We start from the raw sequence: 222,459 nt of genomic DNA, 5'->3' as shown, positions 1-222,459 counted from the left end.
TGGACGGCACTCAACTGGACGCCGCCGTACGGGCCTTGAGCGCGGCCGGGCTGCGCAGCCTGGTCAGCCACCCGCCCACGCTGGAGGAGCTGATGCTGCGCCACTACGGCGACGAGCTGGCCTCCAACGGGCACCACGCCGAAGGCGAGGCCGCCCGATGACCGCCACCGCCGCCGAACCGGCCCCCGACCGCACCGGCGCGCCCCGCCGCCCGCGGAGCGACAGCACCCCGGCCGGCCGCACCCTGGCCGGCACCGCCGCGCTGCTGCGCTTCGCCCTGCGCCGCGACCGGCTTCGGCTGAGCGCCTGGGTGCTCGGCCTCGGACTGGCCACCCTGGCCGCCGCCAACAGCGTCCACACCGTCTACCCGACGGCCGCCGACCGCGCCGCCATCGCCCACGGCTCCGGCAGCCCGGCGCTGCTCGCCATGAGCGGCCCAGCCCACTACCTGGCCGACTACACCTGGGGCGCCATGCTCGGCCACCGGATGCTCGGCCTGCTGGCCGTCCTGGCCGGGCTGCTGAGCATCCTGACCGTCACCCGGCACACCCGGGCCGAGGAGGAGAGCGGCCGCGCCGAGCTGCTCCGCTCCGCCGCCGTGGGCCGGCACGCCCCGCTCGCCGCCGCCCTGGCCACCGCCGCGGTCGCCGACCTCGCCCTCGGCCTGCTGCTCGCGGCCGGCCTGCCCGCGCTGGGCATCCCCGGCCTCGGCGCGGCCGGCGCGGCCCTGTTCGGCGCGGCGACCGCCCTCGCCGGGCTGCTGTTCGCCGCGGTGGCCGCCGTCACCGTGCAGCTCAGCGCCCACGCCCGGACCGCCTCCGGGCTGGCCCTCACCGCGCTGGGCGCCGCCTACGCGCTGCGCGCCGCCGGGGACGCCGGGTCGGGCACGCTCTCCTGGGCCTCCCCGATCGGCTGGCTGCAACGCGGCTACCCCTTCGTGGACGACCGCTGGTGGCCGCTGCTGCCCGCCCTCGCCCTGACCGCCGCCACCGGCGCCGCCGGGTTCGCGCTGAGCAGCCGCCGCGACCACGGCTCCGGACTGCGCGCCGCCCGCCCCGGCCCGGCCACCGGCAGCCCGGCCCTGGGCACCCCGCTCGGCCTGGCGCTGCGTCTGCACCGCGGCCTGCTCGGCGGCTTCGCGGCCGCGCTGCTGGTGGTGGGCGCGATGTACGGCTCGCTGCTCGGCGAGGCCGACTCGATGCTGGGCGACGTCGACCGGATCCGGGAGGCGCTGGAGCGGCTCGGCGGGCACACCCTGGCCGACTCCTACGCCGCGCTGACCATGCTGGTGGTGGCGGTGGTCGGCGGCGTCCACGCGGTACTGGCCACCCTGCGCCCGCGTGCCGAGGAGAGCGCCGGACGGGCGGTGCCGGTGCTGGCCACCGGCGTGTCGCGGTCCGCCTGGCTGGGCGGGCACCTGGCGGCGGCCCTGCTGGGCTCCACCGCCGTGCTGCTCGCGGCGGGCGTGGGCTTCGGCCTGGCCGGGGCGCTGTCCAGCGGCGACGGGGGCGCGTTCCTACGGCTGACCGGCGCGGCCCTGGCCTTCGCGCCCGCCCAGTGGGTGACGGTGGGTTTCGCCGCGGCCGTGTACGGCTGGCTGCCCCGGGCGACGCCGCTGGCCTGGCTGATGCCCGGGTACGCCTTCGTGATCGGCTACCTGGGCCCGCTGCTCGACCTCCCGAAGGGCCTGGAGCGGCTCTCCCCGTACGGGCAGGTGCCCCGGCTCCCGGCGGCCCCGATGGACTGGACCCCGCTCGCCCTGCTCACCCTGGTGGCGGCGGCCCTGATCGCCCTGGCGCTGGCCGGGTTCCGGCGCCGCGACGTCGACTGACGCCCGGCACCGGTGCCCGCTGGGCCCTGGGCTCAGAGGTGCCTGACCAGCTCCGGCATCAGGTCCTGGAAGGTCCGCCCGCTGGCCGGCTGCCCGATCGCCGTCATCTGCCAACCCGTGGCCGTGCGCTGCACCTTGGCCATGATCTGCGCGGTGTACGGGCCGCCGCCGGTGAGCGTGTAGCGGGCCAGCTCGGTGCCGGTGGTCTCGTCCACGAGCCGGCAGAACGCGGCCTCGACCTCCTGGAAGGTCTGCCCGGTGAAGGAGTTGACGGTGAAGAGGATCTGGTCGACCTCGGCGGCGACGGTGGTCAGGTCGACCGTGATCGATTCGTCGTCGGTCGCGTCGCCCGCGCCGCCGACCAGGTTGTCCCCGCTGTGCCGCACCGAGCCGTCATTGCTGTTGAGGTGCTGGAAGAACACCACGTCCACCGGCCGTCCCTGGGCGAACAGCACCGCCGAGGCGTCCAGGTCGATCTCCCGGCCGGCGGCCAGCAGCTTGGCGAGGAAGCCCTTGCGCTCGGCCGCCTTCCAGCCGAGGCCCATCCGGACCAGGCTCAGCTGCCCGCCGCCCGGCTTCTCCAGGCTGATCTTCTGCCCCTTGGCCAGCGAAACGCTCATCGCGTCCTCCTCGTTCTGCCACCGCCCGTGCCGCGAATCTACAGCACTGTAGAGAATTTATGATCATCAACGGTGTCCTGCGAACACCCCTACCCCGTACTCCCCCGGACCGCACCCCGACGACGCTCCGCACCCTGACGGAACCGGCGGTCCGACGTCTGGCGTAGCCGCGGACCGGGACCGGACGGCCGGGGCGGCGGAGCGTCTAGGGTCGGCCGGAGCCACGAGGCTCCGAAGCCCTGAGGCTCCGAGGCCGCGCCGACCCGCGCCGGCCGCTCACGCTGGGGGGACCACCATGCCCGAACAGCACGAAGGAACCGAACAGCACGCAACGCCGGAGCGGCCGGGCGGATCCCGTCCCGGCCGCCGCCGCCTGCTCCGGGCCGGCCTCGGCGCGGGCGGCGCGCTGGCCACCGTGCGGCTGCTGCCCGGCGGCACGGCCTGGGCCGACGCGGCGCCCGGCACCGACCACGGCACCGCGCAGTACGACGGCCTCTGGCCGTCCTCGCACAACGTCGCCCCGCGCACCGCCACCACCACGACCGCCGCGCAGACCTGGCCGGACTGGGCCCGCTACGCCCGCATCGCCGACGGCACCTTCAACGAGCCCGCCGACATGCAGAGCTACATCGACGCCCTCAAGGCGCAGGAGGTGAGCGTCATCGAGCTGGACACGCTGCTCTCCGACTGGCTCACCGACGCCCAGTTCGCCGCCCACATGGCCGAGGTCAAGCAGTTCACCGGCCTGGCCCACGCGACCGGCCTCAAGGTCGTCATGTACTACCCGTCGCTGGAGCTGATCTCCCCCGGCGGCGAGAAGGGCCGCTCCTTCTACAAGAACGACCAGGGCAAGAACTGGGTGCAGCGCGACCTCACCGGCAAGCCCAACGTCTTCTACGGCAGCGTGGTGGTCTGGGTCGACCCGGGCGACGAGAGCGTCTGGCTCAGCCCCAACTCGCCCTGGCGGGACTACTACCTCAACCGGATCAAGGGCGTCGCCGCGACCGGTGTGGACGGCATCTGGCCGGACGTCCCGATCTACTTCGACGGCGTGCTCTCCTGGTGCGACGCCTCCACCTGGGGCGCGGCCGCGTTCAAGGCCGACACCGGCCTGGACCTGCCCAAGGCCGCGAACTTCGCCGACCCGGTCTTCCGCCGCTACGTCGAGTGGCGCCACCGCAATCTGCTCCGGTTCCAGCTGGACATCGCCGAGGCGGGCCGCTCGGTCAACCCCGACCTGGTCACCTTCGTCGAGACCGTCTCGATGGACTACCGCTACGCCACCTCGATCGGCCTGGACGGCGGCTACCTGCGCCAGGCCCCCGGCGCCGTCAGCCAGGTGTGGGAGGTGGACATCCTCGGCAACTACGACGGCATGCGGCACGCCACCGCCTCCGACTGGGTCTGCCTGGTCTCCATGTACAAGTACGCCCGCGCCGCCAGCGGCACCAAGCCCGCCTGGGCGTTCTCCTACGGCTGGCAGGCCGACGACGCCTCGCTGGTGATGTCCCAGCTGATCGCGGCCGGCTGCAACCCGTACGAGGTGAAGACCCCGTTCAAGAACGACACCGCGGACGCCGCGATGCGCACCCGGATGTACCGCTTCGTACGGATCAACCAGGCCAAGCTCTACGACCCGGTCTCGATCGCCCAGGTCGGCGTCTACCACTCGGCGCCGTCCAGGGACTACGTGGCCCCGGGCGAGGGCAACGGGATGTACGTCAACGCCACGGCCCCGGCCGGGATCGCCGACTGGTGGGGCGGCGACGACCCGCAGATGAGCTGCGCCTCGCTGTCCTGGCTGGGCGAGTTCCGGGGCGCCGTGAAGGCGCTGGTCTACGCCCACGTCCCGTTCGACACGGTGCCCAGCCCCGGGCTGACCGCCGAGGACCTCGCCCGCTTCAAGGTCCTGCTGCTGCCCAACCTCCAGGCGGTCTCGGACACCGAGGCGGCGCTGCTGCGCGGCTTCGTCTCGGCCGGCGGAACCATCGTGATCACCGGCCCTGCACCCACCGCCCTGGACGAACTCGGCGGCCAGCGCAGCGAGTTCGCCCTCTCCGACGTGCTCGGCCTGCGCAAGGCCGACCCGCTGCCCGCCACCAAGCAGAACTCCTACGGCAGCGGCAGCTGTTGGTACGTCAAGGCGCTGCCCGGACTGAGCTACCTGACCAAGACCGACCAGGCCTCGGCAGACCAACTGCTCACCGCCGTACGGCAGTCCGCCCCGCCGGCCGTCACCCTGGCCGGGGACCGGCGGATCTTCCTGGACGCCCGGCGGCTCGGCACCGACACCGTCGTCCACCTGGTGAACTTCACCAACTTCGGGGACACCCCCGCGGCGTTCCACAGCAGCCCCGCCAACTGCACGCTCTCCTACGCGCTCCCGGCCGGGGCGAGCGTCACCGCCGTCACCGTCGCGAGCCCCGACGGTACCGACCCGGCGCCCAAGGCCGCCCCGTACACCGTCACCGGTGCCACGGTCAGCGTGCCGCTGACCGTGGCGCAGTACTCGGTGGTGACGATCACCGTCGGTTAGGGCGTGTCCGGCGCAGGGATGCGCCAGAGGGCGGCGGGGTCGGCCTCGCCGCCCGGGGCGGACTCGAAGGCGATCCACTTCCCGTCCGGGGACCAGCTCGGCGCGCCGTCGTAGGCGGCGTCCTCGCGGGTGACCCGGACAGGGGTGCCGCCGTCCGCCGCCACCGCGAAGAGCTGGGCGTTCGGCAGGCCGCCCAGGTTGGAGGAGAAGACCAGGAAGCGGCCGTCCGGGGACCAGCTCGGGTCGGTGTGCTCCCCCGGCGCGTCGGTGACCTGCCGCAGCCCGCCGCCGTCCGCGCCGACCGTCCACAGTGACCAGTCCTCGCGGCCCGCGCCGCGCCGTTGGAAGACGATCCGGTCGCCCCTCGGGGACCAGTTGGGCTGCCGGTTGTCCGTGCCGGTGGCCGGGCCGTCCACCAGTAGGACGGGTGCGCCGCCGCTTCGGCGGACCTTCCAGAGCGAGTCCCGCTCGGCCGCGTCGCCCTGCCCGGCGGCCCGTTCCGCCCCCCGGCTCCGCTGGAAGACGATCCACTCGCCGTCCGGGGAGAAGCTCGGTTCGCTGTAGCCGCTGCCGTCGGCGTGCCTGGTCACCCGCTCGGGGGCGCCGCCCGGCTTCATCAGCCAGACCTCGTCGTGGTCGGACTCCCGGTCGGTGGCGAAGGCGAAGGCATCGGCGGCGGCGTTCCAGCTGCTGCCGGGAAGGTTGACGGCCGCCCTGTCCGGGTCCTCCAGCACCTTGTGCGGCGCGCCGCCGTCCAGCGGCAGGACGCTGAGGGCGGCGGCGCCCCTGTTGTAGCCCTCGCCGAACTCGGTCAGCAGCACCGAGCGGCCGTCCGGGGCGAAGGCCGGGTTCTGGGCGCTGCGGCCGCCCTCGGCGCGGTAGAGCAGCCGGGCACCGTCGGCGCGGCGCTCGCCGGCGGAGGCGACGGCGCTCGCCGGCCCGGGCCCCGGCCGCTCCTCGCCGGCGGAGCCGGAGTCCGGGCCGCCGCATCCGGCCAGCAGCAGGACGGCGGCGGCCGCGACCGACCTTGGCAAGCGATTCCTCATGCCCACAAGCTAGTTGACGTTGCGTCACCCCTCGTCCGCCGCCAGGCGGATCGCGCCCCGCCGACCGGCCGGGGCTGTCACCCGGCGCCGCGCTCCAGCCGCACCAGGGCGTCCACCGCGACCCGGGCGCCCGTCGCCGCGCCGCCGGCCTCGCCGGCCCGGTGCCCGGACTCGCCGCCGACCGTACGGTGCACCCGCTCGGCGCGGACGGTGCGCAGCTTGTGGTCGGCGAGGTCGGCCAGCACGTCCTCCGGGGTGAAGAGCACGGCCGGGTCCTGCGGGCCGCCGACGCCCTCGGTGAGGTTGCTCAGGTCGTGCCCGATGACCAGCAGGGTGCCACCGGGGGCGAGCGCGTCGGCGGCGCGGCGCAGCGCGTCCCGGCGGTCCGCGGCGGGCAGCTGGAGGTAGGCGACCAGGACGAGGTCGTACCCGGCGGCGGGGGCCTCGACGGTGCGGGCGTCGCCGTGGCGCCAGGTGAGCCGGTCAGCGACCTCGTCGGGCAGTTCGGCGGTGAGCCGTTCGGCGCGTTCCAGGGCGACGGCGGAGAAGTCCAGGCCGGTGACCTCCCAGCCCTGGGCGGCCAGCCAGATGGCGTTGCGGCCCTCCCCGGCGGCCAGGTCGAGGGCGTGTCCGGGGGTGTGGCCGGCCATTTCCCGGACCACCCACCGGTTGGGCTCGACGCCCCACACCAGCTCGCTCGCGGCGTAGCGGTCGTCCCAGTCCTGGCTGTCCATCGCGCCTCCTCCGTTCGACGGGCCTGCTCGTACGGCCAACCTACCGGGCCGACGCGGACCCGGCCGGGAACGGTCCAGCGGGCGGACACCCTTGACGGCGAATATTGGTCCAGTCCAATCTGTTCAGTCGTGACGCGCACGGGCAGACCACCCGTCGTGTCCGCGCACCGCCCGTCCCACACGTCACCAGTCCGCGCGCCCCCACCGCACGCGGACCGGCTCCCCAGGCCCACCCGGGCCGCCGCACCGCCGGAACCCCCCCCCACACATCCGGAGGACCCACCGCATGCACGACCGCGTCCTGCCCGCACAGTCCGCGCACCCCGCCGGGGAGCGAACCGGCCGCCGGGCCGCCCACCGCAGAAGAGCCACCGCGCTGGCCCTGGCCGCCACCCTGACCACCAGCGGCGCCGCGATCGCCCTGAGCTTCGGCTCCGCCTCGGCCGCCCCGGTCAACCTGCTGGCCAACGGCGACTTCGAGACCGGCACCCTGGCCGGCTGGAGCTGCTCCAACGGCTCGGTCGTCACCACCCCGGTGCACGGTGGGACCCACGCGCTCAGCGGCGCCGTCTCGGCCTCCGACACCGCGCAGTGCCAGCAGACCGTCGCCGTCCAGCCGAACACCACGTACACCCTGGCCGGCTGGGTCCAGGGCAGCTACGTCTACCTGGGCGCCACCGGCACCGGCGTCAACTCCTCGGCGTGGACGCCGGGCGGGACCGGCTGGAACCAGCTGAGCACCACCTTCACCACCGGCGCCACCACGAACTCCGTCACAGTCTTCACCCACGGCTGGTACGGCACCGGCGCGTACTACGCGGACGACCTCACGCTGACCGGCCCGGCCGGTCCCACCCCGACGGCAAGCCCGACGGCCACGGCCAGCCCCACCCCGACCGCGAGCCCGACGCCCACCGCGAGCCCCACCCCCACCAACAGCCCGACGCCGACCGGCACCCCGACCACCCCGACCCCGACGGGCACCGCGAGCGGCCCGGCCGGCGACGGCAAGGTCACCACCCCGGCCGGCTTCAAGGTCACCAAGGCCACCTCCAACGCGGTGGTGCTCAGCTGGCAGCCCTCCACGCTGACCACCGGTGACGGCTTCGTCGGCTACAAGGTGTGGTCCAACGGCCAGCTGGTCGCCACCTCGATGGGCACCTCGGTCACGGTCAGCTCGCTGCTGCCGGGCCAGAACTACACCTTCAGCGTGCAGGGCTACTCCGGCGGCCACGCCTCCGCCCAGTCGGCGCCGGTGTCCACCACGACCGCCGCCGCCCCCGCGCAGCAGCCGGTCCGCTCGGCCTACTTCGACCAGTGGGGCGTCTACGAGAACGCGTACAACGCGAAGAACGTCGACACCAGCGGCGCGGCCGGCAAGCTGGACGTCATCCACTACGCGTTCGCCAACATCGACCCCACCAAGTTCACCTGCTTCCAGGCGGTGAAGGCCTCCGACTCGGCCAATGAGTCCAACCCCAACGCCGGTGACGGCGCGGGCGACGCCTACGCCGACTACCAGGCCGACTACGGCTCCGGCACCAGCGTGGACGGCACCACCGACGACTGGCAGCAGCCGCTCAAGGGCAACTTCAACCAGCTGCGCCAGCTGAAGGCGAAGTACCCGAACCTGCGCTTCACCATCTCGCTCGGCGGCTGGACATACTCCAAGTACTTCTCCGACGCGGCCGCCACCGACGCCTCCCGGAAGACCTTCGTCTCCTCCTGCGTCGACATGTTCCTCAAGGGGAACCTGCCGACCGGGGTGGCCGGTGACGCCTCCGGCGGCCAGGCCTCGGCGGCCGGCCTGTTCGACGGCATCGACATCGACTGGGAGTACCCGGGCTCGGCCGGCGGCCACACCGGCAACCACTACTCCGCGGCCGACAAGCAGAACTACACCCTGCTGCTCAAGGAGTTCCGCACCCAGCTGGACGCCCTCGGCGCCGCCCAGGGCAAGCGCTACATCCTGAGCGCCGCGCTGCCCAGCGGCCAGGACAAGGTCGCCCAGCTGGAGACCGACAAGATCGGCGCCTACCTGGACTACGCCGACGTGATGTCCTACGACATGCACGGCGCGTGGGACGCCACCGGCCCGACCAACCACCAGGACCCGCTGCACGACAGCGCGGCCGACCCGACCACGCCGATCACCCCGGGCACCCGCAAGTACAACGTGGACACCACGCTCGCCGCGTACACCACCGGCCTGCCCGAGTACGGCATCCCCGGCGGCTTCCCGGCCAACAAGATCGTGCTGGGCATCCCGTTCTACTGGCGCGGTTGGACCGGCGTCCCGGCCGGCTCCAACTACGGCCTGTACCAGAGCGCGACCGGCCCGACGGCGAAGAAGCCGCTGAGCCAGGAGGCCGGCCTGGCCGCCTGGAAGGAGCTCAACCCGACCGCGGCGCAGACCCACTGGGACCCGGTCACCGAGAGCAGCTGGGTCTACGACGGCACCAACTTCTGGACCGGTGACACCCCGCAGGCCGTCCAGGCGCGCGGGGCCTACGCCAAGAGCAAGGGCCTGGGCGGGCTGTTCGCCTTCTCCCTGGAGAACGACGACGCCTCCAGCACGATGCTCAACGCGATGGACAGCAGCCTTCGCTGACGAGACGTCATGAATCAAGGCGGCCCGCGCGGAACCTCCGCGCGGGCCGTCCGCGTTCAGTTCAGCGCGGCGGCACCGGGTCCGCCCCGCCCGCCCCCGGGCGGCAGCGCAGCAACCGCCCGACCGTCAGCCGGGCCCCGCGCAGCGCGCCGTGCCGGTGCAGCGCCCGCACCGCGTACGTCGAGCAGGACGGCGTGTACGGGCAGCAGGCCGGGCGGCGCGGACTGACCTCGGTGCGGTAGTGGCGCACCGCGCCGTACAGCACCCCGGCCGCGAAGCCGCTCGGCACGGGGGCGGACGGGTCGGCCGTGCGGCGCCCGCGCACCCCGGCGAGGGCGAAGCGCAGGCCGGAGGCCATCATCACCGGGATCAGCGCGATCAGGCAGGGGTCGGCGAACTCGCAGCAGCCGTCGGCGCAGCACTCCGCGCCATCGTTCCGCAGGTGCTTGCGCCGCCGGGACTTGGCGTGTTCGTCCTTGCGGTAGCCCTCCCAGACCTGGCGCTGCTTCCTGCGCCGGAGCCGCTCCGAGGCGGGCAGCCACCACCAGGCGCGCTCGGGGCGGATCGGCGGGACGTTGGCGCCGAGATCCGGCGTCGGGTCGGACACTGCTGGTGGTCCCCTCGATCCTTCCGTCGGGGCCGACCCCGACGATCCGGGCAAGATTATCCGAAGACCATCCGCCCGGATCCGCCCGCGATCCGCCCGGCCGACGCGGCATACTCAGCCGGCTCAGCCGTCACCGAGGTTGAGCGAGGGGAAGAGGTCCTGGAACGGCTGGGTGGTCACCGAGACGCTCCGGGAGAACGGGTTGTCGAAGTCCCAGATGATGAACAGCAGGAAGGCGATCAGCACGCTGAAGCACAGCGCCAGGATCAACTCCCGTGGCGTGCGCCGAATCTGGAGCGCGAACAGCATGCCGACGGTCACCACCGCGCCGCCGATCAGGCCGAGCCAGACCACCCCGGGCATCGTCGGCCCGGCGTTCTGCCCGCGCGCGTTGCGGGACTCGGAGGCCTGGCTGATCCGGTCCATGATCGGCTGGTAGCCCTGGGACTCCAGGTCGGAGGCGGGCGACCGGGTGGCGACGTCGTTCTGGAGCTTCTGGAACAGCTCGTCGCCCTTGCCGGTGATGCCGCCGGTCTTCTGCATGTAGGACCACTCGGTGTTCACCACGTACGAGACGTAGGCGTCCACATCGGCCCGGACCTGGTCGCGGAACTCCGCCGGGTAGATCACCGCGCGGTCGCTCACCTCGCGCAGCGACTGCGCCTCGTGGAACAGGTCGTCCTGCGCGGAGCTGCGCGCGTCCCAGACGCCCGCGATGGCGAGGCCCAGGACGATCGCGTAGACCACCCCGATCATCATCGTGATGTACTCGATGACGTCCGGGGTCTCGTCGGCGCTCTCCGCCGGGATCGGCCGGCGCTTCCTCAGTACCACCACCGCCACCACGACGGCACAGGCCGACGCCATGGCGACGATCAACGCCACCCACTCGGACATGGCAACTCCCCTCTTTGGCTTGACTTCTGACAAAACGTGAGTCGGAGGACCCTCGGCGGACGGTCAGGACGAGTCCGAACGGCCACCGCGTCCTCGGCCGCCGCGGCCCGGGCGCAGGGCTGCCGCCGCGAGCACGCCGGGAAGCATGATCACCAGCAGCTTGGTGGTCAGAGAGGTGCCCCGGTGATGCTGGGCCATCGCCTGGGGCTTCGGCCTGGGGGCTTGGAACGTCGGATGCGCCGCCGCGGTCGGCCACAGCGGGCTCGGACGCGCCGGGCTCGGCGAGACCCCCGGGCTGGGGGCCACCGGACTGGGGACCACCGTGCTGGGCACGGCCACGTGCGGGGCAGCCGGTGCGGGGGCGGCCGGGACCGGAACGGGCACCGCGGGTACGGGCGCGGGCGCCGCAGGGGCCGGTGCGGGTTGCGCCGGCGCAGGGGCGGGGGCGGGTGCGGGAGACGCGGGCGGTGCGGGAGACGCCGGCGGTGCGGGAGAGGCGGGCGGTGCGGGAGACGCCGGCGGTGCGGGAGACGCCGGGGGCGCGGGTGACACGGGCGGCGGGGTGGGTGCCGGCGTCGGGCTGGGTGACGGCGGGCTCGGCGACGGCGTCGGCGTCGGCGTCGGCGTGGGAGTCGCACTGGGGCTCGGGCTTGGCGACGGCGACGGACTCGGGCTCGGGCTCGGGCTCGGCGACGGGCTGGGACTCGGGCTCGGCGACGGCGTGGGCGTCGGGCTCGGGGTGGGTGACGGCGTGGGCGTGGGCGTGGGAGTCGGTGAGAGTGTGGGCGTCGGAGTCGGGGTTGGCGTGGGCGTCGGTGACGGGCTGGGTGTGTGCGACGGAGGCGGCGAATGCGTGGCGGTGGGAGTCGGCGTCGGGCTCGGGCTGGGGCTCGGACTGGTGCAGGGGTACGGGTGGTGATGGTGATGGTGGTGGTGGTGCCAACCGTGGTCACCGTGCTCGTCGCCCTCGTGACCGTCACCACCGTGCCCGGAACTGCCCTGCCCGGGGCCGGCTGTCCCCGCGGTCGGCCGGCCGGACGCGCTCTGCGCCCCCGGCTTCTTCGGGCGCGTGGGCGACGGGAAGTGCGGGATGGACGAAGGAAGGTGCACCGTCGGCGAGGGCAGGTGCGGGGTGACCGAGGGGAAGTGCGGGGTTGGCCACGCGGTGGCCGTGGGCGAGTGGCAGGGGTGGTGCCAGTGCGGGGGCTTGGGCAGGTGGTGCCCCGAGCCGAAGCTCGGCGCGATGCTCACCCCGACCTGGACGTCCACCCCGACGCCCACGCTCACCTGACCGTCCGGCCGCACCGCCACCGACACATCGGTGTCGGTGCACACGCAGGTGTCCGCGATCGGGCCGTGCGGGTATCCGACGAGGTGCTGCCCGACGCCGGACGCGGACGCTCTGCCGACCAGCACGCAGATCGCGACCACGCCGACCGACGCGCCGATCAGCCGCACCCGCCGCCCGGGGGCCGCGCCCCCGCCGCCGGGCGGTATCCGGCGGATCTGCCGACGCTGGGGCATGGTTCCACACACCTCTCGGGAAGGACGGGCAGATCAGGCAGGAGGGTCAATCTCGATCGAATCCCCGACAGAAAGTCCATCGCGTACGACCAGAAGTGATCAAAGACGCTCAGGCGGACGGCCCGCCCTCGGGGGCAGGCCGTCCGTCATCAGGTCGAACGATCTTCGCGCCGACCGGTTACGGCCCGCGCCCGCTGTTTTGCGCGCTCAGTTGCGGCGGTGCGCGATCTCCACGTTCTCCAGCACGCCGACCGCGTCCGGCACCAGGATGGCGGCCGAGTAGTAGGCGCTGACCAGGTACGAGATGATCGCCTTCTCGTCGATGCCCATGAAGCGGACCGACAGCGACGGCTGGTACTCGTCCGGGATTCCGGTCTGGTGCAGGCCGATGACGCCCTGGTTGTCCTCGCCGGTACGGATCACGATGATCGAGCTCGTGTTCTCCTTGGTGACCGGGATCTTGTTGCAGGGCAGGATCGGTACCCCGCGCCAGGCCGGCACCTGCTGCCCGCCGAGGTCGACGTGGGTGGGGTACAGCCCACGGGCGTTGAACTCCCGGCCGATCGCGGCGATGGTCCGCGGGTGGGCGAGCAGGTAGTCGGGGTCACGGCGGCGGTTGAGCAGCTCGTCCAGGTCGTCCGGGGTGGGCGGGCCGGAGTGGGTCTGGATGCGCTGGTCGAAGTCGGCGTTGTTGAGCAGGCCGAACTCCGGGTTGTTGACGATCTCGTGCTCCTGGCGCTCGCGCAGCGCCTCGATGGTCAGCCGCAGCTGGTGCTCGGTCTGGTTCATCGGCTGGTTGTAGAGGTCCGCGACGCGGGTGTGGACCTTCAGAACGGTCTGCGCGACGCTCAGCTCGTACTCGCGCGGCCTGAGCTCGTAGTCCACGAAGGCGCCGGGCAGCTCGTACTCGCCGTGGTGGCCGGCCGACATGGCGATCTCGGCCTCGCCGCGCTCGTTCTGCGCCTGGAGCGGCAGCGCCAGGAAGCTCTGGAGGTGCTCCTGGAGGCTGGGGGCGTTGTCCCGGATGGCGGCGAAGTCCGACCGGGTCAGCGTCAGGGCGACCCCGGAGGTGGCGGTCTTGGCGGTGAACTCCCAGGTGGCGTCGGGGTTCAGCAGCGCGTCGTCGCCGAACCGGTCGCCGTCGCCGGCCACGCCGACCACGGTCTCGTCGCCGTACTTGCCGGTGCCGATCTTGTTGATCTTGCCGTGGGCGATCAGGAAGATCCGGTCGGCGGGCTCGCCCTGGGTGGTGAGCACCTCGCCGGGGCCGAAGTCCCGCTGCTGGCAGCGGTCGGCCAGCGCGGTGAGGACGTCCTCGTCCTCGTAGCCGCGCAGCAGGGCCAGCTCGCCCAGCTCGTCCGGGATCACCCGGACCTGGGAGCCGGTCTTGATGAACTCCACCACGCCGTTGCCGACGGTGTAGGTGAGCCGGCGGTTGACTCGGTAGGCGCCACCGGCCGCCTGGACCCAGGGCAGCACCTTGAGCAGCCAGCGGGAGGTGATCTCCTGCATCTGCGGTGCGGACTTGGTCGTGGTGGCAAGGTTCCGTGCGGCGGCCGTCGCAAGGCTCTGCTGCTTGGCCTGCACTGCCTCCGGGCTCGTGTCCACGGTCATCGGCAGTGGTCTCCATTCCTGTGGTCGGGTCACGCGCCCAGGGGCATACCGGCCCGCCCGGGCGCATGCCATGACGGATCATCAGATCCGCGTGATGGTGGGGGCGTTGGCGATGTGCGCGAAGTGCGGCCGCCGTCTCCCGGCGGCCCATCCGGAACCCTAGATCACCAAGGCCCGGCCGGGCCCGCACGGCGGCCGACTACCCCCCGATAGGGTGAATCTCGCCCGGTCCGCCCGCATCACCTCAGGGACTGGAGGAACATCCGTTCGCCCCCGCGACCCCCGTACCCCCCAAGGCCTTCCGGCCCCGGCCGCGGTCCGCCGAGCGGCCCCGACGGCCGCCGCCCGGCGTCAACCCGGCACACCGTCCCGGCGACACGATCCGCATGGCGCACCCCACGCGGACGGCAACGCGAACGGCCCGTCAGATGCCGGCACGGGGGACGCCGGCATCTGACGGGTGAACGGGGGTGCGCAGTGGGGAGCCGCACCGGGGAGGGGACGCGGACGGCACCTACCGTGCCGCCGGATCAGGCACAGGCGACCTGGGTGCCGGGGACGTTGACGATGCCCGAGTTGTTGGACTCGCCGCCGCTGTACTCGTAGTACAGGTAGGAGTAGAAGTCGATCCGGGTGGCGGGGCCGCAGGCCGAGTCGGGCGCGACGGCGTACGTCACCGTGAAGGCGCTGCTGGCGCCGGGGGCGAGCGGCACGTTGTAGCGGGCGATGCCGCCGTGGACGTTGTCGCTGCACCCGTTGGTCTGGGTGCCGCAGGCGGTCGCGGCGAACTTGAGGCCGCTCTGCAAACTGGTGCCGTAGGTCTCCTGGACGCTCTGGTAGACGAACTGGATCGGGGTGTCGTACGGATTGGTGAGCGTCAGCGTGAGCGTGAACTCGCCGCCCCGGACGGTCGTCTGCTTGTCGGAGACGGCCGTGAGGGGCAGCGGGGTGTCGGCCCGGGCGGCGGGGGCGGCGGACAGGAGCAGACCGACGACGAGGGCCGGGCACGCGGCGAACGCGGCGCGGCTCAAAGGTGTTCTGCGCATGACCAAGGAGCGTAGGCGCCGCCATCGCCGAGGTTGCCCTCCTCGGCCCGGGTCCGTACCGACGCAGCAGCGGCGGGCGGACACCGTGAACCGGCCGCTCTCGTTCCGCCCCCGCCGGCCCGCCCGGGGGCCTATGCTTCGCCGCCGCCCGCCTGAGGACGCCCCCGGGCCCCGGGGATCCCCCTCAGGCGGATGGCGGCAGGATGTCGCAGAGCGCGCCGAGCGCCGCCGGGTAGGCGTGGTCCGGTGGCGTGGCATAGCCGACCACCAGGCCGTCGACGGCCGGCATCGCCGCCTCGTCGATCGCCGGGTGCCGGTAGTCGGCGAGCCCCTCGACGGCCAGGCCCCGGTAGGCGGCGGCCTTGAGCACCGAGCGTTCGGTGCCCGGCTCCAGGCGCAGCACCGCGTGCAGGCCGGCCGCGATGCCGGACACCGCCACGTGCGGGGCGCGGTCGGCGAGCGCGGCCACCAGCTGGTCACGGCGGTCCCGGTAGCGGCGGCGCATCCGGCGCACGTGCCGGTCGTAGCCGCCGGAGTCGATGAACTCGGCGAGGGTCAGCTGCTCCAGGGCGCTGGCCCAGCCCTCGCGTTCGCCCTTGGCGGCGAGCACCCGGTCCACCAGGTGGTCGGGCAGCACCATCCAGCCGAGCCGCAGCGCGGGGGTCAGGCTCTTGCTGGCGCTGCCGAGGTAGACCACCCGTTCCGGGTCGAGCCCCTGGACGGCGCCGACCGGCTGGCGGTCGTAGCGGAACTCGCCGTCGTAGTCGTCCTCCAGCACCAGCCCGCCGCGTCCGCGCGCCCAGTCGACCACGGCGGCGCGCCGGCCCGGGTGCAGCGGACCGCCGGTGGGGAACTGGTGGGCGGGGGTGAGCAGTGCGGTACGGACCTCCGGGTGCCGCGCCAACTCGCCCGCTCGGGCGCCGTGTTCGTCGATCGGCAGTGGCACGGTGGCGACTCCGGCGGCGGCCAGCAGCTCCCGGTGGAAGCCCAGCCCGTACGCCTCGACGGCCAGCGGGCCGTGCTCGGCGGGCGGCAGGGCGGGCAGGGCGCCATCGAAGAGCAGCCGCAGCGCGTGGGCGAAGCCGGAGCAGATGACGATCCGGTCGGGGTCGGTGCGCACCCCTCGGGCGCGGGCGAGGTAGTCGGCGAGGACGGTGCGCAGTTCGCGCCGGCCGTGCGGATCGCCGGGCCCGAAGGCCTCGTTGGGGGCGGCGGTGAGGGCCCGGCGGGCGGCGGCGAGCCAGGCGGTGCGCGGGAAGGAGGCGGCGTCCGGCCGGCCCTGGCGCAGGTCGTGGGCGGGCCCCGGCCGGCGCGAGGGGCGGCGGGCCCGGGTGGACGGGGCGGGGTCGGCCCGTTCGGCGACGGTGGTGCCGGAGCCCTGCCGGGCGGTGAGCCAGCCCTCGGCGACGAGTTCGGCGTAGGCCTCGGCGGCGGTGTTGCGGGCCAGGCCGAGGTCGGCGGCGAGGGCGCGGTAGGGCGGCAGTCGGGTGCCGGGGGCGAGTCTGCCGCTGCGGATCGCCTCGCGCAGGGCCGCCATCAGGGCGGCTCTGCGGCCACCGGTGGCGGGGAGGTCGAGGTGCAGGTCGTGGCCGGTCGGGTGGGCGGGCCCGGAGGGGTGCGTGCCCCGCGTGTCCGTCATGGTCACGCACCCTACCCGCCGCCCCGAGCGGGCCCGCCCGCGCCTCCTTATAGGGGGACGGGTCCTCGGGTCCAGCGGGAGAGGGGCCCTACGGAACGACGGTGACCGGCCAGCGGCCCGCCTTCACCAGCCGGACCGCCACCGAGCCGATCACCTTGTGCCCGGCCTGCTCGGAGACGCCGACCACCACGGCGTCGGCGCGCAGCTCGTCCGCGAGCTTGGCGAGCCCGGTGTACGGGTCGCCGCGCATGGTCAGGAACTGCCAGTCCACCCGCCACACCTCGCGCACCCGGTGCTCGGCCTCGCGCAGCGCCGCCAGCAGTTCCTCGGCGATCTCCTGGGTGGTCTCCTCCACCGCGGCCCCGGCCAGGGCGGTCGCGGCGCCGAGGATCGGCTGGATGTACGCCACGGCGAGGACGGCGCCCTGCCGGCGGGCCAGGCCGGCGGCGTAGGCGGTGGCGCGCCAGGAGGAGTCGGAGCCGTCCAGGCCGGCCAGCACCACCTTGGGGCCGTCGGTGCCCAGCTCGAACCCCGTGGGCGCGGGCGCGGCCTCGTGCCGCCCGGCGCCGATCGGCGCCCCGGCGGTGGCCGCCCGCCCCGAGCCGGCGTCCGCCGCCCCGCCCGTACCGGCGTCGACCTCTCCCTGGTCCGCCGTGTCCGCCGCATCGTTCTCGTTGCTCATGGGGCCGAGGCTATGCCCACCCGACACCGGGAGTGACGGCAGGGGGCACTCCGGGTGAGCGCTGTGGTGCGGACCACCCGGGCGGGCGGCCGGGGCGACGGAACCGGTACCGGCGGCGGGCCGATCGTCACGCTCCGTCGACCGTGTGGGCGGCCTCACAGGGGTTCCTGGGCGGCCTCGCAGTGGCGCGGGCCACTTCCGGGGCTATTTTGATCTTGGAAATGGGTGCAAATCGGGCGAAAACAGCACATTTCCTTGATTCTTACCATCGGTAACAGCCCTCTGACGTGGCTAAACCTTCGAATCCTTGAAACCGCCACGACCACCCCCGTAACTTCGAACCCGTTGCACCGAGCGATTCGCTCCGGCCGGGCCCCAGGCCCCCGAGCGCAACGGTGCCGGACCACGCGAGTGACGTGTCCCCGAAACCGACGGCCTTCCGAGGGCCTGGTTCCGCGCGCTCGCAGACTCCTCCGAAAGGAAACCCATGACCTTCCGTAACGAGACTGCCGCTGCCACCACCACTGCCACCCCGAAGCGTCGCAACCGCGTCCGGATGGCTCTGATGGCCGGGGCGCTCACCGCCCTGCCGGTCGCCGGCCTCGTCACGGCCACCGGCGCGTCCGCCGCGCCGGCTTCGGTCTGGGACAAGGTCGCCGCCTGCGAGGCGACCGGCAACTGGGCCGTCAACTCCGGCAACGGCTTCTACGGCGGCCTCCAGTTCACCTCCAGCACCTGGGCCGCCTTCGGTGGCACCGCGTACGCCCCGCAGGCCCACCAGGCCACCAAGGACCAGCAGATCGCCATCGGTGAGAAGGTCCTCGCCGCCCAGGGCCCCGGCGCCTGGCCGGTCTGCTCCGTCAAGGCCGGTCTGACCAAGTAAGGCCGCGCGCCACGAGGCCGCCGCACCCCACCCGGGGTGCGGCGGCCTCGTCGCGTTCCGGCGACGGCCGTTCGTCAGGACGACCGGGCCGGGAGCGGCAGCGGGATCGCGGGCAGGCCGTCGATGCTGGTGCCGACCAGCGGCTTGCGCGCGCAGTAGGCGCCGAACTCCTCCTCGTCCTTGCGGTCGAAGTACTGGGCGTGCAGGTCCCGGTCGGCGCGGTACTCCATGAACGGCACCGCGTACCCGCAGGAGTCGCTGACCCTCTCGGCCTTGACCAGCACGATCGCCCGCAGCCCGGAACCGTCGGCGGTCGGGTCGAAGTGGCCGAGCAGCTCGGCGAACCGCGGGTCGTCGCGGAAGACCGGCTCACCGTGCCCGTGCACCCGCACCACGGTCGGCGGGCCTTCGAAGGCGCAGAACATCAGGGTGATCCGGCCGTTCTCCCGCAGGTGGGCGACGGTCTCGGCCTGCGAGCCGCCGAAGTCCAGGTAGGCGAGGGTGAGCTCGTCGATCACCACGAGGGTCCCCGACCGTCCCTTGGGAGAGAGGTTGACGTGCCCGTCGGCGGCCAGCGGGGCGGTGGCCACGAAGTAGACCGGCTGGCGTTCGATGAACTGGCGCAGCCTGCCATCGATGCTTTCGTACTGCTTTCCCATGGGCGCGATTCTGCCAAGCTCCCCGTCCGACGGGAAGGAGGGCCCGGATCCCGGGACGGGCCCGGCCGGAACACGGGGACCGGCCGGTGGGAGGGACCGGCCGGTCATGGGCGGGGACGGGCACCGGCGGCGCCGACCGGTCAGTGCTTCATGTAGACGCTGTCCATGAACTCGATGATCTGCTGATCGGTCAGCCGCTGGCCGTCCCGGTGGCCCATCGCCAGGTCGGCCTCGCTGATCATGCCGACCAGCCGCTCCCCGTCGATCACCGGGATCCGCCGGATCTGGTGCTGCTCCATCTTGCGCAGCACCATCTCCATGGTGTCGTCGGCCCGCACGCAGTGCAGGTGGCCGGACAGCTCCATGGCCGTCATCTTGGCCGGGTCCTTGCCCTCCGCGATACATCGCAGCACGATGTCTCGGTCGGTGATGATGCCCTTGAGCTTCTGGTCGTCGCCGCAGATCGGCAGCGCGCCCACGTGCTTGTCGCGCATCATCCGCGCGGCCTCCTCCAGCGTCTGGTGGGCGCCGATGCACTGGGCACCGGTGTGCATGATGTCTCGGGCAGTGGTCACGGGGACTCCTTCGTCGGTGGTTCCCCCCGGCTGTCCCCCCGCATCCCCCCGGCGGTGCTCCCGGCTCCCGCCGTCAGGGGCGGGGAGGGGTGTGTGACCGCGCCCTCACCATAAGCAACCCCGCCGCCGCCCGCGACCGCTGCGCCCGCGCCCTGCGGGCGGTCGGCGGGCGGTCAGCGGCGGACGCAGAGTGGGAGGTAGCGCAACCGGCACAGCGACCCGCCTCCCGAGGAGTGAGTGAGCCATGGACGCCACCGAGACCCCCGCCCCGCAGGTCTGGCCCACCCTGCGCGCCACCGACGCCCCCGCCCTGATCCGCTTCCTGGTCGACGCCTTCGGCTTCCGGGAGGTCGTCCGCTACACCGAGGGCGAGCTCGTCACCCACGCCGAACTCGCCTGGCCCGAGGGCGGCGGCGTGATGCTCGGCTCCGACCGAGAGAGCCCCGAGGGCGCCGAACCCTGGCCGGGCCGACCGGGCTGCTTCACCGCGTACGTGGTCACCGCCGACCCGGACACCGTGCACGCCCGGGCGGTGGCCGCCGGGGCCCGGATCACCACCGGGCCGTACGAGACCGACTACGGCTCGCGCGACTTCGCCGCCGCCGACCCGGAGGGCAACCGCTGGTACTTCGGCACCTACCCGGGCACCCCCAGGCCGGCCACCCGCCCGCAGGAGTGAGGCCGTGCCCCAGATGACGGTGGACGGGCGCGCCCTCGCCCTCTCCCACCTCGACAAGGTCTACTACCCGCGCACCGGCACCCCCAAGGGCGAGGTGCTGCGCTACTACGCCGCCGTGCACACCGCGCTGCTCCCCCACCTGCGCGACCGCCCGGTCTCCTTCCTGCGCTGCCCGGACGGCGTCGAGGCGGAGGTGTTCGTCGCCAAGAACCCGCCGCCCGGCACCCCGGACTGGGTGCGCACCGTCGACGTGCCGAGCAACACCGGCGAGCTGCGCCAGGTGGTGCTGGAGGACGGCGCGGCCCTGCTGGCGCTCGCCAACCTGGGCTGCCTGGAGCTGCACGTCCCGCAGTGGCACGCGGCCGCGCCCGCCCTCGCCGACCGGCTGGTGCTGGACCTCGACCCCGGCGAGGGAGCGGACCTGCTCACCTGCCGCACGGTCGCGCTGCTGCTGCGCGAGCGCCTCGCCGCGGACGGCCTGGCGGCCTGGGTGAAGACCTCCGGGTCCAAGGGCCTGCACCTGCTGGTCCCGATCGAGCCCACGCCCAGCACCCGGGTCTCCGGGTACGCGAAGGCGCTGGCCGCCGCGCTGGAGGCCGAGCACCCCGACCTGGTGGTGCACACCATGGCCAAGGCCCGGCGCCGGGGCCGGGTGCTGGTCGACTGGTCGCAGAACAACGCCAAGAAGACCACCGCCGCGCCGTACACCCTGCGGGCCCGCCCGCTGCCGACCGTCTCCACCCCGCTGGCCTGGGCCGAGCTGGAGCGGGCCGGCGCCGAACCGGACCTGGTGTTCACGCTCGCCGAGGTCCCCGACCGGCTGGCCGCGCACGGCGACCTGCTCGCCCCGCTGCTGGACCCCGAGCGGGCCCGGCCGCTGCCCGGCGCGCCCTCGGCTGCGGGCCAGGCCGGTGCGCCGGCGGCGACGAGGCCGGCACCCGCGGCGCGGCAGGTGCTCCACCCGCCCGTCGAGGTGATGCGCCCGGCCGCCGCCACCGCCGTGCCGCCCGCCGACGGCCTGGGCGGCGGGGGCGTGCAGTACGAACTGAAACTGGACGGCTTCCGCTGCGTCGCCTTCGCCCGGGGCTCCCGGCCCGCGTACCTCCAGTCCCGCAGCGGCCGCGACCTGGCCCCCGAGTTCCCGCCGATCGCCGCCGCCGTCGCCCGGCTGCCCGAGGGGCTGGTGCTGGACGCCGAGCTGGTCGCCTGGCGGGACGGCCGGTTCGCCTTCGGCGAGCTGCTGCACACCCGCCAGGCCCGCGCCGCCGCCCCGGAGGTGGCGCTCGGGCTGATCGCCTTCGACCTGCTGGCGCTGCCCGGCCGGGACGTCCGGCGGCTGCCGCTCACCGACCGCCGACGGCTGCTGCTCGCCGCCCTGGCCGATGTCCCGCCGCCGATCCAGCCGGTGCTGGCCACCACGGACCGGGCCGAGGCGCTGGAGTGGATGGAGCGGCTCGCCGACACCGGGGTGGAGGGCCTGGTCTGCAAGGCCGCCGCCGCCCCGTACCGGCCGCGCGGCGCGGGCCGGGTCTGGGTCAAGTACCGGCGCGGCGACACCCTCGACGCCACCGTGCGGGCCGTCACCGGCCCGGCCGCCCACCCGCACGCGCTGATCCTCCAGCTCGACGACGGGCGGGTGTTCCTGACCACCCCGCGGCTCACCCCGGTCCAGTCCCGCGAGGTCGCCGAGGTGGCCCGCCCACTGCTCGGCCCGCCGAGCACGGACCCGGACCACGGCCCGGTCCACCCGCTGACCGCCCCGCTGCGCGCCGAACTCACCCTCACCGGCCGCCCACCCGCCGCCACCTTCGTCCGGCTGCGCGGCGACTGACGGCCTCCGTCACCGCCGGCGCTGCCCCGCGTGGGCGAACTCCGTCACGAAGGCGTCGTCGAACAGCGACAGATCGGCCGGCTTGCGGCTGGTCACCAGCGGCCCGGGGCCGTCGTGGCAGACGTGGACCGGCTCGTCCACCCAGTGGGCGCCGGCGTTGACCAGGTCGGTGCGCAGGCTGGGCCAGGAGGTGAGGGTGCGGCCGCGCACCGCGTCGGCCTCGATCAGCGTCCAGGCCGCGTGGCAGATCGCCGCGACCGGGCGGCCGGAGGCGCAGCAGGCGTGCACGAAGGCGACCGCCGAGCGGTCCAGGCGCAGCCGGTCGGGGTTGGCGACGCCGCCGGGCAGGACCAGCCCGTCGTAGTCGGCCGGATCGGCGTCGGCGACCAGGGCGTCCACGGCGAAGGTGTCACCCGGGGCGCGGTGCCGGACGGCCTGGACCCGGCCCTCGGCGGTGGACAGCAGCCGCGGGGTGCCGCCGGACTCGGCGACCGCCTGCCAGGGGTCGGTCAGTTCGATCTGCTCGGCCCCGTACGGCGCGACCAGGAAGGCAATCGTCCGGCCGGTGAGCGTGGTGGACGGCCAGCCCATGGCGCGGGCCCTCAGCGCGGGTGCGGGGAGGTCAGGTCGACGGCCGCGGGCGGGGCGGTGCTGAGCCTGGCGCGCGGGCAGTCGAGGTGGAGGGCGCGGTCGAGGTGGTCGAGCCGGGCGACCAGACCGGCCGGGACGAGCACCCGGGCGCCCGGCACCCAGGGCTGGGCGTCGACCAGCAGGTGGTCCCCGGCGTCCTGTTCGACCCGGCCGACCGGGCCGTCGGTGGCGTGCACCTCGTACCCGACCAGGGTGACGTCGGCAGCGGAGTGGGAGCCCGGGCGGTGCTCCCACAGGTCGGTGGTCATCGCTTCACGCCTCCGGTCTGTCCCAGGGCCGCCGTTCGCGGCGCTCCCGACGCTCCTGGTCCCGATCCCGGGTCTCCGTCGGGTCCACGGGTTCGGGGTGGCCGCCGTGGGCCGCGCCGCGGCGGCGCAGCAGTTCGGAGGTGGCGACCGCGGCCGCCACCGTGGCCGCCCAGACCACGCCGAGCGCGACCAGGACGGAGGTGACCGGGGTCCGTACGCCCACGCCGAGGCAGATCGCCGTCATCACCAGGGCGGTCACCACCACCCCCGCCGAGAGCCGCTTCCCGACGGCTCGCAACACGCTCCGGACCTTGCCAGGCGGCTTGGCGCCCATCGTGCTCAACTTCCGGTCGAGCCGTGTGTCCTGGCGCAGATCGGACTCGATCTCCTCAAGGAGCCGCCGCTCCCGTCCGCTCAACGCGGGTCCGTCCATCTCGGTCACCTCCGACACTTCCGGTGACGTGTTCGCACCGGGGCGGTTTCCCGGTACGGGCAGGCGCTAACCGTTCCCGGTACCGCCCGTTGCGGCGCCGACGGGCCCGAAGGCCCGGGGGCGGGCGAGCAGGCTGTCGTCCAGGACGCTCAGCAGCGCGGCGGCATCGCGGTGGACCTCGGCCGCACCCGCCGCCCGCAGCTCCGGACCGGTGTCCCGGCCCGCCACCAGGGCGACGCACGGCACCCCGGCCCGCCGCGCCGCCCGTACCTCGCGCACGCTCCCGGCGACGGCGACGGCGTGGGAGGGCCTGCCGTCCACCAGGTCCAGCGCGGCCCGCACCGGGTCGCCCCCGGGGTCCGCCACGCTCAGCGCCGGTGCCCCGGCCGGGCCCGGCCCGGTCAGCACGACCGTCCACCCCCGGGCGGCGCACTCGCGCAGCAGCTCGGCACCACCGGGCAGCGCCGGCTGCCACCAGTCGGTACCGAAGAGAGCCGCCGAGATCACCGTCATGGCCACCGTTCCCGTTCACGGGCGACGCACCGAAACGCGCCCTTCCAGGTTAGGCCGCTCCCCCGCCCGCGCGCAGCGCGCGGAACCCGCCGGGGCCTGCCGCCGGGCCCGGGGACGGGGGCCGGTCCGGACATCGCGCTGGTGCCCCGCCACCCCCGGACGGGCGCCGGGTGGCAGCCGTCCGGGGGCGCCGTGCCCGTCCCGCCGGCCGCCGAGGTGTGGACGTACCTGGCCCTGCCGGAGCTGCGGGCCGTCGGCCGGCTGCCCGCGGGCGTCGAGCGGGACGACCCCCTGCCGCTGCGGCCGCCGCACCTGTTCGAGCCGGACCGGCGGCTGCTGCTCCACCGGCTGGCCCGGCTGCCCGCCGTCCGGGAGCCGTGGCTGCGCGCGATCCACGACCGGCCGGCCCGCCGGCTTCCGCACTGAGGCACCCGGACGCCTTGGCGGCACCGCACGGTGCGGGTCCGAATCACGAACTGGTCAGGCCCGGCCCGCCGGCCCTAGGGTGGCGCTCCATCACATTGGTATCAGTCCAGGAGCACCTCCCCGATGTCCCATCCCGCTGTCTACTGCTCGCCCAGATCGAGCGCCATCGCCGCCACCGTTCTGCTCGGCGTGTGCGCCGCCATGAGCCTGGTCTCGCTCGGGACGGGATTCCTCGCGTACGCGGAGGCCGGCAGGCTCGGTGACACCGAACTGTCCGACGCCTCCGCGCTGTTGGACGTGACCGACCTCTACGGCAACATCGGCGTGGTCCACCTGCTGGTCCTGCTGGTCTCGATGGTCACCTTCATCTCCTGGTTCCACCGGGTCCGGGTGAACGCCGAGGTCTTCGACCCGCGTGGGCACCGATTCAAGCGCGGCTGGGCGATCTGGGGCTGGATCATCCCCATCGTCGCCCTCTGGTTCCCCTGGCAGATCACGGCCGACATCTGGCGGGCCTCCGCCCGGCCGGACGAGTCCGGCGTGCGCTTGCCGCACGCCCAGCCGCTGCTCAACCTCTGGTGGGCCTCCTTCGTGCTCACCAACCTGATCGGCCGCCTCGGCAGCGAGTACGAGAGTTCGGCGGAGTATGCGGACACCTATCAGGAGGCCGTCGTCTGGCTGATCGTCTCCGACCTGGTGGAGCTGGTGTCGGCGGGCCTCGCCATCGTCCTCGTCCACCGGCTGACCGCGATGCAGGAGAAGCGGTTCACCGAGAACGCCGGCCGGGCGTACGCGGTCCACGGCGCGACCGTCTGGGGCTGACGGCGGGCGCTCAGTCGGTGAAGGGGTCCGAGGCCAGCCGGGCGTGCAGGTGCTCGTCCACGTAGACGCTCCCGTCGTAGGTGTAGGAGCCGCGCAGGGTGCCCTCGTACGGGAAGCCTGCCCGCTCGGCGACCCGACAGGAGTCCCCGTTGGCGACGGCGTGGTACAGCTCGAAACGGCGGACGCCTGCGTGCTCCGCCGCCCAGCGGGTGACGGCGGTCGTGGCCCGGGTGGCCAGGCCCCGGCCTCGGGCGGCGGCGAGCAGCCAGTAGCCGATCATGGCGATGCCGTCGTCCCGGTTGGTCCACCCCAGGTACGTGTTGCCGCACAGGCTGCCGTCGGCGGCGTCGATGATCGCGAAGGTGGCCGCGGTGCCCTCGGCCCACCACTTGTCGCTGCGGGCGAGGTAGGTCTCGGGCACCACCGGGCCGTCGGCGCCGAGCGGGCTCCAGCGGGCGACGGCCGGATCGGCCGAGGCGGCGAGCAGGGCGGGCCCGATGCCGCCAGCGACGTCGAGGTCGGGCCCGAACGGGCGCAGCAGGGCGTCGCCGAGGTCGAGGACGGTGCGGCGGAAGAGGCGTCGGTCGGTGTCCGTGGTGGTCATCCGGCCTTCCTATCCCCCGGGCCCCCGCACCCGCCAGCGAATTCCGGTGCGGGGGCCGCCACTTCCGTACGTCAGATCCGGGCCAGGTACCCGTTCTCCACCAGCCAGAGCACGTTCGGCTTGGCCGGGCCGCCGGGCAGCAGGGTGCCGTCGAGCTGGTACTGGAGGCCCCAGCCGGGCTGGTTGAACCACGGCGCGATCGGGCCGGCGTGCACCGTGAAGGCCTTGACCACCTTGTAGTCGTGGTAGTTGCAGGCGGCCGGCGGGGTGCTGTCCAGGCTCTGCGGCGGGAGCGCGCGGTTGGCGTAGGGCAGTCCTTCGGGGGCGAGGTAGGCGCCGTACTCGCTGCCGTAGCGGTCGATGTTCTGGTTGGGGTACAGCGTGAGCTCGAACTCGATCGGGCTGCCGTCGGGCAGGGTCGCGTAGCCGTCGGACGGCGGGTATATCCAGCCGCCGTTGCCACCGTTGCCGGCCGGGTCGTAGTACTTCGCCAGGAAGGCCTGGTCGCTCGCACCGCCGGTGCGCTGGTAGCCGGCGAGCTGGCGGCCGACCGGGCCGGTGGTCGGGAGGTCGGCGGGGCCGAGGCGGGCGTCGTCGTGGCGGAAGGCGGCGGAGCACTGGTCGGAGGGGGTGGCCGCCGGGGCCGCGACGGCGGCGGGCACGGTCACGGCGGTGAGGGCGGCGGCCGCGGCGAGCGGCGCGACGAGCAGGCGAAGGCGAAGGCGCACGGTGTCTCCGTCGAACGGGTCAGCGGTCGAAAGGGGCGAAGAGGCAGCCGTGGAGGGGCGTTGCGTTCACCCTCCGTGGCTGGTTCGACACCAGGCAATCGGATCATCTGATCATTCGTCAACATGATCAGTCCGACCGCTCGTTCGACTCAACGGAATGAGCCGAACCCGGGACACCGGAACCGCCCACCCGCGAGGATGGACGGTCCGGCGCCGCCGGGTCACGGGTCACCTCCCGGGGGCGACCCGCCCGAGCAGGTGGAGCAGCCGGTCCAGGGCGTCCTTGGAGTTCGGCTCGGTCAGGTTGACCATCAGCCGGAACGCCACCTTCAGCAGCGCCGGGTTGCCGAGCCCGGCGGCCCCGGCCGCGCCGAGCAGCCTGGGGCGGCCCATCAGGTCGGCGGCGAGGCGGCCGAGCGCGAAGTAGCCCGCGTAGGCGGAGCGCAGCGCCTGCGGGTAGGCGCGCAGGGCGATCTCACGGCCGCGGTCGGTGCGGCGGGCGAGGGCCTGGACGATGGTCTCGGCGGCGTAGCGGCCGGACTCCATCGCGTAGGCGATGCCCTCACCGGTACCCGGACTGACCGTGCCGCCCGCGTCACCGACCAGCAACAGGCCGTCCGCGTAGTGGGGTTGGCGGTTGAGGCCCATCGGCAGGGCGGCGCCGCGGATCGGCTCGGTGACCGCGTCGGGGGTGTACTTGTACTCCGGCGGCAGGCCCTCGCACCAGCGGCGCAGCAGTTCCCGCCAGTCCACCTCGGTCTTGGCGGTGTCGAGGACCCCGAGGCCGACGTTGGCGGTGCCGTCGCCCATCCCGAACACCCAGGCGTAGCCGGGCAGCAGGCGCCGGGCCGGGTCGTGGGGGTCGCGCAGGTCGAGCCAGGCCTCCAGATAGCGGTCGTCGTGGCGCGGGGTGGTGAAGTACGTCCGGTAGGCGACGCCCATCGCCCGGTCGGTGCGGCGGTAGCGCCTCATCGCCACCGACAGGCGGGTGGAGTTGCCGTCGGCGGCGACCACGATCGGGGCCCGGTAGCGCACCGGCCGGCGCTCCTCGCCCAGCTTGGCGGTGACGCCGGTGATCCGGCCGGTCCGCTCGTCCAGCAACGGGCCCGTCACATTGGCGTGTTCGACGACCCGGGCACCGTACGAGGCGGCCTTGCGGGCGAGCAGCTCGTCGAAGTCGGCGCGGCGCCGGACCAGTCCGTACCCGGGGTAGGCGGAGAGCTCGGGCCAGTCGAACTCCAGCGAGCGGTGCCCGGCGATCAGTCGCAGACCCCGGTTGTGCAGCCAGCCGGCCTCCTCGGAGACGTCGACGCCGAGGTCGGTCAGCTGCTTGACGGCACGCGGGGTGAGGCCGTCCCCGCAGACCTTCTCCCGGGGGAAGACGGACTTCTCCAGCAGCAGGACGTCCAGTCCGGTCCGGGCCAGGTGGGCCGCGGCGGTGGAGCCGGCCGGACCGGCGCCGACCACGATGACGTCGGCGCTCTCCTCGGCCCGGGCGGCCTCCTCGCTCCGGGCGGCCTCTTCAGGCTGGACGGTCTGCTCGGGCCGGACGGTCTGCTCTGGGCCGGGCATCGCACTCTCCCACGGGTCGGATCGGCTGCACGTACGGCGGAGTCCACGGACTCGGCGGCTCCGGACGGACGATAGAGAACCCCGCCCCCGGCCCGCCGCCCCGACACGCAGGCCGGCCCGCTGAGCGGTCAATACCGGCCACCGTGGGCTCGCGGGGCCACCCACCGGGCCGGGGGTCGGAGCCCGGCCGTCCCACCAGCCCCCCTCCAGGCCAAACGTCCCTAATCAGGTAATCAGATCGTTGCAATGAACTAGTCGGACCAATCGCCGTTAGCGATGCATTTCGGCCAAACCTCCCTTGCGTCGCGATTCCCACTGCGGGAACTGTTGTGCCGCCCCCGTCGCGCAACACCGGCTCCCGTCGAACAGCGGCCGGAGGCTCCCTCCCCGCCGCCCAGGCCCGTCCCGGCCTGCCGTACCCGATGGACAACCGATGCACCTGCGCTCCACCGCCGCGCGCTCCCTGGTGGCCGTCCCCACCGCCGCCGCGCTCCTGCTGCTCGCCCCCGCCGCACACGCCGTCGCGGGCGGCAAGGGCGGCGCCCCCGGCAACAACGGCACCGTCAAGATCCACGATGCCGCCACCGGCCAGGAGGACGTGCGCAACGAGCCCAAGGTGTGCACCTTCTACCTGGACTCCTTCGGCTTCGACGCCAACCAGGACGTGATCTGGGCGATCGCCACCGTCGGCCCCAAGGGCGAGACCCTCGCCGCGTACGGCGACATCCCGGTCGACCCGCACGGCCACGTCCGGACCGAGGACATCCACCTGCCGGACGGGCACTACAAGCTCTACTGGCAGTCGGTCGAGCTGGTGAACGGCCAGCTACCGAAGGACGCCGAGCTCAACAACCCCAAGCACAAGGTGTTCAAGGTCGACTGCGGCGGGCAGACCCCGACCCCGACCGGCAAGCCCTCGGCGTCCGTGTCGCCGACCCCGGTGAAGACGCCGTCGACCAGCCCGTCCACGGTGCCGTCCCACAGCCCGTCGACCCCGGCGACCACTCCCGCGACCACCCCGGCGACCACTCCGGCCACGCCGAGCGCCAGCGCGAGCCCGACCGGCAGCCCGAGCCCGCAGCCGACCGAGGCGCCCACCGAGACGCCGACCACCACCCCGAAGCCGCTGCCGCCGACCACCACCCCGACCACCCCGGCGACCACCGCTCCGACGACGGCCCCGCCGACGGCTCCGGCCAGCGAGGAGCCCACCGTCCCGGCGACCACTCCGGCGACCACCCCGGCCACCACCGCCCCCAGCGGCGCCCCGAGCCCGGCCCCGTCCGACGCGCCGACCGGCACCGTGCCGGTACACAAGCCCTCCACCGAGACCCCGGTCAACCCGGAGCAGCCGCTGATCAAGCCCGACAAGGTCAGCGTCCCCACCCCGATCCCGGGCTCGGACGGCAAGAAGCTGGCCACCACCGGTAGCGACGGCACCCTGCTCTACGCGGGCGCCGGCACCGTGCTGCTGGTCGGCGGCGCGGGCGCGGTGGTCTACGCCCGCCGTCGCCGCACCTCCTGACACACCGACACACCGACACGCTGACGCACCCGCCCCGGCAGGGTTCCGCCCCCACGCGGACCCCTGCCGGGGCGAGGCGCTACACCCCGGCCCGCGAGCGGCTGCGGTACCGGGGGCTTTCACCGTCACCCCGGCGCGCACCCCTCGAAGGGTTCGTCGGCGCTCGCGCCGGGAACGGCGAGGGGCCCTGGCCACGGGGGTGGGCCAGGGCCCCTCACCCGGTATCACGGCCGGCGCCGCGTCCCGGGTTCACCATCCGCATCACCAGTCCCACAGGAACCATCAGCACCACCCGCCCGGGCCCGGGAACGCCGGAAGCCCCTGGCTCGCGGGGGCGACGGGCCAGGGGCTTCCACCTGCGACTACGGCCGGCGGGCCCTCACGGGTTCAGTGCCAGCACCACATACCCCGCCAGCACCGCCAGGTGCACCGCGCCCTGGAGCGGGGTCGCCCGGCGCGGGATGACGGTGAGGGTGAGCAGCACGATGGTCAGGCTCAGCAGCACCATGTGCGCCGGGTCGAGCCCGAGGACGAGCGGGCCGGAGAGCCAGCTGGAGGCGATCGCGACCGCCGGGATGGTCAGGCCGATGCTGGCGAGCGCCGAGCCGAGGGCCAGGTTGAGGCTGGTCTGCACCCGGTTGCGGACGGCCGCGCGCAGCGCCGCGATGGTCTCCGGCAGCAGCACCATCATGGCGATCACCACGCCGACCACGGCGTGCGGCAGACCGGCGTTGTCCACCGCGGTCTCGATCGTCGGCGACACGCCCTTGGCGAGGCCGACCACCGACACCAGGGCGACGGCGAGCATCAGCAGGCTTACCCCGGCGGCCCGCAGGGTGGGCGGGGAGGCGTGCTCCTCCTCGGCCAGCACCCGGCCCTCGGGGGTGACGGGCAGGAAGTAGTCCCGGTGCCGGACGGTCTGGGTGGCGACGAACAGCCCGTAGACGACGAGCGAGGCGGTGGCCGCGAAGGTGAGCTGGGTGGTCGAGAACTGGGGGCCCGGCGAGCTGGTGGTGAAGGTCGGCAGCACCAGGCTGAGGGTCGCGAGGGTGGCGATGCAGGCCAGCGCGGCGCCGGTGCCCTCGGCGTTGAAGACGGCGGTCCGGTACTTGACCGCCGCGACCAGGATGGACAGTCCGAGGATGCCGTTGCAGGTGATCATCACCGCGGCGAAGACGGTGTCCCTGGCCAGGGTGGAGGACTTCGCCCCGCCGTCGGCCATCAGCGTCACGATCAGCGCGACCTCGATCACGGTGACCGCCACCGCGAGGACCAGGGACCCGAAGGGCTCCCCCGACCAGTGCGCAATGACCTCGGCGTGGTGCACGGCGGCCAGCACGGCGCCCACCAGGAAGCAGGCCACCACGGCCACCACCCAGCCGGGCAGGTCTTTGTGCCAGGTCACGGCGAGGACGAGGAACGACACCACCGGAACGACGACGGTCCATTGCGCGATGTTCGCGCGGAACTTCGTGATCATGCCGCCGAGGATCCCAGACCGGAGGCCCGTCACCCGGGTGCCCGCGCCGGGATACGTAGGGATGTGGCATAACTCATCCCATTTCGGCAGTCACCCACCGTAGTCACGAAGGTACTGAAGCACTTTGTCGACATGTTGCTGAACCCGCTCCGGGACGCCCCCGGCGGCCGCCACGGTCTTGTCGCTGGTCCGGTAGGCCGCCGCGACCAGACCGGGCAGGCCGTGGGTGAGACCGCGGTGCTTGAGCTGCTGGTCGAGCCAGCAGGCGTAGTTGCCCATCGCCGCGATCGCGTCGCCCGGGTCCCAGTACGACGTGGGGCCGGGGTGGGTGGCGGCCTTGCCCCAGGCCTCGAAGACGGAGGGCGTCCACAGGGCGATGCCGTACTCGCCGGTCTCCGGGCGGGCGGCGTTCGGATCGAAGCCGCTCTCCGCCTTCAGCATCGCGGCCAGCAGCACCGGGGTGACCTCCGGCTCGGGACAGCGCCGCGCCGCGGTCTCGATCATGCCCCGGTAATTCGCCGGGACGTCCGAGTCGGCCGGGATCGCGCCGGGCAGCGGGGGCACCGCGCGGTGGGCGGCGCCCTGGCCGGCGGGCTCGGGCCCGCCGGCCAGGGCGAGCACGGCGAGCCCCCCGGCCAGCAGGCCGGCCCCGGTCCGGACGGCGGCGCGACGGCGCCGGGCCGGGCGGGCGGCGGCCCGGGCGACCAGCACGGCCAGCGCGGTGCGGGTCCGCTCCTGCTGCCCGGGGGCGAGGCAGGCGGTGACCACGGCCCGCCAGCGCGCGGGCAGCGCCTCGTCCAGCCGCAGCGGCGCGGCGCCGCGCGCGTACGCCTGGGCGGCCAGCGAGCGGGCCCGGGCGGTGGCGCCGAGGAAGGGGTGCAGGCCGCCGGTGAGCAGCTGGTGGGCGATCACGCCGAAGGCCCAGACGTCGGCGCTGGGGCGCACCGCGACCCCGCGCGCGCCGGTGCGCTGGGACCACCACTCGGGCGGGACGTGGTCGGGCGAGCCGAGCGGCGGGGCGTAGGCGTGGGTGCCCTCCAGCTCGGCGGTGAGGCCGAAGTCGGCGATCTTGGCGGTGCCGTCGGGCATCAGCAGGATATTGGCCGGTTTCAGGTCCCCGTGCACCCAACCGGCCCGGTGCATGTGGGTCAGTCCGGCGCAGACCTCGGTGAGGATGCGCTCGGCGCCGGGCACCGCCGCGCCGGGGCGGGCCTCGGCCAGCAGGTCCTGGAGGCTGCGGGCGGCGCGTTCCATCACCAGGGCGACGGCGCCGTCCAGGGCCGGGTGGTCCGGGTCCTCGACGGTGGCCACGGCGAGGGTGCGGATCAGGTGGGGGTGGTCGGCGCGGCGGCTGAAGCGCTGTTCGCTGCGGGCCATCCGGGCCACGGTGCGGCGCTGGCCGGGGCTGAACCGGGCCGAACCGAGGATCTTGACGGCGGCCGGGGAGCCGTCCGGGCCCTCGGCGGCGTGCACGCTGCCCCAGGCGCCCGCGCCGAGGAAGGCGCCGAGCCGGTAGCCGGCGATCGGGTAGCCCGGCGGGACGGCGAAGGGCGGGCCGGCGGACGGCTCCGGTCCGGGTCGGGCGCCGGGCGTCACGGCCGGGCGGCCGCGCGCCGGGGCGGGAGCAGCGCCAGGTGCTCCTCCCGGACGAGGTCGAACCTGAGCGCCAGCGCGACCAGCTCCTCGCGCTTGCCGCCGCCGGGCCCCTCCTCGTAGGGCTCGCGCAGCCGCAGTTTGGTCTCCACCAGGTAGTCGATGTGGTAGTTCACCGCCGACCGGCTCAGCTCGCGGCAGCCGGGCAGGGCGCGCAGCCGGGCGAGCACCTCGGTCACCCCGGGGACGGCGGCGGCGGAGGGCGAGCGCAGCCGGGGCTCGCAGAGCGCGAGCAGGACCAGGAAGTACTTGGCGGTCGGGTCCAGGGCGAACGGGCTGACGGTGTGCTCGCCGTCGGCGCCGCCGGGCCCGCCGTCGAGGTAGGCGTGCTGCGGGGCGAAGACCTTGAAGGCGGCGGATCCGGCGAGGGCGGGCAGCAGCACCCGGGAGAGCTCGAACGGGACGGGCGCGCCGAGCCGACCGGGCGCCACCTTGATGTGCTCCCCCGCGCCCTCCAGGTTCTCCACCACATAGGTGGCCGAGGTGCTGAAGTTGGACAGCCGCCAGTAGTCCTCGGCCGCGACGACCTCCCCCGCGCGCCGGGAGACGCCCTGGTCGGGCAGCGGGATGGGGGCCGGCCGGCCCGGCTCCCCGCGTCCGAACACCGCGGTCTCGCCGGGGCCCATCCGCAGCAGGTGGGGGGTTTCACCGGGCGCCATCTCGGGCCCTGGGGTGGGAAGTTGCACGATGACCGTGTCCACGCGGCACCTCCGTGGGATCGGATCGATGGTATCCGTCCGATTCGCCCCTCGGGCGAACCGCCACCCGGACGAGTGACGGGGCGCCGCCAACCCCTCTCAGGCGTCCCGGAGTTGCCGCCACGCCCGTCGCGCCCCACCGGTTGATCCTCCGTCAGGACGGAAGTTGTCCGCGCGCTGAACACTCGGCGAACGGTCGCAGCAGGTAGTTGAACGGTCACCATGAGTGTGACGCAGCGCACACGCACGAAGTCCACGATGTGTGCAACACTCATCTCAAGGAGTGAGATTCCCTTACTTTCCAAGGAGGTTCGGCATTATGCGCACTCGGATCGCAGCTGTGGCGATGGTGGCGGCAGGGATAACTGGCCTGGTGGCGGCCCCGGCTGTGGCCGCGACGGCGACGTCCGGGACGGACACCGCGGTCTGCGCCACGGTGCTCAACCAGCCCTGCGTCTCGCACCAGATCGACGGCCAGGGCATCGTGGGCATCGCCCAGGTCAGCGCCGACCCGGGTCAGTTGACGATGGTTCGGGTCGAGATCCGCTCCCAGGCCGCCTGGGGCAGCCCGTGGGAGACGGTCACCTCCGCGACCACCGTCCAGTTCGGCTCCGCCAAGGCCACCACTGCGCGAGTGGCCGTCAGCGGTCCCCGGATGATCTGCGCCACCGCCGGCCCGGCGATGGACGTCAGCAAGCAGACCACCACCTGTACCAACCCGTTCTGAGCGCGGCGCCGCTGAGGCATCGCGCCCGCCACACCCCCACCGTCCGAACGACCGGGCAGCCGTCCGGACGGCCGGGGAGCGGGAAGCAGTAGGCACGGCCGGCATCGGGGCCGACCGCCGGGACACCCCCGTCCCGACGGCCGGCCCCGATCGCCGTCCCCACCAGGCACAAGAGCGTGAGGCGGAAGATCGTCCGGGGACCGGACCCGGGTGGACCTGGGGCACACCTACACGGCAAACTGGTCTAGACCTCGGAGGTCTAGACCTCAGACTCGCCTCAGAACGGTGGACCCAGTATGGAAATCGTGATCGTCCCTGACGCCCGAGCGGCCGGCGAACTCATCGCCGCGGCGATCACCGATCTGCTGACCGACAAGCCCGACGCCCTGCTCGGCGTGGCGACCGGTTCGACCCCGCTGCCGATCTACCAGGCCCTGGCCGAGCGGGTCCGCGACGGCCGGCTGAACGCCACCAAGGCGCGCATCTGCCAGCTGGACGAGTACGTCGGCCTGCCCGCCGGCCACCCGGAGTCCTACCGTTCCGTGGTGCTGCGCGAGGTCGTGGAGCCGCTCGGCCTGACCGAGGACTCCTTCCTGGGCCCGGACGGCAACGCGGCCGACATCGCCGCGGCCGCCACCGCCTACGACCTCGCGCTGGCCGAGGCCGGCGGTGTGGACCTCCAGCTGCTCGGCATCGGCACGGACGGCCACATCGGCTTCAACGAGCCCTGCTCCTCGCTCTCCTCCCGGACCCGGATCAAGACCCTGACCCGGCAGACCCGGGTGGACAACGCCCGCTTCTTCGACAGCATCGACCAGGTCCCGCACCACGTCATCACCCAGGGCATCGGCACCATCCTGGAGGCCCGCCACCTGGTCCTGCTCGCCACCGGCGAGGCCAAGGCCGAGGCCGTCGCGCTGGCCGTCGAGGGCCCGCTGGCCGCGGCCGTCCCGGCCTCGGCGCTCCAGCTGCACCCGCACGCCACCGTGGTGGTGGACGAGGCGGCCGCCTCCCGCCTCAAGCTCGCCGACTACTTCCGCGACACCTACGCGGCCAAGCCGGCCTGGCAGAAGCTCTGAGCACTCCCGGGCGACAGCCCTGACGGCCGGGGCGCCGACCACCGAATCCCTCGGTGGCCGGCGCCCCGGCCGCTTCCGTCCGTGGTCTCAGCGCTTGCGGAGCCAGTCGGCGAAGGCCTCCAGGCCCGGGGCCGGGTCGCGCCGCCCGACGCCGATCCGGAAGCGGTCGGCCGGGGTCCCGGTCAGCTCCGAGCGGAAGATCTCGGCGGGCAACAGCAGCACGCCCGCCTGCTCGACCAGCGCGGTGCAGAACTCCCCCACGCCGTCCGGGCCCAGGTAGCGCGGGAAGGCGACGCAGCCGCCGTCCGGCGCGCGCCACTCGAAGAGGTCGGCGAACTCGGCGAAGAACGCGTCGAACAGCGGCAGGTTCTCCGCGATGATCGCGCGGTTGCGGGCCAGGATGCCGTCCCTGGCGGTGATCGCGATCCGGGCCAGCACCTCGCTCGGCGCCGAGTTGCAGATCGTGGTGTAGTGCTTGGCCCGCTCCAGGCGGGTGCGCAGCTCCCGGTCCCGGCAGGCGATCCAGCCGATCCGCAGGCCGGGCAGGCCGAGCGACTTGGAGGTGACGTTGAGCGACAGGGCCCGCTCGGAGAGGTCGGCGGCCTGAGGCAGCGCGCGGGCCGGGTCGCGCTCCAGGCCGCGGTAGACCTCGTCGGAGAAGAGCCGGATGCCGCGCTCGTCGCAGAGTTCGGCCAGCCGCACGAAGTCGGCGGCGTCGATCACCGCGCCGGTCGGGTTGTTCGGGAAGTTGACCGACACCACCTTGGTGTTCGGCCGCAGCGCCGCCTCGACCGCGTCCAGGTCCAGCGCCCAGTCGCGCTCGGCGTCCAGCGCGACGCCGGTGACCTCGCACAGCGACAGCGGGACGGTCTCCGCGGACTGGTAGTTGGGGGTCAGCACCACCGCGTGGTCCCCCGGTTCGAGGAGCACCTGCATGGCGAGGTTGAGCCCCTCCTGGGCGCCGCCGAAGCAGATCACGTCGTCCTCGTCGACCCGCTCGTACATCCCGGCGATGGCGCGGCGCAGCCCGGGGTCGCCGAAGGTCTCGGTGTAGCCGAGGGCCAGGGTGTCCCAGGCCTCGCGGTCCTCGGGGCCGGCCAGGGCGAGCAGTTCGGCCATCGTCATGGTCTGGGCGTCGGACGCGGTGAGGTGGTACCGGGCGGTGAACTCCCAGCGGGAGAAGTGGGTTTCGAGCCGGAAGTCGGGCAGCTGGGTCACGGGTGGTGCTCCTTCGTGGGGCCTGCGGGGTGCTGCTTGAGCTCGGCGAGCAGGCTGTAGGCGGTGGAACGGGAGATCCGCAGCGCGGTGGCGACGACGGGGACGGCCCGGCGGACGGCGAACACCCCGGCCCGGTCGAGTTCGGCCAGGACGGCGAGCCGGTCCTCGCGGGTGAGGCGCTCCGGCGGGCGCCCCCGGTCGCGGACGTAGCCGCCGACCACGTCGTTGATCCGCTCCGTCCAGTCGCGCTCGAAGAGCGGTTCGGGGCGCGGGGCGGTGGGGGCCGCGAAGCCGGCCAGCAGGGCGGCGGCCTGCTCCAGCGGGCCCCGGTCGAGGTTGACGCAGAGCACCGCGGCGGGCTTCCCGGCGTCGTCGCGCAGCACGGCGCTGACCGAGGAGAGCCGGCGGCCGTCGGGCAGCAGCTTCTCGTACGGGCCGTAGACGTCGGGGGCGGAGGGGTCGATCCCGTCGAGTTCGCCGAGCAGCGACGGGTCTCCGGGGGCTCGGGGGGTCATCGGGTTCCAGATGGCGAGGACCCGGTCGGTCCCGGGGTCGTGCAGCACCACCTCGGCGTACGGGCCGAGCAGCAGGGCCACCGCTCGGCAGACCGGGGACCAGGTCCGCACGCGCGGGTCGGGGTTTTCTGCGGGCATGGCTGGACTGTACGTCCGGATCGGACGGTTCGTCCAGGGGTGGAAGTGGGCCGGGCCCCGCCGAAGGGTTTCGGCGGGGCCCTGGCCGGGTCGGAACGGGCGTCAGGTGCAGGTGATCAGCAGCCCGAGGACGGCGGAGCAGCTGCGGGTGTCCCGGCTGGTGGCGGGCGAGGGGTCGGCGGGCGCTCCGGCGGTGCGGGCCACCGTGACGTCCCAGCTGCGGAGCAGCGAGAGCAGGCCGACGGCGATCGAGAAGTGCCGGGTGGTGCTCGCGCCCTTGGCCAGCGGTGCGGTCAGCGCGCAGCTGAGCTTCCCGGCGGCGACGGTGCAGTCGCCGGAGGTCGCGGTCAGCCCGGTGGGCAGGTCGGCGGTGACGGTGGCCGAGGTCAGCGGGTCGGGGCCCTGGCCGGTGAGGGTGACGGTGTAGTCGACCCGGCTGGAGAGCAGGCCGGTCACCGGGGTCGCGGTGAGCGCGACGGCCAGGTGGGCGGCGGGGGCGGTGTAGGTGAAGCGGTCGGCGGCGACGGCCGCGCTGGTGCCGCCGGGCCCGGTGACCCGCACGTCCACGGGCCCGGTGACGGTGGTGGCGGGGGCGGTCGCGGTGCAGCTGGTCCTGGTGCAGCTGAAGGAGGTGGCCGGGCCGGCCGCGCCGAAGGTCACCGCGGTGGCGCCGGCCAGGTCGGTGCCGGTGATGGTCACCGTGGTGCCGCCCGTCCCGGAGCCGCCGTTCGGGGTGATCGCGGTGACGTCCGGCAGCGGCAGCGGGAAGTCCAGCACGTCGACGGCGTTGCCGGTGAAGTCGGCGAGGTAGCCGCGCCGCCCGTCGGCGGTCAGCGCCAGGCTGTACGGACTGGCGCCCACCGGGACGGTCGCGGCGACCGTCCGGCTCGCGGTGTCCAGCACGCTCAGGGCGTTGTCGGCGTAGTCGGACACGTAGGCGCGCGTGCCGTCCGGGGAGAGGGTGACGGCATAGGGGCCGGAGCCGACCGCGACGGTGCCGAGGACGGTTCCGGCCGCGGTGTCGATCACGGCGGCGGTGCCGTCGTCCCCGTCGGCGGTCCACAGCCGGCTGCCGTCCCGGCTGAGCGCGAGGCCGAAGACGCCGTGGCCGACCGGGACGGTGGCGCTCACCGTGTTGCTCGCGGTGTCGACCACCGTCACCGCCTTGCCGCCGGAGGCGGCGACGTACAGCCGTTTGCCGTCCGGCGAGACGGCCAGTCCGTGCGGCTCGGCGCCGACCGGCACGGTCGCGGTGACGGTGTCGGTGGCGGTGTCCAGCACGCTCACGGTGTTCGCGTCCGCGTTGCTCACGTAGGCTCGCGAGCCGTCCGGCGCCAGGGCGAGACCCCAGGGCTGGGCGCCGACCGGGACGGTCGCGGTGACGGTGTTCGTCGCGGTGTCCACGACGCTGACGGTGCCGTCCAGGTGGTGCGTCAGATAGGCCCGGTGCCCGTCGGGCGAGAGGGCCACGGCGTAGGAGCCGCTCCCGGCGGTGAAGCTGCCGGTCACGGTGTTGCTCGCGGTGTCCAGCACGCTCACGGTGCCGCTGCTCTGGCTGGTCACGTAGGCGTGGCCGCCGTCCGGCGCCAGCGCGACGCCCGCCGGGTACGGCGCGACGGCCAGGTGCGCGGCGAGGGCCGGCGGCGGGGTGACGGCGCCGGCGGGCGTCGCGGGCAGCGACAGCAGTGCGGCCGTGGTCGCGGCTATCGCGACCACGGCCGTCCGGGTGCGGCGGGACGGGCGGGGTGTTCTCACGGTCTCTCCAGCTGCTCTGCGGTGCGAACGGTGCGGGTGTGGTGATGTTCGGAGCCGGGGGAAGCGTAAGAGCCGCCCTGACTTTCCGTCAGGGCGTGACTACTAATGTCGCCAACTGTTCAGTTTCGATCGCTACTCGAAGCCATGTGACGAGCGTCTCGGTCGAAGTCGTGCAAGAAATTGGAGTCGAAGAGTCGAGTTATGTAACGTTCCCAACGTGAGGCTGACCAAGAGCACCGACATCGCCCTACGGATCGCCATGCGACTGGCCGTCCAGGGCGAGGGCGACAACCCGACCACCCGCGAGGTGGCCGAGTCGGTCGGCGTGCCGTACACCCACGCGGCGAAAGTGGTCAGCCGGCTTCAGCACCTGGGGGTGGTGGAGGCCCGGCGCGGGCGCGGCGGCGGGCTGATGATCACCTTCGCCGGGCGGACCGGTTCCCTCGGACTGCTGCTGCGGGAGCTGGAGGGAGTCAACGACGTGGTCGGCTGTGAGGACGACCCGCCGTGTCCGCTGCGGGCCGCCTGCCGGCTGCGCGGTGCGCTGCGAACCGCCCAGGAGGCGTTCTTCGCCGCGCTCGACCACCTCTCCATCGACGACCTGGTGGCCTCCCCCACGGGCCCGGTCCTGCTCAGCCTCACTGCCCGACCCATCGATACCACCGACTGATCCGCCCATCCGGGGCCGCGTGGCACCGCGCGACCTTTAATGCGAATCTGAGATACCAGTTAGGGGCTCATCTGATGCTGTCCGCGAAGTCCGCCGAGGTCGTCGAGGCCACCCTGCCCGTCGTGGGCGCCGCCATCGGGGACATCACCCCGGTCTTCTACGACCGGCTGTTCGCCGCGCACCCCGAGCTGCTGCGCGACCTCTTCAACCGGGGCAACCAGGCCAACGGCACCCAGCGCGAGGCGCTGGCCGGCTCCATAGCCGCCTTCGCCACCGCGCTGCTCGCCAACCCGGACCAGCGGCCGGACGCGATGCTCGCCCGCATCGCCCACAAGCACGTCTCGGTCGGCATCAACAGCGACCAGTACAAGGTCGTCCACGAGCACCTGTTCGCCGCCATCGTGGAGGTGCTCGGCGCGGCCGTCACCCCCGAGGTCGCCGCCGCCTGGGACGAGGTCTACTGGCTGATGGCCAACGCGCTGATCGCCATCGAGGACCGGCTGCGCGCCGAGGTCGCCGCCGGCGGCGACCCGGCCGACCTGTGGCGCACCTACACCGTGGTCGCCCGCCACCAGGAGACCGAGGCCGTCACCACCTACCTGGTCCGCCCGGCCGACGGCGGCACCGTGCCGGCCTTCCGCCCCGGCCAGTACGTCTCGGTGCGCACCGAGCTGGCCGACGGCGCCCACCAGATCCGCCAGTACAGCCTCTCCGGCAACGCCGACGGCGCGCTGCGCTTCAGCGTCAAGCGCGAGAACGGCGGCGAGGTCTCCGGCCACCTGCACGACCACCTGAAGGCCGGCGACACCGTCGAGCTGGCGCCCCCGCTGGGCGACATCGCCCTGGCCGACGGCGACGGCCCGGTGCTGCTCGCCTCCGCCGGCATCGGCAACACCCCGATGACCGCCATGCTCGACCACCTGGCCGCCACCGGCTCCACCCGGCAGATCGTCTCGGTGCACGGCGACCGCGACCAGCTGAGCCACGCCTTCCGCGCCGACCTGGCCCAGCTGACCGGCACCCTGGCGAACGCCACCTCGCACGTCTTCTACGAGCAGCCGCTCGGCGAGTGGCCGGCCGAGCGCACCGGCCGGGTCGACCTCTCCACCGTCGAGGTCCCGGCGGGCACCACCGCCTACCTCTGCGGCCCGCTCCCCTTCCTGCGCGCCGTCCGCGAGCAGCTGCTGACCGCGGGCGTCCCGGCGGCGGACATCCACTACGAGGTGTTCGGCCCGGACCTGTGGCTCGGCGCCTGAGCATCCACGCCTCCGACGCCTGACGGCTGAGGTCCCACCGCGGCACCGGTCCGCTCGGTACGATCACGAGCGGTCCGGTGCCGTTGGGCGTGCGTACGTCCGTACGCCCCGTGCCCACGGCGGGAGTTCGTCAGGAGGGAGCCCGGATGCGGGTCGCACTGTTCGCCACCTGCGTCAACGACGCGCTGTTCCCCGGCACGGCGGTGGCCACCGTCCGGCTGCTGGAGCGCCTCGGCGTGACGGTGGACTTCCCCGCCGGGCAGACCTGTTGCGGGCAGCCGCAGTACAACACCGGCTACCGCGGGGCCTGCGAGCCGCTGGTGCGGCGCACGGCCGAGGCCTTCGCCGGGTACGACCACGTGGTGACGCCCTCCGGCTCCTGTGTCGCGATGGTCCGGGACAACTACCCCCGGATCGGCGCCCGGGCCGCCGCCGAGGGCCGGGGCACCCAACTGGCCGACCTGGCCACCGAACTGGCGCCCCGGGTGGTCGAGCTGACCGAGTTCCTGATCGACGTGCTCGGCGTCGAGGACGTCGGCGCGCACTTCCCGCACACCGTCACCTACCACCCCTCCTGCCACGGCCTGCGCCTGCTCGGCCTGGGCGATCGCCCGCGCCGGCTGCTGAGCGCCGTCAAGGGGCTGGAGCTGGTCGAGCTGCCCGGGGCCGAGGAGTGCTGCGGCTTCGGCGGCACCTTCGCGGTCAAGAACGCGGCCGTCTCGGCGGCGATGGCCGAGGACAAGATCGCCAACGCCCTCGGCACCGGCGCCCGGGTACTGTGCGGCGCCGACAACTCCTGCCTGCTGCACCTCGGCGCCACCCTGCGCCGCCGGCGCGCGCCGCTGCGGCCGCTGCACCTGGCGGAGATCCTGGCCAGCACCGAGGCCCACCCGTGGAGGCCCTCCCGATGACCGGCACCTTCCTCGGCATGCCCGCGTTCCCCCAGGCCGCCGCCCGGGCGGTACGCGACGGGCAGCTGCGCGCCAATCTGCGGCACGCCACCCACACCATCCGCGACAAGCGGGCCAGGGCCGTCGCCGAACTCGACGACTGGGCGCAGCTGCGCGCCGCCGGGAAGGCCATCAAGGACCACACGCTGCGCCATCTCGACCGCTACCTGGTCCAGTTGGAGGAGACCGTCACGGCGGCCGGCGGCACCGTGCACTGGGCGGCCGACGCCGAGGAGGCCAACCGGATCGTCGCCGGGCTGGTCAAGGCCACCGGCCAGTCGGAGATCGTCAAGGTCAAGTCGATGGCCACCCAGGAGATCGAGCTCAACGAGGCGCTGGCGGCCGAGGGCATCACCGCCTACGAGACCGATCTCGCCGAGCTGATCGTGCAGTTGGGCGACGACCGGCCCTCGCACATCCTGGTACCGGCGATCCATCGCAACCGCGCCGAGATCCGGGAGATCTTCGCCGAGCGGATGGCCGCCTGGGGCCGCCCGGCGCCCAGAGGCCTGACCGACTCCCCCGCCGAACTCGCCGAGGCCGCCCGACTGCACCTGCGGGAGAAGTTCCTGCGCGCCGAAGTCGCCGTCTCCGGCGCCAACTTCATGGTCGCCGAGACCGGCACCCTGGTGGTGGTCGAGTCCGAGGGCAACGGCCGGATGTGCCTCACCCTGCCGCGCACCCTGATCTCGGTGGTCGGGATCGAGAAGGTCGTGCCGACCTGGCGGGACCTGGAGGTGTTCCTCCAACTGCTCCCGCACTCCTCCACCGCCGAGCGGATGAACCCGTACACCTCGCTCTGGACCGGGACGGCGGCGGGCGACGGCCCGTCCGAGTTCCACCTGGTGCTGCTGGACAACGGCCGCACCACCGCGCTCGCCGACCGGATCGGCCGGCAGGCGCTGCGCTGCATCCGCTGCTCGGCCTGCCTCAACGTCTGCCCGGTGTACGAGCGGGCCGGCGGGCACGCCTACGGCTCGGTCTATCCGGGGCCGATCGGCGCCATCCTGACACCCCAACTGCGCGGTACCGCAAGCCCGGTGGATGCCTCGCTGCCGTACGCCTCCTCGCTCTGCGGGGCCTGCTACGAGGTGTGCCCGGTGGCGATCGACATCCCCGAGGTGCTGGTGCACCTGCGCGAGCGGGTCGCCGAGCAGGGCGGGCACCCGCTGGAGCGGGCCGCGATGGCGGCCGCCGGGTTCGTACTGGACCACCCGGCTGCGCTCACCGTCGCCGAGCGGCTGGCCGGGCGCACCCGGGCACTGCACCCGCGCCGACTCCCCGGCCCCGGGCGGGCCTGGACCGACACCCGGGACCTCCCGGAGGTGCCCGCCGAACCGTTCCGCGACTGGTGGCGGAGGAACCGCACATGAGCCATCCATTCCCACAAAGCCACCGGAACTCCCGGGAGTTGATCCTCGGGCGGATCAGGGCCGCGCTCGGCGACACCGCCGCCGTGGCCGAACAGCCGCTGCCCCGCGACTACCTGGCGGCGCACGTGCCGACGGACGACCCGGCCGCGCTGCTCGACCTGCTGCACCGCAACCTGGCCGACTACCGGGCCCTGGTACACCGTTGCCAGGAGGGCGAACTGCCAGGCCGGATCGCCGGGTTGCTGCTCGACCGGGGCAGCCGGACGGTCGTGGTGCCCGCCGGGCTGCCGGCCGGCTGGCTCGCCGAAGCCGCGACCCAGGGCATCGAACTCCTCCCCGACGACGGGACGTTGACCGCGGCCCGGCTGGACGCGGTGGACAGCGTGGTGACCGACTGCGCGCTGGCCGTCGCCGAGACCGGGACGATCGTGCTGGACGCCGGTCCGGGCCAGGGACGGCGGCTGCTCTCCCTCGTCCCCGACCATCACGTCTGCGTGGTGCGGGCGCCGGAACAGGTCGTCGCCTCGGTGCCGCTCGCACTGCCCCGGCTCGATCCGGTACGGCCCCAGACCTGGATCTCCGGGCCGTCCGCGACCAGCGACATCGAGCTGGACCGGGTGGAGGGGGTGCACGGGCCGCGCACCCTGGAGGTGCTGCTGGTCACGGCGGCGGGCGGCCTCACTCCGGCCTGAGCTCCAGCGTGCAGCACTTCGCTCCGCCGCCGCCCTTCAGCAGTTCCGAGACGTCCACCGGGACCGGCTGGTAGCCGTGCTCGACCAGGCGGCCGGCCAGGTGCTTGGCGGCCTCCGGCAGCACCACCCGGCGGCCGTCCGAGACCGCGTTGAGCCCGAACACCTCGGCGTCGGCCCGGTCGGCGAGGATCGCGTCCGGGTAGAGCGCGCGCAGCACGGAACGGCTGTCGGCGTCGAAGGCCTCCGGGTAGTACATGACGTGGTCGTCGGCGAGCACCGTCAGCGCGGTGTCCAGGTGGTAGAAGCGCGGATCCACCAGGGTCAGGCTGACCACCGGGACGCCGAACAGCTCGCCGGCCTCGGCGTGCGCGGCGCGCGAGGTGCGAAAGCCCGTCCCGGCGAGCAGTCGGCCGCCCACCACCAGGAGGTCGCCCTCGCCCTCGTTGACGTGGCCGGCGCGGCGCACCTCACGGTAGCCGCGCTCGCGGAACCAGGCCTGGTAGGCCTCCGACTCGGCGGCGCGCTCCGGGTAGCGGAAGGTGGCGACCAGGGCCCGGCCGTCCAGCACGGTGGCGCCGTTGGCGGCGTACACCATGTCGGGCAGGCCGGGCACCGGGTCGATCAGCTCGACGGTGTGGCCGAGCCGGCGGTGCGTCCAGTAGAGCCGCTCCCACTGGCGCAGGGCGAGCGCGGTGTCGGTGGGCTGGGTGGGGTCCATCCACGGGTTGATCGCGTAGTCCACGGTGAAGTGCGTCGGCCGACACATCAGATAGCGCCGCGGCCGGGCGTGGCGCTCCGGGGTCTGCGTGAGCATGACTCAACCATCCTTGGATCGCGGGGAGTTCGCCGTACGGAGTTCGGGGTTCACAGGGCCGGACACCTTCGCTCCCAAGGCGGCTGCCCCGGGGGCACCGTTCGCACACCCGGGTGGGCGCCCTGGGCAGTCGCACGCCCCCGCGCACCCGACGCAGGCACCGGCGCACTGGCACTGACGGCGGCTCGCTACCAGCGGACCGCGGTGAAGTCCACCGGCCTCGGCCGCAGCTCCCGGCAGCGCTCGGCCAGCGCCCGCAGCCGTCGGTCCGCCTCCTGGGCGGTCATCCGGCGCCGGTCGCCGTGGCCGGGCAGCAGCCACTCGAAGCGCAGCGCGCCGAGGCCGCGGCGCAGCGAGGCGGCCAGCTCCTCGATCGAGTACCAGGTCACCGACTCCACCACCGCCAGGTCCCCGGCTGTACGGGACCAGTACAGGCTGTCGCCGCTGAAGCAGTACCGCTCGTCCGCGAGGAAGAGCACGCTGCCCCGGGTGTGGCCGGGGAACGGGTGGGCGACCAGACCGGGCGAGACCTCCGTCGGCCCGGTGCCGCGCAGCACCCGGTCGGCGTCGGGTGCGGCCTCCAGATCGCCCTCGTGGATCCAGAGCCGGGCGCCCAGCCGGTCGGCGTACGCCCGGCCGTGCGCGGCGTGGTCGCGGTGGGTGAGCAGGACGTCGTTGACCGGGCCGAGCGCGGCGTACCGGGCCGCGAGGGCCTCGCTGTACCGCGGGGTGTCGACCATCACCCAACCGGTGGGACGGCGGCACAGGTAGGAGTTGGCGCCCGCGGTGCGGCGGGAGTTGTGGCCGAGCAGCAGCAGGCCGTCGTCGAGTGCCAGCGGGAACGGGTCCTCGGCCGGGTCGAGCCGTCCGGCGCCCGGGCGGATGGAACGGGTCGGGCAGGCGTGGGCGGCGGCGAGCAGCTGCCGGCGCTCGGCCGCGCCGTGCGGCTGGCGGACCAGCTCGGAGCGGCCCGCGTGCTCGCGCACCAGGCCGGGCGCGAGCTGCCGGGCGACGTCGCAGTTGGTGCACCGGTCGTCGATGGACCAGTGCTCGGGCGGGTCGGGGCGCGGGTCGGTGGTCATGGCTGCCTTCCCCCAGCAGGACGGCGGCCGGGTCGGCCGCTCCCTTCGAGCATCCGCCGGGCGGGCCGGGAAGCGGAAGGGGCACGGATCTTGTGCTGTCCGGGGGCGGGCTCTCTGCGGGCCGGTGACGCCGCGCAGGGGCACGTGGCCCATCTCACGTGCCGCCGAGGTCACCTACGGTGGCGTAGGTCACTTGATTGGGTGAACTATCTCCTTCATGCCGAATCTCCAGGAGACCCTTGACCTCGATTCGTATGCCGCCCTCGGGGACAGCTTCACCGAGGGTCTGAACGACCCCGGCGTCGACGGCAGGTTCGCCGGCTGGGCCGACCGGCTCGCCGGACTGCTGGCCGGCGGCCGCCCGCCGGGCGAGTTCCGCTACGCCAACCTCGCCGTGCGCGGCCGGCTGCTGGACCAGATCGCCGCCGAGCAGGTGCCGCAGGTCCAGCGCCTCCAGCCCGACCTGGTCACCTTCTGCGCGGGCGGCAACGACATCCTCCGGCCGGGCGCCGATCCGGACGAGGTGGCCGAGCGCTTCGAGGCCGCCGTCGTCCGACTCGCCGAGAACGCCGGGACGGTGCTGATCTGCACCGGCTTCGACACCAAGGACGTGCCGCTGCTGAAGCACCTGCGCGGCAAGATCGCCACCTACAACGGGCACATGCGCGCCGTCGCCGACCGCAACGGCTGCAAGGTGGCCGATCTGTGGTCGCTGCGCGCGGTGCAGGACCGCCGGGCGTGGAGCGAGGACCGCCTCCACCTGTCCCCCGAGGGACACCAGCGGGTCGCCCTGCTGGCCGCCCGCTCGCTGGGCCTGCGCACCGAGCAGGACCCGGAGGCCCCGTGGCCGGACGCCCGCATGCTCACCCCCGCCGACCAGCGGCGGGAGAACATCCAGTGGGCCCGCGAGCACCTGCTGCCCTGGGTCGGCCGGCGCCTGCGCGGCGAGTCCTCGGGCGACAACCTTGAGCCCAAGCGGCCGGAGCTGCTGCCGCTCTGACGAATCGTCAGGCTTCGTCGGCTGCCGCGGCTCGCACGGTCCGCGGCAGCCGGTGGGTCAGCCCGGCGCAGCCCGCGCCGACCAGGTACCAGAAGAGGTCCGGCGGGTTGAAGGTCGAGCCCAGCACCAGCCGGGCCAGGGCGCTCTGCCGGCCCCAGGCGTCCGGCAGGCCGGTGAGCTGGAACAGCTCGACCGCCCAACTGAGCGCGGCGGCCAGAGCGGCGGCGCGGACGGGGCGGACCCGTGGCGCGGCCAGCACGACCAGGGTGTACAGCAGGACGGTGTAGAGCGCGTCCCCGGCGTACTTGGCGAAGTCGCCGGGGAGCACCGCCCGCACCCCGAGTCCGGCCGTCACGGTCAACACGGCCGCCAACGCGGCCGGCACACGGGCTTGCAGGCTCCCCCGGAGATCATCCACCCGCCTCACGCTACCGCGCGCCCCATGCGCCCCGCGCCGCCTCCGCGCTCCACAACCGGACCCCCGCCCGCCGGAACCACCGCGCGGCGCCGTACGTCACTCCCCCCGACGAACGTCCGCGCAGGTCGTGGGCGGGGTGAGCACCGGAGGGACGGGGAGCAGTGGCGCACGTGGGTGGGGCCGAAACAGCCGAAGCGGCCGAGACGGAGCGGGAGGAGCGGACCCGGCGCGGGTTCGCCGTGGGCGGGTTCGCCTCGACACAGGACGGGCGGGCGCGGGAGCGGGGCAAGGCGCTACGGGAGCTGGTGCCCCGGGAGCGGCACGCGGAGTTCGCACCCGCGCCCTGCCGTCCGACGGCCGTGTCGGCGTTGGAGGCCTCCAACACCGGTCGAATAGCCGGGCTGGTACCGATCCGGGTCGGCCGGATGGCCGCCACCCCGTTCGCGTTCCTGCGCGGGTCGGCCGGCCTGATGGGCGCCGACCTCGCGGCCACGCCGGTGACCGGGGTGGGCGCGCAGCTGTGCGGGGACGCGCACGCCGCGAACTTCGGCCTGTACGGCGATGCGCGCGGCCAACTCGTCCTGGACATCAACGACTTCGACGAGACCGTGCCCGGCCCCTGGGAGTGGGACCTCAAGCGGCTCGCCGCCAGCCTGGTGCTGGCCGCCCGGGAGACCGGGGCGAGCGAGGACACCGCGCGCGAGGCCGCCCGGCACGCGGCCGGCTCCTACCGCCGCACCGTGCGCACGCTCGCCAAGCTGCCCGCGCTGGACGCCTGGAACGCCATCGCGGACGAGCAGTTGGTCTCCTTCGCCGAGGCGCACGACCTCGCCGAGGTGCTGCGGAAGGTCGGCGCGAAGGCCCTGGGCAACACCAGCGCACGGTTCGCCGCCCGCAACACCACCCGTACCGCGGACGGTGGTTGGCGCTTCACCGCCGCTCCCCCGGTGCTCACCGAGGTGACCGACGCGACCGCCCGCGCCGTCGCGCACGCGCTCGGCCCGTACGTCGAGACGGTGGCGCCCGAGGTGCGCATGCTGCTGTCCCGCTACCGGGTGCAGGACGTGGCGTTCCGGGTGGTGGGCACCGGCAGCGTGGGCACCCGCTCGTACGTGGTGCTGCTCACCGACCACCGGGACCAGCCGCTGGTGCTCCAGGTGAAGGAGGCCCGCCCGTCCGCCCTGCTGCCGTATCTGCCGGGCGGGGCGCGGACGGCGCCGGACGGGCACGAGGGCCGTCGGGTGGTGCTCGGCCAGAAGCACATGCAGGTGGTCAGCGACACCCTGCTCGGCTGGACCACGGTCGACGGACTGCCGTACCAGGTACGGCAGTTCCGCAACCGCAAGGGCAGCGTCGACCCGGCCGCGCTGCTGCCGGGCCAGCTGGACGACTACGCCCGGATCACCGGCGCCCTGCTGGCCCGGGCGCACTCGCACACCGCCGACCCAGGCTTGTTGGCCGGGTACTGCGGCAAGAGCGAGGCGCTGGACGAGGCGGTCGCCGCCTTCGCCGTGGCCTACGCGGACCGCACCGAGGCCGACCACGCCGACCTGCTGACGGCGGTGCGCAGCGGCCGGCTGCCCGTCGAGCACGGCGTCTGAGCCGGTCGCAGGGGCGGCTCAGCGGGCCAGGAACGGCGCCACCGCGGCGACGAATTCGGCGGGCCGGGCACCGTGCACCAGGTGCCCGGCCTCGATGGTGACCAGTCGGCAGTCCGGGATCAGCCGGGCGAGTTCGGCGATCCGTTCCTGCGGGATGTGGCTGGCCGCGCCGCCGGCGACCGCCAGGGTGCGGGCGGTGATCCGCGCCAGGCCCTCCCGCCAGGCCGGGTCCGGGTCGTCGAGCTGGGCCCTGACCGCCCGGACCATCGCCCAGTCGAAGTGCACGCCCGGGTCCGGGTCCTCGGGCAGCGCGCTCCCCGGGCGCGGGTACAGCGCGGGGACGTCCTCCAGGACCAGCCGGTCGATCCGCTGCGGCGCGGCCTGGGCGAGCAGGTAGGCGACGGCGCCGCCCATCGAGTGGCCGACCAGGTCGACCCGGGCGAGGCCGAGGGCGTCGAGGAAGGCCAGCACGTCGTCCCGCATGGCCTCCAGCGAGTAGCCGGCGGTACGGGCGCTGTCGCCGTGGCCGCGCAGGTCGAGGGCGTACACCCGGTGGGCGGGGGCGAGGTCGGGCAGGACGGTGTCCCAGTCGGCGGCGCGTTCGCCGAGGGCGTGCAGCAGCACCAGTGGCGGCCCGCCGGGCCGTCCGCTCTCGCGGTAGGCGAGTGTCACCCCGGGCAGGTCCACCGTGCGGTTCCGTACGTCGGTCATGCCCGTCACGCTACGCGCCGCGGCACCGCTACCGGGTCGGCGTTCGCCCTCGGCTCATCGCGACCGGTTCGCCCTCGCCCTGTTCCCGGGCCGTGGCGCGGCCCGCCAACACCGAGGCCAGGACGGCGAGTCCGGCCACCGCGGCGCAGACCACGCTCGCCGTCAGATAGGCGCAGCGGTGCCCGCCGCCCCTGGCGGTCTCCCGCAGGTAGACCCCGGACAGCGCCGAGACCGAGACGGCCGCGGCGATCCGCTGCGCCATCTGGAGGATCGCCCCGCTCACTCCGGCTGCCTCGGCGGGCGCGTGGCGCAGCACGTACGCCTGGTTGGTGGGCCCCATCAGGCCGATCGAGGCGCCGCCGAGCAGTTGCAGCAGCGCCAGCAGCCAGGGCAGCAGGGCGGCGGGCGTGCCGTGGGCGAGCAGTCCGCTGAGCAGCATGGCGAGGGCGGAGCCGGCCATGGCGAAGGTGACGGTGCGCCGGCCGTAGCGCTGGACGACCCGCCAGGCGAGCGCGGAGGCCACGCCCATGGCCACGGCGGAGGGCAGCGCGACGAGTGCGGCGCCCATCGGGCTCAGGCCCAGGCCGTCCTGGAGGAACATGGTCAGGACCAGCGAGGCGGCCAGCGAGGCACCGAACTGGGCCATCGCCGTCGCCGTTCCGAGCGCGTAGGGCGCGGAACGGGTGAGCGCCGGGTGGATCAGCGGGTGGCCGCCGCGCCGGGCGTAGCGGCGCTGCCATCGGGCGAGCGCGCCGAGCAGCAGCAGGGCCGCGGCGGCGAAGGCGAGCCAGCCGGTCCAGCCGGGCGGGCGGACGAAGGGCAGCATCAGGGCCAGGGTGAGGGCGGCGACCAGCAGCAGGCCGAGCACGTCGAGGTCGGCGTGCCGGGTGCTGGGGCGGGGCTTGGGCAGGTGGCGGGCCGCCAGGGCGACGGTGGCCAGACCGAACGGGACGTTCAGCAGGAAGGTCAGCCGCCAGCCGTGCTCGGGGCCGGCCAGGGCCAGCACCGCGCCGCCGATCGGCGGGCCGAGCGCGAAGGCGAGGCCGCCGGTGACGGCGTACATGCCGAGGGCGCGGGCCCGGAGCTGGCCGTCGAAGACGTCCTGGAGGGTGCCGATCATCTGGGAGTTGACCAGGCCGGCGCCCGCGCCCTGGAGCAGCCGCGCGGCGATCAGCACCCCGGGCTCGGTGGCGGTCGCGGAGACCAGGCTGACCAGGGTGAACAGGGCGAGGCCGCTGACGAAGAACCACTTGCGGCCCTTGACGTCGCCGAGCCGCCCGCCGGGGATCAGCGCGAGGCCGAACGCGAGCGAGTAGCCGGCGACGATCCACTGGAGGTCGGCGGGCCCGGCGTGCAGGGTCTCGCGCAGCGCGGGGATGGAGGTGTTGAGGACGGACTGGTCGAGCAGCGTGGTGAAGCCGCCCGCGACGCAGACCAGCAGGACCCGGCGCCCGGTGGCGTCGAAGCGCTCCTTGGATTCCTTCGACGGTCCGGACCGTTCGGGCCCCCTGGCTATCGGGCCGGTGGCGGCGCTCATGGCTCGACCACCACCAGCGCGTAGCGGGCCTCGCCCGGGCCGAGGCTGCGGAAGCGGCTGGTGCCGGCGGTGTAGCGCAGGCAGTCGCCGGGGCCGAGCGGCTGCGCCTCGCCGTCCACGGTCAGTTCCAGGTGCCCCTCGAACAGCCAGAGGTGGTGCTCCCGGCCGGGGGTGCAGGGGCGGTCGTAGGCGATGTCCGCGCCGGCCGGCAGCCGGCCCTCGATGACCTCTGCCCGCAGCGAGCCGTGCGGCGGCGAGACCGAGCGGCGGACGAACCCGGTCGCCTCGTCCCGCCACACCTGCTGGTCCTCGGCCCGCACCAGCCGGGAGGGGCCGGACTCCACCTCGGCGAGCAGGCGCGACATGGTCCGCCCGTACACGGCGCACAGCCGCCCGAGCAGCGCCGCCGTCGGGCTGACCTCCGCCCGCTCCACCCGGGACAGGGTCGACCGGCTGATGTCCGCCTGCCGGGCCAACTCCTCCAAGGTCCACCCGCGTTCGAGCCTGAGCTCGGCGAGCCGTTCCGCCAGCCGCTCGTCCGCGGCCATGTCGATTCCCATATTCGCGATGCTATCCCGGATCTGAGATCGACTCGCGAGGGTCCGGCGCACGGCCGCTCACCGGTTCACGACCCCGGCCCGAAAGGGCCGCCAATCATATGATGTTCGGCGAATCGGGGCCGGTCGGCGGCCCACGAAGCGAGGGGGACCAGCGTGTTCGGCATCATCAGACCGTGCAGGCATCGACTGTCCGAGCGCTTGCAGACCTCCTGGATGGCGCACCTGTGCGGGCTCTGTCTGGCACTTCGGGACGACCACGGGCAGCTCGCCAGGACGGCGACCAACTACGACGGTCTGATCATCTCCGTGCTGGTGGAGGCTCAGGCCGCCCGGGAGGACTCCTCCTGGCGGCGCACCGCCGGTCCCTGTCCGCTGCGCGGCATGCGCACCGCCTCCGTCGCCAAGGGCGAGGGCGCCCGGCTCGCCGCCGCCGTCTCGCTGACGCTCGCCTCGGTGAAGATCCGCGACCACGTCGAGGACCGCGACGGCGTCTTCGCCCGCCGCCCGGTCGCCGCCGGGGCCCGGGCCGTCACCCGGCGCTGGGACCGACAGAGTGCGGGCAGCGCCTCGACCATCGGTTTCGACACCGCCGTGCTGCTCGACGCGGCCTCCCGGCAGAGCGAGTTGGAGCGGTCACTGCGGCCCGGCGGGTCCGTCCTGCTGGTCACCGAGCCCACCGAGACGGCCACCTCGGCCGCCTTCGCGCACACCGCCGTGATCGCCGGGCGCCCCGGCAACACGGCCCCGCTCGCCGAGGCCGGGCGGCTGTTCGGCCGGCTCGCCCACCTCCTGGACGCCGCCGAGGACCAGGCCGCCGACGCGGCCTCGGGCGCCTGGAACCCGCTGACCGCCACCGGCACCGACCGCGCCGAGGCCGAGCGCCTCTGCCGGGACGCCGTCCACGGCATCCGGCTCGCGCTGCGCGAGGTCGAGCTGACGGACCGCACGCTCGTGCGCGTACTGCTCGCGCACGAGACCGAGCGCGCGGTGGAGCGGGTCTTCGGGTCGGCCCGGCACGGGGCGAGCTGCCGCCGCCCTGGCACCGCGGGCCACGCGGCGGCCGACACCGCGGACGTCATCACGGGCAAGACCATGGGCGACACCGCGGGCGGCACGGCGGGCGGCGCCTTGGGCGAGCACCCGCACCAGGCGCCGCCGCAGGAGACGCCGCCGGGCCAGGCGCCCGTCCCGCCGTGGGTGCCGCAGGGCCCCGGCTTCACCCCGCCCGGCGAGAAGCCGCCGAACCCGCGCAACCTGCTCGCCGGGTGCGCGGCGTGGGCGCTGATGGCCTGCACCTGCCAGCTGCTCTGCTGCGACCACGACGATCCGTTCAGCCGCAAGCGCCGCGAGGGCTTCTGCGAACGGAACGACTGCTGCGACTGCGACTGCGGCTCCTGCGACCCCAACTGCTGCACCGGCTGCGACTGCGACTGCGACGGCTGCGATTGCTGTGACGGCTGCTGTTGCGACGGCTGCAACTGAGCGGTCAGCCCTTCCGGACGGCGCCGGCCTCCCGCGCCTGACCGGCCGGCACCGGCCCGGGGTGCCCCCGCAGCACCCCGGGCCGGTCCGCGTTCCGTTCCTGCCCGGCCTCGCCGCGCCGCCAGAGCGGCAGGACCGCCACCGGCCGCGGCTCGGCGCACTCAGGCATCGCGCCCCGCCAGTCTCCGGTCCCCCGCCAGCGACTCCTCCAGCCGCGCCAGCAGCTGCCGGAACCGCTCGGTGTCCTGCTCCGTCATCCGTCCCTCGGGCAATGCCCCCGGCCGCTCGGCCGTCCTCTCGTCCATGGGCCCGAGGCTAGACGGAGACGATCAATGGGCGATAAACGCGCGTTCGGGCGATAAGCACTTGCCCGGTCCGGTTCGACCCGGAACGATCCCGGTCCATGACGCACCATCAGCACCACCGCGCGCCCGAACACCACCCGGCGCCCCGACTCCCCCGCCCGGTGGCCCTGGTGACCGGGGTGGGCCGGACGGTCGGCATCGGCGCCGGGATCGCCGGGCGGCTCGCGGCCTCCGGGTGGGACCTCGCCTTCACCCACTGGACGGCCTACGACCGGCGGATGCCCTGGGGCGCCGAGGAGTCCGCGACGGCGGACATCGTCCGCGGCCTGCGCGAGCACGGCGCCCGCGCCGTCCCGATCGAGGCCGACCTCGCCGACCCGCAGGCACCCGGGCGGGTGTTCGCGGAGGCCGAGCGGCGGCTCGGACCGGTCACCGCCCTGGTGCTCTGCCACTGCGAATCCGTCGACTCCGGCCTGCTGGACACCACGGTCGAGAGCTTCGACCGGCACGTCGCGGTCAACGCCCGCGCCACCTGGCTGCTGGTCCGGGAGTTCGGCCGCCGCTTCACCGGCACCCCGGGCAGCGGCCGGATCGTCGCGCTGACCAGCGACCACACCGTGGGCAACCTCCCGTACGGCGCCAGCAAGGGCGCGCTGGACCGCATCGTGCTCGCCGCCGCCCAGGAGTTCGCCCACCTCGGGGTGAGCGCCAACGTCGTCAACCCGGGCCCGGTGGACACCGGTTGGATGGACGAGCGCACCCGGGAGGAGCTGCGCGGGCGCACACCCCTCGGCCGGCTCGGCACCCCGCAGGACGCCGCGCACCTGGTGGACTTCCTCTGCTCACCGCGGGGGCGGTGGGTCAACGGGCAGCTGCTGACGAGCAACGGGGGCCTGGCGTAAGGACGCTGCCGGGCGGGCTACCGGGCCGGCACCGCCGCGTCCAGCAGCAGCCGGGCGGCCTCCTGGGCATCGGCGGCCGCCGTCGGATCGCCGTGCACGGCGGCGCTGGTGATCGCCCCCTCGGCCAGCAGGGACAGGTGGACGGCCGTGGCGGGCGGGGCTCCGGCGGCCTCGGCCAGGCCCGCGAGGTAGGCGTTGAACTCCGTCTTGTGGTGCCGGGCGGCGGCCACCACGCCGGGGCTGGCGGCGCCCAGCTCGCCGAGCGCGTTGACGAAGGCGCACCCCCGGAAGCCGGGTTCGGCGAACCATTCGCCGAGCCAGTCGAAGACCGCGAGCAGCTGTTCCCGGGGAGATCCGCCGGCCCGGGAGACGTACAGGGCGAGGCTCGCCCGCCAGCGGCCGTCGCGGCGTCGCAGGTAGGCCTCGACGAGGTCGCCCTTGGACGGGAAGTGCTGGTAGACGCGGCGCATGGTCATGCCGGAGGCGGCCCGGACGGCGTCCATGCCGACCGCCTGGACGCCCTGGCCGTAGAACAGCTCCTCGGCGGCGTCGAGGATCCGGGTCCGCGGGTCTTCCTGCTCCATCTGCCATGCCCTTTGCGTGAGAACGATGGTTCTCCTATCGTAGCCAGCACGGCGAGAACGATCGTTCTCGCCGACGGAACGACCATTCCGAGGAGCGACACCATGCCCGAGAGCGGCACCGAGCAGCGCCCACCCCTGCCCCCGTTCACCGAGGAGAGCGCCCGCCGGAAGGTCCGGGCCGCCGAGGACGCCTGGAACACCCGCGACCCGCAGCGCGTCGCCCTCGCGTACACACCGGACAGCCGCTGGCGCAACCGCTCCGAGTTCCTCACCGGCCGCGAGCGGATCGCCGAGTTCCTCACCCGCAAGTGGCAGCGCGAACTGGACTACCGGCTGGTCAAGGAGCTCTGGGCGTACGACGGGAACCGCATCGCGGTGCGCTTCGCCTACGAGTGGCACGACGGGGCCGGGCGCTGGTACCGCTCCTACGGCAACGAGAACTGGGAGTTCGACCGCGACGGCCTGATGGCCCGCCGGCACGCTTCCATCAACGACGTGCCGATCGGCGCCGAGGAACGCCTGTTCCACTGGCCGCTCGGCCGCCGCCCCGACGACCACCCGGGGCTCGACGGACTCGGCCTCTGAGCGGCCGAGCGGCCGCCGGCTCACGTACGGACCGGAGCCGGCGGCCGCACGTGACCGCCGCGGCTCAGCTCCAGATGCCGGTGATGTCACCCGCGGAGGCCGCGTTGCCCGCGTGGCCGCCGGTGCCGGCCAGGTCCTCCAGGGTGCGCAGCACGTCGTAGTGGCTGTAGGTGGCGGAGCTGCTGCTGCCCGGCGTCACATGGGCGCCGTACACCACGGTCGGGATGCGGTTGCCGGACAGGCTGTTGTCCTCGTCGAAGGTGACGACCAGCAGACTGTTGTTGCTCTTCGCCCACGCGGCGTAGGCGCCAAGGTTGTTCTTGATCCAGGTGTCGCCGGTGGAGACCGAGCAGTCGTGCATGTCGCTGCACAGGTTCGGCACCACGAAGGAGACGTTCGGCAGGGTGCCGTAGTCGGTCGGGAACTGGGCGAAGGTCTTGGCGCTGCTGACCGGGACGTTGCCGAAGCCGAACCACGGGTTGTGCTTCTGGGCGTACTTGCCGCTGCTGCACACGGTGCTGCCCTGGCTGGGCAGGGACTCGTTGTAGCTGGCCCAGGTCTTGCCGGCGGCGATCACCTCGGAGGCCAGGTTGGCGCTCTGGAAGCCGCCGACCGTCACGCAGCTGTCGTCCACCCGGCCCTGGGTGGAGCCGGAGAACAGCGCGTAGTAGTTCGGCTCGCTCGGGTGGGTGATGCCGTAGGACTGGGTGAGGCTGGCGCCGCCCGCGATCAGGGTGCCGTTGAGGTACGGCGCGCTGCTGCTGCCGACGACCTGGGAGTAGGCGTGGTTCTCCATCACCACGACGACGATGTGGTCGGGCGCGGGCAGGGCGGCAGCCCGCGCGGTGGAGGCGGTCGCCGCCCACAGGCCGGCGGAGGCGGCGACCAGGGCGACGGCGGAGCCGATCGCGGTGGCGGTGCGGCGGGAGCGGGGCTTCACGGACTTCACGGGCTTCACGAGCTTCGCGGACGGAGTCATGACAATTCCTAGGGTAGGGGAACGGCCCGAACAGCATCGACCGCAGCCGTCGACTTGGGGAGGCGACGGCAGGTAAAACCTTGCCCCCGGGGCGGGAAACGAACGGTGCGAGCACCCAAGTCCCCACCGACAACGCGAAATGCGGGCGAACCGGTTCACATTGCCAGCGGCCGCCCCGACCTGGATAGTGATCTTGGAACGGCGCGGTCGGACGCCGCGTCAGCTGATGAGAGAACCGAGGAACATGGCGAAGACCAGCCTTCTGCGTCCCCTCGCGGTGGCCGCCGCCGGCGCCGTCCTGGTGGCGACCGGTGCCCTGCCCGCCGCGGCCGCCGGCCAGGGCGCCGCCGACGCGGCCTCCCCCGACCTCGCCGGTGTGCGCACCGCCCTCCAGACCACCACCGCCTCCGGCGCCCCGGGCGCCTTCGCGGTGATCAGCGACCACGGCGGCACGGAGCGGACCCAGTCGGTGAGCGTCGGCCTGGCCGACCTGAACGGGACCCCGATGAACTCCTCGTGGAGGTTCCGGGTCGGCAGCAACAGCAAGATGTTCACCGCCGTTCTCGTGATGCAGCTGGCGCAGGAGGGCCGGATCGACCTCGATCGGCCGCTGCGCGAGTACCTGCCCGAGGGCACCCTCCCGGAGACCTGGACCATGACCGGCCGCCAGGTGATGGAGCACCGGGCGGGCATCTACGACCACACCAACGACCTGCTGGAGCAGGCCGGCGAGGAGACCACCAGCGCGTTCGAGGCGCGCATCCGCACCAACGTGTACGACCCGCGCGAGCTGGTGGCGATGTCGGTCGAGCACGGCGTGCAGTACACCCCCGGCACCGCCTACTCCTACTCCAACACCGACTTCGTGCTGCTGGGCCTCGCCGTCGAGCACCTCACCGGCCAGCCCTACGCGGAGGTGCTGAACGAGCGGATCATCCAGCCGCTCGGCCTGCGCGGGACCTCCTTCGTGGTGCCCGACCAGAAGATCCGCGGCACCCACGTCACCGGCTACCTCACCAACGACGACCGGACGAAGCCACTGCTGGACTCCACCGAGCAGACCGGCTCCTGGGTGTGGAGCGCCGGGGCCGTCATCTCCACCGCCGGCGACCTCGACCGCTTCCTCACCGCGCTGACGGCCGGCAACGACGGCGGGCTCGTCTCGGACGACTCGCTCCGGCAGATGACCGCCGCCCTGCCCACCCCCACCGCGAAGATCTCCTACGGCCTCGGCCTGCGCCGGATCTCGCTCTCCTGCGGGGACGTGTACGGGCACGGCGGCATCGTGCAGGGCTTCAACAGCCAGTCCTTCACGACCCCCGACGGGCGGCGCAGCGTGGTGCTCTTCGCCAACGCCTCCAACAACGGCGCGGTGACCCAGGGCCTGATGAACACCCTGGAGCCGGCCTTCTGCGGCAAGAAGCCCGCCGCGGCCCCGCGCACCGCCTTCGCACCGGCCACGGCGCCGGTCGACTCGCTGCCGGTGGTGGAGGACACCCGGATCTGACCGGGCGCCGCGCTACGTGGTCCCGTTCAGTGCCGGGTGCCCGCGCCCGGCACTGAACGGGGGCCCTCCGCGCTCAGGTCGGTGAGCGCCTCGGTGAGCAGCTCGCGGGCCTCCTCGGCGCGGCCCTGCTCGATCAGCGCGGTGCCCAGTTCGGTCAGGGTCTTGGTCATGCTGTCCGGGCGGCCCACCGCCTCGAAGTGCACCAGGGCCTGCCGGTAGGCCTTTTCGGCGGCCGGCCAGCGCTTCAACGCGGCGCGGTCCAGGCCGAGTTCGTGCGCGGTCATGGCCGCGAGCAGGTGGATCAGCGGCGAGGACCAGCGCTCCACCAGCTCCAGCGCACCGGCCAGCGCCCGCCGGCGCGACTCCACCGCCTCCTCGGCCCGCCCTGACTCCCGCAGGCAGTTGGCGGCGCCGCGCAGGGTGACCAGCCGGCCGATCAGCGCCGAACGGCTGGCGACCTCGGCGAAGGCGTCCGCCGCCTGGTGGAAGGCGTCCGTCGCCTCGCGGTGCCGCTGGAGGTAGCGCAGACCGGAGGCGAGGTAGGTGAGCGCCCAGCCCTGCTGCTCCCGGTCGCCCACCGCGACCGCCGACTCCAGTCCCTCCGCGGCCAGTTCGATGCCGCGCTGGTAGCGGTGCAGACAAGTGACGTACGTCCAGGCCAGGTAGTTGACGTGCACCGCTTGCAGCCGCTTGTCACCGATCGCGCGGGCGGCGTCCGCCGAGAGCTGGAACACCTCGGCCCAGATGCCCCAGCTCAGCAGCCGGTCGGAGAACCAGTGCATCGCCTCGGCGGTGTCCACCACCTCCCGGTAGCGGCCGGCCCGCTGCGCCTGGTGGAGGGCGGCCAGCCACTCCGGGTGCTCGTACTCCAGCCAGGCGGCCGCCTCGGTGAGGTGCGCGGGCGCCGCGCCGCCGGGGCCCGCCTGCGCCGTGGCGTGGTCGGGATCGAACCGGAGCCCGAACTCCGCCGCCCGGCCGAGGATCCAGCGGCCGGCCCGGGTACGGGCCTCGGCCAGCTCCTGGGGCTCCTCGTCGACCGTCAGCCGCTCGCCCGCGTAGAGCCGCACCAGGTCGTGCAGGCGGTAGCGGTCCGAGGTGGCGGGCTGCATCAGCCCGGCGTCGACGAGCTGCTCCAGCACCAGCTCGGTACGGGCCGCCGGCAGGTCGGCGTAGGCCGCGGCGATCTCCGCGGTGAAGTCCGGGCCGGCGGTCAACGCGCAGCGGCGGAGGACCAGTTGGGACTCGACGGGCAGCCGCCGGTAGGACAGCTCGAAGGCCGGACGCACGGCCAGGTCGCCGGTCTCCAGCAGGTCCAGCCGGCTCTCCTCGGCGGTGAGCTGGCGCACCAGGTGGGCCACCGGCTGCTGGGGGCGGGCGACCAGGCGCTGCCCGGCGATCCGCAGCGCGAGCGGCAAGTAGCCGCAGAGCCTGGCCAGTTCGGCGGTGGCGTCGGGCGCGGCCTCGATCCGCTCACGGCCGGCGATCCGGGCCAGCAGACCGGCCGCCTCGGCCGGGGACAACACGTCCAGGCTCAGCCGGTGCACCGACTCCAGGCCGGGCAGCACATTGCGGCTGGTCACGATGGTCACGGCCGGGCCGGAGCCGGGCAGCAGCGGGCGCACCTGGCTCTCGTCGGCGGCGTTGTCCAGCACCAGGACGAGCCGGCGCTCCCGGACCAGCGCCCGGTAGAGGCCGGCCCGTTCCTCCGTCCCGGCGGGCACCGCGGCGTCCTTGACGCCCAGGGCGCGCAGCACCTGGCCCAGCGCGTCCCGGGCGGGCAGCGGCTGGGCGGACATGCCGCCGAGGTCCAGGGAGAGCTGGCCGTCCGGAAAGTGCTCGGCCAGCGCATGGGCGGCGTGCAGGGCGAAAGCGGTCTTGCCGAGGCCGGGCTGGCCGTTGATCAGCACCACCCGGGGATGGGCGGGCCGCGCGTCCCCGGCCAGGCCCGCGAGCAGGGCGAGGGCGTCCTCACGGGCGGTGAAGTCGGCGAGGTCGCGGGGCAGCGCCAGGGCACTCTGGCCCGCCTCGACGGGCGGGTGCTGGTCCATGGCGGCTTCGCGCGGGGCGGCGGCGCGGCGCGGCCGGGCCGGCCTCGCGGCGGGAGCCGGGCCCGGACGCACCCCGCGCGGGCGTCCGGACTGCGCGGCCCGGTCCAGCGCCTCCGCCCGCGCCCCGTCCAGCCCGAGCGCCCCGGCCAGGGCCCGCACGGTACGCCGCTGCGGTCCGCGGGTACGGCCGCGCTCCATGTCCCCGAGGGCGCGCAGGCTGACCCCGGCCGCCGCGGCCAGCTCCTCCTGGGTCAGCCCCGCCGCCACCCGGTGCCCGGCCAGCAGGCGGCTGAACTCGCTCGCGTCCGTGTCCGTGCCGCCCCCGGCCGCCATGCCCCGCCCCCGCTCGTTCGGTCCTGCGCAGTTCCGCACTTCTGCCTGGAGCCGCCTCCGGCGGATCACCCCAGGCAGAAGTATGCCCCGGCCCGGGAGTTCCTCCTAGCCGACTGCCCCTCAGGGTATCCGCCCAGGTCAGAAGGGATGTGCGGGGGCGGGGTGACGGGCGGGCGGGCAGTTCGGCGGCGGGCGAACCGCCGATGGTTCCGCCTGTGGTTCCGCTGGTCGAACAGCGGATTCCCGCCACGGGCGGCGCTGGGCCGAGCACGGCGAGGGGGCGGGCGGCCGCAGCGGGCGGGGCGTACGGCGGGCGGTGTCACACCTGCCGCAGTGCGGCCGAGGACGACGCCGAGGCGCCACTGTCGGGCCGACCGCCGCAGTGCGGCCGAGCTCATCCGGCGGCCCCGCAGCTGGGGCGCCGACGACGCGGCCGAGGCCCGCCGCAGCGGGCGGGGCGCACGACAGGCGCTCAGGCCGGCCTCCGGGCCACTGCGCCCTCGGCGGTGCGGCCGAGGGCGTCCAGGAGGTCGGCGAGGAGGGTGTGGGAGCGGGCGTCGAGGGCTGGGTCGCCGACGGTGCGGCCGAGGGCCACGGCGAGGCGGGCCGAGGAGAGGGCGGCGTCGCGGCGGCCGAGGGCATGGAGGGCGCGGGCCCGGCTGTGGGTGGCGAGGACGGCGTCGGCGCCGACGGTGCGGGCTGTGGCGGCGCGGACGGCCTCGTCGGCGTGGCGCAGGGCGGGGCCGGGGTCGCCGGCCAGGACCAGCGCGTCGGCGAGGGCGGTGAGGGCGCGGACCAGCAGGTGGTCGGTGGCCGGGGTGCGGGCAGCGGCGACCAGGTCGACGAGCATCGGCACCGCCCGCTCGTAGCGGCCGGCCCGCAGCAGGGCGGCGGCGACCCGGCTGCGGCAGTGGTGGCGCAGCGCCACGTCGCCGGTGCGGTCGGCGGCCGCGACGGCGCGGTCCAGCTGGTCGGCGGCGGTGCGGTGGGCGGCGCGGGCGACGTGCAGGACGGCGAGGTCGGTGGCCAGGTGGGCTATCGCCGACTCGTCCCGGTCCGCGTGGGCGGCGCTCAGCCCGGCTTCGACCACGGCCCGCCAGTGGGTCCGGTCGTGGCCGGTGGTCTCGTACAACAGGCTGGTCCGGTGGGCGAGTTGCCAGGCCGCGCCGGGCCGTTCGTTCTGCTCGGCGCAGAGCACGACGGCGCGCAGGGCGCTCTCCTCGCGGCGGAACCAGTCCGCCGCCGCGCTGCCGCCGGCCGTGGCGCCCTCGGCCGTCCAACCGGCGGTGACGTCGAGGTAGTGGGCGATCAGCCGGTCGAGGGCGAGGAACCGTTCGTCGCAGCCGAGTTCGGCGGCCTGCGCGGCGGCGTGCCGGCGCACCAGCTCGCGCCGGAGGTACCGGCCGGGTGTGGTCTCCTCCAGCAGGTGGACGGCGTCCAGCCGGGTCAGCAGGGTGCGGGTGGTGGCGGGCGGGAGGTCGGCGAGCGCGGCGGCGGTGTCCGCGCCGAGTTCCGCGCCGGGGTGCAGGCCCAGCAGGGTGAACAGCCTGGCGGCGGCGGGCGGCAGCGTGCGGTAGCTGCGGTCCAGCGCGGTGGTGAGGCCGACCGGGCCGCGGGCGGTGCCGGTCCCGGTGCCGGAGAGGGCGGCCAAACCGGTCTGCTCGCCGGCGAGGTCGGCCGCGAGGTCGGCCGGGGACCAGTCGGGTCGGGCGGCCAGCCGGGCGGCGGCCAGGCGCAGCGCGAGCGGCAGATGGTCGCAGCGCTCGGCGAGTTCGGCGACCGCCTCCGGTTCGTCGGCCGCGCGCTCCGCGCCGAGGGTGCGGGCGAGCAGTTCGGCGGATTCGGCGGGGTCGAGCGCGCCCAGGGGCAGCGGGATGCCGCCGGTGCGGACCAGCAGGTGGCGCAGCCGGCTGCGGCTGGTGACGATCGCGACCGGGGCGGGCTCGCTGTCGGTGGCCGGCGGGTCGGGCAGCAGCGGGAGGAGCTGCCGGTAGGAGGCGGCGTCGTCCAGCACCACCAATGCCCTTCGGCCACTGATCAGTTCGCGGTAGCGGCGGGAGCGGTCCACGGGGTCGGCGGGCTGCGCGTCCGGGGGGACGCCGAGCGCGGTGAGGAACTCGCCCAGGACGTCGGCGGGTTCGCGCGGCCCGTCCGGGTCGAAGCCGTGGAGTTCGGCGTGCAGGATGCCGTCCGGGAAGTAGGCGTCGCCGCGCCGGGCCGTCCAGTGCCGGACCAGGCTGGTCTTGCCGACTCCGGCGGGGCCGGTGACCAGGATCGGGCGGCCGTCCCGCGCGGCGGGCAACACCTGCTCCAGTCGGGCGAGTTCGGTGCGGCGGCCGACGAACCGGCGGTCGGCGGCGAGCCGGGCGCCGGACTGCTCGCCGGCCCGGCGCAGCTCCGGTCCGGCCGCGCCGGCGAGCCGCGCCACCGCGCGCTCGTAGTGCTCCCGCGCCTCCGCGCTGCGCCCGTCCTGTTCCAGGCAGCGCACCAGCCGGGTGGCCAGCGGCTGCCGGGCGGGGTGGGCGTCGGCCGCTTCGGCGAGTTCGGCGGTCAGTTCGCCGCCCCGGCCGGCCCGGAGCAGGCCGTCGGCCAGCCGTTCCAGGGTGCGCAGTCGCAGGTCGGTCAGCGACGGGAGCGTCCGCTCACGCAGCAGCGTGGAGCCGCAGTCGGCGAGCGCCGGGCCGCGCCACAGGTCCAACGCGGCGCGCAGCAGCGGCAGTTCGTGGTCCTGTGGCGCTCCTTCCGAGGGAGTGGAGACGCCTGCCCGTTCGCAGAGCCGGCCGAAGCGCTGCACGTCGACCCGGTCGGGCTCGCCGGCCAGCAGGTATCCGGGCCCACGGGTGCCCAGTTCCAGCCCGGTGCCGTCCAGCAGTCGGCGCAGCGCCGCGATGTGGCCCTGGAGGGCGGCCCGCGCGGTGGGCGGCGCGCTGCCCTCCCAGACCAGCTCGATCAGCTCCTCGGTGGCCACCGTCCGGTTCAGCCGGACGGCGAGCGCGCTCAGCAGCGCCCGGCGCTTGGGCGCCGAGGGCGTCAGCGCCGTACCGTCGCCCCGCCGCACGACCACCGGTCCGAGCAGATCGATGTGCACGCGCCCCCTCCTCCTCCCCCGCCGACAGCTCTGCCGACCGTCCCACCGACCGTTCCGCCGACGACTCCTCGGCCGGTTCGAGGATAGGGCCGACCGGATCATGGACGCCCGGGCGGGCCCTCGGCCCGTCCACGCACCGTACCGGCGGGGCACGACCGCCGTCCGCCGCGGCAACCGGGTGCCGGACCGACCGCGTCCACCAGGGCAGGAGCAGCCGCCGACCCGCATCGGTGCCACTAAACTGCTCCCCTTCCGACGGCCGCACGGCCAGGTCGGCGTGCGGTGACGTGGGGGTACTGGTGCGGATTCGGCTGCTCGGGCCGGTGGAGTTGCGGGTCGGGGCGGACGGCTTCGCGAGCGTGGCGGGCGCCCAACGGCGGGCCGTACTGGCCCTGCTGGCGCTGCGGCTGGGGCACCTGGTCACCGTGGACCAGCTGTGCGAGCTGCTGTGGGACGAGCAGCCGCCGGCCAGCGCTCGGGCCGCTGTGCAGGGGCATGTCGCCGCGCTGCGGAAGGTGCTCGCCGACACCCCGTTCGAGCTGTGCACCCGGGATTCCGGCTACCTGCTGGCCGGGCCGGCCGACGCGGTCGACGCGCTGCGCTTCGAGGAGCTCACCGCCGCGGCCGAGGAGCGGGCCGCCTCGGGCGCCCGCACCGCCGCGGTCGCGCTGCTGGAGGAGGCGCTGCGGCTGTGGCGCGGCGAGGCGCTGGCCGACCTGCCCGACACCCCGTTGCGCGCCGCCGCGGTGGACCGGCTGGAGCGCTCCCGCACCGCCGCCCTGCTCCGCTGGGCCGGGTTGCGGCTGGGCCAGGGCGCCGGGGCTTCGGCGGTGCCGCTGCTGGAGCAGGGCGTGCGGGCGGACGGGCTGCGCGAGGAGCTGGTGGCGCTGCTGATGCGCTGTCTGCACCAGGCGGGCCGGTCCGCCGAGGCGCTGACCGCCTACCACCGGGCCCGGGTGCGGCTGGACGAGGAGCTGGGCATCCATCCCGGCCCGGCGCTTCGCGCGGCGCTCGCCGAGGTGCTGGCCGACGACCGTGCGACGGAGCCGGCGGCGGCCGCCGCCCCGGTCCCGGTCCCGACCCCCGCACGGGTCCCACGTCAACTCCCCCGACGTCACCCGGACTTCGTCGGCCGGGTCACCGACCTGGCCCGCCTCGACCGTGCCTGCGGGCCCGGCCGTGCCGGGGACGGGCCGGTGCTGGTGGTCGGCCCGGCCGGGGTCGGCAAGAGCGCGCTGGTCACCGCCTGGGCGCACCGAGCGGCCGGTCGCTTCCCGGACGGCGTGCTGCATGCCGGACTGCGCGGCCTCGACCCGGACGGCCCGGCGCGGCCGGAGGACGTCCTGGCGGGCTTCCTGCGCGCGCTCGGTGTGCCCGAGGCCGACGTCCCCGCCGGGCGACCCGCCCGGGCCGCGCTCTACCGCGAGCGCACCGGGGGCCGGCGGCTGCTGGTGCTGCTGGACGACGCCGCCGACGCCGAGCAGGTCGCCGACCTGCTGCCCGAGGGCCCGGAGAGCACCGCCGTGGTCATCAGCCGGTGTTCGCTGGAGGGTCTGGTCGCCCTCGACGGGGCCGCCCTGCTGCGCCTGGCCGCGCTGCCCGAGGACGACGCCCTGCAGCTGCTGGAGCGCGCCCTGACGCCCGAGCGGCTGCGCGCCGAGCCGGAAGCCGCCGCCCGCCTCGCCGGGCTCTGCGACCGCCTGCCGCTGGCCCTGCGGATCGCCGCCGCCCGACTGGCCGACCGGCCGGACTGGGCGATCGCCGAGCTGGTCGCCGAACTCGCCGACGAGCGGACCCGACTGGCCGTCCTGGACGCCGACGGCACCCTCTCCGCCACCGGCAGCATCCACCTGACGTACCGTCGACTCTCCGATTCCGCAGCCGGACTGCTGACCGCCCTGGCCGCCCACCCCGGCCGCGAGGTGGACGCCCCGGCGAGCGCCGCGCTGCTGGCCGGCGACACCGCCGCCGCCCACCGGGCGATCGGCGAACTGGCCTCCCACCACCTGCTCACCGCCACCTCCCCCGGCCGCCACGCCCGCACCGACCTGGTCCGCCTGTTCGGCGCCGAGCGGCTCGCCGAGCGGCCCGGCGAGCACCGGCGGCTGCTCCGCGAGCGCCTGGCCGACTACTACCTCGCCGCCCTCCAGCACTGCGGCTTCTACCTCGACCCCGGCCAGGAGGAGACCGGCCCGCCCGTCCATCCGCCGCGGGCCCTGCCGGCCGCCGCCGACATCCGCACCGCGCTCGACTGGTTCGACGCCGAGGAGCCCGCGATCAGCGCGCTGGTCGCCGACCCCGACACCGATCCGGCCCGCGCCTGGCGGCTCGCGCTGACCTGCGGCTCGCTCTACTACGGCGCCGGCCGGTTCACCGACTGGCTCGGCAGCGCCCGGCTGGGGCTGGCGGCGGCCGAGCGGTGCGGCGATCCGGTCGCGGTCGCGCTGCTGCTCCACTGCCGGGCGCAGGCCCTGGTCGCGTTGGAGCGCCGACCGGAGGCGGCGGAGACGACCCGCCGGGCGGTGGCCGCCGTCGAGTCCGTGGCCGGTCCCGGGGCCGAGTCCGTACGCGTCCGGGCGCTCGCCACGCTGGCCCTGGTCACCGCGATGCTCGGCAACTCCGCCGAGGCCACGCGGCTGGCGGCCCGCGCCACCTCCCTCGCGCTGGAGTACGGCAACCGCCGGCGGCTGGTCGACGCCAAGGTGCACCAGGGCTGGGTGAGCCTGGCCGTCGGGGACCGGGAGGGCGCCCAGCGCCACTCCCGCGAGGCCCGGGAGCTGCTGCCGGCCACGCCGGTCACCCAGGTCCACCTGTGGTCGCTGCTGACCGAGGCGCAGGCCCTGCCGCCGACCGTCCGCGGCGACACCGCCGACCTCGCCTGGCACCGGCTGCTGGCGGCGTGCGAGGAGGCCGGCCTGCTGTACCTGCACGCGATCACCGAGCAGTCCTACGCCGCCCACCTGTCGGCCCACGGGCGGGGGCCCGAGGTGGCGGGCCGGCTGCGGACGGCGCTGGACCGTTTCCGCTCGGTCGACCGGCAGGCGGGCTACCTGAGCGAGTTCACCATCGGCCTGGAGGAGGCGCTGGACCTCCGGACCGGACGCCGGCCGACGGACGACTGATCCGAAGAACGCCTTCAGCCGGCGGCCGGGCTGTACCCGTGCTCCGCCGCCAGCACCGGGCGCAGCGCCCGGATCGCGTAGAAGTTGCGGGACTTGACCGTCCCCGGCGGCACCCCCAGCCGGGCCGAGGCCTCCACCACCGAGCGGTCCCTGAGGTGGAGTTCGACCAGCACCTCGCGGTGGTGCTTCTGCACCCGGCGCAGCGCCAGGGCGATGTCCCGGGCCGCCACCACCTGCTCGTACGGGTCGTCGGCGACCGGCCGGTCCTCCATCGGCTCGCCGAGCACCTCCTGGGCGCGGGCGGCGGCCCTGCGGTAGTGGTCGATCGCGATCCGCCGGGCGACCGTGAACAGCCAGGGCTGGGCCGCCTCGGGCCCGGCGGCCAGGGCGTCCGGGTTCTGCCAGGCACGCAGCAGGGTCTCCTGGAGGATGTCCTCGGCCTTGCCGCGGTCCCCGCCGGTGGCCCGCAGCAGCGAGCGCAGCAGGTAGCCGCCGTGCAGCCGGTGGATCTCGGCGAGCGTCTCGGGGTCGAGGGTCGGACGGGCCGGGGCGGCGGCCACCGGCGCGTCCGCCGGGTCCTCGGACGGCGGGGTGACGGACGTGGGCTGAGCGACGGACGGCTTCGACACGCGCTACCTCTCAGGTCGGGCAGGGGGCGCAGCACGGGCAGGGCACGTTGGGCACGGGCAGGGCATGCTGGGCACCGGCCGGACGTCCCGGCGGTGGCTGTGACAGCACCCTGCCGAAGGCCGCCAAGTCCGCGCCAAGGCTGCGCCAATGCCCCCGCCCGGGGCGTTCGGCCCGGCCCCGGGCGCGGTCGTTGGCGGGCACCGGGCACTGTTGGCCGATCGTTAGCGGCCCCGAGCCGGGGCGTCTCGCCCCCGGCCGTCAGCCTTCGGCGAGCTCCCGGACCAGCTCCTGCACCCCGTCCTCTCCCTGGTGCTCGATCAGCACCGCGACCCAGGTCGCCAGCCGCCGGCGCTCGGCCGCCGGCCACCGCGGCGCCGACGGGTGCTCGTCCACCACCAGTGCCGTCGCCACGCCCAGCAGCCCGGGGTCGGGCCGGGGCCGCCACCGCTGGTCGGGCGCCACCCGCAGGGCCAGCCGCCGGGCAACCGCGGTCACCTCCTCCACCGCCGCTTCGGGCACCGCCAGCCCGACCGGCCCGGCAGGCTCGGGCGGGCTCGGCGCCCCCGCCCGGACCAGGGCGGCGACGAACTCCCGCACCTCCGCGGCGGTGCCGCGTCCCTCCCCCGTCCCGTTCACGGGACTCACGCTCCTTCCGACTCGGTGGCACTCGGCGGGCGCCGGGTGCCACCGGATGACGGTACCGATCGGTAGCCGGTCGGGCGGAGGGTTTTCCCTACGCGGCCCCTCCCGATGCGACAGGGGGCGCCCGGTACGCCCCTCCTGCTCAACGGGCGCCCCGCCGCTGCCGGTTCAGTGAACCGGAACGGCGCCTTCACCCACGGCCGCGTTGTCGGACCCCTCTGCCACACTGACCCCGCGCACACCGATCGGGAGGGCTTCTCATGACGGCACTGTGGATTCCGCCGGTGTACGGGGACACGGAGGCGGCCGTCGCACTGCTGCGCGCGTACTTCACCCGGCAGCGGGCCAAAGGCGGCGCGTACTACTCCGGCGCCCACTTCGAGCGGCTCGCCGGCGGCGGCGACCGCCCGGAGACGGCGGACGGCTTCACCGCCGACGACCTGGTCGCGATCACCATGCTGAGCGTCTCGGTCGACGCGCACGGAGCGGTCGAGCTGCTCACCGACCCGGACGGGCACTGGCACCGGCTGCTGTCCGCCATCCCCCGCGACGCCCGGCTGGAGGATCCGGCCTGCGCCCCGCTGATCGCCCCCGACGGGCCGGCCACCGAGCTGTGGGAGCGGCTGGTGAACCCGCGCGGCGCCTACCCGGGCAAGCCGGACGGGGTCGGCGCGGTGGTCGCGGGCAAGCTGCTGGCCCGCAAGCGGCCGCATCTGATACCCGTCTACGACATCCGGGTGAAGACCCTGTTCCGGCGCCCGAAGGTCGACGCCACCTTCTGGTCGGCGCTGGCCGACGCCCTGCGCGCGGACGGCGGGGCGCTGCACGCCCGGTTGGCTGAGCTCCGCCGGAAGTCCGGGATCGGCGAGGACATCGGCGTGCTGCGGGTGTTGGACGTCATCGCCTGGATGCACCAGGGCGCGATTGAGGTGGCGGCCGTGGGGTAGACGCAGCGGGGCCGCCGAGGCCGCTCCATCCCGCCCCACCCCCGCCCGGTCACCCGCATCGACGACGCGAAGTGGCAGGCGCAGGCTGCCTGGCCAAGGCTGGGCCCGGGGGTCTCACATGAGATGGGTACGGTGCCGATGTTCGATACGAGCTTTGCGTTCCCGCGTTCGCTGGAGAAGCCGGTGGCCGGTGCCCGGGGCCGGGTGGCCGTGGTCGGGGCGGGTGTCGCCGGCCTGGTGTGCGCCTACGAGCTCCAGCGCCGCGGGTTCGACGTCGTCGTGTACGAACGGGCGAACCGGCCGGGCGGGCGGGTGCGCACCCACCGCTTCTGGGACGGCACCCACATCGACCTCGGGGCCATGCGCATCCCCGGCAACCACCACTGCGTGCTGCACTACGTCTCCCGGTTCCGGCTGGCGACCCGCCCGTTCGTCAACGCCAACCCGCGCGCCTACTACCATCTGCGCGGCCACCGGGTCCGGGTGCAGGACGTGGCGACGCTGTTCCCCGCGTACGACCTGCGCCCGACCGAGCGCCGAGCACCGGGCCCGGTGCTGAACCACCTGCTCGGCTCGGTGTGGCGCACCCTGACCGTGGAGCAGCAGCGCCGCACCCTGGAGGGCCACTGGGACGACCCGGCGCTGGAGCGGGCGGCCTCGGTGTCGCTGTGGCAGTTCGTCCACGAGCACCTGTCGCAGGACGCCTGGGACCTCATCGGCCACGCCAGCGGCCTCGCCCACTACGAGCAGTCCTCGCTGCTGGAGGTGCTGGTCGACTACTTCGGCCTGTTCCACCGGGGGCAGGTCGAGCTGGTGGACGGGCTGGACGCGCTGGTCCACGCCTTCGTCGGCGCGCTGCGCCCCGGCACGCTGCGGCTGTCCACCCAGGTGGAGGAGCTGGCGCTGACCGCCGACGGCGTCCGGCTGCGCGGCCGGCGGATCGGCGCCCGGCTCCAGGAGGACTTCGACTACGCGGTGTGCTGCGTCCCGGCGCCCGCGCTCGACCGGATCAGCATCGCCCCGGGCCTGCCGCACGCCCAACGGCACGCCATCCGCGGCGTCAGCTACGCGAGCAGCATCAAGACCGTCCTGCACCTCACCCGCCGCCGCTGGGAGCTGGAGGACGGCATCCACGGCGGCGGCAGCTTCACCGACCTGCCGATCCAGCAGTGCTGGTACCCCTCCGACAACGCGGTGCTGGTGAAGAAGGACGGGGTCAACGGCGGCTCCGGCCCGCGCTGGGCGGTGCGCGACCCGCTGCGCTCGGCCGAGCCCACGGCCCTGCTCGGCGCGTACCTGTGGGGCGCCAACGCCCGCCGCTTCGCCGCGCTGGAGCCGTCCGACCGGGACGCCCTGGTACTGGAGTGCCTGGAACGGCTCCATCCGGGTATCACCGGAGACGTGGACGACATCGTGCACTGCAACTGGGACGTGCAGACCGGCATGGGCGGCGGCGCCTTCGCCCACCTGACGCCCGGCGAGCACACCCGCTACCTGACCGTGCTCGGCTCCCCGTACCCGGCGGAGCGGCCGCGGGTCTTCTTCGCCGGCGAGCACCTGTCCGGCGCCCACGCCTGGTGCCAGGGCGCGGCCCAGTCCGCCCTGGGCGCGGTGGGTGCGCTGCTGGAGCGCGCCGGGCACCCCGGGATCACCACCCCGGTGGGGGCGGTGTGACGGAGGGCGGGGACGACGGGGGGCTGGGGCGCGCCGAGTTGCTGGCCCCGTTCCGGCCGGGCCGGAGCGAACTGGTCGGCATCGAGGTCGAGTGCGGCCTGGTCGACCCGGCCACCGGGCTGGCCGCCCGCTACTTCGGTGAGCGCGGCGTGCTGGCCGTCCTGGAGGCGGTGCTGGCCCGGTGGGGCGGCGAGCGGCAGGAGGACGCCGGGCAGCTGACCGGTGTCCTGCTGCCGGACGGCAGCCAGATCACCCTGGAGCACGGCGGCCAGCTCGAATACTCCTCGACGCCGGTGCCGTCCGTGGCCAAGGCGGTGGACGACCTGCGCGCCGCCCTGGAGCAACTCGCCGAGCTGGTCGGGCGGTTCGGCCTCGCCCTGCTGCCCGGCGCCAACCTGCCGTTCGACCGGCTGGCCGACATGCGGTGGGTGCCGATGACCCGCGGCGCCATCATGCGGGAGTACTTCGACGCGCTGGGCGAGCCGGGCAGCCGGGCCCGCTACATCATGGCGCTGTCGCTCTCCACCCAGGTCACCCTGGACTACCTCTCCCCCGCGGACCTCACCCGGAAGCTGCGGATGCAGATGGCGGCCGCCCCGGTGGTCTCCGCGCTGCTCGTCAACTCGCCCGTCCAGGAGGGGAGTCCGAGCAGCGGCCTGCTCTCCCACCGGTGCTGGGCCTGGCTGCGGATGGACCCGAAGCGAGGCGGCGTGCTGCCGCCCGCGCTGCGCCCGGACGTCACCGCCGAGTCCGTCGTCGACTGGGCGCTCGACCTCCCACTGATCCACTACCGCACCCCGGACGGCCGCTACCACCGGGCGCCCGAGCGCAGCTTCGCCGAACTGCTGCGGCACGGCTACGACGACGGGTCCCGGCCGACGACGGCGCACTGGGCCGCCCACCTCGACCAGATCTGGACCAACACCAGGGTCCGCAACACCCTGGAGCTGCGCGCCTCGGACGGACCGCCGTACCCCTTCATCCCGGCCGTCCCGGCGCTCTGGGCCGGGCTCACCTACCACCCCGAATCCTGCGCCGCCGCCTGGGAGTTGCTCGGACACTACACCGTGCACGACCATCGGGCGGCGCTCGCCGAGCTGCCCGCCCTCGGGCCGGCCACCCGGCTCGGCGGCGACCCGGTCCGCCCACTGGCCGCCGAACTGCTGCGGCTGGCGCGGGCCGGCCTGGCCGCCCGGGTCGCGGCCGGCCTCGAACCGCCGCACGTGCTCGGGTACCTGGACCCGCTGGACGAGATCGCGGCCACCGGACGGACCTTCGCCGAGCAGTGCCGCGAGCGCTGGCACGGCGAGTTCCGGCACGACCCGGCCCGCTGGGTCGCCGCGTACCGGGTCTGAACCCGGGCACCGGCGCCGCGTCAGCAGACCGTCAGCGGAGCATCAGCAGCCCGTCAATCCGGGCCCCGGCGGGCGCGCGGCGGCGCAAGCTGGACGCACCCACCTGCAAGACCGCAGGTCGCCCCGGAGGTGAGCCGCATGTCCGTCCCCGCCACGTTCCATTCCGCCGCCGCCTCCGGGGTGCGCCGCCACGGCCTGCGCACCGCGTTCATCCGGGTGCTGGAGCGGCTGGCCGCCAGCCCGCTCGACAGCACCGTGCTCGGCGCGCTGGGCGCACCCCGCCCGGTCGGCCGCGACAACGACCGGGGCCCTCGCGCCGGCTGACCGGCCCCCGCCGCCATTCGGCGCAGCGCTCCCCGGCGCGGCACGGCCCCGGTCTCAGGGCCCGCCTATGGTGGGCGAATGACCGACCGCCGGGCCGCCCGGCCCGCCGTCGCCCGGACGGGCCACCTCCTCGCCGCCTTCGCCTTCGCCGTCTGCATGGCGGGCACCACCCTGCCCACCCCGCTGTACGGGCTGTACCAGGAGAAGCTCGGCTTCTCGGAGCTGACGGTGACGGTCGTGTTCGCGGTGTACGCCTTCGGCGTCATCGGCGTGCTGCTGCTCGTCGGCAACGTCTCCGACACGGTCGGACGCCGTCCGGTGCTGCTCTGCGGGCTGGCCTGCTCGGCCGCCAGCGCCGTCGTCTTCCTGACCGAGGACAGCGTCGCGACGCTCTGCCTGGGCCGCCTGCTGTCCGGATTCTCCGCGGGCCTGTTCACCGGCGCCGGGACGGCGTACGTGCTGGAGCTCGCACCGCCCGGGCGGCCGACCCGCGCGGGCTTCGTCGCGATCGCCGCCAACATGGGCGGGCTCGGCTGCGGGCCGCTGCTGTCGGGCCTGCTCTCGCAGTACGCGCCGCACCCGCTGGTCCTGCCGTTCGCCGTGCACCTGGGGCTGCTCGCCGTCTCGTTCGCGCTCACCCTGCTGCTGCCGGAGACCGTCGCCGGCGCCCGCCCGCTGCGCACCGCCCGGCCGAACCGGCCGGCCCTGCCGCCGGAGGTCCGCCGGGTGTTCGTGCCGGCCGGGGTCGCCGCCTTCGCCGGCTTCTCGCTGATGGGCCTGTTCACCTCGGTCAGCCCCGCGTTCCTGGCCGCCGGCCTGGGCGTGCACAACCGCGCGGTGGTCGGGCTGGTCGTCTTCACGGCCTTCCTCGCCTCCACCCTCGGCCAGCTGCTGGTGCCCCGGCTCGGCACCGCGCGGGCGGTCCCGCTGGGCTGCCTGGTGCTGATCGGCGGGCTGGCCCTGCTGGCCGCCTCGCTCGCCCGGGAGGCCCTCCCGCCGCTGGTGCTCAGCGCCCTGGTGGGCGGCGCCGGGCAGGGCATGGGCCTGCGCGGCGCGGTGGGCGAGGTCGCCGCCGCCGCGCAGGCCCAGCACCGCGGCGGCGCCCTCTCGGCGCTGTTCGTGGTCGCCTACTTCGGCATCTCGATCCCGGTCATCGGGGTGGGCCTGCTCACCGGACCGCTCGGCCTGGCCGAAGCGGGTCTGGTCTTCGCCGGCTGCATGGCGGCGCTCGCCGCCGTCTCGGGCGCCTACCTGCTGCGCCTGGCGCACGCCCGCCCGTGACAGCGATCCACCCGCCCGCGAAAGCGCGCCGCCCGCGCGTGAGGTGCCGTCCGCGCGCGCTTGCCACCGCGGCCGGGTACCGATAGACACGATCCAGACACCCTGCGTGACATCGGGAGGCCCTGCCATGAGCGTGACGAGTCGGTACCGGGACGCCTGGGAGGGCTTCTGGCGTGACGCACCCGAGGAGCCCGGCTCGGTGATCTGGGACGCGGAGCCGGCCCTCGCCGCCGAGCGCCACCTCGCGCTGTTCCGCCCGCACCTGATCGACCCCACCCTGCCGGTCATCGACCTGGGCTGCGGCAACGGCACCCAGACCCGCTTCCTCGCCGAGCGCTTCCCCCTCGTCCTCGGGGTCGACCTGTCCGCCGCCGCCGTCGACCTCGCCAAGCGCTGCGACCCGGCCGCGCGGGCCGCGTACACCCGGCTGGACGCCACCGACGCCGAGGCCGTCCGGGCGCTGTACGACCGCCTCGGCGACGCCAACGTGTACGTGCGCGGCGTGATCCACCAGAGCGAGCCGGCCGACCGCCAACGGGTGGTCGAGGCCATCGCCACCCTGCTCGGGGTCCGCGGCCGGGCCTTCGTGGTGGAACTCTCCGAGGCGGCCAAGGGTGTGCTGACCGGCCTCGTCCGCGACCCGGCCGGCCCGCCCCCGAAGCTGCGCCCGGTGTTCTCCCACGGCCTCGCCCCCGCCGAGGTCGCGGACGCCGCCTTCCCCGAGCTCTTCCGCGCGGCCGGCCTCGCCGTCCTCGCCGCCGGCGAACTGCCGTTGACCACCACCGAGTCCACTCCCGACGGCGCCCGGATCGACCTGCCCGCCCACTGGCTGGTCGCCGGGCCCGAGGGCTCCGCCCCCTGAGCGGCTGCTTTCGGCCATCCTCCGGACCGGCCCGCACCGGCCCGCACCGGCCCTGGCGGCCGGGTCGCGGCTGGTCATCCGGCGTCTCCTCAAGACCCGTCCGCCACCGGGATCCTGGCGCATTCGCGGGCCCGCGGCCACCAGGGTGCTCGAACGATCGGGGCCCTCGTGTTCTGCTTCCGGCACACGACAGCACAGGAGTCCGATCGCATGGGATCACCCACGGCCGAGGAGTCGTCCGTACCGGCGACGCGCCGGCACCGTCCGCTGCTGCTCCTGGTCACCGAGCAGCTGACGAGTTCGGTGGGGCGTCAGGTCACCGCGCTGGCGCTGCCGCTGCTGGCCATCGCCCACCTGCGCGCCGGACCGCTGGGCGCCTCGGCACTGCTGGCGATGGCCTACCTGCCCGGCGTCCTGCTCAGCCCGCTGATCGGCGTCGCCGTCGACCGGGCCCGGCTGCGCCGGATGCTGGTCTCGGTGGCCTGGCTCCAGCTGCCCGCGATCGGCAGCGTGCCGCTCGCGGCCGCGCTGGACGGCCTGACCTGGCCGCACCTGTTCGCGGCGGCCGCCGCCTCCGGCGCCCTGAGCTCGGCCCAGAGCGTCGCGGCGCAGTCCTGCCTGCCCCGCGTGGTGCCCCCGGAGCGCCTGCTGTCGGCCAATTCCTCGCTCACCGGGGCCCGGACGGTCGGCCTGATCGGCGGGCCGGCCCTCGGCGGCCTGCTGATCAGCCTGGTCGATCCGGCTCCGGCGCTGCTGGTCGAATGCGCCGCCTACCTGGTCGGCGGCGCCCTGTTCCTCGCGCTGCCGGCCTCGCTCAACCACTCGGCGCAGCAGCCGGGCAGCGGCGCGCGCTCCCGTGTCGAGGCCCTGAAGGAGGGCCTCGCGGTCATCCGCCGGGAGACCCTGCTGCGCCGGCAGGCGCTGGCCGCGGCCGGGCTCAACCTGGGCGGCGGGGCCGGCGCCGGCCTGTTCGTCCTGTACGCCGACCGGGAGTTGGCGCTGCCCCCGTGGCAGCTCGGCGCGGTCTACGCCGCGTACGCCGTCGGCACGGGCGTCGGCGTGCTGGTGGCGGCCTCCGTCACCCGGGCGCTGGGCATGGCCCGGACCATCCGGTGGTGCGCCGTGGGCGCGGGGGCCGCCCTCTTCCTGATCCCGGCGGCCTCCCTGGGGCTGCCCTTCCCGGTCCTGGTCCTGTACCAGCTGCTCTTCGGGCTGCTGGCCACCGTGTGGTCGATCGCCATGACCACCGGGCGGCAGCTCGTCACCCCCGCCCATCTGCTGGGCCGGGTCAACGCCTTCCTCCAGGCGGTGCTGACCGCCACCGTGCCGGTCGGCGCCTTCGTCGGCGGCTGGCTCGCCTCCCGGGTCGGCATCGTGCCGGTGCTGGTCGGGGCGGCGGCCGTCGCCCTGGCGGGCGCGAGCAGCCTCTGGTTCCCGCGCGACGTGCTCACCGGGATCGAGCGGGCGGCGGAGAGCTCCCGGGGGCCCGCCGTCGCCTGACAGCGGTGACGGCGGGCCCCGGCCCCGTTACGGCTACGGCTACGGCTACGGCTACGGCTACGGCTACGGGACGTCCACCAGCACCCGGCCGTGGACTCCGGCGTCGACGTGCTCGTGCGCCTTGGCGATGTCGCTCAGCGGGTAGCGGGCGCCGGTCGCGACGGTGAGGGCGCCGACCGCGGCGGCGGCGGTGAGGTCGCGGGCGGCCTGCCGCTTGGCCTCCACGGGGAAGTCGTCGCTGCCGAACAGCCGCAGCGTGACGTTGTTGAACAGCAGCGGCCAGAACGGGATCTCGGTGCGGTCGGCGCGGGTGGCGTACCCGGCGATGACCGCGTCGTTGCGGACCACGGCGCAGTCCAGGTCCGCGTTGTCGGACAGGGCCACCTCGATCACCCGGTCGACGCCCTCGGGGGCGAAGGCGCGGATCGCGCCGGCCGGGTCGGCCGCGTCCAGCGCGACGGTGTGGGCGACGGCCGCCGGGTCGACCCGCTCGACGTCGCCGCCGCGCCGCACCGTGCCGATCACGGTGGCCCCCGCCCAGTGCGCGAGCTGCGCGACCATCGAGCCGACCGCGCCGAGGACGCCGTGCACCAGGACCACCTTGCCGTCGACGGGCCCGTCGGCGAAGACGGTGCGGTGCGCGGTGACGCCGGGGATGCCCAGGCTCGCGCCGAGGTCGTCGGAGAGGTGGTCCGGCAGCGGAACCGCCAGGTCGGCGGGGACGACGGTGTACCGCGCGGCGGTGCCGAAGGCGCGGTAGGACTGCGCCCCGTACACCCACACCCGGCGGCCGGCCAGGCGGGCGTCCACCCCCTCGCCGACGACGTCGACGACTCCGGCCGCGTCGCTGTGCGGGACCACCCGCGGGTACGGCATCGACGAACCGAGCCAGCCGCGCCGCTTCTTGGTGTCCCCGGGATTGACCCCCGACACCGTGACGCGGACCCGGACCTCGCCGGGGCCGGGAACGGGGTCGGGCAGTTCGCCGAACCGCAGCACCTCGGCGGCGGGGCCTTGCTGGTCGTACCAGGACGCGATCATCTCAGTCCTCGAAGGTCAGTGGGTCTGGGCTGTAGGGAAGTTGGCGCCGGTGGTCGGACCAGCGCGGCGGGGCGGATGTGTGTGGTCGGCTCACCTGTTGTCGGCGGCCCCTCCGACCGCACCGTGAAGACACCCCCTCCGCTCAGGAAACGCGGGGGTGCCGGAGTTAGGGGATCGTGGAAATGACTGCCGTGAACACCATGCGGCGCCTTCGACCGGAGGTGCCGGACGCCGCTGTCGCCGAGTTGTGCGCCGAACTGTTCGCCCTGCTGCCGCGAGCGGACCAGCGTGAGAAGGGGGCACAGTACCTGTACGGCCTGCTGACGGCCGACGGACGCAAGACCGCGCGCAACATCGCCGCCCATGTCGGGGGCGGTTCGGCCGAGCAGAGCCTGCATCACTTCGTCTCCTCGTCCACCTGGGACTGGATGCCCCTGCGGGCGGTGCTGTGCCGGTACCTGGAGCGGGTGCTGCGGCCGCGCGCCTGGGTGGCGCGCCCGTTGGTCATCCCGAAGGCCGGACGCCACTCGGTCGGCGTGGCCCGGCGGTTCGTGCCCAGCCTCGGCCAGGTCGTCAACAGCCAGGAGGCGCTGGGGATCTGGGCCGTCGACGAGGAGGCGAGCGCGCCGGTGCACTGGCGGCTGATGTGCCCCGAGGAGCGCCGCGGCACGGGCACCGGCCCCGGCCGGCAGGGCTCCGGGGTCGACCACCCCACGGTCACCGACGCGGAGTGTGTCGCGGCCACCGCCCTGGAGGTGCGCGGGTGGGGTACCGGCACCCCCCGCCCCGTCGTCGTGGACCTTCCGGACTGCGACCCGCGCGCCCTGGTCCGCCACTTCGCCGCCGCGCGGATGCCGATGCTGGCCGCCGTCAGCGGGGCGACCCGGGTGACGATAGCCGACCCGGGCCGGCTGCCCGGCGACACCGACCGGGAGGTCTCCGCCCAGCAGTTGCTGAAGATGATCCGGGCCATGCGCCGGCCGGTCGTCTGGCGGGATCCGGAGAGCGGCGAGGCCCGCACCAGCCTGGTGGCCACCGTCCGGGTCACCCTGTCGCCGTCGGCGCCCGGTGGCGGGGGTCGGGTGCTGCTGCTCGGCGAGTGGAGCGATCCGCACGGCTGGCCGCAGCGGTACTGGATCAGCAACCTGACCGAGGGCACCTCGGGGGCGCTGCTGCGCCTGACGAAGCTGACGCTGCGCGCCGAGCACGACTTCTCCCGGATCTCGGTGCCGGTCGGGCTCGTCGACTTCGAGGGGCGTTCCTTCAACGGCTGGCACCGGCATATCACCCTGGCCTCCGCCGCCCACGCCGTCCGCGCCCTGACCGCGGCCCCGAGGCTGAACGAATCGCCGTGTGATGACCCCGAGTTGCGGGTCAGTGAGCTGCGCACCGCCGACCGGGTCGAGCCGTTCCCGTACGAGGGCCCCACCGCCGTCAGCCGCGCGCGGGGGCAGCTCGGTGGCGTTCCTGTTTCCGGGTCAGGACGCGTCGGGTTCGGTGGAGTTGGAGGGCCAGTTGGACCTCCAGTGCCTGAGCCGGTTCCTGCCACTTCTCACCGAGCAGCTCGGTGATCCGCTCCAGGCGTCGTGACACGGTGTTGGGGTGCACATGGAGCCGCTCCGCCGCGTAGGTGGGGCTGCCGCCCGAGGCGAAGTACTCCTCCAGCGTCCTCGCCAGTTCGGTGCGCTGGAGGTTGTCGTAGTCGAGCACGGCGCCGATGGTGTGGCTGATGAAGTCGCCGGTGTCGGGGTTCTCCGACAACAGCAGCCCGAGGAAGCCGAGTTCCTGCGGCGAGGCGGTGCTGCCGACCCCGCCGAGGGCGACCACGGCGTCCAGGCAGCGCCTGGCCTCCTGGTACGTGGTGGCGATGGCCGCCGGGCTCCCGGCCGGGCCGGAACTGCCGGCCGTGACCCGGCGGCCCAGCACCGAGGACAGCTCCTTGGACAGCGTGGCCGAGGCGGCGCCGGGGTCGGTGCCGGGCAGCAGGAACACCAGGCAGTCCCCGGCCAGGGTCCGCAGGCCGCGGTGCCGGTGCGCGTACGCCGACGACCACACCAGGGCCCGGCCCTGGATGCCGCCCTCGGGGCGGGTGGCCACCACGACGTGGGGTTCGTCCAGGTCGAGGGAGAGCCGGCGGGCGCGTTCGGCGACCTGCTCCAGCGCCGACGGGGAGCCGGCGATCAGGTCCCGCAGTAACTCGTCGCGGGCCTGGCCGTCGGCGACGGCCGCGCTGCGCTGCATCAGCAGCAGGACGGCGACGCACTGGGCGACCATGGCGAGCAGCTGGACGAGATGCTGCTCGGCCTCCTCCGGGTTCTCGATCGCGGCGGTCGCAGCGGCCGCGTCGGGGCCCCGGGCGCCCTCGGACTGTTCCGGCGGGACCAGCACCAGGGTGCCGAGCATCTCCTCGCCGGCGGCCGCCGGGGCCACCCACAGACCGCCGGCGGTGCGCACCGGCCGCTGCTCGGCGTGGGCGTCGAGCGAGGCGGTGGCGACGTCGGCCGCGGCCGCCGACTCCGGCACCGCGCCGGCCGCCGCCAACTCCCGCCCGGACGTGTCCCGTACGCTCACCGGGCCGCCCAGGAGCCGGCCCGCCTCGGCGGTGAGCACCTGGAGGTCATTGCCGGCCAGCACCAGGTCGACCAGCCGGCTGTGGGTGCTGCGCAGTCGCTGGGCCAGCTGGGAGGAGCTCCGCTCGCGCTGGGTGTCCTCGGCCACCTCGGCGATCTCCGCACGGGCGCGGTCGAGCAGGCTGGCCTTCTCGATGGCGACCGAGACCAGGTCGGCGAGGGAGACCATCAGCGAGATCTCGTCCGGGCCGAAGTGCCGGACGGAGCGCCCGGCCGCGTACAGGACGCCGGTGACCTCATTGTCGCGCTGGAGCGGCACCGCCATCATGGCCCGCAGCCCCTCGGCCCGGACCACCCCGTCGGTCTCCCCGGCGTGCACGAAGGTCTCGTCGGCCAGGTAGTCGGGCGTCGAGAAGGGCCCGGCCTCCTTCATCGCGCGCAGCCCGAGCCCGCCGGACATCGGCATCCGGAAGCCGACGGTGATCGCCGAGGCCTGGCCGTCGGCGGCGCGCACGATCGAGCCCTCCTGCGCGGGGTCGAACAGCGCCACCCAGGACATGTCGACGCCGAACAGCAGCCGGGTGCGGCGGACGATCACCTTCAGCAGGGTGCCGAGCGTGTACGGAAGGGTCAGGTCACGGACGGTGTCGACCAGCGCCGCGAGTCCCGCCTCGCGCTGCCGGCGGCGCTCGAAGAGCTCCCGGATCCGCAGCGACAGGTCCCGGGCCCGCTCCAGCTCGGCCAGCCGGTCCGGGTCGACGCCGGCGGCCCTGGCATCGGTGACGACCCTTTCGTAACGGTCCGCAGGGGCCTCCGTGACCAGCAGTTCGAGCATGTCGAGCGCGTTCGACGGCGACTCACCTGCGCCCGGGATATCCCGCACCGTGTTCGTTCCCCCCCTTGAACCGAGCAATCAGTCGACAAAATCTAGGTTGGCTGTCATCCAGTGGTCAACCGGGATCGGGCCCGCCGTGCAGGTGAGGGCCCTGTGCGGTGGGTCGGCCACCACTCCTCGTCGCCGACGTTGTCGCCCGACCACCTTCTGGTGAGCGCGCTCCACGGCGAGGCTGATTCCAGCGCCACGGCCGTGGCGGGAGGGCCGCCCCGGCGGGCGGTCGTCGATGAGCATGGGGGAGAGAGATGTCGCAGGCACAGCTGGAAGCGGTCGCCACACTCGGTTCGCGTGACGAGGAGGGCTACGGGCACCGCTCGCTCGGCAACTACGAGCGGTCGCTCGGGCGCAGCCGTGAGTCGCTGACCCGCGAGGACCGGCCCCGGACCTTCACGATGTACGGCCGTGAGTGGGACCTGTTCCCGGAGGTCTTCGCGCCCGTCTACTCGCCCTCGACCCGGGTCGGGGTCGAGTTCCTCGGCCTCGCGGAGCCGGGCTCCCAGCAGGGCGGCTCGTTCCTGGAGATGGGCTGCGGCACCGGTGTGGTGGCCACGATGGCCCTGTTCGCCGGATACGACCGGGCCGTGGCCTCGGACATCAACCCGATGGCGGTGGGCAACGCGGTGGCCAACGCCGACCGGCACGGCGTCGGCCACCGGCTGCGCGCCGTGCAGGGCGACCTGTTCTCCGGCCTGGCGGCCGACGAGCGGTTCGACGTCGTCTTCTGGAGCTCCAACTACGTGCTGGCCCCCGCCGACTACAGCTACCGTTCCTCGCACGAGCGGGCCTACGTCGACCCGGGCTACCACGCGCACCGCCGGTACCTGTCCGAGGCGCCGCTGCGGGTGACCCCGACCGGCCGCGCCCTGCTGCACTTCAGCGACCGCGGGGACGTGCGGGCGCTGTACCGGGCCGCGGAGGAGACCGGCCGCACGTTGCGTCTGCTGGCCGCCCGCCCGGTCCGCGAGGCCGAGTACGGCGACGACACGGTCGAGCACCTGCTGTTCGAGATCGTGCCGCGCACGGTCTGAGACGTACCGACACGGCCACCGACGAACAACCCGAGGACACACGTGCGCACGCTGCTGATCGACAACTACGACTCGTTCACGTACAACCTCTTCCACCAGCTGACCGAGGTGAACGGCCGGGAGCCCGAGGTCGTCCGGAACGACGACCCGGCCTGGCGCCCGGCGCTGCTCGCCGGGTTCGACAACGTGGTGGTCTCGCCCGGTCCCGGCACCCCGCACCGCGCCAGTGACCTGGGCATCTCCCGCGAGATCGTGGCGTACGCGCGGCAGCCGCTGCTCGGCGTCTGCCTCGGGCACCAGGCGATCGGGCTGCTGCACGGCGCCGAGGTCCACCGGGCGCCGGAGCCGCGACACGGGCGCACCTCCCCGGTGCGGCACTCCGGCACCGGCCTGTTCCGCGGGGTCCCCTCCCCGATGGAGGTGGTGCGCTACCACTCGCTCACGGTGAGCGCGCTGCCGCCCGAGCTGGAGGCCACCGCCTGGACGCCGGACGGCGTCCTGATGGGGCTGCGGCACCGGCTGCGCCCGATGTGGGGGATCCAGTTCCACCCGGAGTCGATCTGCACCCGCGACGGCACGCGACTCCTGCGCAACTTTGCCGAGTTGAGCCTTCCCCACGTGGGACGGCACCCGCTGCGCCGGCGCCCCAGCGGGATCGTCTGGCCGGTGCGGCCCACCCCCGAGCCGCCCGCGCCGGAGCAGCCCGTCCCCGACCAGTCGGTGCGGCGGCAGCCGGCCCGGCAGCTCGGCGTGCTGGTGGAGCGGGTACCGACCCGCTGGAGCGGCGAGGCCGCGTACGCCGCGCTGTTCCGCGGCGGTGACCACGCCTTCTGGCTGGACAGCAGCCGGCTCGACGAGCGGCGCGGGCGGTTCTCCGTGATGGGCGACGCCTCCGGGCCGCTGGGCCGGGTGGCCACCGCCGACGTGTCCAGCGGGACGGTGAGCGTGCGGTCGGACTCGGGCACCGAGGTGTCGGCGGGCGGCTTCCTCGACTGGCTCCAGCGGGACCTGGGCGGAATCCGCACCGAAGTGCCGCCGCTGCCCTTCGACTTCGCGCTCGGCTGGGTCGGCTACCTCGGCTACGAGCTCAAGGCGGAGTGCGGCGGCGACGCGGCGCACCGCTCGCCGGATCCGGACGCCACGATGGTGTTCGCGGGCCGGGCGCTGGTCCTGGACCACGCCACCGGAACCACCTACCTGCTGGCGGCGGCCGAGGACGGTGTCGCCGGCAGCGCCGAGGCGACGCGGACCTGGCTCGGCTGGGCGCTGGGGCGGCTGGAGCGGGAGGCGGCCGGACGGCGGCCCGAGGTGCTCCCCGCCGCCGAGGGGTCCCCGGCGGGTGCGGTCGCGCTGCGGCACGACCGGTCTTCCTACCTGGACCTGGTCGGGGTCTGCCAGGAGGAGATCGCCGCGGGCGAGACGTACGAGGTGTGCCTGACCAACAGGGCTGAGGTGCGGGGAAGTTACGACCCGTGGCAGAGCTATCTGCGGCTGCGCCGGGACCATCCGGCACCGTTCGCCGCGCTGCTCCAGTTCGACGGGCTGCACGTGCTGAGCACCTCGCCGGAGCGGTTCCTGCGGGTCGGCGCCGACGGGGTGATCGAGTCCGAGCCGATCAAGGGGACCCGGCCGCGGGGCGCGGACCCGGCCCAGGACGCGGCGCTGGCCGCCGCGCTGGGCAGCGACGAGAAGGACCGCGCCGAGAACCTGATGATCGTCGACCTGGTCCGCAACGACCTGGGCCGGTGCGCGGTGCCCGGCTCGGTGGAGGCCGAGGACATCTTCCGGGTGGAGACCTACGCGACGGTCCACCAGCTGGTGAGCACCGTACGGGCCCGGCTGCGGCCCGAACTGGACGCGGTGGACTGCGTCCGCGCGGCCTTCCCCGGGGGTTCGATGACGGGCGCGCCCAAGGTGCGCACCATGAAGATCATCGACCGGCTCGAAGGCGGCGCCCGCGGCGTCTACTCCGGCTCCATCGGCTATCTGTCGCTCACCGGCGCCGCGGACTGGAGCATCGTCATCCGCACCGCGCTGATCACCGAGGACCGGGTGCGCTACGGGGTCGGCGGCGCGGTGATCGCCCTGTCCGACGCGGCCGCCGAGTTCGAGGAGACGGCGGTGAAGGCCGCGCCGCTGCTGCACCTGACCGGCGCGGCGTTCCCCGAGCGCGAGCAGGACCGGGCCCGGTCCTGAACTTCCGTACGGCGGTGCCCCCGCGGGTGGGGCACCGCCGTACGCGTTCACGCGGCCCCCGGCCCCGTCCGCTCCAGCTCGCGGGCCACGGCCGCCATGTCGACGCCCAGTTCGGCGAGTTCCCTCATGACGCGGCGCCCCTCGGCGGTCGAGCCCATCAGTGCCTCCCCCGCCAACTCCGCCTCCGCCGCGACCGCTTCGAGCTGCGCCACGCTCAGCACGTGCGCGGTGTTCGCGCCGACCAGCGCCTCCATGTGGCGCGGGGACGGGTCCGTCCAGAGCAGCAGCGGGAGTTGGGCGCCAGCGGTCCTGATGACGCGCCACCAGTCGGTGCTGAGCCGGTCCTCACGGAGCCGGTGCAGGCAGCGGGCCAGCGCGACGGCCGCGGTGCCGCGGGCGGCGACGGCCCGCTGGCCGGGCACCGCCGCGAGGCGCGCGTCGACGGCCTCGTCCAGCCGCCCGACCGGGACCTCGGCGACGAGCGTGATCTCGTGCAACGGCAGACCCGACACGAGTGCCCGCTCGATGCCGACGAAGAAGACGTCGAGGAGCAGCTCGTAGCCCTCCTCCGAGTACACCGGGCCGGCGTGCACCCCGATGCCCTCGGCGAGGCAGTCGCGCATCGCGGCCGCGCCGTCCGGGTCCACGGGCAGCCGGACCAGGACGTTGGCGCGGCCCACCCGCTCGTGCAGGTCGCGGGCCGCCTCGAACAGCTCCTCGGCGCTCGCCCCGGGGCCGACGGCAGGGGCCACCGACACGTGTCCGACCCGCCCGTCCGTCGCGAGGAACGCCGGGAACAGGGCGTCGCAGACACGGTGCAGTACGGCGGGCGGGCCGCCGGTGAGCAGCACGCCCGCGACGAGCTCGCGACGGGCCAGATGGCTCAGGACCTCGATGTCGAAGTCCACTGTGGCGTCGGCCGACAGCCACGGGGCAACTCCCTCGGCTGCCAGCTGGTGAAGCATGGCAATGGCTAACCGGCTGATCATAAGGTCAAGCGTAGGACCACTCGGCGACGCTGTGCCTGTCCCGGATCCGAATCTGTCAGGTCCCCGCGCGCACCGAACGGTTCGGGCGCTGCCGGACCGGACCCCGGTCCGCCGGCGGCCGCCCCTTCCATTCCCGGTATGACATCCCCTCACCCCCCGGGGCAATCCCCGGGGAAAAGGTGACGCAATGCCCGTCAGGTGACTGAAAGGCCGCCACCTGACGAAGTTGCGATATCTCGATGGAGACCGAAGCGAACGATTTCGCACACTCGTCGGCACGACCCCGCCTGAGCGACCACGAGAGCACTGGAGGTGCCACGTGCATAAAGTCGCACAATGGAAAACACGGCCCGCAGACCAACAGCCGACCTGGCCGGACGAAGAAGTCCTGTGGCAGGTCAAAGACGAATTGAGCGAATCCCCGGCACTGGTGCGCGGAGAGGACGTCCGCGTTTTGCGCGGGCTGCTCGCCCGCGCCGCGGCGGGCGAACTCCAGGTGATCCAGAGCGGTGACTGCGCGGAGGACCCGGCCGAGGCGACCATGGGCCACGTGGCCCGCAAGAGCGCGCTCCTCGACGTCCTCGCGGGGGTGATGAAGGGCCGCTCCCACCGGCCCGTCATCCGGGTGGGCCGGCTCGCCGGCCAGTTCGGCAAGCCCCGCTCCAACCCCACCGAGGTCATCGGCGGGGTCGAACTCCCGGTCTACCGGGGGCACATGGTCAACTCCCCGGAAGCCGACCCCGAATCGCGCCGGCCCGACCCGAAGCGGCTGATCAGCGGCTACCGGGCCGCCTCCGACGTGACGGCCATGCTCGGCTGGACCTGCGACGAGGACCCGTCCCTCGTCGACGCCCCCGTGTGGACCAGCCACGAGGCGCTGCTGCTCGACTACGAGTCAGCCATGCTGCGCCCCGAGGCGGACGGCTCGCTGCTGCTCGGCTCGACGCACTGGCCGTGGATCGGCGAGCGCACCCGGCGCCTGGACGGCGCGCACATCGCGTTCTTCGCCGAGATCGCCAACCCGGTCTCGGTCAAGGTCGGGCCCACCATGAAACCCGAGGAGCTCATCGAGCTGTGCGAGCGCCTCGACCCGGAGCACCAGGCCGGCCGGCTCACGCTCATCTCCCGGATGGGCGCCGGCACGGCGGCCGAGCGGCTGCCCGCCCTGGTGCGCGCGGTCCGCGCCGCGGGGCACCCGGTGATCTGGCTGTGCGACCCGATGCACGGCAACACCGTGTCCACTCCGCACGGCTACAAGACCCGGTACGTGGAAACCGTCGTGCAAGAGGTCCGGGAATTCCAGGCGGCGGTCACGGAGAACGGCGGCGTGGCCGGCGGACTCCATTTGGAGACCACTCCGGACGATGTCTTCGAATGCGCACAGGATGCGTCCGAGGCCGACCGGATCGGGGACAAGTACACCAGTTACTGCGACCCGCGACTGAATCCCTGCCAGGCCGCCGACGTGGTTTCCGTCTGGCATGCCTGAGCGATCAGCCGCGGCAGCAGCCGAACAAAGGAGCCAACCGTCATGCAGAAGGAAATAGCTCTGGTCACCGGCGCGGCCGGCGGCATAGGCGCGGCGGTGGTGGAGGCGCTCGCGGGCCAGGGGATCACGGTGGCCGCCGTCGACCGGGACGGCGACCGGCTCGACGCCCTGGTCAAGGAGGCGGCCGAACGCGGCGAGTCCGTCACGGCCTTCGTCGGGGACGTGACGTCCAGCGCGCGGGTGGAGGCGCTGGTGGACGACGTCGAGGCGCGGCTGGGGCCGATCGACCACCTGGTCAACGCCGCCGGCGTGCTGAGGCTCGGTGAGGCACGCGCCCTGACCGACGAGGAGTGGAGCGCCACCTTCGCGGTCAACACCACCGGTGTCTTCTTCGTGTCCCGCGCCGTGGTGAACCGCATGGTCCCCCGGCGCCGGGGCGCGATCGTCACCGTCGCCTCCAACTCGGCCGGCACGGCGCGCACCGAGATGTCGGCGTACGCCGCGTCCAAGGCCGCCGCGACCATGTTCACCAAGTGCCTGGGGCTGGAGGTGGCGAAGTACGGCATCCGTGCCAACATCGTCGCCCCCGGCTCCACCGACACCCCGATGCTCACCGCCATGTGGACCGACCAGAGCAGCGCGCGGGCCTCCATCGACGGGGTCCCGGAGGCGTTCCGGGTGGGCATCCCGCTGGGCAAGATCGCCCGGCCCAAGGACGTCGCCAACGCGGTGGCGTTCCTGCTCTCCGACAAGGCCTCCCACATCACCATGCACGACCTGACGGTGGACGGGGGCGCGACCCTCGGCGTCTGAGCCCTCCGGTCCGCACCCCGCAACCACCAGTCCCAGTAAGGAGCACCACCTGTGCCAGGCATACCTCCCATCCGCCCCTACCCCCTGCCGACGGCAGCCGACCTTCCGGCGAACACGGTGGACTGGACGGTCGACCCCGACCGCGCCGTGCTGCTGGTGCACGACCTCCAGAAGTACTTCCTCGCCGCGTTCCCGGCCGGGCAGGAGCCCGTCGAGTCGATGGTGCGCAACACCGCGCGGCTGCGCGAGCGCCTCGCCGCCCTCGGCGCGCCCGTCGCCTACACCGCCCAGCCGGGCGGGATGACCGAGGAGCAGCGCGGGCTGCTCAAGGACATCTGGGGCCCCGGCATGACCACCAGCCCCGAGGACCGCCAGGTCGTCGCGCCGGTGGCGCCCGCCGAGGGCGACTGGGTGTTCACCAAGTGGCGCTACAGCGCCTTCCACAACACCGAGCTGCTCCAGCGGATGCGCGACAGCGGCCGCGACCAGCTGGTCATCTGCGGGGTGTACGCGCACGTCGGCGTCCTGATGACCGCCCTGGACGCGTTCAGCCACGACATCCAGCCGTTCGTGGTGGCCGACGCGATCGCCGACTTCGGCCGGCGCCACCACCGGATGACCCTTGAGTACGCCACCGCGCGCTGCGCCTCGCTCGCCCTGACGGACGACCTGCTGGCCTCGCTGCCGCTGCCCGCCGAGCGCGAACTCGCGCTCTCCGGAGGTGCGGTGTGACGGACGACCTGCTCGGCCGGGTCCTCGCACCGGACCCGGGCCCCTTCGCCCTGGTCCACCGCCCGGACACCACCGGCCCGGACCGCCTCGACGTGCTGCTCGGCAGCGTCGGCGAGGTCGCCGCCCTGGCCGACATCCCGCTGGACGACGACGCCCCGGCCGGGGACGGACCGCGCCAGGAGGTGCTGGCGCTCGTCCCGTACCGGCAGATCGCCGAACGCGGCTACGCGGCACGCGACGACGGGACGCCGCTGCTGGCGATGACCGTCGAGGCGCAGGCCGTCGTCGATCTCGACGAGGTGCGCCTGCGCATCCCCGACGCGCCCGTGCGGCTCGCCGCCGGCGGCGCCTTCGACGTCGACGACGAGGCCTACGCCGAGATCGTCCGGCGGATCATCAAGGACGAGATCGGCACCGGCGAGGGCGCCAACTTCGTCGTGAAGCGGACCTTCGTCGCCGACATCGGCGAGTACTCGGTCGGCGCCGCGCTGCGCCTGTTCCGGCGGCTGCTGGAGCGCGAGTCGGGCGCGTACTGGACGTTCATCGTGCACACCGGCGAGCGCACCCTCGTCGGGGCCTCGCCCGAGCGCCATGTGAGCGTGGTCGGCGGCCGGGCCGTGATGAACCCGATCAGCGGCACCTACCGCTACCCCGACTCGGGGCCCACGCTGCCCGGCGTCATGGACTTCCTCGCCGACCGCAAGGAGGCCGACGAGCTGTACATGGTCGTCGACGAGGAACTGAAGATGATGGCCCGGGTGTGCGAGAACGGCGGCAGCGTCGTCGGTCCGTACCTCAAGGAGATGGCGCGGCTCGCCCACACCGAGTACTTCATCGAGGGCCACACCACCCGCGACCCACGCGAGGTGCTGCACGAGACCCTCTTCGCGCCGACCGTCACCGGCTCCCCGCTGGAGAGCGCCTGCAAGGTGATCGAGCGGTACGAGCCCGAGGGCCGCGGCTACTACAGCGGCGTCCTGGCGCTGATCGGCCGGGACGGGCAGGGCGGCCGCACCCTGGACACGGCGATCCTGATCCGCACCGCCGACATCGACGCGCGCGGCCGGATGCGCATCGGTGTCGGGGCCACCCTGGTGCGCCACTCCGACCCGCTGTCCGAGGTCGCCGAGACCAGGGCCAAGGCCTCGGGCCTGCTGGCCGCCTTCGGCGAGACGGCCCCGCGCCGGTTCGGCTCCCACCCCTCGGTGCGGGCCGCGCTGGACGGGCGCAACGCGGGCCTGGCCGGCTTCTGGCTGGCGCCGGACGCCGACCGGCAGCACGGCGCGGAGCCGCTCGACGGGCGGCGGGTGCTGGTGGTCGACGCCGAGGACACCTTCACCGCGATGCTCGGGCACCAGCTGCGGGCCCTCGGCGCCGAGGTGACGGTCCGCCGGTTCGACCAGCCGTACTCCTTCGACGACCACGACCTGGTGGTGCTGGGGCCGGGGCCGGGCGACCCGAGGGAGATCGACCACCCGAAGATCGCCCACCTGAGCCGGGCGGTGGACACCCTGCTCGCCGAGCGGCGGCCGTTCGCGGCCGTGTGCCTGAGCCACCAGGTGCTCAGCCTGCGGCTCGGCCTGCCGCTGGTGCGCCGGGAGCGGCCGAACCAGGGCGTGCAGCGGGAGATCGACCTGTTCGGGCGCCGCGAACGGGTCGGCTTCTACAACACCTTCGCCGCCCGCAGTGCCGGCACCGTCGTGGAGGCGCCCGGCATCGGCACGGTCGAGGTCAGCCGCGACCCGGCCGGCCACGAGGTGCACGCGCTGCGCGGGCCCGGGTTCCGCTCGATGCAGTTCCACCCGGAGTCGGTGCTCACCGCGGACGGGATGCGCATCCTCGGCGAGGCGCTCGGCGGGCTCGTCGGCGAGCCGGCGCGGCAGCCGGCATGAACGACGCTGACGGGCTGAAGGCGACCGTGGTCTGGTGGGAGCTGGCCGGGACGGGTCGGACGATCGGGTCGATGCGGGAGTTCCTGCGCGAGGAGGCCGTCGACCGGTTCGCCGCGGTGGAGGGGCTCCGGCTGAAGTTCTGGATCTCCGACCTCGCCACCGAGCGCTGGGGGGCGGTGCTGCTCTGGGAGTCGGCCGAGGCCGCCGCCCGGCCGCTGCCCGCGCGGGCCGCCGAGCTGATCGGGCGGCCGCCGGCGCAGTGGACGCTGTTCGACGTCGAGGCGACCGTCGAGGGCGTGCACGCGCTGCCCCGCCTGGCTGGGTACGGACTGGCCCTGGAGCCGGCCGGTCCACCGCGGTCCCCGGCACCGTGACCCCGCCCGGATCGCCCGGCGGGCCCACCCTCGTGGGCCTGCCGGGCGATTCGCCGTTTCCGCCTGCCGGGCGATTCTTCGACGCCGCTCGCCCCGGATCCGGTCAGGCCTCGTCGACCGGGCGCCCGTGCAGTGCCGTGCGGCGCAGCACCACGGTCATCGCCTTGAGCGTGCCGCAGAAGTCGCTGTCCAGGTCGCGCAGGTACTCGCTCTGCGACAGCGCGGTCTCGGTCGGGCCCTCGTCCAGCGTGATGCTGAGGGTCAGGGTGAGCCGGCCGGTGTCGTCGGTGCCGATCCGGTTGCGGATCACCGAGAGGTCGGTCGCGTCCTGGTGCCGGAAGGTGATGACGCCGGCCTCCTCGTTCGGGGTGACCCGTTGGACGAGGAAGCGCTCGCCGCGGCACGACTCGCGCAGGAACCCGTCGGGGTACCGCTCCACGATCCGGGAGGACGTGATGGCGGGCACGTACAGGACGGGGTTCTCCGCCTTGTGCAGCATGGCCCGCCACAGGCCGTCCCGGGTGGGTTTCCGGTGCGTCTCCCGGTCCATCCCGTCGATGACCCGGGTCCATGAAATCGTCAGCACTGGAATTCCCTTCGGTCTGCACCGTACCTGCCGAGGGGAAGTGTCGAAGAGTTCTCCGGAGATCGGCAAACACCGCACGAAAACTCCGTCAGATGCGCGGGACGACCTGACAGGAAAGCCGGTGATTCGTTGCCGCTCAGTGGAGTCGGCGGCAGCCTCGAAGGTGAATGGCGACGCCAGAAGAAAAGGGGAACGTCGATGTCGACACGATTCGCCGGCCAGGTCGTCCTGGTGACGGGAGGCGGCGAGGGGATCGGGCGGGCCGCGTCCATCGCCTTCGCCGCCGAGGGCGCCACCGTGGTGGTGGCCGGGCGGTACCCGGAGACCCTGGACGCGACCTGCGAGCTGATCGCCCGCCAGGGCGGAAAGGCCGACCGGGTCGTGGCCGATCCTTCGGGCCTGGGCGAGGACGGCGCGCAGTACATCGTCACCGAGACGGTGCGCCGGCACGGCGCCCTCGACGTGGCCTTCAACAATGTGACCGAACTCGGCCCCACCCAGCCCGTCGGGGAGATCTGCGAGAAGGTCTGGTCGCAGACGCTCACCGCCAATCTCACCGGCGTCTGGCTGGCCATGAAGCACGAGATCGCGCACATGGAGCGGGCCGGCCACGGCGTCATCGTCAACACCGCGAGCAACATCGGCGCGCAGGGCATGCTGCCCGGACTCGGCGCGTACGCCGCGTCGAAGGCCGCGGTCAGCGCGCTCACCCTGACCGCGGCCCGCGAGTACGCGGACCGCGGCATCCGCATCAACGCCATCAGCCCCTGCCCGCTGGGCCGCGGGGCGCGCGTCGAGCAGATCGCCGACACGGTGCTCTGGCTGGCGTCCGACGAGGCGTCCTACATCGTGGGCCACGACCTCGTCCTGGACCTGAAGACGACGGTGTGACCCACCCCGTACGTGCGCGGTGCCCCGGCCTGGCAGAGGCCGGGGCACCTTTGTGTGCGCGGTCCCGTGCGCTTTCGTTCGGGGGGGGGGGGGATCGCGGGCATGCGGAAGGGCCCGGACGCGTGAACGTCCGGGCCCTGGAACGTGCCGCGTCGGATCAGGCCGTCCGGAGGCCCTTCTCCCGCATCATCGCGACGGTCTTCTCGATGGAGCCGGCGTCGGTGATGTCGAAGTCGTCCAGCTCGATCCCGTACGTCCGGGTGAGGATCACGGCGAGCTCGACGAGGTCGAGGGAGTCCAGCTTCATCGTCTCGAATTCGGCGGTGACGTCGACGTCGGCCACCGGGATCTCGAACTTCTCGGCCATGATCGTGGCGATGTGCTCGACGATCGTGTTCTCGGCGAGGACGGTCATGGGGTCCACCTTTCGGGTCGTGTCGGGTGATGTCGGTTCGGGTTGATGTCCGGCCACACCAGGGCCGTGGAGCCCCAGGCCAGGCCGCCGCCGAAGGCGGTCAGCAGCACGCGCTCGCCGGGGCGCAGGTCGCCGGCGGCGGCCGCGTCGGCGAGGGCCAGCGGGATGGACGCGGCGGAGGTGTTGCCGACCCGGTCCAGGTTCACGATGGCGCGCTCGCGGTCGATGCCCAGGTCGTCGGCGACCGCGTGCAGGATGCGGACGTTGGCCTGGTGGCCGACCAGCCGGTCGACCGTGTCGCCGGCCCAGCCGAGCCGCTCCAGCAGCGCCCTGGACGAGCCGCCCATGCTGGTCACCGCCTGGACGAACACCCGCTTGCCCTGCATCGTGAAGTAACTCCCGGCCGGGTCCGGCGGGTTGCCGCCGGAGCGCTGCCGGGAGCCGCCGCCCGGGATGGCGATCAGGTCGTGCTGCCCGCCGTCGCTGCCCAGGTCGAAGCCGAGCAGCGCGCCGGGCTCGTCGGCGCGGCCGGCCTCCAGGACCACGGCGCCGGCGCCGTCCCCGAAGATCACCGCGGTGTTGCGGTCGGCCGGGTCGAGGATGCTGGAGTAGGTCTCCGCGCCGATCACCAGCACCCGGTCCGCGACGCCGGCGAGGATCAGCCCCGCCGCGTTGGCCAGGGCGTACACGAAGCCGGCGCACACGGCGGCGATGTCGTACGCCGGCACCCGGCCGAGGCCGAGCCGGGCGGCGACCCAGGGCGCGGTCGCCGGGCAGGGGTGGTCCGGCGTGGTGGTGGCGAGGACGACCGCGTCCACGGTGTCCACGCCCGCCGACTTCAGCGCCCTGGCCCCCGCTTCGACGGCGAGGTCGCCGGTGGCCGTACCGGGCTCCACCCAGTACCGCTCCCGGATGCCGGTGCGGGTGCGGATCCACTCGTCGCTGGTGTCCATCCGCTCGGACAGCTCGTGGTTGGTGACCACGCGCGGCGGCAGGAAGGTGCCGAGGCCTCTGAGGACGGCGGCTGGCCGCGCGTCGGCTTCCGGTCGGTGTGGGTCGGTCATGGCGATGCCTGGCCTTTCGCTCAGCCGCGTATGACGGTCTTGGTCCGCATCAGGAACTCGCCGAGGTAGCCGTCGTGCGGCACACCGCGGTCCATCCAGTGGGTCGGATGGCCGCCGAGGTGCACGTTGGCGACGCTCGGGTCGTCGACCAGCGCGTCGAGCAGGTCGGCGTCCCGCTCCTCGTCGCCGCTGAGGACCCCGAGGACGAGGCTGTCGCGCAGCTCGGCCGTCCCGTCGGCGCGGCTCCAGGGCGCCACCCACACGCAGGGGAAGGGCAGCTCGGCGGTGTGCCAGCCGCCCTTGAGGTCCGGCACCTCGAACACCGCCGGGCGCAGCACCGCTCCTCCGCCCGGGAGTTCCTCCACCACGCCGTCACCGCCGAGGTGGGCCACGGTGCCCCTGGCGCGCTCCAGCAGGTGCCGCTCCAACGCCCGTGCCCGGTCCGCCGGCTGGACGGGCAGCACGGACTTCTCGTCCTCGGCGGGCAGGCTCGGCAGCGCGCCGAGCCGCTCGGCGAGGGCGCGGGCCAGCGGCGCCGGGTCCCCCTCGATCAGGACCGCGGTGGTGTCCACGCACTTGACGCCGCCGTGGTGGGCGATCGAGTCGACGATCATGTCCAGGTGGGCCCGCCAGTCGGCGCCCTCGGTGACCAGGATCTTGGTCCGGCCGGGGCCCTGGACCAGCACGGTCGGGTCGGCGGCGTACTTGCGCACCACGTCGTCACCGCCGTACACCAGGGCGAGGTCGGCGCCCAGCAGCACCTCGTCGGCCGTCGCGTGGTCGGTGGGCAGCAGCGCCACGTGGTCGTCGCCGAAGCCGCTCGCGCGCAGCGCCGTCACCAGGCGGTGCGGGGTGAACGGCTCGCGCCGCGAGGGCCGGATCGCGACCCGGTAGCCGAGGGCGAGGGCCTCCAGCCACAGGGCGTGCGGGGCGGGGTGGTTGCCGGCCGCGTTCACCGCGAGGACCTCGCCACGCCGGGTCCACACCGCGGCGCCGGTGCGGGTGCGCGGGTCCCGCCAGTCGAGCACGGCGCCGCCGGGCAGCGCGCCGTACGCGCCGGCCAGCGCGCGCCGCGCGGAGTCGGCGATCTCGTCGGCGGCGGAGCGCACGGCCGGCAGCGGGATGCCGGAGACCTCGGCCACCGTCCGCTCGTAGGCGTCGTACGACAGGCCGGCCACGGTCTCCTCGCGGAAGATCCGCCCGGCCTCGGCGAGCGCGGCCAGCCGCCGCTCCGGCGGCAGCGGGGCCGCCCGGTGCAGGGCGGACAGCGCCCGGGTGACGAACAGCCGCGGGGTGAGGCTGAGTTCGGCGACCGGCGTGCCGGCGGTGTCGGTGACGGTCTCGCGCTTGCGGGCGCGGTACGGGCCGGCGGGGCCCAGCGCGTCCAGCAGGTGGAGTTCGGCCGCCGGGGCGTCGGCGATCGGGGACCGGGCCATCAGTAGACCCCCTCGATGACCTTCTCCTGGTCGAACTCGGCGACCGGCGCGATGTCCGCGACCGAGTCGCCGACCTGGCCCGGCAGCGGGCGGATCCGGGTGCCGAAGTCCCGCTCCAGGTTGTTGGGCAGGAACAGGCTCTTGCCGACGTAGTGCATGACCACCCGGCCGCGCTCGCCGTACGCGACCGGCCGGCGCTCCTCCAGGTCGATGACGTTGTACGTCATGTACGGCGAGAAGGGGTCGTAGACGCAGGGCTCGTCGTCGGTGAGGCCGGGGCGCTCGCTGACGTGGCCGAGCGTCATGGTGTTGCCGAAGCCGCTGCACAGCACGGCGTCCGGGAACAGCTCGGTGCGGTACAGGTGGCGGGTGTCCGGGTCGAGCTGGGTGCCCACCCACATGATCGCCTTCACCTTCTCGCGCACCAGGTCGACCAGTTCCTCCCGGCGGCACAGCCGCTCCAGGACCGGCGGGGTGAGCATCAGCACGCCGATGTCCTGGGAGCGCAGCGGGTGCTGGAGCTGGTCGATCAGGTGCTCGGTGTACAGGTCGGCCTCGGTCTGCTCACCCCGGGCGATGATCTTCTTCACCCAGCGCGGGTCGACGTCGACGGAGAAGGAGAGCCCGCCGCGCTCGGCCACCAGCTGCTGGAAGGAGGCGCCGACCATGTGCGGCCCGGACGGGATGGCCATCAGCCAGTTCACGTCGCGCGGCACGCCGTGCGCGTCGAGCTGGGCGTTGCTGTGCGCCAGCAGCATGTCCAGCCACTCCTGGAGCATGACCACGCGCTTGGGCGCGCCGGTGGTGCCGCCGCTGTCGAAGACGCCGACGACCTTCGGCCGGGGCCCGTAGCCGCGCGGGATCAGGTCCTCGGCGCGCACGTCGCGCAGCTCGTTGGCGAAGTTCGGGAAGAGCTTCAGGTCGTCGAAGGTGCGGACGTCGGTGCGCGGGTCGAAGTCCAGCCGGTCGGCGCGGTCCAGCCAGAACGGCGCTCCGGTCTCCTCGGAGAAGTGCCAGCGGATCGCGGCGCGGAGGAATTCGTCAGGGTCGGGCGTGACGCCGTAGGGAAGTTCGAGGATCGGGTCTGCGGTGGACAACTTCGGGCCCCCTTCAGGGAATGCGGAAACGGATCAGGCGGCCTGGGGCGGGGCGCCGAGCGCCACCTCGTCGAGGAGTTCCTCGGCCCAGTCCCGTGAATAGGAAAGGAAGTGCGGGAATCCGCCCTCGTAGGGGCTTCCCGTCCACCGGAAGACGGCTCCCGGGTTGTGCACGTCCGTTCCGGCGGCGGTGAACAGGTGCGGGCTGCCCTGCACCCTCGGTCCGCGGGCCACCGCGAGGTCGCGGTGGATCGCCGCGCGCGCGGTGCCGCGCTCCAGGGCCTCGCCCAGCGCCGCCTCGTCGACCAGCGGGCACTCGGCGGCGACGGCGAGGATCTCCGAGGTGACGCTGATGCACCGTCCGCCGCCGTAGAAGGCCTGCCGCAGCGCGGTGTCCAGCTGGTCGCTCGCGGGCAGCCCGCCGACCGCCGCCGCCTTCGCCGCCTGCACCGCCTCCATGGCCGGCAGGGTGGTGACCGGGTAGCGCCAGTCCGGCCCCGGCCACATCCGCCAGCCCAGCTCGGGCATCATCGCGCCGATCGCCACCGTCTCGGCGTCGATGATCGGCTTGGGCGTGGGCTCGGAGTTGAACAGCTCCAGCGGGAAGGCCCGGTGGTCGACCATGACCTGCGAGCCCCGCTCCCAGGCGACGGCGTGCAGGGTGTGCAAGGCCAGCGTCGCCCAGGGGCAGCCGATGTCCGACCAGACGGTCACGACGACCGGGTCGGACGAGTACAGGGTTTCCAGATCGGCCTGCTGGGTCATGGCGGCGAACCTCCGGGCTGCACGTACGGAACGGATTGGCCGAATTCTGGCCACCGCCGGGTGATCGTCCGCAGGGCGAGCGGAGGACTTTGTCACGCAGCCCGCACTTCGTCAGACGGATTTCCGCTACCTGACGAAGTGGACCGCCGCCGATCGACAGCCCTTCGGACCGTCCCGGAACATGACTCAAACTCGCACGAAAGGGATTTCACATGTCCGTGCTGGACGCTGAACGCACCGTGGATACCGCGGCCCCGCCCCGAATGACCCCGCATCAGCGGGCCGTGCTCGTCCTGCTGCTCAGCTCCACCTTCCTGCTGGCGGCGGACCTCCCCCTGCTCAACGTCGCCATCCCGGTGATCGGCGAGGGCCTCGGCTTCTCGGTCGGGAACCTGCACTGGATCACCACCGCGTTCGCGCTCACCTCCGCCGGCTTCACCCTGCTGTTCGGACGGATGGCCGACCTCTACGGGCGACGCCTGCTGTTCACGGCCGGCATCGGGCTGCTGGTCGTCTCGTCCGTGCTGGGCGCGGTCGCGCAGAGCCCGTCGGTGCTGATCGCCGCCCGGGTCCTCCAGGGCGTCGCCACCGCGATGGCCACCCCGTCGGCGCTCGCGCTGCTCACCACGTCCTTCCCGGACGGCCCGCTGCGGGCCAAGGCGCTGGGCGTCAACGGCACCATGATCTCGCTCGGCTTCACCGTCGGCGCGGTGGCCGGCGGGCTGCTCACCGGGCTGCTCAGCTGGCGCTGGTCGTTCCTGCTCAACGTGCCGGTCGGGGCCGCCATCGTGGCCTTCTCGCCGACGCTCCTGAAGGAGAGCCGCTCCGCGGACCGCCCCCGGATGGACGCCCCCGGCGCCGTCACGGTGAGCGCGGGCCTGGTCGCGCTGGTCTACGGCGTCTCCCGCAGCCCCGACATGGGCTGGGACAACCCGCTGGTGCTCGGCTGCGTCCTGGTCGGCGCCGCGCTGCTCGTCGCCTTCTACCGCATCGAGCTGCGCACCGAGACGCCCCTCGCGCCGGTCGGCATCCTGCGCCGTCCGACCGTCCGCTGGGGCAACTTCGGCGGCCTGGCCCTGATCACCATGCAGACCGGCGGGATCTTCCTGGTCACCCTGTACCTCCAGGAGGTCCACGGCTACTCGGCGCTCGCCACCGGGATCGCCTTCTCGGCGCTGGGCGTCTCCGCGTTCCTGGGCGGCGCCTTCGCCCCCCGCGTCCTCGGCCGGTTCGGCAACCGGACCACCCTGGTGGCCGGCCTGGTGTTCCAACTCGTCGGCCCGCTGGGCGTATTCCTGGTCACCGGCAGCGGCGGCGGGATCGCCCTCGTGCTGGCCGCGCTGACGGTGGGCGCCTTCGGCCACGTCATGGGCGTGGTGGCGTACATGGTCACCGCGACCACCGGTCTGCCGAACGCCGAGCAGGGTCTGGCCACCGGTCTGGCCACGATGACCCAGCAGGTGGCGCTCGCCATGGGCACCCCGGTGCTCAGCGCCGTCGCCAGCAGCCGGATCCACGCGCTGGCGGGCGCCGGCTCGCACGCCGACGCCGTGCTGTCCGGCGTCCGGCTCTCCTTGGGTGTGGACTCGCTCGTCGTGCTCGCGTCCGCCGTCCTGCTCTGGATCTGCCTCGGCCGCGCCCTGCGCCGCCCCCACTGACCGTCCCCCTCCCGATGAATCCCCCTTCCCACCAGGAGAGTTCTGTCATGAGCATGCAATCCACCGCCCCCGCCGCTGCCGCCGGCACCATCACCCTCGGCGGCGAGCTCACCATCAACCGCATGGGGTACGGCGCGATGCAGCTGGCCGGCCCCGGCGTCTACGGCCCGCCGAAGGACCGCGAGAGCGCCCTCGCGGTACTGCGCCGGGCGCGCGAGCTCGGGGTCAATCACATCGACACCAGCGACTACTACGGTCCGCACGTGGTCAACGAGCTCATCCGCGAGGCCCTGCACCCGTACGACGACGACCTGGTGATCGTCACCAAGATCGGTGCCAAGCGCACCCCGGACATGGAGTGGCCGGCCGCCCTGTCCCCCGCGGAGCTGCGCGAGGCGGTCCACTCCAATCTGCGCAACCTCGGCCGTGACCACCTGGACGTCGTCAACCTGCGGATCGTCGCCGAAGCCGGCGGCATCGGCCCGGACGAGTCGATCGCCGAGCCGTTCGGCGCCCTCGCCGAGCTGCGGGAGCAGGGCCTGGTGCGGCACCTGGGCGTCAGCAACGTCACCCCGGCGCAGTTCGCCGAGGCCCGTTCGATCGCCCCCGTGGTGTGCGTGCAGAACGAGTACAACGTGGTGCGCCGGGACGACGAGGCCACCCTGCGGGCCTGCGAGGAGGCCGGCATCGCGTACATGTCCTTCTTCCCGCTGGGCACCTACACCCTGCTGGGCGCCGAGAAGACGCCGGGCAAGGACGCCAAGGTCCCGCTGAACGTGCCGCTGGACGCGAAGCCCGTCGATGTGGTGGCCGAGCGGCACGGCGTCACCGCCTACCAGGTGGCCCTGGCCTGGCTGCTGCACCGCTCCCCCAACCTGGTGTGCATCCCGGGCACCTCGTCGGTCGGGCACCTGGAGGAGAACGTCGCCGCGGCCGCGCTGCGGCTGACCGAGGAGGACCTGACGGAGCTGGAGGCCATGCGGGCCTCCTGACGACCGCCCACGGCGAAGGGCCCGGACACCTCCTCGGTGTCCGGGCCCTTCGCCGTGGCGCCGTACCTCAGTCGCGGACCGGGGCGGGGCGCTCGTCGATCTCCAGGACCGCACTGGTCCAGTTGAAGCCGAGCCCGATGCCGCACAGCAGCACCCGCTGGCCGGCCTCCAGCCGGCCCGCGCGGATCAGGTGCTCCAGGCCGCCGAACTGGTCGGTGGCGCCGACGTGGCCGGTCTCCCGGACCCAGTCGGCCGGCGTCCTGGCGGCGTCCAGCCCCAGCGGGGTGAGCACCTCCTGGCGCAGCATCGTCTTGCCGAAGTTCGGGAAGACCAGGTGGTCGATGTCCTCGGGCCGGGTCCCGGCCTCCTCGGCGGCCCGCCCGACGGAGCGGATCAGGGCCTCGTTCATCCGCTTGAAGACCTCGGAGATCCGGCCGCCGTGCTCCTCGTCGGCGAAGGCCTGCATCCGGTCGATGAGGTTGATCGGGTAGGCCTTGGTGTCCTCGTAGTCGGGGAACGCCATGAACGACAGCCCGGCGCGCTGGGCGCGCTCCAGCTCGGGCCGGCTCTCGGTGACGACGGAGGCGACGCGGGCGAAGCCGCCGGTGCGGGAGAGCACCGCGGCGCTCGCGCCGTCGCCGAACACCAGGCCCGGGTAGGTGCGCCAGCGGTTCCACGTCGGCATCACGAAGCGGTCCGAGGCGGTGATCATCGCGGCCCGCCGCTCGGGGCGCGCGGCGAGGAAGGCCGCGGCCAGCTCGATCGCCGCCATGGCGCCGTTGGACTGCTGCTTGATCTCGAAGGACAGCCCGTTGCCGTCCAGCACCTGATGCTGAAGGTAGGAGGCGACGTTCCAGCCGTCCAGGCCGCAGAACGCGCCCGTGGCGTGCAGCAGCAGCCCGAACTCGCCGGTGTCCAGGCCGGATCGGCGCAGCGCCTGCTTCCCCGCCCGCACCGCCATCTCCGGCTGGGTGTCGTCGTCGCCGGCCACCGCGGCGGCGGTCTGGCCGGAGCGCCGCCGGGTGGCTTCGTCGTACCAGCCGGCCTCGATCGCCTCCTCGACGGCCATCGGCTTGGGGTACCAGGCCCCCACGCCCGTGATGTACAGGTTGTCGTGACGCATGGTGGATGTGCTCCTCTCGCAGGGCGGGGTCGGGGACGGGGTCAGACCGTGCGCTCGATCACCGGGACCGGGCCGGGGCCGCGGCCGGTGCCGACCTCGCCGCCGTGCAGCCACTGGACCTTCCGGTACAGGTCCTCGTCGGACAGCGAGCGCAGCATGGCGTTGCGGGCCTCGGCGGCCTCGCCCGCCGGGTGGTACAGCCGGCGCCCCATCTCGCGGGCCAACAGCTGGATGGCGGCGGTGCGTTCGCGGCGCTCGGCGTTGAACTTCTCGAAGCGCTGGGTGAAGTCGGCCGGCTCGTCGCCGATCAGCTCGCCGAGCACCACGGCGTCCTCGACGGCCTGGCAGGCGCCCTGGGCGGCGTACTGGAGCATCGGGTGGGCGGCGTCGCCGACCAGGACGACCCGGCCCTCGGCCCAGCGCTCCACCGGGTCGCGGTCGCACAGCACCCAGGACTTCCAGTCCCGGCCCAGCTCCAGCAGCCGCCGGGCGGTCTCGCCCAGGCCCGGGAACTCGTTCAGCACGTGGTCGCGCTCCACCGGCAGGCCGAGCACCGCCTCGGTGGCGCCGTCGTCGCGGGTGGCGGCCAGGTTGAGGAACTCCCCGCCGCCGATCGGGTAGTGGACGAAGTGCCACTTGGGCCCGGCCCACAGCGTCACGGTGTTCCAGCGCAGCTCCTCGGGGACCTCCGACATGGGGATCACCGAGCGGTAGATGGTGTGCCCGGACACCTTGGGGTAGCCGTCGCCCACGAGCTGCTTGCGGACGAAGGAGTTGATGCCGTCGGCGCCGACCAGCGCGTCGGCGTGGACCCGCTCGCCGTTGGCCAGCTGGACAGTCACCCCGTCGGGGTCCTGCCGGTAGCTCTCCACCGAGCAGTCGACGCGCAGTTCCACCGAGGGCTCGGCGCGGCAGGCGGCCAGCAGCGGCTCGTACAGGTCGATGCGGTGCACCACGGCGTACGGGTTGCCGAAGCGGGCCCGGTAGGCGCCGGTGAGCGGCATCGAGACGACCTTCTCGTCGGTCGTGCCGTCCATGAAGCGGAGCTCGTCGATGTGCACCGCGCGGGACCGGACCGCGTCGCCGACGGCCAGCCGGTCCAGCGCCTGGAACGCGTTCGGCCCGAGCTGGATGCCGGCGCCGATCTCGGTGAAGCAGTCCCGGCGTTCGAGCACCACCACGTCGTGCCCGCGCCGGGCCAGGCTCAGCGCGGTCGCCAGACCGCCGATTCCGCCGCCGGCTATCGCAATCTTCGGCATTTTCCGAGTCCCTTTCCTGTCGTCGGAGATAGCACACATGTTTCGCCGGGGCGGGCCGGTCGGCAATGAACGGAGCCTGACTTCGTCAGCTGGCCGAAAGGCGGACCGGAAGCGGGTTGGAAGCGGGTTGGAAATCGGACCGAAAAGCGTTCCGGAAATGCGGAAAGCCCCCGGGGAACCGGGGGCGGGAAAGAAAACGGAGTGGCTCCGGCCGGACGAGCCAGGGGGAGCTCGCCGGGGCCGGAGCCGCTCGTCGCGGCCCGCGGGCCGACGGCCGGGACGGGGCCTCGGCGCGGGGCCTCGGCGCGGGGCCTCAGCGCGAGGCCGAGGTCACGCCCATCTCGCGGACGTCGAGCCGGGTGCCCTGGCCCCACAGGCGGTTCTGCGGGAGGCTCGCCGGGTCGGCCGCCGCGGCGCCGAACGGGTGCCGCTCGGTGCCGAAGGTCCGGGCGGACATCGTCACGTCGATGGTGAGCACCCGGCCGGGCTCGGCGTCGAAGCCGAGGATGCCCGCCTTCGAGGTGTGCCGGGCCAGCGCGAAGAACTTCAAGTGGTCGGCACCTCCGCCGCCGCCCTCGCTCTCCCGGCCGGTGGTGAAGACGAAGGCCGGCTCACCGGTGCGCGGGTTCGTGCCGGTGGGCACCACCCGCAGTCCGGCCTCGGTGGTGGTGACGACGCCGTCGCCGTCCGGCAGCGCGTCGCCGCACGGGGTGAGGGTCCACCGGGACCCGTCCCCGCGGTGGTCGAACCCGTCGCGGAAGTCGTCCCAGACGACCCGGCCGCCGTCGACGGCGGCCGGGTCACTGTGCGTCTGCGCACGCGGCACGACGGCCTCAGGCCGCCGAGAATCCGCGCTTGAGGGCGCCGGCGATCTCCACCGCGCGACGGGTCTGGTGCTCGATCGCGGCGTAGGTGGCCTCGTCCACACCGGCGTTGTCGTACGAGACGTGGCCGACGCCGTACGGGTTGCCGGTCTTGATGTGGAACTGGACGCCATCGGTGTAACCGGGCGGAGCGATGATCGCGCCCCAGTGGTAGAAGGTGTTGTTCAGCGCGAGCAGCGTGCTCTCCTGGCCACCGTGGGTCTGCGAGGTGGAGGTGAACGAGGTGACGACCTTGTTCGCCAGCTTGCCCTGGGCCCACAGGCCGCCGGCGGTGTCGATGAACTGCTTGAGCTGCGCGGCCGGCAGACCGAAGCGGGTCGGGGTGCCGAAGAGGATGACGTCGGCCCAGTCCAGGTCGTCCAGCGAGGCGACCTCGCTGCCCTTGGTCGCCTCGTGGTGCGCGGCCCACGCCGGGTTGGAGTCGATGGCGGCCTGCGGCGCCAGCTCGGCCACCTGACGCAGACGCACCTCGGCGTCGGCCTTCTTCGCCGCCTCGGCGGCGGCCACCGCGAGGTTGTGCACGTGGCCGGTGGAGGAGTAATAGATGACGGCGACGTTCGTCATTCGAGCGTCCCTTCCTGGTTTTGATCCGGTGACTGCGGAAGAGGTTTCCGCAGCCACCGGAAAGGCGGCAATCGCGGCCGGGTCACTTCGTCAGATGGGACGCGACTTCGTCAGCTGCGGGACCGGAAAACGGGGCGGATCCCGGGGGCACGGCGGTCAGGAGACGCGGAAACGAACTGGCCCGACGGCTACACCGGACACCGGAAACGCACGACGTGCGATCACGACTTCCCCCGGAGGTGTGGATTCCGTGTAGGGCGGATCCAAGGGGCACCCGGGGAGGGTCGGTCGATTACTCGTAGGAGTTTGTCAGATCGCGGCCCGCCTCCACGGCCCCGCACACCGCGCCGCCCGAGGGCTCCGACGGGATGGCGCGGCCGGCCCGCAGACACACCCCCGGCGCGGTCAGCGACAGCAAGGCGACGGCGATGCTCTCCATCACCTCCGGGCTGGAGCGGGGGAGGTGGGCGAGCAGGGTGCTGCCGACCGTCCCGCTCGGGCCGTCGCCCGCCGGGGGCTCGGCGACATCGTGATGGGTGTGGGCGAAGGACGTTCGAGGCTGCACGGTCCACTCCTTCCGTCGGGATCCGTCGACGGTAGGCACCGCGCGGCCGGGTCGCGGTGGAGCGGGCCCGGTCTGTGTCAGGTCCCCCGGACTCCGTCACCGGCCCGCGCCACCACCGGACCGAACTGACACAGTGGCCGGGATCCCGTTGGCACCGCGCCCGCCCGGTGGAGAGCCTGTTCCGGCAGCGAGAACGACCGTTCCGGGAACGACCGTTCTCAGGCCCGGCCGAGCACCCGTTCGACGGTGATCTCCAGGACCACCCGGTCCGGGTTGACCCGCGGCTCGCGGTAGCGCTCGGCGTAGCGCCGCTCCGCCTCGGCGACCTGCTCGGGCTCGTCGCGGACCACGGCGACGCCCTCCAGGGTGGACCAGCGCGCCCCGTCCACCTGGCAGACCGCGACCCGCAGGCCCTCGGGCCCGGCCGCGGCGACGTTGCAGGCCTTGCGGCTGGTGCGGCTGGTGATCACCCGGGCGGTGCCCGTCTCCGGCTGGTACGTCACGCCCACCGGCACCACGTGCGGGGTGCCGTCCGGACGGATGGTGGTCAGCGTGGAGATGTGCCGCTCCCGCCAGAAGGCGAGGAAGGCGTCGTCGAGCTCGCGCGGGTCAAGGGCCATGGTCGCGATCGTACGGCCCCCGGGGAACGGGCGTTCCCCGGGGGCCGTCCGCACGGCGTCAGTGCCCGCGCGCGATCCACTCCGGCAGGGCCGGGGCCTCGGCGCCGATGGTGGTCGGGTCGCCATGGCCGGTGCGCACCACGGTCTCGGCCGGGAGCGTCAGCAGCCGCTCGCGGATCGAGTCGATGATGGTCGGGAAGTGCGAGAACGACCGGCCGGTGGCACCCGGGCCGCCGTGGAACAGGGTGTCGCCGGTGAAGACGGTGCCCAGCTCCGGCGCGTACAAGCAGACCGCGCCCGGCGCGTGGCCCGGGGTGTGCAGCACGGTCAGCTCGGTGCCGGCCACCTCGATCCGCTGCCCGTCGGCCAGTTCGCCGTCCGGGAGGCGCTCGGGGTGGGTGAGCTTCCACAGCGGCAGGTCGTCCGGGTGCAGCAGGATCGGCGCACCGGTGCGGGCGGCGAGGGCCGGGGCCGCGTCGATGTGGTCGTTGTGCGCGTGGGTGGAGACGATCGCCAGCAGCCGGCGCCCGCCGAGCGCGGCCTCGATGGCCTCGGCGTCGTGCGCGGCGTCGATCACCACCGCCTCCTCGTCGTTCCCGACGATCCAGACGTTGTTCTCCACCTCCCAGCTGCCGCCGTCGAGGTCGAAGGTCCCGGCCGTCACCAGCCGGTCGACGCGCGCGGTCACAGGACCACCACCGAGCGCAGCACGTCGCCGTGGTGCATCCGCTCGAAGGCCTGCTCCACCTTGTCCAGCTCGATGGTCTCGGTGACGAAGGCGCCGAGGTCCAGGCGGCCCTGGCGGTAGAGGTCGATCAGCATCGGGAAGTCCCGCGAGGGCAGGCAGTCGCCGTACCAGGAGGACTTCAGCGCGCCGCCGCGGCCGAAGACGTCGAGCAGCGGCAGCTCCAGCGTCATCTCCGGGGTGGGCACGCCGACCAGGACGACGGTGCCGGCCAGGTCGCGGGCGTAGAAGGCCTGCTTGTAGGTCTCCGGGCGGCCGACCGCCTCGACCACCACGTCCGCGCCGTTGCCGTCGGTCAGCTCGCGGATCGCCTCGACCGGGTCGGTGGTGCGGGAGTTGACGGTGTGGGTGGCGCCCAGCTTGCGGGCGGTCTCCAGCTTGCGGTCGTCGATGTCCACCGCGATGATCTTCGACGCGCCGGCCAGCCGGGAGCCCATCACGGCCGCGCCGCCGACGCCGCCGCAGCCGATCACCGCGACCGAGTCGCCCCGGCCCACGTTGCCGGTGTTGATCGCGGCGCCGAGGCCCGCCATCACGCCGCAGCCCAGCAGGCCCGCGACGGCCGGCTCGGCGGCCGGGTCCACCTTGGTGCACTGGCCGGCCGCGACCAGGGTCTTCTCGGCGAACGCGCCGATGCCCAGCGCCGGGGACAGCTCGGTGCCGTCCAGCAGCGTCATCTTCTGCTTGGCGTTGTGGGTGTCGAAGCAGTACTGCGGGCGGCCCCGCTTGCACGCGCGGCACTGCCCGCACACCGCACGCCAGTTGAGGACCACGAAGTCACCGGGCTCGACCTCGGTGACGCCCTCGCCGACCGACTCCACGACGCCCGCGGCCTCGTGGCCGAGCAGGAACGGGAACTCGTCGTTGATGCCGCCCTCCCGGTAGTGGAGGTCGGTGTGGCAGACGCCGCACGCCTGGATCCGGACCACCGCCTCGCCCGGGCCAGGGTCCGGCACCACGATCGTGGTCACCTCCACGGGCGCGCCCTTGGCGCGCGCGATCACTGCCTTGACCTGCTGGGGCATCCGATTCCACCTCCGTCGGCCGGTGCGGCTCTGCACCGGCGTGACCTGCGACAAACGACTGCAAGACTGCCCACGAAGCGTAGCGCCCACCCCCGCGGCCACCGGCGGAGCCCCATGGCATGTGCCCGCCGGGTATCCCCGGGAGGTCGGCGACAGACCGGCGCGGTCCGGACACCGGGGGCGCACAGATGGCGCTGAGCGCCCGTCAGTGCGCCTCGAAGTGCCTGGAACGCACCGGTGTTGGCTGGAAGTGCCGCTGACGGGCGCCCGACCACCCACGTACGGTCGTAGCAGAGACGGTCCACCCGACCACGCTCAGCACACCCGCCCCACCCGACGGCGTGTCACCGTACGCCGCCCGCGCCGGGTGCGCACCGACCGTGCGCCCCCGCACGTTTCGCGCCACACCTCGCAGGAGCCCGACCGAATCCCGGCCCGTGTCGAGCCGCCAGCCGGCCACATCACCCGTCCCCCCGCACCATCCCCGGATCCACCCCCCGTCGGGCCGCCCACCGCGGCCCACCGCCCTGGAGTCTGGAGTACGGATGTCCATCGAGAACAGTGCGACCAGCGCCGGCACCGCCCCGCTCCCCCCGATGCACTGCCTGCGTCAACTCGAACCCGGCCCGCCCCGCCTCGCCGCCCTGCCCACCGGCACGCCGGTCTGGCTGGTCAGCCGGCACGCCGACGTGCGGCAGGTGCTGACCGACCCGCGGCTGGGCCGCGCCACCCTCTTCGCGCCGGACGCGCCGCCCCTCAAGGTCACGCCCAACATCCTGGACGACCCCCAGGGCATCCTGAACATCGACGGCACCGAGCACCAGCGGCTGCGCCGCACCGTGCAGCGGGCCTTCACCCCGCGCGCGATCGAGCGCTGGCGCCCCTGGGTGGCCTCGGCGGTCGAGTCGCTGATCGACGAGCTGATCGACCAGGGCTCCCCCGCCGACATCGTCGCCGCCTACACCCGCCGGCTGCCGGTCTCGGTGATCAGCCGGCTGATGGGCCTGGACAACGTGGACACCAAGCGGCTCGCGCACTGGAGCGACCACGCGCTCTCCACCACCGCCTACAGCGCCGAGGCGATCGCCAACGCGATGGCCGAGTTCGCCGCCTTCGGCGCCGAGGTGATCGCCGAGCGCCGCGCCGCCCCCGGCGACGACCTGGTCAGCAGCCTGCTCGCGGCCGCCGCCGGGGACGGCTCGATCACCGAGGGCCAGCTGGTCGTGCTGGTCATCGGCCTGGTCGTGGCCGGGCACGAGACGACCATGACCAGCCTCGGCAACGCCCTGGTCTACCTCCTCCACGACGACCGCGAGGCCTGGCAGCGGCTCGCCTCCGACGAGGCCAGCGCCGCCGCGGCGACCGAGCAGCTGCTGCGCGCCGTCCCGCTCAGCGACGCCAAGGAGCACCTGCCAGGACTGCTGCGCCGCACCGTCGAGGACGTCGAGATCGGCGGCGTGGTCATCCCGGCCGGCAGCGTGGTCGCCGCCGACGCCCAGGCCGCCAACCAGGACCCGGCGGTCTTCGCCGGCGATCTGGGCACCGAGCTGTTCTCCCCGCTGGCCGCGCCCATGCTCACCTTCGGCGCCGGACCGCACCACTGCCTGGGCGCCTGGCTGGCCCGGATGGAGATGGAACTCGCCCTGCACCGGCTGGCCCGCCGACTGCCGGCCCTGCGGCTGGCCGAACCGGTCGAGCGGATCGACTGGCGGCGCGGCCTGGCCACCCGCAGCCCGAACGCCCTGCGGGTGCTCTGGTGACGGGCCGCCCGGACACCGAGCCGGTGATCGTCCGGGTCGACCGGGGCCGCTGCATCGGCTCCGGGATGTGCGCCCTCAGCGCCCCGGACTCGCTGGCGCTCGGGGCCGACGGGCTGGCCGCACCGCTGGCCCGATACGCCGACGGCGGAGCGGAGTTGACGGACAGGCTGAGCGAGGCGGTGGACTTCTGCCCGGTCGAGGCGCTCAGCCTCCACTCGGCCCGCGGCGGCTACCGGATCGCCCCCGGGGAGTGAGCCCGCTCCGGGGGTGCCCCACCACGACGATCGCGGCGGGGCACCCCCGGGGAGCCGAGCGATCGATGAGCCCAGCTAATCGGTCGATGAGTTCTTCGATCTTGTTCGGCCCTTCCGCCGACTGGTGAGCTGACCGCATGACAAACGCCGAACCCACCACGGAAACCCCCGCCCCACCGGCCGGTTCACCCACCGCCCACCGCTGGACCCCGATCCTCGCCGTCGCGCTCGCCACCTTCACCGTGGTGTCCGCCGAGATGATGCCGGTCGGCCTACTCACCCCGATGTCCCACAGCCTCGCGGTCACCGACGGGGCCACCGGCCTGTCCCTCACCATCACCGGCCTGATCGCCGCCGCCCTCTCCCCCTTCGCCCCGGCCCTCGTCGGCCCGCGCGACCGCAGGGCCGTCCTGGTCGCGTTCATGCTGCTGGTCGGCCTGGCCAACGCGGTGACGGCCCTGGCCCCGAACTTCGCCGTCCTGGCCCTCGGCCGCATCCTGCTCGGCGCCGGCATGGGCATCGTCTGGGGCCTCGCCCCGAGCCTCGGCCCGCGCCTCGCCGACGGCCCGCGCCTCGCGCTCACCATGACGCTGATCTTCTCCGGCGTCTCCATCGCCTCCGTCCTCGGCGTCCCTCTGGGCACCTACCTGGCCGCCCTGCTCGACTGGCGCGCCGCGTTCTGGGCGATCGCCCTGCTCGGGGCCGCCTCCGCCGCCGTCCTGGCCGCCACCCTGCCCCCGCTGCCGGCACCGGAGCCGACGCACCGGCACGGACGCCTCGGCGGGCTGACCGACGCCCTGCGCCACCGGGGCATCGCCGCCGGACTCGCCGTCACCGCGTTCATCGTGCTCGGCCACTTCGCCGGCTACACCTACGTACGCCCGGTCCTCGAAGCCGACGCGGGCCTGAGCAGCGGCACGATCGCCGCCTGCCTGCTGGTCTACGGACTCGCCGGCGTCGCCGGGAACTTCACCCTCGGCCCGCTGTCCGGCCGCCGCCCCAGGACGGCCATCACCCTCGCCCTCGCCGGGGTCACCCTGGCCACCGCGCTGCTCGGGTACGCCACCGGCGGGCTCGTCACCGTCCTGCTCGTCCTGGTCCTCTGGGGCGTCTCGTACGGCGGGGTGTCCGTCTCCACCCAGACCTTGATCCGCACCGCCGACCCGGCCCGGATCGAGGCCTCGGCGGCCCTGTGGGCGGGCGTGTTCAACGCGAGCATCGCGCTCGGCTCACTCGCCGGCGGACTGGTCGTCGACCGGGCCGGGAACCACGCCGTGCTGCTCACCGCGGCCGGCCTGGCCGCCGTCGGCCTGCTGCTCGCCCTGCGCTCCCGGCCCTGAGGTGTGTCGGCTCAGTCGACGTGCCCGGTGAGCAGCTCCACGAACGCGGCCGTCAGCGGGTGCGGCCGCCGCTCGGGCTGGACCACCTCCAGCGTGGTCGGCTCCAGCTCGGGCACCGGCAGGAAGCGAATGTCCGGCCGCCGTACGTACGTCGCGCTGCGCTCGCACAGCAGCAGCCCCCGGCGGGTCCCGGCCACCATCGTCAGGCCCTCCTGGATGGTGGCCGCGCCCGTCGGGTAGGACAACTCCCGCCCGCTCGGCGTGCGTCGGGGCGCGTGCACCTGCCGCCAGTACTCGGGCGCCGGGCCGCGCGGCTCGATCAGCGGCAGCGCGGCCAGCTCCTCGGCGCTCACCCCGGCCGCCCCGCCGAGGCGGTGCTCGGCGGAGACCGCCACGCACACCGGCTGCCGGGAGAACTCCAGCAACACCTCCAGCCCCGGCTCCCGGCACGGGGCGAGCACGATCGCCAGGTCGACCTCACCCCGGGCGAGGCGCGAGAACGGATCCGCCCACGGCAGTTCGACCAGCTGCGCCGCGCCCTCCGGCAGGCTCGCGATCACCCGGGCGACCGGCTCGTACACCGCGCACTGGAAGCCCAGCCGCAGCGGCCGGGCGGTCGCGGCTCCGGCCCGGGCGGCGTCGTAGCCCTCCCGGAGCCGTTCGAAGGCGGGCACCACCTGCTCGGCCAGCACCCGCCCCAGCTCGGTCAGCTCGACCCGGCGGCTGGTCCGTCGGAACACCGGGGCGCCGACCCGGCCCTCCAGACGCTTGATCAGCTGGGACACCCGGCCCTGCGAGACGCCCAGGCGCTGCGCCGTCCGCCCGAAGTGCAACTGGTGGACGAGGACGGAGAAGCACTCCAGCTCCTGCAGGGGCAGTTCGGGCAGGACGGCGGTCCCGGAGGCCCCCAGGGCCGGCGTCGGTCGTTCCACCTCGGCAGTCTACGCCGGGCTACCCGACCGGTCCGAACCCAACGGCCGGAAGACCCACTTGAGCGCGGGGCTTCTCCGCTGCTCCACCCCCGCCCGACCCGGCGCGAGGGCGGCGGCAAGGCCTGCTGCCGCCCTCGCCGCGGGGGCCGCCGTCGCGCTAGCCGATCGCCACCGCCGTGCCCGAGACCCGCACTCGGGTGTCCTCGGCCCGGAGTTCGACCCGCAGCACACCCGGACGGCCCAGGTCGTCGCCCTGGTGCAGAGTCAGCGCCACCGGGGCCGGCACCGCTCCGAGCTCCCGGAGGTACGCGCCGAAGGCGGCCGCGGCGGCGCCGGTGGCCGGGTCCTCGACCACGCCGCCGACCGGGAACGGGTCGCGGACGTGGAAGACCTCGGGGCCCTCGCGCCAGGCGAGTTGGAGGGTGGTCAGGTCGCGGGCGCGCATGTAGTCGGCGAGCCCGTCGAAGTCGTAGTCGAGTCGGGCCAGCCGCTCGCGGGTGGCGACCGGCAGGACGAGATGCCGGGCGCCCGCGTAGGCGATGCGGGGCGGCAGGGCCGGGTCGAGATCGGCGGCGGACCAGCGGAGCAGGGCGAGCGCCTCCGCGACGTCGGCCGCCGGCACCTCCTCGACCTTCGGCTCGACGCTGGTGAGGGTGGCGCGCAGCAGCCCGTCGGCCCCGCGGTCGACCTCGACCGGGACGTCCCCGGCCGCGGTCGCGAACACGTAGCGCCCGGGGCCGACCTGCTCGGCCAGGGCGACGGCGGAGCCGACCGTCGCGTGCCCGCAGAACGGCACCTCGGCGAGCGGGCTGAAGTACCGCACCCGGTAGGTGCCTTCGGTCGGCCCGGCGGTCAGGAAGGCGGTCTCGGAGTACCCGACCTCCGCGGCGATGGCGAGCATCCGCTCGCCGCTCAGTCCGGTGGCGTCGAGCACCACGCCGGCCGGGTTGCCGCCCTCGGGGCGGGTGGCGAAGGCGGCGTAGCGGAGGATCGTGGGAGCGGCGTCGTCGGTCATGACCGGACGAACGCCCACCGCATCGCCGCTGTTCCCGCGGTCCCGGATCACCGCGGCACCGGCCCCGGCGGGATGGCCCTGACCCCGCACCAGCAGCACCTCCGCGACCGCGTCACCGCCGCCGGGACGACCGCCCCGAAGTGGCCGCACCACCGGGTGCTGCCGGCCACCGGCCGGGGCGGTGACAGGGCGAGCACGGCGAGAGCTGGTGGCCGGTCCTGGACTCGCACTGGTCGACCTTCCGCGCGGCCGGCTTCTCCCCACCGACCGGACCCTCGCGGTGGCCACCGGCAGCGATCTCTCGCTCCGGACGAGGACGTAGCACCGGGCCGTCGCCCTTCCGGATGCGGACGCCGCGCCGAGCACGGATGCTGGCGACGAGGCGCGCCCGGCAGGAGGAAGGACGGCTCGGCACCGTGAGCGAACGAAGTGAGCGAACCATGGAAAGCAGCGTGTTGCGCGAGGTGGGCGCATGAGTGCACTCGACTTCGAGATCATCGACAGCCCCGACAGCTCGCTCAACAAGACCTCCGTCCTGGTCACCGGCCCGCACGACGCCCTGCTGGTCGACGCCGGGTTCACCCGCTCCGACGGCCGCCGTCTGGTGGAGCGGATCACCGCGAGCGGCAAGCGGCTGACCACCGTCTTCGTCAGCCACGGCGATCCCGACTTCTACTTCGGCGCCCAGGAGGTCCAGGACGCCTTTCCGCAGGCCCGTTTCCTGGCCACCGCTTCGACCGTCGAGCACATCCAGAAGACGTACGAGGCCAAACTGCGGGCCTGGGCGCATCTGGGCCCCGATCTGCCCACCCGGCTGGTGCGGCCCGAGGTGATGCACGGGGACGAGTTGGTCTTCGAGGGGCACCGCTTCGAGTTGCGCGGCGCCGACTTCCACCTGCCGGACCGGCACTACCTCTGGCAGCACCACCACCGGGCCGTGCTGGGCGGGGTGCTGCTCTTCGAGGGCCTGCACGTGTGGACGGCGGACACCCCCACCTCCGCCCAACGGGCGGCCTGGATCGATCTGCTGGACGGCATCGAGGCGCTCCACCCGGTCTGGGTGGCGGCCGGCCATCGGGTCGCGGGCGCGCCCACCGATCTGAACGCCGTCGACCACACCCGCGCCTACCTGCGGGCCTTCGAGACCGAGATCGGCCGGGCCGCGGACGCGAGGGCCGCCAAGGAGTCGCTGGAGCGGCGGTTCCCGAAGCTGGGGCTGCGGATCGCGGTGGACATCGGCACCAAGGTCGTCATGGGCGAGATGGCCTGGGGGTGAGCGGTCCGTGATCGAGATCCCCCGGGACGTCGCCGACTTCGCCGAGTCGCCCGCCCCCGCCGACGTGGTGCGCCGCCAGTACCTGGCGTCCGCCCGGGGCGACCTGGCGGCCCTGCGCAGCACCCTGGCCGAGGACGTCGAGTGGACCGAGATGGCGGGCTTCCCGCTGGCGGGCACGTACCGCACCCCGAAGGGCGTCACCGCCAACGTGATGGAGCGGCTGGCCGCCGAGTGGGACGACTGGACGGCGCACGACGACAGCTATGTGGTGGACGGCGAGACGGTGGTGGTGCTGGGCCGTTACACGGCCGTCCACCGGGGCACCGGGAAGCCGCTCGCCGTCCGGGTCGCCCACCGCTTCACGGTGCGCGGCGGCCGGATCGTGCGCTTCGAGCAGTTCACCGACACCGCTCTGGTCCGGGAGGCGATGACCCTCTGAGGCTCCGAGTTCACCCGAACGGGCGAGCATGGCGCGGCGCGCCCGGCGCGGTCTCGACAGGCCACCCGGATGGCGGCAGGCTGGGGCCCGATCCGCGGTGGAGAGCGAGGAGTCGAACATGTCCGACACGGGCACCAGCGGGCGGGAGCGCCCGATCGTGATCGTCGGGGCGTCCCTGGGCGGTGCGAAGGCCGCCGAGGCGCTGCGCGAGGCCGGGTACCGGGGCGGCATCGTGCTGATCGGCGAGGAGCACGAGCGCCCGTACGAACGGCCGCCGCTGTCCAAGGGCTACCTGATGGGCAAGACGCCCCGGGAGAAGGTCTACGTCCACCCGCCGCAGTGGTACGGCGAGCACGACGTCACGCTGCGGCTGGGCACCGCGGTGGCCGCGATCGACCCGGCCGGGCACACCGTGACGCTCGCCGACAACGGCCGGGTGGAGTACGCCAAGCTGCTGCTGACCACCGGCTCGGTGCCGCGCCGGCTGCCGGTGCCTGGCGCGGACCAGGACGGGGTGCTCTACCTGCGCCGGGTCGAGGACAGCGACCGGATCAAGGCGGCGCTGCGGCCGGGCGCCCGGATCGCGGTGGTCGGCGCGGGTTGGATCGGCCTGGAGGTGGCGGCCGCGGCTCGCGAGGCGGGCGCGGAGGTGACGGTGCTGGAGGCGCTCGAACTGCCGCTGCTGCGGGTGCTCGGCCGGGAGGTCGCCCAGGTCTTCGCCGACCTGCACCGGGAGCACGGCGTGGATCTGCGCTTCGGCGCCGAGGTGGCCGAACTGACCGGCGAGGGCGGCACGGTGAGCGGTGTGAAGCTCGCCGACGGCAGCACGGTGGCGGCCGACGCGGTGGTGGTCGGCATCGGCATCGCCCCGGCCACCGGCCTCGCCGAGGCGGCCGGGCTGGAGGTCGACAACGGCGTCAAGACCGACGAGCACCTGCGCACCTCGGACCCGGACGTCTACGCGGCCGGCGACGTCGCCAACGCCTTCCACCCGCTGTTCGGCAAGCACGTCCGGGTCGAGCACTGGGCCAACGCCCTCAACCAGCCGCAGACCGCCGCCCGCGCCCTGCTCGGGCAGCCGGACGCGGTGTACGACCGGGTTCCGTACTTCTTCACGGACCAGTACGACCTGGGCATGGAGTACGTCGGCTACGTCGAGCCGGGCGGCTACGACCAGGTGGTGTTCCGCGGCGACCCGGCCACTCGCGAGTTCATCGCGTTCTGGCTGTCCGGCGGCCGGGTGCTCGCGGGGATGAACGTCAACGTCTGGGACGTCACCGACCCGATCCGCGAACTGGTGCGCTCGGGGCGGGTGGTGGACACCAAGGCGCTGGCCGACCCGAACGTGCCGCTCGGGGACCTGTAGGGCGGGTCTCAGCCGACCGGGACGCCGGGGTTCACCAGGCCCCGGCCCCCGGTGACGGTGTTGTCCGCGCCGACCGTGGCCTCGCACTTCGCCGCGTCGTAGTCGGTCACGTCGATCGCGTACCGGTCCGGCCCGGTGGCGCCGGCGAGGTCGGAGCGGTTGCCACGGAAGACGGTGCCGCAGCCCCAGCCCGGCTGGACGCTGTGGACCTGGTAGCCGTCGTCGGTGGTGCGCCGGCCGGTGTTGTTCTCGATGACGTAGTCGTTGCCCTTCACGTCGACCCAGGAGTCGTCGTAGTTGCGCCCGGTGAGGCCGTCGCCGTCGAAGGTGTTGCCGGAGACCAGGCCGCCGGTGGTGCCCTCCTTGAGGTCGACGTTCTCGGCGCCGATGTTCGGGCCGAAGGTGTTGCCGGTGATCTCCACGTGGTCGCTGTGGTCGGTCAGGGTGTTGGCGGTGCCGACGTAGACGCCCTCGCCCATGCCGTCCCGATTGAGGCCGGTGTCGTGGATGCGCGAGTTGCGCAGCGTGCCGTAGGCGCTGGAGTTGCGGAAGTGCACGCCCTCCATGGTGGTGTGGTGGACGGTCACCTCGTCGAGGAGCACGTGGTTGGCGGCGTCCGCCATGATGCCCTTCTGGCCGCCGGTGACGGTCAGCCCCTGGACGGTCCAGTAGCTCGCGCCGTTGAGGTACAGGCCGTAGCCGCCCCCGCTCGGGGCGGTGAGGACGGCGTTCGCCGAGCCGGTGAGGGTGATCCGGGCGGCCGCGGTGCCGGGGGTGGTGGCCTTGAAGTTGCCGGAGTAGGCGCCGTCGGCGAGCCGGATGGTCTGACCGGGCACGGCGGCGGCGAGGGCGCTCTGGAGCTGCTTGGCGGTGCCGACCTCGACCACGGCCGCCGGGGTGGCGGAGCCGGCGGCCGCCGGGGCGACGGGGCCGAGGGTGAGGACGGCGAGCGCGGTGAGGAGGGCGGGGACGGCGGGGTGCTCGGTCATGGACGGTGCTCCTTGCGGTGGGCAGGGCCGGCTGGGCGAGTGGCCGGCCGGTCGTGGCAGGAACATGCCGTCACTCAGAGTGGACTAGACCATTCCGGGGCGTCAAGACCGCCTCGCCCGCGCGATACTGGAGCCGTCGGGGGGCTCTCGGGCAGGGAGGCACGGTGGGCGGAACGGCCGGATTCGCCGTGGTGGTGTTCGGTGCGCTGGGCGGCGTGGTCGCCTATCTCGCCGGGGTGGTCGGCCTGCGCGAACTGCGGCGGCTGCGCCGGGTCGGCGTCCCGGTCCGGGCGCTGGTGCGCGAGCGCCCGTCCGCGCCGGAGGACCGCGCGCTGCCGCCGCGGCCGCTGCTCCAGTTCGAGACCGAGGACGGCCGGGTGGTCGAGGTCTTCTCCCCCGTCCCGTCGACCACCCGCCACCCGCTGCCCGACGGCGGCTTCGTCCCGGTCCGCTACGACCCGGCGGACCCCCGGCAGGTCCTGGTGGACGGGCGGGAGCGCGCCGGGCTGGAGTACGGGTTCCTCGCGCTCGGGGTGCTGGTGGTGCTCGGCTCGATCACCCTCGGCGCCACGGTGCTCTGAGCGGTGGCGCGGTGCTCTGAGCGGTGGCGCGGTGCTCTGGGCCGAAGCGCGCCTCAACCGGTGGACCGCAGGGCGTCGACCAGGCGCCGGGCCCTGGTGTCCTCCTCCAGTAACGCCCGGACCAGCCGATCGGCGCCCTGACCGGCGGCTTCGGCCAGGTACTCCTCGACCGAGCGCGGGTCGGCGGGCAGCGTCACCGCACCGGTGTCCAGGGCGGCGTACGCCCGGGCGTACTCGATGCCGAGCCCGGCGAGCAGTTCGCCGCCACCGCCCTCCTGCGCCAACCGGGGTTCGTGGCGGACCACCTCGTCGACCGCCAACAGGGCGAGCAGCACGTGCTCGGTGCCGGGCGTACGGCGACCGAGGCGCTCGGCCTGGGCGTCGGTCTCCACCCGGATCCAGCCCGCCCGACCGCCCGCCCCCGGCCGCAACAGGCGCTTCCAGCGCGGGGTCGGGTGGGTACGGCGGGCGAGCAGCGCCTCCCGGGTCGGGAGCAGCAGCGGCTGTTCGTCGCGCCCCGTCCCCGGACGCCCGTCCGCCCCGTCGAGCGCCTGCCCGTCCGGCTCCAGCATGGTCGTGTCCATCGGCCCCTCCCACGACTGTGGCTTTACTCGGACCCTACGCCCGCTTTTCCCTTTCTTGGGAGCCGGCTGCACACCCCCGGCGTCAAGATCGCGCCAATGCGGCGCCCGCGGGGCGGAAGGCTCGGGGCCGCGCCGCTGTCGGCCTCTGGTGCCGTCCGTCGCCACCTGGAGTGACGCACCCGCGAGAGGGGTGACCACCATGGCCGACCCGCTTCCCGGCCCGGGCCCCGACCCTAGGGTCTGGCCGCGCGTCGCATCACCCACAGCGCGGGCCCGTCCTCCGGCAGCCGGACCTCCTCCAGCACCTCGAAGCCGAAGTGCCCGTAGACCGCCAGGTTCGCCTCCTTGGAGGACTCCAGGTAGACCGGCAGCCCCGCCGCGTCGGCCTTGGCCAGGCCCGACCGCAGCAGTGCGCCGCCCTGCCCCCGGCCCTGGGCCGCCGGCGCGGCGCCGAGGACCGCCAGGTACCAGTGCGGCTCCTGCGGCGCGCTGTCGGCGGCCGCCTCGACGGAGCGCCGGAACGGCTCGGCCCGGTCGCCGAGCAGCTCCGTCAGCTCCAGGAGCGTCTCCTCGTCCGGGACGGCCTTGTCCTGCGCCTGCGGCGGCACCCAGAAGGCGGCCGCGTCGGCCGTCCGCTCGCACACCCCGTGCCGGCCGTACTGCCGGGTGAACAGCGTGGTGAAGTAACCGTCCAGCCCCGCCGGCCGGGTGGCCGGGTCGGGGAAGAACCAGCGCATCATCGGATCGTCGTCGAAGGCCAGGGCCAGTAATCGACTGATCGACGGTGCGTCATCCGGGGTGGCTGCCCGCGGCACGTTGGTCATCTGCATACGGACATCGTGCGCGCCCTTATCCCCACCGTTCCGGGCAGGGGCGCCCAAGGTCTGACATCCCCGCAGGGAAACGTCGTTCACCGGGGGGAAGGCCCTCGTGGTCCAGACCCTGGCCCGCTGAGCCCGCCGCCCGCTGACATGCGAGCTACCGCTTCGCCGCGAGGAGTTCGACCGCCGGGGTGAGCGGCCGGTGGGCCGTCTCCAGCCGGTGCAGGTCGTGCAGCAGGTCGGGCACCGGGACGGTCAGGACCGGGCAGACGGCCCGCCGGGTGCAGTAGCCGGGCACCGGGCGGCGCAGCCGGCGGTGCAGCGGGCCGCCGCCGCGGCCGAGGACCAGCAGGTCGTCCGGCCGGTCGGCGACGTCGACCAGCGCCGGGCCGGTCTCGCCGCGGATCACCACCGGGCACAGCGGCACGCCGGGGTCGGCGCCGCCGAAGGCCGCGTCGAGCGCGTCGTTCAGCCGCTGCTCGGCGGCTTCCCGGGCGGCCGCGAGCAGCGGCGGGCAGGGCGAGCGCCGGTAGCCGTACTCGCCGCCGGGCGGCTCCCAGGCGAGCACCGGCACCAGGACGGCGCCCCGGCCGCGGGCCTCGGCGAGGCCTCGGTGCAGCGCCGCCAGGCTCCCCAGCGAGCCGCTGACCCCGACCACCACGCGGGGCCTCGCGCCGTTCCCGTCCCGTCCGTTGCCGTGCATGATCCGTCCTCGTGTGGTTGCGTTCTCCGTCGTCCTCCACCCAACCCCCGCCGGCGCGCTGACCTGCTTCTCTTGACGGCTTCCTGACGCCCCGGACGGTGTTCCCAACACTCTCCATACGCGGCCCGCCCTTCCCGCCTCACCCATTCGGCCCAATCAACAGGCGAAGATCACCAACGGGTGGGTGGATGGAGACGGCCCACCGGGATCAGGTACTCCCGGCGGGCGGTTCCGTCGAACGTTCTAGGGAGCACGGGCTTGTACTACAGCAGCGGCAACTACGAGGCGTTCGCCCGGCCGAGGAAGCCCGAGGGGGCCGAGCGCAAGCGGGCATGGTTCGTGGGATCGGGGCTCGCCGCGTTGGCCGGAGCGGCGTTCCTCGTCCGGGACGGGCAGGTGCCCGGCGAGCGGGTCACGATCCTGGAGCGGCTGAAGCTGGCCGGCGGCGCGCTGGACGGGATCGAGGAGCCCGAGAAGGGCTTCGTGGTCCGCGGCGGGCGCGAGCTGGAGGACCACATGGAGTGCCTGTGGGACCTCTTCCGCTCGGTGCCCTCGCTGGAGGTCGACGGCGCCTCCGTCCTCGATGAGTTCTATTGGCTGAACAAGGACGACCCGAACTACTCGCTCCAGCGGGTCACCGAGCGCCGCGGCCAGGACGCCCGCACCGACGGCCTGTTCGCGCTCGACGACAAGGCGCAGAAGGACCTGGTCCGCGTCTTCCTCGCCACCCGCGAGGAGGTGGAGGGCAAGCGGATCGACGAGGTCTTCTCGCGGAACTTCCTGGACAGCAACTTCTGGCTGTACTGGCGCACCATGTTCGCCTTCGAGGAGTGGCACGGCGCGCTGGAGATGAAGCTCTACCTGCACCGCTTCATCCACCACATCGGCGGCCTGCCGGACCTGTCGGCGCTGAAGTTCACCAAGTACAACCAGTACGAGTCGATGGTCCTGCCGCTGACCCACTGGCTGATGGACCAGGGCGTACGGTTCCGCTACGAGGTCGAGGTCACCGACATCGACTTCGACCTCTCCCCCGCCACCGCCGACGCCCCGGCCCGCAAGCAGGCCACCCGGATCCACTGGCGGGAGGCCGGCCGGGAGGGCGGTGTGGACCTCGGCCCGGACGACCTGGTGTTCACCACCATCGGCTCGCTCACCGAGAACTCCGACAACGGCGACCAGCACACCCCGGCCCGGCTGGACGAGGGCCCGGCGCCGGCCTGGGACCTGTGGCGCCGGATCGCCGCCAAGGACCCGGCGTTCGGCCGGCCCGAGGTGTTCTGCGGCAACATCGCCGAGAGCAAGTGGGAGTCGGCGACCGTCACTACCCTGGACGCGCGCATCCCCCACTACATCCAGAAGGTCGCCAAGCGCGACCCGTTCAGCGGCGGCGTGGTCACCGGCGGCATCGTCACCGCCCGGGACTCCTCCTGGCTGCTGAGCTGGACGGTCAACCGCCAGCCGCACTTCAAGAAGCAGCCCGCCGACCGGATCGTGGCCTGGGTCTACGCGCTGTACGTCGACCGCCCCGGCGACTTCGTGAAGAAGCCGATGCAGGAGTGCACCGGCGAGGAGATCACCCAGGAGTGGCTGTACCACCTGGGCGTGCCGGTCGAGGAGATCCCCGAGCTGGCCGCGAACGCCGCCCGCTGCGTGCCGGTGATGATGCCGTACGTGACGTCCTTCTTCCTGCCCCGGCACGCGGGCGACCGGCCGGACGTGGTGCCCGAGGGCGCCGTCAACTTCGCCTTCATCGGCCAGTTCGCGGAGACCACCCGGGACTGCATCTTCACCACCGAGTACTCGGTGCGCACCGGCATGGAGGCGGTCTACCGGCTGCTCGACGTCGAGCGCGGCGTACCCGAGGTGTTCAACTCCACCTATGACGTGCGCAAGCTGCTCGCCGCCACCACCCGGCTCCGCGACGGCGCCGAACTCGACCTTCCGGGGCCCGAGTTCCTGCGCAAGCGGTTGCTGCGCCGGCTGGAGGCCACCGAGATCGGCGAGCTGATGCAGGAGTTCGGCCTGATCGAGGACGAGCGGAAGTAGCCGTCGGCGGCGAAGGGGGCGGGCCTCGGGGCCCGCCCCCTTCGCCGTGCGCGGCGCTCCGGGGCGGTGGCACAAAACATGAATGGTGCTATCGTCAGTAGCACCATGTTGCTGAAGCTGGATGTCGGGGACACCCGACCACTGCACGAACAGGTCGCCGGCGCGATCAGACGGGCCGTCGCCGAGGGCGAGTGCGCCCCCGGGGACAAGCTGCCCCCGGCCCGGGAGCTCTCCCGGGCGCTGGGGGTGAACACCAACACCGTCCTGCGCGGGCTGCGCACACTGCGCGACGAAGGGGTGCTGGAGTTCCGTCGGGGCCGCGGCATCACGATCGCGAACGACGCCGACACCCGATCCGAACTGGTGGACCGGGTACGGACGTTGGTCGAGGACGCGGCCCGGGCCGGCTACAGCAGGAACGATCTCGTGGACATCATCAGGGGGATCTCGTGACGGACGAGGAAACGAGGACGGCGTCGACGAAGGGCACGGCGGGGCGGCCGGCGCACCGAGGTGCGCCCTGGGCCGCGGCGGCCTGGTCGGTCGGCGTGCTGGCGCTGCTGATCGCCCTGCCGCTGGCGGCGCGCCACCGACTGCCGGACCCGCTGGCCACCCACTGGGGCGGCCGGGAACCGAACGGCTCGATGTCGCTGACGGCGGCCGTGGCCTTCCCGGCGGCGCTCTGGGCGGTTCTGGTGCTGGTCTCGGCCGCCCTGCGGCGGTTCGAGGCCGGCCGGACGCCCGGGGCGGCGGCGGCCGCCCTGGCGGCCGGCGGGGTGCTGCTGACGGGCGCGCAGGCCTCCATCGTGCACGCCAACCTGGACCGCGCCCGCTGGCAGGACGCCGCACCGGTGGGCATCGAAGTGCTGCTGGTCCTGCTGGCCACCGGCCTCGCCGGGCTGCTGGCCTGGCTGGCCGGACGCCGCTTCGGCGGCCGGCCCGAGCAGCACCCGGTGGCCGGGGCGCCGGCGCTGGAGCTGCCGCCGGGCGAGGAGGTCGTCTGGCTCTCCCAGGCCACCAACCCGTGGCTGCAACTGGCCGCGGCGGTGCTCGGGTTGGCCTCGGCGGCGGGGGCACTGGCCGCCACCAGCGGGATCACCCAACCGCACTGGCCGATGGTGCTGCTGCTGTTCGCGATCCCGGCCCTGGCCCTGCTCTGCTGCTCCTCTGTACGGACCCGGGTGACCGCGCGCGGCCTGACCGTCGGCCTCGGCCCGTTCGGCCGGCCCGCCCGCCACTGGTCCCCCGCCGAGCTGGAGTCCGCCCGCGCCGAGCAGCGCACCGCCATGCAGGTGGGCGGCTGGGGCTACCGGCTCAACGGACTCGGCACCACCGTGATGCTGCGTGGGGGCGTCTGCCTGGTGGTCCGCACCCGCCGGGGCACGGACTTCGCGGTCAGCGTCGACGACGCCGAACGCGGGGCGGCGCTGCTCAACGCGCTGATCGCGCGCACCCGGCAGCACACCGGCTGAGACGCGTCCGCAGGACGGCGCGCGGCGGCCCGGTCACCACGACCGGGCCGCCTCGCCGTTCCACCGCGCCGTTCCACCGCGCCGCTGACCGGGAGTTGGACCGACCACGCCTCAACAGCCGTTGAAGACAGCCACTCCTGGCTCTCAAGATGGTCATCGAGGGTGTAAACCGCTCAAATCGGTGGTGCTTCGAACGTCGATACGGGTACACAAGTTGACGGTCGCTCAGGTGTGTGGCGGCGCCCGTCCCGCGCCGCCGCACCCCGTCCCTCGCGACCGGAGGACCAGCGGGCCTTCGTGCCCGTACGAAAGGCAAGGAGGCGTCCGTGCTTCACGACTCGCACGCGCAGAACTCCCCCGGCGTCCGGCGGAGCATCCAGGACGTACGGACCATCGCGATCCTGCGCCTCGGCGTCGGGCTGATCGGCATCCTGCTGCCGCCGGCCCTGCCGTTCGGCAACTGGCTGTCCGCCGAGGTGATGGGGCGCAGCACGGACGGCTTCTGGCCGGCCTCGATGAGCGCCTCGTACTACACCGGCACCCGGAACCTCTTCGTCGGCGGGCTGTGCGCGCTCGGGGTGTTCCTGATCTGCTACCGCTTCGACCACCGGGACGACCGCTGGAGCACGGCGGCCGGGTTCTTCGCGCTCGGGGTGGCGCTGTGCCCGACGAGGCCCGACGGCGCCTCCGGCGTCCAGCGCACCGTCGGGGTGTTCCACCTGGTCTTCGCCGGCCTGCTGTTCGTCATGCTGGCGATGTTCTGCCTCTACTCCTTCCGCAACCCCCGCTCCACCCAGCCGGCCCGGGTGAGCACGGCGTACCTGGTGGCCGGGGTGGTGATCCTGGTCGCCCTGGGGTTCTCCGCCCTGGCCGGGTTGACGGGCATCGGCTCCGACTGGTCGGTGCGGCCGCTGTACCTGGGCGAGTGGCTGGCGACGTGGGCCTTCGGCATAGCCTGGATCGGCGCCGCGCTCGAACTCGCGGCGCACGGCCGGGCAGGCGACGACGCCGCCACGGTTCCCCGTCAGGCGAACGCCCCGCTCGAACCGAGGCATCCGGAGGCGCAAGCCTGAGGCCCTGTCATCTCGTCGTACCGGGTGACCGTTACCATGCGCACCATGAATCGCCGCCACAGCGGCCGGTGACGGATGCCCAACGACGGGAGAGCAAGCATGGTGAACGAGGTCCGGGCTGAGCAGGAGCCGCGGAACGACCACCCGTCAGTGGACCTGCGGATGGACGTTCCGCACTCCGCCCGGGTCTACGACTACCTCATCGGCGGCAAGACCAACTTCGAGGCGGACCGGACGGCGGCGCATGCCTCGGTGCAGGCCTGGCCGTCGCTGCCGATCTCGATGCGCACCACCCGCGACTTCATGCAGCGGGCGGTGCGCCACCTCGCCGAACAGCACGGTGTGCGGCAGTTCCTGGACATCGGCACCGGTATCCCCACCTCGCCGAACGTCCACGAGATCGCCCAGTCGATCGACCCGGCGGCCCGGGTCGCGTACGTGGACAACGACCCGATCGTGCTGACCCACGCGCGGGCCCTGATGGACAGCACGTCCGAGGGCCGCACCTGCTACGTGGACGCCGACTTCCGCGATCCGCAGTCCATCATCGACAACCCCCAGTTGCGCGAGGTGCTCGACTTCTCGCAGCCGGTGGCGCTGTCGCTGATCGCGATCGTCCACTTCGTGCTGGACGAGGACGACCCGCAGGGCATCGTGCGCCGCTTCATGGACGCCCTGGCGCCCGGCAGCTTCCTCGCCCTGACGGTCTTCACCGGCGACACCGACCCGGTGGGCGTGGGCGGCGTCGGGCGCGAGTACAACGCGCGCGGCATCCCGCTCCAGATCCGCGACAAAGCCGAGACCGAGGCCTTCTTCGCCGGCTTCGAGCTGCTCGACCCGGGCGTCACCCTGGTGCACCACTGGCACCCGGAGGCGGACGCGGCGCCCGTCCGGGACCAGGACATCGCGATGTACGCGGGCGTGGCCGTCAAGCGCTGAGCGTCGGCGCCTCACGACCCGCGCCTCACGACCCGCGCCTCACGATCCGCGCCTCACGACCCAACGCGGAATCGTTTCAGCGGGATCGCTGCCGCGGAGGCGGGCCCGGTCAGCCGGACACGGAGACCAGGCCCGCCTCGTACGCCAGGATCACCAGCTGCACCCGGTCGCGGGCGTCGAGCTTGGCCAGCAGCCGGGTCATGTACGTCTTGACCGTCGCGATGCTGAGCACCAGTTCGGCGGCGATCTCGGTGTTGGACAGGCCCCGGCCGACCAGGGTGAGGATCTCGCGTTCCCGGCCGGTGATCGCCGCCAACCGCCGCTCGACGGCGGCGGGGCCGGGGACGGGACCGGCGGCCGGGTCGGGCCCCCACTGGGGCGGGCGGGCGCCGACGAAGGCGCCGATCAGCCGCCGGGTGACGCTCGGTGCGATCAGCGCGTCCCCGGCGGCGACCACCCGCACCGCGCCGAGGATGTCATCCAGCGCCATGTCCTTGACCAGGAAACCGGACGCCCCGGCGTGCAGCGCCGCGTACACGTGGGCGTCCTCGTCGAAGGTGGTCAGCACCACCACCCTGGTCGGCCCGCCCCCGGCGGTCACCAGCCGGGTGGCCTCGATGCCGTCCATCCCGGGCATCCGGATGTCCATCACCACCACGTCCGGCCGCAGTTCGGCGGCCAACCGGACGGCTTCCGTGCCGGTGCCCGCTTCGCCGACCACCTCGACGTCCGCCGTCTCGGTGATGACCATCTCCAGCGCGGCCCGCACCAGCGGCTGGTCGTCGGCCAGGACCACCCGGATCACGCGCCCGCCTCCGTCCGTACCGCTTCCGTCCGTACCGCTTCCGTCCGTACCGTTTCCGGCACCGGCAGCCGGGCGGCGACCCGGAAGCCGCCCCCGGGCAGCGGCCCGGCGTCGAACTCCCCGCCCAGCAGGGCGACCCGCTCCCGCAGCCCGGCCAGCCCGAACCCGCCGCCGGGCCCCGGGCCCCGGCCCTGCCCACGGTCCGTCACCGCCACGGAGAGCTCCCCCGCCGTCCGGTGGTCCACCGAGACCACGCAGGCGCCGACGTCCGCGTGCCGCAGCACATTGGTGACCGACTCCTGGACGATCCGGAAGGCCGCGAGGTCGACCTCCGGCGGCAGCGGCCCCGGCTCACCGTGCCGCCGCACCTCCACCCGCACCCCCGCCGCGGTGGTGGCCCCGGCCAGCCGGTCGAGGTCGGCCAGGCCCTGCCGCCCGGTGTCCGAGGCCTCACCGTCGGCCTGGCGCAGTGCGACCAGCATCCGGCGCAGCGCGGCGAGGGTCTCCCGCCCGGCGGCCTCGATCTCGCCCAGCGCCTGCTTGGCCCGCTCGGGCCGACGGTCGATCACCCGGCGGGCGGCGCCGGCCTGGAGGGCGACGATGCCCAGGCTGTGCGCCACGGTGTCGTGCATCTCCCGGGCGATCCGCAGCCGTTCGGCGGTGACGGCCTCCTCGGCCACCCGGGTGCTGAGCGCCTCGGCGTGCTCCCGGTTCTGCCGCACCGAGCGGCCGACCAGCCAGGCGACCAGGGCGAGCAGCACGGCGCCGTCGGCCGAGCCGATGTGGGTGCCGGAGAAGATGCCCACCGTGTTTCCGCGCACCATGCCGATGTGCAGCACCAGGAGGAGCATGACGAGCGCGAACGCGGGCCGGGAGCTGCGCCGCGGCCGGGTCGCGGTGATCAGGCAGAGCGCGGTGTCCACGGCGAGCAGCGCGCCCGGCGGCACCTGGGCGCCGGCGGCCCAGCCGTCGGTCTCGGTGAAGGCGGCGATCAGCAGCAGGGCGACCGAGAGCACCGGCAGCCGCCGTACCAGCGCCGCGCCCGCGAACGCCACCACGGAGTCGGCCAGGGTGAAGGCCCAGCCGCCGTGCGCGGCGGCGCCGGAGTGCTGGGGGGCGTCACCGCCGAGCCGGACGGCGGGGTAGCCGACGGCCACGCACCAGGCGAGACCGACCCAGGCCTCGGGCGGAAGGCGCCTCAGCAGCGGCGGAGACAGGGGTGAGGGCATGGTCCGAGATCGTAACGACGGTCCGGGAACGCCGTCATCCAGCCGTGGTTGTACGGCCCCGGGTGACCAGCGGTGTCGACGCCGGTCCGATGTGCCCGGCCCGCTCCCCCGGGCACCGTGGGGCCCATGATCGACGTCACCGAACTGACGAAGCGCTACGGCCGCGGCAGCCGCGTCCGCACCGCCGTCGACCGTCTCACCTTCACCGTCCGACCCGGGCGGGTCACCGGCTTCCTCGGCCCCAACGGCGCGGGCAAGTCCACCACCCTGCGGCTGGTCCTCGGTCTGGGCGACCCCACCTCCGGCACCGTCACCGTCGACGGCCGTCCCTTCCGCGGCCGGCCGCGCGGCCTGCGGCACGCCGGCGCCCTGCTGGACGCGGGCGACGTCCACGGCGGGCACACCGGCCGGGCCCACCTGCGGGCGCTGGCCCGCGCCAACGCGATCCCGGCCGCGCGGGTCGAGGAGGTGCTGCACGAGGTCGGGCTCGCCCGGGCGGCCGACCGCCGCATCCGCGGCTACTCGCTCGGCATGCGGCAGCGCCTGGGCATCGCGGGCGCGCTGCTCGGCGACCCGCCCGTGCTGCTCTTCGACGAGCCGCTGAACGGCTTGGACCCGGAGGGCGTGCTCTGGGTGCGCGGGCTGTTCCGGCGGCTCGCGGACGAGGGGCGGACGGTGTTCGTCTCCAGCCACATGATGGCCGAGATGGAGCACACCGCCGACCACCTGGTGGTGATCGGCCGCGGCCGGCTGATCGCCGACGAGAGCCTCGCCGAGTTCTCGGCCCGGGCCGACCGGGCGGGCCGGACCACCGTCACCGTCCGGGCCGCCCGACCCGACCGGCTGGCCGCCGTGTTGACGGCGGAGGGCGCCGCCGTCCGGCCCGGACCGGACGGCGCCCTGGAGGTGACCGGCCTGGACACCGTACGGATCGGTGAACTCGCCCTGGAACAACGGATGTTGCTGCACGCCCTGACCACCCGGGGCGCCTCCCTGGAGGAGGCGTTCATGGCACTGACCGCCGACAGCGTCGAGTACCCCGCCGGAGAGCCCCGTTGAACGCCCTCACCCTCCCCCACCGCTCCGAGCCGCGTGCCCGCTTCGCCGACCTGCTGGCCGCCGAGTGGATCAAGTTCTGGTCGCTGCGCTCGATCCCCTGGGTGCTCGGCCTCAGCGCCCTGGCGATCGTCGCCGCCAATCTCAAGTCCGCGCTGTACACCCGCGACCACTACACGCCGGGCGAGGGCGACCCGGCGGTCATGGCGCAGGTGGCGCTGAACGACGCCTTTAACCTCGCCTCCGCCGACATCCTGATGCTGGCGGCGGGCGGCATCGGCGCCATCGTCATCGCGGGCGAGTACGCGACCGGGCTGATCCGCACCACGCTGGCGGCCGTGCCCGACCGCCGGGCGGTGGTCACCGCCAAGGCCTGCGTACTGGCCGCCGTGCTGACCGGTTTCGGGGTGCTCACCGTCGGCGTCTCCTTCGGCGCGAGCCAGGCGATCCTCTCCGACGTCGGCATCGGACAGTCCGTCACTGACCCGGCCGCGCTGCGGTACGTCGCGGCGGCGGTGCTGTTCGGCCCGGTCTGCGCACTGGTCGGGCTCGGCGTCGGCACGCTGATCCGGCACAGCGCGGGCGCCGTGGTGGGGACGGTCGTGGTGCTCTTCTTCGTCCCGTCGCTGATCACCGAGCGCTACCGCTGGAGCGCCGACCTGCTGCACGCCCTGCCCCTGCCCGCCTGGCAGCGGCTGGCCCGCACCTCTCTCGCGAGCCTGCGCCCGTCCGTCTACCCGGCCACCGTCGCCGGCGCCTGGATCACCTTCGCGGCCTGGTCGCTGGCCTCGGTGGCCCTCGCCGCGGCCGCGATCCACCGCCGGGACCACTGACGGCACGAGGGCGAGCCTCAGAACGCCGCGATGCTCTCCGGCGCCCGCTCGGCCCGGCTGAGCGCCCGCAGCACGGCCGCCTGACCGTGCCGCCGGACGGCCAGGCGGGCCAGCAGGCCGATCACCGACTCGGCGGTCTCCGGCGGGAGTTCGGGACTGGGCAGTCCCACGCTGACCGCCAGGTCGTCGCCGTGGACGGCCAGCTCCATCGTGCGGGTGGCCAGCAGGTCGTCAAGGGTGAGCGACCATGGGCCCCGGGGTGTGTCTGACAATTCGCGCCGGATCAGGGCGCGGCGTTGGGGTGCGTGCATCGCAAGGCGGAGGAAGGAGTCCATGCGGAGCATCGGCGACTGACGACAACGCCGCGAGGTGCGTGCCCCGGCGTCGCGCACCCGGCGGGAATTGTCAGACACACCCCACTAGGGCAGCCGGGCCGGGCGGGTGCCGTCCGCCGCCGCCAGGCCTGCACCACCTCCGGGCGGCGCAGCAGCTCCCCGGCCAGGGCCGCGGCGGCCAGGAAACGCGCCCCGGCCACCGTCACGGCCCGTCCCCCGCCCTCGGACCGGCGGCCCGGAAGCTGCCCCGGCCCGAGGCCATGTCGGCGACCGCGACCAGCAGGGCCACCAGCACCAGGCCGGCCGCGACCGTCACCCCCAGTTGGAAGGCCAGGGCCCAGTCCGGGCGGGGGCCGGCGGCGTGGGCGAAGAACACCGAGCCGACGATGGCGATGCCCACCGCGGAGCCGACCCGCTGCGCGGTCTGCAACACCCCGCCCGCGCTGCCGGCCCTGGCCACCGGCACCTGCTGGAGGGTCAGCGTCTGGTTCGGGGCGATCACCAGCCCGCTGCCCGCCCCGGCGACCAGCAGCGGCAGCGCCGTCGTCCAGCCGACGTCGGGCCCCGACCAGAACTGCACCGCGAGCGCCGAGGCCAGCAGGCCGGCCAGCACCAGCACCAGCCCGGCCACCACCAGGCGCCGCCCGAGCCGGCTCACCAGCCGGCCCCCGACCGCCGCGGAGACGCCCGAGCCGACCGCGAACGGCGTGATCGCCAAGCCCGCCGTCAGCGCCGAGTAGTGCAGACCCGCCTGGAGGTAGAGCGTGAAGATGAAGAAGATCGCGGTGAACCCGGCGAAGTACACCAGCGACAGCAGCGTCCCCGCCGCGTACGGGCGCACCGCGAACAGCGCCATGCTCACCAGCGGCTCGTGCCGCCGTCCGTAGGACAGCTCCCAGCCGACGAAGGCGGCCAGCAGCACCGCCGCCAGCGGCAGCAGCAGCCAGCGGGTCCAGCCGTGCCACTGCTGCGCCTGGACGAACGGCAGCAGCAGCGAGACGGTGCCGGCGCCGAGCAGCAGCACCCCGACCGGGTCGAAGTCGCGGTGCCCGGCCCGCTGGTCGGCGGGCGGGGGCGCCGGGAGCAGCCGGTAGGCGACCGGCAGCGCGGCGATGCCGATCGGCAGGTTGACCAGGAACACCCAGCGCCAGCCGTTCTCCGGGCCGACCAGGTGGATCAGCACGCCGCCGAGCAGCGGCCCGACGGCGGTGGACAGCCCGATGGTGGCGCCCAGCGCGCCGAAGGCCCGGCCGCGCTCGGCGCCCTGGAACAGCACCTGGATGAAGCCGGACACCTGGGGCACCAGCACTCCGCCCGCCGCGCCCTGGAACAGCCGGGCCAGCACCAGCCATTCCTGGTTCTGCGCCGCCCCCGCGAGCGCGCTGGCCACGGTGAACAGGGCGAGCCCGGCGAGGAAGACGGCCCGTCGGCTCCGTGCGTCGCCGAGCCGCCCGGAGGGCACCAGCACCAGGCCGAAGGCCAGCGCGTAGCCGCTGAGCACCCACTGGAGGCCGCTGTCCGACATGTGCAGCGCGGCCCGTACGGTCGGCAGGGCGACGTTGACGATGCTGATGTCCAACAGGGTCATGAAGCCGGCCACCAGACAGACCGTGAGCGCCCGCCAGCGCCGGGTGGCGTCCCGGCCGCCCACGGCGGTGGAGCCGGGATCCGGTGGGGGCGCGGTGCTGCGGGGGTGGTCGGCGGTCATGGGGAGCCTCTTCCCGAGGGGGGAGCCTCTTCCCCGGGGCCGGGGGGCGGAGCCCGGGGCGTCCTGGTCCATGGCTGATCGTCGGTCGGCTTCGCTCGGCCCATCGTCGCCCGGCGCCCCGCGCCCCGCCACCGGGCCGATCCCGCTGTCCGTCACCCGAACGGGCGAACCGGATCGCGACCGGAGGCCGTACCCCGGAGGCTGACGGCATGACCGTCGCCACCGAGACCGCTCCCTCCGCCCCACCGGTGCTGGACGTCCGGCAGCGGAACGTCGTCTTCGCCACCATCGTGCTCGGCATGCTGCTGGCCGCCCTGGACCAGACCATCGTCGGCACCGCGCTGCCCACCATCGTCGCCGACCTCGGCGGGGCCGCCCACATGTCCTGGGTGGTGACCTCCTATCTGCTGGCCGAGACGATCGCCACCGTGCTGGCCGGCAAGTTCGGCGACCTGTACGGACGCAAGCTGCTGTTCCAGATCTCGGCGATCGTCTTCGTCGGCGGCTCGTTCCTGTGCGGCCTGTCCACCAACATGACGCTGCTGATCGCCTGGCGGGCCGTGCAGGGGATCGGCGCGGGCGGCCTGATGGTCACCTCCATGGCGCTGATCGCGGACGTCATCCCGCTGCGCGAGCGCGGCAAGTACCAGGGCGCGATCGGCGCGGTGTTCGGCGTGGCCACGGTGATCGGGCCGCTGCTGGGCGGGCTGTTCACCGACCACCTGTCCTGGCGCTGGGCGTTCTACGTCAATGTGCCGATCGCGGTGGTGGTGGTCGCCGCGGCCGCCCGGACCATCCCCTCGGTGCGCTCGGCGGTCCGGCCGGTGGTCGACTACCCGGGCATCGCGCTGGTCGCGGTCGGTGCCGGCGCGCTGATCCTGGCGACCAGTTGGGGCGGCAACCAGTACGCCTGGGGCTCCGGGGTGATCATCGGCCTGTTCGCCGGCGGCGCGCTGGCGCTCGGCCTGTTCTGCTGGGTGGAGGTACGGGCGGCCGAACCGATGCTGCCGATGCGGCTGTTCCGCAACCCGGTGTTCACGGTCTGCTCGGTGCTCAGCTTCATCGTCGGCTTCGCCATGCTCGGCGCGCTGACCTTCCTGCCGACCTTCCTCCAGTACGTGGACGGCGACTCGGCGACCGTCTCCGGCGTCCGGACGCTGCCGATGGTGATCGGCCTGCTGATCGCCTCGATCGGCAGCGGCAACGCCGTCAGCAAGACCGGGAAGTACCGGCTGTTCCCGATCGTCGGCACGGCGGTGATGGCCGTCGGCCTCTACCTGCTCTCCCGGCTCGAAGCGGGCACCGGCACACTCCTCGCCTCCTGCTACATGTTCGTGCTCGGCGCCGGCATCGGGCTGAGCATGCAGGTGCTCACCATCGCCGTGCAGAACACCGTCGACTACGCCGACCTCGGCACCGCCACCTCCGGGGTGACCTTCTTCCGCACCATCGGCAGCTCCTTCGGCACCGCCGTGTTCGGCACCATCTACGCCAACAGCCTCAAGACCGAACTCGCCCACGGGATCGCCACCTCGGCCCGGCTCACCGGCGCCGACCCGGCCGTGCTCAGCCACGCCGCGGAGAGCCCGCACGGACTTCACCAGCTGCCGGCCGACCAGGTCGCACCGATCGCCCAGGCCTACTCCGACGCCCTGCACACCGTGTACCTGTGGACCATCCCGGTGGCCGTGGTCGGCTTCGTGGTGGCGTTCTTCCTCAAACAGGTGCCGTTGCGCGACACCGCCCGGGCCGGCTCCACCGACATGGGCGAGGGCTTCGCCCAGCCGACCACCGCCGACTCCGACCCGCACCTGGAGTACTCGGTCGGGAAGATCGTGCGCGGGGTGGACCTCGGCACCGTCCGGACGATCGTCTCCGACGCCGGCACCGGGGTGGACCTCGCCGGGGCCTGGGCGCTGATGGAGGTGGCCAGGCACACCCAGGCCGTCGGCCACGCCTCGCTCGACCTCATCGCCGCCCGCAAACGGGTGCCGCCCGAGGTCCTGGAGCCGGTCTTCGACCGGATGGCCACCGAGGGCTACCTGCGCCGCGAGGGCGACCTCCTCGCCCCCACCGACGCCGGCACCCAGGAGGTCCGCGTCCTGGCCCGCGCCTGGTCGCACTGGCTCAACGCCCGCCTCGACGCCGACGCCGGCCGCCCCCGCAGCCCGCAGCTGCGCGCCGCCGCCGACGCGATCGCCTGGCGCCTGCTGGCCGAGGACCTCGCCAACGGCCTCCCGGCCCACGCCCGTCCGAGCAAGAGCTAAGGCGCTGCCCGGACCTCGCAGCGCAGCCCGCGGAAGGTGGAGGAGCCCATTTCGGGGTTCTCGTTCTCGTTGCTGGTCAGCAGGTTCACATTGCTGTCCCGCCAGCCGCCCTCGGGGCCGCGCTCGGGGTACCACCAGGCCGCCGGGGCGACCACCACGTCGGGGGCGATCCGGTCGGTCAGCCGCACCCGCAGGCGGATGCGGCCGGTACGGGTGGCGACCTCCGCCCAGTCGCCGTCGGCCAAGCCCTCCCGGGCGGCCGCGTCGGGGTGGATGTCCAGCCGGGGTTCGGGCTCCTTGGACCGCAGCGAGGGCAGGTCGCGGAACTCGGAGTTGAAGTAGAACGGCGAGTGGGCGGAGGTCAGCAGGTAGCGGCCGTCCTGCGGGGTGCCCACCGGCGGACCGGCCACCGGCAGTGGCGGGTACCCGAAGACGCGCAGCGCGTCGCAGCGCAGGCCCACCTTGCCGCTGCGGGTGCCGAAGCCCCGGGTGCGGTACTTGTGGTACTCCAACGGCGTTGCCCGGTAGTGGAGTTCGGCCAGCTGCCGCCAGTCCATGCCGATCGGTTCGAGCCGGGTGTCGAGCGACTCCCGGGCGTCGGGCCAGAAGTCGGCGGACAGGCCGAGCCGGTGGGCGAGTTCGGTGAGTATCCACTCGTCGGAGCGGCTGTCGCCGACCCGGGCGAAGGCCCGGCGGGCCGCGACGTAGTGCGCGTGCTCGACGATCTGGTCGCGCTCCAGCCAGCCGCCCACCGGGAGGACCACGTCGGCCATGGCGGCCGTGGGGGTCATCCGCAGGTCCACCACGGCGAGGAAGTCCAGCCGTTCCAGGGCGCGCCGGACGCGGTCGGAGTCGGCGTAGTTGAGCAGCAGGTTGCTGCCGTGCACCAGCATGGTGCTGACGGGGTGGGGCGCGTCCGGTTCGAGGACGGCGTCCCAGACCGATCCGGGGTGCGCCCACCCGGACATGGCGAGGATGCGGTGCCGGTCCCCGCCGAGGCGTTTGGCGGCCTGTTCCTTCGGGAGCAGTTCGGCGCGCGGGAAGGAGCGCCGGCCGTCGATGCCCGGAGGGTCCCACAGCACGTCGCCGCCGGGCCGGTCGATGTTGCCGCAGATCGCCGAGAGCAGCAGCAGGGCCCGGCAGGTGTGGAAGGAGTCGCGGTGCTGCTGCGGTCCGGTGCCCAGTTCGATGGCGGCGCTGGGCGCGGCCGCGTACGCCAGGGCCGCGGCCCGGATCTGCTCGGCGGGGATGCCGGTGCGTTCCTCGACGGCCTCCGGCGGGTAGTCGGCGACATGGGCGGCGAGGTCCTCGAAGCCGACGGTGTGGGCGGCGACGAACGCGTGGTCGTACGCGCCGGCCTCGATCACCGTGTGGATCATCGCCAGGGCCAGCGCCGCGTCCTCACCCGGGCGGACTTGGAGGAAGCGCTCGGCCCTGGCGGCCAGCGAGGTCCGGCGGGGGTCGACCACGATCATCCGGGTGCCCTCCCGGACGGCCGCCAGCAGGCGGGTGCCGATCACGCCGTCCCCGTGGGTGAGCGCCTTGTTGGAGCCCCAGACCAGGACCAGGTCGGGGCCGCCCTCGTAGTCGCAGAAGGTGAAGCCGCCCAGGGTGAGGATGCCGGCCATCACCCTCGGGTAGAAGCAGACGTGGGCCGGGCCGAGCACGTTGGGGCTGCCGAAGCTGTTGGCGAACCGGAACAGCCACTCCTGGTAGTTGCGGTCGGTGCCCTGGGCGAACACCACCGATTCGGGGCCGCCGTCCTGGCGCGCCTTGTCGAGGGCGGCGGCGATCCGGTCGAGCGCCTCCGGCCAGCCGATCGGGCGGAACCGGCCGCTGCCGCGCGCTCCGGTGCGCAGCAGCGGGGTGGTCAGCCGGTCGGGGTGGTGCAGCTGCTCCAGCGAGGCCCGGCCCTTGGCGCAGAGGAAGCCGCGGTTGTTCGGGTTCTCCTGGTCGCCCTCGATCGCGGTGAGCCGGCCGCCCTCGACCGTGACGACGGCCCCGCAGCCGCCGTGGCACATCCGGCAGACCGTCCGGTGCCGGCCGTCCTCGGCGAGTACCTGGACCAGCGGCAGTGGTCGGCCGGAGCGTTCGGCGGATTGCTGCGGGGACATCGGGCCTCCGTCGGGGGTGGGTCAGGAGCGGCGGCGCGGGCCCCGTTCGGCGTGGGCGCGCATCAGGTCGCGGCAGGTCTCGTCGTCGATCGGCCGGATCGCCTCGCGCAGGGTCAGCCCGGAGACCCGGGGCAGCCGTTCGCGCAGCCAGTCGGCGATCTCCTCGGGGTGGTGCTTGGCGCCCTCGCGCAGCGCCCAGCCCAGCGCCTTGCGGACGAAGAACCGCGAGTCGGTGAGCAGCGGGTCGGCGAGGTCGGAGAAGTCCGGGAAGTAGTGCGGGAACTCGCCCCGGTCGCGCAGGGCCAGCAGGTAGCTCAGGATGCCGCCGCGGCGCACCCACTGGTGCTCGTCCCGGCTCCAGCGCAGGAAGTCCTCCGCGGTCTCGGGCAGTCGCAGCAGGAGCGCTCCGGCGCCCTTGGGGGCGATCAGGTCGACGTGCGCCCAGGTCTCGCACTCGCGCAGCAACTGCTCCAGGTAGTCGGTGTCCTGGCGTTCCAGCAGGTCGGCGCGGCTCTCCAGGAGCAGGGCCGCGCAGGAGCGGGACTCGTGGACGGGCGGGGCCCACAGTTCCTCGGTGAGTTCGAGCAGGGTGTCCCGGTCGAGCCCGGGGTGGTGGCGCAGGAAGGTGCGCACCACGGTGCGCATGGCGGGCAGCGGCACCCCGATGTGCTCCAGGCCGCTCTTCAGGTACGCCTTCTCGCCCTCGGCCCGGCCGGGGACGGCGCTGTCCTCCAGGGAGGCCCTGAGCTGGTCGGCGAGGACGGGGGCGGGCGGGGTGTCGGGGGCGGCCGGGCGGGCCGGGGTCGTGCGGGTCACCGAGGTCTCTTCCGGTCGTACGGGTTCCGGCGGGCCGGGCACGGGGGTGGCCCGGCCCGCCGGAGGTCTGTGGGTCCTGTCTACCCCAAGGGATCGACGCTCGGTCAGGATCCCTCGTGGTAGGGGTACTTGAGCTCGGCGGCCCACAGGTACTCGGCGGCCTGCCGCCCGCCGCGGCCCTCGGTGTAGCGGAACACGTCCTGCCAGATCGCGCTCACCTTGTCGTTGCGGTAGGCGACGCTCGGGCCCTGCTGGTCGTACCAGCGGACGATCTCCAGGAAGAACGGGCCGGAGGCGTCCTCACCGTAGTAGACGGTGCCGCGGTCCCCGGTGGTGAGCTTCTCGTCGCGCAGGGTCGGCCAGTCGCGGGCCATCAGGCCGTGGAACTCGGCGACCTTGTCGGGGCGGACGAGGTAGTGGGCGAGCCCGGTGAAGCCGTCGTCCTCGGGGACGTCGGGCTCCTCGGTGAAGTAGCCCATCTTGTGGACGATCGGGTAGTCCACCGGCGGCCGGCCCTCGCGGGCTTCGGTGATGGCCGCCATCTCCTGCCAGATCGCGTTCACCTCGGGGGTGTTGAAGGCCCGGCTGACGGCGTTCTCGTCGACCCAGGTGACGAGCTCGAAGAAGACCGGACCGTACTCGCTCTCGCTGTGGTAGACGGTCGCGGGCTGGTCGGTGACCAGGCCGTGTGCCTTCAGCGTGGGCCAGTGCCGGGCGATGATGTCGCGGGCCTGCTCGGCACAGCCAGGCTTGACCATGTAGGTGGCCATCATGTGCGTGGAAAGGATCACGGGCGACTCGGACATGTGCGCACTCCTCGCTTCGGTGGTTCGGTTCGCTTCGGTGGTCGGTCTGCGGTGAGGGGCCGGCCCCTGGGGGTCGGCAGGACGGGCCCTGGGGTCAGGCCGGTTCGGCGGCCGCCGTCTTCCGGCTGCCGGGCGGTGGTTTGGGCGCGCCGAAGGACGGCTGCGGCACGTCGCGGATGAGGACGAAGGCCGCCACCCAGCCGACCGCCAGCAGCGCCACCGGGAGCAGCAGCCCGCTGTGCATGGCACTGGTGAAGGCGTCGGCGAAGGCGTCCTGGACCTTGGCGCCCTGGGCCGGGTCGGCGCCGGTCGCGGTGGGCGGCGCGCCGCCGCTGCCGATCTTCAGCGCGCCGTCGGTGAGCGGGGCGAAGGCCTGTTTGAAGCCGTCCCTGGCCTCGGCGGGCAGGGCCTCGGCCTGCTGGTCGACCCAGTGCCGCAGGCCGCTGCTGAGCCGCATCGAGAGCACCGCGCCGATCGCCGCGCTGGCGAGCAGTCCGCCCACCTCCTGGGCGGTGTTGACCAGGCCGGACGCCACCCCGGCCTGCGGCGGCGGCACTTGGCGCATGCCGACGCTGAACAGCGGCGAGAACACCAGGCCCATCCCGAAGCCGGTCAGCACGAACGGCCCGAGCAGTCGGAGGGTGCCGGTGTCCGTGCCGGTGACCAGGATGAACGAGCCCAGTCCGGCGGTGAAGCAGGCCAGTCCGGTGAGGATGACGGCCTTGCCGTTGCCCCGGTCGGAGAGCTTGCCGCCGACGCCGGCCACCAGGGCCGAGGTGAGCGGCATCGCGGCGATGGTGAAACCGGCCCGCAGCGGCGACATGCCCAGCACGATCTGGAGGTACATCGAGATCGGCAGGAACGCGCCCAGCATCGAGAAGCCCATGATCGCGGCGACGATGTTGGCCGAGGCGAAGTTGCGCAGCCGCAGCAGGTCGAAGGGCAGCAGCGGGCCCGAGCGCTGGTGGCGGCGCTGGTCGATGGCGAACCAGGCGAGCAGCAGCAGGCCGGCCCCGATCGCGGCCCAGGCGGTGGGCCCCCAGTCCAGGCGCTCGCCCTCGATCAGCCCGAAGGCGAGTCCGGTGAGGCCGAGGATCAGCAGGGCGGTGGGGGCGATCGCCAGCGGCTGCCGTTTGCCGGGCCGGTAGTCGTCCACGTGCTTGATCACCAGGTAGGCGGTGGCCAGCCCGATCGGCAGGTTGAGGTAGAAGATCCACCGCCAGTCCAGGTAGCTGACGATGACCCCGCCGAGCGTCGGGCCGGTCAGCACCGCGAGCCCCGACAGGGCACCGGTGAACCCGAAGGCGGCGCCCCACTTGGAGGGCAGGAAGACCATGGTGACGATCGGCAGGATCTGCGGGGCCAGCATCGCGCCGCCGATGCCCTGGACGGCCCGGGCCGCGATCAGCACACCGGCGTTCGGCGCCACGCCGCACGCGCAGGAGGCGAGGACGAACAGCGCCAGCCCGTACAGGTAGACCCGGCGGGGCCCGAAGAGGTCGCCGAGCCGGCCGGCGACGATGAGCAGGGTGGCGTAGCCGAGGATGTAGGCGCTGAACACCCACAGGCCCTCGTCGAGCGAGGCGTGCACGCCGGACATCACATGGGGCAGCGCGATATTGACGATCGTCATATCGAGCAGCGTCATGAAGAAGCCCATGCTGAGCACGCCGAGAATCAGCCAGGGACTCTTCCGGCCCGGGCTTTCGGTGGTTGGCATAGGTGGCTCATTTCCTGGGACACGAGAATCGGGCGGCGCGAATTCGGCCGCCCGCACCCGGTCGGCGCGAGTTCGTTCGGACGAATTCGGTCGGCACGACGTCGGAATCCCGACGGCGGGGAGCGGCGGAGGGACGGCGCGGGCCGGACGGGCTCAGTCGGCGCGGCGCAGCAGCACCGCGTTGGCCTCGATCTTGAGCACGTCGGTGTGCAGTTGGAACGGGATCAGCGGGCCCGTGCTGAACAGGTCGGACGGGAAGTGCCGGGCCACCGAGGGGGCGTCCACCGGTTTGAAGGGGAACGTTCCGCCGCGGCTGCCGCGCAGGTAGAGCAGTCCGCCGGGGCGCAGCAGCCGGGCCACCTCGGCCACGTAGCGGTCGCGGTCCTCCGGGCCCAGGTGGTGGAAGCAGCCGCGGTCCACGAGGAGTTCGAACTCCTCGTCCGGGAGGTCGAGCCGGCGGACGTCGCCGACCGACAGGTCGATGTCCAGGCCGAGTTCGGCGGCACGCTGGACGGCGAGGGCGATGGCCTCCGGACTGATGTCGACCCCGCCCGCGCGGTAGCCGGCCCGGGCCAGCGCGACGGTGTCCCAGCCGGTGCCGCAGCCGAGGTCCAGGGCCCTGGCCCCCTCGGCGGCGGGCATCGCGGCGAGGAATCCGACCAGGTCGGGCGAGCAGGCGCTGAGTTCCCAGTACTGGTGGTGGTCACCGGCCCGGTAGGCCCGGTCCCAGTCCATGGTGGTCGTGGTGGTCATGGCCGTAAGCCCCTTCGGGAGACGCGCCGGGCCGCGCGGTACGGCCGACGGGGCACGCCGGACTGCGTGCAGGAGGAGAGGTGGCCGCCCTCGTGCGGGGCGGTCGCCGGTGCCGCGGGCTCGGCGGTGGCGTACCAGCCGACCGTCTCGGGGCGGCCGGGCGACAGCACGGGCGAGCCCCGGTAGATCCGGTAGCGGGGCCAGGACGCCACCGGTTCGGGCCCGGCGACCGCGCCGACCCGCCGGTGCCGGACCGACGGGTCGGCCCGGGCCGAGTCGCCCCGCCACAGCAGCAGCCGCTCGTCGAGGACGGAGAGCACCCGGATGCCCAGGCTGTCCCGGCGCGGGTCGAGCAGGGACAGCCCGGCGATCCGCTCGCGCGGCACCGACAGACAGGCGTCGAAGCGCCGGCGGTCGGGGGCCGTGGACTCCGGGTCGTCGTACAGGATTTCGATGCCGACGGTGCGGTCGTCCGAAATCCCTCGGTTGAACAGGAACGCCGTGAGCTGGAGCCAGGTGGATTCCCACGGAATTCCGCCGGACGGGTGTCGCAGGCTGATCACGGCTATCGGTCTGGGCAGCACCGGGAGCCATTCTCCGGCGTCCACGGTTTGCGCACCTATTGCGTGCGTCTGATTCACGGGTGTGACGCTACCAACGCTCCGGCGATCGCGTTTGACTGTCCTGGACACGTTCAGGACCAATGTGCGAGCACCGAGCACCGGGCACCGGGCCGCCGCCGGGCTCAGCCGCGGTCGGCCCGCAGCAGCGCCGCCGCCCGCGCGACGCTGCGCGCCAGTTCGTCGACCCGGGCGCCGAGCTCAGGATCGGTCGGCTCGCCGTCGGCCAGGGCCGTCCTGGCCTGCGGCACCGCGACCTGCTCGGGCACCATCCAGGCCCGGTACCAACGGACCACCAACCGCAGGTGGTTGAGCGCGTTGGAGTTGCTGCGCCCGCCGAGCGCGCAGATGGCGCCGAACACCTTGCCCTCGACGTGCTCGAAGTCCAGCAGGTCGAGCGCGTTCTTCAGCGCCCCGCCGATCGTGCCGTGGTACTCGGGCCCGGCCAGGATCACCCCGTCGGCCGCCCGGACCTCCTCGCGCAGCAGCTTGACGTCGGGTCGGCTGGGCCACGGCTCCTTCTTGTCGCCGTTGCAGAACGGCAGGTCCAGCTCCCGCAGGTCCAGCAGCGCGGTCCGGCAGCCGTCCCCCTCCAGGACGGCGACGGCCCGCCGCAGCAGGAGCTGACTGGTGGAGTCGGGGCGCATCGAGCCGCCGAGGCCGAGGATCCTCGGCGGCCGGCGGGGGCTCACTCCTCCTCGCAGATGGCGTCGGCCGGGCAGCAGTCCATCGCCTCGTACACCAGCTCCTCCTCGTCCTCGTCGGCCGGCTGTCTGGCGACGTAGGTGTAGCCGGCCGCGTCGTTGCGGACGAAGGCCTCGGGTGCGATGCACCGGCAGGTGTCGCAGTCGGTGCACTCCACGTTCACGTAGAACCGGCCCGGCACGTTGTCGGGCAGCCGTACCGGCTCGGGGAAGCCGCTCACGGCCGGCTCCGCCCGGCGTGCACCAGCTCCAGCACCCGGTCGGTGTCGGTGCGCAGCAAGTGCCCGTAGGTGTGGCCGAGTTCGTCCTCCGGCGCGTACGCCAGCACCTCGACGCCGTCGAAGCCCGCCAGGTAGTCCACCACCCGCCGGACGTGGTCGGGGGTGTCGACGCTGAGGCCGATGTGGGACATCAGGGCGCGCTTGCGCTCGGCCGGCTGCTCCGCCCAGGTGCCGTAGCTGCGGCAGGTGAAGAACTCCACCTCGGTGCCGCGGGCGGTGCGCAGGTTGATCCAGTGCCCGGGGGTGCCGTGCTCCCGGGGGGCGATGTGTGAGGGGCCGGTGGAGACCTGGTCGACGCCGGGGTGCGCCCGGACGGTCTCCAGCCAGCCCTCGAAGTCCTCCTCGCAGCGGTAGTCGCCCAGGTAGGCGGCGACGTGGTGCAGCCCGGTCAGCCGCAGGGTGCGGGCGTCCAGCGGCTGGCCGAAGAAGGCGAGCAGTACGTCGGACGCGCTCACCTCGGCCGTCCGGTCGGCCCAGTCGAGCACGGCGTCCAGGTACGGCGCGCGGTCGGCTCCGGTGGGCAGCCACTCGGTGGCCGGGAACAGCAGGCTCGTCTGCATGGCGCGTCAACTCCCGTGACTGGTCAGGTAGTCCGTGATCAGGGTGGCCAGGTCCTGGTGGCCGGCGTACGGCTTCAGCAGCTCCTGGTAGAGCTCGGGGCGGCGGCCGTGCAGGCAGAAGTAAAGGCTGTTGCGGAACGACAGGTCGACCTCCCGCAGTTCGCGCACCCGGTCGAGGTCGAGTTCGGCGTACAGCACGCCCTCCTCCTCGTCGAGCGAGCCGAGCAGCCGCTCCGGCGCGGCGACGGTGCTGTGCCCGGCCACCGAGATGGACACCTGGCGGCCGGCCCGCTCCCCCGTCACCTCGCCGACCGCGCCGGCCAGCAGCGTGTAGCAGACGTTGAACGAGGAGTTGGCCTGGATGCAGGGCCGGGTGATCCCGATGTTGCCGCGCAGCGCCGCCCCCGGCACCGCGATGATCTCGGCGCCGCGCATCGCGAGCGTCCGGGGCACCTCGGGGATCCAGAAGTCCGAGCAGACGCAGATCCCCAACCGCCCGAACGGCGTGTCCACCACCACCAGTTCGTCGCTCGGCTCGACGGTGACCATCTCGGCGGCGAACCGGTGGGTCTTGCGCGCCTTGGCGGCGATCCGGCCCTGATCGTCCAGCAGCACGGCGGTGTTGTAGTACCTGGTGTCCTCGCCCTCGCCCTCCCGCTCCACCACCGTGCCGCAGAGCAGGTAGCTGCCCTTGGCGCGGGCCACCTCGGCCAGTCGGTCGAGGACCGGTCCGGGCACCGGCTGGTCGATCACGCCCTTCAGGTGGGCGCGGCCGGGGAAGTAGAACGGCGGGCCGAGGAAGAACTCGGGCAGGATGATCAGCTGGACGTCCTGGACGGTGTCGAGCAGGGCGAGCGTGCGGGCGAGGTTGACCTCCGGGTCCGGGTCCCAGAAGGTCTGGATCAGGGCCACCCGGGGGCGGCTGGTGTCGGGCGTGCGCTCAGTCATCGGCGGGGCTTCCGTCCTGCGAGGGGGTGGGCGAGGAAGGGGCGAAGGGGTGGGGCGCGGCGTCCGGGCCGTCCTCGGGGCGGGTGGCGGCGGTCACCGCCCGGCCCAGGCCCGAGCGGCGGAAGTCCGCCAGGAACGGCGCGGCCGCCCGCATCCGGCGCAGCTCGTGCAGGTCCAGGTCGGCGGTCAGCAGCAGTTCCTCGCGGTCGGCCTCGGCGAGCACCGGCTGCTGCTTGCGGAAGTCCCGCGAGTAGGCGCCGATCGCCAGCGGACTGCGCAGGATCGCGCTGCGGCCCATGTAGGTGAGCCCGGCGAGGGTGTTCTCCCCGGTCGCGCTGGCGAACAGCACATAGGCGCAGTTCTCCGCGGCCCGGGCCAGCAGCATCTGCCGGACCGGCTCGGCGAACGGGCGCAGCAGCACCGAGGGCGCGACGATCACCTCGGCCTCGTCCGCGAACAGGCCGCGCAGCACCTCGGGGAACTGCACGTCGTAGCCGAGGGCCAGGCCGATCCGGCCGAGCGGGGTGGGGACCACCCGGGCGCCGGTGACGCCGGTGAGGAAGTGCGCCTCCAGGTCGTAGACCATGGTGCGTCGGGCGCGGCCGGCGAGCCGGCCGGTGTCGTCCAGCAGGACGGCCGTGCTGTGCACGTGCTCCCCGGCGCGTTCGAGGACGCCGGCGGCGAGCCACAGGCCCAGTTCGCGGGCGAGGCCGGCCAGCCATTCGGTGGTGGGCCCCGGTACGGGTTCGGCGATCTCGTGGCTCTTCGGCAGGTTCAGCGCGGTGGCGAACACCTCCGGCAGGACGACGAGTTCGCAGCCCTCGTCGGCGGCGGCGCGCACCAGCTTCTCGGCCCGGGCCAGGTTCTCCGCCCGGCGGTTGGTGGCGACGGACAGCTGGACGACGCCGACCCGGTACCGGCGCCGATCGGCGGTGGGCATGGTCGGTACTCCTTTCCGTTCGCGGCGGAACGGGTGCGGCGCTCCTGGTCCGGGAGCGCCGCACCCCGGCGTGCTCCGTCGGTCAGTCGAAGATCCGCTCGTAGATGCCGGGCTCGCCGACGCTGTAGCCGGTCTCCTGGTCGCGGGAGGAGATGATCAGGTTGATCCCCTCCTTGGCGACGCTCCAGTGCGCGAGGCCCGCCGCGTCCAGCAGCTCCCGCATCTCGTCGGCCGAGTACGAGGCCCGCAGCGAGCGCATGAACGCGTTGGCGTCGCCGCCGGCGTACTGGAGCACGAAGGAGACCATGCCCTCGTCGGCGTCCCTGGCCAGGTCGTACAGCAGCACGGTGCCGCCGGGGCGGCAGACCCGGGCGAGTTCGGGGATGATCCGGGCCGGCTTGTCCCAGCGGTTGATCGCGCAGAAGCTGAACACCACGTCGAAGCTGTCGTCGGCGAACGGCAGCCGGGTGTAGCGGGCCCAGTCGCAGGCGAAGTCGCCGCCGTAGGAGACCAGGTTGGCGAAGATGGTGTTCTCCCTGGCGACCTCCAGGAAGGCGTCGTTGGCGTCCAGCCCGGTGAAGGTGGAGCCGGGGTGGAGGGCGGCCAGCCGCAGCGAGAGCAGCCCGCTGGCGCAGCCGATCTCCAGCACCTCCTTGTCCGGCCCGCAGTCGGGCCCGACCAGCTTCATCATGTGCTGCATCGGGATGATCATCGAGGTGCGCACGCTGCGGTCGTACGCGCGGCACTCCTCGGTGCTCTCGAACGGGTCGCCCTGCGGGGTCCGTTCGGTGAGGTCGAAGATCCGGCCGCGCCGGCCCCGGCGGTTCGCGGTGGTCTCAGAGCTGGACAACGGGGAGCCCCTTCCGGCCGTCGGAGCGGTCGAGCTGCCACTTGAGGATCTCGGTGCTCGCCGAAGTCGGCTGCGGGAGCCGGTGGTTGGCGTCCGAGTAGAAGGTCTTGGAGATGTTGTCGATGTAGTACCACCCCTTGGGGTAGGTGACCTGGATCGCCTCGTCGTCGACCTCGATCAGCCCCTTGGCGACCAGGTCGTCCATCTTGTCCTTGAAGTACTCGTACGGGTCGACGCCGTGGCGCGCGCGGTAGACCGAGCGCTTGACCCGCAGCAGCTTCAGGCCGAGGACCAGGCTCCGGCAGCGCTGCTCGTGCTCGTCGGTGTAGGCGCCCATGACCACCGGCAGCCGGCCCTCGTTGCAGCGGCTGATGTAGCCCTCGATGTCCGGCTCGTTGAGGTACATGTGGTTGTTGAGGTACCCGTACGCGCCCGAGCCGATGGCCACCATGTCACCGCAGCGGCCCCAGATCTGGGACAGGTGGTCGGTGAGGTAGAAGGTGTCGGTCTCCAGGCCGCGGTAGGGCTTGCTGCCGTCCTTGAGCACCGGGTAGGTCGTGACCCCGGCGGCCTCCCACTCGGGGCGCATCGGCTCCAGGAAGTCGTTGTAGGTGAGCGCCAGGTAGCCCGCGTCCATCAGCGTGGTGTGCAGGTACTGGTACATCTCGTCGGCTTCGCGGGTGCTGGGGCACGGCGGGGTGGCGCCGCTCTGGAGGGCGAAGAACACCTCCGAGCCGGGCATCACCGCGTAGTTGTAGACCGAGAACGAGGTGACCGGCAGGTCCATCAGGGTGCGGATGTCCTGCTCCCACAACTCCTGGGTCTGCCCCGGGATGCCGATCATGTAGTCGATGCAGAGGTTCTCCAGGCCGCTGCGGTCGATCAGCTCGATGGTGCGGGTGGCGGACTCGCCGGTGTGGGCGCGGGCCCGGCCCAGGTAGCGCAGCAGCGGGTCGTGGAAGGTCTGCACGCCCAGGCTCATCCGGTTGACGCCGTGCTTGAGCAGCACGTCGAGCTTGTGCTGGTCGACGTCGACCGGGGTGGACTCGATGGTGATCGAGCAGTCGGCGCTGAAGTTGAGCCGCTGCTTCATGTAGGTGAGCAGCTCGTCCAGTTCCTCGGCGCGCAGCGTGGTGGGCGTGCCGCCGCCGAAGTAGCCGGAGGTGAAGACGGTGTCCTTCACGTGCGGCAGCCGGGCGTACAGGTCGATCTCCCGCTTGAGCGCCTGGAGGTAGCGCTGCACCAGGGTGTTGCGGGTGGAGAACTTGTTGTACGGGCAGCTGGTGCACACCTGGTTGCAGAACGGGATGTGCACGTAGAACGACGTGGTCTTGGGGAACTTCTCCCGCGTGGCGTAGATCTGGTCGGCGGTCAGCGGCCGCACGTCGCAGGGGTACCAGCGGACGAACTCGATGTCGCGCTCCGGGTAGTCGCGCCAGAAGCTCGGGGTGTCGAGGAAGTTCCGGGTGATCGGCTCTTGGGTCATCTGCCTCTCCGGTCGTCAGGGGAACGGCGGTACTCGACGGTGAGTGCCATCGGGCCGTCCGGCTGGACGGTCCAGTCGTCCATCCCGGCGGCGTCGAACCGTGCGCGCAGTTCCGCGCAGGTCCAGGCGCCGCGCAGGGAGTCCAGGTAGGTGCGCAGCCGGTAGCCGCCCTCCGGGGAGTCGTCGGCGGACATCTCGCGCAGGGTGTATTCGAGGATGAACGGGTCCGGGTCCCGGCGCAGGTCGTTGACGAGCAGCCGGCCGCCCGGGGCCAGGGCGCCCGCCAACGCGGCCAGCCGGCCGGTCGGTTCGGTGGGCCCGCCGAGCGCGTGCACGCCGTAGACCAGCGTGTGGCGCCCGGCGAGCGGCTCGGGCAGCGGGGTGTCGGGGTCCCAGTGCTCGGCCTGGGCGGCCTCGCCCAGGTGCTCGCGCAGCAGCTTTCCGGCGCCCGGGTGGGTGTACAGCACCCGCAGGTCGACCGGCCCGCGGGCGAGCAGCAGGGTGGCGAAGCCTCCGTAGCCGGGACCGGCCTCCAGGACCGGTCCGCCGCCGTCGGCGCGGGCCTGCGCCAGCCGGTCCAGGAACTCCTCCTTGTACCGGTTGCGGGCGGTCAGGTAGCGGTCGTACGCCCGGCGGTCCGGCTCGGTGTCGAGCCGCTCCCCCGGCGGGGTGCGCACCGCCGGCAGGAGGCCGTTCACACCTCCCCCAGCAGCCCGAACAGCTCCCGTTCGGTCTCGGCGATCGCCCGCAGCGCTTCGGCGAGCTCCTCGGCCAGCCGCTCGCGCACCGGGGCGAGCTCCCCGGCGGCGGCCTCGCGCAGGGCGGGCAGCCGCTCGCCGAGGCGGGCGGCCGCGGCGGTGGACCGCGCGGTGCCCGTCAGGAACTCGGCCTCCTTGGCGCGGTAGGTCTCACCGAGTTCGGCGAAGGCCGGGGTCCAGTCGGGCAGGAGCAGGCCGAGCAGCCGTTCCCAGCGCCCGGCGCTGTCGGCGCAGAGCAGGGCGGCGTCGGCCAGCCGGTGGTCTCCGGTGAGCTCGGCGGACTCGGCCAGGAAGGCCTGGAAGAGGTTGCGGAAGGCGTTCCCGCCCGTTCCGGCCAGTTCGAAGTCCACGTAGCTGCCGGCGAGTTGCTCGACCACGTCGAGCGGCTGGGTGTCGCTGCGCAACAGGTGCCGCAGCCCGGCGCCGAAGGCCTCCAGGCCGCGCAGCCCGAAGGTGGGCACCGGCGGGCTGAGCATGGCCCGGCAGGAGTACCGGATGCCTTGGCGGATGTCGGCCTCGGCCGGCGGCCGGGCCGCCTTCCAGTCGGCGCACAGCAGGGCGTGCCGGGGCGGGAAGGGCTGGTGGGTGGAGGCCCGGGCGGTGGCGAGTTGGGCGGTGGTGATGGTCTGCGGCAGGGCGGGCCGGTCGGCGACGGTGACGGTGCCGGTCTGCTCGTCGTGGTCGAGGACCACCACGGCGTGGGCGCCGAAGTGCCGGGTGGCGTGGAAGTACGGCAGGTGGAACAGGTCCACGTAGACCACCGCCGGGCCGCCCCGGTCGAGTTCGGCCCGCAGGCCCTGGCGGGCCCGCTCGGGGTCGTCGGTGACGGCCACGTCCAGGTCCAGGCCGATCCCGGCGGCCATCCGCCGGGTGAACTCCGGGAACGGGCCGTTGCGTCCGCCGGTGAAGCCGCGTCCGCCGGGCGGGGGCGGCATGTGCATGAAGTTGATGCCGCCGGCCAGGCCGAAGAGCATCGCCTCGCTCAGGTCGAGTCCGTGCGCGGCCAGTCGGGTGCGCATCGCGGCCGTCTCGCAGTGCGCGCCGGCCTCGTGGTCCTGTGGGCTGGTGCGCTCGTTCACGCGGGGCCTCCCGGGCTGACGGGGCGCTCGGCCCAGGCGGCCCAGCCGAGCGGGTCCAGCGGGGCGGTCGGGGACGGCTGCCGCTGGACCGCCTCGGCGGCCAGCTCGTCCAGGACCGAGCGGGTGTAGGTGTTGCTGTCCGGCGGCGGGTAGTCCAGCGCCGTGCCGACGAACACGTTGCGGATCGCGGCCTTGACCAGCTCGGCGGGCAGGCCGCGCTCGGTGAGTTCGGCGGCCAGTTCGGCGCAGGCCCGCAGCGAGGCCTTGGTGGCGGCCCGGTTGGCCGGTCCGACCACCTCCTCGGGGCCGAGCACCACCTCGCCGAGGTCGGCGGCCAGGGTGCGCAGCAGACCGATCCGGTGCGGCGCCGAGGTGACCAGGACGGTCTTGAGGCCGAGCGCGACGGCCGCGAACTGGCAGACCGGTTTGAGGCCGACCACCTCCAGCCCGACGTCGGGCAGTTCGTGGGTGGGCACGCTGGTGGCCATGTTGACGAACAGCGGGCGGCGGCCGAGCTGCCGGGCGAGGGTGGCGAGCCGGCGCAGCACCCGGGCGGTCTCCGCCGGGGGGACGCAGAGCAGGACGGTGTCGGCGGCCGCGAGCAGTTCGCGCGGTTCCATGTCGGGCAGTGAGAGGTCGACGGCGACCTGCCGGGTCACCTTCGGGTCGGCGTCGTGCAGCAGCACGGTGAGCCGCTCGGCCAGCCGGTCGGCGAGGACGGCCCCGAGCCGGCCGAGGCCGACCACGGCGACGGTGCCGGGGTCGCCCGGTCGCAGGGGGGCGGTCATGACACCGCCTCCAGGTCCTCGATGGTGAGGCTGCCGGGCTTGAGCATCCGGTCCATCGCCCGGCGCACCTGCGCCCGGTCGATCGGGGCGACCGTCGCCCGCACCCGGAAGTCGGCGCTCACCCGTCCGGCGACGGCGGCGCACACCGCGGCCGGGTCGGTGCCCTCGGCCTCCACCCGGATGTCCAGGCTGTCCTCCCGTACGCCGGCCGCCCAGTACAGTCCGGCGCCTTCGGTGGCCAGTACGGTCTGCTCCAGGGCCAGCTTGTTGATCCGGCGCCCGTCGACGATCAGCTGCTCGCTGACCCGTCCGTGGTGGGACAGCGCCCGGCGCGGGCTGCCGCAGGCGCAGGGTTCGGTGCCGACGGTGACGAAGTCCCCGCTGCGGTAGCGCAGCAGCGGCATGGCCCGGTTGGTGAGCGAGGTGATGACCAGTTCGCCGGCGGTGCCGTCGGGCACCGGCTCGGTGGTCTCCGGGTCGATCACCTCGAACAGGTGCCGGTCCTCGGTCAGGTGCAGACTGCCGCGCTCGCACACCAGGCCGAGGGAATTGGTCTCGGTCGAGCCGTACGCGTTGGACAGCCGGACGTTCCAGAGCGCGGCGATCTTGGCCAGCTTGGCTTCCGAGCAGGTCTCGCCGACGTAGAGGAAGGTGCGCAGGCCCACCTCGGCCGGGTCGCGGCCGCTGTCCTTGAGCATGTCGTACAGCCGCAGGGCCCGGCTCGGGGTGCAGACCAGGGCGGACGGGTGGACCGTCCACATCATCTCGACCATCCGCTCGAACGGGCAGACCAGGCTGAGCGTGCCGACCGGGACGACGGCCGCGCCGACCTGCTCCAGCGCCCGGTCCAGGTCGTAGGAGGCGAAGGCCAGTTCGTAGGGGATGGCGATGAAGGTGAGGTCTCCCGGGCCGAGGACGTGGCCGACCGACTTCTCGACGGCGACATTGCCGCGGATCCAGTCCTCGTAGGTGATCAGCGAGGAGGTGGGGCTGCCGGTGGTCCCGGTGGACTCGCCGTAGCGGATCAGCTCCTCGCGGCCGACCGCGAGCAGCCCGAAGGGGTAGGCCGCGCGCAGGTCCTTCTTGGTGGTGAACGGCAGGGCGCGCAGCCCCTCGGCGTCGGTCGGGCGCCGGGAGCCGTGCTCGGCGGCCCAGGTGTCCCGGTAGAACGGCGAGTCGGCGAAGACGTGGTCCAACTGGCGATGGAGCAGCGCGAACTGGTGGTCGGGCACCTGGTCGGGGCTGAGCTTCTCGAAGGCCGCCAGGTCGGCGAGCGCGGCCTCCCGGATCTCCGGGTAGCGCAGGTGCGGCGGTCGGTGGTCGGTGGTCACCGGGGCTCCTCTCCAAACAGCAGTTGGATCTTGATCCGGGTACGGGGGTCGAGCTCGAAGGCGTCCGCGGCGCGTTCGGCGGGCAGCCGGTGGGTGATCAGCCGGGAGGCCTGCTCCCGGTGCCCGGCCAGGAACTCCTGGACCCGGACGAAGCTGCCGGTGCCGCCGATCGAGCCGACCAGGGTGAGCGCCTTGGCCACCAGCAGGTCGGTGCGCAGGGCCTCGCTGCGGCGCAGGCCGAAGCAGAGCACCCGCCCGCACGGGGCGGCCGCCGTCAGCGCGGTGGTGAGCCCGCCCGCGCCGCTGGAGCAGTCCACCGTGAGCGCGTACCTGGCCCCGGCGGTGAGCGCGGCGTAGCCGCCCCCCGCCGGGTCGCCCTGCGCCTCGGGTTCGACGGTGCGCACCGGGGCGCTCGGCAGCAGCGCGGCGACGGCCGCCGCCTTGGCCGGGTCCGCCTCCAGCAGTTCGACCGGGCCGACCCCGTAGGCGCCGGTGAGCAGCAGGTAGGAGGCCAGGCCCAGGGCGCCGGCGCCGATCACCAGCACCCGGTCCTCGGGCTTCGGGTCGACCCGGCGCAGGCCGTGGTCGGCGACCGCGAAGAACTCGGACAGGGCCAGCAGGCCCGGGCCCAGGTCATGGGTGTCGGCGTAGAGGTAGCGGCGGTCCACCGTCCGCAGGCGGGTGGAGAAGCCGTCCACGGTGAGGCCGAACTTCTCGATCCGCTCGCAGACGTTGCGGTCGGTGGCGCACCGGGGGCAGGCGCCGCACCAGCGGGAGCAGTCGCCGGTGACCCAGCGGCCCAGCAGCGCCCGGCCGTTGGCGCCGGCGTCGAGTACCCGGCCGGACCACTCGTGGCCGAACCGCAGCGGGTAGCTGCTCGGGCCGCCGTAGCTGCCGGCGTAGAGGGCGTGGTCGCTGCCGCACAGGGTGATCCGGTCGACCTCCACGAGCACGTCGTCGGGGCCGAGCGGGGCGCTCGGGGGGCGGGCCTCGGCGAGGTCCAGCTTCCCGGGGCCGGTCAGCCGCAGATCCGCTCCGGCGCTCATCGGACGCCTCCGGCGGGCCGGGGGCCGGCGACCAGCGGCAGCGGGCGGCGCGGCGGCAGGTGGTCGTTCAGCTCCGCCTCGATCCGCTCGCTCTCCGCCCGGGCCATCGCGATCCGCTCGCGCAGGCTGATCGAGGACAGGCCCCACCACAGGTACCAGTTGTCGTTGGCCAGGACGCGGGCCTGGATCTCGTCGAGCAGCGCGTCGTCCGTCATGACGGCCCGCGACGCGTAGTACTTGGGCACGATGAATCGCTCCGTTCCGGTGATCATTCCCTCCGCGACGGCGGTCGCGTGCAGGGCCGTGCCGCGGCAGACCCGCAGGCCCAGCGTCCAGAAGGCGTGGACGTCCGGTGTGGCGGGCGGGACGAGCCGGTCCATCACGTCGAAGGTCTCGCGCACGGAGTCCCGGTCGTCGCCGGGGCTGCCGATGAACAGGCAGTGCTCGACCCGGATGCCGGCCTCGACGAAGCGCCGGTGCGACTCGACGATCTGGCGCTGGCGGAAGTTCTTCTTCAGCCCGCGCAGGATCCGGTCGCAGGCCGAGTCGGTGCCGAACTCGACGTAGTAGCAACCGGTTCGGGCCATCAGGTCGACCAGCTCGGGCGTCACGTTGCCCGGGTTGACCATGCACGACCACGGCATCCGGATGCCCCGGCGGACGAACTCGCGCAGCACCTCCAGCGCGTAGTTGAGCGGCAGGTTGAACACCCCGTCGACGATCTCCAAGACTTCCAGGCCCTCGTCGCGCAGCCGCTCGACCTCGTCGGCGACCCGGGACACCTCGTCGAACTTCACTCCCGTGCCGTCCACCAGGAAGTTGCTGCAGAAGACGCACTCCAGCACGCAGCCCTTCTTGGTCTGGATGGTCGCGGGGACCTTCAGGCTGCGGTCGTGGGTCTCGTAGGAGTAGTCGAAGTACCGCTGGTCGTACAGGGCCGGGTCGGGGCGGGCGGCCTTGCGGTAGTCGATCCGGAACACCGGATCTCGCCGGTGGTAACCGCCCCGCCCGTCCGGGTAGATGACCCCGGGGACGTCCTGCGGCCTTACGCCGGCGGCCAGTTGCTCCAGCAGCGGCTGCACCGACTCCTCGGCGAAGCCGGTGATGCCGTAGTCCGCCCGGACGAAGTCCATCAGGTCCTCCGGGACGGTGGAGAACCCGGGGCCGCCCAACAGGACGGTGACACCCGGCAGTTCGTCTCTGGACCAGTCCGCGACCTCGCGGGCCAGCGGGGTGTAGACCACCGGCTCCAGCATGTTCTGCGAGTCCACGTTGCGGATCGAGATGCCGACCAGGTCCGGTGTGAAGGCCCGCACCGCCTCCCGGACGACCGGCTCGTCGTCCTCCTCCCACATCAGGTCCAGGGTCTCGACCAGGTGGCCGGCCGCGCGGGCCTGGGTGGCGATGGTGACCATGCCGATCGGCAGCACCGGCCGGAAGGACTTCAGCTTGTTGACGGAGACGAACAGCACCTTCACGGCCGGCCCCCGTCCGCCTCGGCCAGGGCCTGGACCAGGCGGCGCAGCTGCCGGTCGTCCTGGTGCCAGTGCACCACCAGCCGCAGCAGGCCGAGCCGGCGGGCGACCGAGGCGATCAGGCCCTGCCGCTCCAGTTCGTCGACCAGCTTCTCCGGGGCCGGGTGGCGGACCGTCACCACCGTCAGCTCCGGGCGGGGGGCGATCTCGAACCCGGCCTCGGTGAGCAGCCGTACCAGCAGCTCCCGGCGCTCCCAGAGCCCGGCCACCGCCACCCGGTAGCCGCCGCGGCCCTGGGCGCGCAGCGCCGCCCAGGTGGCCAGCAGGGCGCCGCCGGGCCGGGTGCCCAGCAGGGCGTGGTGGTCGAAGGTGCCCCGGTAGTGCGAGGCGGTGCGCAGCGCGGCCGGGTCCTCCTCGTCCCGGAACAGCACGTGCCCGGCCGGGATCGGCGCGCCGCCGTACTTGTGCGGATCGAGGGTGACGGATGTGACGCCGGGTACGGACAGCCCGATCGCGGGCAGCGGTTCGCCCAGGTCGCGGGCGAGCGGCACCAGGAAGCCGCCGGTGGCGGCGTCCACGTGGACGGGCACGCCCAGTGCCGCGGCGTGCCCGGCGATGGCGGGGACGTCGTCCACGGCGCCGGACTCCGAGCTGCCGGCGGTGGCCACCACCAGCGCGGTGTCCGGGGTGATCAGCGGCAGCAGCCGGGCGGTGTCCACCCGCAGCCGCTCGTCCGAGGGCACCCGCACGACCTCCACCGGCAGCAGCGCGGCGATCTTGTCGAAGGAGAAGTGGGCGCTGTCGCCGAGCAGGATCCGGGCGGGCCCGCCGGTTCCGAAGCACCGCTGGTGACGGCGCAGCGCGGCCAGCACCGCGAGCAGGTTCGCCTCGGTGCCGCCCGAGGTGGCGACGCCCGACGCGCCCGGCCCGTCCATCAGCTCGGCCAGCATCGCGGTGACCTCGGCCTCGGCCCGCGCCAGGGACGGGAAGATCCGGTTGTCGCCGAGGTTGGCGTGCTGGTGGGCGGCGAAGACCCGCTCGGCGATCGGCAGCGGCGTCGAGCAGATCGAGTTGAAGACCGTGCCGTCGTCGTAGTCGTGGTCGTCGGCGCACAGCTCGGCCAGGTCGGCCAGCACCCGGTCGGCCGGCAGCCCCTGCTCGGGCAGTGCGGCCCCGGACGTCCGCGCCTCAGCCGGCCGGGGGCCGGTGGGGCAGGGCGAAGAAGTCGGCGGCGTTGTCATGCGCGAGAGCCCTCACGATCTGCTCGGGGACACCATGGAGTCTCAGCCGGTGCACCGTCCTGGACAGGCCCAGCGGATCCGCCGAGCCGAAGTGCAGACCGGTGTTGAGCATCAGCCGCCGCGGGCCGAAGCGCTCCAGCAGCCGCAGCACCTCGCGGTGCGACTGCTTCTCCCGGATCTGGAACAGCGCGTCCTGGCGGGGCGCCACCGCGATCCCGTACCGGCCGAGGTCGCGCAGGGCCGGGTACCGGTCGAGGAGGTCGATCCGCTCCTCGTCCAGGTCCAGCAGGGCGAGCGAGGCCGGATCGAGGCCGGCCCGTTCGACCGCGCCCGCCAGCGGCGCCAGCAGCTCCCGGAAGGCCGGCAGCGCGGGCGGCGACTCCACCAGCACCGGCAGGCCGCGGGCCGCCGCCAGCTTCAACTGCCGCTCCAGCACCTCGATCTCGTCCGGGCCGCCGCCGCGCAGCGACAGCTCGCCGAGCGCCCGCACCTTCGGGTGGCCGAGGTAGCCCTCCAGCGCCTCGATCCCGGCCAGCGCGCCCGCGAGGCCCCCGAGGTCGGCCGCGTGGACCGCGAGCGCCACGTGCAGGTCGATCCCGTACGCGGCGGCCCGTCCGGTCTCGGCGACCGCCAGCCGTTCGAACCGGGCGGCGAAGGCGTCGCCGGTGGTCCGGGTCTCCAGGGAGGCCGAGCAGGGGGCCAGCGCGGTGAGCACCCCGCTGACCGCCATCAGCTCGTAGTCGTCGGCGTTGCGCAGGTCGGTGTGCACGTGGTGGTCGAACAGCGGGGTCAGGCCGGGCCCGTCCAGGGCTCGCGGCGCCAGCGGGGGCGGTGACGGCGGGGGCCCGGATGCGGGCCGGCCTTCGGCCATCGCGGCCTCAGCCCCGCGGCTCGGCGTCGGCGGCGGCCAGGGCGGCGGTCAGCACCTCGTGGCTGCGGCGCAGCGCGTGCTCGTAGCGGTCCGTGTGGTTGTAGAGCTCGACGCTGACGTACCCGGTGTAGCCGCCGCGGCGCAGCACCGAGAAGAACCCGGTGAAGTCGAGGTCGCCGTCGCCCGGGATCTCGTGGTGGTGCACCCGGCCCTTGATGTCCTCGACCTGGATGATCCTGGTGTACGGCAGGTTGCGCTCGACCGAGGCGAGGTAGTCCTCCTCCACCACCCGGCAGTGGCCGAGGTCCTGGGCGAGGGCGAAGCGCTCGGAGGCCAGTTCGTCGGCCAGCCGCGCGACGCCGTCGTTGGTCTCCAGGAAGAACTCCGGCTCGGGCTCCATGGCCAGCACCGCGCTGCCCGAGCCGTCGAGCACCTGCTCGATGCCCTCCACCAGCCACTGGTGGGCCTGCTCCTCGGAGACCTCGGGCTTGCGCTTGCCGGTGGCGAAGTTGACGTAGGGGATGCCGAGTTCGTCGGCGATCCGGACGGAGCGGCGCACCAGGTCGATCCGGCGGGCGCGGCCCTCGGCGGTGGGGTGGATGAGCGAGGGCTCGAACCGCTCAGGGCCCAGCAGGTTGTCGGCCCCGGCGGCCAGGCAGCAGGCCGTCAGCCCGGTGCGTTCCAGCGCCTTGCGCACCGGCTCGGCCTCGGCCTGGCCGAAGGCGAACGGGTCCAGGTGGGCGGGGTGCAGCGAGAGCTCGATGCCCCGGTAGCCGGCGTCCGCGACCGCTTCGATCGCCCGCTCCAGCGGGATCGTGCGCAGGCCGTTGGCGTTGTAGGCGAACTCGACCACGTCAATTCTCCTTGGATTGAGGCCTGATGACTGTTCGTCACTTCTCTGCGGTGGCGTGCACGTGGAAGTCGTGCCAGGTGCGCAGCTCGATCCGCTGGAAGCCGGCGGAGCGCAGCATCTCCTCCAACTCGCCCAGGGTGAAGCGCAGGTGGACCTCTTCCGGGCCGGCGCCGTCGGGCTGCCGGGCGTACCAGGCCTCGATCTCGCGGTTGCGCTGCCGGTCGGAGGTCTTGCGGTAGTCGGCCAGCGCGACCCGGCCGCCGGGGCGCAGCGCCCGGTACATCTCGGCGATCGCGGCCGGTGCGTCGTCGGCCAGCTCGTGCAGCACGTACGTGGAGATCACCAGGTCGGCTTCGGCGTCCTGGACGGGCAGCGGCACCACCGGGCCGACCGTCCGGGTCAGCCGGTCGGCCAGCCCCTCCCGGGCGGCCCGGGCGGCGAGGACGTCCAGCAGTTCGGCGCTGCCGTCCACGCAGTGCACCGAGCCCTGCGGGCCGACGGCCCGGGCGGCCGGCACGGCGGCGTAGCCGGTGCCCGCGCCCACGTCGACCACCCGTTGGCCGGGGCCGGCGCCGACGGCGCGCAGCAGGTCCTGCACCTCGCCGAGCGCCCAGCGCAGCGGACCGTCGAGCCGGTACACCGTCTCGGCGACCTCCGGCGAGTGCGCGGTGTCCGGTTGTGCGGTGTTCACGGTGTGTCTCCGTTCTGAAGGCTCGGGAGGAGGGGGTGGCGGCTACGCATCGGCGAGGACGCTCTTGAGCAGCGGCTCGGGCACCGGCGTCTCGTGGTCTCCGTCCACCACGTGCACCCGGCCGACCTCCGGGAGCAGCACGAACCGCACCGCGCTGCCCGAGCGGCGCTTGTTGTCGCTGAGGATGACCTCGACGATCCGTTCCGGCGTGAACTCCCGAGGCACCGCGATCGGCGCGCCCATCAGGGTGGCGAGCACGTGCTCCTGGCGCTCCAGCACCTCGGGGGCGGTGATCCCGAGCCGGATGCCGACCCGCGCCGCCGCGCACATCCCGATGCCGACCGCCTCCCCGTGCAGCAGCGCGCCGCCGGACAGGAACTCCACCGCGTGGCCCACGGTGTGCCCGTACTCCAGGATGATCCCGGCCTTGCGCTCGCCCGGGTCCAGCGCCAGGATGTCCAGCTTGCTGCGCACCACCTCGTGGCACAGGCCGAGCAGGTCGTCCCGGATCCCGGCCACGCCGCCGGCCAGTCGGGACTCCAGCCGCTCGAACCAGGCGGCGTCGTTGACGAGGCCGTTCTTCAGCGCCTCCACCAGCGCGCTGCGGTGCTGGCGGACCGGCTCGCTGCGCAGCATCGCGACGTCCGCCCAGATGAACAGCGGTGGGTGGTAGACGCCGAACTGGTTCTTGCCGAGCGCGCCGTTGATCGCCTGCTTGTTGCTGAGCGTGCCGTCGGTGAGGTTGAGCATGGTGGTCGGGATCTCGACGAACCGCAGGCCCCGGTAGACCATGGCGGCGGCCAGGCCGGCCAGGTTGCTGATCATGCCGCCGCCGAGCGCGCCGACGATCGAGTCCTTGGTGGCGCCGGAGGCGACCAGCCGCTCGCAGAGCGCGGTCAGCTGGGGCCAGCCCTTGGCGCCCTCGCCCTCGACGACGGTGATCAGGTTGACGGCGATGCCGGCCCGGGTGAGCCGGGCCGCCAGGTCGCGGCCGAAGAGCTCGTACAGCGGTTCGCTGGTGACCAGGTAGAACTCGTCGAAGTCGTGGCGGCCGAGGTACTCGGGCAGTCTGCCGCCGATCGAGTCGCCCAGGTAGAAGGGGCAGGCGGGGCTGGTCCCGCTGGACAGTTCGATGATGCTTCCGTCGGACACGTCGGTCCCTTTCGCACAGAGGTCGGGTGTCGTGCGCGGGTCTGCGGGACCCGGAGGTTCGCGGAGGTCGGGTGGGTCCGGCCGTCACCGGTGCGCGGCGGTGGGGAGGTCCGGCCGTCACCGGTGCGCGAGGTAGCCGTCCAGGTCGAGCAGCCCGTTGCCGCTGACGCAGGCCACGATCACCTCGGCCCGCCCGGCCTCCCGGGCCAGCACGGCCCGCTCCACCGCGGCGCGCACCGCGTGGCAGGACTCGGGGGCGACCAGCATCCCCTCGGTGGACAGCAGCAGCCGCCCGCTCTCGAAGATGTCCGGCTCCTCGTACGCGACCGCGTCCAGCAGCCCGGCGCCGCGCAGCACGCCGATCACCGGCGAGCCGCTGTGCTGGCGCAGTCCGCCGACGTGGGTCTCGGGCAGCTCGTACTCCCGGCCCAGGGTGTACGACTTGCTCAGCGGGGTGATGCCCTCGGGGTCGGCGTGGTCGTAGCGCAGCGTGCCCCGGGTGAGCCGGGGGGCGCCGGCGGACTCGGCGCCGAGCAGCAGCAGTTCCTCACCGCGCTCGGCCTTCTCCGCCAGGTACGGGCCCATGAACCCGCCGAGGTTGCTGCCGCCGCCGACGCAGGCGATCAGGGCGTCCGGCCGCTCCCCGAGCGCGGCCAGCTGGGCCTTGGTCTCCTGGCCGATCACCGTCTGGTGGATCAGCACGTGCGGCAGGTTGCTGCCGGAGATGTAGCGGGTCTCCGGGTGGAGCGCCGCGTGGTTGATCGCCTCGCCGATGGCGGTGCCCAGCGAGCCGAGCAGGTGCCGGCCGTCCCGCAGCAGTGCCTTGCCCACCGGGGTGCGCTCGCTGGGCGAGGGGTGCACCTGGGCGCCGAGCATCTCGATCACGGCGTGCCGGCCCGGCTTCTGTCGGGCGGACACCCCCGCCCAGTAGATGACGGCGTCGAGGCCGAACCGGCGCGCGGCCCAGGCGACGGCGTGTCCCCACTGTCCGGCGCCGGTCTCGGTGACCAGCGTGTCCACGCCCTGCTCGGCGGCGAAGTAGGCCTGGGCGATCGCCGAGTTGAGCTTGAAGCTGCCGGTCGGCAGGACGTCCTCGCGCTTGAAGTAGATCCGGGCCGGGGTCTCCAGGTGGCGCTCCAGCGCCCGGGCGCGCAGCAGCGGGGTGGGCCGCCCGATCGCGGCCAGCTCCTCGCGGACCCGCTCGGGGATCTCCAGGACGGGCTCGGTCGCCGCGTCCTGGGCGCGGACGGCGTCCAGCCGGATGCGCTGCTGGAGGGCGACCCGGGAGCCCCAGGCGTCCTGCCGGGCGCCGTCGGGCTCGTGCGGCGGCGGCACCGGGCCCGGCAGGCTCGGCACGAGGTTGAACCAGTGCGAGGGGACGGAGCCGGGGTCCGTCGCGGCCGGGACCGGAACGGGGTTCCACGGGGTGGCAGGCGTCACGATGCAATCCCTCTCGTCATCCGAATGGGGGAACCGTGAGCGCCAGTTTCCGCAGCTGAACGACCAGCCGAGAAGTCGTTCGAGCGTTCTTGACCGGACTGGTCAAGCTTTCGATCGCTTGCCCCCCGCTCGTTTGATCGGAACGGTGGGATACACGGCTCCCGGCCCCCTGTACGGCCCGTACGAGGGGCGCACCCGCGATTCCAAGGGGCGCGTGACCGCAAGGCGCGCCGTCTCGTTGCACCCGCGGAGCCGTCGCACCAGAGGAGTCATCCGCTCATGAGCACCACGTCCCGGCCCGGCCCGGCCCAGAGCAAGACCGACCACCGCAAACTCGGCGGGGCGCTGTACCGCGCGAGGGCCGTCCCCCAGCCGCTCGACGTGCCCGAGTTCGCCTTCCTGGCCGTCGACGGCACCGGCGACCCGCGCCGGAGCCCCGAGTTCACCCCCGCCATCGCGGCGCTGTACGCCGTCTCGTACGCGCTCAAGTTCGCCGTCCGCGCGGACACCGGCCAGGACTACGCGGTGATGCCGCTGGAGGGGCTGTGGCACAGCAGCGACCCCGGCTTCGACCCCACCGCCCTGGAGTCCTACGACACGGACGCCCGGGCCGGCTGGGAGTGGACCCTGCTGATCCGCCAGCCCGTCCCGTACACCGCCGAGCAGCTGAGCGCCGCGCTCGCCAAGGCCGGCGCCAAGGCGGGCGCGGAGGCCGTCGGACGGATCCGCCCGGAGGTCTTCACCGAGGGCCCGTGCGTCCAGGTGCTGCACAAGGGCCCGTACGAGACCGAGCCGCACACGGTGAAGCTGCTGCACGACTACCTGCGCACCGAGGGCCTCAAGGGGGCGGGCCGCCACCACGAGATCTACCTCTCCGACCCGACCCGGACCGCCCCCGAACGCCGCCGCACCATCCTGCGGCAGCCGGTGGGTTGAGTGCTGCGTCCCCGATGCATCCCGACGCGTCCCGGCGAGGAGCGGCCGGCGGCGTGCCCGGCGGCGCACTGGCACCGGCGTACGCCGGATCGTGCCTGCGTGGCACGACGCGCGATCCGCCCCCGGGAGGCTGGACAGGCCCGAAACGCCCTCATAGCATCGGTGCCCTCCGCCTGGCTCCGCCCCAGGCCGGAGATCCCTCTTCGGCCGCTTCTCGCCGGGCTGGGCCTGGCTTCGTGAGGCTGACCGCCCCTTCCCGGCGCGCAGGCGGGACGTCCGACCCTGGTGCGCCCCGGGAGTAGCGCCCAGTCTCGTAACTGACGTGCCATCGAGCGCTTTCGAATCAGGAGCGGGGCCGCGCAGGGGCGGGCGGTGCAAGCCGGTTGTCGGGTCGCTCCACACACCGGGTCCGGGGGGATCCTCATGAAGATCGACACCCTCAGCAGCCACGACGAGAGACTCCGGCGGGCGGTCCCGCACCTGGTCGCCCAGGTCAGGGACGGCGAGGCCGCCGTCTCCCTGGAGGAGCTCGCCAGTGCCACCAACACGTCCCCCGACTACCTCCGGCGGGTCTTCCGCCACCAGGTCGGAGAGCCGATCCACCGGTACGTGCGCAGGCTCAGGCTCTCCCTCGCCGCCTACCGGCTGGTGTACGGCGACCGCACGATCATCGACATCGCGGTGAGCGCCGGGTACAACTCGCACGCCGCGTTCACCCGCGCGTTCCGCTCCGCGTACGGCGTGTGCCCCACCGACCTGCGGACCAACCCGCAGAACACCTCCTGGCCCACCACCGGACCGGGCGGCAGCGACGTGCGCCCGGCCGCGATCCCGCAGCGGCGGGTCGCGTTCTGCTCGCACCTCGGCCCGATCGACAGCGCCGACACCGCGTGGGAGCGCCTGCGCGGCTGGCTCACCACCCACGGCCACTGCCCGGCCCGCTCCAAGGCGCTCGGCGTCTCCTACGACGATCCGGACTTCTTCATCGGCGCCCGGACCAGGCACGACATCTGTGTCCCGGTGCCGGACCGCTTCGCCCCGCAGGGCCACGACGGCATGGGGGTCCAGATGGTCCCGGCCTCCACCGGGCTCGCCATCCGCCACGTCGGACCGCCCGAGCTGATCCCGTTCACCTACATGCACCTGGCCGTCAGCGCGGCCGTCAAGGGCATGGGCACCGAACGCCCGCCGCTGCCGTACTACCTGGAGTTCTCCTCCTTCCCCTCCGCCCACCCCGAGCGCCAGGTCGCCGTCGACGTCTACCTGATGCCCAACGCCCGCCGCGAGACCGCCACGTCGGACTCCGGCTGGTCCGGCTGGCAGACCACCCGCAACCACCGGCAGCACCTCGTCTGACCGAGCCGGCCGGGGACCTCGATCGGGCAGTTCCAGGTCCCCGGCCGGCCCGCGGACGGCCGCGCCGCCCCGCCCGGGGGTCGGGCGGGGCGGCGCGGGCGGCGCGGGCGGCGGGTCAGCGGGAGGCCGCCGCCGGGAGGGCGTCCGGGACGGTGCGCCGGGAGGAGACGGCGACGACGGCGAGGCTGGCGAGGGCGAGGGCCGTCACCACGCTGAGCATCACGGTGTAGGAGGCCAGCGAGGAGAACGCCGCGAGCACGGCGGGCAGCAGGAAGCCCGAGTAGCAGAGCGCGTAGTAGACGCCGGTGATGCCGGCCAGGTCGTCGGGGGTGACGAGGCGCTGGATCTCCAGCAGCCCGGAGACCACCCCGATGCCGTAGGCGGCGCCGAGGAAGACCGCGCCGCCCAGGCCGAGCAGCGGGGAGCGCAGCGTCGCGTCGCCGGCGCAGACCGCCATGCCGCAGGCCATCAGGACCATGGAGGTGATCACGCCGCGCGCCGAGGAGAGCGAGTCCAGGCGCTTGGCGAAGGGCTGGACGAGGGCGCCGGTGCCGAGGGTGAGGACGGTCAGCAGGGTCGCGTAGGCCAGCGACCAGTGGCCGAGCCGGTCGCCGACCAGCTGCGGGGTCACGGCGTACGCGACGCCGGCCGAGCCGAACACCCACGGGGCCATCGGCAGGACCACCCGCACGAAGCGCCGGTGCCCGGCCGCCGGGACCTTGAGGTCGGCCCACAGGCTGCGGTCGGAGGCACTGCGGCCCCGGGTCTCCACGGCCTTCGGGAGCAGGACCAGCGCGGGCGCGGTGACCAGCAGGTGGGCGAGGTACGGGGTGACCATCGGCCAGGGGCCCCACTGGGCGAGCACGCCGGCCACCCCGGCGCCGAGGCCGAAGCCTGCGGTCAGGGCGAGGGAGGCGCGGCGGGCGCCGGCGCCCGGGTCGGCGGCCGGGTCGTGCGGGGCCTGGGAGAGCTCCTTGACCCAGCTGGTGCCGACCGCCATCGCGATGCCGACGGCTATGCCGGTGAGGAACCGCCCGGCGTAGATGGGGAGTTCACCGGCCGTGCCGCCGCACAGCACCCCGCTGGCGGCGAGCGAGACGGCGACCGCGCCGATCATCAGCGGGCGGCGGCCGTAGCGGTCGGAGGCGGCGCCGCCGACCAGCAGTCCGGGGACCAGCCCGAGGACGTACGCCCCCAGGAAGGCGTCCACGGTGACCTCCGAGTAGCCGCCGAGGTGGCGGTACATCAGCAGCAGCGGGGTGAACTGGTTGCCGCCCCACCCGCAGCAGAGCATGGCCAGGGCGGCGAGCAGCCACGGCCGCCCCCGTCCGGTGGGCGCGACGGAACCGGACGGCGGCCGGGTGGTGCTCATGGTGGTGCTGCTCCTTGTCGGATGGTCGGTCCCGGCGGTCCGTCGGGGGTGTGCGCGACTGCCGCCGCGCGGTGAAGGGAAGCTCAGTGGCCGGTGACCGCCCGGTGGGCGTCCAGGTGGGCGCGCAGGGCGGCGGTGAAGCCCTCGGCGTCGCGGGCCGCGATCCGGTCGACGAGCACGGTGTGCTCCTCGACGAGCGAGGCCAGCCGCTGCGGCTGCACTCGCAGGAGCTGAACGGCCATCCGGCGCTGTCGGTCGCGCAGCGTCCCGTAGAAGCGCTCGGCCAGCTCGTTGCCGGAGGCGGTCACGATGCCCCGGTGGAAGGCCTCGTCGGCGTCGGCGAAGGCGCCGAGGTCGGCGCGGCGGGCGGGTTCGCGCTGCTGGTCGATCAGCTCGGACAGCTGCCGCACCAGCGCGTCGAGACCGTCGGGGCGGCGGGTGATCCGGCGCACGGCGGTGCTCTCCAGCGCCTCGCGCAGCTCCAGCACGTCCTCGGCCTCACCCGGTCCGACCGGCACCACGACGGCTCCGCGCTTGGGGAAGAGCTGGAGCAGCCCCTCGGCCTGGAGCCGCAGGAAGGCCTCGCGGACCGGGGTGCGGCTGAGCTCGGCGCGCTCGGCGATCTCGCCCTCGCTGATCAGCGTCCCCCCGGGGAGGGCGCCGCCGAGGATGAGGCCCTTGGTCAGTTCGTACGCGCGGTCCGCGGCCGGGACGCGGGCAGCGGGCGGGGTGTCGGCCATGGAGCACACCGTAGCACCATAGATGCAAGCTTAGATGCAAGAGCCCTGGCCTTGGATCCAAGAGCGCCCGGAGCATCGGATTCGGTATCGCTCAGGGCCCGAAGAATGCGCTTTCTCACCCCCTTCCGCAGGACGAGGATGGGCGGGGCCAACCAGCCTGCCCGGAGGAAGCCGTGTCCCCGACCCTGTCCCCAGTCCTGTCCCCCGCGTCGCCCGCCCTGCCGGCCGTCGACCCGGCACTGCTGCCGCTCACCGCCGAGCCCCGCCCCGAAGGGCTGGCCGTCGGCGGCGTGCTCCTGGACGAGGTGGCCCGCCGGTACGGCACGCCGCTGTTCGTCTACGACGAGGAGCACCTGCGCAGGCGCTGCCGGGAGGCGGTGGCCGCCTTCGGCCGGGACAACGTCGCCTACGCCTCCAAGGCCTTCCTGTGCACCGCGATGGCCCGCCTGGCCGCCGAGGAGGGCCTGCTGCTGGACGTCGCCTCCGGCGGCGAGCTGCGCACCGCGCTGTACGCCGGGGTGGACCCGGACCGGATCGTGCTGCACGGCAACAACAAGGACGAGGCCGAACTGCGCACCGCGATGACCGTCGGCGTGCGCCACCTCGTGGTGGACAGCTTCGACGAACTGGACCGGATCGAGCGGCTGCACCACGAGGAGGGCCTGCCCCCGGCCCGGATCCAGCTGCGGGTGGCACCCGGCGTCGCGGCCGGCGCCCACCAGGCGATCCAGACCGGCGGCCACGACTCCAAGTTCGGCTTCGGCCTGGCCGACGGCGTCGCCGCGGCCGCGGTGCGCCGGGCCGCCGACTGCGCCGCCGTCCGGCTGGAGGGCGTCCACGCCCACGTCGGCTCCCAGGTGCTGGACCCGGCCGAGCTGGCCGACGGCGCCGCCGCGGTGGCCCGCTTCGCGGTGGAGCACGGCCTGCGCCGGCTGACCGTCGGCGGCGGCCTGGGCGTGGCCTACCTGAGCGGGCAGAGCGCCCCCTCCTTCGCCGTCTGGGCCGAGCGGGTCCGCGCGGCGGTGCGCGGCGCCGGGTGGAGCGGCGCGGTGAGCGTCGAGCCCGGCCGTTCGATCGCCGCCCGGGCCGGGCTGACGCTGTACCGGGTCGGCACCGTCAAGCGGATCGAGGGCGTGCGCACCTACGTCAGCGTGGACGGCGGGATGAGCGACAACCTGCGCCCCGCGCTGTACGGCGCCCGTTACGAGGCCTTCCTGCCGCGCTGCCCCGAGGCCCCGCGCCCGCGTCGCGCCCGGCTGGTCGGCAAGCACTGCGAGAGCGGCGACGTGATCATCGACGACGCCGCGCTGCCCGCCGACCTGCGGGTCGGCGACCTGCTGGCCACCCCGGTGACCGGCGCCTACGGCTACGCCATGGCCTCCAACTACAACAAGCTGCCGCGCCCCGCCGTCGTGTTCGTCCGGGACGGCGAGGCCCGCCTGGTGGTGCGCCGGGAGACCGAGCACGACCTGCTCCGGCTGGACGTGGCCGCCGGCGGGGAACCGGTGGCGGCGCAGCGCGCGCACACCTTCTAACCTGGCCCGATGCTGAACAGCGCCCGACTGCACGTCCTGCTGGAAATCGCCCGCCGGGGCACCATCGTGGCCGCGGCGCAGGCCCTGCACCTGAGCCCGTCCGCCATCTCGCACCAGCTCGCCCGCCTGGAGCAGGAGTTGGGTGTCGCGCTGGTGGAACGGGCTCCGCAGTCCCTGCGCCTGACGCCCGCCGGTGTCCGGCTGGCCGAGCACGCCCAGGCGATCGCCGATCTGATGGCCGTCGCCCAGGACGACCTGCGGGCGCACGCCCAGGGCGCGGCCGGCGTGCTGCGGATCGGCTTCTTCGCCTCCGCCGGGCTGGACCTGCTGCCCCGGGCGCTGGCCGCGTTCGCCGCCGGCCATCCGCAGGTGGAGCTGGAGCTGATCATGGGGCAGCCGCACGAGCTGGTCCCGGACCTGGAGGCCGGGCGGCTGGACGCGGCCGTGGTCTTCGAGCACCCGCTGGACCCCTGGTGCCGCCAGGCCGCGGTGGACGTGCGGATGTACTTCGAGGAGCCGCAGCTGGTCGTGGTGCCGCTGCGGCACCGGCTCGGGCGGCGCTCGGCGGTGCGGCTGGCCGAGCTGGAGGGCGAGAGCTGGATCGGCACCCACGGCGGCAGCACCGGCGAGCCGGTGCTCGAACGCGCCTGCGCGGCCGAGGGGTTCCGCCCCCGGGTGCGCTGCCGCAGCGACCACTACCAGGTGACCATCAACCTGGCGCGGGCCGGCATGGGCGTCGCGCTGATCCCGGCGCTCGGCCTGGCCGACAGCGCCGGGGTGCACGTGTGCCGGCTGGACCACCCCCAGCTGCACCGCCGGATCGGGGTCGCCACCCGGGCCACCAACCGCAACCCGGTGCTCCAGGCCTTCCTCACCGAACTCGGCGCCGCCGCCGGGGAGATCAAGGCGCTGCTCGACATGCAGTGGACCTGATCCCCCCGACCTGACCCCCCGGCCTGACCCCCTCGGCCTGATCCTCCGGAGCGGACCGGCGTCAGGCGGGCCGCTGGGCCCAGGCCCCGAGGGCCCGCCCGACGTCCCGGATGGCGTGCACGGCGGCCCGTTCGGTACTGGGCCCGAGCGCCACGTCCCAGTGCGCGACGACCGCGTAGGCCACCCGCCGGGCGCCCACCATGACGCCCGCGTCGGCCCGTACGCCGGTGTCCGTACCGGTCTTGTTGGCCACCAGCAGCCGCCCGGACAGCGGCTCGGGGAAGCCGGGCGCGTACGGGTCGTGGTCGATCAGCGCGGGCACCAGGCCGTGGTCGGTGTTGGCGCGCATCCAGCCGAGCAGCCGGGCCGAGGCCGCCGGGGTGGCCATGGTGCCGCGGACGGCGAGGGCCACCAGGCGGGCCAGGTCGCGGGCGGTGCCGGTGGCGAAGACCGGCGGGTCCTGCGGCCCGCGCTCGTCGCGCACCCGGTCGTGCAGGGTGAGCCGCGTCAGCCCGAGTTCGCGCGCCAGCCGTTCGGTGGCGGGCAGGCCGACCAGGCGCAGCAGCGCGTTGGTGGCGGTGTTGTCGCTGACCGCGGCGGTCAGCCAGGCCAGGTCCTCCACCGTCCAGCCGGGGCGGCTCAGCCGGCCGAGCAGCCCGGTGCCGCCGGTGACGTCCTCGGGGAGGATCGCCACCGGCTGCCCGGCCGTCAGTTCCCCGCCGTCCAGCCGCCGGGCGACCTCGGCCAGCAGCAGCAGCTTGGAGGCGCTGGCGACGGGCAGCACGACGGTGTCGTCCACCCCGACCGCGTCGCCCTCGCCGGGGGCGTCCACGTCGACGGCGGCCACCGCGAGGGTCAGCGGGAGCGCCGCCGAGCTGCGGGCGGCGGCCGTCACCTGGGCGAGGCTCATCGGACCCGCACCACCTCTCCGGCCCGGCTCGCGGTCGGCCGGCCGTCGCGCACCGCGACCCGCCCGGCCACCACGACGGTCTCCACGCCGGCCGGCGGCAGCAGCGGCTGTTCGAAGGTCGCGCCGTCCAGCACGGCCGCCGGGTCCAGCACCACCAGGTCCGCGACGGCGCCGTCCCGGACCACCCCGCGCCCGGTCAGCCGGAAGCGCTCGGCGGGCAGCCCGGTCATCTTGTGGACGGCGAGTTCCAGCGGCAGCAGGCCCTGCTCGCGGCCGTAGTGGCCGAGCACCCGGGCGAAGCTGCCCGCCCAACGGGGGTGCGGGCGGCCGGGCTTGGGCACGCCGTCCGAGCCGATCATCGACAGCGGACTGGCCAGCACCCGGCGGACGTCGTCCTCGCGCATCGAGTGGCTGATGATGGTCACCTCGCCCTGCGCCTCCAACAGCAGGTCGCAGACGTAGTCCACCGGGTCCGCGCCGCGCTCGGCGGCCAGGTCGGCGATCCGGCGGCCCTCGACGGCGCGGCGGGCCGGGGCGGCGGCCACCGAGATGAGGTCCCAGCCGCCGTTGCCGACGGTGTTCTCCCAGCCCTCGACGCCGTTCGCGATGTCCACCCGGATCCGCTCCCGCACCTCCTTGCAGCGCAGCCGCTCCAGCAGCGCGGCCGGCCCGCCCTCGCTGGTCCACGGCGGCAGCATCGCGTGCAGCACGGTACTGCCGGCGGTGTACGGGTAGACGTCGCAGAGCACGTCCACGCCCTCGGCGCGGGCCTGCTCCAGGCGCGGCAGCGTGCGCAGGGTGGCGCCCCAGGCGTGCCGGCCGGCCGTCTTGTGGTGGGAGACCTGGAGCGCGGCACCGGAGCGCGCCGCGATCTCCAGCGCCTCCTCCAGGGCCTTCTCCACCTGGGACATCTCGTCGCGCAGGTGGGTCACGTACGGCTTGCCGTGCCGGGCGGCGACCTCGGCCAGGGCCACGATCTCCTCGGTGTCCGCGTAGACGCCGGGCGGGTAGATCAGCCCGGTGGAGAGCCCGGCCGCGCCCTGGGCCAGCGCCCGGTCGAGCAGCCCGCACATCGCGGCCAGCTCCTCGCGGGTGGGCGGGCGGTCCTCGAAGCCCATCACCCCGGCGCGCAGCGTGCCGTGGCCGACCAGCGAGGCGATGTGGTTGCGGCGCAGCTCGGACCGCTGGCCGGCGGCGAAGGACTCGAAGTCCTCGGCGGGCCGCACCGGGCCGAGGCCGAAGGTGACCCGCAGGTGCTCGGCCACTTCGGGCAGCCGCTCGGGCAGCGCGGGGAACAGACTGATCCCGCAGTTGCCGCTGATCTCGGTGGTGACGCCCTGGAGCAGCGGAGCCAGCCGCAGCTCGTCCAGGGCGTCGCCGTCGGTGTGGGTGCCCCCGCAGAACGGGGCGGCGAGCGCGTCCGAGTGGGTGTGGACGTCGATGAAGCCGGGGGTGACGACCCGTCCGGTGACGTCCAGGGTCTCGGCCGCGGCCACGGCGGCGCCGGGCGGCAGTACGGTGACCCGGCCGTCCGCGACGGCGAGGTCGGCCGGACGGGCGGGCGCCCCGGTGCCGTCCACCAGGGTGGCGCCGCGCAGCAGCAGGTCGACCTGGGTCGAGTTCACGTCCGCTCCCATCACAGCACCGTCGAGAGGAAGGCCCGGGTGCGGTCGTGCCGCGGGGCGGTGAACAGGTCGGCCGGGTTCCCGGCCTCCACGACGGCGCCCTGGTCCATGAAGACGACCCGGTCGGCCACCTCGCGGGCGAAGCCCATCTCATGGGTGACGACGATCATCGTCATGCCGCTGCGAGCGAGGTCGCGCATCACGCCGAGCACCTCGCCGACCAACTCCGGGTCGAGCGCGGAGGTGGGCTCGTCGAAGAGCATCATGGTCGGCTCCATGGCCAGTGCCCGGGCGATCGCCACCCGCTGCTGCTGGCCGCCGGAGAGCTGGGCCGGGTAGTGGTCGGCGCGGTCGGCCAGGCCGACCCGGCCGAGCAGTTCGCGGGCCTGGCGCTCGACCTCGGCGCGCGGACGGCGCTTGACCGCCAACGGGCCCTCCATCACGTTCTGGAGCGCGGTGCGGTGCGGGAAGAGGTGGAAGCGCTGGAAGACCATGCCGATCCGCTCACGCTGGTGGCGGATGTCGCGCGGCCGGCGCTCGCGCAGCTTGCCGCCGGAGGCGCCGTGCGCCTCGTAGCCGACGAGTTCGCCGTTCACCTCGATCCGCCCGGCGTCGATCTTCTCCAGGTGGTTGAAGCAGCGCAGCAACGTGGACTTGCCGGAGCCGGAGGGCCCGATCACGCAGAGCACCTCCCCCGCCCGGACCTCCAGGTCGATGCCGCGCAGCACCTCCAGGTCCCCGAAGCGCTTGCGCACCTTCCGGGCCGACAGGACCACCTCGGTGGGCGGTTTCCTCAGGTCGGTCGTCGTCACTTGCCCTCCCCCTTCTCCACGCGCTTCGGCACTCCGCCGCCGCGCTTGCCCGCTCCGCCGCGCCCGGGCCGCAGGTTCGCCAGTACCCGGCGGTGCAGCGCCGGCGGGGCGCCGGCCGGGTTGAACTTCCGCTCCACCGCGTGCTGGGCGATGCTCGCGATGGTGGTGAGCACCAGGTACCAGAGGGACGCGACGATCAGCAGCGCGATCACCTCGAAGTTGGCGAGGTAGAGGTGCTGGGAGACCGTCATCAGGTCGGCGCCGGCGATGACCGAGACCAGCGAGGTGGTCTTCAGCATCGAGATGAACTGGTTGCCGAACGGCGGGATGATCACCCGCATCGCCTGCGGCAGCACCACCCGGGTGAGGATCTGCCGGTTGGACATGCCCAGCGAGGCGCCGGCCTCGCGCTGCCCGGGGTCCACGCTCTGGATACCGGCCCGGACGATCTCGGACATGTAGGCGCCCTCGTTGATCGACAGGCCGAGCAGCGCCGCCACGAAGCCGGTGATCAGGGTGTTGGACTGCCAACTGACCAGCTTGGGCCCGTCGAACGGGATGCCGATGCTGATCTCCGGGAAGAGCAGCGCCAGGTTGAACCAGAAGATCAGCTGGACCAGCAGCGGGGTACCGCGGAAGAACCAGGTGTACGCCCCGGCGGTGGTCCGCAGCACCGGGCTGTCGGACAGCTGCATCACCGCCACGGCCACGCCGATGACGATGCCCACCACCTGGGAGATCAGGGTGAGTTGGACGGTCACCCAGAGCCCTTCCAGGATCACGCCGTCGAACTGGTACTTGACGACGATGTCCCAGTGCAGGTTGGGGTTGACGATGATGGTCCAGGCGAGCCAGACGGCCGCGAAGGCGGCCGCCAGCACCGCGAACCAGCGCGCCGGGCGGGGCCGGCCGGTCACCTCGAAGGCCAGGTCGTCACCGAACGCGTCGGCGGGGGAAGGGGCTTGGCCGGCAGCGGACTTCGGGGGGCCGGCGGGCATCGCGGGGTCTCTCATGTCGGTGCTCATCTCCTCGGTGCCGCCGTTCTCACTGCGCCGCGTTGACGGTGGCGCGCTGCACCGCGCTGCCGCCGACCTGGTAGGTGTCCAGGACCTTGCGGTACTCGCCGCTCTCGATCAGCTCCTGGAGCGCCTTCCGCACCGCGTCGCGCAGCCCGGAGTCCTTCTTCGCCACCGCGATGCCCCACGGCGCCGTCCCGTACTGCTCCGGCAGCACCTCGTAGGAGCCGCTGTTCTGCACGAACATCTGCGCCACCGGGTAGTCCACGATGGTGGCCACCGCCCGGTCGCTGTCCAGCTGGAGCAGCCCGGTCGGGGCGTCCTCGCTCTGCGAGATCGCCATCTTGGTGGCGCACTTGGCGTTCTGCTGCTCGCCGATCTCCAGGTTGGAGCTGCCCTTGGCGAGGACCACCTTCTTGCCGCAGAGGTCCTCCAGGGACTTGATGCCCTCGGAGTTGCCCTTCTTCGTCATCACCACGCCGCCGGTCTGGAAGTAGTCGACGAAGTCGACGGCCTGGCGGCGCTGCGCGCTGTCCGTCATGGAGGACATCACCAGGTCGTAGCGCCCGGCCTGGAGGCCCGGGATCAGGCCGTCGAAGGAGGAGTTGGACAGCTCCAGCCTCAGGCCGAGCTTCCCGGCGACGGCGGCGGCGAGGTCCGGGTCGACCCCGGTCAGCTCGGTGGTCCCGGTCTTGTACATCTCCATCGGCGGGTAGCCGACGGAGGTGGCCACTCTGAGCACGCCGCTCTGCTTGTTCTTGGCCGGGAGCAGCTCGACGGCGCTCTTCCCGGCGTTCTGCGCAGCCTGCGCGCCGCCGGCGGCCGAGGCGCCGCCCTGGTCGGAGCGCCCGCAGGCGGTGGCGGCCAGGACGACCAGGGACAGCGCGGCCAGGCAGCGAAGGGAACGGGGGCGGTTCATCGGCTACTCCCTCGGGCGGTGACGGTGCGCCGATGCTGGCAGCCGAGTCCGGGTGAACGGAAGATGATGAAGCCATTGCTGCCTCACCGACGATATTTGTACGTCTCACCGCCCTGTGCCGCGGCGTTTCGTACCCGGAGGAGACGCCCCTGAGTCAGCCGGCGATCCACGGGGCCTCGGGCACCTTGGCGTCCGGCTGCCGTCCGGTGATGTCCACGGTGGTCGGGGTGCCGAGGCCCGTCATCCGCATGGTCACGCGGCGCAGCCCGCCGTCGCCGTCCACCCAGTAGGTCAGCGGCGAGCGGGCGCCGTCGGGGGCGGAGCCCTGGGCGCGCGGGCCGGCGAAGCGGTCGTAGCTCCGGCCGTCGATCCGGTCCCGGCCCAGCCAGCGGGCCCCGGACTGGGCGAGCAGCAGCGGGTTGTCGGGGCGGTCCGCACCGAGCTGGACCAGCAGGTTCAGCCCGGCGTCCAGCGGGTCCGCGGTGTAGGTGCGCGGCGACCAGCCCTGGCGTGGGATGTGCTCGGCCTGCTGCCAGGCCGGGGCGTCGGAGGCGGCGGCGCCGTCCTGGTCGGGGGCCAGCCCGAGGCCGCCGGTGTCCCAGACGATCAGGCCGTGGTCCAGCGGTCCGTTCGCGCCGGTGCTCCGGTAGCGGCCGACGCCCCGGTGGTTGCGGTAGTCGACGACCCCCTCGACCCGGATGCTGACGCCCCCGCCCTCATCGGCCGTGAGCGTCACCGCCACCGGGCTCGTCTGGTAGAGGTTCAGCCGGGACAGCGCGAGCCGGCCCGCCTCGTCGGTGGTCACCGGGCGTTCGGTGGCCTCGTCGGAGACCGACCAGTAGACGGCCAGGCCGCCCGCCGCGGCGCCGCACACCACGATCGCGATCAGCGCCTTCAGCCATCCGGCCCGCCGGGGCCCGCGGCCGTCGGCCTTCGTCTTGCGGGGCATGCGGTCCGCTCCCTCTCCTCGGTCTGGCACGGTCGGGCTCCTCGGTCTGACACGACAGTCGGGCGGGCCCGGGGACCAACGGTCCCACGAACCCGCCCGATCGGGCCCGGTGCCGGTCTCCCGGCACCGGGCCCCACTTGCGAATCGCTAGCCGTGCTGCGCGGCCTTGCGCCTACGGACCACCAGCACCAGCGCCGAGCCGAGGACGATCAGCGCCGCCGCGCTGGTCAGCGCGATCGGCATCCCTTCGCCCGCACCGGTGTTGGGCAGGTGCCCGGACGCCGGGGGCGCCGGGGCCGGCTGGACCGGCGGCACCGGGGCCGCCGAGGTCGGCGCCTCCGTCGGGGTCGGCGTCGGAGTCGGCGTCGGGGTGGGGATCAGCTTGTTGACGGCCGTCACCTCCACACCCTTGTCCAGGTTCTCCGGGGTCAGCTTCAGCGGGCCGAAGACGGTGACCTCCGGCGCCTCGTAGCCGTCCGGCGGGCTCAGCTCCTGCCAGTAGTACTCGCCGGGCACGCCCAGCCCCTGGCAGAGGCCGTCGGCCCCGGTCGTGCAGGGCTCACCGACCTTGGTGTCGGGCTTGTCGCCGGTCGGCTGCAGCCCGTCGGTCCCGTTGGTCTCGTGCCACAGCTGGAACTTGGCGCCGGCCAGCGGCTTGCCGTCCTGGTCGTGCTTGACCAGGCGCAGCGAGCCCTCCTGCTGGCGGAAGCCGAAGTCGTAGGTGTGGTCGTTCTCGCCGGGGCCGCCGGTGGTCAGTGCCCGCTCGGGGTACTTCCCGCCTTCCGGGACGATGCCCTTGGAGTCGATGAAGTGGTTGTCCCCGACGTCGTGCGCGGTCGGCACCCACTGGAAGAGGGGGCCGCCCTTGGCGTAGTCCGCCGGGTTGTCCAGCTTGATCGTGTACTTGGTCCGCGGCTTGAGACCGCCGTCGACGTTGCTGTCGTCGAAGTAGTACTCGCCGCGCTCGGTCGTCGTGGTGGTGCCGACGAGCTTGCCCGCCTCGTCGTAGAGGTGGACCGTGGCCCCCGGAACCGGTTTCTGGCCCGGCAGTTGGAGACCGCTGCGCTCGGGGTCGTACCAGACCCGGTTGCCGATCTGGAGCGGAGCCTGGTCGCAGAGGACCTCCAGGTCGCCCATCGCGGCGCCCTTGCCGAACGGGGGGATGCCCGGGGCCGTGTTGAGCCGGACACCGCCGTCCGCCTTGCCGTCGCGCTTCTGGAAGGCGCTGCCGTAGCCGTAGGCCTGGCTGTCGCTGTCGTACCCCGAGGCCACGATGGAGTCCTCGACCTTCGAGAACGCCATCCCGGCGTTGGCGGGGTTGTTGTGGCCGATCCGGGCGTTGTCGAAGAACCGCTGCCCCCGGGCCGTGGACCCGCAGCCCAGGTTGGTGTCCAGCACGTAGGTGCCGTTCTCCAGGCAGGCCTTGAGGAGGTCACCGCCGGGCAGGACCTTGGTCATCGCCGCGCCCGTCGGGGCGGCCGCCGACTGGTCGCCGAAGCGGTCCCGGAAGGCGAGCAGCATCGAGCCGTCGGTCTCGAAGGCGATCTCGGCCACCGCCGGCTCGGGGTTGGCCATGTAGTTGTCGCCGCAGGCCTGACCGTTCTGGCTGGTCGGGAACGTGTCCTGCCACGGGAACCAGCCGGTGCCCGGGCACGGCCCGCCGACGGTGGTGCCGCGCGGGTAGTCCAGCGGCTGGTTCAGCACCGCCGGCTTGAACGCGCCGGTGGACAGGTCGAACGGCAGCACCACGGCGCGCAGGTCCGAGGCCTTGCCGGTGGACTCGCCCGAGCAGACGCCGCCGAGGAAGCCGACGCCGTCCTGGATGCCGAGGCCGTACGGACGCCAGTCCCCCGGCGCCGGGCAGCCCGGGTTCGGGATGTCGTAGGCGGCCTTGGGCGCGGCGGCCGTCGGCACCGTGGCGTTGTAGCGGTAGAGCTTGCGGTCGTGCAGGTTGACGACGAAGAGGTCCTTGCCGTCGTCGGTGATCTTGATGCCGCCGAGGCTCTCCTTGCCCACCGGGGCGAGGAAGGCGTCGTCGTTGCCCGGGGTGTGCGGGGTGTCGCCCGCGTTCGGGACGGTGGTGAACAGCGCGGTCTTCTTCTGGTCCACGTCGGTGACGTAGATCCCGCCGGAGCCGCCGGGGCCGTAGGCGGTGGTCCGCTTGGCCTGGGCCGCGGAGAACACCCGCCGGTCGGCCTTGTTCCAGGCGATGCCGTACAGGTTGCCGGTCTGCCCCGCCGTGGCCAGGTCGGTCACGGTGACGCCCGCGCCGGCCGTGCCACGGGAGTTGTACGGGAAGGACAGCAGCGTGTGCTGGGCGGCGCCGTCGGCGGGCGGGTTCTGGCAGGTCGACACCAGCGGCGCGTTCTTCTGGCAGTAGTCACCCGGGCTCCAGAGCCCCGTGGTGAGTTCCACCGCCTTGCCGCCGGAGAGGTCGACGAACTCCTCGTTGGAGCTCAGCTGGTTCGGCGCGCCGTCCAGGCCCTGGCGCGAGGCGAAGGCCGGGTAAAGCACGCCCGGCTTCGGATTCACCACCTGGACACGGTACTTGCCGCCGGTCAGCTTGCCGGTGGCCGGCGACAGCGTCAGCGTGCCGTTGGCCGCGGTGGTGCCCTCGATGCTGCCTCCGGCGGCGTCGGTGAGCGTCACCCGCACGCCCGCCATGCCGTGCTCCAGCGTGGGCGACCACACCCCGCTGGTGTCGACGGCCCGGATCACCCGGACCGTCACCGTCCCGTCGCTGCCCGCCGGGAAGGCCGAGGGGGCCGCCGCCATGGAGGTGGCGCCGAGCGCGACGGCCAGGGCCGCCGCACCTCCCACGGTGCGGCCCAGCCCTCGGCGGCGCCGCCGGTCCGGGTCGCGCGCCGCGACACCGGCCGTTGGTTCACTAGTCGTCGTCATCCCTGCTCTCATTTGTCAGTTGGGCCTTCCGCCCGACCTCGTGAGGGAGTTCGTGAGCGGCGAAAAACCGCCTTTGTTAACGGGAGCTTAAAGGGCCTTCACACAACTTCGCCGAGGAATCTGGAACTTTGACGTCCCATCATGCGTTACGAGGCTGTCACGGCCGGCCACCCCGCCCTATCCACCAGGCTGCTGACCTGCGCCTGACCGGCTCACCACCTCCGACCAGCGCCGACCACCCCGTTGACCGTCGAACACAGTTCCCGCCGCACGCGCGCAAACCCGCCCCGACTCGCTTACCACACCCGCAACTTGTGCCCCCACCGACCACCCGGTGACACCGACCGCGGGACGGACTGGCACGATGGCGCTACGCGCATTCCGGTCATCGGCGGCACCGGTCCCATCGTCCCGCATTCCGTCGCGGCGACCGCAGCCGCGACCACCGGTCCGGCCCCGGCCCGGACATCTCCCGGGCCGGGGCTCCTCCCCTGACCGCGCGTCGCGGTAGCCTGGTCCTCGCCGCCGGCTGCGCCTCCGGCCCCTCCGGACCGGCCGCCGCCCCGCCGCCACGCCCGGCGACGCCCTGAAGTACGCCCGGTGGGGGCCGAGCACCAAGCCGTCCGCCGAGGAGATCGCCACCGCCACCGCGGACGTCCGGTGCAAGGAGCGGACCAATGTGGTGGGTGTCTGGTTCACCGTCGAGTCCGCCTACGAGAACGCGCTGATCCGTCTCCACCAGTCGGAGCTCACGGCGGCGAAGGCCGCCAACGATGCCATGCCGGCGACCGCCCGGGCGGTGACCGCCGGGTCCTGATCGCGATCGATGTCAGCCCGCGAGCGGCGGGTTGAGGCGGGCGAAGGCCTCTTGGCGGCGGTAGGGGAAGTACGGGTACGGCGCGGTGCGGGCACTGGCGGCGTCCAGCTTGGTGATCTGTTCCGCCGTCAGGGACCAGCCGACCGCGCCGAGGTTCTGGCGCAGCTGCTCCTCGTTGCGGGCGCCGATGATGACCGAGGAGACGGTCGGGCGGCGCAGCAGCCAGTTGATCGCCACCTGGGGAATGGTGCGGCCGGTCTCGGCGGCGACCTCGTCCAGTGCGTCGATCACCCGGTACAGCAGCTCCTCCTCCACCGGCGGGCCGTAGTCGGCGGTGTCGTGCAGCCGGCTGTCGGCCGGGAGCGGCCGGCCGCGGCGGATCTTCCCGGTGAGCCGGCCCCAGCCGAGCGGGCTCCAGACCAGGGCGCCGACACCCTCCTCCTCGGCGAGCGGCATCAGCTCCCACTCGTAGTCGCGGCCCACGAGCGAGTAGTAGACCTGGTGGGCGGCGTAGCGGGGGCGGCCGTGGCGGTCGGCGAGGGCGAGGGACTTCATCAGCTGCCAGCCGGAGAAGTTGGAGACGCCGGTGTAGCGGATCTTGCCGGCCCGGACCAGGTCCTCCAGGGTGGCGAGCACCTCCTCGATCGGGGTGCCGGCGTCGTAGGCGTGCAGCTGGAACAGGTCCAGGTAGTCGGTGCCGAGGCGGCGCAGCGCGTCCTCCACGGTGCGGACCAGCCGGGCGCGGGAGGTGCCGGCGTCCTGCGGGCCGTCGCCGGTGGGCAGTCCGGCCTTGGTGGAGATCAGCACCTGGTCGCGGCGGCCGCGGATCGCCTGGCCGAGCACGGCTTCGGCGGCCTCGACCTCGGCGACATCGCCCAGCGGGCCGAGGTCGGCCGCACCACCGTCTACCGCCGCTGGGGCAGCACCACCGCCCTGGTCGCGGACCTGCTCGCGGACATGGCTGAGCAGTCCCTGCCGCGCACCGACAGCGGCTCCCTCGCCGGAGACCTGCGGGCCAACGCCCGGCTCGTCGGGCGCACCCTGGCCGACCCCCCGGCAGGGCGCGCTGTTCCGCGCGGTCATCGTGGCGGCGACCTGCGACACCGAGGCGGCCGAGGCGCTGCGCCGGTTCTACCGGCGCCGGGTCGAGGAGTGGGCGCCGTGCGTCACCGCCGCCGTCGAACGCGGTGAACTCCCGCCGGACACCGACGCGTTCGAGGTGATCCGGGCCGTCTCGGCACCGCTCTACTACCGGATGCTCACCACCGGGGAGCCGCTGGACGAGGCCGCGGCCGACCGCGCGGCAGCGGCCGCCGAGGCCGCGGCCCGAGCCGGGGCGTACCGCCGCCAGGACGGCTAGGAACGCGAACGGCCGCACAGCGCAAGGGCGTTGCGCGGCCTTCCGGTCCGACTCACAAGGGGGTCAGTCCTCGTCCTGGTACTCGTCGCGCAGGTTCTCCAGCAGGCCGTCCCAGAGGTCCGAATCGTCCGGGCCCTGCCCCGACTCTCGGAGCAGCACGGCGAATTCGTCCAGCGCGGCCTTGGCGTCACCCTCGCGGATCCGCTCCTCCAGTCGGGCCAGTAGCGCCAGCGCGCCGACCAGCGCGGGCAGCGAGTCGGCCGCCCAGCCGCCGTAGCCGTCCCCGTGGTCCCAGCCGTCCGGGTTGTAGATCCTCACGGCGCCGCTGTCGCCGGCCACCATCAGGTGCCGCTCTCCGAACGTCCCGACGCAGTAGCCCCAGTTGCTCGGCGGGGTGTCGTCGTCGGGCGTGCGCTCGCCGAACAGCTCGTCCAGGTCCGCCTCCCACATCCCGCGCTCGGGCAGGCCCGTGGCGTCGAAGCCGACGAAGTCCAGCTCGACGGCCGGCACCCCGACCTCGCTGAGGAACGCCCGGGCGCCCGGCGAGGTCAGCCGCTCGGGCAGCTCGCCGGGCGCGGGCCGCCACAGGGTGCCCGGGCCGAAGCAGGACTCCAGCCAGGCCGCGGTGGGGTTCCCGGCGGCCGCGAGCAGCTCGGCGTCGGACGTGGTCATCGGTGTGGCTCCTCCGGTCGGAACGGTGCGGTGCCGCCATTCAAGCGCGCCGCACCGACAGCGAGGGCCGCCGGGGGCGGCCCCCGACGGCCCTACCGGAACCGTGACCTGGCGGTTTAGAAGAAGCCGTCGTCCTCGTAGTAGTTGTTGACGACCACCTGCGGATCGTCGTCGAAGGCCTCGTTCAGCAGCGCGCCGCCGACCAGGCCGGCCGCGCCCGCGCCGATCAGGGCGCCGGTGCCGAAGCGCCTCCCGCCCTGGGCCTGCTGGCCGGGCACCTGCGGCTGGGCCTGCTGGACCGGCTGCGGGTAGCCGGCCTGCGCCGGGGTGTAGAACGGCGGGACGTTGGTCTGCACCCGCTGGGCGCAGGCCACGCAGGCCTCGATCTGGCGCGGCACGCCCCACTGCGGCGACCACAGCACCGCCGTGGTGCCGGCGCCGTGCGAGGGGTCGAAGAAACACGTCACGGGGGAACTCCCTGGTCCTGGCTGGTTCATCGGAACAACGGGCGCGGCGCCGGGCATGACCGGCGCGACAGGCGGCGCCGCCGGTACGGGCGGGGCGATGGGCGGTGCGGGCGCGACGGGCGCCGGTTGCAGCACGTCCACCCCGAAGTCGGTGGCGATGCCCGCGAGCCCCGCGGCGTACCCCTGCCCGACCGCGCGGAACTTCCAGTCCGCGCCGTGCCGGTACAGCTCGCCGAACACCATCGCCGTCTCCCTGCCGGCCCCCGGCGCCACGTCGTACCGGGCCACCTCCGCGCCGCCGTCCTGGTCGACGACCCGGACGTAGGCGCCGCGGACCTGGCCGAAGTCCTGCCGCCGCTGCGCCGGGTCGTAGATCGCCACCGCGAAGACGATCTTCGCCACCTCGGCGGGGACCTCCGCCAGCCGGATCTCGATCTGCTCCTGGTCCGCGCCGCCTCCGGAGCCGCCCAGGTGCCGGACCGAGCCGTCCGGGCTGCGCAGGTTGTTGAAGAAGACGAAGTGCTGGTCCGAGGCGACCTTGCCGTCCGCCCCGCAGAGCAGCGCGCTGGCGTCCAGGTCGTACCCGGGAGCGGCCGTCCAGCCGAGGCCCACCCGGGCCACCCGGAGCCCGGGGGCCTGCTTGCCCAGGGAGACGTTGCCGCCCTTCGTCAGGGCCACGCTCATGGAACTTCCTCCACCACCGTACGAGTACCGCCGTTCGACCACGACAACGCTGTAGAGCTCGCACCGGTTCCCGGTCGAACCATCAGCTTTCCGTCAAGGACGGAACCCCGTGTCCGCGCCCTGGCGGGCCATCAGGTCCAGACCTATTGTCGGCAGACATGACATGTCTACGCCGCGCCGCCGGACTGGCCGCCGCACTCACCGGAACGCTCGCCGCCCTGCTCGCCCCGGCCGTCGCCCAGGCCGCCCCGGCCGGCTGCCGCACCAATGCCGCGGTGCCCCTGGACCCCGAACAGACCCGCCTCCAGGACCCCCGCACCGCCGCCTTCACCGAGCGCTCCGGCCTCGCCGAGCTGCCCGCGGGCTTCCCCGCCGCCCTGTGCGCCGCCCGCAACGCCCGGCAGGCCGAGCGGGTGGTGGACAGCTGGGGCCGGACCCTCTGGCAGGCCGGCCTGGACCGCGCCCAGGGCCGTCGGCCGAGCGGCGAACTGCCCGCCCGGGACGACCGCCCGCTGTACTGGACCAGGCTCGCCATGACCATCCAGCTCGCCCGCTGGCAGCCCCGGTACGACGTCGACCACGCCGCGCTGCGGTCCCGCTTCGAGGACGCCTCGCGCGGTCTGGACGACGGCTTCGACTCCGCCCCGGGCATCCGCCGGATCTTCGTCAGCGGCTTCGACCCGTACGGCCTGGGCACCGAGCCGCGCCGCTCCAACCCCTCCGGCTCGGCCGTCCTGCACCTGCACGGGCAGCGGATCACCCTGGCCGACGGCAGCACCGCCGAAGTCCGGGCGGTGGTCCTGCCGGTGCGCTACGGGGACTTCAACGAGGGCATCGTGGAACGCGCCTTCACCCCGCACCTGCGGCCGGGCCGGCAGTCCGCCGACCTGATCACCACGATCAGCCAGGGGTACCCCGGCAAGTTCACCCTGGAGGAGTGGGCCGGGCGCGCCCGCTCCGCCGACCCGGCCCCCGACAACGTGGCCGCCCTGTCCGGCGGCACCACCCGGCACCCGGTGGACGCCCCGGGCCTGGGCGCGGGGCCGCAGTTCATCCGCACCACCCTGCCGGTCGACGCCATGACGGCCGTCCAGCAGCCCTTCCCCGTGCTGCTGGACACCTTCGTCACCGAGATCCCGCTGGGCGCCACCGACCCGGTCTACCGGCCGGACGGCCCCACCCCCGGCTCCCGCGCGGTCGCCGGGGGCGGCGGCGGGTACCTCTCCAACGAGGTCGCCTACCGCTCCAACCGGCTGCGCCGGCTGACCGCCCCGCAGCTGCCCGGCGGGCATCTGCACACCCCGGTCCTCACCGGCCTGCCGGCCGACCCGGACCTGATCACCTCGCCGGAGTTCGAGCAGAACGAGGCCGCGATCGGCGACGAGGTCCGGGCGATCCTGAGCACCGCCCGACTGCGGCGCTGACCGTCCACCCGGGCCGGGCGCCCGCTACGCGGGGTCGGCGTAGCGGGTGCCCGCCGCGCGGGCGCGAGACTCGGCGATCTCGGCGTACGCGGCCTCGCGGCCCGCCCAGTGCGAGCCCTCGACGGACTTGCCGCGCTCCAGGTCCTTGTACACCTGGAAGAAGTGGGTGATCTCCAGCAGGTCGAACCGGGGCAGGTCGTCGACGTCCCGCAGGTCCGTGTAGCGCGGGTCGCGCGCCGGGACGCAGAGCACCTTCTGGTCCGGCCCGCGCTCGTCGCGCATCACCCACATGCCCACCGCCCGGCAGGTCAGCACACAGCCGGGGACGGCCGGCTCGCGGCCGAGCACCAGGGCGTCCAGCGGCTCGCCGTCGCCGCCGAGGGTGCCCTCGACGTAGCCGTAGTCGGTGGGGTAGCGGGTGGCCGTGAAGAGCGTGCGGTCCAGGCGGATCCGGCCCGCCGCGAAGTCCATCACGTACTTGTTGCGCGACCCCTGCGGGATCTCGATCATGACCTCGAACTCCACCGCGGCCTCCTCCTCAATCCTGGGGGAATTGTCCGCCGTCCGCCGAGCCACCGAAAGCACCCCCGCCGTCCGGCCGGGTCCACTACGCTCCGGACCATGGGGAGCTGGCGGGTCACTGTCATCGATCACCACCACCGCGACGGCGGACGGCCGCAGGGCCGCCGCCCCCAGGCGCCACTGGCCCGCCGGGACGGGCTGGAACTGCACGCCCGCCACAGCTGGCTCGAATACGTCGACGCCACCGGCCGGGTGCACTGGCGCCGGCCCTTCCCGGGCCGGCCGAACACGGCCCACCTCGGCGCCGGCCGCGCGCTGGTCACCACCGACTCCCCCGACCGCACCGCCCCGGCCCTGCTGCTGGACCTCGCCGACGGCGGCACTGTCGCCGAACTGCGCGGCGAGCGCGGCGCGGCGCTCGACGACGACCGCTTCCTCCTCGGCCAGGCGGGCCACGACACCCCTCGCACCTGGGCCCACGACCGGGACGGCACCGTGCTGGACTCCTGGCCCAGCTTCGGCCACTACGTGGTCGGCGGCAGCCCGCGGGTGGTCGAGACGGATCGCCGCCGCCCCACCGGGAGCCGGGTGGTCCGCCTGCTGCCCGGCGGCCGGGTCGAACCCGGCCCACGGCTCACCGACCCGCAGGCCCCGCCGCCGCTGGTGCTGCCGGACGACACCCTGCTCGTCCTGGACGCCGGGGTGCTGCGCGCCGTCGGACCGGACCTGGACGACGCCGTGCTGGTCGAACTGCGCCCGCTCGCCCCCGACCAGCAGCCGCGCTTCACCGGCTCGCTCCGGCGCACCGCCGACCGCCTCACCGCCACCCTGGTCGAGCGCCATCCGACCCGCATGGGCGCCTACACCACCCACGCCTGGACCCTCGACCTGCACGAGCGTTAGATCTCGATTGTGCGGCGGAACTGACGGACCGCCAATTCTTCGTCCACGTTCCCCTACGGTGACGCCTGCAACAACCGTCACCATGCAAGAGGGGGCACGCCCATGTCCCGGAGCCGGAAGCTCCACCGCCTCAGCAACCCCGATGTCGACGAACGCCGCGCCCAGCGCGCCCTGTTCCGCCACCTGCGGGACGACACCAACGCCGACCGCGGCCGGATGGCGAGGCGGGTGCGCGAGCTCCAGCTGCTGCTGGCGATGGACCCGGTGGAGTTCGAGGGGCTCATCGCCCGGCTGATGGAGGCGATGGGCATGAAGGTCGAGCTCACCGCCCGGTCGCGGGACGGCGGGGTGGACGTCCGCGGCATCGACCCGGACCCGTTCCGGGGCGGCAACGTGATCGTGCAGGTGAAGCGGTACCGGGACACGGTGGCGCCCTCGGCGGTGCGGGACCTGTACGGGACGCTGCGGCACGACCAGGCCGCCACCAAGGCCGTCCTCGTCACCACCAGCAGGTTCGGCCCCAGCTCGCACCAGTTCGTCGCGGGCAAGCCGATCAGCCTGATCAACGGCGCCGAGCTGGTCGGGCTGCTCAAGCACCACGGCTTCCAGGAGGTCTTCACACCCGCCGAGGACGAGGCCTCCGCCGAGGCCGGCGCCCTGGACGGGCTGCCGGCGATCGAGGTGGCCGCCGAGCCCTCCCGGCTGCTCCTGCACTGGACCGGCGAGGAGGAGTACGACATCGCCGCCCTGGTCTGCCGGGGCAACCAGGCGCTCTCCGACGACCACCTGGTGTTCTACAACAACGCCTCGACGCCGGACGGTTCGGTGCGGCTGGTGACCGGCTACGGCGACGCCAACGCCTGCCTGATGGTGGACTTCGACGCGCTGCCCGCCGAGGTCGACCGGCTGGTCGTGATCGCCGCCGCCGACACCGAGAACCACCCGGAGGCCACCATGGGCGGGTTCGCCGACCCGGCGCTGATCCTGGAGGCCGGCGCCGGGCAGGACGCGGCCGCGGTGCACCTGGCGGACGGCGCGGAGACCAACACCGCGATGCGGCTCGGCCGCTTCGACCGCGAGGCCTCCGGGGACTGGGAGTTCACCCCGGCCCTGGCCGGCTACCCGGGCGGGCTGCGCCAGGCCGTGACCGCGTACGGCCTGGAGGTCGTGGAGGCCTGACCGGGCGGGGTGCCCGGCCGTCGCCGGGCACCCCGACCCGAGGGCTCAGTCGACGCTCGCCGTCCAGGGGCCCTGCTCCGGGCGCGCCTCGTGGTCCGTGCCGGGCCAGGGCGGCATGGTGACGGCGGTGATCCGCAGCGGCCCGGCGGAGTCCTCGTCGGCCCGGAACTGGAACGCGGTGCCCAGCGGGATCGACACCGCCGTGCCGGGCGCGAGCCGGACGGTCTCCTCGCGCTCGCCCTGGCGACGCCAGAGCTCGCCGCTGCCGGCGGTGACGTGCCACAGCTCCTGCACGGTGGCGTGCGACACCGTGTGGGTGACCCGCCCGGGGGCGAGGACGAAGACCGCGAGGCTCCCGCACCCGTCCAGCACCAGCAGCGGGCGCACCTCGGCCCCGTCCGGGGCGGTCACCACGGGGGCGTCCCGCGGGTCCGCGGTGCCAAAGGGCTGCTGCCCCGTCCCCTCGCTCATCCGACGACCTCGCCTTCCTGGTTCGAGCGGCTACCCGGAGACCACCCCGAGTCGGCCCTGGCCCTCCGCGTCCTCCGTGTCCTCTGCGCCCTGCCGGCCGTCCCCGTCTCTCGGGACGCCCCCGAAGTCGCGCACGGCCTCGTTGACGATCTCCTCCAGCCGGGCGTGGTGCGCGCCGCGCCAGTAGGCCTGGCCGCAGTCGGCGCACTGGGCGAAGGCGTCGTAGGAGCGCTCGGTGCCGTCCCGCAGCTGCTCGCGCACCGAGGTCTTGGTGACCTGGCGCAGCGTGCCGTTGCAGGCGGTGCAGCGGCTCCACGGGGCGAGCGGCGGGGCGAAGCGGGACAGCACGTCGCGCAGCTGCTCGGCGGGGCGGTGGCTGTAGATGTAGGCGCCGGCCCACAGCTCGCGGCGGCGCAGCAGGCCGCGGTCCCGGGAGAGCATGATCCGCTGCTCGGCGGCGGAGCGGGCGGCCAGCGCGGCATCACCGATGTCGGGGTTCTCGTACGCGGCGTCCACGCCGAGCAGCCGCAGCCGGCGGGCGAGGGTGCCGAGGTGGACGTCCAGCAGGAAGCGCGGCGGGCCGGGCGAGGGCTGCGGCCTGACCACGGCCAGGACCGCGATCTCCTCGCCGTCGGCCGGCACATGGGTGTCGGGCACCGCCAGGCCGTTCACCAGCAGGGCGCCGACCTCGGTGAGCGGTACGCCCAGGGACTCCACGACGTGGCCCAGGCTGGAGCAGCCGTCGGTGCGCAGCGCCGTACGGCCGGCCCGCCGGGGCGCGGAGACGAAGAGGTGCAGCTCGGGGGCGAAGTCAAGCCAGATCTGAGGTCGGTCCACGCGGCCAGCATGCCAGCGCCCGGCGGGCCGGGGCCACCGGGTTTTCCGGCCGGGCCGCTCGGAGCCTCCGAGGTCAGGACCCCGTCAGGACCCCGCCACGACCACCGCTCGCGGTGACACCGGGTGAGCGCGGTCCCGGGCCGCCCAGCGGGTGACCGGCCCCATGGCGTACCCGGCGGCGAGGAACGCCCCGCCCAGGACCAGCCAGCCGGCCAGGCCGCCGTCCAGCAGCAGCGTGGTGAGCAGCAGCGGCCCGAGGGTGCGGGCGACGGCGACGCCGGTGCCGAAGAAGCCCTGGTACTGGCCGATCCGCCCGGGCGGGGCGAGGTCGAAGGCGATCTGCCAGCTGCCGGCCGACTGCCGCATCTCGCCCGCCACTTGCAGGACGGAGGCGGCGACCAGCAGCGCGCCGACCGCCCGGATCGGCACGTCCAGCGCGGACAGCCCGAAGACGGCGCAGGATCCGAGCAGCAGCACCCCCGCCGAGCGGACCGCCCGCGCGGCCGGGCCCAGCCCGGTGACACCGCGTGCCGCCCGGACTTGGAAGGCCAGCACCGCGAGGGTGTTGAGCACGAACAGCGCCGAGCCGAGCCAGCCGATCCCGGGGGCGCGCTCGGCGATCCAGAGCGGGATGATCAGGCTGAGCAGCGGCATCCGCAGCAGCAGGACGGCGTTGACCGCGGTGACGGCGGCGTACCGGCGGTCGCGCAGCACGGCCAGGCGCGGCCCGCCGTCCGGCTCCGCCGCGGTGGGCGGGGCTTCGGGCAGCCGCCGCAGGACCAGCGCGGCGATCAGGAAGCCGAGTGCGGTGAGGGCGAAGGCGCCCTGGTAGGCGGCCCGGGTGCCGACGCTCAGCGCGATGCCGCCGATGGCCGCGCCAACGGCCAGTCCGCCGTTGAGGGTTGACTGGATGTGGGCGAGCAGGGCGGTCCGCTGCGCGGGCGGCACCAGGGCGGCGACCAGCGCCTGGCGGGCGGCGGTGAGGCCGGACTGGGCGGTGGCGTAGAGGCAGACGGCGAGCAGGAACAGCGGGTAGGAGCGGATCGCCAGGAAGGCGGCGACCACGGCCGCCGTGCCGAGGGCGAGCATGACGGAGGTGCGACGCGGGCCGCGCCGGTCGGCGAGGTGGCCGAGGGGGACTCCGGCGACGGAGCCGAGCGCCCAGGCGAGGGCGAGGCCGAGTCCGAGGGCGGTCGGCGACATCCCGACCACCCGGGTGAAGTAGAGCGCGGAGCAGGTGTAGTACGCGCCGTCGCCCACGGCCGCGGCCAACTGGGCGGCGGCGAGGGTGCGTTGGGGTCCGGCGGGCGGTATGCCGCCCCAGCGGGTGGCGCGGTCGGTCGGCACTGCCCCTCCTTCGGTCGTTCGCGGGCCCGCCCGGCGGGCGGGTGCCGGCGATCACTCGCGCGCGTCCGGTCGCGTAAACGTGTTCACGGACCGTCACCCCTGCCCGCGACCGCCGGACGGGCGGCACGCGGTCGGCGGCCCCGGCGACCACCGGTTGCGCTGCGCCCCCACCCTAGAAGAGAAGCGGCCCACTGAAATGGTCCAGTGATCAAGGAATTCCCTGGGCCACTTCCGGAACCCGCCGCACCACCGACCGACCGCTGAACCCGCGTGCGAGAGTGGCCAGTTGGCGCCTGCGAACCCGTCGCGGCGGCCTCTCCGCGACCTCGCCCGCACCGCCGAAGCGCCGTCCGTACCCGCTCCGACTCCACTCCCGCCGATCACCGCGAAACCCCGATCGAGCAGACCAAGGGCCACCTTTGACGGTGTTGACCCGTCAGTAGCGTCCTTTTATGCTCAACGGCGTTCGCGATCCGGCACCGGGCCGGGGCCACCCCGCCCGCCCGCCCGTTCGGTCGCCGTCTTCGGCTCGAAGGGTTCCTCTCATCAGCACCTTCACCGCACCCTCGGACTCCGCCGAGACCCCGGACGCCGCGACCGCCCGGTCGGCCGACGGCACCACCCGCCGCCGGCGCTTCCTCACCTACCTGCTGGCCGCGCCCACCCTCACCGTCGGCGCCCGCCTCGGCCTGGACGCCGTCGCGCCCGCCACCGCCCAGGCCGCCGTCCCGACCCCGGCCGGGCCCGCCGCCCAGGCCGCGCAGGCCGCCGTGCCCGTCCGGGAGAGCGCCCTCCCCCAGCAGCTGATCGGCCTGCCCGGCATCCCGGACATCGTCGACCTCGGCGACGCGATGATCCTCGCCGGGCTGCCGACCTCGCACCTGCTGGTGCTCGAAGTCACCGCCACCGGACGCGCCGCCCTGCACCTGCCCCGGCTGGAGGTCGGCCAGGGCCTCACCACCGCCATCGCCATGATCGTCGCCGAGGAGCTCGACGCCCGGCTCTCCGACGTCGACGTCCCGCTCTCCGACGCCCGCCCCGAGCTGCTCTTCAACCAGATGACCGGCGGCTCCAACTCGATCCGCTCGCTGTACGACCCGGTGCGCGCCGCGGCCGCCGCCGCCCGGGCCCGCCTGGTGACCGCCGCCGCCAAACGCTGGAACGTTCCCGCGACCACCCTTCGCACCGCCGACTCCGCCGTCCTCGCCCCCGACGGCCGCCGCCTCGGCTACGGCGAACTCGCCGTCGAGGCCGCCACCGTCGCCGTACCCGCCGTCCCGACCCTCCCCAAGAGCCCCGACCAGCTGCGCGTGATCGGCAAGGCGACCAACCGGATCGACGCCCGCGACATCGTCACCGGCCGCGCCGAGTACGCCGGGGACCTCCAGATCCCGGGCGCCGCGCCCACCGTGGTCGCCCGCCCGGACACCGTCAACGGCACCCTCAAGTCGCTGGACGCCTCCGCCGCCCGCGCGATGCCCGGGGTGCTCGGCGTGGTGCAGATCCCGAGCGGCGTCGCCGTCCTCGCCGAGACCTTCGACCAGGCGCTCAAGGCCCGCGACGCGCTGCGCGTCACCTGGAACCCGGGTCCGGTCTCCGGCCTGTCCGACGCGGACGTGCGCTCCAAGCTGCGCGCCGCCCAACTGCCGTCGCTGCCGCCGCCGCTGCTCACCCACCGGGTGGAGGGGGAGTTCGACTTCGCCTTCGTCAACCACGCCCCGATGGAGGTGCTCACCGCCGTCGCCGACGTGCGGCCGAACCGGGCCGAGGTGTGGTTCGCCGCGCAGAGCCCGATCCTCGCCCAGGGGACCATCGCGGCCGAACTCGGCCTGCCCCGGGACGCCGTCACCGTCCATGTGGTGCGCGGCGGCGGCTCCTTCGGCCGCCGGCTGTTCTTCGACGCCGCCCTGGAGGCCGCCCAGGTCTCCAAGGCCGCCGGCCGCCCGGTCAAGCTGATGTGGACCCGCAACGACGACATGCGCCACGGCCGGATGCGCCCGGCCAGCCACCACGTGATCCGGGCCACCTACGGCCTCGGCCAGGTGTTCAGCTGGGAGCACCACGTGGCCAGCGTCAAGACCGACCTCGGGCACGGCCTCGGCGACATGTTCACCGCGGCCGGCTACAACCTCCCGCTGGCCGGGATCACCGCCTCCGAGCTGTTCTTCCTGCTCACCGAGAAGATCCCGTACGACGTCGGGGTGCCCACCCAGCTGCTCGCCGAGGTGCCGCTGGAGCTGCACACCGGCAGCTGGCGCTCGGTCTACTCGGGCACCGTCCGGGTCTCCGACGAGATCATGATGGACGAGCTCGCCCGCGCGATGGGCCAGGACGAACTCGCCTTCCGCCGCGGCCGGTTGCGCAGCGCCACCGGCCGGGCGCTGCTGGACGAGCTCGCCAAGAGGGGGAACTGGGGCCGCCCGATGCCCGCCGGCCAGGCCCAGGGCATCGGCTATCACGACGAGCACAGCGCCTGCGTCGGCTACCTGGTCGAGCTGGACGCCACCGACCGGGCCAACCCCCGGGTCACCAAGGCCGTCGTCGTCGCCGACGTCGGCCGGGCGATCAACCCCAGGGGCCTGGAGGCCCAGCTGACCGGCGCGCTGGTCGACGGCATCTCGGTGATCCTCCAGGCCGGCAATCACCTGGACAACGGCGCCTTCCGGGAGGGGAGTTACGGCGACTTCCACTACGCCCGGCAGCGGCACACCCCGCCGGTGGTGGAGGTCCACCTGATGCCGCCGAGCGGACCGCCCGGCGGCGCTGGCGAACTGGGCGTCCCGGCCGCCTCCGCCGCCGTCGCCAACGCCTACGCCCGCGCGACCGGCACCAGCCCGCGCTCCTTCCCGATCAACTTCTGACCACCCTCTGATCACCAGCTGAGGAACCACGACCTGATGCCCACCCACACCTTCGTCCTCAACGGGCAGCCCGTCACCGTCGAGGCCCCGGACGACATGCCGCTGCTCTGGGTGCTGCGCGACAAGCTCGGCGTCACCGGCCCCAAGTACGGCTGCGGGGTGGGCGTCTGCCGCGCCTGCACCAGCCACCTGGACGGCCAGGAGTTCCAGCCCTGCACCCGCTCGGTCAAGGACTGCGCCGGCCACACCGTCACCACCATCGAGGGCCTGGCCGACGGCGAGGTGCTGCACCCCGTCCAGGAGGCCTGGCTGAACTGCGACGTCGCCCAGTGCGGCTTCTGCCAGCCGGGCCAGATCATGACCGCCGCCGCCCTGCTGCGCCGCACTCCGAACCCGACGGACGCGGACATCGACCAGATCCAGAACATCTGCCGCTGCGGCAGCTACCCGCGCATCCGCGAGGCGATCAAGCAGGCCGCCGCCCGGCAGGCGCACTGACCGCTACACCGCGTTCTGGGGGTCGCGTCCGAAGAAGGCGGCGAGCCGGTCGTACGCCGGGGCGTCCTCGGGGACGGGGACGGCGGGGCCGAAGGCGTGCCGGTCCTCCTCCGCGCCCCGGTACTCGGGTTTGAGCGCGCCGGTCGCCCAGGCGAGGGCGGCGAGCGCGACCTCGTGGTCCAGTCCCTCGGTGGACTGGCCGGTGGCGTGGGCCAAGTCCCAGCCGTGGACGGCGAATTCGGCGATCTGCTGGTCCACGGGGAAGCGGGCCGGGAGGGTGCCGGCGCCGGGGACCTCCACCGTGCCGCCGAGGTCTCCGGCCGCGCGCCAGGCGTCGACCAGGCGCTCCGCCCCGGCCTCGAAGGCGTGCAGCCAGTCCTCCTCGACCCGTTCGAAGGGCTGCGACCAGTCCGGCTGCCCGACCTGCGCCCGGACGGTGAACTGCCGCAGGTCGTGCAGGAGGTGGCTGATCAGGTCGCCGACGTCCCAGGAGCGGCAGGGGGTCGGGTGGCCGGCCAGTTCGACGCCGGTGCCGTCGATCAGCCCGGCGGTCTGCGCGAGGGCCAGGGCGAGCAGCCCGATCGGGTCGTCCGCTGCGGTCATGGCACACCTCTCGGTACGGGAGCACGGGTCGTGCCGGGCGATCGTAAGCGCGTGCGCCGACAACCGCCCGGCGCGACACCGCACCCCCGCGCGGCCGGGTGTCAGGCCGCGAAGCCGCCGTCCACCGAGAGCTCGGCGCCGCTGACGTACCGTCCGCCGTCGCCCACCAGGTAGGCGACGGCGGCCGCGACCTCCTCGCCGGTGCCGAAGCGGCCGAGCGCGGTGAGCCCGCTCTGGAGCTCCGCCGACGGGCCGTCAGCCGGGTTCATGTCGGTGTCGATCGGCCCCGGGTGGACCAGGTTGGCGGTGATCCCGCGCGGCCCGAGCTCCCGGGCCAGCGCCTTGGTCAGGCCGATCAGCGCGGCCTTGCTGGTCGCGTACAGCGTGGCGCCGGGGAAGGCGACGCGCTGGGCGATGCAGCTGCCGACGGTGACGATCCGCCCGCCCTCGGCCAGGTGTGCGGAGGCCGCCCGGGCGTACAGGAAGGGCGCCCGGACGTTCACCTCCAGCACCCGGTCGACGTCCTCCGGCGTCAGGTCGCCGATCGCGCCGAGGACGCCGACCCCGGCGTTGTTCACCAGGACGTCCAACCGCCCGAACCGCTCCACGACCGCCTCGACCACGCCCTGCACCGCCCGCGGGTCGGCGCTGTCCGCCCGCACGGCCCAGCCGGTCCGCCCCAGCGAGGCGATCTTCGCGGCGACCTCCTCGGCCCGTTCCGCGCCGCCCTGGTAGGTCAGCACCACGTCGGCGCCGTCCTCGGCCAGCCGTAGGGCGATCGCCGCCCCGATCCCCCGGCTGCCGCCGGTCACCAGGGCCACCTTGCCGTCGAGGCCACCGAGGCCACCGAGGCTGTCGCTGCCGTCGCTGCCGTCGCGCGCTGCCGAACCGTTCATCGTCATGTCTCCCGAACTCCTCGTTCCGATCTCGGACATGACTCGATCCTGCTCCGCGGCGCTTCGGACCTCCGGCGGTATTCGGACGTTGCGTTCAACGTTCAACTACGCCTCGGAGTGCTCCCGCACTCCGGTGCGAGCGCCCGTCCGCCGGCGGCACGGCGGGAGCGGCCGCCCCCGCACGGGGACGGCCGCTCGGCCGGTCGGGGCCCGGTCAGACGGTCAGCGTCTGGCCCGGGAAGATCAGGTCCGGGTCGTCGCCGATGGTGCGCAGGTTGTTCCGGTACAGGCTGTCGGTGTCGGTGCCGAACTTGGCCGCGATCTCGCTCAGGGTGTCGCCGTCGCGGACGGTGTAGCCGCCGCCGGCGGTGTTCACCGGCGCCACCGGGGCGGACCTGGCCGGCTTGGCCGAGGGGCGGCCCTGGGGCGCCTGCTGCGCGGCAGCCGGCTCGGCAGCGGGCTTGGCGGCGGGCTTCGCCGCCCTGGTGGCCGGCTTGGCGGCCTTGGCGGCCTTGCCGCCCGAGGCGTCGACGACCGCCGGAGCGCCGCCCTTGCCCAGCCCCGCCCGGTGCCCGCAGACCGGCCAGGCGCCCGGCCCCTGCCCGGCGAGGACCTTCTCCGCGACGGCGATCTGCTGGGCCCTGGTCGCCCTGTCGGCCCGGGAGGCGTACGCGGTCCCGCCGTACGCGGCCCAGGTGGACGGGCTGAACTGGAGCCCGCCGTGGAAACCGTTTCCGGTGCTGATGCTCCAGTTCCCGCCGCTCTCGCACTGGGCGACGGCGTCCCAGGTCGAGGTGGTGGCGGCGGAGGCCGAGGTGGCCGTGACGAGGCCGGCCACCGGCAGGGCCGCGACGGCGGCTCCCGCGACGACCGCCATCCGCATGCGGTGGCGCTTGCTGGTGGTGGTGTCGGTGGCAGCGGCGGTCTCGTGACGGAGATTCATACAGGTCCTCTCGACAAGCCCCGGGCGGGCAGGCGGAACCAGGCCCGGGACGTGGGCCGGCGGTAGTTTGCTCACCTCACTCGACGGGCGGCCGCGCACGCTCCGGACGTGCCGTGCCGCCCCGGTCACCTCCGCACGCCGACGGCCCGTTGGAGCCGGCTCGTCGACGGGCACCGCCCTCGCGCCGCAGGTCGGTCGGCGGGCAATGCGTCGGGGTGAACCCGGGTGGCGCTCGTTGCGCCGCCAATGAAGCTAGGGGCATCACCCGGACGCAGCAAGCAATTCTTGAACGTTGCTGGTCAGTTGACTGTTACCGGCGGTATCGATCGGAAAACTGAGCCCGATTTGAAAGCTTTTGACGGGCTTTTCAAGATCAAACGGTCAAATTCCGTGCCTTCACTCACACCCGCTCATCCGACAAAACGGACACGTCATCGACGCGGAGAGACCGTCAGCTGACGCACCGTCACCGCCACATCCGGAGTTCCCGATTCCAGGCCGCCATCACGTGGCCTCCGTCACGCCCGACACCCGACGTGACCGAAAAGGCACCTTCAGTGACGCCCGTCGAGCTCCGCGTCCCGCGCCAACAACGCCGCCTGGACCCGGTTCTCGCAGCCCAGCTTGGCCAGGATCCGGCTCACGTAGGTCTTCACCGTCGCCTCGCTCATGTGGATCCGCGCCCCCGCGTCGGCGTTGGACAGGCCCTCACCGAGCAGCGCCAACACCTCCAGCTCCCGCGGGGTGAGCACCTCCAGCCGGCGCCGCGCCGCCACGGCGCGGGCGGCCAGCGAGGCACTGCGCCCGGAGGCCAGCGAGTCGACGATGTGCCGGGTGGCGGCCGGGGAGAGGAAGGCGTTGCCGCCCGCCGCCGCCCGGACGGCCTGGATCAGCTCGTTCGGCGCGGTGTCCTTGAGCAGGAAGCCCGCCCCGCCCTCGGCCACGGCGCGCAGGACGTTCTCGCGCTCCCCGAAGGTGGTGAGGATCAACGCCCGCGCGCCGGGGGCGGCCTTCGCCAGCTCCCCGAGCGCCGTCAGACCGTCCATCACCGGCATCTGAATGTCCAGCAGGACGACGTCCACCCGGTGCGCCCGCGCGAGCTCCAGCGCCTCCCGGCCGTCGGCGGCCTCCGCGACCACCTCGATGTCGTCGGCGGAGCCGAGGATCATCCTGATCCCGGCCCGGATCAGCGGCTCGTCGTCGGCGACGAGGACTCGGATCACGCTGGTCATTCCCCTCGAACGGTGCGTCGGCTGCGCCCCCATCCTCACATCCCGGCGCCGGCGCTCCGAACCGCCCCCGGGCCGTCCCGCCGAAGCACAGTCCGGCGCGCGCGGGCGCTCAGCCCCTGGCCAGGTACTCCTGCTTGTCCACCAACACACCGTCCCGGAAGCAGAAGCGCGCCACGTGCTCCTCGTCCCAGCCCGCCCCCGGCGCACCGTTCAGCACGTACCAACGGCACTGCGCGCCCGCCGGCACCTCGGGACCCGTCCCCTTATAGGTGTCGGTGAAGAAGTCGTTGCCGCGCGGCAGCGTGTTCAGCACCTCCGCCTCGGAGGTGCCGACCTTGATCTGGTCGTACATCGGCTGCTGCACCGTCGCGTCGTTGGTGCCCTTGACGAAGGCGATCACGCCCCAGAGGAGCAGGCCGAGCACGATCACCACGACCGCGACGACCCCCACCGCGCAGCCCATCGCCGGGCTTCGCCGCCGGCGCCGCGCCCCCTCGACCGGCGACGCGCCCTCCGGCACCCAGTCCTCGAACCCGTCCGCCGCCGCGGCGGCCGCGCCCTCCTGCTCCGCCCCCTCGTACGGGAGGACGGCCGCCAGCCGGAAGCCCTGCTCCGGCGTGGACCCGGCGTGCACCATGCCGCCGACCAACCGGGCGCGCTCCCGCAACCCGGTCAGCCCCTGACCGCCGCTGACCGCCGCCCCCGCGCCGGGGCGCGCGCCCACGAGCTCCGGCGCGCGGGAATTGGTCACCTCCACCACCAGCGCGTCCGGCTCGTACCGGAGCGCGACCCCGATCGGCGCGCCGGGGGCGTGCTTGTGCGCGTTGGTGAGCGCCTCCTGCACGATGCGGTACGCCGCATGGTCGACCGCCGCCGACAGCGGACGCTGCTCGCCCTCCAGGTGGAAGGCGACCTCCGCGCCCGCCGCCCGGGAGGACTCCACCAGCGCCCCGACCCCGTCCACCCCGCCCCGGCCCGGCGTCCCGGCAGCCGTCCCCGCGGTGGGCGGCGACACCGTCGACTCGTCGTGCAGCACCCCGACCACCTCGCGCAGCTCGCGCATCGCCGCGACCGCCGCCTGCCGCAGCACCCCGACCGCCTCGCGCTGCCGGTCGGTGAGCGTCCGGTCCACCTCCAGCGCCCCGGAGTGCACCGAGATCAGCGCCAGCTGGTGGCCCAGGCTGTCGTGCATGTCCTGGGCGATCCGGTGCCGCTCGCGCAGCCGCGCCTGGTGCACCACCATGACCCGCTCGCGCATCAGCTGTTCGTTGCGCTCCCGCAGCGCGTCCAACAGGGCGCGCCGCTGCGCCCGGTAGCGGCCGTAGAGCGCGGGCAGGACGGCGCTCACCAGGAAGAAGCCGAGCGAGAGCGGGAGGACCAGCTTCGGCGAGAGCGAGGCGACGTCCTTCAGCACCCCCGTCACGGTGAACAGCACCCAGCCCACGAAGAAGGCGCCGACCAGCGACCAGACCCGGCGGATCCGCGCCCCGGCCGTCCAGCCCGCGCAGACCAGCAGCAGCAGCGAACCGGCCGACCAGCCGGCGAGGGCCGCGGTGACAAGCAGCACGGTGGCCGGCAGCCCCCTGCGCAGCACCCACAGCACCGCGACGGCGAGGCCGATGGTCAGCGCCAGGCCCGAGTCGGCGAGCAGCTCCAGCAGGGCCGCGGACCCGCCCATCACCAGGGCGAGGACCGCCTCTCCCACCACCCGGCGGGGCCGCCAGGGCCCCGGCAGTGCCGTCCGTACCGCCGTCTTCCAGGCCCGCGCGATCGCTTCCACCCGCCGAGGCTACCGGTCCGGCCGGGGCACCCGCCGTCCTCCTTCGTCGCCGCCCGCCGCCGACGAAAGTCGCCCGCCCGGGGGCGGCGCCAGCACGGCCCCGAGCTGCCCCGACACCGGGATTGCCGCAGCATGGACGGCATGCCGAGCACTTCCCGCCGCACCACCGTGGTCAACCTCAAGGGCCACCGCGACGACCCCGGGTTCGAGGACGTCGTCTACGTCGGCCGCGCGATGCACCGCGGCGGCTGGCACCTCGCCGAGTCCCCGCTGCACTGCCCGTACCGCCCGGGGCCGGACCTGCCCCGCGAGGAGATGCTCGTCAAGTACCGCGCGTACCTGCTCGACCACCCCGACCTGCTCGCCCTCATCCCGCCCCTGCGCGGCCACCGCCTCGGCTGCTGGTGCACCCCGCTCCCCTGCCACGCCGACATCCTCGCCGAATTCGCGGACCACCCCCCGAAGAAGCATTGAACCTCGGAGACCCCGGGGCCCTCAGAGCCCGGAAATGTCCACCTCGACCGGGTACGGCACCACGGCCTTGACCAGTCCGGCGAACAGCTCCCCGGCACGGTAGACGCCCTCGGCGGCGTCCAGCACGTAGGTGTGGACGATCGGCACTCGCCCGGCGGCCTGCTCCACCCGCCAGTAGAAGGGGATGCCGGCCTTGGCGTACTGGTCGAGCTTGACCACCCGATCGGTGGTCTCGGAGCCCGGCGAGACCACCTCGACCAGCAGCAGGACGTGGTCGGGCCTGGTCGGCGACTCGTCGATCGTGTCCGCGCGGTAGACCACCACGTCCGGCCGGCGGTTGTTCAGCGGCACGTCCTGCAAGCGGACGTCGAAGTCGGTGTCGGCGTTCCACTCGACGCCGCCCGCCACGTCCAGGGCGTTCGCCAGGAACCGGGCGAGCCGGTTGTGCCGCTTGGAAGCGCTCGGGGACACGACCACCATCCCATCGACGATCTCGACGCCCGCGCACTGCTCGTCGGTCCAGGAGTCGTACTGCTCGCTGGTGACCTGCCGGTGCATCCACTCGGGTGCGATCATCTCAGCCGTCACGGCGTACCTCCCCGAGGCTGCTGGGCGAGTCTGGTGCTGGCTACCACAGCCTAGTACCAGCGGTGTACGCATCTGCGCACCCCAGCGGGGGTACGCACATGCGTACAGGCCGCGGGTCGTTCGGGGGCTGTTCGATATCCTCCCCGGCGGGTGGCGGCGCGGGGCCGCCGGTGGGGGAAGCGGGAACCGTATGCAGTCGCCGTCGTCCGAGGGGCCCGTGAAGGAGACGTCCTGGCAGTGGGACGGGGAGACGGGCGGCGGTGAGGCTCCCGCGGATGTGATCGCGGGCGGCGGGGAGCCCCGGGGTCCGGGCCGGCGCGGGCTGCTGATCGGGGCCGGGGTGCTCGCCGCGGGCGGGGCCTCCTGGGCGTTCGGACGTTCCGGTGGCGGCGGGCTCCTGCCCGTGCCGAGCCCGACCAGGGCACAGCCGACCGGGCCGAAGCCGACCACGCTGTCCGGGCCGACGCCGCTGTGGACCTACCGCGGCCCGGAGGAGATGACCCCCGAGCGGCTGACCGCCGCGCCGGGCCGTCCCGTCTACCTCTCCCCGAGCGGCCTCCAGGTCCTCAGGCCCAGCAGTGGCGACCCCGCCCGGCTGGTGGTCTTCGAGCCGCCGTCCGCCCGGCAGCAGCCGGGCGACCGCGACCTGCCCGACACCGTGGTGGTCGGGCCCGACCACCTCTTCGCCACCACCTACCCGGGCCACCTCGAAGCCCGCCACCTCACCGACCCCGCCGCCGACTGGAGCCTGCCGCTGCCCGAGGAGCTGGAGGGCCGGGTCCGCCTGGCCGGCTACGACCGGGGCGTCCTCTACGGCTACTCCTGGGGCCACCCGCGGCCCGGCACCGGCTCCTTGCTGAGCCACCTCTTCGCGGTGCAGGTCGCCGACCGCTCCGTGCTCTGGGTCCTGCCCACCGACCGGGAGGAGCAGCCGATCGTCCCCACCACCGGTTTCCGGAACCCCGTCCTCGTCTGCGTCCGCTTCCGCGAGGGCCACTACGAGGTGGTGGCCAGGGACGCCGCCAACGGCAACGAGCTGTGGACCGCCCCCGGCTCGGAGGACCTGCGCTGGTGCGTCACCGGCGCCGAGCGCATCTACCTCCCCGACGGCACCGGCGGTGTGCGCATGCTGCGCCCCACCGGCGAGCCGGGCTGGACCTACTCCCCTGCCAAGGGCGAGTCCTGGCGGGCGCTGCCGCCCGTCGAGAACGGCCCGCGGCTGCTCATCCCGCGCGACCAGGGCACCGTCACCGGCAACGACACATGGTCCGGCGCGGAGGTCTGGTCCTGCCGGCTGCCGTACCCGCTGGACCGCCGCAGCCGTCCGGTGGTCGCCGACGACACGCTGTTCGTCCCCGGTCCAGGGGCCAGCGGGGTCAGCGCGATCCACACCACGGCCGGCGAACTGGGCTGGACCTTCAAGGACTCGGGGCCGGGCAAGGGCGTCTGGACGGTCGCCGCCGACAAGGACCGCCTCTACGCGGGCCACGACGACGTCCTGCACGCCCTCCCGCTGCGCTGAGCGCCGCGATCCGACGACACGGCAGGATGGTCCGATGCAGGTACGCCCGATCTCCCCCGACAACCTGGCCGAGCTGCTCGCCGACCGCATCACCGCCCTGCCCGACGCCGGCGCACGCCATCTGCGGGTGGCCGTGGACGGCGCGGCCGCCGCCCGACCGGAGGATCTCGCCGACGCCCTGGTGGAGCCGCTGCGGCTGCGCGGCCACACGACACTGCGGGTCTCGGCGGCGGACTTCCTGCGCCCGGCCTCGATCCGGCTGGAGTACGGCCACCAGGACGCGGACGCCTTCCACGACCTCTGGCTGGACGACGGCGCCCTGCTGCGCGAGGTCCTCGACCCGCTGGAGCCGGGCGGCAGCGGCCGCGTGCTGCCCTCCCTGCGCGACCCGGTCACCGACCGCTCGACCCGCGCCCCGTACGTCGAACTCCCGCCCGGCGGTGTGCTGTTGCTGGACGGCGCGCTGCTGCTCGGCCGCTGGCTGCCGCTGGAGCTGACCGTCCACCTGGCGCTCAGCCCGGCCGCGCTGGCCCGCCGCACTCCCGCCGGCCGGCAGTGGACGCTGCCCGCCTTCGCCCGCTACGAGACGCAGACCGTCCCCGCCGAGGCCGCCGACGTCACCGTCCGGGTGGACGACCCTCGCCACCCCGCGCTGGTCGAACGGATCTGACGGCGGGGGCCGGGCCGCGCTGGCAGTACGGGCACCAGAACACCGCCCGGTCGCGCGGCGGCGAGCCCTGGCGCCCGGTCGCCACGGGGGTGACGCAGCGCGGGCAGGGCCGCCCGGCCCGGCCGTAGACCCAGTGCTGGTAGCCGGGCCGGGTGTCGCCGGTGGTGATGTGCCCGGGGCGCAGCTTGTTGGCCTCCAGCATCTGCCGGGCGCGTTCCACCAGCCGGTCGGGGTACGGGAGTTCGCCGACCTCGGTCCACGGTGTCACGCCCGCGACGAAGCACAGCTCGTTCGCGTAGACGTTGCCGATCCCGGCCAGGTTGCGCTGGTCGAGCAGGGCCTCGACGACCGGGCGGCCCGGGCGGGCGAGGAGCCGGCGGACGGCCTCGACCGGGTCCCAGTCGGGGCCGAGCAGGTCGGGGCCGAGGTGGCCGACGATCCGCTGTTCGTCGGTGGTGCGCAGCAGTTCGACGACGGGCAGCCGGTAGCCGACGGCGGTGCCCCGGTCGGTCGCGAGGACGGCGCGGATCTGCCAGGCCGGGCCGCCGGTCCACTGCTCGCCGGGGCGGTAGACCTCCCAGCGGCCGTCCATCCGCAGGTGGGTGTGCAGGGTGAGGCCGCCTTCGAGGCGGGCGAGCAGGTGCTTGCCGCGCGGGGCGACCTCCAGCACCCGGCGGCCGGCGAGGTCGGCGGTGGCGTGCGCGGGCACCCGCAGGTCGGCGCTGGTCAGCAGCTGTCCGGCGAGGGCCTCGTGCAGGCGGGCCGCCACGCGGTAGACGGAGTCACCTTCTGGCATGTCTCCATTCTGGTCCGCGCAGCGGCCCGCGGCCCGGGGGGGCTACTCCGCCCGCTCCGCGTCGCCCGAGGGCTCGCGCACGACGACCACCGGGCAGGGCGCGTGCTCGGTGAGGTGGCGGCTGACCGAGCCGAGCAGCACGCCGGAGAAGCCGCCCAGTCCGCGGCTGCCGACCACGAGCAGCGCCGCGCCCTTGGCGGCCTCCAGCAGCACCCGGGCGGCGCTGCCGGGCGTCACGCTCTCGGTGATCCGCACGCCCGCGTCGTCACCGGCGACCTTGGCGATGGTGTCGCTGAGGGTCTTGCCGGCGATCTCCTCGGGGTTGAAGGTCTCGACGGTCGGCACGCCCTGTCCGGCCCAGCCGTAGAAGGCCGGGTACTCCCAGGCGGCGATGGCGTGGATCGTCCCGCCGACGGCCCGCGCGTAGTCGATCGCCCAGTTCAGCGCCTGCTCCGAGGCGGGCGAGCCGTCCACACCGACGACGATCCGGGGATTGGCACTCATACCCATACTCCTTCGGTTGCTCCTGATTCGGTCCCGACCCTCCGAACATAGATCAAATCGGACAAACGATCGGCATCTGCCACGCCGGAAGGGGCCCTCCGCATTCAATTCCACTGCGGCCGGCCGCCCGGACCTGGGGGGTGCCCGGATGCCGCGCCTCTGCCCGGCCGTCTTCTGCTGACCTCACCGACCCGTCAACTCCGGTATGCCGCCCAGGAGTTGACCATCCGCCGAACCTGCCCCGGGGTGAACCGGGTCATGCAGGAGTCGTAGCTGTAGTCCATGAAGTTGTGGATCGGGTCCAGCCCCGGGCCGGGGCAGGTGTCGCGGCCCTCGGGGCAGCCCGAGGCCGCGGTGCGCTCGGGCGGGGTGTCGTCCACGTAGTCGCCCGGGGCCCGGCAGCCGTTCTGGAAGGTGTGGAAGAGGCCGAGCCAGTGGCCGATCTCGTGGGTCGCGGTGTTGCCCTCGTCGTAGTGGGTCGCGGAGCCGCCCGGCAGGGAGGCGTCGAGCACCACCACGCCGTCCTCGGTGGGGCTCGTCCGGTAGGCGTTCGGGAAGGTCGACCAGCCGAGCAGTTCGTCACCGAGCAGCGCCGTATAGAGGTTGAGGGTGCCCTGGTCGCCCTTGCGCAGGGCGGTCTTCATCTCCTGTTCGGCGGCCGAGCCGGGGGTCATGCCGGTGTACCAGGAGGAGTTGTCGGTCCAGTCGGTGCCGACCAGCTCGAAGTGGAACGGGCTCGGGGCGTTGCCCTCGCCCTGGCCGCCGTAGCTCGCGTTGAGGTGGTCGACCTGGGCGTTGACGACGCCCTGGTCCAGCCGCCCGGCCTCGCCGGAGTGGATCACGTGGAAGTAGACCGGGACGGTGGTCGGGGCGACGGCCCGGGGCCGGGCGGTGCCGAGCCCGGCGAGCCGCGCGTCCAGGTCGGCCTGCATCGCCCGCGCCTCCTCGGCGCTCACCTCGTTCGGGTCCCGCCCGTCCCGGTTGCCGGCCGGCAGCCGGGCCGCGGCATCCGCCGCACCGGCGCCGTCCTCGCACCCGGCCACCGGCACCACGGCGGCGCGGTGCGCGGCCGGTACGGCGAGCTGGCTCAGTGCGGCCGCCGCGACCAGCGCGGCGGCGCACGGGAACAGGCGGGGGGCACGCGAACGCACCCGGGCAGTACGGCGCATCTGCGCTCCTGACGGGGGGAGTCGACGGGGGCTCGGCCGCGCCCCGGGCCCGCTTCGGCCGGACCCGCCGGCGGCGCCCGGCGCGGACTCGCCGAGACTACGACGCCGTGAAGTCGATCTCCCGTAGGGCGCGCGCGGCGGCCCGGTCGAGTACCACGGCCGACGCACAGCCGGTCGGCAGCCGTCCGTCCGCCAGTATCCGGTGGCGCAGCCGGGCCACCGCCGCCCGGTGCCGGGCGAAGGCGTAGCGGGAGACGCCGCGCCGGCGGCGCCGCTGCCCGTCCAGCGCCTCGGCCGGGTCGGCGTCGAGCAGCAGCAGGTGCACCCGGCGCCCCTGCCGGGCGGCGGCGCGGACCAGCCAGCCGCGCACCCAGGGCTGGGCGCCGCAGTCGTGCACCGCGAGCGGCCCGCCGTCCAGCACGGCGCGGCGCAGCCGCCGGTAGTGGGCCAGCCGGGCGAACGGGCGGTAGAGCGCGTACGGCAGGCGGCCGGGCAGTCGGGCCTCGTACTCCTCGCGGACCAGCTGGGAGTCGATCAGCGGGGCGCGGACGCAGCGCCGCATCAGGGTGCTCTTGCCGCTGCCGGGCAGGCCGGTGACGACCAGCAGGTCCCCGGCCGGGTAGCGCAGCACGGCCGGTCCGGGCCCGCGCAGCTCGTGCCGGGCGGGCGGGCCCTGCGACACCGGCAGGACGACCCGCTCCCCGGCGGTGCGCGGCGGCGGCACCCGTGGCGCCGCCGTCGGCACCGTCGTCCTCGTCCCGCCCACCCGGTCTCCCCCCGCCGTTCCCCTGCCAGGAGCATCGCGCATGGCCAAGGGCGAGTAAAGGGCGGTATCGGAGCGGGTACGGAGGGCCCCGGCCCCGCCGGAGGCGCCGGGCGTCAGCCGAGCTGCGGGGCGATCCGGGAGGCGATCAGCTCCAGGTGGTCGAGGTCGTCCAGGTCGAGGATCTGGAGGTAGATCCGCGCGCTGCCGACCGCCGCGTACCGGCTGATCTTCTCGACGACCTCGTCCGGGGTGCCGGCCAGGCCGTTCTCCTTCAGCTCCGCCACCTCGCGGCCGATCGCGGCGGCCCGGCGGGCCACCTCGGCGTCGTCCCGGCCGACGCAGGCGACGAGCGCGTTGGAGTAGACCAGGTCGTCGGCCGAGCGCCCGGCCCGCTCGACGGCGGCGCGCACCCGGCCGAACTGGGCGGCGGTGGCGTCCACCGGGGCGAACGGCAGGTTGAACTCGTCGGCGAAGCGGGCGGCCAGCGCCGGGGTCCGCGTCGGACCGTGGCCGCCGATCAGCACCGGGACGTGCTCCTGGGCCGGCTTGGGCAGCGCGGGCGAGTCGGTCAGCGTGTAGTACTCGCCGGCGAAGTCGAAGGTGTCGCCGAGCTTGGTGTTCCACAGCCCGGTGATGATCGCCAGCTGCTCCTCCAGCCGTCCGAACTTCTCCTTCGGGAAGGGGATGCCGTAGGCGGTGTGCTCGGCCTCGTACCAGCCGGCGCCCAGGCCGAGCTCGACCCGGCCGCCGCTCATCGCGTCCACCTGGGCGACCTGGATCGCGGTGACGCCCGGCAGCCGGAAGGTGGCGGCGGTCATCAGGGTGCCCAGCCGGATGGTGCTGGTGTCGCGGGCGAGGCCGGCCAGGGTGATCCAGGCGTCGGTGGGACCGGGCAGGCCGTCCACGTCGCCCATCTTCAGGTAGTGGTCGGAACGGAAGAACGCGCTGAAGGCACCGAGCTCCTCGGCAGTGCGGGCGACCTTGAGGAGGGTGTCGTAGCTCGCGCCCTGCTGGGGCTCGGTGAAGATGCGGAGGTCCATGCGGGCCATTGTGTTACGGACCACCCGGTGGGCGCAGCGGATCCGTCGGACCACGGACCGTTCCGAGTGCGCGGGCGGGGTGGCCAAGGTCTCAGCACAGAAGCGTCACGGGCGTCCGTTCCGGCGCCGGGGCTCGCCTACCGTGGACGGATGTTCGCCACCTCCGACGATTCCTTCCGGCGCTCCCCCGACGAGCCGGCCGGCTGTCCGCTGCCCGGCATCGTGACGGCCTTCACGCCCCGGCTGGCCGAGTTCGCCTTCGAGCCCGGCTTCGTCGCGGCGGTCGACCAGCACGCGGCGATGCTGCGGGAGCTGCTGTACGCGCAGGGACCGGAGCTCGCGCCCCGGCCCCTGGACCGTGAGGAGTTGTCGGACTACGCGCTGGGCTTCCTGGACGCGCTCGGCGAGATCGGCTGGCGGGAGCCGGTCGGCTACGACTACGCCGTGCTGCGGCTCACCGCGATCTGCTGGCTGGTGCGCGAACAGGGCCTGTTGGAGGTGTGAGCCGGGCGGGCCCTCACCTGTTCTCGCCGGGGTCGATGCCCGGGGCGGGCGGGGTGCCCGGGCCGGCCTGGGTGGTCGGCCGGATCGGCTGGTTGGACAGCGCGTCGGAGCGGCCTGCCTGGTAGGCGGTGCCGCGCAGCCGGGCCGTCTCCCGCTCGGCTCCGTCCAGCCACCGCTCCCAGCGCTGGCGCATCGGGATGATCAGACCGCCGCCGACACCGACCACCAGCACACCGACGATGGCGGCGAGCGCGGCGATCAGCACCGGCCCGGTGATCGCGGTGGCGATCCCGGCCTGGCCCAGCGCGGCGATCACACCGAGGCCGAGGATGAACGCCCAGACCAGGGTGGAGACGGTCCGGCCGTACGAGGTGCCGGAGAGCGAGCTGCCCACGATGTCGCGCACGCCGTTGGCGATGGCCATCGCGACCACCACGATCACGACGGCGACGATGCCCCGCGGCAGCCAGGCGACGATGCCGTGGATCATCGTGCTGATCGGGTTCGGGCCGAAGACGCCGAACGCCAGTTGCAGGGCCATCAGCATGACGATGTAGTAGACGACCTTGCAGATGATGCCGGTCATGTCGTACTTGGAGCCGGCCAGCCGGGCGCCCATCCCGGAGCGCTCCGCGACCCGCTCCGAACCGAGCCGGCGCAGCACCCGGTCGAGCACCTTGGCGATCGCCTTGGCCACGAACCAACCGATGACCAGGATCGCCAGGAAGGCGATGAACTGCGGGATGAACTTGGCGATCTTCGACCAGGCCTCGGTGAAGCCAGACCCGAAGTCGACGGACAGTGCGAGCTGCTGAGCCACGGAGTCCTCCACTCGATGACGCGGCGCCACGAGCGGGCGCTGCGGGCCCCCACCTCCGTGGATAGCAGGCACCCGGTCGGCCCGCGCGCGCCCGGTGTCCGGGATGGTTCCCTCGGGTGAACCGTCCGGCCGTCCGCACGCGTACAGTGGCGCTCCGGAGACGGACCGAGGGGCGGGGCGGACGGGACGGTGCGATGGTGAGCGGTACGGCGGGGAGCGGTACGGCGGGGAGCGGTACGGCGGCCGGGCGCCCGGTGCAGCACCGGGCGCTGCACTGGCGGGTGCGGCCCGAGACGGCGCGGGCCGCCGTCCTGGTGCTGCACGGCGGCGAGGAGCACAACCTCGCCCGGCCCGGGCGCCTCAACCTCCCGCTGCTGCGGATGCACGGCTTCCTGCGCGGCCTGACCAGGGCGACCGCGGACGCCGGGATCGCCGTCGGGACGGTCCGCTACCGCCACCGCGGCTGGAACGGCGAGCGGGCCGACGCCGCCCGGGACGCGACCGCCGCGCTCGACGAACTGACCGCGCTGCTCGGCCCGGTGCCGACCGTCCTGATCGGCCACTCGATGGGCGGCCGCGCCGCGCTCCGGGCCGGCGGACACCCGTCCGTCACCGGCCTGGTCGCCCTCGCGCCGTGGTGCCCGGCCGAGGACCCGTGCGAGCAACTCGCCGGGCGGGACGTCCTGATGCTGCACGGCGACCGCGACACCGTCACCCCGCCCGCCGACACCCGTGCCTTCGCCGCCCGCAGCCGCGCCGCGGGCGCCCGGGTCTGCGGCTACACCGTCACCGGCAGCGGCCACGCCATGCTCCAGCGCGTCCCCGACTGGCACCGCGCCACCACCCGCCTCACCACCGCCCTCCTCGGCCTCCACCCCCTCCCCGCCGAAACCGCCTCCGCCCTCGCCCTCCCGCCCGCCTCCCGCGAGGCCCTCACCCTCCCCCTCCCGCCCCAACCCCGCCGCGCCCCCGCCCTCTGAGGGACCGGGGCCGCCGGGGCTCCCCACCACCGGCGCAGCGAGCGCCGCTTCGGCCCTGAGCGCGGGAGTCCCAGGCCCCGTCGTCCTCCGGGTCCGGGGTGGGGCGCGGCCGGCCGACAGGGCGCGGCCGAGCGGGGTGGGGCGGTGGGTGACGGAGCGGCCGGTGCGGTCCTTGGTGGTCAGCCGGCGCGTGCACGCTCAGGGACAGCTCCATCAGGACACCCGGCGGGGAGCGGGCCCGGGGGGCTCATGCTCCCGCACGAACAACCCGGGGCTGTTCCGCGCTCCCTCCACACGGGTGGATTCTCCCTCCTGGCCGGGCCCGGAGACGGTCGGTGGACGGATGATCCGTCCCAGGGCCGTGCCGGACGGTCCGGGAAGGACGGTTCGGGACGATGAGCACGACGCGACGGTCGCTGCTGGGCGCGGCGCTGGCGACCCCGCTACTGGGATGGCTCACCGGGACGGCGGTCGGTGCCGTTGACGGCGGCACCGACCGCGCCGCGAACCTGGGCACGCTCACCGACGGCTGGGTGGAAGTGCGCTGGACACCGGACGCGCAGGCCCAGCTCGACCGCTTCCAGGCGATGGTGGACGTCGTCGCCCCGGCGCGCGTGGTGCTGGACCGCCACGGCCCGGCCGTACGGCTGCCGATCCGCTCGGCCAAGGGGGACCCGTCCCTCGCCAACCCGCCGAAGGTGCACGGCGACGGGGCGCTGGACGGCGGGGTCTCGGTCCGCACTTCCAAGGGCGTCTACCGGGTGGTGGACGTGACCGGCGCCATCAGGGACGGCCTGGGCTCCGGCCGGTGCGAGGTCAGCGGGGCGGAGATGGGGCACCGCTCGGCCTTCCGGTGCGGCCTGACGGAGGGGAAGCTGACGGCCGAGCCGGTGCCGGCGGGGCAGCCGATGAAGGTCCGGCTCAGCGGGGTGCCGCTGCGCCCCACCCAGGAGGCGGTGGACGCGTACACCGCGAACTTCGGCGCGCACCCGGTGACGGTGGACACGGTGCTGGCGTACGTCACGGCGCAGGGAACGTACACCCCTCCGCCGGCCGCGCAGGAGTAGCCGTCGGTCGGGCGGTGCGGGACTGGGCGGGCACCGCGCCGCCGAAGCGCCGCTCGCGGGCCGCGTAGGCCCGGACGGCCTCGCCCAGCCGGGCCAGGTCGTAGTCGGGCCACGGCGTCGGGTCGAACAGCAGCTCGGCGTAGGCGAGTTGCCAGGGCAGGAAGTTGCTGAGCCGCTGCTCCCCGGAGGTGCGGATCAGCAGGTCGACGTCCGGGAGGTCCGGGACGTACAGGTGCCGGGCGAGGTCGGCCGGGCCGATCGCCTCCGGGCGGATCTCGCCCGCCACCGCAGAAGCGGCCAACGCCCTCGCGGCGGCGGCCAGTTCCTCCCGGCCGCCGTAGTCCACGCAGACCGTCAGGGTCAGTGTGCCGTTGTTGGACGTCAGGTTCTCCACCAGCGCGATCGAGGAGGCGAGCGACTCGTCCACCCGGTCCCGGCGGCCGCACCAGCGGATCCGTACGCCGAGCGCGTGCAGGCCCTCCGCGCTGCGGGCGATGCCGTCGGCCAGGGAGTCGAACAGCGCGGTCAGCTCCTCGGGCGGGCGGTCCCAGTTCTCGGTGGAGAACGCGTAGAGGCTCAGGTGCCGGACGCCCAGCCGCAGCGCCGCGTTGACCAGGCGCAGCGCGGCCCGCTGCCCGGCCTGGTGGCCCTGTTCGACGGGCAGCCGCCGGGCCTCGGCCCAACGGCGGTTGCCGTCCATGATCACGGCGACGTGGGCGGGCGTCCCGGCGGCCGTCGGGTCGGGGCGGGCGCGGTGGTGGGGGGTGATGCCGTCGGAGCTCAGCGGGGTGAGGCCCTCGGCCAGGACGCGCGAGCGCAGCAGGACCACTTCGTCGTGCTGGAGTTGGGCGCCGAGCAGCATGGCGTGCAGGAACGGGCGGAACTCGGGGGCGGCCAGCCAGGTGGCGGGCAGGGCCTGTGCCAACAGGCCGTGCAGCTGGACCTGTTGGATCTCGACCAGCTCGTCCAGGGCGCTCCGCCGGTCGTCCCGGCCGAGGTCGGCGATGGTCGAGTCGAGGTCCGCGACGGTCGGGCCGAGGTCGGCGACGGTCAGGTCGAGCCGGTGCAGCTCCTCCCGCGGCAGGTAGCAGCGGCCGGCCGCGAGGTCGAGCGGCAGGTCTTCCAGGATGTCGGCCAGCTGGCAGGCCTCCCCCAGTGCGGACAGCGCGAATGCCGCTTCGGGGCCGGGCGCGGACAGCAGGGGGGCCCACAGCTCGGTGATCGTCCCGGCGACGCCCCGCAGGTGGCGGCGCTGGTCCGCGCGGGTCTCGAAGGCGGGCGGGCGGGCGCCGTCGGCCCGGGTGGCGTCCAGGAACTCCTCGATCAGGGTGAGGTCCAGCCTCCAGCGCCGCACGGTGTCCACGAGCGCCCGGCGCAGCGGGTGCTCGCTGCGGCCGGCCGCCAGCTCGGCCAGGGTGTCGGCCCGCCAGCGGGCGAACCGGCGCCCCCGTTCGGCGGCATCCCCGGCCCCATCGGCCCCATCGGCGATCCGGTCGGACCGGGAGGCGAAGGCGCTGACGGCATGGAGATACGGCCGCACCTCGGGCGGCAGCGCGTCGCTGATCCCCCACAGCGGGGCGAGGTGGCCCGCCACCTCCCGCTCGCAGAGCCGGTACGACTCCCTCAGCCGCGACGGACCGTCCGCGCCCGCCGTCTGGTTCCCCGCCATGCCCGTACCCCGCCTCCGCCTCCGCCGACACCGCGTGCCGCCTGGTCAACGAGGCGGCGGCGGATCGGTGGCGATCCGGGAGCGCGGGCACCGGTCAGGGCAGCCGGACGGTGAACACCGTGCGCCCGGGCCTGCCGGCCACCGTCACCGTGCCGCCGTGCGCCCGGACGACGGCCCGGACGATCGCCAGGCCGAGCCCGGTCGAGCCGGTGGCACGGGAGCGGGCCCGGTCGCCGCGGACGAAGCGCTCGAAGACCCGGTCGACGAGCTCGGGCGGGATCCCCGGCCCGTCGTCCGTGACGCTCAACTCGACCTCGCCGTCCGCCCGTTCGAGGCCCAGCCGGACCTCGGTGCCGGGCGGGGTGTGGGTGCGGGCGTTGGCCAGCAGATTGGCCACCACCTGGCTCAGCCGGTGCTCGTCGCCGCGCACCAGCACCGGGTCCTCGGGCAGGACGAGCCGCCAGCGGTGCTCCGGCCCGGCGGCGCGGGCGTCGGCCACCGCGTTGAGGACGATCCGGGTCAGGTCCACCTCCTCCGCGGCCAGCGGGCGGCCGGCGTCCAGCCGGGCGAGCAGCAGCAGGTCCTCGACGATCGCCCCCATCCGCACCGCCTCGGCGTCGATCCGCTCCAGCGAGTGGCGCACCGGCTCCGGCACCGGCCCGGGGTGGCGCAGCGCCAGCTCGGCATGGCCGCGGACGGCCGCGACCGGGGTGCGCAGCTCATGGCTGGCGTCGGCGGCGAAGGCGCGCAGCCGTTCCTCCACCGCGTGGCGGCGGGCCAGCGCGTCGCCGACGTGCCCGAGCATCCGGTTGAGCGCGGCGCCGACCCGGCCGACCTCGGTGCGCGGGTCGTCGTCCGGCACGCGTTCGGCGAGCATCACCTCGCCGCTGGCGAGCGGCAGCGCGCTGACCCGCTCGGCCATGCCCACCACCCGGCGCAGCGGGCGCAGCGAGAAGCCGACCCAGACGGCTCCGGCCGCGCCCGCGGCGGTGACGGCGATCGCGAAGACGGTCAGCTCCAGGGTCTCCAGCCGTTCGACGGTCTCCTCGGCCGGGCGCAGCGGCAGACCACTGACCAGCACGTCGCCGTCCCGCCCGGCGACCGCGCGGACCCGGTAGTGGCCCAGGGTCCGGCCGAGGTCGAGGGTGCGGGCCGGGCCGCCGACCGGCAGCCCGGCCAGCGTCTGCTGCTGTGCGGGGGTGAAGGTGACCCGGTCGTCCTCGTCGCCGGGGTCGTCCACGTCGTCGGCGTCCCCGTCGACCACGCCCGCGGCGGTGACCCGCCCGGCCAGCAGCCGTACCCCGAGGGTGCCGGGGGTCTGGGCCCGGGTGTCAGGGCTCGCGCCCTGGCCGGTGTGCTCCAGGCTGGCGGCGTAGCGGCCGCCGGACTCGGCGAGCTGCTGGTCCAGGCGGTCGACCAGGAAGTGGCGCAGCGCGGCGGTGGTGGCGAAGCCGACGGCGGCGCAGGTGACCACGAGCAGCACCAGCAGACCGGCGATCAGCCGGGCCCGCAGGGTCCGGGGCACCAGCCGGGCGGCGCGGGCCCGTACGGTCGTCACGCCGCCGCCTTGATCAGGTACCCGGCGCCGCGCACCGTGTGGATCATCGGACTGCGACCCGCGTCCACCTTCTTGCGCAGGTAGCTGATGTACAGCTCCACGATGTGCGCCTGCCCGCCGAAGTCGTACGACCAGACGGCGTCCAGGATCTGCGCCTTGCTGAGCACCTGCCGGGGGTGGCGCAGCAGATGGGCGAGCAGCGCGTACTCGGTCGGGCTGAGCTCGATCGTCTCCCCGCCGCGGGTGACCTCGCGGGCTTGGTCGTCCAGCACCAGGTCGCCCAGCACCAGGGCGTGCGGCGGCGGCTGCCGGGTCGCGGCGGGCGGGGCGGCGCGGCGCAGCAGGCCGCGCAGCCGGACGACCACCTCGGCCAGGCTGAACGGCTTGGTCACGTAGTCGTCGCCGCCGGCCGCGATGCCCGCGATCCGCTCCTCGACGGCGTCCCGGGCGGTGAGGAAGAGCACCCGCACCTCGGGCTGCTCGGCGTGGATGCGGCGCAGCACCTCCAGGCCGTCGAGGTCGGGCAGCATCACGTCCAGCACCACGGCGTGGGGCCGCCAGGCCGCGGCGGCCTCGACGGCGGCCAGGCCGGTGGTCGCGCCGCGCGCCTGCCAGCCCTCGTAGCGGACGGCCCCGCAGACCACCTCGACCAGGTCCGGCTCGTCGTCGACGACCAGGACCCGCCAGTCCGGGCGGTCGGCGGTCTCGTCCATGGGTCTCCCTCGGGTCGGTTCAGCGCATTGTTCATCCTGGCCGGGCCCGATGAGAAACCGGTGAGACCTCGGAGGGTGGTTCGTGGACTGTTGCATTAGCGCTGACCTGGGCTGATGGAGCCCTGGAGGGCGGTCGGGGCGGGTCCGGCTCAGAGCCCGCTCAGAGCTTGCGGTGCGATCGTGGGCGGCCTCGGCGACAGTACGCGCCGCCGGGCGTTGAGGAGGTCCCGATGAGCACTGCCGCCGCACCGACGTCGCGGCCCGGACACCGGACGGCACCCGACCGTCCCGGCCACCGGGCGGCGCCGCGTCCGCCGTTCGCCCTGGACCCGCGCGCGGCGCTCGGCCTGATCGCGGTGGGCGCGCTCGGTGTGCTCGCGCTCTGGTGGAAGGACACCCCGTCGGTGGTCGGCGCGGCCGGCTGGCTGACCGGAGCCGCCCGGATCACCGGGCTGCTGGCCGGGTACGCCGCGCCGGTGCTCATCCTGCTGATGGCCCGGATGCCGCCGGTGGAGCGCGGGGTCGGCGCGGACCGGCTGGCCCGCTGGCACGCCTTCGGCGGGCGCTGGATGGTGGCCCTGGTCGCGGTGCACGTGCTGACGGTCATCTGGGGCTACGCGCTGACCGACGGGCGCGGGCTGGTCGGCGAGACCGTGGAGATGGTCTTCCACTACCCCGAGATGATCAAGGCCACCCTGGGCACCCTGCTGCTGCTCGGCACCGGCGCGGTCTCCGCCCGGATCGCCCGCCGTCGCCTCGCCTACGAGACCTGGTACTACCTGCACCTGGCGACCTACCTCGCGGTGGCTCTGGCCTTCTCCCACCAGCTGGTCACCGGCGCCGACCTGGCCGGCGGCCCCGGCCAGGCCGCCTGGTACGCGCTCTACTTCGGCACGGCGGCGCTGCTCGGCTGGTTCCGGCTGCTCCGGCCGTGGCTGCTCGACCGGCGCCACCGCCTGGAGGTCGCCGAGGTGCGGCGGGAGGGCCCCGGCGTGGTGTCGCTGTTCCTGACCGGGCGGCGGCTGGACGAGCTGGGCGCCGAACCGGGCCAGTTCTTCCGGCTCCAGTTCCAGGCGCCCGGGCTGCGCTGGGCCGCCAACCCGTACTCGCTGTCCGCGCCGCCGCACCCCCGCTTCCTGCGCTTCACCGTCAAGGACCTCGGCGGACACAGCGGCGCGGTGGCCGCGCTGCGCCCGGGGACCAGGGTGCGCGCCGAGGGCCCGTACGGGGCGTTCACCGGGCGGCGGCTGCGGCAGCGCCGGGTGCTGCTGCTCGGCGCCGGGGTGGGGATCACCCCGCTGCGGGCGCTGTTCGAGACACTGCCGGGCGAGCTGACCCTGGTCCAGCGGGCCCGGCGGCCTCAGGACCTGCTGTTCCGGGCCGAGCTGGCCGAGGTCGCCCGGCGGCGCGGGGCGACGGTGCACGAGCTGCTCGGCTCGCGGGAGCAGGTCGGCGACCTCGGGGTCGCGCTGGCCCGGCTGGTCCCGGACCTCGCCGCGCACGAGGTGTACCTGTGCGGCCCGGACGCCCTCGCCGAGGAGGCCGTACGGGCACTGCGGGCGGCGGGGGTGCGGCCTGGGCGCATCCACCACGAGAGCTTCTCGTTCTGAGCGCCCGTCCTGAGCCGCTGTCCTGAGCCGCTGTCCTGAACAGCCGTCCTGAGCAGCTGTTCCCAGCCATCGATTCGGCTTGCCGAGTACCCGAGGAGCGTCGATTTCCATGCGCCGAGCCGTCGTCACCAGTGCCGCCACCGCGGCCGGGGTGGTGCTGCTGCTGTCCCTCAAGCCGCACGAGGCGGCCGGGCCCACGCCGGTGATCGGCACGGGGTCCGGGTCCGGGACCGATGTCTCGCAGCCGTCTGCCGCCCAGCCGTCGGCGGGCACGGGCGCGGCCCCCGGTTCGTCGGCCGGTTCGTCGGCCGCTCCGGCCCCGTCCGGCTCCGCCGCTCCCTCGGGCGCCACCCGGAAGGTCAGCGGCAACACCGTCAACACCCGCTACGGCCCGGTGCAGGTCCAGGTCACCCTGGCGGGCAGCCGGATCACCGCCGTGGACGTGGTCAAGTACCCGAACTCCGAACGGCGGGACCGGGAGATCAACAGCTCCGCGCTGCCGGTCCTCAACCAGGAGGCGATATCCGCCCAGAGCGCCCACATCGACGTGGTCAGCGGCGCGACGTACACCAGCGACGGCTACGTCCGCTCGCTCCAGAGCGCCCTCGACCGGGCCAAGGGCTGAGGCGCCGTGCTCCGCCACGCCGAGCCCGTGATGGGGACGGTCTTCTCGATCACCGTGCGCGACCCGGGCCCCGGCACCCCGGCGGTCCTGGCGCGGATCGCCGAGCGGCTGCACCGGATCGACGCGGTGTTCTCCATCTACCGGGCGGACAGCGACATCAGCCGCCTCGACCGGGGCGAGATCGTCCTCGCCGACTGCGATCCGGAGGTCCGCGCGGTTCTGGCGGCCTGCCGCGAGGTGGCCGCCGAGACCGACGGCTACTTCACCGAGCGGCCCGACGGCCGGCTCGACCCGAGCGGCTGGGTCAAGGGCTGGGCGGTCGAGCGGGCGAGCGCGCTGCTGCGCGCCTCCGGGGCCCGGCAGTACTGCGTCAGCGGCGGCGGGGACGTGCAGAGCGCCGGCGGGCCGTGGCGAGTCGGCATCGCCGACCCCCGCCGGCCCGGCCTGCTGGCCGCCGTCCTGGCCGGCCACGACCTCGCCGTGGCCACCTCGGGCACCGCCGAGCGCGGCGCGCACATCCACGACCCGCACACCGGCCGCCCGGCCGAGGGCTTGGCCTCGCTCACCCTGGTCGGCGCACCGGGCACCGGCATCGCCCGCACCGACGCCTGGGCCACCGCCGCCTTCGCCATGGGACCGGACCGCGCCCTCGCCTGGGCCACCCGCCGGGCGGGCATCGAGGCGCTGGCCGTGCTGCCGGACGGCTCCAAGCGCTGGACAACCGGGCTGCCGGGGCACTTCCCGGCGAGCGGGCCGGCGGACTGGCGGGCCGCCGTCGGCTGACCGGCCGTGGAACGGTGTCCGCGGCATACGGAACGAGTGTTCCCGGGAACGTCGGTTCCAGGCGGAACGCCCGTTCCCGGGAACACTCGTTCCGCCCCACCCTCGCTTCTGCCGCGCCGCCCGCCAGGTTGGTCACCACGCCCAGCAGCAGCGCGCCGCCGATCCCCGGGAGCCACTCCGTCCCGGTCCCGTTTCCTCGACCGCCCGCCCCGCTGTGGGGGCGCCCCTCGGCCGGGGGTAGGGCCGTGCCCCGGGGAAGGGCCCTACCCCGGGGAACGGCCGAGGCCCGGGGAGGAGCCGAGGCCCGCAGCCGGTTCCGACGCCGGTGCTAGGGTGATCGGAAAGTCGGACTGGAGGCTCGGAGGCGCTGAACCATCGTGCGGGCGCCCGGGATTGCCGCAGCCACGGCCTGGTCGAACGTCCGGTCCGCCGCCCGCTCCAGCCTACGCTCCGCCGCCCGGTCCGCGGCGCGGCGCTCCCCCGCCGCCGCCGGTTACCTCCTCCTCGTCCTCGGCACCGGTCTGGCCGCGCTGGTCGGGCTCTGCCTGCTGCTCGCCGTCCTCGCCCTCTGTCTGGTCGGCGTGGGCCTGCCACTCCTCCGCCCATCCCTGCAACTGCTGTGCCACTACGCCGAGTTCCACCGGCGGCAGGTCGGCCGCCGACTCGGCGGCGACCGGCCGCGCACCCCGTACGGCGACCGGGTGTCCGTGCGCGACCCGGCCGTCCGCAAGGACCTGCTCTGGCTGCTCGCCCACGGCACCGCCGGGACGGCCCTGTCCGGCGCCGCCCTCACCCTGTGCAGCCACGCCGTCAACTGGCTGACAGCACCGGTGTGGTGGCAGCTCCTGCCGAACGAACGCGGGAAGATCATCCTGCTGACCGTCGACTCCTGGCCGATGGCCGCCGCCGCGACTGCCGGCGGGATCGGCTACGCCGCGCTCGCCCTGGCCGTATTGCCACCGATCGCCGACCTGCACGCCAGGGCCTCCCGCCGGCTGCTCGTCGCCCGGCCCCGCACCTCGCTCGCCCGGCGCGTCCAGGAGCTGACCACCAGCCGGTCCGAGGCACTGGACGCCCACGCCGCCGAACTGCGCAGAATCGAACGGGACTTGCACGACGGCGCCCAGGCCAACCTGGTGGCCGTCTCGCTGCGGCTCGGCATGATCCGCCGCGCCCTGGAGCAACGCCCCGAGCAGGCCGCCGAGTTGGTGGACTCCACCCAACTCGTCGCCGAACAGGCCCTGGAGTCGCTGCGCACCCTGGTCCGCGGCATCCACCCGCCGCTGCTCGCCGACCGCGGCCTCGCCGAGGCCGTACGATCGCTCGCCGCCCGCTGCGCCGTGCCCACCCGGGTGGAACTCGACGCCCCGCCCGCCGCCGTCCCACCGCCCCGCGCGCCGGCCGCCGCCGAGGCCGCGGCCTACTTCGTGGTCTCCGAGGCGCTGGCCAACGTCGCCCGGCACAGCGGCGCCCGACACGCCCTGGTCCGGCTGCGGATCACCGCCGACGCCATCGCCGTCCGGGTCGAGGACGACGGCCGGGGCGGCGCCGTCGAGGGCGCGGGCAGCGGACTGCCCGGCCTGCGTCGAAGGGTCGCCGCGTTCGACGGGACCACCCGCCTGTCCAGCCCTCCCGGGGGCCCGACCGTACTGGAAGTGGAGGTCCCGTGCGGGTCCTGATCGCCGAGGACAACGCCCTGCTCCGCGAGGGCCTGGTCCTGCTGCTGCGCAGCGAGGGCCACGAGGTGTGCGCGACCGTCGAGCACGGCGACGACCTGCTGCCGGCGCTGCTCGACCACCGCCCGGACGTCGCCGTGGTCGACGTCCGGCTGCCGCCGGACTTCCGCGACGAGGGCCTGCGCGCCGCCGTCGAGGCCCGCCGCCGACTGCCCGCGCTGCCCGTCCTGATCCTCTCCCAGTACGTCGAACGCGCCTATGCCGCCGAGCTGTTGGCCCAGAGTGCCACCGGCGTCGGCTATCTGCTCAAGGACCGGGTCGGCCGCGCCGAGGAGTTCCTCCAGGCCCTGGGGCGCGTCGCCGAGGGCGGCACCGCGATGGACCCCGAGGTCATCTCCCAGCTGATGGCCCACCGCGCCGGCCCCGACCCGCTGGCCGCCCTCACCCCGCGCGAACGCGAGGTGCTCGCCCTGATGGCCGAGGGCCACAACAACCCGGGCATCGCCGAACTCCTCTTCCTGGCCGAGAGTTCGGTGAACAAGCACATCGGCAGCATCTTCGGCAAGCTCGGCATGCCCACCCCCGACACCGGCCACCGCCGGGTGCGCGCCGTCCTCACCTACCTGCGCGCACTCGCGGACGACTGACCCTCCGCCGCCGGGCCCGCCAGCCGCAGCTGCTCCTCCTCGACGATCAGCGCCGCCAGCGACGGCTCCGACACGTCCACCGCCTCCGGGGTCGACTCCGCCACCTCGCTGCGCCGCGCGTAGTCATCGAACAGCCGGCCCTTCGCCCGCAGCAGCCGCAGCATCCGCTGGTCGACGCTGTCCGCCGCCAGCAGCCGGTGCACCCGCACCCGGCGGACCTGCCCCATCCGGCGGGAGCGCCCGATCGCCTGCTCCTCCAGCGTCGGCTTGACCTGAGGCTCGCAGAGGACCACCACCGAGGCGGCCTGGATGTTCAACCCCACACCGCCGGCCTGAATCTGGCACAGCAGCACCGCGTGCCCGACCACCGCGCCGAACTCGTCCACCACCCGCTGCCGCCGCTCCGCCCCCAGGGAGCCGTCGATCGGTCCGAACGGCCGCTGATCCAGGGCCACTTGGACGGCCGTCAGCACCTCGCGGAAGAACGAGAAGACCACCACCTTCAGCCCGCTGTCCGCCGCCTCCCGGACGATCTCCAACAGCCGCCTGAGCTTGGCCGACTCCTTGGGCACCGCGTACCCGGCCCGCCGCATCGCGGGGAAGTTGCCCGCCGCCACAGCCGACCGGTAGGCGGCGAGGTCGGCGGGCGAGAACTCCTCCCACTCGTCCACGTGCACGACCTCGGGCAGCTCGGTGAGCACGTCCCGCTGGTTGCGGCGCAGGTACGCCGGGGCCACCGCCTTGCGGAAGGCCACCGGCCCGGCGTCCGCCGAGCCCTGCCCGACCGACGGCACCAGCTCGGGCTGGAGGTACTCCACCAGCGCACGGAACTCCTCCACCCGGTTCTCCATCGGCGTCCCGGTGAGGAACAGCACCCGCTCCACCCGCTCCGCCCAGGCGGCCACGGCCCGGGAGCGCTGCGCGGCACGGTTCTTGACGAAGTGCGCCTCGTCCACCACGACCATGCCGAGAGTGACCGCCTCCGCGATCTTCTCCGGCTCTCCCAGGCGGCGCAGCCCGTCGAAGGTCACCACCGCGACCCCGCCCTCCCGGAGCCACTCCGCGAGCGCCGCCTCCCGCTCCGGGCCGTGCACCCGGTACGCCCGCAGGGTGCTGCGCGAGCCGACCTCCCGGATCCAGTTGATCAGGACGCTGGCCGGGCAGACCACCAGGAAGTGGCTGCTCCCCCGCGCCCGCAGGTGCGCCAGCACCGCGATCGCCTGCACCGTCTTGCCGAGGCCCATCTCGTCCCCGATGATCACCCGCCGCTGGGCCAGCGCGAAACGCGCCCCGAACGCCTGGTAGCCGCGCAGCGAGACCCGGCAGTGGGCGTCGTCCAGCGGCTCGGCCCGGACCCGCTCCGACAGCTCCTGCGGCAGGAACCCCTCGGCGGCGCCGAGTTCGACCCCGGCCTCCTCGACGATCCCGCCGAGCACGCCGTAGTAGTCCGCCGAACGCAGCTCGAAGTCCGTCCACGCCTCGATCGGGTCGACCGGCGGGCGCAGCAGGTCGACGGAGGCCTGGGCCAGCAGCACCGGCGCCTGCTGCGCCCCGAACTCCGCCAGCACCTCCGCCAGCCGCCCGACCGCCGCCCGCGCCCGCACCCGCCGCTCCCGCCCGGCGAGCAGCCCGCGCCACACCCCGCGGGCCGGCCCGGCGTCCGCCACCAGCGGCTCGACCTCTGCCTCGATCCGCTCCGCCGTCTCCCTGGCCCGCCGCGCCTGCGGCCCGGCGGCCACCAGCCGCTGGAGCGCGACGAGCAGTTCGGTGCCCGTCCCGTCCCGCTGCTCGACGTCCAGCCGCACCGCCACCGTCTGCTCGACCGCCCTGGCGATCTGCCCGGCGGCGGCGATCGCCTGCGCCGCCGTCTGCTCCCCGACCCCCGGGATCAGCCGCAGCGTGTACGGGGAGGCCTCCGCCACCTGCCGCACCGTCGCCAGCCCGGCGGCCTCCAACGCCCCGACCCTCAGCCGACCCTCGGTCACGTCCCGCAGCCGCCCCACCGGAATGGCGCCGAGCTCCTCCCGCACCAGCCCGTCCCGCACCTCCGCGTACGCCCGCCACACCTGCTCGACGGCCCCCCGATGGTCCGCCACCACCGCCCCGGCCGCCGCCCGCAACCCCTCCGCCTCGGCCAGAACCACCCCGACCCGCCGCCGCTCCCCCACCACCCCGCCCCCTGTCTCCCGCCACACCCGGCCCCACCATGATCCCACCCGACGGCCCCCGGAGCCCGGCCCGGACCGGATCAGGACTTCGCACCACGCAACGGAAATGCCCCCATCCCCCGACCGCCCCGCAGAGCCCGCCCCGGACCTGGCCGAACCTGAATCAGAACCGCACACCACACACCAGAACATGCCGAAATCCCCCCGGTGGCACCGGGGGGATGGGGCGGTGGGTGTGGCCGCTACGCGCGGATGCGACGGAAGGCGGCGAGGAGGAGGAGCAGGGTGAGGGTCAGGAGGAGGCCGGTCTCGACGAGTTGGACGGGGACGAGGTGGTCGGCGGGGTGGTAGCGGAGCCAGGAGGCGGTGGCGTCGTCGCAGTCGGTGCTGAAGCTGAAGCCGCAGGCGCTGGTGCTGACGCGACTGCCGTCGGCGAGGACGATGCCACGGTCGAGGAGCCAGGAGTTGGTGGGCTCGGTCGTGCGCAGGGCCGCCACCCGGTCCACGGCGGGGTAGAGGGAGGGGCGGGCCCAGAGGACCAGGCCGTGGATGGCGGCCACGAGGGCGCCGGTGAGCACCATCGCGGGCAGGGTGCGGCGGATGAGCTGGCCGACGAGGACGCCGAGGGCCAGGGCGAACAGGGACCAGGCGATCGGGGCGAGGCCGAGGACCGGGTAGGTGAAGAATTGGAACGGCGGGTCGAAGGCACCCGAGCCGTGCACGATGTCGGTCCACCACACCCAGGTCATCAGCGTGGCGAGCACACCGCTGACGGCCAGGACGGCGAGGCCGGGGACGGCGAGGCGGACGGCCAGCCAGCGGATCGGGCTGACGGACTGCGCGCGGATCAGCCGGATGGTGCCGCGTTCGTGCTCCTGGGCCAGCAGCGGGGCGCCGATGAACACGCCGATCAGCAGCGGGACGGCGGTGACGGCGGGCTGGAGGATGTCGGTGTACCAGAAGGTCGGGTAGTGGAGCGGCGAGACGAGGTTCCAGCAGTTCTTGTCGCTCCAGGAGCTGGAGCTCTCGCAACCGGCCTGTTGGAGATTGTCCACGATGTGGCGCATGGAGAGGTGGATCCAGGCCAGGTCCGCCACCACGAGGGCCAGCAGTGCACCCAACACCCAGAGGAGCAGGCGATTTTGACGAATCGCCAGCCAGAAGAGCCCGCGCAGCGCGGGGGTGGCGGAGACGGCCGGAGTGGCGGCGACGCGGTCGGGAAGGACGGTCGTGCTCATGCGGCCACCTCGTTCGGGTCCGTCGGGTCGTGCGGGTCGGTGGGAGCGGAAGCGGGCGCCCGGAGGTAGCCCAGCAGCAGGTCCTCCAGGTTCGGCCGCTCGCTCTCCCACTCGCCTTCCCACGGCTCGGCGGTGCGGACCAGCGCGGTGCTCCGGCGGCCGCTGACGCGCTGCTCGACCACCGACTCGGCGGCGAGCGCGGCCCCCTGGGCGGCCGGCCCGGTGAGCAGCCGGTGCCCGTCGAGGATCTCCTCCAGGTCGCCGGCCAGCCGGACGCGCCCGCGTTGGACGAGGAGCAAGTGGTCGATGACGCCGTCCAGTTCGGGGAGGATGTGCGAGGACAGCACGATGCTGGTGCCGCGCTCTGCGGCGGTCGACATCAGGGTGCCCATCAGCTGGTGCCGGGCAAGCGGGTCCAGGTCGGCCATCGGCTCATCGAGCAGCAGCAGGTCGGGGAGCTTGCCGAGGGCGAGGGCGAGGCAGACCCGGGTGCGCTGGCCGCCGGAGAGCGATCCGATCCGCGCTTTGGGGTTCAACTCACCCTGTTCGGCGATCTGTTGGGCTAGATTTCCGTCCCATACCGGGTTGAGCTCACGGCCCATCCGCAGCGTCTCGGCGACGGTGAGGCCCGGGTACAGCGGTTTGTCCTGCGGCACGTAGGCGACCCTGGCGCGCAGTTCGGGCGCCCCGGCCGTTACCCCGAGGGTCAGCAACTCACCCTCGGTGGGCTTGAGTTGGCCGGCGGCGAGGGCGAGCAGGGTGCTCTTGCCCGCACCGTTGGGGCCCACCACGCCGCAGATCCGACCGGCCGGGACGGTGATGTCACAGCCACGCAGGGCCCAGCCGGCCCGGTACTTCCTGCCGAGGCCGATGGCCTCCAGCGCCGCCCCTTGGGCAGCCCCCGGCGCCGACGCGGGCGCCGGGGTCGTCGGGTCGTACACCCGGTCCCCCCACTGTTCTCAGTTCTGTGTCGCCGGGGATTCGGAAGCCCCGGTGTCGGGCTCGGAAGCCCTGGTCCCGGGGCTGGAAGCCCCGGTGTCGGGCCCGGAGACGCCGGTGTCGAAGCGCTGCTCCAGGACGGAGGCCATCAGCGCGGCGATGTCCTCGCGTTCCAGTCCGGCCCCCCGGGCCTGGTCCACCCAGCCGACCAGGCCCGCGCGCAGCGGCCCGTCCGCCGCCGCCTCGGGCCGGGCGAGCGAGCGCCGGACGAAGGTGCCGAGCCCCGGGCGGGGCTCGACCAGTCCTTCGCGTTCGAGTTCGCGGTAGGCCTTCAGCACGGTGTTCGGGTTGATCGCGGTCAGCTCCACCACCTCACGGGCGGTCGGCAGCTTGTCCCCGGGCTGGAGCAGCCCGAGCCGCAGGGCCTGCTTGGTCTGCTGCACGATCTGCTGGTACGTGGAGACGCCGCTGCGGCGCTCGATGCGGTACTCGATCACCCGCTTTTCGGCCTTTCACTAGTTCAATAGTGGAATAGTGACCCACTGCGCCGCCTCGGTCAAGCCGGACCCGGGGGTCCGCTCGGAACGCTCAGGGATGTCGAGCGGGCCGCTGGACGCCGCGCGGGCGCGGCGGGTCGCCTCGGTGTGCAGCGGGGCCTTCGTCCTCGCCGCCCTCGGGCAGCTCGACGGCCACCGGGCCACCACCCACTGGCGCCACGCCCCCGCTCTCGCGCGCCGCCACCCCCTGGTGCGGGTCGAACCCGACGCCCTGCACATCCAGGACGGCCGCTACCACACCAGCGCCGGCATCAGCGCGGGCATCGACCTCGCCCTCGCCCTGGTCGAACAGGACTACGGCGCCGAGGCCGCCCGCGCCATCGCCCGCGAGCTGGTCGTCTTCATGCAGCGTCCGGGCGGCCAGTCGCAGTTCTCCACCGCCCTGGCGACCCCACCCGCCCGCAGCGAGGTGCTGCGAGCCCTCACCGACGCCGTCCTCGCCGACCCTGCCGCCGACCACGCCCTGCCCACGATGGCCGCCTCGGCCGCCGTCAGCACCCGCCACCTCACCCGGCTCTTCCAGGCCGAGCTGCACACCACCCCGGCCCGCTGGGTCGAACGCGTCCGGCTCGACCGCGCCCGGCAACTGCTCCTCGACGGCCACAGCGTCACCGCCGCCGCCCGGCACAGCGGCCTGGGCAGCGACGAGACCCTGCGCCACGCCTTCGCCCGCACCTGGGCACCACGCCCACCGAGTTCCGCAACCGCTTCACCAGTACCCACGACCCCGCGGGCTGATGCTCCGCCGGGACCGCCGCCGCCGCAGCGCCGCCTCCCCGAGGCGCGGTGAGGCGGTCGTCGCGGTGAGGCGGTCGTCGCGGTGACGCGACCTGCTTCGTGAGGTACCTTCATCCCGGCCCTGGTCGTCGGCCCCGCCCACGGTGAGAATGCCGGAGTGCCGTCAGGGACGGTCTCAGGCGGCTGAGGACGGAAGGACGGCGAGCGGATGCACCCCGCGTTCCACGGGCGGTTCGGCGACTACCAGAACGAGATCTACCTGAACGGGCTCGGCGGCATCCTGCCGACGATGCCCATGACCTTCGCCGAGCTGGAGGCACGGGCGAGCGCGGCCCTGCCGGCCCCGGTGCTCTCCTACGTCGCGGGCGGCGCGGGCGACGAGTCCACCCAGCGGGCGAACGTCACCGCGTTCGGGCGGTGGGGGCTGGTGCCACGGATGATGGTCGGCGCGAGCACCCGGGACCTGTCCGTGGAGCTGTTCGGCATGCGCCTGCCGACCCCGCTGTTCATGGCGCCCATCGGAGTCATCGGCCTGTGCGCGCAGGACGGCCACGGGGACCTCGCCACGGCCCGGGCCGCCGCCCGCACCGGCGTGCCGATGGTCGCCTCCACCCTGACGGTCGATCCGCTGGAGCAGGTGGCCGCCGAGTTCGGCGACACCCCCGGCTTCTTCCAGCTCTACACCCCCACCGACCGGGCGCTGGCCGAGAGCCTGGTCCACCGGGCGGAGGCCGCGGGCTACCGGGGCATCGTCGTCACCCTGGACACCTGGGTCACCGGCTGGCGCCCGCGCGACCTGGCCACCGCCAACTTCCCTCAGCTGCGCGGCCACTGCCTGGCCAACTACACCTCCGACCCGGTGTTCCGCGCCCGCCTCGCCAAGGCGCCGGAGGAGGACCCGCGGGCGGCCGTCCTGGAGTGGGTCGGTGTCTTCGGCAACCCGCTGACCTGGGACGACCTGCCCTGGCTGCGCTCGCTCACCGATCTGCCGATCCTGCTCAAGGGCATCTGCCACCCCGAGGACGTCGGCCGTGCCAGGGACGGCGGCATCGACGGCATCTACTGCTCGAACCACGGCGGCCGCCAGGCCAACGGCGGGCTCGCCGCCCTTGACCTGCTCCCCGACGTGGTCGCGGCCGCCGACGGCCTGCCCGTCCTCTTCGACTCCGGCATCCGCTCCGGCGCCGACGTCGTCAAGGCCCTCGCCCTGGGCGCCACCGCCGTCGGCGTCGGGCGCCCGTACGCCTACGGCCTGGCCCTGGAGGGCACCGACGGCATCGTGCACGTGCTGCGCTCCCTGCTTGCCGAGGCCGATCTCCTGATGGCCGTGGACGGCTACCCGGCCCTCGACTCCCTGCGCACGGACGGTGCACTGCGCCGGACCTGACGCGGAGTGGCATCTTCCCCGGCAACCAGCAGGCCTTGCCGGGACATTCGGGACGGCCCTACGCTCGAACGGCACGAATCGGGTCCGTTCGGGTCCGTACGTCCACGTGCACTGGGAGGTCCGCCATCATCCGCGTCCTGCTGACCGCCTTCGAACCGTTCGGCCGCGATCCCCTCAATTCGTCCCTGGAGGCGGGCCGGCTGGTCGTCGCCGGTCCGCCGGCCGGAGTGGCCCTCGAATTCGCCGAGCTCCCTTGGGTGTTCGGCGACTCGGTCACCGAACTACGCCGTGCGGTGAGCCGGTTCGAGCCGGACCTGGTCATCGTCACGGGCCAGGGCGGCAACCGCCCCGACCTGACAATCGAACGGGTCGCGCTCAACCTCGACGACGCCGTCCGGGCACCCGACCGGAAGGGCAACCAGCCGGTGGACCAGCCGGTCGTGCCGGACGGCCCGGCCGCGTACTTCTCCTCCCTGCCGGTCAAGGCCTGCGTGGAGGCGATCCAGCAGGCCGGAATCCCCGCCACTGTCTCGCACACCGCGGGCACCCACGTCGGCAACCACGTCTTCTACGGGCTGGCGCACCTGATCGCCACCGAACGCCCGGAGCTGCACGGCGGGTTCGCGCAGCTGCCATACCTGCCGAGCCAGACGGCCGACCTGGAAAGGAGCGCGTCGATGTCGGCGGAGACGGCGGCCGAGGGGGTGCGCATCCTGATCCGCAGTGCCGTGGCCGCCCTCCACCCGCCGACCGCCGGCCCGGCGTCCACACCGCGACGACGGAACTGGCTGTCCCGCCGAAACAGCTGACTCTCCGGAAATGCGAAGAACCCCCATCCGGATCCCGGATGGGGGTTCTTCAGAAGAATTGTTCGGCAGCGTCCTACTCTCCCACAAGGTCCCCCTTGCAGTACCATCGGCGCTATGAGGCTTAGCTTCCGGGTTCGGAATGTAACCGGGCGTTTCCCTCACGCTATGACCACCGAAACACTATGAAACTGTGCACCGCACACCCGGATTCGGGCGGGTCGTTGTTTCAGAACAACACAGTGGACGCGAGCAACTGAGGACAAGCCCTCGGCCTATTAGTACCGGTCAACTCCACCCCTCACAGGGCTTCCATATCCGGCCTATCAACCCAGTCGTCTACTGGGAGCCTTACCCTCTCAAGGAGGTGGGAGTGCTCATCTCGAAGCAGGCTTCCCGCTTAGATGCTTTCAGCGGTTATCCCTCCCGAACGTAGCCAACCAGCCATGCCCTTGGCAGGACAACTGGCACACCAGAGGTTCGTCCGTCCCGGTCCTCTCGTACTAGGGACAGCCCTTCTCAACACTCCTACGCGCACAGCGGATAGGGACCGAACTGTCTCACGACGTTCTAAACCCAGCTCGCGTACCGCTTTAATGGGCGAACAGCCCAACCCTTGGGACCTACTCCAGCCCCAGGATGCGACGAGCCGACATCGAGGTGCCAAACCATCCCGTCGATATGGACTCTTGGGGAAGATCAGCCTGTTATCCCCGGGGTACCTTTTATCCGTTGAGCGACGGCGCTTCCACAAGCCACCGCCGGATCACTAGTCCCTACTTTCGTACCTGCTCGACCCGTCAGTCTCACAGTCAAGCTCCCTTGTGCACTTACACTCAACACCTGATTGCCAACCAGGCTGAGGGAACCTTTGGGCGCCTCCGTTACCCTTTAGGAGGCAACCGCCCCAGTTAAACTACCCACCAGACACTGTCCCTGATCCGGATCACGGACCCAGGTTAGACATCCAGCACGACCAGAGTGGTATTTCAACGGCGACTCCACAACAACTGGCGTTGCTGCTTCACAGTCTCCCACCTATCCTACACAAGCCGAACCGAACACCAATATCAAGCTATAGTAAAGGTCCCGGGGTCTTTCCGTCCTGCTGCGCGAAACGAGCATCTTTACTCGTAATGCAATTTCACCGGGCCTATGGTTGAGACAGTCGAGAAGTCGTTACGCCATTCGTGCAGGTCGGAACTTACCCGACAAGGAATTTCGCTACCTTAGGATGGTTATAGTTACCACCGCCGTTTACTGGCGCTTAAGTTCTCAGCTTCGCCCTGACGAATCAGAGCTAACCGGTCCCCTTAACGTTCCAGCACCGGGCAGGCGTCAGTCCGTATACATCGCCTTACGGCTTCGCACGGACCTGTGTTTTTAGTAAACAGTCGCTTCTCGCTGGTCTCTGCGGCCACCCCCAGCTCAGAGTGCAAGACTCGTCACCAGGAATGGCCCCCCTTCTCCCGAAGTTACGGGGGCATTTTGCCGAGTTCCTTAACCATAGTTCACCCGAACGCCTCGGTATTCTCTACCTGACCACCTGAGTCGGTTTGGGGTACGGGCCGCCATGAAACTCGCTAGAGGCTTTTCTCGACAGCATAGGATCATCCACTTCACCACAATCGGCTCGGCATCAGGTCTCAGCCTCAATGAGTGACGGATTTGCCTATCACTCGGCCTACACCCTTACCCCGGGACAACCACCGCCCGGGCTGGACTACCTTCCTGCGTCACCCCATCGCTCACCTACTACCCCGTTGGGTCACCGGCTCCACCACTTCCCTTTGCCCGAAGGCTCCAGGACGGCTTCACGGGCTTAGCATCAAGAGGTTCAGCGTTGGCGCTTCAAAGCGGGTACGGGAATATCAACCCGTTGTCCATCGACTACGCCTGTCGGCCTCGCCTTAGGTCCCGACTTACCCTGGGCAGATCAGCTTGACCCAGGAACCCTTGGTCAATCGGCGCAAGAGTTTCCCACTCTTGTATCGCTACTCATGCCTGCATTCTCACTCGTATACCGTCCACGACTGGTTTCCACCGCCGCTTCACCCGGCACACGACGCTCCCCTACCCATCACAGCAGGCGTTGGCCCTTCATGCTGCAATGACACGACTTCGGTGATGTGCTTGAGCCCCGCTACATTGTCGGCGCGGAATCACTTGACCAGTGAGCTATTACGCACTCTTTCAAGGGTGGCTGCTTCTAAGCCAACCTCCTGGTTGTCTCTGCGACTCCACATCCTTTCCCACTTAGCACACGCTTAGGGACCTTAGTCGGTGTTCTGGGCTGTTTCCCTCTCGACCATGGAGCTTATCCCCCACAGTCTCACTGCCACGCTCTCACTTACCGGCATTCGGAGTTTGGCTAAGGTCAGTAACCCGGTAAGGCCCATCGCCTATCCAGTGCTCTACCTCCGGCAAGAAACACGTGACGCTGCACCTAAATGCATTTCGGGGAGAACCAGCTAT

206 protein-coding genes, 2 rRNA genes and 4 pseudogenes (2 of these 212 cut by a window edge) are annotated in these 222,459 nt (G+C 73.8%); 85 read left to right on the top strand and 127 right to left on the bottom strand.

The window, feature by feature from the left end; genetic code table 11:
- Together QWJ13_RS18955 and QWJ13_RS18950 are read left to right on the top strand one after the other, a co-directional pair.
- A protein-coding gene (locus QWJ13_RS18955; RefSeq protein WP_316525829.1) for an ABC transporter ATP-binding protein crosses the window boundary here: on the top strand, positions 1-161 show its 3' end. 766 nt of this gene lie to the left of the window's left edge; only the last 161 of its 927 coding nucleotides appear in the window; the start codon falls outside the window, past its left edge; its stop codon occupies positions 159-161.
- The gene (locus QWJ13_RS18950; RefSeq protein ID WP_316525827.1) at positions 158-1,831 is read left to right on the top strand and encodes an ABC transporter permease; all 1,674 of its coding nucleotides are present in this window, start codon (positions 158-160) and stop codon (positions 1,829-1,831) included. Before QWJ13_RS18955 ends, QWJ13_RS18950 begins: the two co-directional genes overlap by 4 nt.
- 32 nt (positions 1,832-1,863) lie before the next feature.
- On the opposite strand, the gene QWJ13_RS18945 is transcribed toward QWJ13_RS18950, so the two are convergent.
- Entirely contained in the window at positions 1,864-2,451 is a 588-nt protein-coding gene (locus QWJ13_RS18945) for a TerD family protein (RefSeq protein ID WP_316525826.1), read from the bottom strand.
- A 295-nt stretch (positions 2,452-2,746) separates the two neighbouring features.
- Here QWJ13_RS18945 and QWJ13_RS18940 point away from each other — a divergent pair, with 295 nt between their 5' ends.
- Complete coding sequence (locus QWJ13_RS18940) at positions 2,747-4,987, top strand: type 1 glutamine amidotransferase family protein (RefSeq protein ID WP_316525825.1); 2,241 nt, start codon at positions 2,747-2,749, stop codon at positions 4,985-4,987.
- Here the strand turns inward: QWJ13_RS18940 and QWJ13_RS18935 are convergent.
- Positions 4,984-6,033 carry a TolB family protein gene (locus tag QWJ13_RS18935; protein ID WP_316525824.1) on the bottom strand — a complete coding sequence of 350 codons (1,050 nt, stop codon included), beginning with the start codon at positions 6,031-6,033 and terminating at the stop codon, positions 4,984-4,986. The two genes, QWJ13_RS18940 and QWJ13_RS18935, sit on opposite strands and share 4 nt — an antisense overlap.
- Before the next feature lie 77 nt (positions 6,034-6,110).
- Complete coding sequence (locus tag QWJ13_RS18930; protein WP_316525823.1) at positions 6,111-6,767, bottom strand: class I SAM-dependent methyltransferase; 657 nt, start codon at positions 6,765-6,767, stop codon at positions 6,111-6,113.
- 286 nt (positions 6,768-7,053) lie between these two features.
- Here QWJ13_RS18930 and QWJ13_RS18925 point away from each other — a divergent pair, with 286 nt between their 5' ends.
- Entirely contained in the window at positions 7,054-9,378 is a 2,325-nt protein-coding gene (locus QWJ13_RS18925) for a glycosyl hydrolase family 18 protein (protein WP_316525822.1), read from the top strand.
- Positions 9,379-9,439: 61 nt separating this feature from the next.
- On the opposite strand, the gene yidD is transcribed toward QWJ13_RS18925, so the two are convergent.
- Positions 9,440-9,985 (bottom strand): membrane protein insertion efficiency factor YidD, encoded by a 546-nt coding sequence (gene yidD, locus QWJ13_RS18920; RefSeq protein WP_316525821.1) that lies wholly within the window; start codon positions 9,983-9,985, stop codon positions 9,440-9,442.
- Positions 9,986-10,108: 123 nt separating this feature from the next.
- Complete coding sequence (locus QWJ13_RS18915) at positions 10,109-10,882, bottom strand: bestrophin-like domain (protein ID WP_316525820.1); 774 nt, start codon at positions 10,880-10,882, stop codon at positions 10,109-10,111.
- Positions 10,883-11,444: 562 nt separating this feature from the next.
- Between QWJ13_RS18915 and QWJ13_RS18910 the strand changes: the two genes are divergently transcribed.
- Complete coding sequence (locus QWJ13_RS18910; protein ID WP_316525819.1) at positions 11,445-11,801, top strand: hypothetical protein; 357 nt, start codon at positions 11,445-11,447, stop codon at positions 11,799-11,801.
- A gap of 812 nt (positions 11,802-12,613) precedes the next feature.
- Here the strand turns inward: QWJ13_RS18910 and QWJ13_RS18905 are convergent.
- The 4 genes from QWJ13_RS18905 to QWJ13_RS18890 all read right to left on the bottom strand — a co-directional run bounded on the left by QWJ13_RS18905 (position 12,614) and on the right by QWJ13_RS18890 (position 17,276).
- Entirely contained in the window at positions 12,614-14,020 is a 1,407-nt protein-coding gene (locus tag QWJ13_RS18905) for a family 2B encapsulin nanocompartment shell protein (protein ID WP_316525818.1), read from the bottom strand.
- A 530-nt stretch (positions 14,021-14,550) separates the two neighbouring features.
- Positions 14,551-15,066, bottom strand: a complete 516-nt coding sequence (locus tag QWJ13_RS18900) for a hypothetical protein (RefSeq protein ID WP_316525817.1) — start codon at positions 15,064-15,066, stop codon at positions 14,551-14,553.
- Positions 15,067-15,250: 184 nt separating this feature from the next.
- Positions 15,251-16,705 (bottom strand): MocR-like pyridoxine biosynthesis transcription factor PdxR, encoded by a 1,455-nt coding sequence (gene pdxR, locus QWJ13_RS18895; RefSeq protein ID WP_316525816.1) that lies wholly within the window; start codon positions 16,703-16,705, stop codon positions 15,251-15,253.
- An 88-nt stretch (positions 16,706-16,793) separates the two neighbouring features.
- Positions 16,794-17,276: a universal stress protein gene (locus QWJ13_RS18890; RefSeq protein ID WP_316526025.1), complete on the bottom strand. Its 483-nt coding sequence runs from the start codon at positions 17,274-17,276 to the stop codon at positions 16,794-16,796.
- Positions 17,277-17,943: 667 nt separating this feature from the next.
- On the opposite strand from QWJ13_RS18890, the pseudogene QWJ13_RS18885 reads away from it, so the two are divergent.
- A pseudogene (locus tag QWJ13_RS18885) lies at positions 17,944-18,267 on the top strand (transglycosylase family protein); the annotation flags it as partial.
- Between the two features lie 77 nt (positions 18,268-18,344).
- Here QWJ13_RS18885 and QWJ13_RS18880 read toward each other — a convergent pair.
- Positions 18,345-18,929, bottom strand: coding sequence for a pyridoxamine 5'-phosphate oxidase family protein (locus QWJ13_RS18880; protein ID WP_316525815.1), 585 nt, complete (start codon positions 18,927-18,929; stop codon positions 18,345-18,347).
- Positions 18,930-19,069: 140 nt separating this feature from the next.
- The gene (locus QWJ13_RS18875; RefSeq protein ID WP_316525814.1) at positions 19,070-19,504 is read right to left on the bottom strand and encodes a CBS domain-containing protein; all 435 of its coding nucleotides are present in this window, start codon (positions 19,502-19,504) and stop codon (positions 19,070-19,072) included.
- A gap of 244 nt (positions 19,505-19,748) precedes the next feature.
- On the opposite strand from QWJ13_RS18875, the gene QWJ13_RS18870 reads away from it, so the two are divergent.
- From QWJ13_RS18870 to QWJ13_RS18860, 3 genes and pseudogenes are all read left to right on the top strand, one after another.
- Positions 19,749-20,183, top strand: a complete 435-nt coding sequence (locus tag QWJ13_RS18870; RefSeq protein ID WP_316525813.1) for a VOC family protein — start codon at positions 19,749-19,751, stop codon at positions 20,181-20,183.
- Between the two features lie 13 nt (positions 20,184-20,196).
- A pseudogene (gene ligD, locus QWJ13_RS18865) lies at positions 20,197-21,066 on the top strand (non-homologous end-joining DNA ligase); the annotation flags it as partial.
- A gap of 93 nt (positions 21,067-21,159) precedes the next feature.
- Positions 21,160-22,014, top strand: coding sequence for an ATP-dependent DNA ligase (locus QWJ13_RS18860; RefSeq protein WP_316526024.1), 855 nt, complete (start codon positions 21,160-21,162; stop codon positions 22,012-22,014).
- A gap of 9 nt (positions 22,015-22,023) precedes the next feature.
- On the opposite strand, the gene QWJ13_RS18855 is transcribed toward QWJ13_RS18860, so the two are convergent.
- From QWJ13_RS18855 to QWJ13_RS18840, 4 genes are all read right to left on the bottom strand, one after another.
- Entirely contained in the window at positions 22,024-22,605 is a 582-nt protein-coding gene (locus QWJ13_RS18855; RefSeq protein ID WP_316525811.1) for a type 1 glutamine amidotransferase domain-containing protein, read from the bottom strand.
- Positions 22,606-22,616: 11 nt separating this feature from the next.
- Positions 22,617-22,913, bottom strand: a complete 297-nt coding sequence (locus QWJ13_RS18850; protein ID WP_316525810.1) for a PRC-barrel domain containing protein — start codon at positions 22,911-22,913, stop codon at positions 22,617-22,619.
- Between the two features lie 4 nt (positions 22,914-22,917).
- Positions 22,918-23,346 (bottom strand): DUF3040 domain-containing protein, encoded by a 429-nt coding sequence (locus QWJ13_RS18845; RefSeq protein ID WP_316525809.1) that lies wholly within the window; start codon positions 23,344-23,346, stop codon positions 22,918-22,920.
- A 66-nt stretch (positions 23,347-23,412) separates the two neighbouring features.
- Positions 23,413-23,859: an HAD family hydrolase gene (locus QWJ13_RS18840; RefSeq protein ID WP_316525808.1), complete on the bottom strand. Its 447-nt coding sequence runs from the start codon at positions 23,857-23,859 to the stop codon at positions 23,413-23,415.
- A 192-nt stretch (positions 23,860-24,051) separates the two neighbouring features.
- Between QWJ13_RS18840 and QWJ13_RS18835 the strand changes: the two genes are divergently transcribed.
- On the top strand, positions 24,052-24,285 hold the full coding sequence (locus tag QWJ13_RS18835) for a hypothetical protein (protein ID WP_316525807.1): 234 nt from the start codon (positions 24,052-24,054) through the stop codon (positions 24,283-24,285).
- 123 nt (positions 24,286-24,408) lie between these two features.
- Positions 24,409-25,107: a DUF4328 domain-containing protein gene (locus QWJ13_RS18830; RefSeq protein ID WP_316525806.1), complete on the top strand. Its 699-nt coding sequence runs from the start codon at positions 24,409-24,411 to the stop codon at positions 25,105-25,107.
- 10 nt (positions 25,108-25,117) lie between these two features.
- Here the strand turns inward: QWJ13_RS18830 and QWJ13_RS18825 are convergent, their stop codons facing one another.
- From QWJ13_RS18825 to QWJ13_RS18815, 3 genes are all read right to left on the bottom strand, one after another.
- The gene (locus QWJ13_RS18825) at positions 25,118-25,711 is read right to left on the bottom strand and encodes a GNAT family N-acetyltransferase (protein ID WP_316525805.1); all 594 of its coding nucleotides are present in this window, start codon (positions 25,709-25,711) and stop codon (positions 25,118-25,120) included.
- Between the two features lie 71 nt (positions 25,712-25,782).
- Positions 25,783-26,439, bottom strand: coding sequence for a TNT domain-containing protein (locus QWJ13_RS18820; RefSeq protein WP_316525804.1), 657 nt, complete (start codon positions 26,437-26,439; stop codon positions 25,783-25,785).
- 228 nt (positions 26,440-26,667) lie between these two features.
- Positions 26,668-28,011 (bottom strand): geranylgeranyl reductase family protein, encoded by a 1,344-nt coding sequence (locus tag QWJ13_RS18815; protein WP_316525803.1) that lies wholly within the window; start codon positions 28,009-28,011, stop codon positions 26,668-26,670.
- 433 nt (positions 28,012-28,444) lie between these two features.
- Between QWJ13_RS18815 and QWJ13_RS18810 the strand changes: the two genes are divergently transcribed.
- A complete protein-coding gene (locus QWJ13_RS18810; protein ID WP_316525802.1) occupies positions 28,445-29,536 on the top strand; it encodes an LPXTG cell wall anchor domain-containing protein in 1,092 nt (363 codons plus the stop codon).
- 379 nt (positions 29,537-29,915) lie between these two features.
- On the opposite strand, the gene QWJ13_RS18805 is transcribed toward QWJ13_RS18810, so the two are convergent.
- The 3 genes from QWJ13_RS18805 to QWJ13_RS18795 form a co-directional block, all read right to left on the bottom strand.
- Positions 29,916-31,016: a calcium:cation antiporter gene (locus tag QWJ13_RS18805; RefSeq protein ID WP_316525801.1), complete on the bottom strand. Its 1,101-nt coding sequence runs from the start codon at positions 31,014-31,016 to the stop codon at positions 29,916-29,918.
- 90 nt (positions 31,017-31,106) lie between these two features.
- Entirely contained in the window at positions 31,107-32,612 is a 1,506-nt protein-coding gene (locus QWJ13_RS18800; protein ID WP_316525800.1) for a serine/threonine-protein kinase, read from the bottom strand.
- Entirely contained in the window at positions 32,609-33,370 is a 762-nt protein-coding gene (locus QWJ13_RS18795) for a serine/threonine protein kinase (RefSeq protein WP_316525799.1), read from the bottom strand. The genes QWJ13_RS18800 and QWJ13_RS18795 overlap by 4 nt, the downstream gene beginning before the upstream one ends.
- Before the next feature lie 316 nt (positions 33,371-33,686).
- On the opposite strand from QWJ13_RS18795, the gene QWJ13_RS18790 reads away from it, so the two are divergent.
- On the top strand, positions 33,687-34,094 hold the full coding sequence (locus QWJ13_RS18790; protein ID WP_316525798.1) for a hypothetical protein: 408 nt from the start codon (positions 33,687-33,689) through the stop codon (positions 34,092-34,094).
- A 296-nt stretch (positions 34,095-34,390) separates the two neighbouring features.
- Entirely contained in the window at positions 34,391-35,173 is a 783-nt protein-coding gene (gene nagB, locus QWJ13_RS18785) for a glucosamine-6-phosphate deaminase (protein WP_316525796.1), read from the top strand.
- A gap of 87 nt (positions 35,174-35,260) precedes the next feature.
- On the opposite strand, the gene QWJ13_RS18780 is transcribed toward nagB, so the two are convergent.
- The 3 genes from QWJ13_RS18780 to QWJ13_RS18770 all read right to left on the bottom strand — a co-directional run bounded on the left by QWJ13_RS18780 (position 35,261) and on the right by QWJ13_RS18770 (position 38,799).
- Positions 35,261-36,391, bottom strand: coding sequence for an aminotransferase class I/II-fold pyridoxal phosphate-dependent enzyme (locus QWJ13_RS18780; RefSeq protein WP_316525795.1), 1,131 nt, complete (start codon positions 36,389-36,391; stop codon positions 35,261-35,263).
- On the bottom strand, positions 36,388-37,044 hold the full coding sequence (locus QWJ13_RS18775; RefSeq protein ID WP_316525793.1) for a helix-turn-helix transcriptional regulator: 657 nt from the start codon (positions 37,042-37,044) through the stop codon (positions 36,388-36,390). The genes QWJ13_RS18780 and QWJ13_RS18775 overlap by 4 nt, the downstream gene beginning before the upstream one ends.
- A 102-nt stretch (positions 37,045-37,146) precedes the next feature.
- Positions 37,147-38,799 (bottom strand): YVTN family beta-propeller repeat protein, encoded by a 1,653-nt coding sequence (locus tag QWJ13_RS18770; protein ID WP_316525792.1) that lies wholly within the window; start codon positions 38,797-38,799, stop codon positions 37,147-37,149.
- A 217-nt stretch (positions 38,800-39,016) separates the two neighbouring features.
- Here QWJ13_RS18770 and QWJ13_RS18765 point away from each other — a divergent pair, with 217 nt between their 5' ends.
- The 5 genes from QWJ13_RS18765 to QWJ13_RS18745 all read left to right on the top strand — a co-directional run bounded on the left by QWJ13_RS18765 (position 39,017) and on the right by QWJ13_RS18745 (position 43,740).
- Positions 39,017-39,469: an RrF2 family transcriptional regulator gene (locus tag QWJ13_RS18765; protein WP_316525791.1), complete on the top strand. Its 453-nt coding sequence runs from the start codon at positions 39,017-39,019 to the stop codon at positions 39,467-39,469.
- Between the two features lie 74 nt (positions 39,470-39,543).
- Positions 39,544-40,725, top strand: a complete 1,182-nt coding sequence (locus QWJ13_RS18760) for a globin domain-containing protein (RefSeq protein ID WP_316525790.1) — start codon at positions 39,544-39,546, stop codon at positions 40,723-40,725.
- Positions 40,726-40,871: 146 nt separating this feature from the next.
- Positions 40,872-41,636: a (Fe-S)-binding protein gene (locus tag QWJ13_RS18755; protein WP_316525789.1), complete on the top strand. Its 765-nt coding sequence runs from the start codon at positions 40,872-40,874 to the stop codon at positions 41,634-41,636.
- Complete coding sequence (locus QWJ13_RS18750; RefSeq protein WP_316525788.1) at positions 41,633-43,048, top strand: lactate utilization protein B; 1,416 nt, start codon at positions 41,633-41,635, stop codon at positions 43,046-43,048. Before QWJ13_RS18755 ends, QWJ13_RS18750 begins: the two co-directional genes overlap by 4 nt.
- The gene (locus tag QWJ13_RS18745; protein WP_316525787.1) at positions 43,045-43,740 is read left to right on the top strand and encodes a LutC/YkgG family protein; all 696 of its coding nucleotides are present in this window, start codon (positions 43,045-43,047) and stop codon (positions 43,738-43,740) included. Before QWJ13_RS18750 ends, QWJ13_RS18745 begins: the two co-directional genes overlap by 4 nt.
- Here the strand turns inward: QWJ13_RS18745 and ddaH are convergent.
- Together ddaH and QWJ13_RS18735 are read right to left on the bottom strand one after the other, a co-directional pair.
- A complete protein-coding gene (gene ddaH, locus QWJ13_RS18740) occupies positions 43,727-44,554 on the bottom strand; it encodes a dimethylargininase (RefSeq protein WP_316525786.1) in 828 nt (275 codons plus the stop codon). The genes QWJ13_RS18745 and ddaH overlap by 14 nt on opposite strands.
- Positions 44,555-44,742: 188 nt before the next feature.
- The gene (locus QWJ13_RS18735; RefSeq protein WP_316525784.1) at positions 44,743-45,636 is read right to left on the bottom strand and encodes a 4Fe-4S domain-containing protein; all 894 of its coding nucleotides are present in this window, start codon (positions 45,634-45,636) and stop codon (positions 44,743-44,745) included.
- A 217-nt stretch (positions 45,637-45,853) separates the two neighbouring features.
- Between QWJ13_RS18735 and QWJ13_RS18730 the strand changes: the two genes are divergently transcribed.
- The gene (locus tag QWJ13_RS18730) at positions 45,854-46,636 is read left to right on the top strand and encodes an SGNH/GDSL hydrolase family protein (protein WP_316525783.1); all 783 of its coding nucleotides are present in this window, start codon (positions 45,854-45,856) and stop codon (positions 46,634-46,636) included.
- Positions 46,637-46,643: 7 nt separating this feature from the next.
- On the opposite strand, the gene QWJ13_RS18725 is transcribed toward QWJ13_RS18730, so the two are convergent.
- Positions 46,644-47,054: a ribosomal maturation YjgA family protein gene (locus tag QWJ13_RS18725; RefSeq protein WP_316525782.1), complete on the bottom strand. Its 411-nt coding sequence runs from the start codon at positions 47,052-47,054 to the stop codon at positions 46,644-46,646.
- 161 nt (positions 47,055-47,215) lie between these two features.
- On the opposite strand from QWJ13_RS18725, the gene QWJ13_RS18720 reads away from it, so the two are divergent.
- The gene (locus tag QWJ13_RS18720; protein WP_432277548.1) at positions 47,216-48,655 is read left to right on the top strand and encodes a DUF2252 domain-containing protein; all 1,440 of its coding nucleotides are present in this window, start codon (positions 47,216-47,218) and stop codon (positions 48,653-48,655) included.
- Positions 48,656-48,673: 18 nt separating this feature from the next.
- Here QWJ13_RS18720 and QWJ13_RS18715 read toward each other — a convergent pair whose 3' ends face one another.
- Genes QWJ13_RS18715 through QWJ13_RS18705 form a run of 3 tightly spaced genes read right to left on the bottom strand, consistent with a single transcriptional unit; the run spans position 48,674 to position 51,463 of the window.
- Positions 48,674-49,366 carry an alpha/beta fold hydrolase gene (locus tag QWJ13_RS18715; RefSeq protein WP_316525780.1) on the bottom strand — a complete coding sequence of 231 codons (693 nt, stop codon included), beginning with the start codon at positions 49,364-49,366 and terminating at the stop codon, positions 48,674-48,676.
- Between the two features lie 28 nt (positions 49,367-49,394).
- On the bottom strand, positions 49,395-50,903 hold the full coding sequence (locus QWJ13_RS18710; RefSeq protein ID WP_316525779.1) for an MFS transporter: 1,509 nt from the start codon (positions 50,901-50,903) through the stop codon (positions 49,395-49,397).
- Positions 50,900-51,463, bottom strand: a complete 564-nt coding sequence (locus QWJ13_RS18705; RefSeq protein WP_316525778.1) for a helix-turn-helix domain-containing protein — start codon at positions 51,461-51,463, stop codon at positions 50,900-50,902. Before QWJ13_RS18705 ends, QWJ13_RS18710 begins: the two co-directional genes overlap by 4 nt.
- Before the next feature lie 153 nt (positions 51,464-51,616).
- Between QWJ13_RS18705 and QWJ13_RS18700 the strand changes: the two genes are divergently transcribed.
- Positions 51,617-52,945 carry a DUF5685 family protein gene (locus tag QWJ13_RS18700; protein ID WP_316525777.1) on the top strand — a complete coding sequence of 443 codons (1,329 nt, stop codon included), beginning with the start codon at positions 51,617-51,619 and terminating at the stop codon, positions 52,943-52,945.
- Between the two features lie 4 nt (positions 52,946-52,949).
- On the opposite strand, the gene QWJ13_RS18695 is transcribed toward QWJ13_RS18700, so the two are convergent.
- Both QWJ13_RS18695 and QWJ13_RS18690 read right to left on the bottom strand, forming a co-directional pair.
- Positions 52,950-53,114 (bottom strand): hypothetical protein, encoded by a 165-nt coding sequence (locus tag QWJ13_RS18695; protein ID WP_316525776.1) that lies wholly within the window; start codon positions 53,112-53,114, stop codon positions 52,950-52,952.
- Positions 53,107-53,250 (bottom strand): hypothetical protein, encoded by a 144-nt coding sequence (locus QWJ13_RS18690; protein ID WP_316525775.1) that lies wholly within the window; start codon positions 53,248-53,250, stop codon positions 53,107-53,109. Before QWJ13_RS18690 ends, QWJ13_RS18695 begins: the two co-directional genes overlap by 8 nt.
- 98 nt (positions 53,251-53,348) lie before the next feature.
- Between QWJ13_RS18690 and QWJ13_RS18685 the strand changes: the two genes are divergently transcribed.
- Positions 53,349-54,152 carry an SDR family oxidoreductase gene (locus QWJ13_RS18685; protein ID WP_316525772.1) on the top strand — a complete coding sequence of 268 codons (804 nt, stop codon included), beginning with the start codon at positions 53,349-53,351 and terminating at the stop codon, positions 54,150-54,152.
- Positions 54,153-54,169: 17 nt separating this feature from the next.
- Here QWJ13_RS18685 and QWJ13_RS18680 read toward each other — a convergent pair whose 3' ends face one another.
- Complete coding sequence (locus QWJ13_RS18680; protein ID WP_316525771.1) at positions 54,170-54,736, bottom strand: TetR/AcrR family transcriptional regulator; 567 nt, start codon at positions 54,734-54,736, stop codon at positions 54,170-54,172.
- Positions 54,737-54,838: 102 nt separating this feature from the next.
- On the opposite strand from QWJ13_RS18680, the gene QWJ13_RS18675 reads away from it, so the two are divergent.
- Positions 54,839-55,321, top strand: a complete 483-nt coding sequence (locus QWJ13_RS18675) for a nuclear transport factor 2 family protein (RefSeq protein ID WP_316525769.1) — start codon at positions 54,839-54,841, stop codon at positions 55,319-55,321.
- A gap of 64 nt (positions 55,322-55,385) precedes the next feature.
- Here the strand turns inward: QWJ13_RS18675 and QWJ13_RS18670 are convergent, their stop codons facing one another.
- Positions 55,386-56,300: an alkaline phosphatase family protein gene (locus QWJ13_RS18670; protein ID WP_316525768.1), complete on the bottom strand. Its 915-nt coding sequence runs from the start codon at positions 56,298-56,300 to the stop codon at positions 55,386-55,388.
- Between the two features lie 244 nt (positions 56,301-56,544).
- On the opposite strand from QWJ13_RS18670, the gene QWJ13_RS18665 reads away from it, so the two are divergent.
- Positions 56,545-57,807 carry a serine hydrolase domain-containing protein gene (locus QWJ13_RS18665; protein WP_316525767.1) on the top strand — a complete coding sequence of 421 codons (1,263 nt, stop codon included), beginning with the start codon at positions 56,545-56,547 and terminating at the stop codon, positions 57,805-57,807.
- A 26-nt stretch (positions 57,808-57,833) separates the two neighbouring features.
- Here QWJ13_RS18665 and QWJ13_RS18660 read toward each other — a convergent pair whose 3' ends face one another.
- Together QWJ13_RS18660 and QWJ13_RS18655 are read right to left on the bottom strand one after the other, a co-directional pair.
- Positions 57,834-60,188, bottom strand: coding sequence for a tetratricopeptide repeat protein (locus QWJ13_RS18660; RefSeq protein ID WP_316525766.1), 2,355 nt, complete (start codon positions 60,186-60,188; stop codon positions 57,834-57,836).
- Between the two features lie 472 nt (positions 60,189-60,660).
- The gene (locus tag QWJ13_RS18655) at positions 60,661-63,276 is read right to left on the bottom strand and encodes an AfsR/SARP family transcriptional regulator (protein WP_316525765.1); all 2,616 of its coding nucleotides are present in this window, start codon (positions 63,274-63,276) and stop codon (positions 60,661-60,663) included.
- A gap of 299 nt (positions 63,277-63,575) precedes the next feature.
- On the opposite strand from QWJ13_RS18655, the gene QWJ13_RS18650 reads away from it, so the two are divergent.
- On the top strand, positions 63,576-66,398 hold the full coding sequence (locus QWJ13_RS18650) for an AfsR/SARP family transcriptional regulator (protein WP_316525764.1): 2,823 nt from the start codon (positions 63,576-63,578) through the stop codon (positions 66,396-66,398).
- Between the two features lie 14 nt (positions 66,399-66,412).
- Here the strand turns inward: QWJ13_RS18650 and QWJ13_RS18645 are convergent, their stop codons facing one another.
- Positions 66,413-67,027, bottom strand: a complete 615-nt coding sequence (locus QWJ13_RS18645) for a sigma-70 family RNA polymerase sigma factor (protein WP_316525763.1) — start codon at positions 67,025-67,027, stop codon at positions 66,413-66,415.
- Positions 67,028-67,286: 259 nt separating this feature from the next.
- On the bottom strand, positions 67,287-67,664 hold the full coding sequence (locus QWJ13_RS18640; RefSeq protein ID WP_316525761.1) for a hypothetical protein: 378 nt from the start codon (positions 67,662-67,664) through the stop codon (positions 67,287-67,289).
- Between the two features lie 266 nt (positions 67,665-67,930).
- Here QWJ13_RS18640 and QWJ13_RS18635 point away from each other — a divergent pair, with 266 nt between their 5' ends.
- From QWJ13_RS18635 to QWJ13_RS18605, 7 genes are all read left to right on the top strand, one after another.
- Entirely contained in the window at positions 67,931-68,617 is a 687-nt protein-coding gene (locus QWJ13_RS18635; RefSeq protein WP_316525760.1) for a DUF6308 family protein, read from the top strand.
- Between the two features lie 138 nt (positions 68,618-68,755).
- Positions 68,756-70,291 carry a flavin monoamine oxidase family protein gene (locus QWJ13_RS18630; RefSeq protein ID WP_316525759.1) on the top strand — a complete coding sequence of 512 codons (1,536 nt, stop codon included), beginning with the start codon at positions 68,756-68,758 and terminating at the stop codon, positions 70,289-70,291.
- Complete coding sequence (locus QWJ13_RS18625; RefSeq protein WP_316525758.1) at positions 70,288-71,646, top strand: glutamate-cysteine ligase family protein; 1,359 nt, start codon at positions 70,288-70,290, stop codon at positions 71,644-71,646. Before QWJ13_RS18630 ends, QWJ13_RS18625 begins: the two co-directional genes overlap by 4 nt.
- Before the next feature lie 138 nt (positions 71,647-71,784).
- Positions 71,785-71,970: a hypothetical protein gene (locus QWJ13_RS18620; protein WP_316525757.1), complete on the top strand. Its 186-nt coding sequence runs from the start codon at positions 71,785-71,787 to the stop codon at positions 71,968-71,970.
- Between the two features lie 78 nt (positions 71,971-72,048).
- On the top strand, positions 72,049-73,251 hold the full coding sequence (locus tag QWJ13_RS18615; protein WP_316525755.1) for an MFS transporter: 1,203 nt from the start codon (positions 72,049-72,051) through the stop codon (positions 73,249-73,251).
- 127 nt (positions 73,252-73,378) lie between these two features.
- On the top strand, positions 73,379-74,113 hold the full coding sequence (locus QWJ13_RS18610) for a class I SAM-dependent methyltransferase (RefSeq protein ID WP_316525753.1): 735 nt from the start codon (positions 73,379-73,381) through the stop codon (positions 74,111-74,113).
- 210 nt (positions 74,114-74,323) lie between these two features.
- Positions 74,324-75,613 carry an MFS transporter gene (locus tag QWJ13_RS18605; RefSeq protein ID WP_316525752.1) on the top strand — a complete coding sequence of 430 codons (1,290 nt, stop codon included), beginning with the start codon at positions 74,324-74,326 and terminating at the stop codon, positions 75,611-75,613.
- Between the two features lie 63 nt (positions 75,614-75,676).
- On the opposite strand, the gene QWJ13_RS18600 is transcribed toward QWJ13_RS18605, so the two are convergent.
- The gene (locus tag QWJ13_RS18600) at positions 75,677-76,654 is read right to left on the bottom strand and encodes an NADPH:quinone reductase (protein ID WP_316525750.1); all 978 of its coding nucleotides are present in this window, start codon (positions 76,652-76,654) and stop codon (positions 75,677-75,679) included.
- A gap of 182 nt (positions 76,655-76,836) precedes the next feature.
- Between QWJ13_RS18600 and QWJ13_RS18595 the strand changes: the two are divergent.
- Positions 76,837-78,021, top strand: a pseudogene (locus tag QWJ13_RS18595) (IS701 family transposase); the annotation flags it as partial.
- Positions 78,022-78,088: 67 nt separating this feature from the next.
- Here the strand turns inward: QWJ13_RS18595 and QWJ13_RS18590 are convergent.
- Complete coding sequence (locus QWJ13_RS18590; protein WP_316525748.1) at positions 78,089-80,107, bottom strand: helix-turn-helix domain-containing protein; 2,019 nt, start codon at positions 80,105-80,107, stop codon at positions 78,089-78,091.
- A 257-nt stretch (positions 80,108-80,364) separates the two neighbouring features.
- Between QWJ13_RS18590 and QWJ13_RS18585 the strand changes: the two genes are divergently transcribed.
- Both QWJ13_RS18585 and pabB read left to right on the top strand, forming a co-directional pair.
- Complete coding sequence (locus QWJ13_RS18585; RefSeq protein ID WP_316525746.1) at positions 80,365-81,147, top strand: methyltransferase domain-containing protein; 783 nt, start codon at positions 80,365-80,367, stop codon at positions 81,145-81,147.
- A 42-nt stretch (positions 81,148-81,189) separates the two neighbouring features.
- Positions 81,190-83,343, top strand: a complete 2,154-nt coding sequence (pabB, locus tag QWJ13_RS18580; RefSeq protein ID WP_316525744.1) for an aminodeoxychorismate synthase component I — start codon at positions 81,190-81,192, stop codon at positions 83,341-83,343.
- Positions 83,344-83,390: 47 nt separating this feature from the next.
- On the opposite strand, the gene QWJ13_RS18575 is transcribed toward pabB, so the two are convergent.
- Positions 83,391-84,332, bottom strand: a complete 942-nt coding sequence (locus QWJ13_RS18575) for a transaldolase family protein (RefSeq protein WP_316525742.1) — start codon at positions 84,330-84,332, stop codon at positions 83,391-83,393.
- A gap of 319 nt (positions 84,333-84,651) precedes the next feature.
- On the opposite strand from QWJ13_RS18575, the gene QWJ13_RS18570 reads away from it, so the two are divergent.
- The 5 genes from QWJ13_RS18570 to QWJ13_RS18550 are packed head-to-tail and all read left to right on the top strand — an operon-like array spanning position 84,652 to position 89,632.
- A complete protein-coding gene (locus QWJ13_RS18570) occupies positions 84,652-85,821 on the top strand; it encodes a 3-deoxy-7-phosphoheptulonate synthase (protein ID WP_316525740.1) in 1,170 nt (389 codons plus the stop codon).
- Between the two features lie 42 nt (positions 85,822-85,863).
- Positions 85,864-86,634: a 2,3-dihydro-2,3-dihydroxybenzoate dehydrogenase gene (locus QWJ13_RS18565; RefSeq protein ID WP_316525738.1), complete on the top strand. Its 771-nt coding sequence runs from the start codon at positions 85,864-85,866 to the stop codon at positions 86,632-86,634.
- Positions 86,635-86,685: 51 nt separating this feature from the next.
- Positions 86,686-87,366 (top strand): isochorismatase family protein, encoded by a 681-nt coding sequence (locus QWJ13_RS18560; RefSeq protein WP_316525736.1) that lies wholly within the window; start codon positions 86,686-86,688, stop codon positions 87,364-87,366.
- Entirely contained in the window at positions 87,363-89,258 is a 1,896-nt protein-coding gene (locus QWJ13_RS18555; protein ID WP_316525735.1) for an anthranilate synthase family protein, read from the top strand. Before QWJ13_RS18560 ends, QWJ13_RS18555 begins: the two co-directional genes overlap by 4 nt.
- Entirely contained in the window at positions 89,255-89,632 is a 378-nt protein-coding gene (locus QWJ13_RS18550) for a hypothetical protein (protein ID WP_316525733.1), read from the top strand. Before QWJ13_RS18555 ends, QWJ13_RS18550 begins: the two co-directional genes overlap by 4 nt.
- Before the next feature lie 103 nt (positions 89,633-89,735).
- Here the strand turns inward: QWJ13_RS18550 and QWJ13_RS18545 are convergent, their stop codons facing one another.
- Positions 89,736-90,218 (bottom strand): AtaL-like protein, encoded by a 483-nt coding sequence (locus QWJ13_RS18545; RefSeq protein WP_316525731.1) that lies wholly within the window; start codon positions 90,216-90,218, stop codon positions 89,736-89,738.
- 198 nt (positions 90,219-90,416) lie between these two features.
- Between QWJ13_RS18545 and QWJ13_RS18540 the strand changes: the two genes are divergently transcribed.
- On the top strand, positions 90,417-91,109 hold the full coding sequence (locus tag QWJ13_RS18540) for an SDR family NAD(P)-dependent oxidoreductase (protein WP_316525729.1): 693 nt from the start codon (positions 90,417-90,419) through the stop codon (positions 91,107-91,109).
- Between the two features lie 157 nt (positions 91,110-91,266).
- On the opposite strand, the gene QWJ13_RS18535 is transcribed toward QWJ13_RS18540, so the two are convergent.
- From QWJ13_RS18535 to QWJ13_RS18515, 5 genes are read right to left on the bottom strand one after another with little or no spacing between them, the layout of a single operon-like run.
- On the bottom strand, positions 91,267-91,524 hold the full coding sequence (locus QWJ13_RS18535) for an acyl carrier protein (protein WP_316525727.1): 258 nt from the start codon (positions 91,522-91,524) through the stop codon (positions 91,267-91,269).
- Complete coding sequence (locus tag QWJ13_RS18530; protein ID WP_316525726.1) at positions 91,521-92,588, bottom strand: beta-ketoacyl-ACP synthase III; 1,068 nt, start codon at positions 92,586-92,588, stop codon at positions 91,521-91,523. The genes QWJ13_RS18535 and QWJ13_RS18530 overlap by 4 nt, the downstream gene beginning before the upstream one ends.
- A 20-nt stretch (positions 92,589-92,608) precedes the next feature.
- Positions 92,609-94,024 carry an aldehyde dehydrogenase family protein gene (locus QWJ13_RS18525; RefSeq protein WP_316525723.1) on the bottom strand — a complete coding sequence of 472 codons (1,416 nt, stop codon included), beginning with the start codon at positions 94,022-94,024 and terminating at the stop codon, positions 92,609-92,611.
- Positions 94,024-95,121, bottom strand: coding sequence for a phenazine antibiotic biosynthesis protein (locus QWJ13_RS18520; protein WP_316525722.1), 1,098 nt, complete (start codon positions 95,119-95,121; stop codon positions 94,024-94,026). The genes QWJ13_RS18525 and QWJ13_RS18520 overlap by 1 nt, the downstream gene beginning before the upstream one ends.
- Before the next feature lie 33 nt (positions 95,122-95,154).
- The gene (locus QWJ13_RS18515) at positions 95,155-95,886 is read right to left on the bottom strand and encodes a DsbA family oxidoreductase (RefSeq protein ID WP_316525719.1); all 732 of its coding nucleotides are present in this window, start codon (positions 95,884-95,886) and stop codon (positions 95,155-95,157) included.
- A gap of 263 nt (positions 95,887-96,149) precedes the next feature.
- On the opposite strand from QWJ13_RS18515, the gene QWJ13_RS18510 reads away from it, so the two are divergent.
- Both QWJ13_RS18510 and QWJ13_RS18505 read left to right on the top strand, forming a co-directional pair.
- Positions 96,150-97,544, top strand: a complete 1,395-nt coding sequence (locus QWJ13_RS18510; RefSeq protein WP_316525717.1) for an MFS transporter — start codon at positions 96,150-96,152, stop codon at positions 97,542-97,544.
- A 53-nt stretch (positions 97,545-97,597) separates the two neighbouring features.
- Positions 97,598-98,536, top strand: coding sequence for an oxidoreductase (locus tag QWJ13_RS18505; RefSeq protein WP_316526021.1), 939 nt, complete (start codon positions 97,598-97,600; stop codon positions 98,534-98,536).
- A 67-nt stretch (positions 98,537-98,603) separates the two neighbouring features.
- Here the strand turns inward: QWJ13_RS18505 and QWJ13_RS18500 are convergent, their stop codons facing one another.
- The 8 genes from QWJ13_RS18500 to QWJ13_RS18465 all read right to left on the bottom strand — a co-directional run bounded on the left by QWJ13_RS18500 (position 98,604) and on the right by QWJ13_RS18465 (position 105,321).
- Positions 98,604-99,659 (bottom strand): ketoacyl-ACP synthase III family protein, encoded by a 1,056-nt coding sequence (locus QWJ13_RS18500; protein ID WP_316525716.1) that lies wholly within the window; start codon positions 99,657-99,659, stop codon positions 98,604-98,606.
- A 41-nt stretch (positions 99,660-99,700) separates the two neighbouring features.
- Positions 99,701-100,918, bottom strand: a complete 1,218-nt coding sequence (locus QWJ13_RS18495; protein ID WP_316525715.1) for a 3-hydroxybenzoate 6-monooxygenase — start codon at positions 100,916-100,918, stop codon at positions 99,701-99,703.
- Positions 100,919-101,231: 313 nt separating this feature from the next.
- Entirely contained in the window at positions 101,232-101,744 is a 513-nt protein-coding gene (locus QWJ13_RS18490; protein ID WP_316525714.1) for a DUF6081 family protein, read from the bottom strand.
- Positions 101,745-101,751: 7 nt separating this feature from the next.
- Complete coding sequence (gene wrbA / locus QWJ13_RS18485; RefSeq protein ID WP_316525713.1) at positions 101,752-102,366, bottom strand: NAD(P)H:quinone oxidoreductase; 615 nt, start codon at positions 102,364-102,366, stop codon at positions 101,752-101,754.
- Positions 102,367-102,658: 292 nt separating this feature from the next.
- Positions 102,659-102,931, bottom strand: a complete 273-nt coding sequence (locus QWJ13_RS18480; RefSeq protein ID WP_316525712.1) for a hypothetical protein — start codon at positions 102,929-102,931, stop codon at positions 102,659-102,661.
- A 218-nt stretch (positions 102,932-103,149) separates the two neighbouring features.
- On the bottom strand, positions 103,150-103,551 hold the full coding sequence (locus QWJ13_RS18475) for a pyridoxamine 5'-phosphate oxidase family protein (RefSeq protein WP_316525711.1): 402 nt from the start codon (positions 103,549-103,551) through the stop codon (positions 103,150-103,152).
- A gap of 58 nt (positions 103,552-103,609) precedes the next feature.
- On the bottom strand, positions 103,610-104,239 hold the full coding sequence (locus QWJ13_RS18470) for an MBL fold metallo-hydrolase (protein WP_316525710.1): 630 nt from the start codon (positions 104,237-104,239) through the stop codon (positions 103,610-103,612).
- Positions 104,236-105,321: an S-(hydroxymethyl)mycothiol dehydrogenase gene (locus QWJ13_RS18465; protein WP_316525708.1), complete on the bottom strand. Its 1,086-nt coding sequence runs from the start codon at positions 105,319-105,321 to the stop codon at positions 104,236-104,238. The genes QWJ13_RS18470 and QWJ13_RS18465 overlap by 4 nt, the downstream gene beginning before the upstream one ends.
- 545 nt (positions 105,322-105,866) lie before the next feature.
- Here QWJ13_RS18465 and QWJ13_RS18460 point away from each other — a divergent pair.
- From QWJ13_RS18460 to QWJ13_RS18450, 3 genes are all read left to right on the top strand, one after another.
- Positions 105,867-107,081, top strand: coding sequence for a cytochrome P450 (locus QWJ13_RS18460; protein ID WP_316525707.1), 1,215 nt, complete (start codon positions 105,867-105,869; stop codon positions 107,079-107,081).
- Positions 107,078-107,335 carry a ferredoxin gene (locus QWJ13_RS18455; RefSeq protein ID WP_316525706.1) on the top strand — a complete coding sequence of 86 codons (258 nt, stop codon included), beginning with the start codon at positions 107,078-107,080 and terminating at the stop codon, positions 107,333-107,335. Before QWJ13_RS18460 ends, QWJ13_RS18455 begins: the two co-directional genes overlap by 4 nt.
- 137 nt (positions 107,336-107,472) lie before the next feature.
- On the top strand, positions 107,473-108,675 hold the full coding sequence (locus tag QWJ13_RS18450) for an MFS transporter (protein WP_316525705.1): 1,203 nt from the start codon (positions 107,473-107,475) through the stop codon (positions 108,673-108,675).
- Positions 108,676-108,686: 11 nt separating this feature from the next.
- Here QWJ13_RS18450 and QWJ13_RS18445 read toward each other — a convergent pair whose 3' ends face one another.
- Together QWJ13_RS18445 and QWJ13_RS18440 are read right to left on the bottom strand one after the other, a co-directional pair.
- On the bottom strand, positions 108,687-109,607 hold the full coding sequence (locus QWJ13_RS18445; protein ID WP_316525704.1) for a LysR family transcriptional regulator: 921 nt from the start codon (positions 109,605-109,607) through the stop codon (positions 108,687-108,689).
- A 157-nt stretch (positions 109,608-109,764) separates the two neighbouring features.
- Entirely contained in the window at positions 109,765-110,622 is an 858-nt protein-coding gene (locus tag QWJ13_RS18440) for a PhzF family phenazine biosynthesis protein (protein ID WP_316525703.1), read from the bottom strand.
- Between the two features lie 472 nt (positions 110,623-111,094).
- Here QWJ13_RS18440 and QWJ13_RS18435 point away from each other — a divergent pair, with 472 nt between their 5' ends.
- From QWJ13_RS18435 to QWJ13_RS18425, 3 genes are all read left to right on the top strand, one after another.
- Positions 111,095-111,898, top strand: a complete 804-nt coding sequence (locus QWJ13_RS18435) for an MBL fold metallo-hydrolase (RefSeq protein WP_316525702.1) — start codon at positions 111,095-111,097, stop codon at positions 111,896-111,898.
- A 7-nt stretch (positions 111,899-111,905) separates the two neighbouring features.
- Positions 111,906-112,337 (top strand): nuclear transport factor 2 family protein, encoded by a 432-nt coding sequence (locus QWJ13_RS18430; protein WP_432277547.1) that lies wholly within the window; start codon positions 111,906-111,908, stop codon positions 112,335-112,337.
- 118 nt (positions 112,338-112,455) lie between these two features.
- The gene (locus tag QWJ13_RS18425) at positions 112,456-113,703 is read left to right on the top strand and encodes an NAD(P)/FAD-dependent oxidoreductase (RefSeq protein WP_316525700.1); all 1,248 of its coding nucleotides are present in this window, start codon (positions 112,456-112,458) and stop codon (positions 113,701-113,703) included.
- A gap of 8 nt (positions 113,704-113,711) precedes the next feature.
- Here QWJ13_RS18425 and QWJ13_RS18420 read toward each other — a convergent pair whose 3' ends face one another.
- Positions 113,712-114,692 (bottom strand): right-handed parallel beta-helix repeat-containing protein, encoded by a 981-nt coding sequence (locus tag QWJ13_RS18420; RefSeq protein ID WP_316525698.1) that lies wholly within the window; start codon positions 114,690-114,692, stop codon positions 113,712-113,714.
- A 164-nt stretch (positions 114,693-114,856) separates the two neighbouring features.
- Between QWJ13_RS18420 and QWJ13_RS18415 the strand changes: the two genes are divergently transcribed.
- Positions 114,857-115,273: a DUF3592 domain-containing protein gene (locus QWJ13_RS18415; protein ID WP_316525697.1), complete on the top strand. Its 417-nt coding sequence runs from the start codon at positions 114,857-114,859 to the stop codon at positions 115,271-115,273.
- A gap of 53 nt (positions 115,274-115,326) precedes the next feature.
- On the opposite strand, the gene QWJ13_RS18410 is transcribed toward QWJ13_RS18415, so the two are convergent.
- The 3 genes from QWJ13_RS18410 to QWJ13_RS18400 all read right to left on the bottom strand — a co-directional run bounded on the left by QWJ13_RS18410 (position 115,327) and on the right by QWJ13_RS18400 (position 117,381).
- Positions 115,327-115,857, bottom strand: coding sequence for a hypothetical protein (locus QWJ13_RS18410; protein ID WP_316525695.1), 531 nt, complete (start codon positions 115,855-115,857; stop codon positions 115,327-115,329).
- Positions 115,858-116,090: 233 nt separating this feature from the next.
- The gene (locus tag QWJ13_RS18405; RefSeq protein ID WP_316525694.1) at positions 116,091-116,687 is read right to left on the bottom strand and encodes a GNAT family N-acetyltransferase; all 597 of its coding nucleotides are present in this window, start codon (positions 116,685-116,687) and stop codon (positions 116,091-116,093) included.
- 148 nt (positions 116,688-116,835) lie between these two features.
- Positions 116,836-117,381, bottom strand: coding sequence for a universal stress protein (locus QWJ13_RS18400; RefSeq protein WP_316525693.1), 546 nt, complete (start codon positions 117,379-117,381; stop codon positions 116,836-116,838).
- Positions 117,382-117,639: 258 nt separating this feature from the next.
- Between QWJ13_RS18400 and QWJ13_RS18395 the strand changes: the two genes are divergently transcribed.
- From QWJ13_RS18395 to QWJ13_RS18375, 5 genes are all read left to right on the top strand, one after another.
- Positions 117,640-119,430 (top strand): oleate hydratase, encoded by a 1,791-nt coding sequence (locus QWJ13_RS18395; RefSeq protein WP_316525692.1) that lies wholly within the window; start codon positions 117,640-117,642, stop codon positions 119,428-119,430.
- A gap of 105 nt (positions 119,431-119,535) precedes the next feature.
- The gene (locus QWJ13_RS18390; RefSeq protein WP_316525691.1) at positions 119,536-119,883 is read left to right on the top strand and encodes a GntR family transcriptional regulator; all 348 of its coding nucleotides are present in this window, start codon (positions 119,536-119,538) and stop codon (positions 119,881-119,883) included.
- Positions 119,880-120,902: a DUF1648 domain-containing protein gene (locus tag QWJ13_RS18385; protein ID WP_316525690.1), complete on the top strand. Its 1,023-nt coding sequence runs from the start codon at positions 119,880-119,882 to the stop codon at positions 120,900-120,902. Before QWJ13_RS18390 ends, QWJ13_RS18385 begins: the two co-directional genes overlap by 4 nt.
- A 326-nt stretch (positions 120,903-121,228) precedes the next feature.
- Positions 121,229-121,975 (top strand): hypothetical protein, encoded by a 747-nt coding sequence (locus QWJ13_RS18380; protein ID WP_316525689.1) that lies wholly within the window; start codon positions 121,229-121,231, stop codon positions 121,973-121,975.
- Positions 121,976-122,074: 99 nt separating this feature from the next.
- Entirely contained in the window at positions 122,075-122,914 is an 840-nt protein-coding gene (locus tag QWJ13_RS18375; protein ID WP_316525688.1) for an SAM-dependent methyltransferase, read from the top strand.
- Between the two features lie 109 nt (positions 122,915-123,023).
- Here QWJ13_RS18375 and QWJ13_RS18370 read toward each other — a convergent pair whose 3' ends face one another.
- Positions 123,024-123,665: a response regulator gene (locus QWJ13_RS18370; RefSeq protein WP_432277558.1), complete on the bottom strand. Its 642-nt coding sequence runs from the start codon at positions 123,663-123,665 to the stop codon at positions 123,024-123,026.
- 50 nt (positions 123,666-123,715) lie between these two features.
- Positions 123,716-124,948: a sensor histidine kinase gene (locus tag QWJ13_RS18365; protein ID WP_316525687.1), complete on the bottom strand. Its 1,233-nt coding sequence runs from the start codon at positions 124,946-124,948 to the stop codon at positions 123,716-123,718.
- Between the two features lie 126 nt (positions 124,949-125,074).
- On the opposite strand from QWJ13_RS18365, the gene QWJ13_RS18360 reads away from it, so the two are divergent.
- Together QWJ13_RS18360 and QWJ13_RS18355 are read left to right on the top strand one after the other, a co-directional pair.
- Positions 125,075-126,007 (top strand): ABC transporter ATP-binding protein, encoded by a 933-nt coding sequence (locus QWJ13_RS18360; protein ID WP_316525686.1) that lies wholly within the window; start codon positions 125,075-125,077, stop codon positions 126,005-126,007.
- Positions 126,004-126,837: an ABC transporter permease gene (locus tag QWJ13_RS18355; RefSeq protein WP_316525684.1), complete on the top strand. Its 834-nt coding sequence runs from the start codon at positions 126,004-126,006 to the stop codon at positions 126,835-126,837. The genes QWJ13_RS18360 and QWJ13_RS18355 overlap by 4 nt, the downstream gene beginning before the upstream one ends.
- Positions 126,838-126,854: 17 nt before the next feature.
- On the opposite strand, the gene QWJ13_RS18350 is transcribed toward QWJ13_RS18355, so the two are convergent.
- On the bottom strand, positions 126,855-127,109 hold the full coding sequence (locus tag QWJ13_RS18350) for a hypothetical protein (protein WP_316525683.1): 255 nt from the start codon (positions 127,107-127,109) through the stop codon (positions 126,855-126,857).
- 265 nt (positions 127,110-127,374) lie between these two features.
- Complete coding sequence (locus QWJ13_RS18345; RefSeq protein ID WP_316525681.1) at positions 127,375-128,880, bottom strand: MFS transporter; 1,506 nt, start codon at positions 128,878-128,880, stop codon at positions 127,375-127,377.
- 209 nt (positions 128,881-129,089) lie between these two features.
- Here QWJ13_RS18345 and QWJ13_RS18340 point away from each other — a divergent pair, with 209 nt between their 5' ends.
- Positions 129,090-131,147, top strand: a complete 2,058-nt coding sequence (locus tag QWJ13_RS18340; protein WP_316525680.1) for an MDR family MFS transporter — start codon at positions 129,090-129,092, stop codon at positions 131,145-131,147.
- Here QWJ13_RS18340 and QWJ13_RS18335 read toward each other — a convergent pair.
- From QWJ13_RS18335 to QWJ13_RS18215, 25 genes are all read right to left on the bottom strand, one after another.
- Positions 131,144-133,261: a molybdopterin-containing oxidoreductase family protein gene (locus QWJ13_RS18335; protein ID WP_316525679.1), complete on the bottom strand. Its 2,118-nt coding sequence runs from the start codon at positions 133,259-133,261 to the stop codon at positions 131,144-131,146. The genes QWJ13_RS18340 and QWJ13_RS18335 overlap by 4 nt on opposite strands.
- 21 nt (positions 133,262-133,282) lie before the next feature.
- Positions 133,283-134,077, bottom strand: coding sequence for a DNA alkylation repair protein (locus QWJ13_RS18330; RefSeq protein WP_316525678.1), 795 nt, complete (start codon positions 134,075-134,077; stop codon positions 133,283-133,285).
- A gap of 104 nt (positions 134,078-134,181) precedes the next feature.
- Entirely contained in the window at positions 134,182-134,883 is a 702-nt protein-coding gene (locus QWJ13_RS18325; protein WP_316525677.1) for a hypothetical protein, read from the bottom strand.
- Positions 134,884-134,977: 94 nt separating this feature from the next.
- On the bottom strand, positions 134,978-136,603 hold the full coding sequence (locus tag QWJ13_RS18320; RefSeq protein WP_316525676.1) for an MFS transporter: 1,626 nt from the start codon (positions 136,601-136,603) through the stop codon (positions 134,978-134,980).
- Positions 136,604-136,756: 153 nt separating this feature from the next.
- Positions 136,757-137,356 carry a class I SAM-dependent methyltransferase gene (locus QWJ13_RS18315; protein WP_316525674.1) on the bottom strand — a complete coding sequence of 200 codons (600 nt, stop codon included), beginning with the start codon at positions 137,354-137,356 and terminating at the stop codon, positions 136,757-136,759.
- Positions 137,353-137,964 (bottom strand): hypothetical protein, encoded by a 612-nt coding sequence (locus QWJ13_RS18310; RefSeq protein ID WP_316525672.1) that lies wholly within the window; start codon positions 137,962-137,964, stop codon positions 137,353-137,355. The genes QWJ13_RS18315 and QWJ13_RS18310 overlap by 4 nt, the downstream gene beginning before the upstream one ends.
- A gap of 137 nt (positions 137,965-138,101) precedes the next feature.
- A complete protein-coding gene (locus QWJ13_RS18305) occupies positions 138,102-138,668 on the bottom strand; it encodes an NADPH-dependent FMN reductase (protein WP_316525670.1) in 567 nt (188 codons plus the stop codon).
- Complete coding sequence (locus QWJ13_RS18300) at positions 138,665-138,901, bottom strand: ferredoxin (RefSeq protein WP_316525669.1); 237 nt, start codon at positions 138,899-138,901, stop codon at positions 138,665-138,667. The genes QWJ13_RS18305 and QWJ13_RS18300 overlap by 4 nt, the downstream gene beginning before the upstream one ends.
- Entirely contained in the window at positions 138,898-139,521 is a 624-nt protein-coding gene (locus tag QWJ13_RS18295) for a hypothetical protein (protein WP_316525668.1), read from the bottom strand. Before QWJ13_RS18295 ends, QWJ13_RS18300 begins: the two co-directional genes overlap by 4 nt.
- Positions 139,522-139,527: 6 nt before the next feature.
- Positions 139,528-140,469 (bottom strand): carbon-nitrogen hydrolase family protein, encoded by a 942-nt coding sequence (locus tag QWJ13_RS18290; RefSeq protein WP_316525667.1) that lies wholly within the window; start codon positions 140,467-140,469, stop codon positions 139,528-139,530.
- Positions 140,462-141,409 carry a carbon-nitrogen hydrolase family protein gene (locus QWJ13_RS18285; protein ID WP_316525666.1) on the bottom strand — a complete coding sequence of 316 codons (948 nt, stop codon included), beginning with the start codon at positions 141,407-141,409 and terminating at the stop codon, positions 140,462-140,464. The genes QWJ13_RS18290 and QWJ13_RS18285 overlap by 8 nt, the downstream gene beginning before the upstream one ends.
- An 82-nt stretch (positions 141,410-141,491) precedes the next feature.
- On the bottom strand, positions 141,492-142,259 hold the full coding sequence (locus QWJ13_RS18280) for a class I SAM-dependent methyltransferase (RefSeq protein ID WP_316525665.1): 768 nt from the start codon (positions 142,257-142,259) through the stop codon (positions 141,492-141,494).
- Positions 142,246-143,745, bottom strand: a complete 1,500-nt coding sequence (locus QWJ13_RS18275; RefSeq protein WP_316525664.1) for a coproporphyrinogen-III oxidase family protein — start codon at positions 143,743-143,745, stop codon at positions 142,246-142,248. Before QWJ13_RS18275 ends, QWJ13_RS18280 begins: the two co-directional genes overlap by 14 nt.
- Positions 143,742-144,443 (bottom strand): methyltransferase type 11, encoded by a 702-nt coding sequence (locus QWJ13_RS18270; protein WP_316525663.1) that lies wholly within the window; start codon positions 144,441-144,443, stop codon positions 143,742-143,744. Before QWJ13_RS18270 ends, QWJ13_RS18275 begins: the two co-directional genes overlap by 4 nt.
- Entirely contained in the window at positions 144,440-145,582 is a 1,143-nt protein-coding gene (locus tag QWJ13_RS18265) for a BtrH N-terminal domain-containing protein (RefSeq protein ID WP_316525662.1), read from the bottom strand. Before QWJ13_RS18265 ends, QWJ13_RS18270 begins: the two co-directional genes overlap by 4 nt.
- Entirely contained in the window at positions 145,579-146,370 is a 792-nt protein-coding gene (locus tag QWJ13_RS18260) for an NAD(P)-binding domain-containing protein (protein WP_316525661.1), read from the bottom strand. The genes QWJ13_RS18265 and QWJ13_RS18260 overlap by 4 nt, the downstream gene beginning before the upstream one ends.
- Positions 146,367-147,701, bottom strand: a complete 1,335-nt coding sequence (locus QWJ13_RS18255) for a phenylacetate--CoA ligase family protein (RefSeq protein WP_316525660.1) — start codon at positions 147,699-147,701, stop codon at positions 146,367-146,369. Before QWJ13_RS18255 ends, QWJ13_RS18260 begins: the two co-directional genes overlap by 4 nt.
- On the bottom strand, positions 147,698-148,747 hold the full coding sequence (locus QWJ13_RS18250; protein ID WP_316525659.1) for a zinc-dependent alcohol dehydrogenase: 1,050 nt from the start codon (positions 148,745-148,747) through the stop codon (positions 147,698-147,700). Before QWJ13_RS18250 ends, QWJ13_RS18255 begins: the two co-directional genes overlap by 4 nt.
- The gene (locus QWJ13_RS18245) at positions 148,744-150,225 is read right to left on the bottom strand and encodes a B12-binding domain-containing radical SAM protein (protein WP_316525658.1); all 1,482 of its coding nucleotides are present in this window, start codon (positions 150,223-150,225) and stop codon (positions 148,744-148,746) included. Before QWJ13_RS18245 ends, QWJ13_RS18250 begins: the two co-directional genes overlap by 4 nt.
- Positions 150,222-151,463, bottom strand: a complete 1,242-nt coding sequence (locus QWJ13_RS18240; RefSeq protein ID WP_316525657.1) for an aminotransferase class V-fold PLP-dependent enzyme — start codon at positions 151,461-151,463, stop codon at positions 150,222-150,224. The genes QWJ13_RS18245 and QWJ13_RS18240 overlap by 4 nt, the downstream gene beginning before the upstream one ends.
- On the bottom strand, positions 151,411-152,334 hold the full coding sequence (locus QWJ13_RS18235) for a TatD family hydrolase (protein WP_316525656.1): 924 nt from the start codon (positions 152,332-152,334) through the stop codon (positions 151,411-151,413). The genes QWJ13_RS18240 and QWJ13_RS18235 overlap by 53 nt, the downstream gene beginning before the upstream one ends.
- A gap of 7 nt (positions 152,335-152,341) precedes the next feature.
- The gene (locus QWJ13_RS18230) at positions 152,342-153,187 is read right to left on the bottom strand and encodes a sugar phosphate isomerase/epimerase family protein (protein ID WP_316525654.1); all 846 of its coding nucleotides are present in this window, start codon (positions 153,185-153,187) and stop codon (positions 152,342-152,344) included.
- A 37-nt stretch (positions 153,188-153,224) separates the two neighbouring features.
- The gene (locus QWJ13_RS18225; RefSeq protein ID WP_316525653.1) at positions 153,225-153,878 is read right to left on the bottom strand and encodes a class I SAM-dependent methyltransferase; all 654 of its coding nucleotides are present in this window, start codon (positions 153,876-153,878) and stop codon (positions 153,225-153,227) included.
- Positions 153,879-153,920: 42 nt separating this feature from the next.
- Positions 153,921-155,030: a 2-deoxy-scyllo-inosose synthase gene (locus QWJ13_RS18220; RefSeq protein ID WP_316525651.1), complete on the bottom strand. Its 1,110-nt coding sequence runs from the start codon at positions 155,028-155,030 to the stop codon at positions 153,921-153,923.
- 117 nt (positions 155,031-155,147) lie between these two features.
- Complete coding sequence (locus QWJ13_RS18215; protein WP_316525650.1) at positions 155,148-156,470, bottom strand: TrpB-like pyridoxal phosphate-dependent enzyme; 1,323 nt, start codon at positions 156,468-156,470, stop codon at positions 155,148-155,150.
- Positions 156,471-156,749: 279 nt separating this feature from the next.
- Here QWJ13_RS18215 and QWJ13_RS18210 point away from each other — a divergent pair, with 279 nt between their 5' ends.
- On the top strand, positions 156,750-157,406 hold the full coding sequence (locus QWJ13_RS18210) for a GyrI-like domain-containing protein (protein WP_316525648.1): 657 nt from the start codon (positions 156,750-156,752) through the stop codon (positions 157,404-157,406).
- Between the two features lie 423 nt (positions 157,407-157,829).
- On the top strand, positions 157,830-158,762 hold the full coding sequence (locus QWJ13_RS18205) for an AraC family transcriptional regulator (protein WP_316525647.1): 933 nt from the start codon (positions 157,830-157,832) through the stop codon (positions 158,760-158,762).
- A gap of 115 nt (positions 158,763-158,877) precedes the next feature.
- Here QWJ13_RS18205 and QWJ13_RS18200 read toward each other — a convergent pair whose 3' ends face one another.
- Positions 158,878-160,134: an MFS transporter gene (locus QWJ13_RS18200; protein ID WP_316525645.1), complete on the bottom strand. Its 1,257-nt coding sequence runs from the start codon at positions 160,132-160,134 to the stop codon at positions 158,878-158,880.
- Positions 160,135-160,217: 83 nt separating this feature from the next.
- A complete protein-coding gene (locus QWJ13_RS18195; protein WP_316525644.1) occupies positions 160,218-160,874 on the bottom strand; it encodes a GntR family transcriptional regulator in 657 nt (218 codons plus the stop codon).
- A gap of 173 nt (positions 160,875-161,047) precedes the next feature.
- Between QWJ13_RS18195 and lysA the strand changes: the two genes are divergently transcribed.
- Complete coding sequence (gene lysA / locus QWJ13_RS18190; protein WP_316525643.1) at positions 161,048-162,409, top strand: diaminopimelate decarboxylase; 1,362 nt, start codon at positions 161,048-161,050, stop codon at positions 162,407-162,409.
- A gap of 9 nt (positions 162,410-162,418) precedes the next feature.
- Positions 162,419-163,342: a LysR family transcriptional regulator gene (locus QWJ13_RS18185; protein ID WP_316525642.1), complete on the top strand. Its 924-nt coding sequence runs from the start codon at positions 162,419-162,421 to the stop codon at positions 163,340-163,342.
- Positions 163,343-163,403: 61 nt separating this feature from the next.
- Here QWJ13_RS18185 and QWJ13_RS18180 read toward each other — a convergent pair whose 3' ends face one another.
- From QWJ13_RS18180 to QWJ13_RS18150, 7 genes are all read right to left on the bottom strand, one after another.
- Positions 163,404-164,252, bottom strand: a complete 849-nt coding sequence (locus QWJ13_RS18180; protein WP_316525641.1) for a serine hydrolase — start codon at positions 164,250-164,252, stop codon at positions 163,404-163,406.
- Complete coding sequence (locus QWJ13_RS18175) at positions 164,249-165,877, bottom strand: N-acyl-D-amino-acid deacylase family protein (RefSeq protein WP_316525639.1); 1,629 nt, start codon at positions 165,875-165,877, stop codon at positions 164,249-164,251. Before QWJ13_RS18175 ends, QWJ13_RS18180 begins: the two co-directional genes overlap by 4 nt.
- Positions 165,878-165,888: 11 nt before the next feature.
- Positions 165,889-166,689: an amino acid ABC transporter ATP-binding protein gene (locus QWJ13_RS18170; protein WP_316525638.1), complete on the bottom strand. Its 801-nt coding sequence runs from the start codon at positions 166,687-166,689 to the stop codon at positions 165,889-165,891.
- Complete coding sequence (locus QWJ13_RS18165; protein ID WP_316525637.1) at positions 166,686-167,702, bottom strand: amino acid ABC transporter permease; 1,017 nt, start codon at positions 167,700-167,702, stop codon at positions 166,686-166,688. The genes QWJ13_RS18170 and QWJ13_RS18165 overlap by 4 nt, the downstream gene beginning before the upstream one ends.
- Positions 167,703-167,733: 31 nt before the next feature.
- Positions 167,734-168,624, bottom strand: coding sequence for an ABC transporter substrate-binding protein (locus tag QWJ13_RS18160; RefSeq protein ID WP_316525636.1), 891 nt, complete (start codon positions 168,622-168,624; stop codon positions 167,734-167,736).
- A gap of 154 nt (positions 168,625-168,778) precedes the next feature.
- The gene (locus tag QWJ13_RS18155) at positions 168,779-169,573 is read right to left on the bottom strand and encodes a hypothetical protein (protein WP_316525635.1); all 795 of its coding nucleotides are present in this window, start codon (positions 169,571-169,573) and stop codon (positions 168,779-168,781) included.
- A 147-nt stretch (positions 169,574-169,720) separates the two neighbouring features.
- Positions 169,721-172,474 carry an SdrD B-like domain-containing protein gene (locus QWJ13_RS18150; RefSeq protein WP_316525634.1) on the bottom strand — a complete coding sequence of 918 codons (2,754 nt, stop codon included), beginning with the start codon at positions 172,472-172,474 and terminating at the stop codon, positions 169,721-169,723.
- A 679-nt stretch (positions 172,475-173,153) separates the two neighbouring features.
- Here QWJ13_RS18150 and QWJ13_RS18145 point away from each other — a divergent pair.
- Positions 173,154-173,291, top strand: coding sequence for a hypothetical protein (locus tag QWJ13_RS18145; protein ID WP_316525633.1), 138 nt, complete (start codon positions 173,154-173,156; stop codon positions 173,289-173,291).
- A 12-nt stretch (positions 173,292-173,303) separates the two neighbouring features.
- On the opposite strand, the gene QWJ13_RS18140 is transcribed toward QWJ13_RS18145, so the two are convergent.
- Positions 173,304-174,260: an aldo/keto reductase gene (locus QWJ13_RS18140; protein WP_316526015.1), complete on the bottom strand. Its 957-nt coding sequence runs from the start codon at positions 174,258-174,260 to the stop codon at positions 173,304-173,306.
- Here QWJ13_RS18140 and QWJ13_RS18135 point away from each other — a divergent pair.
- Together QWJ13_RS18135 and QWJ13_RS18130 are read left to right on the top strand one after the other, a co-directional pair.
- A pseudogene (locus QWJ13_RS18135) lies at positions 174,159-174,482 on the top strand (TetR family transcriptional regulator); the annotation flags it as partial. The gene QWJ13_RS18140 and the pseudogene QWJ13_RS18135 sit on opposite strands and share 102 nt — an antisense overlap.
- On the top strand, positions 174,376-174,651 hold the full coding sequence (locus QWJ13_RS18130) for a TetR-like C-terminal domain-containing protein (RefSeq protein WP_316525632.1): 276 nt from the start codon (positions 174,376-174,378) through the stop codon (positions 174,649-174,651). The pseudogene QWJ13_RS18135 and the gene QWJ13_RS18130, both read left to right, overlap by 107 nt.
- Positions 174,652-174,714: 63 nt before the next feature.
- On the opposite strand, the gene QWJ13_RS18125 is transcribed toward QWJ13_RS18130, so the two are convergent.
- A complete protein-coding gene (locus tag QWJ13_RS18125; RefSeq protein WP_316525631.1) occupies positions 174,715-175,323 on the bottom strand; it encodes an SUKH-4 family immunity protein in 609 nt (202 codons plus the stop codon).
- Between the two features lie 116 nt (positions 175,324-175,439).
- A complete protein-coding gene (locus QWJ13_RS18120; RefSeq protein ID WP_316525630.1) occupies positions 175,440-176,474 on the bottom strand; it encodes a TerD family protein in 1,035 nt (344 codons plus the stop codon).
- A gap of 158 nt (positions 176,475-176,632) precedes the next feature.
- Between QWJ13_RS18120 and QWJ13_RS18115 the strand changes: the two genes are divergently transcribed.
- The gene (locus QWJ13_RS18115; RefSeq protein WP_316525628.1) at positions 176,633-177,898 is read left to right on the top strand and encodes a pyroglutamyl peptidase; all 1,266 of its coding nucleotides are present in this window, start codon (positions 176,633-176,635) and stop codon (positions 177,896-177,898) included.
- Between the two features lie 24 nt (positions 177,899-177,922).
- On the opposite strand, the gene QWJ13_RS18110 is transcribed toward QWJ13_RS18115, so the two are convergent.
- Positions 177,923-178,423: an inorganic diphosphatase gene (locus QWJ13_RS18110; protein ID WP_316525627.1), complete on the bottom strand. Its 501-nt coding sequence runs from the start codon at positions 178,421-178,423 to the stop codon at positions 177,923-177,925.
- A gap of 96 nt (positions 178,424-178,519) precedes the next feature.
- Here QWJ13_RS18110 and QWJ13_RS18105 point away from each other — a divergent pair, with 96 nt between their 5' ends.
- Together QWJ13_RS18105 and QWJ13_RS18100 are read left to right on the top strand one after the other, a co-directional pair.
- Positions 178,520-179,323: a hypothetical protein gene (locus tag QWJ13_RS18105; RefSeq protein ID WP_316525626.1), complete on the top strand. Its 804-nt coding sequence runs from the start codon at positions 178,520-178,522 to the stop codon at positions 179,321-179,323.
- 102 nt (positions 179,324-179,425) lie between these two features.
- Positions 179,426-180,502, top strand: a complete 1,077-nt coding sequence (locus tag QWJ13_RS18100; protein ID WP_316525625.1) for a restriction endonuclease — start codon at positions 179,426-179,428, stop codon at positions 180,500-180,502.
- Between the two features lie 45 nt (positions 180,503-180,547).
- Here QWJ13_RS18100 and QWJ13_RS18095 read toward each other — a convergent pair whose 3' ends face one another.
- The 3 genes from QWJ13_RS18095 to QWJ13_RS18085 all read right to left on the bottom strand — a co-directional run bounded on the left by QWJ13_RS18095 (position 180,548) and on the right by QWJ13_RS18085 (position 183,157).
- On the bottom strand, positions 180,548-180,973 hold the full coding sequence (locus tag QWJ13_RS18095) for a cupin domain-containing protein (RefSeq protein ID WP_316525623.1): 426 nt from the start codon (positions 180,971-180,973) through the stop codon (positions 180,548-180,550).
- Positions 180,974-181,003: 30 nt separating this feature from the next.
- Entirely contained in the window at positions 181,004-181,810 is an 807-nt protein-coding gene (locus tag QWJ13_RS18090; RefSeq protein ID WP_316525622.1) for a Mut7-C RNAse domain-containing protein, read from the bottom strand.
- Between the two features lie 84 nt (positions 181,811-181,894).
- Positions 181,895-183,157 carry an MFS transporter gene (locus QWJ13_RS18085; protein WP_316525621.1) on the bottom strand — a complete coding sequence of 421 codons (1,263 nt, stop codon included), beginning with the start codon at positions 183,155-183,157 and terminating at the stop codon, positions 181,895-181,897.
- Positions 183,158-183,609: 452 nt separating this feature from the next.
- Here QWJ13_RS18085 and QWJ13_RS18080 point away from each other — a divergent pair, with 452 nt between their 5' ends.
- Positions 183,610-186,018, top strand: a complete 2,409-nt coding sequence (locus tag QWJ13_RS18080) for a xanthine dehydrogenase family protein molybdopterin-binding subunit (RefSeq protein ID WP_316525620.1) — start codon at positions 183,610-183,612, stop codon at positions 186,016-186,018.
- Between the two features lie 36 nt (positions 186,019-186,054).
- Positions 186,055-186,516 (top strand): (2Fe-2S)-binding protein, encoded by a 462-nt coding sequence (locus QWJ13_RS18075; protein ID WP_316525618.1) that lies wholly within the window; start codon positions 186,055-186,057, stop codon positions 186,514-186,516.
- A gap of 3 nt (positions 186,517-186,519) precedes the next feature.
- Here the strand turns inward: QWJ13_RS18075 and QWJ13_RS18070 are convergent, their stop codons facing one another.
- The 5 genes from QWJ13_RS18070 to QWJ13_RS18050 form a co-directional block, all read right to left on the bottom strand.
- Positions 186,520-187,119 carry a TIGR03086 family metal-binding protein gene (locus QWJ13_RS18070; RefSeq protein WP_316525617.1) on the bottom strand — a complete coding sequence of 200 codons (600 nt, stop codon included), beginning with the start codon at positions 187,117-187,119 and terminating at the stop codon, positions 186,520-186,522.
- Positions 187,120-187,220: 101 nt separating this feature from the next.
- Entirely contained in the window at positions 187,221-188,054 is an 834-nt protein-coding gene (locus tag QWJ13_RS18065) for an SDR family NAD(P)-dependent oxidoreductase (RefSeq protein WP_316525616.1), read from the bottom strand.
- A 175-nt stretch (positions 188,055-188,229) separates the two neighbouring features.
- Positions 188,230-188,958 (bottom strand): LysM peptidoglycan-binding domain-containing protein, encoded by a 729-nt coding sequence (locus QWJ13_RS18060; RefSeq protein WP_316525615.1) that lies wholly within the window; start codon positions 188,956-188,958, stop codon positions 188,230-188,232.
- Between the two features lie 554 nt (positions 188,959-189,512).
- Entirely contained in the window at positions 189,513-190,181 is a 669-nt protein-coding gene (locus QWJ13_RS18055) for a response regulator transcription factor (protein WP_316526014.1), read from the bottom strand.
- Positions 190,182-190,299: 118 nt separating this feature from the next.
- Complete coding sequence (locus tag QWJ13_RS18050; RefSeq protein WP_316525614.1) at positions 190,300-191,970, bottom strand: sensor histidine kinase; 1,671 nt, start codon at positions 191,968-191,970, stop codon at positions 190,300-190,302.
- A 141-nt stretch (positions 191,971-192,111) separates the two neighbouring features.
- Here QWJ13_RS18050 and QWJ13_RS18045 point away from each other — a divergent pair, with 141 nt between their 5' ends.
- A complete protein-coding gene (locus QWJ13_RS18045; protein WP_316525613.1) occupies positions 192,112-192,444 on the top strand; it encodes a DUF4326 domain-containing protein in 333 nt (110 codons plus the stop codon).
- A 21-nt stretch (positions 192,445-192,465) separates the two neighbouring features.
- Here the strand turns inward: QWJ13_RS18045 and QWJ13_RS18040 are convergent, their stop codons facing one another.
- Positions 192,466-193,032, bottom strand: coding sequence for a Uma2 family endonuclease (locus QWJ13_RS18040; protein ID WP_316525612.1), 567 nt, complete (start codon positions 193,030-193,032; stop codon positions 192,466-192,468).
- A gap of 217 nt (positions 193,033-193,249) precedes the next feature.
- On the opposite strand from QWJ13_RS18040, the gene QWJ13_RS18035 reads away from it, so the two are divergent.
- Both QWJ13_RS18035 and QWJ13_RS18030 read left to right on the top strand, forming a co-directional pair.
- Complete coding sequence (locus QWJ13_RS18035) at positions 193,250-194,554, top strand: outer membrane protein assembly factor BamB family protein (RefSeq protein ID WP_316525611.1); 1,305 nt, start codon at positions 193,250-193,252, stop codon at positions 194,552-194,554.
- 34 nt (positions 194,555-194,588) lie between these two features.
- Positions 194,589-195,224 (top strand): nucleoside/nucleotide kinase family protein, encoded by a 636-nt coding sequence (locus QWJ13_RS18030; protein WP_316525610.1) that lies wholly within the window; start codon positions 194,589-194,591, stop codon positions 195,222-195,224.
- Here QWJ13_RS18030 and QWJ13_RS18025 read toward each other — a convergent pair.
- From QWJ13_RS18025 to QWJ13_RS18005, 5 genes are all read right to left on the bottom strand, one after another.
- Positions 195,172-196,020, bottom strand: coding sequence for a DNA-formamidopyrimidine glycosylase family protein (locus tag QWJ13_RS18025; protein ID WP_316525609.1), 849 nt, complete (start codon positions 196,018-196,020; stop codon positions 195,172-195,174). The two genes, QWJ13_RS18030 and QWJ13_RS18025, sit on opposite strands and share 53 nt — an antisense overlap.
- A 42-nt stretch (positions 196,021-196,062) precedes the next feature.
- Positions 196,063-196,524, bottom strand: coding sequence for a universal stress protein (locus tag QWJ13_RS18020; RefSeq protein WP_316525608.1), 462 nt, complete (start codon positions 196,522-196,524; stop codon positions 196,063-196,065).
- A 194-nt stretch (positions 196,525-196,718) separates the two neighbouring features.
- Positions 196,719-197,693, bottom strand: a complete 975-nt coding sequence (locus tag QWJ13_RS18015) for a zinc metalloprotease (RefSeq protein ID WP_316525607.1) — start codon at positions 197,691-197,693, stop codon at positions 196,719-196,721.
- Positions 197,694-197,790: 97 nt separating this feature from the next.
- On the bottom strand, positions 197,791-198,501 hold the full coding sequence (locus QWJ13_RS18010) for an AAA family ATPase (protein WP_432277546.1): 711 nt from the start codon (positions 198,499-198,501) through the stop codon (positions 197,791-197,793).
- Positions 198,502-198,572: 71 nt separating this feature from the next.
- Positions 198,573-199,499, bottom strand: a complete 927-nt coding sequence (locus QWJ13_RS18005) for an LLM class F420-dependent oxidoreductase (protein ID WP_316525604.1) — start codon at positions 199,497-199,499, stop codon at positions 198,573-198,575.
- A 150-nt stretch (positions 199,500-199,649) separates the two neighbouring features.
- Between QWJ13_RS18005 and QWJ13_RS18000 the strand changes: the two genes are divergently transcribed.
- Entirely contained in the window at positions 199,650-200,003 is a 354-nt protein-coding gene (locus QWJ13_RS18000) for a DUF6401 family natural product biosynthesis protein (protein ID WP_316525603.1), read from the top strand.
- Between the two features lie 13 nt (positions 200,004-200,016).
- Here the strand turns inward: QWJ13_RS18000 and QWJ13_RS17995 are convergent, their stop codons facing one another.
- On the bottom strand, positions 200,017-200,823 hold the full coding sequence (locus QWJ13_RS17995; RefSeq protein WP_316525602.1) for a mechanosensitive ion channel family protein: 807 nt from the start codon (positions 200,821-200,823) through the stop codon (positions 200,017-200,019).
- A 194-nt stretch (positions 200,824-201,017) separates the two neighbouring features.
- Here QWJ13_RS17995 and QWJ13_RS17990 point away from each other — a divergent pair, with 194 nt between their 5' ends.
- Together QWJ13_RS17990 and QWJ13_RS17985 are read left to right on the top strand one after the other, a co-directional pair.
- Positions 201,018-201,803, top strand: coding sequence for an alpha/beta hydrolase (locus QWJ13_RS17990; RefSeq protein ID WP_316525601.1), 786 nt, complete (start codon positions 201,018-201,020; stop codon positions 201,801-201,803).
- Between the two features lie 395 nt (positions 201,804-202,198).
- Complete coding sequence (locus QWJ13_RS17985; RefSeq protein WP_316525600.1) at positions 202,199-202,870, top strand: hypothetical protein; 672 nt, start codon at positions 202,199-202,201, stop codon at positions 202,868-202,870.
- On the opposite strand, the gene uppS is transcribed toward QWJ13_RS17985, so the two are convergent.
- The 3 genes from uppS to QWJ13_RS17970 all read right to left on the bottom strand — a co-directional run bounded on the left by uppS (position 202,824) and on the right by QWJ13_RS17970 (position 206,810).
- The gene (uppS, locus tag QWJ13_RS17980; protein ID WP_316525599.1) at positions 202,824-204,539 is read right to left on the bottom strand and encodes a polyprenyl diphosphate synthase; all 1,716 of its coding nucleotides are present in this window, start codon (positions 204,537-204,539) and stop codon (positions 202,824-202,826) included. The genes QWJ13_RS17985 and uppS overlap by 47 nt on opposite strands.
- A 94-nt stretch (positions 204,540-204,633) precedes the next feature.
- Positions 204,634-206,097: a sensor histidine kinase gene (locus QWJ13_RS17975; RefSeq protein ID WP_316525598.1), complete on the bottom strand. Its 1,464-nt coding sequence runs from the start codon at positions 206,095-206,097 to the stop codon at positions 204,634-204,636.
- Positions 206,094-206,810: a response regulator transcription factor gene (locus QWJ13_RS17970; RefSeq protein WP_316525597.1), complete on the bottom strand. Its 717-nt coding sequence runs from the start codon at positions 206,808-206,810 to the stop codon at positions 206,094-206,096. Before QWJ13_RS17970 ends, QWJ13_RS17975 begins: the two co-directional genes overlap by 4 nt.
- A gap of 230 nt (positions 206,811-207,040) precedes the next feature.
- Between QWJ13_RS17970 and QWJ13_RS17965 the strand changes: the two genes are divergently transcribed.
- The 5 genes from QWJ13_RS17965 to QWJ13_RS17945 all read left to right on the top strand — a co-directional run bounded on the left by QWJ13_RS17965 (position 207,041) and on the right by QWJ13_RS17945 (position 212,151).
- On the top strand, positions 207,041-208,420 hold the full coding sequence (locus tag QWJ13_RS17965) for a ferredoxin reductase family protein (RefSeq protein WP_316525596.1): 1,380 nt from the start codon (positions 207,041-207,043) through the stop codon (positions 208,418-208,420).
- Positions 208,421-208,529: 109 nt separating this feature from the next.
- Positions 208,530-209,045, top strand: coding sequence for an FMN-binding protein (locus tag QWJ13_RS17960; protein WP_316525595.1), 516 nt, complete (start codon positions 208,530-208,532; stop codon positions 209,043-209,045).
- Between the two features lie 30 nt (positions 209,046-209,075).
- Positions 209,076-209,828, top strand: a complete 753-nt coding sequence (locus QWJ13_RS17955) for an FAD:protein FMN transferase (RefSeq protein WP_316526013.1) — start codon at positions 209,076-209,078, stop codon at positions 209,826-209,828.
- A gap of 377 nt (positions 209,829-210,205) precedes the next feature.
- Positions 210,206-211,507, top strand: coding sequence for a sensor histidine kinase (locus tag QWJ13_RS17950; RefSeq protein WP_316525594.1), 1,302 nt, complete (start codon positions 210,206-210,208; stop codon positions 211,505-211,507).
- Positions 211,495-212,151 (top strand): response regulator, encoded by a 657-nt coding sequence (locus tag QWJ13_RS17945; RefSeq protein WP_316525593.1) that lies wholly within the window; start codon positions 211,495-211,497, stop codon positions 212,149-212,151. The genes QWJ13_RS17950 and QWJ13_RS17945 overlap by 13 nt, the downstream gene beginning before the upstream one ends.
- Here the strand turns inward: QWJ13_RS17945 and QWJ13_RS17940 are convergent.
- The 4 genes from QWJ13_RS17940 to QWJ13_RS17925 all read right to left on the bottom strand — a co-directional run bounded on the left by QWJ13_RS17940 (position 212,124) and on the right by QWJ13_RS17925 (position 216,993).
- Positions 212,124-214,346 (bottom strand): DEAD/DEAH box helicase, encoded by a 2,223-nt coding sequence (locus QWJ13_RS17940; RefSeq protein ID WP_316525592.1) that lies wholly within the window; start codon positions 214,344-214,346, stop codon positions 212,124-212,126. The two genes, QWJ13_RS17945 and QWJ13_RS17940, sit on opposite strands and share 28 nt — an antisense overlap.
- A 215-nt stretch (positions 214,347-214,561) precedes the next feature.
- Positions 214,562-215,557, bottom strand: coding sequence for an ABC transporter permease (locus QWJ13_RS17935; RefSeq protein ID WP_316525591.1), 996 nt, complete (start codon positions 215,555-215,557; stop codon positions 214,562-214,564).
- Positions 215,554-216,498 (bottom strand): ABC transporter ATP-binding protein, encoded by a 945-nt coding sequence (locus tag QWJ13_RS17930; protein ID WP_316525590.1) that lies wholly within the window; start codon positions 216,496-216,498, stop codon positions 215,554-215,556. The genes QWJ13_RS17935 and QWJ13_RS17930 overlap by 4 nt, the downstream gene beginning before the upstream one ends.
- 18 nt (positions 216,499-216,516) lie before the next feature.
- Positions 216,517-216,993 (bottom strand): GntR family transcriptional regulator, encoded by a 477-nt coding sequence (locus QWJ13_RS17925; RefSeq protein ID WP_316525588.1) that lies wholly within the window; start codon positions 216,991-216,993, stop codon positions 216,517-216,519.
- Positions 216,994-217,090: 97 nt separating this feature from the next.
- Here QWJ13_RS17925 and QWJ13_RS17920 point away from each other — a divergent pair, with 97 nt between their 5' ends.
- The 3 genes from QWJ13_RS17920 to pcp all read left to right on the top strand — a co-directional run bounded on the left by QWJ13_RS17920 (position 217,091) and on the right by pcp (position 219,987).
- On the top strand, positions 217,091-217,843 hold the full coding sequence (locus QWJ13_RS17920) for a GlxA family transcriptional regulator (RefSeq protein WP_316525587.1): 753 nt from the start codon (positions 217,091-217,093) through the stop codon (positions 217,841-217,843).
- Positions 217,844-217,999: 156 nt separating this feature from the next.
- Positions 218,000-219,178 (top strand): alpha-hydroxy-acid oxidizing protein, encoded by a 1,179-nt coding sequence (locus tag QWJ13_RS17915; RefSeq protein ID WP_316525586.1) that lies wholly within the window; start codon positions 218,000-218,002, stop codon positions 219,176-219,178.
- 125 nt (positions 219,179-219,303) lie between these two features.
- On the top strand, positions 219,304-219,987 hold the full coding sequence (gene pcp, locus QWJ13_RS17910) for a pyroglutamyl-peptidase I (RefSeq protein WP_316526012.1): 684 nt from the start codon (positions 219,304-219,306) through the stop codon (positions 219,985-219,987).
- Between the two features lie 60 nt (positions 219,988-220,047).
- On the opposite strand, the gene rrf is transcribed toward pcp, so the two are convergent.
- Positions 220,048-220,164: ribosomal RNA gene (gene rrf, locus QWJ13_RS17905) — 5S ribosomal RNA — on the bottom strand.
- Positions 220,165-220,242: 78 nt separating this feature from the next.
- Positions 220,243-222,459: ribosomal RNA gene (locus QWJ13_RS17900) — 23S ribosomal RNA — on the bottom strand (it continues 905 nt past the right edge of the window).

Source organism: Kitasatospora brasiliensis (genome assembly GCF_032654805.1).
In the GTDB taxonomy this organism is placed as follows: Bacteria; Actinomycetota; Actinomycetes; order Streptomycetales; family Streptomycetaceae; genus Kitasatospora; species Kitasatospora brasiliensis.
This window is presented reverse-complemented; position numbering and strand designations above follow the sequence as displayed.

What these genes read in the sequence shown, in the direction of transcription:
- QWJ13_RS18950 (WP_316525827.1), top strand. Translation starts at nt 158, where the DNA reads ATGACCGCCACCGCCGCCGAACCGGCCCCCGACCGCACCGGCGCGCCC.
- QWJ13_RS18945 (WP_316525826.1), bottom strand. Translation starts at nt 2,451, where the DNA reads ATGAGCGTTTCGCTGGCCAAGGGGCAGAAGATCAGCCTGGAGAAGCCG.
- QWJ13_RS18940 (WP_316525825.1), top strand. Translation starts at nt 2,747, where the DNA reads ATGCCCGAACAGCACGAAGGAACCGAACAGCACGCAACGCCGGAGCGG.
- QWJ13_RS18935 (WP_316525824.1), bottom strand. Translation starts at nt 6,033, where the DNA reads ATGAGGAATCGCTTGCCAAGGTCGGTCGCGGCCGCCGCCGTCCTGCTG.
- QWJ13_RS18930 (WP_316525823.1), bottom strand. Translation starts at nt 6,767, where the DNA reads ATGGACAGCCAGGACTGGGACGACCGCTACGCCGCGAGCGAGCTGGTG.
- QWJ13_RS18925 (WP_316525822.1), top strand. Translation starts at nt 7,054, where the DNA reads ATGCACGACCGCGTCCTGCCCGCACAGTCCGCGCACCCCGCCGGGGAG.
- QWJ13_RS18915 (WP_316525820.1), bottom strand. Translation starts at nt 10,882, where the DNA reads ATGTCCGAGTGGGTGGCGTTGATCGTCGCCATGGCGTCGGCCTGTGCC.
- QWJ13_RS18905 (WP_316525818.1), bottom strand. Translation starts at nt 14,020, where the DNA reads ATGACCGTGGACACGAGCCCGGAGGCAGTGCAGGCCAAGCAGCAGAGC.
- QWJ13_RS18900 (WP_316525817.1), bottom strand. Translation starts at nt 15,066, where the DNA reads ATGCGCAGAACACCTTTGAGCCGCGCCGCGTTCGCCGCGTGCCCGGCC.
- pdxR (WP_316525816.1), bottom strand. Translation starts at nt 16,705, where the DNA reads ATGACGGACACGCGGGGCACGCACCCCTCCGGGCCCGCCCACCCGACC.
- QWJ13_RS18880 (WP_316525815.1), bottom strand. Translation starts at nt 18,929, where the DNA reads ATGGGAAAGCAGTACGAAAGCATCGATGGCAGGCTGCGCCAGTTCATC.
- QWJ13_RS18870 (WP_316525813.1), top strand. Translation starts at nt 19,749, where the DNA reads ATGGACGCCACCGAGACCCCCGCCCCGCAGGTCTGGCCCACCCTGCGC.
- QWJ13_RS18860 (WP_316526024.1), top strand. Translation starts at nt 21,160, where the DNA reads ATGCGCCCGGCCGCCGCCACCGCCGTGCCGCCCGCCGACGGCCTGGGC.
- QWJ13_RS18855 (WP_316525811.1), bottom strand. Translation starts at nt 22,605, where the DNA reads ATGGGCTGGCCGTCCACCACGCTCACCGGCCGGACGATTGCCTTCCTG.
- QWJ13_RS18850 (WP_316525810.1), bottom strand. Translation starts at nt 22,913, where the DNA reads ATGACCACCGACCTGTGGGAGCACCGCCCGGGCTCCCACTCCGCTGCC.
- QWJ13_RS18845 (WP_316525809.1), bottom strand. Translation starts at nt 23,346, where the DNA reads ATGGACGGACCCGCGTTGAGCGGACGGGAGCGGCGGCTCCTTGAGGAG.
- QWJ13_RS18840 (WP_316525808.1), bottom strand. Translation starts at nt 23,859, where the DNA reads ATGACGGTGATCTCGGCGGCTCTCTTCGGTACCGACTGGTGGCAGCCG.
- QWJ13_RS18830 (WP_316525806.1), top strand. Translation starts at nt 24,409, where the DNA reads ATGTCCCATCCCGCTGTCTACTGCTCGCCCAGATCGAGCGCCATCGCC.
- QWJ13_RS18825 (WP_316525805.1), bottom strand. Translation starts at nt 25,711, where the DNA reads ATGACCACCACGGACACCGACCGACGCCTCTTCCGCCGCACCGTCCTC.
- QWJ13_RS18815 (WP_316525803.1), bottom strand. Translation starts at nt 28,011, where the DNA reads ATGCCCGGCCCAGAGCAGACCGTCCGGCCCGAGCAGACCGTCCAGCCT.
- QWJ13_RS18810 (WP_316525802.1), top strand. Translation starts at nt 28,445, where the DNA reads ATGCACCTGCGCTCCACCGCCGCGCGCTCCCTGGTGGCCGTCCCCACC.
- QWJ13_RS18805 (WP_316525801.1), bottom strand. Translation starts at nt 31,016, where the DNA reads ATGATCACGAAGTTCCGCGCGAACATCGCGCAATGGACCGTCGTCGTT.
- QWJ13_RS18790 (WP_316525798.1), top strand. Translation starts at nt 33,687, where the DNA reads ATGCGCACTCGGATCGCAGCTGTGGCGATGGTGGCGGCAGGGATAACT.
- nagB (WP_316525796.1), top strand. Translation starts at nt 34,391, where the DNA reads ATGGAAATCGTGATCGTCCCTGACGCCCGAGCGGCCGGCGAACTCATC.
- QWJ13_RS18775 (WP_316525793.1), bottom strand. Translation starts at nt 37,044, where the DNA reads ATGCCCGCAGAAAACCCCGACCCGCGCGTGCGGACCTGGTCCCCGGTC.
- QWJ13_RS18760 (WP_316525790.1), top strand. Translation starts at nt 39,544, where the DNA reads ATGCTGTCCGCGAAGTCCGCCGAGGTCGTCGAGGCCACCCTGCCCGTC.
- QWJ13_RS18755 (WP_316525789.1), top strand. Translation starts at nt 40,872, where the DNA reads ATGCGGGTCGCACTGTTCGCCACCTGCGTCAACGACGCGCTGTTCCCC.
- QWJ13_RS18750 (WP_316525788.1), top strand. Translation starts at nt 41,633, where the DNA reads ATGACCGGCACCTTCCTCGGCATGCCCGCGTTCCCCCAGGCCGCCGCC.
- QWJ13_RS18745 (WP_316525787.1), top strand. Translation starts at nt 43,045, where the DNA reads ATGAGCCATCCATTCCCACAAAGCCACCGGAACTCCCGGGAGTTGATC.
- ddaH (WP_316525786.1), bottom strand. Translation starts at nt 44,554, where the DNA reads ATGCTCACGCAGACCCCGGAGCGCCACGCCCGGCCGCGGCGCTATCTG.
- QWJ13_RS18735 (WP_316525784.1), bottom strand. Translation starts at nt 45,636, where the DNA reads ATGACCACCGACCCGCGCCCCGACCCGCCCGAGCACTGGTCCATCGAC.
- QWJ13_RS18730 (WP_316525783.1), top strand. Translation starts at nt 45,854, where the DNA reads ATGCCGAATCTCCAGGAGACCCTTGACCTCGATTCGTATGCCGCCCTC.
- QWJ13_RS18715 (WP_316525780.1), bottom strand. Translation starts at nt 49,366, where the DNA reads ATGACCGACGTACGGAACCGCACGGTGGACCTGCCCGGGGTGACACTC.
- QWJ13_RS18710 (WP_316525779.1), bottom strand. Translation starts at nt 50,903, where the DNA reads ATGAGCGCCGCCACCGGCCCGATAGCCAGGGGGCCCGAACGGTCCGGA.
- QWJ13_RS18705 (WP_316525778.1), bottom strand. Translation starts at nt 51,463, where the DNA reads ATGGGAATCGACATGGCCGCGGACGAGCGGCTGGCGGAACGGCTCGCC.
- QWJ13_RS18695 (WP_316525776.1), bottom strand. Translation starts at nt 53,114, where the DNA reads ATGCCTGAGTGCGCCGAGCCGCGGCCGGTGGCGGTCCTGCCGCTCTGG.
- QWJ13_RS18690 (WP_316525775.1), bottom strand. Translation starts at nt 53,250, where the DNA reads ATGGACGAGAGGACGGCCGAGCGGCCGGGGGCATTGCCCGAGGGACGG.
- QWJ13_RS18685 (WP_316525772.1), top strand. Translation starts at nt 53,349, where the DNA reads ATGACGCACCATCAGCACCACCGCGCGCCCGAACACCACCCGGCGCCC.
- QWJ13_RS18680 (WP_316525771.1), bottom strand. Translation starts at nt 54,736, where the DNA reads ATGGAGCAGGAAGACCCGCGGACCCGGATCCTCGACGCCGCCGAGGAG.
- QWJ13_RS18675 (WP_316525769.1), top strand. Translation starts at nt 54,839, where the DNA reads ATGCCCGAGAGCGGCACCGAGCAGCGCCCACCCCTGCCCCCGTTCACC.
- QWJ13_RS18670 (WP_316525768.1), bottom strand. Translation starts at nt 56,300, where the DNA reads ATGACTCCGTCCGCGAAGCTCGTGAAGCCCGTGAAGTCCGTGAAGCCC.
- QWJ13_RS18665 (WP_316525767.1), top strand. Translation starts at nt 56,545, where the DNA reads ATGGCGAAGACCAGCCTTCTGCGTCCCCTCGCGGTGGCCGCCGCCGGC.
- QWJ13_RS18660 (WP_316525766.1), bottom strand. Translation starts at nt 60,188, where the DNA reads ATGGCGGCCGGGGGCGGCACGGACACGGACGCGAGCGAGTTCAGCCGC.
- QWJ13_RS18635 (WP_316525760.1), top strand. Translation starts at nt 67,931, where the DNA reads ATGACGGCACTGTGGATTCCGCCGGTGTACGGGGACACGGAGGCGGCC.
- QWJ13_RS18630 (WP_316525759.1), top strand. Translation starts at nt 68,756, where the DNA reads ATGTTCGATACGAGCTTTGCGTTCCCGCGTTCGCTGGAGAAGCCGGTG.
- QWJ13_RS18620 (WP_316525757.1), top strand. Translation starts at nt 71,785, where the DNA reads ATGTCCGTCCCCGCCACGTTCCATTCCGCCGCCGCCTCCGGGGTGCGC.
- QWJ13_RS18615 (WP_316525755.1), top strand. Translation starts at nt 72,049, where the DNA reads ATGACCGACCGCCGGGCCGCCCGGCCCGCCGTCGCCCGGACGGGCCAC.
- QWJ13_RS18610 (WP_316525753.1), top strand. Translation starts at nt 73,379, where the DNA reads ATGAGCGTGACGAGTCGGTACCGGGACGCCTGGGAGGGCTTCTGGCGT.
- QWJ13_RS18605 (WP_316525752.1), top strand. Translation starts at nt 74,324, where the DNA reads ATGGGATCACCCACGGCCGAGGAGTCGTCCGTACCGGCGACGCGCCGG.
- QWJ13_RS18600 (WP_316525750.1), bottom strand. Translation starts at nt 76,654, where the DNA reads ATGATCGCGTCCTGGTACGACCAGCAAGGCCCCGCCGCCGAGGTGCTG.
- QWJ13_RS18585 (WP_316525746.1), top strand. Translation starts at nt 80,365, where the DNA reads ATGTCGCAGGCACAGCTGGAAGCGGTCGCCACACTCGGTTCGCGTGAC.
- QWJ13_RS18575 (WP_316525742.1), bottom strand. Translation starts at nt 84,332, where the DNA reads ATGATCAGCCGGTTAGCCATTGCCATGCTTCACCAGCTGGCAGCCGAG.
- QWJ13_RS18565 (WP_316525738.1), top strand. Translation starts at nt 85,864, where the DNA reads ATGCAGAAGGAAATAGCTCTGGTCACCGGCGCGGCCGGCGGCATAGGC.
- QWJ13_RS18550 (WP_316525733.1), top strand. Translation starts at nt 89,255, where the DNA reads ATGAACGACGCTGACGGGCTGAAGGCGACCGTGGTCTGGTGGGAGCTG.
- QWJ13_RS18540 (WP_316525729.1), top strand. Translation starts at nt 90,417, where the DNA reads ATGTCGACACGATTCGCCGGCCAGGTCGTCCTGGTGACGGGAGGCGGC.
- QWJ13_RS18535 (WP_316525727.1), bottom strand. Translation starts at nt 91,524, where the DNA reads ATGACCGTCCTCGCCGAGAACACGATCGTCGAGCACATCGCCACGATC.
- QWJ13_RS18530 (WP_316525726.1), bottom strand. Translation starts at nt 92,588, where the DNA reads ATGACCGACCCACACCGACCGGAAGCCGACGCGCGGCCAGCCGCCGTC.
- QWJ13_RS18525 (WP_316525723.1), bottom strand. Translation starts at nt 94,024, where the DNA reads ATGGCCCGGTCCCCGATCGCCGACGCCCCGGCGGCCGAACTCCACCTG.
- QWJ13_RS18515 (WP_316525719.1), bottom strand. Translation starts at nt 95,886, where the DNA reads ATGACCCAGCAGGCCGATCTGGAAACCCTGTACTCGTCCGACCCGGTC.
- QWJ13_RS18510 (WP_316525717.1), top strand. Translation starts at nt 96,150, where the DNA reads ATGACCCCGCATCAGCGGGCCGTGCTCGTCCTGCTGCTCAGCTCCACC.
- QWJ13_RS18505 (WP_316526021.1), top strand. Translation starts at nt 97,598, where the DNA reads ATGCAATCCACCGCCCCCGCCGCTGCCGCCGGCACCATCACCCTCGGC.
- QWJ13_RS18500 (WP_316525716.1), bottom strand. Translation starts at nt 99,659, where the DNA reads ATGCGTCACGACAACCTGTACATCACGGGCGTGGGGGCCTGGTACCCC.
- QWJ13_RS18495 (WP_316525715.1), bottom strand. Translation starts at nt 100,918, where the DNA reads ATGCCGAAGATTGCGATAGCCGGCGGCGGAATCGGCGGTCTGGCGACC.
- wrbA (WP_316525713.1), bottom strand. Translation starts at nt 102,366, where the DNA reads ATGACGAACGTCGCCGTCATCTATTACTCCTCCACCGGCCACGTGCAC.
- QWJ13_RS18475 (WP_316525711.1), bottom strand. Translation starts at nt 103,551, where the DNA reads ATGGCCCTTGACCCGCGCGAGCTCGACGACGCCTTCCTCGCCTTCTGG.
- QWJ13_RS18465 (WP_316525708.1), bottom strand. Translation starts at nt 105,321, where the DNA reads ATGCCCCAGCAGGTCAAGGCAGTGATCGCGCGCGCCAAGGGCGCGCCC.
- QWJ13_RS18460 (WP_316525707.1), top strand. Translation starts at nt 105,867, where the DNA reads ATGTCCATCGAGAACAGTGCGACCAGCGCCGGCACCGCCCCGCTCCCC.
- QWJ13_RS18450 (WP_316525705.1), top strand. Translation starts at nt 107,473, where the DNA reads ATGACAAACGCCGAACCCACCACGGAAACCCCCGCCCCACCGGCCGGT.
- QWJ13_RS18440 (WP_316525703.1), bottom strand. Translation starts at nt 110,622, where the DNA reads ATGACCGACGACGCCGCTCCCACGATCCTCCGCTACGCCGCCTTCGCC.
- QWJ13_RS18435 (WP_316525702.1), top strand. Translation starts at nt 111,095, where the DNA reads ATGAGTGCACTCGACTTCGAGATCATCGACAGCCCCGACAGCTCGCTC.
- QWJ13_RS18425 (WP_316525700.1), top strand. Translation starts at nt 112,456, where the DNA reads ATGTCCGACACGGGCACCAGCGGGCGGGAGCGCCCGATCGTGATCGTC.
- QWJ13_RS18420 (WP_316525698.1), bottom strand. Translation starts at nt 114,692, where the DNA reads ATGACCGAGCACCCCGCCGTCCCCGCCCTCCTCACCGCGCTCGCCGTC.
- QWJ13_RS18410 (WP_316525695.1), bottom strand. Translation starts at nt 115,857, where the DNA reads ATGGACACGACCATGCTGGAGCCGGACGGGCAGGCGCTCGACGGGGCG.
- QWJ13_RS18405 (WP_316525694.1), bottom strand. Translation starts at nt 116,687, where the DNA reads ATGCAGATGACCAACGTGCCGCGGGCAGCCACCCCGGATGACGCACCG.
- QWJ13_RS18400 (WP_316525693.1), bottom strand. Translation starts at nt 117,381, where the DNA reads ATGCACGGCAACGGACGGGACGGGAACGGCGCGAGGCCCCGCGTGGTG.
- QWJ13_RS18390 (WP_316525691.1), top strand. Translation starts at nt 119,536, where the DNA reads ATGTTGCTGAAGCTGGATGTCGGGGACACCCGACCACTGCACGAACAG.
- QWJ13_RS18375 (WP_316525688.1), top strand. Translation starts at nt 122,075, where the DNA reads ATGGTGAACGAGGTCCGGGCTGAGCAGGAGCCGCGGAACGACCACCCG.
- QWJ13_RS18370 (WP_432277558.1), bottom strand. Translation starts at nt 123,665, where the DNA reads ATGGTCATCACCGAGACGGCGGACGTCGAGGTGGTCGGCGAAGCGGGC.
- QWJ13_RS18365 (WP_316525687.1), bottom strand. Translation starts at nt 124,948, where the DNA reads ATGCCCTCACCCCTGTCTCCGCCGCTGCTGAGGCGCCTTCCGCCCGAG.
- QWJ13_RS18360 (WP_316525686.1), top strand. Translation starts at nt 125,075, where the DNA reads ATGATCGACGTCACCGAACTGACGAAGCGCTACGGCCGCGGCAGCCGC.
- QWJ13_RS18345 (WP_316525681.1), bottom strand. Translation starts at nt 128,880, where the DNA reads ATGACCGCCGACCACCCCCGCAGCACCGCGCCCCCACCGGATCCCGGC.
- QWJ13_RS18340 (WP_316525680.1), top strand. Translation starts at nt 129,090, where the DNA reads ATGACCGTCGCCACCGAGACCGCTCCCTCCGCCCCACCGGTGCTGGAC.
- QWJ13_RS18335 (WP_316525679.1), bottom strand. Translation starts at nt 133,261, where the DNA reads ATGTCCCCGCAGCAATCCGCCGAACGCTCCGGCCGACCACTGCCGCTG.
- QWJ13_RS18325 (WP_316525677.1), bottom strand. Translation starts at nt 134,883, where the DNA reads ATGTCCGAGTCGCCCGTGATCCTTTCCACGCACATGATGGCCACCTAC.
- QWJ13_RS18320 (WP_316525676.1), bottom strand. Translation starts at nt 136,603, where the DNA reads ATGCCAACCACCGAAAGCCCGGGCCGGAAGAGTCCCTGGCTGATTCTC.
- QWJ13_RS18315 (WP_316525674.1), bottom strand. Translation starts at nt 137,356, where the DNA reads ATGACCACCACGACCACCATGGACTGGGACCGGGCCTACCGGGCCGGT.
- QWJ13_RS18295 (WP_316525668.1), bottom strand. Translation starts at nt 139,521, where the DNA reads ATGCAGACGAGCCTGCTGTTCCCGGCCACCGAGTGGCTGCCCACCGGA.
- QWJ13_RS18290 (WP_316525667.1), bottom strand. Translation starts at nt 140,469, where the DNA reads ATGACTGAGCGCACGCCCGACACCAGCCGCCCCCGGGTGGCCCTGATC.
- QWJ13_RS18285 (WP_316525666.1), bottom strand. Translation starts at nt 141,409, where the DNA reads ATGCCCACCGCCGATCGGCGCCGGTACCGGGTCGGCGTCGTCCAGCTG.
- QWJ13_RS18275 (WP_316525664.1), bottom strand. Translation starts at nt 143,745, where the DNA reads ATGACCCAAGAGCCGATCACCCGGAACTTCCTCGACACCCCGAGCTTC.
- QWJ13_RS18260 (WP_316525661.1), bottom strand. Translation starts at nt 146,370, where the DNA reads ATGACCGCCCCCCTGCGACCGGGCGACCCCGGCACCGTCGCCGTGGTC.
- QWJ13_RS18250 (WP_316525659.1), bottom strand. Translation starts at nt 148,747, where the DNA reads ATGAGCGCCGGAGCGGATCTGCGGCTGACCGGCCCCGGGAAGCTGGAC.
- QWJ13_RS18240 (WP_316525657.1), bottom strand. Translation starts at nt 151,463, where the DNA reads ATGACAACGCCGCCGACTTCTTCGCCCTGCCCCACCGGCCCCCGGCCG.
- QWJ13_RS18235 (WP_316525656.1), bottom strand. Translation starts at nt 152,334, where the DNA reads ATGGCCGAAGGCCGGCCCGCATCCGGGCCCCCGCCGTCACCGCCCCCG.
- QWJ13_RS18210 (WP_316525648.1), top strand. Translation starts at nt 156,750, where the DNA reads ATGAGCACCACGTCCCGGCCCGGCCCGGCCCAGAGCAAGACCGACCAC.
- QWJ13_RS18205 (WP_316525647.1), top strand. Translation starts at nt 157,830, where the DNA reads ATGAAGATCGACACCCTCAGCAGCCACGACGAGAGACTCCGGCGGGCG.
- QWJ13_RS18200 (WP_316525645.1), bottom strand. Translation starts at nt 160,134, where the DNA reads ATGAGCACCACCCGGCCGCCGTCCGGTTCCGTCGCGCCCACCGGACGG.
- QWJ13_RS18195 (WP_316525644.1), bottom strand. Translation starts at nt 160,874, where the DNA reads ATGGCCGACACCCCGCCCGCTGCCCGCGTCCCGGCCGCGGACCGCGCG.
- QWJ13_RS18185 (WP_316525642.1), top strand. Translation starts at nt 162,419, where the DNA reads ATGCTGAACAGCGCCCGACTGCACGTCCTGCTGGAAATCGCCCGCCGG.
- QWJ13_RS18180 (WP_316525641.1), bottom strand. Translation starts at nt 164,252, where the DNA reads ATGAGCCTCGCCCAGGTGACGGCCGCCGCCCGCAGCTCGGCGGCGCTC.
- QWJ13_RS18165 (WP_316525637.1), bottom strand. Translation starts at nt 167,702, where the DNA reads ATGAGAGACCCCGCGATGCCCGCCGGCCCCCCGAAGTCCGCTGCCGGC.
- QWJ13_RS18160 (WP_316525636.1), bottom strand. Translation starts at nt 168,624, where the DNA reads ATGAACCGCCCCCGTTCCCTTCGCTGCCTGGCCGCGCTGTCCCTGGTC.
- QWJ13_RS18155 (WP_316525635.1), bottom strand. Translation starts at nt 169,573, where the DNA reads ATGCCCCGCAAGACGAAGGCCGACGGCCGCGGGCCCCGGCGGGCCGGA.
- QWJ13_RS18150 (WP_316525634.1), bottom strand. Translation starts at nt 172,474, where the DNA reads ATGACGACGACTAGTGAACCAACGGCCGGTGTCGCGGCGCGCGACCCG.
- QWJ13_RS18125 (WP_316525631.1), bottom strand. Translation starts at nt 175,323, where the DNA reads ATGACCACGTCCGACGCCGAGCTGCTCGCGGCCGCCGGGAACCCCACC.
- QWJ13_RS18120 (WP_316525630.1), bottom strand. Translation starts at nt 176,474, where the DNA reads ATGAGCGTGGCCCTGACGAAGGGCGGCAACGTCTCCCTGGGCAAGCAG.
- QWJ13_RS18115 (WP_316525628.1), top strand. Translation starts at nt 176,633, where the DNA reads ATGACATGTCTACGCCGCGCCGCCGGACTGGCCGCCGCACTCACCGGA.
- QWJ13_RS18105 (WP_316525626.1), top strand. Translation starts at nt 178,520, where the DNA reads ATGGGGAGCTGGCGGGTCACTGTCATCGATCACCACCACCGCGACGGC.
- QWJ13_RS18100 (WP_316525625.1), top strand. Translation starts at nt 179,426, where the DNA reads ATGTCCCGGAGCCGGAAGCTCCACCGCCTCAGCAACCCCGATGTCGAC.
- QWJ13_RS18095 (WP_316525623.1), bottom strand. Translation starts at nt 180,973, where the DNA reads ATGAGCGAGGGGACGGGGCAGCAGCCCTTTGGCACCGCGGACCCGCGG.
- QWJ13_RS18080 (WP_316525620.1), top strand. Translation starts at nt 183,610, where the DNA reads ATGCTCAACGGCGTTCGCGATCCGGCACCGGGCCGGGGCCACCCCGCC.
- QWJ13_RS18075 (WP_316525618.1), top strand. Translation starts at nt 186,055, where the DNA reads ATGCCCACCCACACCTTCGTCCTCAACGGGCAGCCCGTCACCGTCGAG.
- QWJ13_RS18070 (WP_316525617.1), bottom strand. Translation starts at nt 187,119, where the DNA reads ATGACCGCAGCGGACGACCCGATCGGGCTGCTCGCCCTGGCCCTCGCG.
- QWJ13_RS18065 (WP_316525616.1), bottom strand. Translation starts at nt 188,054, where the DNA reads ATGTCCGAGATCGGAACGAGGAGTTCGGGAGACATGACGATGAACGGT.
- QWJ13_RS18060 (WP_316525615.1), bottom strand. Translation starts at nt 188,958, where the DNA reads ATGAATCTCCGTCACGAGACCGCCGCTGCCACCGACACCACCACCAGC.
- QWJ13_RS18045 (WP_316525613.1), top strand. Translation starts at nt 192,112, where the DNA reads ATGCCGAGCACTTCCCGCCGCACCACCGTGGTCAACCTCAAGGGCCAC.
- QWJ13_RS18030 (WP_316525610.1), top strand. Translation starts at nt 194,589, where the DNA reads ATGCAGGTACGCCCGATCTCCCCCGACAACCTGGCCGAGCTGCTCGCC.
- QWJ13_RS18025 (WP_316525609.1), bottom strand. Translation starts at nt 196,020, where the DNA reads ATGCCAGAAGGTGACTCCGTCTACCGCGTGGCGGCCCGCCTGCACGAG.
- QWJ13_RS18020 (WP_316525608.1), bottom strand. Translation starts at nt 196,524, where the DNA reads ATGAGTGCCAATCCCCGGATCGTCGTCGGTGTGGACGGCTCGCCCGCC.
- QWJ13_RS18015 (WP_316525607.1), bottom strand. Translation starts at nt 197,693, where the DNA reads ATGCGCCGTACTGCCCGGGTGCGTTCGCGTGCCCCCCGCCTGTTCCCG.
- QWJ13_RS18010 (WP_432277546.1), bottom strand. Translation starts at nt 198,501, where the DNA reads ATGCGCGATGCTCCTGGCAGGGGAACGGCGGGGGGAGACCGGGTGGGC.
- QWJ13_RS18005 (WP_316525604.1), bottom strand. Translation starts at nt 199,499, where the DNA reads ATGGACCTCCGCATCTTCACCGAGCCCCAGCAGGGCGCGAGCTACGAC.
- QWJ13_RS18000 (WP_316525603.1), top strand. Translation starts at nt 199,650, where the DNA reads ATGTTCGCCACCTCCGACGATTCCTTCCGGCGCTCCCCCGACGAGCCG.
- QWJ13_RS17990 (WP_316525601.1), top strand. Translation starts at nt 201,018, where the DNA reads ATGGTGAGCGGTACGGCGGGGAGCGGTACGGCGGGGAGCGGTACGGCG.
- QWJ13_RS17985 (WP_316525600.1), top strand. Translation starts at nt 202,199, where the DNA reads ATGAGCACGACGCGACGGTCGCTGCTGGGCGCGGCGCTGGCGACCCCG.
- uppS (WP_316525599.1), bottom strand. Translation starts at nt 204,539, where the DNA reads ATGGCGGGGAACCAGACGGCGGGCGCGGACGGTCCGTCGCGGCTGAGG.
- QWJ13_RS17970 (WP_316525597.1), bottom strand. Translation starts at nt 206,810, where the DNA reads ATGGACGAGACCGCCGACCGCCCGGACTGGCGGGTCCTGGTCGTCGAC.
- QWJ13_RS17965 (WP_316525596.1), top strand. Translation starts at nt 207,041, where the DNA reads ATGAGCACTGCCGCCGCACCGACGTCGCGGCCCGGACACCGGACGGCA.
- QWJ13_RS17960 (WP_316525595.1), top strand. Translation starts at nt 208,530, where the DNA reads ATGCGCCGAGCCGTCGTCACCAGTGCCGCCACCGCGGCCGGGGTGGTG.
- QWJ13_RS17955 (WP_316526013.1), top strand. Translation starts at nt 209,076, where the DNA reads ATGGGGACGGTCTTCTCGATCACCGTGCGCGACCCGGGCCCCGGCACC.
- QWJ13_RS17935 (WP_316525591.1), bottom strand. Translation starts at nt 215,557, where the DNA reads ATGAGCACGACCGTCCTTCCCGACCGCGTCGCCGCCACTCCGGCCGTC.
- QWJ13_RS17920 (WP_316525587.1), top strand. Translation starts at nt 217,091, where the DNA reads ATGTCGAGCGGGCCGCTGGACGCCGCGCGGGCGCGGCGGGTCGCCTCG.
- QWJ13_RS17915 (WP_316525586.1), top strand. Translation starts at nt 218,000, where the DNA reads ATGCACCCCGCGTTCCACGGGCGGTTCGGCGACTACCAGAACGAGATC.